Source organism: Lagierella sp. (assembly GCF_029983815.1).
Taxonomy (GTDB): Bacteria; Bacillota; Clostridia; order Tissierellales; family Peptoniphilaceae; genus Mediannikoviicoccus.
This window is the reverse complement of sequence record NZ_JASBYU010000001.1, coordinates 57,672-258,249: the sequence shown is the minus strand read 5'-3', so window position 1 is coordinate 258,249 and position 200,578 is coordinate 57,672. Positions and strand designations below refer to the sequence as shown.

186 protein-coding genes, 2 tRNA genes, 1 other RNA gene and 1 riboswitch (1 of these 190 running past the window's edge) are annotated in these 200,578 nt (G+C 33.0%); of the genes, 161 read left to right on the top strand and 28 right to left on the bottom strand.

Translation table 11 applies throughout. The features are described from left to right. The first annotated feature begins 298 nt into the window (after positions 1–298). The 6 genes from nrdD to Q1K37_RS01200 all read left to right on the top strand — a co-directional run bounded on the left by nrdD (position 299) and on the right by Q1K37_RS01200 (position 6,904). Positions 299–2,419 carry an anaerobic ribonucleoside-triphosphate reductase gene (nrdD, locus tag Q1K37_RS01225; protein WP_300408560.1) on the top strand — a complete coding sequence of 707 codons (2,121 nt, stop codon included), beginning with the start codon at positions 299–301 and terminating at the stop codon, positions 2,417–2,419. Further along, on the top strand, positions 2,419–2,913 hold the full coding sequence (gene nrdG, locus Q1K37_RS01220; protein WP_300408559.1) for an anaerobic ribonucleoside-triphosphate reductase activating protein: 495 nt from the start codon (positions 2,419–2,421) through the stop codon (positions 2,911–2,913). The genes nrdD and nrdG overlap by 1 nt, the downstream gene beginning before the upstream one ends. A 183-nt stretch (positions 2,914–3,096) precedes the next feature. Then, positions 3,097–3,651: a hypothetical protein gene (locus Q1K37_RS01215; RefSeq protein WP_300408558.1), complete on the top strand. Its 555-nt coding sequence runs from the start codon at positions 3,097–3,099 to the stop codon at positions 3,649–3,651. Next, complete coding sequence (locus Q1K37_RS01210) at positions 3,644–5,041, top strand: efflux RND transporter periplasmic adaptor subunit (protein WP_300408557.1); 1,398 nt, start codon at positions 3,644–3,646, stop codon at positions 5,039–5,041. Before Q1K37_RS01215 ends, Q1K37_RS01210 begins: the two co-directional genes overlap by 8 nt. Further along, positions 5,019–5,696, top strand: coding sequence for an ABC transporter ATP-binding protein (locus Q1K37_RS01205; RefSeq protein WP_300408556.1), 678 nt, complete (start codon positions 5,019–5,021; stop codon positions 5,694–5,696). Before Q1K37_RS01210 ends, Q1K37_RS01205 begins: the two co-directional genes overlap by 23 nt. Continuing rightward, positions 5,696–6,904: an ABC transporter permease gene (locus Q1K37_RS01200; protein WP_300408554.1), complete on the top strand. Its 1,209-nt coding sequence runs from the start codon at positions 5,696–5,698 to the stop codon at positions 6,902–6,904. The genes Q1K37_RS01205 and Q1K37_RS01200 overlap by 1 nt, the downstream gene beginning before the upstream one ends. A gap of 54 nt (positions 6,905–6,958) precedes the next feature. On the opposite strand, the gene Q1K37_RS01195 is transcribed toward Q1K37_RS01200, so the two are convergent. The 3 genes from Q1K37_RS01195 to Q1K37_RS01185 are packed head-to-tail and all read right to left on the bottom strand — an operon-like array spanning position 6,959 to position 9,221. Beyond that, positions 6,959–7,510, bottom strand: a complete 552-nt coding sequence (locus Q1K37_RS01195) for an ATP-binding cassette domain-containing protein (RefSeq protein WP_300408552.1) — start codon at positions 7,508–7,510, stop codon at positions 6,959–6,961. Beyond that, positions 7,503–8,237 (bottom strand): ABC transporter permease subunit, encoded by a 735-nt coding sequence (locus Q1K37_RS01190; protein ID WP_300408550.1) that lies wholly within the window; start codon positions 8,235–8,237, stop codon positions 7,503–7,505. The genes Q1K37_RS01195 and Q1K37_RS01190 overlap by 8 nt, the downstream gene beginning before the upstream one ends. Before the next feature lie 3 nt (positions 8,238–8,240). Next, entirely contained in the window at positions 8,241–9,221 is a 981-nt protein-coding gene (locus Q1K37_RS01185) for an ABC transporter substrate-binding protein (RefSeq protein ID WP_300408548.1), read from the bottom strand. 218 nt (positions 9,222–9,439) lie between these two features. Between Q1K37_RS01185 and Q1K37_RS01180 the strand changes: the two genes are divergently transcribed. Genes Q1K37_RS01180 through Q1K37_RS01170 form a run of 3 tightly spaced genes read left to right on the top strand, consistent with a single transcriptional unit; the run spans position 9,440 to position 13,246 of the window. Beyond that, on the top strand, positions 9,440–9,934 hold the full coding sequence (locus tag Q1K37_RS01180) for an NAD(P)H-dependent oxidoreductase subunit E (RefSeq protein ID WP_300408546.1): 495 nt from the start codon (positions 9,440–9,442) through the stop codon (positions 9,932–9,934). Then, the gene (locus Q1K37_RS01175) at positions 9,927–11,504 is read left to right on the top strand and encodes an NADH-ubiquinone oxidoreductase-F iron-sulfur binding region domain-containing protein (protein ID WP_300408544.1); all 1,578 of its coding nucleotides are present in this window, start codon (positions 9,927–9,929) and stop codon (positions 11,502–11,504) included. Before Q1K37_RS01180 ends, Q1K37_RS01175 begins: the two co-directional genes overlap by 8 nt. A gap of 8 nt (positions 11,505–11,512) precedes the next feature. Beyond that, entirely contained in the window at positions 11,513–13,246 is a 1,734-nt protein-coding gene (locus tag Q1K37_RS01170; RefSeq protein WP_300408543.1) for an NADH-dependent [FeFe] hydrogenase, group A6, read from the top strand. Between the two features lie 139 nt (positions 13,247–13,385). On the opposite strand, the gene Q1K37_RS01165 is transcribed toward Q1K37_RS01170, so the two are convergent. Both Q1K37_RS01165 and Q1K37_RS01160 read right to left on the bottom strand, forming a co-directional pair. After that, complete coding sequence (locus Q1K37_RS01165; protein WP_300408541.1) at positions 13,386–14,018, bottom strand: NAD(P)H-dependent oxidoreductase; 633 nt, start codon at positions 14,016–14,018, stop codon at positions 13,386–13,388. Continuing rightward, the gene (locus tag Q1K37_RS01160) at positions 14,015–14,437 is read right to left on the bottom strand and encodes a MerR family transcriptional regulator (RefSeq protein WP_300408539.1); all 423 of its coding nucleotides are present in this window, start codon (positions 14,435–14,437) and stop codon (positions 14,015–14,017) included. The genes Q1K37_RS01165 and Q1K37_RS01160 overlap by 4 nt, the downstream gene beginning before the upstream one ends. Before the next feature lie 268 nt (positions 14,438–14,705). On the opposite strand from Q1K37_RS01160, the gene Q1K37_RS01155 reads away from it, so the two are divergent. From Q1K37_RS01155 to Q1K37_RS01005, 31 genes are all read left to right on the top strand, one after another. Next, a complete protein-coding gene (locus tag Q1K37_RS01155; protein WP_300408537.1) occupies positions 14,706–15,479 on the top strand; it encodes a J domain-containing protein in 774 nt (257 codons plus the stop codon). A gap of 345 nt (positions 15,480–15,824) precedes the next feature. Then, entirely contained in the window at positions 15,825–16,157 is a 333-nt protein-coding gene (locus tag Q1K37_RS01150; RefSeq protein WP_300408536.1) for a hypothetical protein, read from the top strand. Next, the gene (locus Q1K37_RS01145; RefSeq protein WP_300408535.1) at positions 16,144–17,166 is read left to right on the top strand and encodes a V-type ATPase subunit; all 1,023 of its coding nucleotides are present in this window, start codon (positions 16,144–16,146) and stop codon (positions 17,164–17,166) included. The genes Q1K37_RS01150 and Q1K37_RS01145 overlap by 14 nt, the downstream gene beginning before the upstream one ends. Next, positions 17,163–19,088 (top strand): V-type ATPase 116kDa subunit family protein, encoded by a 1,926-nt coding sequence (locus Q1K37_RS01140; RefSeq protein ID WP_300408534.1) that lies wholly within the window; start codon positions 17,163–17,165, stop codon positions 19,086–19,088. Before Q1K37_RS01145 ends, Q1K37_RS01140 begins: the two co-directional genes overlap by 4 nt. A 9-nt stretch (positions 19,089–19,097) precedes the next feature. Then, a complete protein-coding gene (locus Q1K37_RS01135; RefSeq protein WP_300408533.1) occupies positions 19,098–19,520 on the top strand; it encodes an ATP synthase subunit C in 423 nt (140 codons plus the stop codon). Further along, positions 19,520–19,831, top strand: a complete 312-nt coding sequence (locus Q1K37_RS01130; protein ID WP_300408532.1) for a V-type ATP synthase subunit F — start codon at positions 19,520–19,522, stop codon at positions 19,829–19,831. Before Q1K37_RS01135 ends, Q1K37_RS01130 begins: the two co-directional genes overlap by 1 nt. Before the next feature lie 8 nt (positions 19,832–19,839). After that, positions 19,840–20,436, top strand: coding sequence for a hypothetical protein (locus tag Q1K37_RS01125; RefSeq protein ID WP_300408531.1), 597 nt, complete (start codon positions 19,840–19,842; stop codon positions 20,434–20,436). Further along, positions 20,426–22,210 (top strand): V-type ATP synthase subunit A, encoded by a 1,785-nt coding sequence (locus tag Q1K37_RS01120; RefSeq protein ID WP_300408530.1) that lies wholly within the window; start codon positions 20,426–20,428, stop codon positions 22,208–22,210. The genes Q1K37_RS01125 and Q1K37_RS01120 overlap by 11 nt, the downstream gene beginning before the upstream one ends. Beyond that, on the top strand, positions 22,203–23,579 hold the full coding sequence (locus Q1K37_RS01115) for a V-type ATP synthase subunit B (RefSeq protein WP_300408529.1): 1,377 nt from the start codon (positions 22,203–22,205) through the stop codon (positions 23,577–23,579). The genes Q1K37_RS01120 and Q1K37_RS01115 overlap by 8 nt, the downstream gene beginning before the upstream one ends. Before the next feature lie 5 nt (positions 23,580–23,584). Then, the gene (locus Q1K37_RS01110) at positions 23,585–24,202 is read left to right on the top strand and encodes a V-type ATP synthase subunit D (protein WP_300408528.1); all 618 of its coding nucleotides are present in this window, start codon (positions 23,585–23,587) and stop codon (positions 24,200–24,202) included. An 86-nt stretch (positions 24,203–24,288) separates the two neighbouring features. Beyond that, the gene (locus tag Q1K37_RS01105) at positions 24,289–24,915 is read left to right on the top strand and encodes a DedA family protein (RefSeq protein WP_300408527.1); all 627 of its coding nucleotides are present in this window, start codon (positions 24,289–24,291) and stop codon (positions 24,913–24,915) included. A 472-nt stretch (positions 24,916–25,387) separates the two neighbouring features. Beyond that, positions 25,388–27,076 carry a peptide ABC transporter substrate-binding protein gene (locus Q1K37_RS01100; protein WP_300408526.1) on the top strand — a complete coding sequence of 563 codons (1,689 nt, stop codon included), beginning with the start codon at positions 25,388–25,390 and terminating at the stop codon, positions 27,074–27,076. 59 nt (positions 27,077–27,135) lie between these two features. Beyond that, on the top strand, positions 27,136–28,068 hold the full coding sequence (locus Q1K37_RS01095; RefSeq protein WP_300408524.1) for an ABC transporter permease: 933 nt from the start codon (positions 27,136–27,138) through the stop codon (positions 28,066–28,068). Between the two features lie 9 nt (positions 28,069–28,077). Beyond that, positions 28,078–28,995 carry an ABC transporter permease gene (locus Q1K37_RS01090; protein WP_300408522.1) on the top strand — a complete coding sequence of 306 codons (918 nt, stop codon included), beginning with the start codon at positions 28,078–28,080 and terminating at the stop codon, positions 28,993–28,995. Positions 28,996–29,001: 6 nt separating this feature from the next. After that, entirely contained in the window at positions 29,002–30,156 is a 1,155-nt protein-coding gene (locus Q1K37_RS01085; protein WP_300408521.1) for an ABC transporter ATP-binding protein, read from the top strand. 9 nt (positions 30,157–30,165) lie between these two features. After that, positions 30,166–31,188, top strand: a complete 1,023-nt coding sequence (locus tag Q1K37_RS01080) for an oligopeptide/dipeptide ABC transporter ATP-binding protein (RefSeq protein ID WP_300408519.1) — start codon at positions 30,166–30,168, stop codon at positions 31,186–31,188. A gap of 313 nt (positions 31,189–31,501) precedes the next feature. Continuing rightward, a complete protein-coding gene (locus Q1K37_RS01075) occupies positions 31,502–33,214 on the top strand; it encodes a peptide ABC transporter substrate-binding protein (protein ID WP_300408517.1) in 1,713 nt (570 codons plus the stop codon). 443 nt (positions 33,215–33,657) lie between these two features. Continuing rightward, complete coding sequence (locus Q1K37_RS01070; protein ID WP_300408515.1) at positions 33,658–34,263, top strand: hypothetical protein; 606 nt, start codon at positions 33,658–33,660, stop codon at positions 34,261–34,263. 382 nt (positions 34,264–34,645) lie between these two features. Beyond that, the gene (locus Q1K37_RS01065; RefSeq protein WP_300408513.1) at positions 34,646–36,361 is read left to right on the top strand and encodes a peptide ABC transporter substrate-binding protein; all 1,716 of its coding nucleotides are present in this window, start codon (positions 34,646–34,648) and stop codon (positions 36,359–36,361) included. Between the two features lie 158 nt (positions 36,362–36,519). Then, on the top strand, positions 36,520–39,084 hold the full coding sequence (gene mprF / locus Q1K37_RS01060; protein WP_300408511.1) for a bifunctional lysylphosphatidylglycerol flippase/synthetase MprF: 2,565 nt from the start codon (positions 36,520–36,522) through the stop codon (positions 39,082–39,084). A gap of 6 nt (positions 39,085–39,090) precedes the next feature. After that, entirely contained in the window at positions 39,091–39,807 is a 717-nt protein-coding gene (locus tag Q1K37_RS01055) for a hypothetical protein (RefSeq protein WP_300408509.1), read from the top strand. Between the two features lie 19 nt (positions 39,808–39,826). Then, positions 39,827–40,678 carry an aldo/keto reductase gene (locus tag Q1K37_RS01050; RefSeq protein ID WP_300408508.1) on the top strand — a complete coding sequence of 284 codons (852 nt, stop codon included), beginning with the start codon at positions 39,827–39,829 and terminating at the stop codon, positions 40,676–40,678. Between the two features lie 8 nt (positions 40,679–40,686). Then, entirely contained in the window at positions 40,687–42,159 is a 1,473-nt protein-coding gene (locus Q1K37_RS01045; RefSeq protein ID WP_300408507.1) for a galactose-1-phosphate uridylyltransferase, read from the top strand. Positions 42,160–42,441: 282 nt separating this feature from the next. Further along, entirely contained in the window at positions 42,442–42,984 is a 543-nt protein-coding gene (locus tag Q1K37_RS01040) for a LemA family protein (RefSeq protein ID WP_300408505.1), read from the top strand. A gap of 10 nt (positions 42,985–42,994) precedes the next feature. Further along, complete coding sequence (locus tag Q1K37_RS01035; RefSeq protein ID WP_300408503.1) at positions 42,995–44,743, top strand: DUF2207 domain-containing protein; 1,749 nt, start codon at positions 42,995–42,997, stop codon at positions 44,741–44,743. A gap of 328 nt (positions 44,744–45,071) precedes the next feature. Beyond that, positions 45,072–46,298: an arginine deiminase gene (gene arcA, locus Q1K37_RS01030; protein ID WP_300408501.1), complete on the top strand. Its 1,227-nt coding sequence runs from the start codon at positions 45,072–45,074 to the stop codon at positions 46,296–46,298. A gap of 258 nt (positions 46,299–46,556) precedes the next feature. Further along, complete coding sequence (locus Q1K37_RS01025) at positions 46,557–46,745, top strand: hypothetical protein (protein ID WP_300408499.1); 189 nt, start codon at positions 46,557–46,559, stop codon at positions 46,743–46,745. An 84-nt stretch (positions 46,746–46,829) separates the two neighbouring features. Further along, positions 46,830–47,390 carry a DUF924 family protein gene (locus tag Q1K37_RS01020; RefSeq protein ID WP_300408498.1) on the top strand — a complete coding sequence of 187 codons (561 nt, stop codon included), beginning with the start codon at positions 46,830–46,832 and terminating at the stop codon, positions 47,388–47,390. A gap of 184 nt (positions 47,391–47,574) precedes the next feature. Continuing rightward, positions 47,575–49,065 carry an MBOAT family O-acyltransferase gene (locus Q1K37_RS01015; protein ID WP_300408497.1) on the top strand — a complete coding sequence of 497 codons (1,491 nt, stop codon included), beginning with the start codon at positions 47,575–47,577 and terminating at the stop codon, positions 49,063–49,065. Between the two features lie 13 nt (positions 49,066–49,078). Beyond that, positions 49,079–50,443, top strand: a complete 1,365-nt coding sequence (locus Q1K37_RS01010) for a hypothetical protein (protein WP_300408495.1) — start codon at positions 49,079–49,081, stop codon at positions 50,441–50,443. A 111-nt stretch (positions 50,444–50,554) separates the two neighbouring features. Beyond that, the gene (locus Q1K37_RS01005) at positions 50,555–52,132 is read left to right on the top strand and encodes a potassium/proton antiporter (protein ID WP_300408493.1); all 1,578 of its coding nucleotides are present in this window, start codon (positions 50,555–50,557) and stop codon (positions 52,130–52,132) included. A 73-nt stretch (positions 52,133–52,205) separates the two neighbouring features. On the opposite strand, the gene Q1K37_RS01000 is transcribed toward Q1K37_RS01005, so the two are convergent. Genes Q1K37_RS01000 through Q1K37_RS00980 form a run of 5 tightly spaced genes read right to left on the bottom strand, consistent with a single transcriptional unit; the run spans position 52,206 to position 56,107 of the window. After that, positions 52,206–53,321 (bottom strand): 2Fe-2S iron-sulfur cluster binding domain-containing protein, encoded by a 1,116-nt coding sequence (locus Q1K37_RS01000; protein ID WP_300408491.1) that lies wholly within the window; start codon positions 53,319–53,321, stop codon positions 52,206–52,208. 8 nt (positions 53,322–53,329) lie between these two features. Further along, on the bottom strand, positions 53,330–53,914 hold the full coding sequence (locus Q1K37_RS00995) for an Rnf-Nqr domain containing protein (RefSeq protein ID WP_300408489.1): 585 nt from the start codon (positions 53,912–53,914) through the stop codon (positions 53,330–53,332). Then, positions 53,911–54,522 carry an electron transport complex subunit RsxE gene (rsxE, locus tag Q1K37_RS00990; RefSeq protein WP_300408487.1) on the bottom strand — a complete coding sequence of 204 codons (612 nt, stop codon included), beginning with the start codon at positions 54,520–54,522 and terminating at the stop codon, positions 53,911–53,913. Before rsxE ends, Q1K37_RS00995 begins: the two co-directional genes overlap by 4 nt. Beyond that, positions 54,522–55,130, bottom strand: coding sequence for an FMN-binding protein (locus Q1K37_RS00985; protein ID WP_300408485.1), 609 nt, complete (start codon positions 55,128–55,130; stop codon positions 54,522–54,524). The genes rsxE and Q1K37_RS00985 overlap by 1 nt, the downstream gene beginning before the upstream one ends. Beyond that, complete coding sequence (locus Q1K37_RS00980; RefSeq protein ID WP_300408483.1) at positions 55,130–56,107, bottom strand: RnfABCDGE type electron transport complex subunit D; 978 nt, start codon at positions 56,105–56,107, stop codon at positions 55,130–55,132. The genes Q1K37_RS00985 and Q1K37_RS00980 overlap by 1 nt, the downstream gene beginning before the upstream one ends. Positions 56,108–56,286: 179 nt before the next feature. Here Q1K37_RS00980 and Q1K37_RS00975 point away from each other — a divergent pair, with 179 nt between their 5' ends. Genes Q1K37_RS00975 through pcp form a run of 5 tightly spaced genes read left to right on the top strand, consistent with a single transcriptional unit; the run spans position 56,287 to position 62,216 of the window. Further along, complete coding sequence (locus tag Q1K37_RS00975) at positions 56,287–56,616, top strand: hypothetical protein (protein WP_300408481.1); 330 nt, start codon at positions 56,287–56,289, stop codon at positions 56,614–56,616. After that, positions 56,606–59,893, top strand: coding sequence for a M14 family metallopeptidase (locus Q1K37_RS00970; RefSeq protein WP_300408479.1), 3,288 nt, complete (start codon positions 56,606–56,608; stop codon positions 59,891–59,893). Before Q1K37_RS00975 ends, Q1K37_RS00970 begins: the two co-directional genes overlap by 11 nt. Next, entirely contained in the window at positions 59,881–60,573 is a 693-nt protein-coding gene (locus Q1K37_RS00965; protein ID WP_300408477.1) for a DUF969 domain-containing protein, read from the top strand. Before Q1K37_RS00970 ends, Q1K37_RS00965 begins: the two co-directional genes overlap by 13 nt. Further along, a complete protein-coding gene (locus tag Q1K37_RS00960) occupies positions 60,573–61,523 on the top strand; it encodes a DUF979 domain-containing protein (RefSeq protein ID WP_300408475.1) in 951 nt (316 codons plus the stop codon). The genes Q1K37_RS00965 and Q1K37_RS00960 overlap by 1 nt, the downstream gene beginning before the upstream one ends. Before the next feature lie 45 nt (positions 61,524–61,568). Beyond that, positions 61,569–62,216: a pyroglutamyl-peptidase I gene (gene pcp / locus Q1K37_RS00955; RefSeq protein ID WP_300408473.1), complete on the top strand. Its 648-nt coding sequence runs from the start codon at positions 61,569–61,571 to the stop codon at positions 62,214–62,216. Positions 62,217–62,326: 110 nt separating this feature from the next. On the opposite strand, the gene Q1K37_RS00950 is transcribed toward pcp, so the two are convergent. Genes Q1K37_RS00950 through Q1K37_RS00940 form a run of 3 tightly spaced genes read right to left on the bottom strand, consistent with a single transcriptional unit; the run spans position 62,327 to position 65,869 of the window. Beyond that, a complete protein-coding gene (locus tag Q1K37_RS00950; protein ID WP_300408471.1) occupies positions 62,327–63,637 on the bottom strand; it encodes an ABC transporter permease in 1,311 nt (436 codons plus the stop codon). After that, a complete protein-coding gene (locus Q1K37_RS00945) occupies positions 63,634–65,175 on the bottom strand; it encodes a hypothetical protein (protein WP_300408469.1) in 1,542 nt (513 codons plus the stop codon). The genes Q1K37_RS00950 and Q1K37_RS00945 overlap by 4 nt, the downstream gene beginning before the upstream one ends. A 10-nt stretch (positions 65,176–65,185) precedes the next feature. Then, positions 65,186–65,869: an ABC transporter ATP-binding protein gene (locus tag Q1K37_RS00940; RefSeq protein ID WP_366524072.1), complete on the bottom strand. Its 684-nt coding sequence runs from the start codon at positions 65,867–65,869 to the stop codon at positions 65,186–65,188. A gap of 159 nt (positions 65,870–66,028) precedes the next feature. On the opposite strand from Q1K37_RS00940, the gene Q1K37_RS00935 reads away from it, so the two are divergent. Genes Q1K37_RS00935 through Q1K37_RS00920 form a run of 4 tightly spaced genes read left to right on the top strand, consistent with a single transcriptional unit; the run spans position 66,029 to position 70,457 of the window. Further along, the gene (locus tag Q1K37_RS00935) at positions 66,029–66,610 is read left to right on the top strand and encodes a DUF3841 domain-containing protein (RefSeq protein WP_300408464.1); all 582 of its coding nucleotides are present in this window, start codon (positions 66,029–66,031) and stop codon (positions 66,608–66,610) included. 12 nt (positions 66,611–66,622) lie between these two features. Beyond that, complete coding sequence (locus Q1K37_RS00930; RefSeq protein WP_300408462.1) at positions 66,623–68,359, top strand: ABC transporter ATP-binding protein; 1,737 nt, start codon at positions 66,623–66,625, stop codon at positions 68,357–68,359. Further along, on the top strand, positions 68,349–70,091 hold the full coding sequence (locus Q1K37_RS00925) for an ABC transporter ATP-binding protein (RefSeq protein ID WP_366524071.1): 1,743 nt from the start codon (positions 68,349–68,351) through the stop codon (positions 70,089–70,091). Before Q1K37_RS00930 ends, Q1K37_RS00925 begins: the two co-directional genes overlap by 11 nt. Positions 70,092–70,115: 24 nt before the next feature. Further along, positions 70,116–70,457 (top strand): DUF2200 domain-containing protein, encoded by a 342-nt coding sequence (locus Q1K37_RS00920; protein ID WP_300408459.1) that lies wholly within the window; start codon positions 70,116–70,118, stop codon positions 70,455–70,457. Positions 70,458–70,531: 74 nt separating this feature from the next. Here the strand turns inward: Q1K37_RS00920 and fetB are convergent, their stop codons facing one another. Together fetB and Q1K37_RS00910 are read right to left on the bottom strand one after the other, a co-directional pair. Continuing rightward, a complete protein-coding gene (gene fetB / locus Q1K37_RS00915) occupies positions 70,532–71,317 on the bottom strand; it encodes an iron export ABC transporter permease subunit FetB (RefSeq protein WP_300408458.1) in 786 nt (261 codons plus the stop codon). Then, on the bottom strand, positions 71,307–71,948 hold the full coding sequence (locus tag Q1K37_RS00910) for an ATP-binding cassette domain-containing protein (protein ID WP_300408456.1): 642 nt from the start codon (positions 71,946–71,948) through the stop codon (positions 71,307–71,309). Before Q1K37_RS00910 ends, fetB begins: the two co-directional genes overlap by 11 nt. 183 nt (positions 71,949–72,131) lie before the next feature. Between Q1K37_RS00910 and Q1K37_RS00905 the strand changes: the two genes are divergently transcribed. Further along, positions 72,132–72,491: a YccF domain-containing protein gene (locus Q1K37_RS00905; RefSeq protein ID WP_300408454.1), complete on the top strand. Its 360-nt coding sequence runs from the start codon at positions 72,132–72,134 to the stop codon at positions 72,489–72,491. Positions 72,492–72,562: 71 nt separating this feature from the next. Here Q1K37_RS00905 and Q1K37_RS00900 read toward each other — a convergent pair whose 3' ends face one another. Both Q1K37_RS00900 and Q1K37_RS00895 read right to left on the bottom strand, forming a co-directional pair. Next, positions 72,563–73,858, bottom strand: coding sequence for an aldehyde dehydrogenase family protein (locus tag Q1K37_RS00900; RefSeq protein ID WP_300408453.1), 1,296 nt, complete (start codon positions 73,856–73,858; stop codon positions 72,563–72,565). Positions 73,859–73,890: 32 nt separating this feature from the next. Further along, positions 73,891–74,487, bottom strand: a complete 597-nt coding sequence (locus tag Q1K37_RS00895) for a stage II sporulation protein M (protein ID WP_300408451.1) — start codon at positions 74,485–74,487, stop codon at positions 73,891–73,893. A gap of 124 nt (positions 74,488–74,611) precedes the next feature. Here Q1K37_RS00895 and Q1K37_RS00890 point away from each other — a divergent pair, with 124 nt between their 5' ends. Continuing rightward, on the top strand, positions 74,612–75,175 hold the full coding sequence (locus Q1K37_RS00890) for a hypothetical protein (protein WP_300408449.1): 564 nt from the start codon (positions 74,612–74,614) through the stop codon (positions 75,173–75,175). A gap of 80 nt (positions 75,176–75,255) precedes the next feature. On the opposite strand, the gene Q1K37_RS00885 is transcribed toward Q1K37_RS00890, so the two are convergent. Beyond that, a complete protein-coding gene (locus Q1K37_RS00885) occupies positions 75,256–75,747 on the bottom strand; it encodes a hypothetical protein (RefSeq protein WP_300408447.1) in 492 nt (163 codons plus the stop codon). Positions 75,748–75,850: 103 nt separating this feature from the next. Then, complete coding sequence (locus Q1K37_RS00880; protein WP_300408444.1) at positions 75,851–76,645, bottom strand: M55 family metallopeptidase; 795 nt, start codon at positions 76,643–76,645, stop codon at positions 75,851–75,853. Positions 76,646–76,930: 285 nt separating this feature from the next. Here Q1K37_RS00880 and Q1K37_RS00875 point away from each other — a divergent pair, with 285 nt between their 5' ends. Together Q1K37_RS00875 and Q1K37_RS00870 are read left to right on the top strand one after the other, a co-directional pair. Continuing rightward, complete coding sequence (locus Q1K37_RS00875) at positions 76,931–77,587, top strand: redox-sensing transcriptional repressor Rex (protein WP_300408440.1); 657 nt, start codon at positions 76,931–76,933, stop codon at positions 77,585–77,587. Positions 77,588–77,697: 110 nt separating this feature from the next. Continuing rightward, complete coding sequence (locus tag Q1K37_RS00870) at positions 77,698–79,605, top strand: ABC-F family ATP-binding cassette domain-containing protein (RefSeq protein WP_300408437.1); 1,908 nt, start codon at positions 77,698–77,700, stop codon at positions 79,603–79,605. Positions 79,606–79,647: 42 nt separating this feature from the next. Here Q1K37_RS00870 and Q1K37_RS00865 read toward each other — a convergent pair whose 3' ends face one another. Then, entirely contained in the window at positions 79,648–80,157 is a 510-nt protein-coding gene (locus Q1K37_RS00865; RefSeq protein ID WP_300408434.1) for an inorganic diphosphatase, read from the bottom strand. Between the two features lie 85 nt (positions 80,158–80,242). Here Q1K37_RS00865 and Q1K37_RS00860 point away from each other — a divergent pair, with 85 nt between their 5' ends. From Q1K37_RS00860 to Q1K37_RS00780, 17 genes are all read left to right on the top strand, one after another. After that, positions 80,243–80,665, top strand: a complete 423-nt coding sequence (locus tag Q1K37_RS00860) for a DUF1893 domain-containing protein (protein ID WP_300408431.1) — start codon at positions 80,243–80,245, stop codon at positions 80,663–80,665. A gap of 14 nt (positions 80,666–80,679) precedes the next feature. Next, on the top strand, positions 80,680–82,038 hold the full coding sequence (locus Q1K37_RS00855) for a GTP pyrophosphokinase (RefSeq protein ID WP_300408428.1): 1,359 nt from the start codon (positions 80,680–80,682) through the stop codon (positions 82,036–82,038). Then, positions 82,039–83,259, top strand: a complete 1,221-nt coding sequence (locus Q1K37_RS00850) for an NAD(P)H-hydrate dehydratase (protein WP_300408426.1) — start codon at positions 82,039–82,041, stop codon at positions 83,257–83,259. It abuts the gene before it with no gap. Positions 83,260–83,261: 2 nt separating this feature from the next. After that, positions 83,262–84,449 carry an alanine racemase gene (gene alr, locus Q1K37_RS00845; protein ID WP_300408424.1) on the top strand — a complete coding sequence of 396 codons (1,188 nt, stop codon included), beginning with the start codon at positions 83,262–83,264 and terminating at the stop codon, positions 84,447–84,449. A 56-nt stretch (positions 84,450–84,505) separates the two neighbouring features. After that, the gene (locus tag Q1K37_RS00840; protein WP_300408421.1) at positions 84,506–84,850 is read left to right on the top strand and encodes a type II toxin-antitoxin system PemK/MazF family toxin; all 345 of its coding nucleotides are present in this window, start codon (positions 84,506–84,508) and stop codon (positions 84,848–84,850) included. 261 nt (positions 84,851–85,111) lie between these two features. Then, positions 85,112–85,969, top strand: a complete 858-nt coding sequence (locus tag Q1K37_RS00835; RefSeq protein WP_300408419.1) for a YitT family protein — start codon at positions 85,112–85,114, stop codon at positions 85,967–85,969. An 8-nt stretch (positions 85,970–85,977) separates the two neighbouring features. Continuing rightward, positions 85,978–86,643 carry an L-serine ammonia-lyase, iron-sulfur-dependent subunit beta gene (gene sdaAB / locus Q1K37_RS00830; RefSeq protein WP_300408415.1) on the top strand — a complete coding sequence of 222 codons (666 nt, stop codon included), beginning with the start codon at positions 85,978–85,980 and terminating at the stop codon, positions 86,641–86,643. Between the two features lie 3 nt (positions 86,644–86,646). Beyond that, complete coding sequence (gene sdaAA, locus Q1K37_RS00825; protein WP_300408412.1) at positions 86,647–87,531, top strand: L-serine ammonia-lyase, iron-sulfur-dependent, subunit alpha; 885 nt, start codon at positions 86,647–86,649, stop codon at positions 87,529–87,531. A 187-nt stretch (positions 87,532–87,718) separates the two neighbouring features. Continuing rightward, positions 87,719–88,555, top strand: coding sequence for a S1-like domain-containing RNA-binding protein (locus Q1K37_RS00820; protein ID WP_300408409.1), 837 nt, complete (start codon positions 87,719–87,721; stop codon positions 88,553–88,555). Between the two features lies 1 nt (position 88,556). Then, positions 88,557–89,303, top strand: coding sequence for a peptidyl-prolyl cis-trans isomerase (locus tag Q1K37_RS00815; protein ID WP_300408406.1), 747 nt, complete (start codon positions 88,557–88,559; stop codon positions 89,301–89,303). A 9-nt stretch (positions 89,304–89,312) separates the two neighbouring features. Continuing rightward, positions 89,313–90,725: a beta-Ala-His dipeptidase gene (gene pepD, locus Q1K37_RS00810; RefSeq protein WP_300408403.1), complete on the top strand. Its 1,413-nt coding sequence runs from the start codon at positions 89,313–89,315 to the stop codon at positions 90,723–90,725. An 8-nt stretch (positions 90,726–90,733) separates the two neighbouring features. Then, positions 90,734–91,138: a DUF1292 domain-containing protein gene (locus tag Q1K37_RS00805; protein WP_300408401.1), complete on the top strand. Its 405-nt coding sequence runs from the start codon at positions 90,734–90,736 to the stop codon at positions 91,136–91,138. A 55-nt stretch (positions 91,139–91,193) separates the two neighbouring features. After that, on the top strand, positions 91,194–92,117 hold the full coding sequence (locus Q1K37_RS00800) for a Cof-type HAD-IIB family hydrolase (RefSeq protein WP_300408399.1): 924 nt from the start codon (positions 91,194–91,196) through the stop codon (positions 92,115–92,117). After that, a complete protein-coding gene (locus tag Q1K37_RS00795; RefSeq protein WP_300408396.1) occupies positions 92,114–92,551 on the top strand; it encodes a peroxiredoxin in 438 nt (145 codons plus the stop codon). The genes Q1K37_RS00800 and Q1K37_RS00795 overlap by 4 nt, the downstream gene beginning before the upstream one ends. Then, positions 92,544–93,485 (top strand): TIGR01212 family radical SAM protein, encoded by a 942-nt coding sequence (locus Q1K37_RS00790; protein WP_300408393.1) that lies wholly within the window; start codon positions 92,544–92,546, stop codon positions 93,483–93,485. Before Q1K37_RS00795 ends, Q1K37_RS00790 begins: the two co-directional genes overlap by 8 nt. A gap of 42 nt (positions 93,486–93,527) precedes the next feature. Then, positions 93,528–93,950 carry a hypothetical protein gene (locus Q1K37_RS00785; protein ID WP_300408390.1) on the top strand — a complete coding sequence of 141 codons (423 nt, stop codon included), beginning with the start codon at positions 93,528–93,530 and terminating at the stop codon, positions 93,948–93,950. A gap of 78 nt (positions 93,951–94,028) precedes the next feature. Further along, positions 94,029–94,556 carry a DUF6648 family protein gene (locus Q1K37_RS00780; protein ID WP_300408387.1) on the top strand — a complete coding sequence of 176 codons (528 nt, stop codon included), beginning with the start codon at positions 94,029–94,031 and terminating at the stop codon, positions 94,554–94,556. Positions 94,557–94,603: 47 nt separating this feature from the next. On the opposite strand, the gene Q1K37_RS00775 is transcribed toward Q1K37_RS00780, so the two are convergent. Continuing rightward, positions 94,604–95,047, bottom strand: a complete 444-nt coding sequence (locus tag Q1K37_RS00775) for a hypothetical protein (RefSeq protein WP_300408385.1) — start codon at positions 95,045–95,047, stop codon at positions 94,604–94,606. Between the two features lie 71 nt (positions 95,048–95,118). Between Q1K37_RS00775 and Q1K37_RS00770 the strand changes: the two genes are divergently transcribed. Genes Q1K37_RS00770 through Q1K37_RS00735 form a run of 8 tightly spaced genes read left to right on the top strand, consistent with a single transcriptional unit; the run spans position 95,119 to position 107,840 of the window. Continuing rightward, positions 95,119–96,099 (top strand): RluA family pseudouridine synthase, encoded by a 981-nt coding sequence (locus Q1K37_RS00770; RefSeq protein ID WP_300408384.1) that lies wholly within the window; start codon positions 95,119–95,121, stop codon positions 96,097–96,099. Continuing rightward, a complete protein-coding gene (locus tag Q1K37_RS00765) occupies positions 96,080–97,708 on the top strand; it encodes a nucleoside kinase (RefSeq protein ID WP_300408382.1) in 1,629 nt (542 codons plus the stop codon). The genes Q1K37_RS00770 and Q1K37_RS00765 overlap by 20 nt, the downstream gene beginning before the upstream one ends. A 1-nt stretch (position 97,709) precedes the next feature. Beyond that, positions 97,710–98,609, top strand: a complete 900-nt coding sequence (locus Q1K37_RS00760; protein ID WP_300408380.1) for an ROK family protein — start codon at positions 97,710–97,712, stop codon at positions 98,607–98,609. After that, the gene (locus Q1K37_RS00755) at positions 98,602–101,295 is read left to right on the top strand and encodes a PD-(D/E)XK nuclease family protein (protein WP_300408378.1); all 2,694 of its coding nucleotides are present in this window, start codon (positions 98,602–98,604) and stop codon (positions 101,293–101,295) included. The genes Q1K37_RS00760 and Q1K37_RS00755 overlap by 8 nt, the downstream gene beginning before the upstream one ends. Before the next feature lie 5 nt (positions 101,296–101,300). Next, on the top strand, positions 101,301–104,327 hold the full coding sequence (locus tag Q1K37_RS00750; protein ID WP_300408374.1) for a UvrD-helicase domain-containing protein: 3,027 nt from the start codon (positions 101,301–101,303) through the stop codon (positions 104,325–104,327). Further along, positions 104,302–104,985: a response regulator transcription factor gene (locus Q1K37_RS00745; RefSeq protein ID WP_300408371.1), complete on the top strand. Its 684-nt coding sequence runs from the start codon at positions 104,302–104,304 to the stop codon at positions 104,983–104,985. Before Q1K37_RS00750 ends, Q1K37_RS00745 begins: the two co-directional genes overlap by 26 nt. A 3-nt stretch (positions 104,986–104,988) precedes the next feature. Next, a complete protein-coding gene (locus Q1K37_RS00740; RefSeq protein WP_300408369.1) occupies positions 104,989–106,389 on the top strand; it encodes a HAMP domain-containing sensor histidine kinase in 1,401 nt (466 codons plus the stop codon). After that, positions 106,386–107,840: a hypothetical protein gene (locus Q1K37_RS00735; protein ID WP_300408366.1), complete on the top strand. Its 1,455-nt coding sequence runs from the start codon at positions 106,386–106,388 to the stop codon at positions 107,838–107,840. Before Q1K37_RS00740 ends, Q1K37_RS00735 begins: the two co-directional genes overlap by 4 nt. A gap of 78 nt (positions 107,841–107,918) precedes the next feature. Here Q1K37_RS00735 and lgt read toward each other — a convergent pair whose 3' ends face one another. The 4 genes from lgt to Q1K37_RS00715 are packed head-to-tail and all read right to left on the bottom strand — an operon-like array spanning position 107,919 to position 110,791. After that, the gene (gene lgt, locus Q1K37_RS00730) at positions 107,919–108,674 is read right to left on the bottom strand and encodes a prolipoprotein diacylglyceryl transferase (protein ID WP_300408363.1); all 756 of its coding nucleotides are present in this window, start codon (positions 108,672–108,674) and stop codon (positions 107,919–107,921) included. A gap of 1 nt (position 108,675) precedes the next feature. Beyond that, on the bottom strand, positions 108,676–109,416 hold the full coding sequence (locus Q1K37_RS00725; protein WP_300408361.1) for a YebC/PmpR family DNA-binding transcriptional regulator: 741 nt from the start codon (positions 109,414–109,416) through the stop codon (positions 108,676–108,678). After that, the gene (gene nadE / locus Q1K37_RS00720; RefSeq protein WP_300408359.1) at positions 109,416–110,144 is read right to left on the bottom strand and encodes an NAD(+) synthase; all 729 of its coding nucleotides are present in this window, start codon (positions 110,142–110,144) and stop codon (positions 109,416–109,418) included. The genes Q1K37_RS00725 and nadE overlap by 1 nt, the downstream gene beginning before the upstream one ends. An 8-nt stretch (positions 110,145–110,152) precedes the next feature. Beyond that, the gene (locus Q1K37_RS00715) at positions 110,153–110,791 is read right to left on the bottom strand and encodes a YigZ family protein (RefSeq protein WP_300408356.1); all 639 of its coding nucleotides are present in this window, start codon (positions 110,789–110,791) and stop codon (positions 110,153–110,155) included. Positions 110,792–110,926: 135 nt separating this feature from the next. On the opposite strand from Q1K37_RS00715, the gene Q1K37_RS00710 reads away from it, so the two are divergent. From Q1K37_RS00710 to Q1K37_RS00695, 4 genes are all read left to right on the top strand, one after another. Continuing rightward, the gene (locus Q1K37_RS00710) at positions 110,927–113,767 is read left to right on the top strand and encodes a transglycosylase domain-containing protein (protein WP_300408353.1); all 2,841 of its coding nucleotides are present in this window, start codon (positions 110,927–110,929) and stop codon (positions 113,765–113,767) included. Positions 113,768–114,101: 334 nt separating this feature from the next. Then, positions 114,102–114,178, top strand: a tRNA-His gene (locus tag Q1K37_RS00705). Between the two features lie 5 nt (positions 114,179–114,183). Further along, positions 114,184–114,267: transfer RNA gene (locus Q1K37_RS00700), tRNA-Leu, on the top strand. Positions 114,268–114,608: 341 nt separating this feature from the next. After that, positions 114,609–115,589, top strand: a complete 981-nt coding sequence (locus Q1K37_RS00695; RefSeq protein ID WP_300408350.1) for a helix-turn-helix transcriptional regulator — start codon at positions 114,609–114,611, stop codon at positions 115,587–115,589. Positions 115,590–115,736: 147 nt separating this feature from the next. On the opposite strand, the gene Q1K37_RS00690 is transcribed toward Q1K37_RS00695, so the two are convergent. Further along, a complete protein-coding gene (locus Q1K37_RS00690; RefSeq protein ID WP_300408347.1) occupies positions 115,737–116,498 on the bottom strand; it encodes an SDR family oxidoreductase in 762 nt (253 codons plus the stop codon). A gap of 331 nt (positions 116,499–116,829) precedes the next feature. Between Q1K37_RS00690 and mraZ the strand changes: the two genes are divergently transcribed. From mraZ to Q1K37_RS00540, 30 genes are all read left to right on the top strand, one after another. After that, entirely contained in the window at positions 116,830–117,267 is a 438-nt protein-coding gene (mraZ, locus tag Q1K37_RS00685; protein WP_300408344.1) for a division/cell wall cluster transcriptional repressor MraZ, read from the top strand. 9 nt (positions 117,268–117,276) lie between these two features. Beyond that, entirely contained in the window at positions 117,277–118,212 is a 936-nt protein-coding gene (gene rsmH / locus Q1K37_RS00680) for a 16S rRNA (cytosine(1402)-N(4))-methyltransferase RsmH (protein WP_300408341.1), read from the top strand. A gap of 2 nt (positions 118,213–118,214) precedes the next feature. After that, positions 118,215–118,697: a cell division protein FtsL gene (locus Q1K37_RS00675; protein WP_300408338.1), complete on the top strand. Its 483-nt coding sequence runs from the start codon at positions 118,215–118,217 to the stop codon at positions 118,695–118,697. After that, positions 118,675–120,954 carry a penicillin-binding transpeptidase domain-containing protein gene (locus Q1K37_RS00670; RefSeq protein WP_300408335.1) on the top strand — a complete coding sequence of 760 codons (2,280 nt, stop codon included), beginning with the start codon at positions 118,675–118,677 and terminating at the stop codon, positions 120,952–120,954. Before Q1K37_RS00675 ends, Q1K37_RS00670 begins: the two co-directional genes overlap by 23 nt. A 188-nt stretch (positions 120,955–121,142) precedes the next feature. Beyond that, entirely contained in the window at positions 121,143–123,386 is a 2,244-nt protein-coding gene (gene pflB / locus Q1K37_RS00665) for a formate C-acetyltransferase (RefSeq protein ID WP_300408332.1), read from the top strand. A 4-nt stretch (positions 123,387–123,390) separates the two neighbouring features. Beyond that, a complete protein-coding gene (pflA, locus tag Q1K37_RS00660; RefSeq protein ID WP_300408330.1) occupies positions 123,391–124,137 on the top strand; it encodes a pyruvate formate-lyase-activating protein in 747 nt (248 codons plus the stop codon). Between the two features lie 155 nt (positions 124,138–124,292). Beyond that, positions 124,293–124,973, top strand: a complete 681-nt coding sequence (locus tag Q1K37_RS00655; protein ID WP_300408327.1) for a Crp/Fnr family transcriptional regulator — start codon at positions 124,293–124,295, stop codon at positions 124,971–124,973. A gap of 55 nt (positions 124,974–125,028) precedes the next feature. Further along, complete coding sequence (gene mraY, locus Q1K37_RS00650) at positions 125,029–126,000, top strand: phospho-N-acetylmuramoyl-pentapeptide-transferase (RefSeq protein WP_300408324.1); 972 nt, start codon at positions 125,029–125,031, stop codon at positions 125,998–126,000. 1 nt (position 126,001) lies between these two features. After that, positions 126,002–127,333, top strand: a complete 1,332-nt coding sequence (gene murD, locus Q1K37_RS00645; protein ID WP_300408322.1) for a UDP-N-acetylmuramoyl-L-alanine--D-glutamate ligase — start codon at positions 126,002–126,004, stop codon at positions 127,331–127,333. 84 nt (positions 127,334–127,417) lie between these two features. Continuing rightward, a complete protein-coding gene (gene ftsW / locus Q1K37_RS00640) occupies positions 127,418–128,536 on the top strand; it encodes a putative lipid II flippase FtsW (RefSeq protein WP_300408318.1) in 1,119 nt (372 codons plus the stop codon). A gap of 1 nt (position 128,537) precedes the next feature. Continuing rightward, positions 128,538–129,632, top strand: a complete 1,095-nt coding sequence (gene murG, locus Q1K37_RS00635; protein ID WP_300408315.1) for an undecaprenyldiphospho-muramoylpentapeptide beta-N-acetylglucosaminyltransferase — start codon at positions 128,538–128,540, stop codon at positions 129,630–129,632. Further along, complete coding sequence (locus Q1K37_RS00630; protein WP_300408313.1) at positions 129,633–130,355, top strand: FtsQ-type POTRA domain-containing protein; 723 nt, start codon at positions 129,633–129,635, stop codon at positions 130,353–130,355. Positions 130,356–130,689: 334 nt separating this feature from the next. Further along, positions 130,690–131,757 carry a cell division protein FtsZ gene (gene ftsZ / locus Q1K37_RS00625; RefSeq protein ID WP_300408310.1) on the top strand — a complete coding sequence of 356 codons (1,068 nt, stop codon included), beginning with the start codon at positions 130,690–130,692 and terminating at the stop codon, positions 131,755–131,757. A 3-nt stretch (positions 131,758–131,760) separates the two neighbouring features. Next, complete coding sequence (gene nrdR, locus Q1K37_RS00620; RefSeq protein ID WP_300408307.1) at positions 131,761–132,210, top strand: transcriptional regulator NrdR; 450 nt, start codon at positions 131,761–131,763, stop codon at positions 132,208–132,210. 128 nt (positions 132,211–132,338) lie between these two features. Beyond that, entirely contained in the window at positions 132,339–133,652 is a 1,314-nt protein-coding gene (locus Q1K37_RS00615) for a replication-associated recombination protein A (RefSeq protein ID WP_300408304.1), read from the top strand. A gap of 1 nt (position 133,653) precedes the next feature. Continuing rightward, positions 133,654–135,039 carry an asparagine--tRNA ligase gene (gene asnS, locus Q1K37_RS00610; RefSeq protein WP_300408301.1) on the top strand — a complete coding sequence of 462 codons (1,386 nt, stop codon included), beginning with the start codon at positions 133,654–133,656 and terminating at the stop codon, positions 135,037–135,039. A 305-nt stretch (positions 135,040–135,344) separates the two neighbouring features. Next, positions 135,345–135,893, top strand: a complete 549-nt coding sequence (gene infC, locus Q1K37_RS00605) for a translation initiation factor IF-3 (protein ID WP_300408298.1) — start codon at positions 135,345–135,347, stop codon at positions 135,891–135,893. 11 nt (positions 135,894–135,904) lie between these two features. After that, positions 135,905–136,096 (top strand): 50S ribosomal protein L35, encoded by a 192-nt coding sequence (gene rpmI / locus Q1K37_RS00600; protein ID WP_300408296.1) that lies wholly within the window; start codon positions 135,905–135,907, stop codon positions 136,094–136,096. A gap of 17 nt (positions 136,097–136,113) precedes the next feature. After that, positions 136,114–136,464 carry a 50S ribosomal protein L20 gene (gene rplT / locus Q1K37_RS00595; RefSeq protein WP_300408293.1) on the top strand — a complete coding sequence of 117 codons (351 nt, stop codon included), beginning with the start codon at positions 136,114–136,116 and terminating at the stop codon, positions 136,462–136,464. A gap of 44 nt (positions 136,465–136,508) precedes the next feature. Continuing rightward, entirely contained in the window at positions 136,509–137,873 is a 1,365-nt protein-coding gene (locus Q1K37_RS00590) for a potassium transporter TrkG (protein ID WP_300408290.1), read from the top strand. A 7-nt stretch (positions 137,874–137,880) separates the two neighbouring features. Beyond that, positions 137,881–138,537 (top strand): TrkA family potassium uptake protein, encoded by a 657-nt coding sequence (locus Q1K37_RS00585; RefSeq protein ID WP_300408288.1) that lies wholly within the window; start codon positions 137,881–137,883, stop codon positions 138,535–138,537. Continuing rightward, positions 138,530–139,297 (top strand): RNA methyltransferase, encoded by a 768-nt coding sequence (locus tag Q1K37_RS00580; RefSeq protein ID WP_300408285.1) that lies wholly within the window; start codon positions 138,530–138,532, stop codon positions 139,295–139,297. The genes Q1K37_RS00585 and Q1K37_RS00580 overlap by 8 nt, the downstream gene beginning before the upstream one ends. A gap of 220 nt (positions 139,298–139,517) precedes the next feature. Next, a complete protein-coding gene (gene pheS, locus Q1K37_RS00575) occupies positions 139,518–140,540 on the top strand; it encodes a phenylalanine--tRNA ligase subunit alpha (protein ID WP_300408282.1) in 1,023 nt (340 codons plus the stop codon). 9 nt (positions 140,541–140,549) lie between these two features. After that, complete coding sequence (pheT, locus tag Q1K37_RS00570; protein WP_300408279.1) at positions 140,550–142,925, top strand: phenylalanine--tRNA ligase subunit beta; 2,376 nt, start codon at positions 140,550–140,552, stop codon at positions 142,923–142,925. A 1-nt stretch (position 142,926) separates the two neighbouring features. After that, complete coding sequence (locus Q1K37_RS00565; RefSeq protein ID WP_300408276.1) at positions 142,927–143,481, top strand: cell division protein ZapA; 555 nt, start codon at positions 142,927–142,929, stop codon at positions 143,479–143,481. Continuing rightward, positions 143,481–145,784: a U32 family peptidase gene (locus Q1K37_RS00560; RefSeq protein WP_300408273.1), complete on the top strand. Its 2,304-nt coding sequence runs from the start codon at positions 143,481–143,483 to the stop codon at positions 145,782–145,784. The genes Q1K37_RS00565 and Q1K37_RS00560 overlap by 1 nt, the downstream gene beginning before the upstream one ends. Next, entirely contained in the window at positions 145,785–148,157 is a 2,373-nt protein-coding gene (locus Q1K37_RS00555; RefSeq protein WP_300408270.1) for an endonuclease MutS2, read from the top strand. Between the two features lie 8 nt (positions 148,158–148,165). Further along, on the top strand, positions 148,166–149,860 hold the full coding sequence (locus Q1K37_RS00550; RefSeq protein ID WP_300408267.1) for a B12-binding domain-containing radical SAM protein: 1,695 nt from the start codon (positions 148,166–148,168) through the stop codon (positions 149,858–149,860). Between the two features lie 2 nt (positions 149,861–149,862). After that, positions 149,863–150,582 (top strand): hypothetical protein, encoded by a 720-nt coding sequence (locus Q1K37_RS00545; RefSeq protein ID WP_300408264.1) that lies wholly within the window; start codon positions 149,863–149,865, stop codon positions 150,580–150,582. After that, on the top strand, positions 150,575–151,672 hold the full coding sequence (locus Q1K37_RS00540) for a tetratricopeptide repeat protein (RefSeq protein ID WP_300408260.1): 1,098 nt from the start codon (positions 150,575–150,577) through the stop codon (positions 151,670–151,672). Before Q1K37_RS00545 ends, Q1K37_RS00540 begins: the two co-directional genes overlap by 8 nt. Before the next feature lie 69 nt (positions 151,673–151,741). Here Q1K37_RS00540 and Q1K37_RS00535 read toward each other — a convergent pair whose 3' ends face one another. Then, positions 151,742–153,088, bottom strand: a complete 1,347-nt coding sequence (locus tag Q1K37_RS00535) for a helix-turn-helix domain-containing protein (protein ID WP_300408257.1) — start codon at positions 153,086–153,088, stop codon at positions 151,742–151,744. A gap of 135 nt (positions 153,089–153,223) precedes the next feature. Between Q1K37_RS00535 and murJ the strand changes: the two genes are divergently transcribed. From murJ to rnpB, 39 genes are all read left to right on the top strand, one after another. After that, positions 153,224–154,747, top strand: coding sequence for a murein biosynthesis integral membrane protein MurJ (murJ, locus tag Q1K37_RS00530; RefSeq protein ID WP_300408255.1), 1,524 nt, complete (start codon positions 153,224–153,226; stop codon positions 154,745–154,747). Positions 154,748–155,043: 296 nt separating this feature from the next. Further along, positions 155,044–156,825 carry an aspartate--tRNA ligase gene (gene aspS / locus Q1K37_RS00525; protein ID WP_300408252.1) on the top strand — a complete coding sequence of 594 codons (1,782 nt, stop codon included), beginning with the start codon at positions 155,044–155,046 and terminating at the stop codon, positions 156,823–156,825. After that, entirely contained in the window at positions 156,815–157,531 is a 717-nt protein-coding gene (locus Q1K37_RS00520) for a tRNA threonylcarbamoyladenosine dehydratase (RefSeq protein ID WP_300408249.1), read from the top strand. Before aspS ends, Q1K37_RS00520 begins: the two co-directional genes overlap by 11 nt. After that, the gene (locus Q1K37_RS00515; protein ID WP_300408246.1) at positions 157,532–157,957 is read left to right on the top strand and encodes a SoxR reducing system RseC family protein; all 426 of its coding nucleotides are present in this window, start codon (positions 157,532–157,534) and stop codon (positions 157,955–157,957) included. An 11-nt stretch (positions 157,958–157,968) separates the two neighbouring features. Continuing rightward, positions 157,969–159,207 (top strand): serine hydroxymethyltransferase, encoded by a 1,239-nt coding sequence (gene glyA, locus Q1K37_RS00510; RefSeq protein WP_300408243.1) that lies wholly within the window; start codon positions 157,969–157,971, stop codon positions 159,205–159,207. A 129-nt stretch (positions 159,208–159,336) separates the two neighbouring features. Then, the gene (gene der / locus Q1K37_RS00505) at positions 159,337–160,650 is read left to right on the top strand and encodes a ribosome biogenesis GTPase Der (RefSeq protein ID WP_300408240.1); all 1,314 of its coding nucleotides are present in this window, start codon (positions 159,337–159,339) and stop codon (positions 160,648–160,650) included. A 2-nt stretch (positions 160,651–160,652) separates the two neighbouring features. Beyond that, positions 160,653–161,240, top strand: coding sequence for a glycerol-3-phosphate 1-O-acyltransferase PlsY (gene plsY / locus Q1K37_RS00500; RefSeq protein WP_300408237.1), 588 nt, complete (start codon positions 160,653–160,655; stop codon positions 161,238–161,240). 93 nt (positions 161,241–161,333) lie between these two features. Then, complete coding sequence (locus Q1K37_RS00495; RefSeq protein WP_300408235.1) at positions 161,334–162,521, top strand: acetate kinase; 1,188 nt, start codon at positions 161,334–161,336, stop codon at positions 162,519–162,521. A gap of 142 nt (positions 162,522–162,663) precedes the next feature. Continuing rightward, on the top strand, positions 162,664–162,849 hold the full coding sequence (rpmF, locus tag Q1K37_RS00490; protein WP_300408232.1) for a 50S ribosomal protein L32: 186 nt from the start codon (positions 162,664–162,666) through the stop codon (positions 162,847–162,849). Positions 162,850–162,960: 111 nt separating this feature from the next. After that, a complete protein-coding gene (gene plsX, locus Q1K37_RS00485) occupies positions 162,961–163,941 on the top strand; it encodes a phosphate acyltransferase PlsX (protein ID WP_300408229.1) in 981 nt (326 codons plus the stop codon). 10 nt (positions 163,942–163,951) lie between these two features. Beyond that, complete coding sequence (locus tag Q1K37_RS00480) at positions 163,952–164,179, top strand: acyl carrier protein (RefSeq protein ID WP_300408226.1); 228 nt, start codon at positions 163,952–163,954, stop codon at positions 164,177–164,179. Between the two features lie 2 nt (positions 164,180–164,181). Continuing rightward, positions 164,182–164,898, top strand: coding sequence for a ribonuclease III (rnc, locus tag Q1K37_RS00475; protein WP_300408224.1), 717 nt, complete (start codon positions 164,182–164,184; stop codon positions 164,896–164,898). After that, positions 164,891–165,955, top strand: a complete 1,065-nt coding sequence (locus Q1K37_RS00470) for a radical SAM protein (RefSeq protein WP_300408222.1) — start codon at positions 164,891–164,893, stop codon at positions 165,953–165,955. The genes rnc and Q1K37_RS00470 overlap by 8 nt, the downstream gene beginning before the upstream one ends. A gap of 3 nt (positions 165,956–165,958) precedes the next feature. Beyond that, entirely contained in the window at positions 165,959–169,474 is a 3,516-nt protein-coding gene (gene smc, locus Q1K37_RS00465) for a chromosome segregation protein SMC (protein ID WP_300408220.1), read from the top strand. 8 nt (positions 169,475–169,482) lie between these two features. Further along, entirely contained in the window at positions 169,483–170,610 is a 1,128-nt protein-coding gene (gene ftsY, locus Q1K37_RS00460; RefSeq protein ID WP_300408217.1) for a signal recognition particle-docking protein FtsY, read from the top strand. 59 nt (positions 170,611–170,669) lie between these two features. Next, entirely contained in the window at positions 170,670–171,008 is a 339-nt protein-coding gene (locus Q1K37_RS00455; protein ID WP_300408214.1) for an Asp23/Gls24 family envelope stress response protein, read from the top strand. 138 nt (positions 171,009–171,146) lie between these two features. Then, the gene (gene nusB / locus Q1K37_RS00450; RefSeq protein WP_300408212.1) at positions 171,147–171,557 is read left to right on the top strand and encodes a transcription antitermination factor NusB; all 411 of its coding nucleotides are present in this window, start codon (positions 171,147–171,149) and stop codon (positions 171,555–171,557) included. After that, positions 171,547–172,884, top strand: a complete 1,338-nt coding sequence (gene xseA / locus Q1K37_RS00445; RefSeq protein WP_300408209.1) for an exodeoxyribonuclease VII large subunit — start codon at positions 171,547–171,549, stop codon at positions 172,882–172,884. The genes nusB and xseA overlap by 11 nt, the downstream gene beginning before the upstream one ends. Next, a complete protein-coding gene (gene xseB / locus Q1K37_RS00440; protein WP_300408206.1) occupies positions 172,874–173,107 on the top strand; it encodes an exodeoxyribonuclease VII small subunit in 234 nt (77 codons plus the stop codon). The genes xseA and xseB overlap by 11 nt, the downstream gene beginning before the upstream one ends. Further along, positions 173,100–173,942 (top strand): polyprenyl synthetase family protein, encoded by an 843-nt coding sequence (locus Q1K37_RS00435; protein WP_300408203.1) that lies wholly within the window; start codon positions 173,100–173,102, stop codon positions 173,940–173,942. The genes xseB and Q1K37_RS00435 overlap by 8 nt, the downstream gene beginning before the upstream one ends. A 180-nt stretch (positions 173,943–174,122) precedes the next feature. Continuing rightward, complete coding sequence (gene argR / locus Q1K37_RS00430; RefSeq protein ID WP_300408200.1) at positions 174,123–174,575, top strand: arginine repressor; 453 nt, start codon at positions 174,123–174,125, stop codon at positions 174,573–174,575. A gap of 18 nt (positions 174,576–174,593) precedes the next feature. Then, the gene (recN, locus tag Q1K37_RS00425; RefSeq protein WP_300408197.1) at positions 174,594–176,303 is read left to right on the top strand and encodes a DNA repair protein RecN; all 1,710 of its coding nucleotides are present in this window, start codon (positions 174,594–174,596) and stop codon (positions 176,301–176,303) included. Then, on the top strand, positions 176,293–176,832 hold the full coding sequence (locus tag Q1K37_RS00420; protein ID WP_300408195.1) for an NUDIX hydrolase: 540 nt from the start codon (positions 176,293–176,295) through the stop codon (positions 176,830–176,832). The genes recN and Q1K37_RS00420 overlap by 11 nt, the downstream gene beginning before the upstream one ends. Beyond that, positions 176,825–177,445, top strand: a complete 621-nt coding sequence (locus Q1K37_RS00415; RefSeq protein ID WP_300408193.1) for a site-2 protease family protein — start codon at positions 176,825–176,827, stop codon at positions 177,443–177,445. The genes Q1K37_RS00420 and Q1K37_RS00415 overlap by 8 nt, the downstream gene beginning before the upstream one ends. Position 177,446: 1 nt before the next feature. Continuing rightward, the gene (locus Q1K37_RS00410; protein ID WP_300408190.1) at positions 177,447–178,181 is read left to right on the top strand and encodes a segregation/condensation protein A; all 735 of its coding nucleotides are present in this window, start codon (positions 177,447–177,449) and stop codon (positions 178,179–178,181) included. Next, positions 178,171–178,713, top strand: a complete 543-nt coding sequence (gene scpB, locus Q1K37_RS00405; RefSeq protein WP_300408187.1) for an SMC-Scp complex subunit ScpB — start codon at positions 178,171–178,173, stop codon at positions 178,711–178,713. Before Q1K37_RS00410 ends, scpB begins: the two co-directional genes overlap by 11 nt. Then, complete coding sequence (locus Q1K37_RS00400; RefSeq protein ID WP_300408184.1) at positions 178,700–179,389, top strand: pseudouridine synthase; 690 nt, start codon at positions 178,700–178,702, stop codon at positions 179,387–179,389. The genes scpB and Q1K37_RS00400 overlap by 14 nt, the downstream gene beginning before the upstream one ends. Next, positions 179,389–179,754: a hypothetical protein gene (locus Q1K37_RS00395; protein ID WP_300408181.1), complete on the top strand. Its 366-nt coding sequence runs from the start codon at positions 179,389–179,391 to the stop codon at positions 179,752–179,754. Before Q1K37_RS00400 ends, Q1K37_RS00395 begins: the two co-directional genes overlap by 1 nt. Further along, complete coding sequence (locus tag Q1K37_RS00390; RefSeq protein WP_300408178.1) at positions 179,747–180,304, top strand: class I SAM-dependent methyltransferase; 558 nt, start codon at positions 179,747–179,749, stop codon at positions 180,302–180,304. Before Q1K37_RS00395 ends, Q1K37_RS00390 begins: the two co-directional genes overlap by 8 nt. Beyond that, positions 180,301–181,536 carry an NAD(P)/FAD-dependent oxidoreductase gene (locus tag Q1K37_RS00385; protein ID WP_300408175.1) on the top strand — a complete coding sequence of 412 codons (1,236 nt, stop codon included), beginning with the start codon at positions 180,301–180,303 and terminating at the stop codon, positions 181,534–181,536. The genes Q1K37_RS00390 and Q1K37_RS00385 overlap by 4 nt, the downstream gene beginning before the upstream one ends. Then, positions 181,523–182,407 carry a (d)CMP kinase gene (gene cmk / locus Q1K37_RS00380; protein WP_300408172.1) on the top strand — a complete coding sequence of 295 codons (885 nt, stop codon included), beginning with the start codon at positions 181,523–181,525 and terminating at the stop codon, positions 182,405–182,407. Before Q1K37_RS00385 ends, cmk begins: the two co-directional genes overlap by 14 nt. Next, the gene (locus Q1K37_RS00375; protein ID WP_300408169.1) at positions 182,400–182,969 is read left to right on the top strand and encodes a lysophospholipid acyltransferase family protein; all 570 of its coding nucleotides are present in this window, start codon (positions 182,400–182,402) and stop codon (positions 182,967–182,969) included. Before cmk ends, Q1K37_RS00375 begins: the two co-directional genes overlap by 8 nt. A gap of 2 nt (positions 182,970–182,971) precedes the next feature. Continuing rightward, on the top strand, positions 182,972–185,011 hold the full coding sequence (locus Q1K37_RS00370; protein ID WP_300408167.1) for a bifunctional 4-hydroxy-3-methylbut-2-enyl diphosphate reductase/30S ribosomal protein S1: 2,040 nt from the start codon (positions 182,972–182,974) through the stop codon (positions 185,009–185,011). Between the two features lie 146 nt (positions 185,012–185,157). Next, positions 185,158–186,180 carry a deoxyguanosinetriphosphate triphosphohydrolase gene (locus Q1K37_RS00365; protein ID WP_300408164.1) on the top strand — a complete coding sequence of 341 codons (1,023 nt, stop codon included), beginning with the start codon at positions 185,158–185,160 and terminating at the stop codon, positions 186,178–186,180. Positions 186,181–186,196: 16 nt separating this feature from the next. Beyond that, positions 186,197–187,972 (top strand): DNA primase, encoded by a 1,776-nt coding sequence (gene dnaG, locus Q1K37_RS00360; protein ID WP_300408161.1) that lies wholly within the window; start codon positions 186,197–186,199, stop codon positions 187,970–187,972. A 114-nt stretch (positions 187,973–188,086) separates the two neighbouring features. Continuing rightward, entirely contained in the window at positions 188,087–189,163 is a 1,077-nt protein-coding gene (gene rpoD, locus Q1K37_RS00355; RefSeq protein ID WP_300408566.1) for an RNA polymerase sigma factor RpoD, read from the top strand. Between the two features lie 2 nt (positions 189,164–189,165). Further along, positions 189,166–189,873: a class I SAM-dependent methyltransferase gene (locus Q1K37_RS00350; protein ID WP_300408159.1), complete on the top strand. Its 708-nt coding sequence runs from the start codon at positions 189,166–189,168 to the stop codon at positions 189,871–189,873. Beyond that, complete coding sequence (locus tag Q1K37_RS00345) at positions 189,848–190,624, top strand: Nif3-like dinuclear metal center hexameric protein (RefSeq protein WP_300408156.1); 777 nt, start codon at positions 189,848–189,850, stop codon at positions 190,622–190,624. Before Q1K37_RS00350 ends, Q1K37_RS00345 begins: the two co-directional genes overlap by 26 nt. A 104-nt stretch (positions 190,625–190,728) precedes the next feature. After that, positions 190,729–191,055: RNase P RNA component class A (rnpB, locus tag Q1K37_RS00340), an RNA gene on the top strand. A 95-nt stretch (positions 191,056–191,150) separates the two neighbouring features. On the opposite strand, the gene Q1K37_RS00335 is transcribed toward rnpB, so the two are convergent. Further along, positions 191,151–192,434, bottom strand: coding sequence for a M18 family aminopeptidase (locus Q1K37_RS00335; RefSeq protein ID WP_300408153.1), 1,284 nt, complete (start codon positions 192,432–192,434; stop codon positions 191,151–191,153). A 67-nt stretch (positions 192,435–192,501) separates the two neighbouring features. Then, positions 192,502–192,618, top strand: a riboswitch (FMN riboswitch). An 84-nt stretch (positions 192,619–192,702) separates the two neighbouring features. Here Q1K37_RS00335 and Q1K37_RS00330 point away from each other — a divergent pair. The 10 genes from Q1K37_RS00330 to Q1K37_RS00285 all read left to right on the top strand — a co-directional run. Then, positions 192,703–193,278 carry an ECF transporter S component gene (locus Q1K37_RS00330; RefSeq protein WP_300408150.1) on the top strand — a complete coding sequence of 192 codons (576 nt, stop codon included), beginning with the start codon at positions 192,703–192,705 and terminating at the stop codon, positions 193,276–193,278. Between the two features lie 226 nt (positions 193,279–193,504). Next, positions 193,505–193,957 (top strand): tRNA (adenosine(37)-N6)-threonylcarbamoyltransferase complex ATPase subunit type 1 TsaE, encoded by a 453-nt coding sequence (tsaE, locus tag Q1K37_RS00325; RefSeq protein WP_300408147.1) that lies wholly within the window; start codon positions 193,505–193,507, stop codon positions 193,955–193,957. After that, a complete protein-coding gene (gene tsaB / locus Q1K37_RS00320; protein ID WP_300408145.1) occupies positions 193,954–194,625 on the top strand; it encodes a tRNA (adenosine(37)-N6)-threonylcarbamoyltransferase complex dimerization subunit type 1 TsaB in 672 nt (223 codons plus the stop codon). Before tsaE ends, tsaB begins: the two co-directional genes overlap by 4 nt. Before the next feature lie 5 nt (positions 194,626–194,630). Then, a complete protein-coding gene (gene rimI, locus Q1K37_RS00315) occupies positions 194,631–195,077 on the top strand; it encodes a ribosomal protein S18-alanine N-acetyltransferase (RefSeq protein ID WP_300408143.1) in 447 nt (148 codons plus the stop codon). Further along, positions 195,067–196,086, top strand: coding sequence for a tRNA (adenosine(37)-N6)-threonylcarbamoyltransferase complex transferase subunit TsaD (gene tsaD / locus Q1K37_RS00310; RefSeq protein ID WP_300408140.1), 1,020 nt, complete (start codon positions 195,067–195,069; stop codon positions 196,084–196,086). The genes rimI and tsaD overlap by 11 nt, the downstream gene beginning before the upstream one ends. Positions 196,087–196,204: 118 nt before the next feature. Next, the gene (locus Q1K37_RS00305) at positions 196,205–196,441 is read left to right on the top strand and encodes a ferrous iron transport protein A (RefSeq protein WP_300408137.1); all 237 of its coding nucleotides are present in this window, start codon (positions 196,205–196,207) and stop codon (positions 196,439–196,441) included. After that, entirely contained in the window at positions 196,434–198,563 is a 2,130-nt protein-coding gene (gene feoB / locus Q1K37_RS00300; RefSeq protein ID WP_300408564.1) for a ferrous iron transport protein B, read from the top strand. Before Q1K37_RS00305 ends, feoB begins: the two co-directional genes overlap by 8 nt. Before the next feature lie 3 nt (positions 198,564–198,566). Continuing rightward, positions 198,567–198,728, top strand: a complete 162-nt coding sequence (locus Q1K37_RS00295; protein ID WP_300408134.1) for a FeoB-associated Cys-rich membrane protein — start codon at positions 198,567–198,569, stop codon at positions 198,726–198,728. A 123-nt stretch (positions 198,729–198,851) separates the two neighbouring features. Then, positions 198,852–199,844 carry a tryptophan--tRNA ligase gene (trpS, locus tag Q1K37_RS00290; RefSeq protein WP_300408131.1) on the top strand — a complete coding sequence of 331 codons (993 nt, stop codon included), beginning with the start codon at positions 198,852–198,854 and terminating at the stop codon, positions 199,842–199,844. 111 nt (positions 199,845–199,955) lie between these two features. Further along, positions 199,956–200,578, top strand: the 5' portion of a protein-coding gene (locus Q1K37_RS00285; protein ID WP_300408128.1) for an HlyD family efflux transporter periplasmic adaptor subunit. It continues 592 nt past the right edge of the window; the window shows 623 of its 1,215 coding nt (coding positions 1–623); it begins with the start codon at positions 199,956–199,958; its stop codon lies off the right edge, out of view.

The window sequence follows — 200,578 nt, the reverse complement described above, 5'->3', positions numbered from 1 at the left end:
TATTACGCATAGAGAATGGCTAGATAGTCTTGTTTTAAATGCACTTTAGTATTAAGTTTAATAATAAAATTTTACACCGACTGTGTAAGAATTTAATAAAAAAACAATTTTCCACAAGAGAAAAGTAATAAAAAAATTTTAGATGAATATTTACTCATCCAAATCCTAGTGGATTCAGAGAAGTAATTAATAATATGCACAGATGCTGAATAAGAAGAACCACTACATATAGTGGAGCCTACATATAGTGGTTGCTATATGTAGCGATATCCTTTAGAATTATATGTAGGTGATGAGTATGAAAGTAAAGAAGAGAGACGGCAATTTAGTCGAATTTGATAAAAACAAAATTATTATAGCCATAGAAAAAGCCATGAATTCCAGTACTGGAGTCTATGAAGAGGGTTTAGCAGGTAAGATTGCTACTGAAATTGAAGACTTTGCCAAGACCACTGGTAGAACCATGTCAATTTTTGATATAGAGGACCAGGTCTACTATAAGTTAATTCAAAATGGCAATCCTGCTACTGCAAGGTCCTATGAAAACTATAAGGCGGTGCAAACCTACAAGAGGGAAAAGAACACCACTGATGATAGCATCATCGGCTTACTTGCAACGGAGAACGATGAGCTGATGACTGAAAACTCCAACAAGAATGCATATATAGCTTCTACACAAAGGGATTTAATTGCAGGGGAAGTTTCCAAGGACATAGCAAGAAGAAAGATAATCCCAGTAGAGCTTATTCAGGCCCATGATGAAGGTGCTATACATATTCACGATATGGACTATATTATCCAACCTATGTTCAACTGTTGTTTAGTCAATATGAAGGATATGTTAGATAATGGTACTGTGGTCAATGGAAAGATGATAGAGACTCCAAAGTCCTTCCAAGTTGCTTGTAATGTCATGACTCAAATCATTGCTCAAATAGCAAGCAATCAGTATGGTGGACAGAGTATAGATATAAAATGTCTTGGAAAATATCTAAGAAGATCCTATGAAAAGAATTTAAACCTTGCCCTTTCTGTAATGAAGGATATAGGTTTAGCTGAGAAGATGGCAGAGGAACTGACTCAAAAGGATTTGGAGTCAGGAATTCAAACTATCCAATATCAAATAAACACTTTAATGACCAGCAATGGACAAGCTCCTTTTGTAACCCTGTTTATGCATATTGAAGAAGGGGACGAATATGAGGAAGAGGTTGCTAGAATCATTGAAGAGATATTAAAACAGAGAATTGAAGGAATTAAAAATGAAGTGGGAGTTTATGTAACTCCAGCCTTTCCTAAATTAATTTACGTTCTTGATGAAAATAATATCCACAAGGGAAGTAAATACAATTATTTAACTGCCCTTTCCATAAGATGTACAGCTAAGAGAATGTATCCGGACTATATTTCTGCAAAGAAGATGAGAGAAAACTATGAAGGAAATGTATTTTCTCCAATGGGTTGTAGGGCATTCCTTTCTCCATGGAAAGATGAATCTGGCAAATACCAATTCGACGGAAGATTTAATATGGGAGTTGTAACTATAAACCTTCCTCAAATAGGGATACTAGCAAAGGGAGACGAAGATAAATTCTTCCATATCCTGGATAAGAGACTTGAATTATGTAAAAAAGTTTGTATGTTAAGATATGAACTTTTACAAAATGCAAATTCCGACTCCAGTCCAATCCACTGGCAACATGGTGCCATTGCAAGACTGGGCAAACATGAACCGATAAATGACCTATTGATCAATGGATATGCCACAGTGACTTTAGGATATATTGGAATATATGAAGCAACTCTTCTAACCAAGGGAGTTAGCCATACTGATGAAAAAGGTAAGGAATTTGCCCTTAGGATTATGGAGAGATTGAATGATAAGGTAAACCAATGGAAAGCTGAAACTGGTCTAGGATTTGCCCTTTATGGAACTCCTGCCGAGTCACTGACTCATAGATTTAATTCTATTGACAGAAGAAGATTTGGCGTTATAAAGGATGTTACGGATAAGGGATACTATATAAACTCATTCCATGTGGATGTAAGGGAAAATATTGACGTATTTTCAAAATTTAACTTTGAATCACAGTTTCAAGACCTATCCCATGGTGGTTGTATATCCTATGTTGAAATACCAAATATGTCCCACAATTTAGAGGCCCTTGAGACCATGGTAAAATATATTTATGACCATATTCAATATGCTGAATTCAATACCAAGTCAGACTATTGTCAAGTTTGCGGTTTTGATGGAGAGATAACCTTAGATGATGACAATAAATGGACCTGCCCTCAATGTAAGAACCAGGACACCTCAAAGATGAATGTAACAAGGAGAACTTGTGGTTACTTGGGAGAAAACTTCTGGAATGAGGGAAGGACAAAAGAGATTAAAGAAAGAGTCCTTCACATATAATGCATTTTGCTCAAATAAGAAATTATGATGTGGCAAATGGCCCGGGAATTAGGACGACAATTTTTGTGACCGGATGTACCATAGGGTGTAAAAATTGTTTTAATCCTGAATATCAAAACTTTCAGTTTGGAGATATATGGGATGAAAAAGTCACAGAGCAACTCCTTGGTTATCTAGAAAACCCGGAAGTTGAAGGACTTACCATTCTAGGGGGAGAACCCTTTGATAGTAGTAAGGACCTATCTAAAATTCTACCCATAATAAGAAAAGGTACTACAAAAAGCATTTGGATATATTCAGGACATGTCTATGAAGAACTGATAAAAGATCATTATGCTACAATTATCTTAAACAATTGTGATGTCCTTGTGGATGGTCCCTATGTGGAAGAGCTAAAGGATTTAAAATTAAAGTTTAAAGGTTCTTCAAATCAAAGGATAATAGACTTAAATAGAACTAGAGCAGAAAATAGAATAATTGAACTAGATATATAAGTTTTCAGTCCCTTATTTATAAGATAAATAGGGGGCTTTTTTTGATTTAATAGCTACAAATTAAAAATCATACAAGGGACTTGTGAACATTGATATAAATAGTTCAATTTTATCTTTACAAATTTTATTTTAGATGGTAGACTTTAGATGTATCATAATTCTAGTACACTAAGGAGGTATATAATGAAAAGAGACGAAATTTATAAGAAAATGGGATTTTGGAACGGATTTTATCTTGTAATTGGAGTAATAGGATTATTGTTTAGCATTTACAATATCGTGGATACCTTTTTTACTAAATCCTATATTAAGAATTTAGAGAAAATAGGATTGGATCCAGCTGACTTTGAACCTTCAACTTTTGAAAAAGTAATTTTGGTTCTTGTGACAGTGATAAGTATTTACTGTGTAGTTATAGCTTTTAAAAATAGAAGGAGAATTATTGAAAAATTAAAGGTCAATATTCTACCTTATGCTTTAACATTGTTGATAGCTGCCTTTAACTTTGTAAGTTCTTTACTTCAAAGATTTACAGGAGAAGAGACACAACAAGTAAATGATCAAGTTGCACAGTCCATGGAAGGAGTTGGAGAAAATGCTTTAATTGCAGGCCTAGTTGTATTTATAGTGGGTATAGTAATTGTGTTACTTGTAAAGCTTCTTCCTGCAATTAGAATGTTGATGTTAAATTCAAAGCTTCAAAAACTTCCTGAAGAAGAGGAAAGTATGTATGAGTAAAAAGAACAAGATAATAATTTCTGTGGTGGCTGTAATTTTAATTGCAGCCACTATTATTGGACTTTTAATCCCAAAGGGGAAGGATAAAAAGGAATATTCCCTTTATAGAGTAAAGGGAAAGGATGCACTAAGTTTTTCTGGAACCTCAAAACCGGTGGATGTACAAAATATCTTCTATGATCCTACTAAAGGGGAGATAGTTAAATACCATGTTAAGGACAAAGATGTAGTTCAAGCGGGAACTGATCTATTTGTATATGAGAATCCAGCTGTAAAGGAACAGATTGACGAACTTAATAGACAGTATTCAACTGTAAAAAAGTCTTTGAATTTTGCAAACTCTGATGTTGGAAAAGCAAATAGTGACTATTCTAATGCAAAGGCCAATGTTGGAAGTTTGGAATCTAAAGTTAAAAAGGCGAAGGACAATTTAAACTCAGAAAACCCTGAGGAATACGCTCAACAGCAAGCAGAAATTCAACAACTGCAGATGGAATATGAAGGAGCTAAACAGGAGATGAAGGCATATGAAGCTCAAATCTCCCCTGCAAAGAGAGCTGCCTCAGAGACCAAATCACAATTAGATGGAATTTCAGAACAGATAGCATCTTTAAAGAATAAGCAGTATACTACTGAAAAGGCAGAGATTTCAGGTCAGATTTACTTAGATAAGAATGGAGAAAATGCATCTCAAGGTGCAACGAATCCACTTATAAAAATTGTGTCGAAAGATGCTAAGATTGTTTCCAGTATTTCTGAATTTGACTACGATAAGATAAAGGTAGACGATAGGGTGGACCTAAAAGTAATATCCACAGGAGAAAGTCAAAAGGGAACAGTGAAGTCGGTTTCAAACATCCCTAAGGAGGATGTGCAAATTCCAGGCAATGGTGGTGGAGGAAGCAATCTTTCAGAATTTGAATTTACTGTAATTCCAGATGGTTTCATCCAATATGGTTTCTCTGTAAATGTTATGGTAAAACAAGATGGCCTGTATATTCCAGAGTCGGCAGTAGAAGAGGAAAACGAAAAGACCTATGTATATAAGTATGAAGATGGGAAGGCTAAAAAGGTAGAAGTTCAGCTGATAAAGGAAGATAAGGTCTACAGAGTGACTGAGGGTTTGAAATTGGATGATGAAATCATTGAAGAGGCAAAGGGTTTAAAGGATGGACAGGAGATAAAAGTAAAGGACTTGGAATCCAATAAGAAAAAGGATACAAAGGAAGATAATAAAAAGTCCAATAGTACCAATGCCAATGATCATAATTCTACAGATGTTGACAATAACAATGTTGAGCCAAATGTGGAAACTAATGTAGAAAACAATGAAAACCCATCTGAACAAAAGGATATGGATATAAAAGATGATTCAAGTCAAAAAGGTTAATAAAGTATATCGTGCAGGAGAGGAAAAACTCCATGTACTTAAGGATGTCTCCTTCACAGTAGAACGTGGAGAATTCGTTGGAATCATGGGAGAATCTGGCTCGGGTAAATCAACCCTTATGAATATCATTGGTTTTATAGACAGAAAGTTTACAGGCGACTACTTTTTCAATGGTAAGTCCATCAGAAAATTGGACGATGATGAAATGTCTCATTTGAGAAATAAGTCTGTAGGTTTTGTCTTTCAAAACTTTAATCTAATTGACAATTATACCGTTAGAGAAAATGTGGAATTACCACTTCTATATGCAGGACATAGTCCTAAGGGTATCAGAAGTAAGGTGGAGGCTGCGTTAGATGCAGTTGGAATATTGAATAAAATTGAAAAGTATCCCACCCAGTTATCTGGGGGACAAAAGCAGAGGGTTGCCATTGCAAGGGCTATAGTTCATAAGCCGGACTTTTTACTTGCAGATGAGCCTACAGGAGCCTTAGACTCTGTTACTTCAATTGAAATTATGGATATTTTCAAAAGACTAAATAGTGAAAATAATACTACGGTTATTATGGTTACCCACGACAGGTCCCTAAAGACATACTGCTCCAAGGTCCTCTTTATGCTGGACGGAGATCTTGAAGAAAGGATGGACATATAATGAAGTTTTCAGTACTTTTTGCCGATGCTTTAAATGCAATAAAAAGAAATAAGAAAAGGTCCATACTTACCATGTTGGGGATAATCATAGGAATTGGAGCGGTAATAACTATTATTTCCATAGGTAATGGCTTTCAAAAATTTGTTATGGAAAACTTGACCGAAGAAGGGGACGAAAACTTGTCCATAGCCATACAATTCATTCCCAAAAACCAGAACCTTTATGAAAATCCAAATATTGAATTTTTTAGCCAACAGGATCTAGCTGACATATCTGCCATTGACGAAGTAGAAAAGGTAGAACTAGCTCAACCTTCGGACGAATTTAACACCTACAATCTGGAAGTGGAGACCGTCTATGGTCAGAAGACTGCCTTTGTAGGCGTTGTGGAAAATACTGACGATACCATTATTGAGGGTAGAAACCTAACGGATGTGGATAATGAACTCGAAGAAAGGGTTGCAATAATAGGAGATAAGAAGGCAAAGGAACTATTTAAAAACTATAGTGAAACAATAGGTTCTCCACTTGTTATAAATGGTCTTGAATACACCATAGTAGGTGTGTATGAGCAAAAGGCGGGAGGACTGACAATAGGAATGCCTAATTCAGAAATTTCTATACCAAAGAAGACTTATGAAAAATTTAAACAGGAAAATCCAAATTCATCGGCCCTGGAAGTGTTTATTAAATCTGGAGCAAATGTAAAGGAAACTGCAGAAAAGATTACGGATAGATTGAAGGAAACAGGTTCTATGAAGGACGTGGGTACCTATGAATTCTTCGATATCTCTGAGATGATGGAGGGTATTTCAAATGTACTTAAACAGATAACCCTATTTATAGCCTTGATTGGAAGTATTTCTCTTTTCATTGCGGGAATTGGAATGATGAATATGATGTTTATATCGGTATCAGAACGTACCAAGGAAATAGGTATTAGAAGAGCTATCGGTGCGACAAAGGGAAATATTACCCTACAATTCCTATTAGAGGGAGTTACTGTAACGGTTATAGGTGGAATATTTGGATATCTCTTTGGCCTGGCCATGGCAATGCTAATATCGGCCTTCTTGCCATTTAAAGCTTCAGTAGAGCTTGGGCCAATACTTACAGCCTTGGGAATATCCCTTGGAATAGGAATTATTTTCTCCTATGCACCAGCAAAGTCAGCAGCCAATAAGAACGTTATTGAAATCCTATCTTAAATAGAAATTTTAAATGAAAATAAAAAATCAAGCACTCAACCATGTGCTTGATTTTTATAATTCATAAATTTGTTCTTTATTAAACCCCAACTCATCTCCAGTATAGATTAGTGTGCGATTATTCAAATTTTCTTTTATAAAGTCTATAGCCTTTTCTTTATTATAGAGGTCTAAACCTAGGAAGGGTTCATCTAAATACACTATTTCGCTTCTTGTAAGTAACGCCCTTATTAGTGACAATCTAGTTTTTTGTCCAGTTGAAAGATTTTTGGCCAAATTATCCTTACATTTATACAAGTCAAAATATTTTAACGAACTTTTAATTATTGGATCTTCTGCTTTGCTCAGAACTTTAACTTCATCAAAGGCTGATAATCGTCCTAAAAATACCTTTTGAGAAAAACTAATACTCTGTTTTCTGAAGGTGTTTTTAATCGTTCCCTTAAAGTCCCTATCAAGGCCTGACATTATTCTCAACAAAGTGGTTTTCCCAACGCCGGATTCTCCCTTAATAACAAGGATATCCATAGGATTAATTCTAAGAGAAATATCTTTTAAAATGACCTTTTCATCGTATTTTTTTTCAATTAAATTTAGATTAATCATCTATCTTCTTCCATTTCTTCAGTAAAATTCTAAATGCTTCTTCAAGAACATAAGATACTACTACAATTATAACTGTAATAGATAGTAAGTCGACCATTTCAAAGGAAATCTTTGACAGATATAGTAGATTTCCAATTCCTGTAGAACTTCCTCCTATTACTTCTGAAGTGATGGCTGCCTTAATGGCAATTCCAATGGCGATTACCATTGAAAAGAGTATTTTTTCAACGATTATAGGAAGATGTAGATATCTAAATTTCCTATATGAATTTAAATTATAAACTTTAGCTAATTCTATCCTGCTTACATGTATATTATCTAAACCATTTAAAATATTCTCATAGACTATCGGAGTGATAATCAGGAAGATAATAATAGTGGAAAGATAGGACTTGTTGCTAAAAAATAGAATTATCAGCACCAGTGAGACTACAGGCGTTGACTTCACCAGGGAAAATAGTGGATAAAAGACATCCCTGATGTCATATATATAGGATAAGTAGGAAAGTACACCACCGACTGTTATAGAAAGAAGTATCGCTACTACAATTCTCATTAGGGAGACTAGAAGGGGAGAAAGGATCTCCCCTGAATAAATTAGTTCAAAAATCCTTTTAACGATATCCCAAATTGATGGTAATATAATAGGATTATTTAATAGATAATAAGCTATTATCCAAGCTACAATTAGACATAGATGTCCAAAAAGTTTTTTGTAATTTATCATTTACTACTCCATTACTGGTATTTTTCCACCTATTAGTTCAGGGTTTAAATCTAATATAACTTCTAAAAACTGTGACAAATCATCTGTAAATTCATCTTTTTCATACTTTAAGAAGTCGATATTTGTAATGCTCTTTTCTGCTATAGGAGCTTTTACAATTCCCATCTCCTCTATAATATTAGCAAAATTATTAGGATCTTTAAGTATATTGTCAATGCCTTTATTATAAACTTGAAGGAATTCATATATCGCTTCAGTTTTTTCACTATATGTTAAATCCTTTACCACAATTACTGAAGTAATAACTGGTGGTAAACTCATTTCCTCCCAAAGTTTTTTTATATCCAAAGACCTTTGAAGTTTATCATTTTTTGTTAAAACCGCCGTTACAAAGGGTTCTGGAAGAAGTGCAAAGGAATTTTCGTCCTTCAATAGTTGAGGGACTGCTTGCGTTGGATCTTGAATAAAGTTTATATTGATATCATCTTCGGTCATTTCAGATCTTTCTAAAATCTTTCTAAGTATGGCCTCGGGAATTGCTCCTTTTCCAGTAAGAGATATGGTAGAACCTTTCATATCCTTTACTGAATCTATCTTTTTTGATCCGATCAATGTAAGGGGCATACCGATATTTGGAGAGATGACCTTTAAATCGCCCTTATTATTTTGTAACTTGGCAAATAGGTTTGATGGAACTAAAAATATATCCGAATCAGACTTTTGTATAGAAGACATCTGTTCTTCGATACTATCTTGTATTTTTATTTCATATTTGTCTAAATTTTTTAAATAAGCCAAGGACATTCCAGTAGGTCCCTTCATTGAGGAAATGGTTAGCTTTTGGGAACCCTTTTCATCACCTGTACTATTTTCTGTATTAATACTGTTTTCAGTAACACTTGAACTGTTGTTGTTTTTTCCATTGCCACAACCAGTCAGAGTTATTGACAATAGTAATAAAACTGATAATATTCTAATCTTCATTGCTATCTCCTTTTTAACTTTATATTATTATCATACATCAAAAAATCAAACCATGCATTATTTTAATATACAAAAATAAAAAACATCATAATTTAAAAAGTCGGAAAAACTTTTCCTAAAACAATGAATTAAAATCGTTTATGTGATAAAATATTAATGGCAGTAAAGCTTTAAAGTTCTAGAGTTGGATTGCTGTGAATAATATAAGGAGGACATTTATGACTTTTTGTTATGAAAAGGACAAGGACAAATTTGATGAATTTGTAAAATTTGTAGAAGATCATAAAGATCAACCTGGGGCAATAATGCCGGTTTTACAGGAAGCACAAAAGGTTTTTGGATACATTCCTGAACCGATTGTAGACTTGATGGCATTAAAATTGGGAAAGCCTTCCAGTGAAATATATGGAGTGGCAACTTTTTATTCTCAGTTTACATTTAAGCCTAGGGGTAAACATGAAATATGTGTTTGTTTAGGAACTGCTTGTTATGTAAAGGGAGCAGATAAGCTATTAAATGACTTCTGTGAAGCTTTGGAAGTTAAACCAGGAGAAACTACTGATGATGGAGAGTTTTCTGTTATAGAGACTAGATGCGTAGGGGAATGCGGTATAGCTCCAGTAGTAACTTTAGATGGTGAAAACATAGGAAATGTAAAGCCGGACATGGTGCACAAGATTATTTATGATGCTCAAGGAGGAGAAGATGAATAGACAGGAACTACTAAATATTAAGGAAAAAACTTCTCCCATTATGATGAATAGACTTGAGGAAGATGGATTTATCATAAATGGTGAAAACATTTGCCCTAAAGGCAAGTTTTTTGAAAGTCAAACTAGAGTAGTACTTAGAAATTGTGATGTGATCGACCCGGATTCCATTGAAGAATATATAGCTAGAGATGGCTATTTTGCATTGGAAAAGGTCCTACATACTCTAAACCCTAAAGAAGTAATTGACATAGTTAAAGATTCAGGTTTAAGGGGAAGAGGGGGAGCAGGTTTTCCTACTGGAATAAAATGGGAGTCTGCCTTTGTACAGGAAAATGAACAAAAATACGTTATATGCAATGCCGACGAGGGGGACCCAGGAGCTTTTATGGACAGGTCCGTCTTGGAAAAGGACCCTCACAGCGTGTTAGAGGGGATGGCCATTTGCGGTAAAGCCGTAGGTGCTTCCAAGGGTTTCATATATGTAAGAGCTGAATATCCTAAGGCTGTTCAAAGACTTCTTCACGCAATTGAAGAAGCTGAAAAACACAATCTCCTAGGTGAAAATATAATGGGAACAGACTTTTCCTTTAAAATTGAACTGCGACTTGGTGCTGGAGCCTTTGTATGTGGTGAAGGAACTGCACTGATGGAGTCCATTGAAGGAAAGAGAGGTATGCCTAGAAATAAGGAATTTAGAACGACAACTAAGGGACTTTGGGGCAAACCTACTGTAATAAACAATGTTGAAACTTTTGCAAATATTCCGCAAATAATAAATAAGGGTTCAAAATGGTTTAAATCCATAGGAACTGAAAAATCTGCAGGGACAAAGGTATTTGCCCTTGTTGGTAAGGTAAATAATTCTGGTTTAGTTGAAGTTCCTATGGGAACCACAATCAGAGAGATAGTATATGACATAGGAAATGGAATTCAAGATGGTAAAAAGGCTAAAGCGGTTCAAACGGGAGGGCCATCTGGAGGATGTATTCCTACAGATTTATTTGATACTGGGTGTGACTTTGAGTCTTTAAAGGCAATTGGGTCCATTATGGGTTCTGGTGGAATGGTTGTAATGGATGAAGACGACTGTATGGTGGATGTTTCTAGATTCTTCTTAGAATTTTCAGTAGATGAGTCCTGTGGTAAATGTACACCTTGTAGAATTGGAAATAAGAGACTTTTAGAGATGTTAGATGAGATTACCCAAGGTAGGGGAACAGAGGAGACTGTAAAAAAATTGGAGGAACTATCCAATATAGTTGCATCTACTAGTCTTTGTGGTCTGGGACAATCCAGTCCAAATCCAATATTGTCAACCATAAAATACTTCCCTGATGAATACTATGCCCATGTGGGAGAAGAAAAGACCTGTCCTGCTAAAAAATGTAAGGGCGTACTTAAGTACTTTATTACAGAAAAATGTATTGGTTGTACAAAATGTGCTAGAATTTGTCCGGTGGAATGTATTTCTGGTGAACCTAGAAAGAGACATGAAATCGACCAAGAGAAATGTATAAAATGTGGTCAATGTAAAGACGCATGTCCTGTAGGAACAATAGTCTTAGATTAGGAGGAAAAATGGTAAATATTAAGATTAACGGTGTGGATATGTCCGTTGAAAAAAACACCACGATATTAGAAGCTGCTAATATGATAGGAATAAAAATACCTACTCTTTGCCATTTGAATCTTCATGATATAAAATTTGTAAACAAACTGGCTAGTTGTAGAGTATGTATGGTGGAGGATTTGAATAAGGGCAAATTACTTCCTGCCTGTGCAACTCCTGTAAAGGAAGGAATGAATATAAATACGGATAGTGTTAAGGCGGTAAAGGCAAGAAGAGCCATTGTGGAACTGTTATTGTCCGATCATCCAAATAGTTGTTTAACCTGTGCTAAAAACTTGGATTGCCAACTTCAAGCCTTAGCAAGAGACTTAAATGTTAGGGACATTCCTTATAAAGGGGAGAAAAGAGAATTGCCAATTGATGCTAATTCCCTATCCCTAGTTAGAGACCCCAACAAATGTATACTTTGTAGAAGATGTGAAACCATGTGTAATGAGGTTCAAACCGTTGGAGCCTTAGCAGAGGTTGGAAGAGGATTCAATACCTATGTTGGAAGTACCTTTGAAAGGTCCATGTATGAAACCACATGTACATTTTGTGGACAATGTCTATCTGTATGTCCAACGGGGGCTTTGACTGAAGTTTCTAATGTGGACAAGGTTTGGGACTTGCTTCATTCAGGAAAGACTGTAGTGGTTCAGACAGCACCTGCAGTAAGGGTTGCCTTAGGAGAATCCTTTGGACTAGAACCAGGCAATGTTGTAACGGGAAAAATGGTTAATGCTCTTAGAAGGCTGGGATTTGACAAAGTATTCGATACAAACTTTGCAGCGGACTTAACTATAATGGAAGAATCCCATGAATTCATGGAAAGACTTAAAGGAAATGGGAAATTGCCAATTCTTACATCCTGTTGTCCAGGATGGGTAAACTTTATGGAACAACAATTTTCAGATATGATAGATATTCCAAGTTCTTGCAAGAGTCCTCATGAGATGTTTGGTGCAGTAGCAAAGTCCTATCTATGTAAGAAGATGGGAATAGAACCTGAGGATATGGTAGTGGTTTCAGTTATGCCATGTGTTGCTAAGAAGTTTGAAGCTGCAAGACCAGAGCTTGAAAGCGATGGTATCTCCGATGTGGATATCGTAATAACCACAAGGGAATTGGCACTTATGATTAAAGAAGCTGGAATAAACTTCTTAGAGCTTGAAGATGAAGAATTTGACGATCCATTAGGGGAATCTACAGGTGCTGGAGCTATTTTTGGAGCTACCGGTGGAGTAATTGAGGCTACCGTAAGAACCGCCTATGAAAAACTAACGGGAGAAGAGCTGGGAGAACTTGAATTTACTGCCCTTAGAGGATTAAATGGTATTAAAGCCACAGAAGTCGACATAGACGGTAGAAAAGTTAGAATTGCAGTGGCCAATGGCCTTGGAAATACCAGAAAGTTATTGGAAAAAGTAAATAGTGGAGAAGAAGACTTTGATGCGATTGAAGTAATGGCTTGTCCAGGAGGATGTATCGGTGGAGGAGGTCAACCATATCATCATGGAGATCTTTCCATACTAAGAAGAAGAGCAGAAGGGATATATTCCATCGATAAAAATAAAGAAAGGAGAAAATCCCATGAAAATAAAAAAGTTCAACAACTTTACGATGAGTTCTTAGGAGGAGTAGCAAGTCCACTTGCCCATGAACTGCTTCATACATCCTATGAGAAAAAACCAAAATTATAAAATTTGATAAGATAGTGTTACAGCAGGATTCAATTCTTTCTGTAACACTATTTTTTAGTTTAGAAAAAAATTCCAAACATAACATAAAACGGCTTTCCCTAAAAAATAGAGAAAGCCGCACTAAATTGGTATTTAGATACTACCCTTTAACTATGGTCCTTAAATTATCTTTTGGATTAAGTCTATTATCAACTACGGATTTAATGTGTTCCTTGTAAACCTTTTCTGAAAGTTCTGAAACTTTCTTTTCAAAGTCCTCTTCTTTAAAGCCACTACGGTTTAAATTGTCTATATGATAGCAATATACTTTATCAACCCCAGACATCTTAAGAGGGTACTTTACAGCCATAAGCCCTGACCTCATATATAGCATATGAAGCCATTCCCCTCCTCCTTGGGTATAGACTACTATAGATTTTTTGCCTCTAAAATATCCATTTCTAAAATAGGCCTTATCCTTGAAACTAAATGCCTCCTTAGGCCATAGACTACTGTCTATAAAACCCTTAAGCTTCATTGGAACATTAAACCATTGAAGGGGATATACAAATATCAAGAGATCGCTTTCCTTTAGAATCCTTGAATACTCTATTACTTTTTCATCCCTTTCAGATTTATAACCCTTTGGCAATTCGAAATTGGCAGTTGATTTGGTTAAATCAATAATTGACAGGTCTTCATCTTTTAATTTATTTAAAATTGATTCGTAGACTCTTCTACATTTTCCTTCAGGATTTCCACCATAAATTATAGATATTTTTTGCTTTTTCATAAGTCACTTCCTTTTTCTTTATTATCTCCTAGAATCTCTACAATTTTATCTTTATTCTTTTCGTAGGATATATGATCTGTGGATAGATCATAAACCTCCCTTAAGGTTTCCAATATCTTAAGTTTACTTTTTAGCTCACATTCCACTTCATAGATTAATTCTTCCCAATAACCTCTGGATTTTTTATTACAATCCTCTCCAGGAGGTAAAGAAAGTAGTTCCATTGCATACCTAATATCTTTCAAGGAAAACTCTAAATTCTTTAGGGAAATAATTATTTTCAACTTTTCTAAACTTACTTCATCAAAATTTCTGTATCCATTTTCATCTCTAGGTATTTCAATTAACCCTTGGTCTTCATAGTATCTGATTTTGGATGGCAATACGCCTAAAATCTCTGAAACTTCCTTGATATTCATGTTTTCCCCTCCTTGTAATTTCAGTATACCCTTAAAGTATGGTTGAAGGTCAACAGTATTTTAGCTTTTTTTAAAAATAAAGCGATATAAATTTTAAACTAGCTAATTTTAAATGTCTACGACTGATTTTCTAAGAATCCAATTAAAAATTACTTGACATATCACCCAAACTTTTATCTTAAAATTGCCATTAAGTTTAAAAATTGCCCTTAAAATGGTATAATTTGAATGTTACGTATCATATTACTATTTAGATTGGAGTTTTTTTATGAAGAAATTGTGGGGTAAGTTTATTCTTGCCTTGGCTGATGGATTGGACTTTTTAATAGGCGGGCTAATAAAGGTAATGGAAGCGGTTGTGGAAGTTATTTCCGGTTTAGGAAGGTCGATTTTAGCCATATTTGGGATACTTGCATGTTCTGGTTTTGTTTTTTTACTGCCGTTGTTACTTATATACTTGCCTATAATTTTAATACTTGTATTCTTCTTTATAGTAGTGCCATTGCTTGGTAAGAAATTTATTAATTACTTGGAGTACATACACTACTCTGCTGTTGAATATCTTAGAAATTATGGGGATTATTTAATAAACAATACTGGAAACTACAAAAGCTACTCTGACTTTAAAGAGGCTTATAATAGAAGAAAGGAAGCTGAAGAAAGAGCAAGGCAAGAAAAACAAAGAGCCCAAAACGAGTTTTGGGAGGAAATATTTAGAAACTTTGGCCAAGGATATTATAGATATGACAATACTACTGGAAATTATAGAACCAATACCGGTGGATACAATACTCAAGGCCGTACCTATCAAAATCCATTAGATGATTTTAACAAAAAGTATAGGGAAAGCTGTAAAATTCTAGGTGTGCCAGAAAATACTAATGTCTATGAAGTAAAAACCGCCTATAGAAAAATGGCAAAAAAATACCATCCAGATATAAATGATAGTCCAGAAGCAACTGAAATGTTTCAAAAGGTCAATTCTGCCTATGAATTTTTGTCTGAGGAAAATATAAATAGGTACAACAATTATAATAAGTAATGTGCTAGCCAAAGTGTTATAGAGATCCCGCGTTCATTAGGAGCGAGGGGTTTTTTAATTTTGTAAGATGAAGAAAAAAGGGTGTAACCGAAAAGTCTAAGTTGTTACGTTTTAGTCATAAACTCATAAAAATGAATAATTTAAAATTCTGAGAAATTGAAGAAACATTGATTTATTAATGTTTAGACAGGTGTATTAGATTGTTACAATGTATAAAAATCTGATTTATCACATAAAAAAGTATTAAGAAAAAGTAATATTCATAAAATTTGTGGTTAAAGAAAACGATTTGAATATGACATAATGTCTTTAAGGGTATATTATATTCAACGAGGAGGTTAATAGATGGATGGCTTTATAGAAAGAATTGTGGAGTTAGATGAGTTAACATCGTCTCTAGATCAAGAGTATAAAGTCAAGGAGGCTGAACTTCAAAGAAGTTATAAGAAGAAAAGGGCCGACTTTGACCTTGAACTGGAGAATAGATTAAAAAGTCAAATAGATGACTTTGAATCTCAAGCTAATTTAGAATACAAGTCCAAGAAGAAGGAGATTAAGGATGTTTTAAATAAAAAACTTAATCTTATCATGGATAGATACCGACTTGAAAAACCAGGAATTATCTATTATATTACTAAGTCGGTTTTAGAAAGGGATAATAGGGATGGCAGGAGCTAAAGATTTCGCTGCTGTTAATACTAAAATATCTGGTTTAAGTAAAAATTTATTAACTAATAAGGATTACCAACAAATTTTATCCATGTCTCAACCTGAGATATTGGATTTTTTAAAGAAAAAAGAGTTTATAGAATCGACAGATTTTCAAGAATTGGATTACTTATCCGTTCATCTAAAGAGAGTTTTAATTCAAAAAATGAGAGCCATGGGCTATTTCTTAGGAAATAGATACAAGACCCTGATGGATTTGATTATCGACAGATATGAAATAGATGATGTTAAGAAGGCAATTAGAAATATTTACAATAAGAACATGGATATTTCTAAGGATAGTTTTGTTATAAGACCAGATTTTTTTAAGAAGGTCGTTGAAAAAGGTAATGTCATTGATTTCATTGATTCCCTTAGTGAGGAAAGTTACTACAGTTATCTTAGAAATTATAAAGAGATAGAAGATGAAAAGTTATTATTTTATCTGGAAATGTCTCTAGATAGATTTCATTATTCTGATATCTTTAAATTCTGTGAAAAATTAGATAAAGGAAGTCGTAAGAAGGCCAAGGAGCTTTTTGGTACTATTATCGACTTAAAAAACCTAGTTTGGATTTATAGAGCTAAGAAGTTTTATAATGTTCAAGACACTCTAATCTATAATTACAGCATTTTTAGAGGACTAAAGTTTGGTCCAGAAGAACTTTTGAAATTGTCTAGAATGGATCTAGATTCTTTTGTGGACTCTATTTTTAAAACGGATTATGGATTTTTGTTTAGTGGAAATAAAAACACAGATCTATATATGAGTCTTGAGATGGATAGGTTTTTATATGATAGATTCTATGACTATTTAAGGGGTAATGGATTTAATATTGGTAAAGTTTTAGGATATATATTGATTTACGAATTTCAAATAAAGGATATTATGGTAATAATGCAGGGAAAGGAATTTAAGATGGAAGAAGAGACCTTGGAAGGTTATTTAATTGGAAATGGTGAAAGGAGGTTAAAATGAAATCTCAAAGAATGTATATGATGAATCTAATTGGCCAAGTGGGGGATTTGGAAAATATACTTAAAGATATTGTGGATTCTGGTACAACTGAGATTGTAGATGCAAATGAATTAATCGACAATAGTCAGTTTATGTTTCCGATTAGCAGTGAGAATATAAGTATGGCTATAGATTTTAATTATATAAAAAAATATCAATCTTTATTTAGTGTATCTGAAGAGAAAAAGAGATTGGATGATATTTCGGATTCTTTAAAAATTGATTTTAATAAAAAGAAAGTCCTAAACCTGTCAGGAGAATCTATTTCTGACGAGGAGTTTAAAAAAATGGAACAATCTGTCCAAAATCTTAGAACCCTCGAGTTTAAATTACAAGAGAATAAAGAAGAGACTGACATTTTTCATATGTTTGAAAATATCAATATTCCAATGTCTAAACTTATGCAATTGGACAACTTCAACTTTAAATTTGGAATCTTGTCCAAGGAAGATAGGTTAAAGATTAAGAAAAATTATGAAAATATCTTTGCTGCAATCTTTCATATGGGAACTTTGAAAGAAGGGGAAGTATATTTTATTATCTATCCAAGTAGCATGGAAGTGGACATAAGTAGGGTTTTACGTTCTCTTAATTTTAATGAAATGCAAATCCCGGAAGGCTTTAAAAGGAAACCTTCGGAAATACTTGAGAGATTGAACAAAGAATATTCTGATTTGAAATCTAAGAAGGATCAGGAATTATCCTATATTGAAACTTTTAAGAAAACTAATATAAGCGGTTTAGTTCAAGCCTTAAAGGATAGATATAATAATTTAAATCTTGAAGAAACTAAGGGGCAACTAGCGGTTTCCGATAGGTTCTTCTACTTGGCAGGTTGGATATCTAAAGGGGATAGCAAGTGGCTATACGATGAATTAAAGAGTAAGTACAATGTAGACATAACTTTTCATGAAGCAGGTGACTACAATATAAAACCGCCAACAAAGTTAAAGAACAATAAAATCTTTAAACCCTTTGAGCTCTTGGTAAAGATGTATGGGACGCCTAATTATGAAGAGGTTGACCCAACGCCGTTTTTTGCAATAACATATATGATCTTATTTGGATCTATGTTTGGAGATGTGGGTCAAGGTCTAGTCTTTGCCGTTGCAGGGATGTTGGTAAGTAAATTTGTCAATAGAGATTTTGGTGGCCTTATCACAAGGCTTGGAATAAGTTCTACGATCTTTGGATTTTTATATGGTTCAGTGTTTGGAATAGAGGATATAATAAGTCCGATTTTATTTAGTCCCTATGAAAATATCAATACTATTTTAATTATGGCAATAATTTTAGGGATAATTCTTTTAATCATGAGTTATACCCTAGGGGCTATTAACTATATTAAAAGCGATAATTATGAAGAACTTTACTTTGGAGAGAAGGGAATAGCTGGTTTTTTATTATATCTATCAATTCTTGGAATTGTAGCCTATAATGTTTTAGATTTTAAGTTAATACCTTCCTTCTTATATATAGGAATTGCAGTTCTATCTATTGGGGTAATGATATTTAAAAAAGTTCTTTTCCAAAAGTTCGTTTTAAAGGAAAGGGTAGGACTTCCTAATGGATACTTTATAGAATCAAGCTTTTCTATCATTGAAACGATAATTTCAATTTTTTCAGGAACTATTTCCTTTATAAGGGTTGGGGCCTTCGCCATTAACCACGTTGGTTTATTCTTGGCTTTTTCAACCATAGGAAAGATGATTGGAACTCAAACCGGTTCTATTGTGATGACGGTTATTGGAAATATAGTTATTTTGGGATTGGAAGGACTAATAGTATTCATTCAATCATTAAGACTAGAGTACTATGAAATGTTCAGTAAGTATTATGTTGGGGATGGAAGAGAGTTCATCCCGGATGAAAATTTATTTTAGGAGGAAAGTATGGATTTAATTTTAACTTTATCGATCGTGGTGGTTTTGACAACAATTGGTTCAGGGGTTTATCTACTAAAGAATAATAGGGACAAATCAAAGAATAAGATTAGAAAGGCATTAGGAGTAAATCTTTTAAGTTTTATTCCACTTTTAATTATGGCGATGGTTATCATATCACCTAACTCAAGTTTTGCAGCAACAGATGCAAATGCATCTGCTAATGGACTGGGAATGCTTGCGGCGGCCCTTTCTACAGGTTTTGCAACTATAGGTACTGGATATGCCGTTGGGGTTGTAGGTTCAGCTGCACTAGGTGCTGTTTCTGAAGATGATACCCTTCTTGGTAAGACTTTGATATACGTTGGACTTGCAGAGGGTATTGCCATCTACGGTCTTGTAATTTCAATCATGATCTTGGGAAGATTATAATGTATTCATTTTTAATATCCAATGATGAAAGCATAGTTCAAGGTCTTAAACTTGCTGGAATTAGGGGAACCTATAGTAAGGACAAGGAAGAATTAAGAAATATATTCAAAAAATATTTAAAAGATGAAAAGATTGGAACTCTCATCTTGACAGAGGAGGTTTCAGAAGTGGTTTCGGATTTACTTGTAGAGCATAGAAAGAAAAGAAAGTCCAAACCCTTGATAGTTGTCATACCGGGACAAGGCGGTCTAAAGGACCCAGACTTTATTTTAAAGTCAGTAAAAGAGTCCCTTGGTGTTAAGATTGATTAGGTGATAGTATGATTTTACTTGAAAATAAATATGAATTGTTTAAAAGAGTGACCTATGATAAAAAGAAAGCTGAACTAGAAGAGCATTATAATAAGTTACAAAATAAACTTGAGGAAGAATTTCAAAATTATAAAAGTCAAAGGGAGAAGGAATTTGACTTACAAATTCTAAAAGAAAAGCGCAATGTTTCCACTGAGATAAATGAAAAACTTCAAGTGGAAGAGAATAGGAGTAAAGAAGAGATATTAAAGTTTAGAGAGAGAATGATAGAAGATATTCACAAAGATGTTCTAAACCAATATAAGTCCTATATTGAGCAAGAGGACTATGTTTCTTCTTTAAAAGACCAGTTGAAGGATTATTATGACAAAGAAGATTATATTATCGGAATGACCAAGAGAGATGCTAATAGGCTTGGCTTTGATGAAGATAAAGTAAATCTTCTTCCGGAGGATATTATCGGTGGATATACTTTGGAGAATGTAAAGGACAGTAGTATTATAGACAATACCATTAGAGAATTTGTTAAAAACAATAGAAAGACCATAGGTCTTGTAATACAAAATTTTATTAATAAGGTGGGAGGTAAGGTAGATGGAGAATAAAGGAAAAGTAACATCTATAAATGGTCCTGTAATAACCGCCTCCAATATGACCAACTTCAAGTCCAAGGAAATGGTGTTGGTAGGGCCTAAAAAGTTGATAGGAGAAGTCATATCCCTAGAAGGTGACGAGGGAACTATACAGGTTTACGAGGACACTGAAGGTTTAAGAGGGGAAGATGATATCATTCACACTAACATGCCGTTGTCCGTAAAGCTTGGTCCTGGCCTTCTTGGTAATATGTTTGATGGAATTGAACGACCATTGAAGGTTATAGAAAAGGAATATGGTGAATTTATACCTGAGGGAATAGGACTGAAGTCTTTAGATGAAGAGAAGTTATGGGATGTTGAAATAATAGTAAAAGCTGGTGACTCTGTCCATGAAGGAAGCATCGTAGCTACTGTTAAAGAGACGGAGTCAATAGTTCATAAAATTTTAGTTCCCAATGGAATAAGGGGAAAAGTTATGGAAGTAAAGCCTTCTGGTCAATATAATATTGAAGAGGAGATTGTTAAAGTAAGGGATGAACATGGAGAAGAGTACGCTGTTAAATTGTACCAACAGTGGCCAATTAAACTACCTAGACCAGTTGGTAAAAGGTTGAAGGTGTCTAAATTATTAAAGACTGGGCAAAGAATCCTAGATGTGTTTTTTCCTGTGGCAAAGGGTGGTACAGTTGCTATTCCTGGAGGTTTTGGAACGGGAAAGACCATGACCCAACATCAGTTTGCTAGATACTGTGATGCGGATATTATTGTCTATATCGGTTGTGGTGAAAGGGGAAATGAAATGACGGAAGTATTAGAGGATTTCCCTAAGCTTATCGACCCAAACACTGGAAAACCACTTATGGAAAGAACTATTTTAATAGCCAATACTTCAAATATGCCAGTTGCTGCAAGGGAAGCCTCTATCTATACTGGGATTACCATTGCTGAGTACTTTAGAGACATGGGCTATGATGTGGCCATAATGGCGGACTCTACTTCAAGGTGGGCCGAAGCCCTAAGGGAGATCTCCGGTAGACTGGAAGAGATGCCAGCAGAGGAAGGCTTTCCTCCTTACTTGCCATCTAGAATTGCAGGCTTTTATGAAAGGGCTGGATATGTTGAAACCCTGGGTAAAACAAAGGGTTCTGTAACAATAATCGGAGCGGTTTCACCTCAAGGAGGAGACTTTTCTGAGCCGGTTACTGAAAACACCAAAAGATATGTAAATGTGTTTTTGGGACTGGATAAGGAACTTGCCTATGCAAGGCATTACCCTGCAATTAACTGGTTAAATTCATATTCTAAGTACAGTGAAGAATTGAAAGATGACTATTTGGAATTAATTGGAAAAGACGTTGTAACCTTAAGAAATAAAATGATGAGAATTCTATTTGAAGAGGATAAATTACAGGAAATTGTAATGTTGGTAGGGGAAGATGTTCTTCCTGACGACCAAAGGTTGACTCTATTTGTTGCAAAGATGATAAAAGTAGGATTTTTACAACAAAATGCCTTCAATAGGATAGACTCATATGTACCGCTTTTGAAACAGTATAAGATGCTTGAAGTTATGGACTTATTTTATAGAGATGGCATGGAAGCTGTGAAAGAAGGTATACCAATTTCTGAAATAGCATCTACTGAATTATATTCAAAAATCGTTGGAATGAAATATAATATTGAAAATGATAGGATTGACGATATAGAAAAGTTAAAGGAAGAAATTGATGAATTTTTTGAAAATCTTTTAACTAGGTATGATGAAGGAGGCTTAAATGATTAAAAAATACATTAAAGCTTCAAAAATTGAAAGTTCTCTAATTGAAATAGACAATGTCAAAGACATGTTCTTTGGAGAATTGGTCAAGGTTGAATTTCAAGATAAAACTTTTTTTGGGCAAGTTTTAACTATTAGAGGGGAAACGGCTCAGATACAGGTTTTTGGAGACTTGACTGGAATGTCCTCTGAAAATGCGGAAATTTCATTTACAGCTAGACCCTTTGAACTTCCTCTATCTAAGGATATCCTTGGAAGGAAATTTAATGGGATAGGAGAACCCATCGACGGATTAGGGGATATTTATTCTGAAAAACTATACAATATAAATGGAAGGCCTATGAATCCTGTGGCAAGGGTGTATCCTAGAAACTTTATCCAGACGGGAATTTCTACAATAGACTGTTTAACCACATTGATAAGGGGTCAAAAACTGCCTATTTTTTCTGAAAATGGTTTGGATCACAATAAACTTGCTTCCCAAATAATCAGGCAAGCCAAGGTCGTTTCAGAAGAAGGCATCGGCGAGGATTTCTCAATAGTCTTTGCAGCGATAGGTGTTAAACATGATGAAGGACTTTACTTCGAACATGAGTTTAGAAACTCAGGAGTTCTAGGAAATGTAGTTATGTTCTTAAACTATGCAGATGATCCAATAATGGAAAGGCTAATCGTACCAAAATGTGCCCTTACAGCAGCGGAGTACCTAGCCTTTGAAGAGGATAAACATGTACTCGTGTTGATGACTGATATTACTTCCTATGGAGAGGCATTAAGAGAGGTTTCATCCCTTAGGGAAGAAGTTCCAAGTAGAAAGGGATATCCAGGATATATGTACTCTGACTTGGCAAGTCTTTATGAAAGGGCAGGTATGTTAAAGGGTCATAAGGGATCTTTGACATTGATACCGATACTTACCATGCCAAATGGAGACATTACCCATCCTATACCGGATTTGACAGGGTATATTACAGAAGGTCAAGTAACCTTAGACCCTCAGTTGACATTTAAAGATATATATCCACCAATAAATGTACTTCCTTCCCTTTCTAGACTTATGAAGGATGGAATTGGAGAAGGTTATACAAGGGAGGATCATCAAGATGTGGCAAATCAACTTTTTGCTTCCTATTCAAGAGTACAGGAGGTAAGGGATCTTGCACAGATTCTAGGGGAGGACGACCTACAGGAATCAGACAAGAAGATCCTTGAGTTTGGAGTGGCCTTTGAAGAGAAATTTGTAAAGCAAGACCCCTATGAAAACAGATCTATAATAGAAACTTTGGACCTTGCTTGGGAACTTATGAAGATATTACCAGATGATCAGCTGGATAGAATCGACCCTAAGCTTAAAGAAAAATATCTTAAAAGGTGATTTAAATGGCAAAGAAAAATATGGCATATACCAAGGGTAATTTAATAAAATTAAAAAAATCCTTAAATTTTGCCAAAAAGGGCTTCAATCTCCTAGATAGAAAAAGAGTAGTTTTAATTCGGGAGATGATGTCCTTAGTAGACAAGGCCAAAGAGCTGGAAGGAAGAATAGGACAGGAGTTTTCCAAGGCCTATGCACTTTTAAATCAGATGAATTTAATATTAGGTAAGGAAAATTTAGACAATATTACAGATGCGATACCCAAAGAAAAGAGCTATGAAATACTCTATAGGTCGGTTATGGGAGCTACCGTACCCAATATAATAGTACAAAAAGATGACTCAACTCCCTTGACCTTTGGTATTCATGACACAAATGCAGGCTTTGATAACTTGCTATTGGAATTTAAAAAAATTCGAAACCTTATATATGAATTGACGGAAATAGAAAATGCAGTTTTCAATTTGGCTTCAGAAATTAATAAAACTCAAAAAAGAGCAAATGCACTGGAGAAAATACAAATTCCAAAGCTTGAAAAAGATATTAAAAAGATAGAGGAGATACTTGAAGGTAAGGAAATAGAAGAATTTTTCAGACTAAAGAAGGTAAAATCAAAGAAATAAAAATATCAGAGCACTCGACTTTGAGTGCTCTAGGTATTTATTGGGTAAAATCAATGGATTTGATATAATTGGGGAAGAGGTGACCTATGGATAATTTATTTCTTCATTTTATAGAAAATTATGGAAATATTGGAATATTTCTCTTGATATTTATCGAAAATTTATTTCCGCCGATACCATCTGAAGCGATTCTTGGTATTGGAGGTTTTTTTATTTCTCAAACCCAGTTAAGCTTTGTATCGGTATTATTATCGGCTACTTTAGGATCTATTCTTGGCGCTATCGCTCTATACTATATAGGAAGGTATATAAATAGTCCAAGAATACGTAATATCTTCCTAGGAGAAGGAAAACTTCTAAGACTTGGAAATGATAAACTAAGCAAAATTAAAAAAATATATGTAAAGCATCAAAAGGTTTCGGTTTTTTTATTGAGAATGGTACCAATTTTTAGATCCATCATCTCCATACCAGCAGGAATGTTTAGGATGAATTTTCTTGAATTTATACTGCTCACTAGTCTTGGATCTTTGATTTGGAATGGAATAATCATCTATGCTGGAATGTACTTAGGTGAAAACTGGGCCTTTATAGAAAAGATTATGAAAAACTATACCTATCTAATTGTGATAGTCGTTGCTCTTATTTTAATGGTTTATCTTTATAAGAGAAGAAAAGAGAATAAAAATTCTGATAAAAAAATACAGGATTAAATAAAAACCATAGAAATAATCTGGGAAATTTTTTAAGAATAGGGAAAAAATTAAAATTTTGTTTTAAAATTTTTTTATCTTAATTTCGAACAAAGATAAAGAATTAACGATATTTAAAATTTGGGCTTTATTTTATCAAAGTCGCCTATCCTTGCAATTATGGGAATCATCAAAGTTTAGCACTTTAAATGTATATAGTTTTTTACTAGACTTAAAATTAAATCTTTTTATGATGTTGTGCTTTAAATTAGCATATGTAATTGCCTATTTATTAATTAATGCATTACACAGTTGAAATGCTTTAATATTATGTTATAATTATCATAAGTTCTACAGAACATGGGAAGACAAGGTTTTGAGAGAATGTTTTATATTTACCCTAAATTTAAATCGTTTTCTTTCGGAACCTGGTTTTTTAGTGTGCTGTAAAATTTAACAATTCTTATTTATATTCTTAAGGAGGAATAACGTAATGAAGGGAAAGAAAAAAGCTCTTTCACTTGTACTTGCAGGAATGATGTTATTTGTTACTGCTTGTGGCGGTGGAGCTAACACAGATGGTACAGGCAAAGATGGAAAGCCTGCAGCAGGAAATGGTGGAGAACAGATATATAACTCTCTACTAGACAATGAACCAACTACACTTGATGCTCAAAAGGGTTCTGATATGTATGGTAATAAAATTATCAACAATATAACTGAACCACTACTAAGAATGGCAGAAAAAGAAGATGGTTCCAACGAAGTAGTTCCAGCAGCAGCTGAAAGCTACGAAGTTTCCGAAGATGGCCTTACTTATACTTTCAAACTTAGAGATGGTATGAAGTGGGAAGACGGACAACCTTTAACAGCTAAGGACTATGAATATGGTATAAAGAGAGCTGCAGACCCTGCAACAGGTGCTGAAGCTGCGTTCTTACTTGCGCCAATCAAAAACTTTAATGCTATTAACTCTGGTAAGTCCGACATACCACTAGATGAACTTGGAGTTAAAGCGGTTGATGAAAAGACTTTAGAAGTTACATTGGAATCACCTGCAGTTTATTTTATAACTTTAGTTCCATTTAGAGTAATGTTACCAGCAAGACAAGATTTAGTTGATAAGTATGGTGAACAATATGGTTCTGAGGCTGACACTGTATTATCCTGTGGACCTTTCAAGTTAACTGACTGGACACATAACTCAAGGCTAACTCTTGAGAAAAATGAAGACTATTGGGATGCGGAAAACGTAGCGCTACAAACTGTTAACCTTCCAATAATGACAGATACTAACACCATAATGAACTCCTTCCAAGTTGGGGAAGTTGACGCTGTTAGAACAAATATTCCTGAATGGGTTGAAAAGTTCTCAGGAATTGAAAATGTTAAGAGTAAACCTGTAAGTTTACCAGCTGTTGATTATCTAGCGGTAAACCATAAGGACAAGTTATTGTCCAATGACAAGATTAGAGCTGCAATCAATTTAGCTATAGACAGAGAAGGAATAGCTGCTTTGATATCTAAGGACTTCAATCCACCAGCACAAGGTTGGGTACCACAAAGTATTCAATTAGATGGTAAGGAATTTAGAAAAGAAGCTGGAGATTCTTATAAGGATCTAAAAGAAGCAAATAAAGACGTTAAAGCATTATTTATAGAAGGTATGAAAGAACTTGGTCTTGGAGAAGACCCTTCAACAGTAGATTTGACAATAATCTATACAAACTCACCAATTGTAAAAAGTACCAATGAGTTCATTCAACAAAATCTTAACACTAAATTAGGTGTTAATGTTAAGTTGGAAACTATGGAATGGCCAATTCTTAATGGTAGAGTACAAAAGGGTGACTACCAATTGGCATACCTAGCTTGGACTGCAGACTACAACGATCCTTCAGCGATGTTATCACTATTTACATCTAATGCTGGAGCGGTAAACACTGGATGGGCTAGTGAAGAGTATGATAAGCTAATAGCTGATGCAGCTGGCGAAAAGGATTCTGCTAAGGCATTTGATCTTTATAAACAAGCAGATAAGATGTTGGTTGATCAATCAGTAATCGTACCTTTAATCGGAGCTAGTACAAACTCTTACTACTACGACTATGTAAAAGGTGTAACATTTAGTGATTTTACAACAACAGGATTTAAAACAATTGACACTTCAGCTAGACCTTAGTTGAAGAAAAAAATAAATAACTCAGGTGGTGTAAAAGCCACCTGATTTAGGAGGTAAAAATGTTAAAGTATATTGGAAAAAGAGCTCTGTACATGGTTATAACACTTTTTATTATAACTACAGTGACTTTCTTTTTGATGCATAACATTCAGGGAGACCCTATTTCTGCCATGGGTAAAACATTACCACCCCAAACTATAGAAAACTATAGAAGAAAATATGGTCTTGATAAACCTGTTCATGAACAATATGCAATCTTTTTGAAAAATGTATTTACTAAAGGTGATTTAGGATCATCTATCAAGTATCCTGGTAGAGAGGTTTCAAAAGTTATAAAGGAAACTGCACCAGTATCAGGAAGAATCGGTGGACAAGCCATGATTGTCGGATTGGTAATCGGTTTAACACTAGGTATTATAGCTGCACTTAATAGGGGTAAATGGCCTGACTACATAGTTAGCGTTATTGCGATTCTAGGTGTAACTATCCCTGTATTTATCATGGGTTCACTGTTACAGCTATTCTTTGCGGTTAAACTTAAATGGTTCCCGACATCTGGATTTAGACCTGGAATGTTTAAATTTACTGTCCTACCATCCATTGCAATGTGCTTTGGTTCCATTGCAACATACGCAAGATATATGAGAAGTAATGTATTGGAAGTTTTAAATGAAGACTATATTCTTACTGCTCAAGCTAAAGGGGTTTCAAGATTTAATATTATTAGAAAGCACGTTTTAAGAAATGCAATTCTACCTATTATTACAATAATTGGACCACAAATAGTAGGAATATTTACAGGATCTTTCATCATTGAAAGCATGTTTGGTATTCCGGGACTTGGATTTTACTTTGTAAACGCTATCCAAACTCGTGACTACCCAATGATCATCGGTACTACAGTATTTTATGCTGCACTATTCTTAGTAGCACAACTATTAGTTGATATTCTATATACAGTTGCCGATCCAAGAATTAGAGTGGATAATTAGGAGAGTAATATGGAAACAATAGATAAAAGTAAATTTGCCAGGGTCCCAAAGGACAAAGGGGATGCAGAGTTTATTGCAAGACCAGTAGTTACTTATTGGTCAGATGCCTGGAGAAGATTTAGACAAAACAAAACTGCTATGATCGCATTTATCATCCTAGTAGCTTTGACTATAATGGTTATTATTGGACCTATGATTTCAAAGTATAACTTTAAAGATATTGTAGGAACGCCAAATACAAAACCAAACGGAGAGTTCTGGTTTGGTACAGATGAAATCGGAAGAGATGTCTTTACTAGACTTTGGAAAGGCGGAAGAATTTCCATCTTTATAGGTATCGCAGGAGCGGTAATTGGAACTGTTATCGGTTCTTTATACGGCGCCATATCTGCATATTTTGGTGGTAGAGTGGACAATATCATGATGAGAATCGTAGAAATTCTATATTCACTACCATATCTACTTGTGGTTATTATAGTAAGATTGGCTATGAAATCCACAGGGATCTCAACTTTGATCATTGCAATGACCATAACTGGATGGTGTGGTCTGGCAAGACTTGTTAGAGGACAGATACTCTCTTTAAAACAACAGGACTTTATCTTAGCCGCAGATGTTTTAGGGGTATCAAATAAAAATATAATTTTAAGACATTTAATACCAAATACATTGAATGTAATTTTAGTATCAATATCCTTTGATATACCGGGATATATATTTAGTGAAGCGTTCTTGAGTTATTTAGGACTTGGAGTTGCGCCACCAGAAACCTCTTGGGGAGCAATGGCGGCAGCAGCACAACAAAAATTCCAGTTCTATCCTTATCAACTATTCTTCCCGGCACTTACTATAGCATTGACAATGCTATCATTTACACTATTAGGTGATGGTCTAAGGGACGCATTAGATCCAAACCTTAGAAAGTAGGTAACTATGACTGAAAATAAAAGAAATATTGAAAATAGAGAAACTGAAGAAATTCTAGAAGAGAAGTCACCGGAATCTACAAATAAAAAGGCCGGTGCCGCTTATGAATCTGAAGAGGAATTACAAGAGGCAATAAGAAGAGAACAAGATGTAACCAATAGACAAAAGGTTATAGACGTTAAAGATTTACATGTTTCTTTCAACACCTATGCAGGAGAAGTTAAAGCTGTTAGGGGAATTAACTTCGATATCTATGAAGGGGAAACCCTTGCGATTGTAGGGGAGTCAGGATCTGGTAAAACAGTTGCTGCTAAGGCAATACTACAAATCCTTCCAAAGCAATCTGCTGAAATAAAAGAGGGTTCTTCCATTAAGTATTTAGATGAAGAAGTTTTAGAGATGACTAAGAAGAGAGTTAGGGAATATCAAGGTTCTGATGTAGCGATGATCTTCCAAGATCCAATGACATCCCTTAACCCAACTACTAAAATAGGTAAACAAATTGCTGAGTCCCTTGAACTTCATACAAAGATGTCCAAGGACGAAATTAAGAAGGAAACCATCAGACTTTTAGAGCTTGTAAATATACCAAATCCTGAAGATAGGGTTCACCAATACCCACATGAACTTTCTGGGGGTATGAGACAAAGGGTAATGATAGCTATTGCCCTAGCATGTAATCCAAGGGTTATCTTGGCGGATGAACCAACAACAGCCCTTGATGTAACTATTCAAGCTCAAATAATTGACCTTCTTAGAGAATTAAAAGAAAAGAAAAACACTGCAACAGTTCTAATAACCCACGACTTAGGGGTTGTTGCCGACTTTGCAGATAGAATACAAGTAATGTATGCAGGAGAAATAATGGAGACTGGAACTGTAAGGGAGATCTTTGGAAATGGACAACATCCATATACCTGGGCTCTTCTATTATCTGTTCCAAGACTTGACTCTAAAGATAAAGAAACTCTATATGCTTTAGGCGGAACTCCACCTGACTTACTATTGGATATTCCTGGATGCCCATTTGCACCAAGATGTGATTATGCTATGGAAATTTGTAAAGAACAAAAACCACCTGTTCACAAATTCTCCGACACCCATTGTAGTAAGTGCTGGTTACACCACGAATTGGCTCCTGAAGTAGAAAGACCATATTAGAGGTGAACTATGAATAGAGAACAAATTAAAGAAAATAATAAAGAAGTACTTGTAGAGCTAAAAGAGCTGGACAAATTCTTCCCAATAGGAAAGAAGAGGTCCGTTCGAGCTGTAGAGGATGTAACATTAAAGATATACAAGGGAGAAACCCTTGGACTAGTAGGGGAGTCTGGATGTGGTAAGACTACATGTGGACGTACCGTAATAAAAGTATATGAACCAACAGATGGTCAAGTACTTTATAAAGGTAAGGATATTACCAAATTTACAAGAGAAGAAGAAAAGTCCTTTAAAAAGAAAGCCCAAATGATATTCCAAGACCCTTATGCTTCCTTGGACCCTAAGATGACTGTAGGGGACATCATAGCTGAGGGAATTAGAGTTCACTTTAAAGGGATGAAAGAAAAGGACATTCAAGCTAAGGTTACAGAATTGTTGAAGACCGTAGGATTGAACTCTGAACACGGTGCAAGATTCCCTCACGAACTTTCTGGAGGACAAAGACAAAGAATCGGTATTGCTAGAGCTCTAGCGGTAGAACCAGAGTTTATAGTTTGTGATGAGCCTATTTCAGCTCTAGACGTTAGTATTCAAGCACAAGTAGTAAACTTGCTTATAGAATTACAAAACAAAGAGGATTTAACATATCTATTTATATCCCACGACTTATCAATGGTTAAACATATATCCGATAGAATAGGTGTTATGTATTTAGGTAGTATGGTTGAGATTTCACCAAAGGATGATTTATATTATGCACCACTTCATCCATATACCCAAGCTTTAATATCAGCTATTCCAATACCGGATCCATCAGTAAAATCCAAGGATAGAATCAAATTGGAAGGAGAAATACCTTCTCCAATCAATGCTCCAAAGGGATGTAAATTTAACACAAGATGTAAATATTGCATGGAAATTTGTAAAGAGAAAAGACCGGAACTTGTAGAATTGAGAGACAACCATTTTGTAGCTTGTCATCTATACAATGATGGGTTAGAAGAAGGATTAAAAAAGATTTCGGATAAATAGGAGTTTAAGGGTTTAATGGATTTTCCATTAAACCCAAACCTAAACTCTTATAATTTTAGATAGAAGATGTTTTAAAAGTTGAAATCGAGACATACTTATGTCGAAAACAGGAAAAGGTTATAACCATATTCGAGGATTTATAATTGTTATAAGCTATTAGGAATTGTATTTCTTCTTACAATATGGTATAATTATAGTGAAAAGTAGCTGAACATTGATTTTTTAATACATATGATTTTGTTGGCAATTATTTTGCATAATTTATAAACGATTTCATATACTGGTCAGCTATATTAAATTTAGGAGGGATTATATGAATGGCAAGAAAAAAATCCTTGCATTATCCATGGCTGCAATGATGCTATTTGTTACAGCATGTGGAAATGGAGGGAAAAACACTGACGCTTCCAATTCTGGAAACGTTAACAGCAGTGGAGAATCTGCACAAACTCAAGACGGTGGAAAGCAATATTTGAACTCATTATTAAATGCGGAACCAGCTACATTAGACGCACAAAAAGGTTCTGACCTATATGGTAATACTGTAATAAACAATATTACCGAACCTCTTTTAAGAATGGCAGAAAAGGACGATGGATCAAATGAACTTATTCCAGCCGCTGCTGAAAGTTATGAAGTATCAGAAGATGGTTTAACTTACACTTTTAAACTAAGAGAAGGAATGAAGTGGGAAGATGGACAACCACTTACTGCTAAGGACTTTGAATATGGTATAAGAAGGGTTGCAGATCCTGCTACAGGTTCTGAATCTGCATTCTTACTTGCGCCAATCAAAAACTTTAACAAAATAAACTCTTCAAAAGGGGAAGTCAACTTAGATGAACTTGGAGTTAAAGCTGTAGATGACAGTACTTTAGAAGTAACTTTAGAAGCTCCAACAGTATATTTCCCAACATTGGTACCATTTAGAGTAATGTTACCAGCAAGAGCTGATATCATTGAAAAATATGGTGAAAAGTACGGTTCTGAAGCAGACACAGTATTATCCTGTGGACCTTTCAAATTAGTTGAATGGACTCACAACTCAAGACTTACTCTTGAAAAAAACAATGAATATTGGGATGCTGAAAACGTTAAATTAGAAACTGTTAATCTACCTATCATGACTGACACAAACACAGTTATGAACTCATTCTCAGTAGGAGAGGTAGATGTGGTAAGAACCAATATTCCTGAATGGGTAACAAAATTTGAAGGCATGGATGAAGTTAAATTTAAGAAGGTTGACCTTCCATCAATCGACTACCTTTCTGTTAACCATAAAGATGATTTAATGAAAAATGAAAAGATTAGAACTGCTATTAACTTAGCCGTTGATAGAGAAGGTCTTGCTAAGACTTTATCAGAAGGATTTGTAGTACCTTCTCAAGGTTGGACTCCAAATGGTATTCAACTAGATGGTAAGGAATATAGAAAAGAAATTGGTGACTCTTTCAAAGACCTTAAAGAAGCTAATAAGGACTTAAAGGCACTATTTATAGAAGGTATGAAGGAACTAGGACTTGGTGAAGATCCAGCTTCCCTTGACATTACCATCATATATACAAACAGTCCAAGAGTTAAGATGATTAACGAATTTGTTCAACAGTCAATCAATACAAAACTTGGAACAAATGTAAAACTAGAAACTATGGAATGGCCAATACTTTCTGGTAGAGTACAAAAAGGTGACTACCAATTGGCATACCTTGCATGGACAGCTGACTACAACGATCCATCTGCAATGTTATCACTATTTACATCAGCAGCAGCTGCAGTTAACACTGGATGGGAAAGTGCTGACTATGACAAGATAATCACTGAAGCTTCTCAAGAAAAAGATAGTCAAAAAGCTATGGAACTATATAAAGAAGCGGATAAGATGATAGTTGATGAATCAGTAGTTATTCCTCTAATAGGGGCAAGTACAAATCAATATCATTATGATTTTGTTAAAGGAATTAAGTATAGCGAATTTACAACAACAGGCTATAAAACTATTGACACTTCTGAAAGACAAAAATAAAACTTCATAAGAATAAATAAGAACTAAAGAAGAAGGTGGCTTTGGCTATCTTCTTTTTTAGTGTCTTAAGGTGTACTGGTGAGTTTAAAAATTAAAAAGAAGAAAATGGTTGATTATTGTAATTTGCACATTAAAAAAAGATGTGCTATATTCTAATCGGATTAGAAATAAAAAATAAATAAACTTTAAGACTTCATATAGAGGGGAATTGAAACTACAAATATATTAAAAGAGGAGTAATTTAACACTCCAGCTAGGAATTAGAAAATTCTTAAGGGAGAACTTTTTATTATTACTACTGTAAATTGGGACTAATTATAAGATCTTTGTGAATAAATAGAGAAGATAATATAAACTTGGCTAACCTTTTATTTGGTATCAGTTTTAGGTTAAATACCTTAATAATTTGAACAGTATAATGTCTTTTATCTAAGGAGGGTTAAATGAAGAACAAAAGGGAATATGTAATACTAATTTTAATTGCTACTTTAGCACTGTCAACATTCTTTATCTATAATTATAGAAATAAGGATGAAATTGAAGTTTTCCTAACTGTGAAGAATGAAACTGAAGAAAAGATTGATTCGGCGGGGGTTTTGATGGATAATAAAATTCTTTTAAATAGGACAAGTGGAGAGGTCTTTTATTTTCCTAAAGAGATATTTAAAAAACTTGAGGATACTTCGTTAATTGTAATTCTTAAAAATGGTGAAGTTTCTAGGTCCGGGAAATTTTCAACGGTGGATAATAAAGAGGTGACAGTCCAAGGTATAGAAGAAGGTAAAGTAAATTTGGATATTGAGACAGTCAGTGATGATAGGGAGTTTAACCTTCCAAATATCGATAAGTGGAATGTAAAGGTTGAAGGTAGAAATATTACTGGGGAATTTAAGTCTAATACGGATTTGAATTATACTTTATATCTATTAGGAAAAGGTGGACATTTAGGAATGTCCGATAAGAACTCAAAGGGTGCTTTAGCTATAGCTAGTTGGGAGAAACCTAGAAAGAAATTGGATAGCTGGGTTTTATTTGAGGAGTCTAAGTAAGGTTATTAATATACTTAAGAATATAAACTGGTAGATTACTATAAGATTTTAATTATGTTCCTTTTTGAAGCTTAGTCTTAAATTGTTAAAGAAAGATAGAGTTTTCCAATGGTTTATACCAGTTTTATTCTATATTTTGCAATGTTTTATAAGTTCTTTGCCTATGATGGGCGGGGAACTTTTTTCTTAAAGTTAATTTTAGATGAAAACCTTTTAAAAGTTTAGGAAAATACTTTCATTTTATTTGAAATGTGATATAATTTACTTAAGTGATTGGTGTATATCAGTATTACATATGATTTTGTAGCTGAATTTTATCATAGAAAAATAATAAACGATTTCATATGGCAATCACTATATTATGTTCATAGGAGGATATATAATGACAAGCAAGAAAAAAATTCTTTCTTTACTACTTGTGTTTGTGATGGTTTTAATCACTGCATGTGGTGGCGGAGGAGAGAAAAATGGTACAGATGGTGGTAACGTTAACAATCCTGATTCTACAGAAAGTGCTAATGGAAATGCAAATGCAGAGGGACAGTATTACAATACTCTTTTAAATGCAGAACCAAACACCTTTGACGCTCAAAAGGGTTCTGATTTATATGGTAATACCATTATCAACAATATAAATGAACCTCTTCTTAGAATGGGTGAAAAGGAAGATGGTACTAATGAAATTTTACCTGCTGCTGCTGAAAAATATGAAGTTTCTGAGGATGGTTTAGTTTATACTTTCCATTTGAGGGAAGGGTTGAAGTGGGAAGATGGACAACCTCTAACAGCTAAGGACTATGAATATGGTATTAAGAGATCTGTAGATCCTGCAACTGGTTCTGAGTCTGCCTTTTTATTGGACCCTATTAAGAACTTTGCTAAGTTAAATGGTGCAGAAGGCGAAGTAAATATGGATGAACTAGGTGTGAAAGCTATAGATGAAAAGACCCTTGAAGTTACATTGGAAAATCCAGCTGCTTATTTTCCAACTTTAGTTCCGTTTAGAGTTATGCTACCTTGTAGACAGGACTTAGTTGAAAAATATGCCGAAAAATATGGTGCTGAAGCTGACACAGTACTATCCTGTGGACCTTTTAAGGTTTCTGAATGGACTCACAATTCAAGAATTACACTTGTTAAAAATGAAGAGTACTGGGATAAGGATTCTGTTAAACTTGAAACTGTAAATTTACCTATTATGACAGATACCAATACCGTTATGAACTCTTTCCAAGTTGGAGAGGTTGATGCGGTTAGAACTAACCTTGCAGAATGGGTTTCAAAGTTTAAGGAGATGGAAGGGGTAGAAAATAAGGAGATTCAAATTCCATCTGTTAACTATTTGGCTGTTAATCACAGTGATGAATACCTAAAGAACGATAAAATAAGATTAGCTATTTCTCTTGCAATCGACAAACAAGGTTTGGCGGATTTAATTGCTAAGGGAATTCAAAAACCTGCAACTGGTTGGGTTCCTGGTGGTATGGAATTAGATGGAACCGACTTTAGAAAAGATGCTGGGGACACCTATGCAAAGCTTAGAGAAGAAAACAAGGACTTAAAAGCTTTGTTTATTGAGGGATTAAAAGAAATAGGAAAGGGAGAAGATCCTGCCCAAGCGGATATTACTTTGATATATACAAATACACCAATTGTTAAGCAAAACTGTGAATTTATTCAACAATCCCTTAACTCAACTTTAGGAACAAATATTAAGTTGGAGACAATGGAATGGCCTATACTTTCTGGTAGAATTCAAAAAGCGGATTATCAATTGGGATATTTGGCATGGACTGCAGACTACAATGACCCTTCAGCTATGTTGACATTGTTTATGTCTACTGCCAATGCTGTAAACACAAAGTGGAAAGACGAAAAATATGATGAACTTATCAGAGATGCTATTAAGGCAGAGGATCCTAAGGATTCTTTAGAAAAATATAAGGAAGCTGAACAGATGATTTCAGATCAAACTGTTGTTATACCACTAACCCATACTGGTTCTTTACAGTTCTACTATGATTATATCAAGGGAATAGCTTTTAATGACTTTACAACAACAGGATTTAAGACTATAGACACTTCTGGTAGGAAATAGCTAGAAGTTCTAAATAGAATATAAATAAGAAGTTTAAGAGGGGATGTTTATTCATCTCCTCTTAAATTTTATGAATTCTTACAATTTTCTTACAATTATAAAAAGCCCATAAACCCACCTTTAACTGTGATATTATATTAGTATAGTAAGGAGGATTTATGGGAAAGATAAAAGATTTTTACAAAAAGTATAAGAATTACATAAGAACAATTTTGATTGTTTTTATTTTGGTTATAACCGCATATATTATTAGAAAAGAGATAAAGGGTATTCAAATTAGTGAAATAAAAGCCCTAATTAGAAATACAGATATTAAGGCGAAGGTGTTCTTCATATTCTTTGGATTGTTCTGTTTTTCTTTTGCAACAATCTATGATTTCTTGTTGGCAAGATACTACAAGATGGAAATTCCCTTTAAAGAGGTTTTCAAAATAGGTTGGATTTCCCAGTCCTTTAATAATTTTATAGGATTTGGTGGGGTGGCAGGCCTTACCATCAGGGAGCTGATGTATGATAAGTATAAAGTGGATAAAAAAGTTGTCAATAGAATTTTATTTATAGTTTTATTTTCAGATATGATAGGACTTTTTTCCCTTGGACTGCCTTCTGGTATAGGCTTAATACAAAAGAAGAACTATACCTTGGTTCCAATCCTGTTTTTAATGTTTCTACTGGTTATAGGATTTATATTTATAGATAAATTTCCCTTTAAAAGGTTATTTGAGGATGAAGGTTCTATATTTGTTAGAGCCCAGAGAAAACTACGGGTATACATAACCCTACAGTCCACTTTTGAGTGGTTCTTGGCTGCTGTATTCTTTGCTTTTACAATAAAATATTATGAAAATAGCATATCCTTATTAACAGCCTGTACAGTTTATGTAATAGCGACTATAGTAGGAATTTTATCTTTGATTCCTGGTGGTTTAGGCTCCTTTGAAGCCTGTTGTATCTTGGTATTTAATATGTTGGGATATAATACTCCAAATATTGTCCTTTCACTTCTTATCTGTAGAATTTGTTATACGATCATACCTTGGATAGTGGGCCTACTACTGCTCGTTATTTCTACTAAGGGGGAAGCCGATAAAAGTGATATAAAAAAGCAAAATTCCATAAGTACAGTCTTATCGTATTCCGTACTAGCAACTGGAGGAATAATCGTTTGTTCCATGCTCGTTCCAAGACTATTTATTCGCTTTAGATTAATCTCCAAACTGTTTCCAAATTACATGCTTTTATTAAATAAAAGATTTACACTAATCTGTGGACTATCCTTGATGGCACTATCGACGGGTATTAAAAACAGGGTTAGAATTGCCCATAGGATGGTAATCCTTCTTCTTATTATCATTTCAATTTTGTACATGGTAGTCGGGAAGGGATATTTGGAAACTTTAATATGTATAGTCTTAATACTTGGACTTTATATCAATAGGGATTATTTCGATGGTTTAGCAGAGAGCCTCTCAATTAAGAAATTTTTTAAAGGAGCCTTAGTAATAGTAATATTATTCTCAATTGGAATAATGATTTACAATTTTAGACATAAGGTAAACTTCTTTTATGGGATGGAGAAATTTAGCTTCAATTTTATAAAGAACAATTTAAGCCATGTTCTTTTTGCTCCAATAATAACTTTGTGTATCTACTCAATTATCCTTAGCGTAGAAAGAAAATATATGGAATTTGAGCCGGTTGATATGGAGGATGTTGAGAAATTTGAAGCATTTTTTGAAAAGTACCCCTATGTAGCCAATACGCATTCCTTTTATATGAAGGACAAGAACATATTCTTCAATGAGAAGAATACGGTAATGTTTCTTTATAGGCCCTATAAGGATAAGTTATTTGTTTTAGGTGACCCTGCGGGAAAATCCGAGGATTTCGAAGATGCTATGGATGAGTTTATCAATATGGCATCGAAAAATAGGATGGATGTAGTATTCTTCCAAGTGACTGGAAAGTATCTTGAAGCCTTTATAAATCAAGGTTTTTCTCTGTTGAAATTAGGAGAAGATGCACTTGTGGACTTAGAGTCCTTTTCACTTGCAGGAAAGAAATTTAAGATTTTAAGGCGTACTTTAAACTCTATGGACACCCTAAATTTAAAGTTTAGGATTGTAGAGCCACCTTTTTCCAAGGAATTTATAATGAAATTGAAGGAGATCTCCGACCAGTGGTTAGGCAAGCGTAGGGAAATGCAATTTTCATTAGGAGCTTTCAAGGAGGACTATCTACAAAAAGCACCTATTTTTATAATTGAAGACGAGGAAAGAATTTATGCATTTGCAAATATGTTTCCACTAAAAGGTACTAAGACCATATCCATTGACTTAATGAGACATGTTCAAGATGGTCCTCCAGGGATTATGGACATGATGTTTTTAAGTATTATAAATTGGGCAAAAGATGAGGGCTATGAAAAGTTTGATCTTGGTGTAGCACCTTTGTCCAATGTAGGAAATAAATTATATTCTTCAGGAAAGGAAAAAACTGTAAAACTCGCCTATAAATATGGCAATAAAATCTATGGTTTTCAAGGTCTTAGGAGATTTAAGAACAAGTATACTCCAGATTGGAATTCGGTTTTTTTAGCCTATAAGGATGATTTTCAACTGCCAGACACTTTAATAAAACTGGTAAATGTTGCCTATGGATATGGAAATGAAAAGGAAACTAGTTATTTTGAAGAGTTTAAGAAAGATATAGAAAGGAAATAGTACATTATGATTTTAAAGATACCTGTAGTTTTAAAATCCAATATCCCAGAAGAAAATATCAAAAGGGTATTGGAAGAGATAGAAAATACAGAAGATGTAGATCTTATACTATACGAAGAAGGATTTTTACAAGGCTATGATTCTATGTCCTTTGACTATAAAGAAGATGTAAAATCTACTTTGTTTGAGAATTCTAAGGAAATAGTGACCATTAAAAAGGCGCTTTCAAATAAAAATTTTGCTCTAGGATTTGGTTATTATGAGAATTATAAGGGAGGAATATACTCTTCTTATATGCTTATGGGAACTGGTGGAGAGGAAGGCTTCAATTATAGAAGCCTATCTCCTAAATGGAAAGCAGAAAGAGCATGTGCCGACTATAGGGAAGGGGAAAAATTATACAGCTATGGTGTAAAGGATAAGGAGATTGGTATAGTTTTGGGAGAAGATTTTCTGGATGAAGAAATTTTACCTCAGATTGTTGATATGGATGCTAAGGTGGATTTATTCTATTGGTCTCATTCTAAGGAGTTTGCAGATAGCCAAAAGGCTGAGAGCGAGTATTTAAAGGTTTCAGAAATTCTTGATAAACCAGTTCTTCTATTTACCAGAATAATGGAGGATGGTACATCCCTTAAGGGCAGAATTCAATTGATGTTACATGGAAAAGTAATCAAAGATGATATGGTAGACCTTGGTGAAAGTTACATTATGGGATTATAATATATGGTAGATCAATAAAATGAAAAATTTGATATTAAAAACTGGAATTAAAATCCCAAAGTTAGGAATAACTACCTATAAAATAGGAGAAGATCCTTCACTCTTATTCAAAGAGGTTGATGCTTTAAGATATGCTTTAGAAGGTGGAATAAAGCTGATCGATACTGCTGAGATGTATACCAAAGGCAAAGCTGAATTAATCGTCGGTAAAGCTATTGAAAACTTTAATCGAAAAGAGCTATTCTTGGTGTCTAAGATTTGTCCATTTAACTGTAAAAAGGAAAAAATCTATTATTCCATAGAAAACACCTTAAAGCGGTTGAAGACGGATTATTTAGATTTATATCTTATTGGATGGGCTGGACCAATTTCTTTTCAAGAGGCGGTAAACTGCCTGGAAGAACTTAGAAATAAAAGGTTGATAAAGCACTGGGGAGTGTCCAATTTTGATCTTTTTAATATGAAAAAATTGCACCATACATTGGATGGGGACCACTGTGTTGTAAATCAAGTTTTGTACCACTTGGGTTCTCGAGGAACGGAGTTTGAGTTGCAGGGATTTTTAAAGGAAAAGGGCATAAGGATGATGGCTTATTGTCCTATGGCAATGGGTGGCATGCTAAATACTGATTTAATCAATAATATTAGACTCAATCAGATTGCATGTAAGTATAATATCTCCATCCAGGGGTTACTTTTAGCCTTTGTACTTAGTAGGGACAATATCATTCCAATACCAAAATCTACGGATAAGAAGCATATAGACGAAATAATAAGGATTGGTAGGATGATATTGGATAGGAAAGATTTAAGGATTTTAGATAATATTTTTCCACCACCATCAAGTAGACAATTTTTAGATATAGTATAGGAGGAGCTGTGTTAAGCCAAGATATTTTGGATTTAGTTGAATATGGTATTCAAAAAAAATTAGTTGATGAAGAGGACAGACAATATATTACAAATAGAATTCTATGGTTATTTAATGAAGATGTCATGGGAAATGAGGTAGAATTAACTTCTAGATCTCTTGAAGAGATTTTAGAATCCCTTGTTCAAGAGGCCTCCTCTAGGGGAATAATCGATGGCGGGTCAAGGGTACAAAAGGATAATTTTGATACTGAAATAATGAATGTATTTTCCTTAAAACCTTCACAGATTACAAAAAAGTTCTATGAATTGCTTGAGACCTCTCCAAAGAAAGCTACGGATTTTTTTTATGAATATTGTAAAGACATTAACTATATCAGAAGGGATAGAATTTTAAAGGATTACTTCTGGGAATATAAATCTGATTACGGAAATTTAAAGCTGATAATCAACTTGTCAAAACCTGAGAAGTCACAAATCGACATTATAAACGAAAATAAAAAGAAACTTAGGGTTTATCCCAAGTGTATGCTTTGTAAAGAAAATGAAGGCTATGCTGGAGGTCTTAATTATAATTCTAAGGCAACCCTTAGGAGCATTCCTTTGGATTTAAAAGGGAATTGGTTTATTCAGTATTCTCCCTATGTTTACTACCAGGAACATTGCATAGTATTTTCTGAAGAACATAAGAAAATGGTAATAGATAATAGTACTTTTTCCTATTTGATGGACTTTGTGGAAGTTTTACCCCATTACTTTATAGGTTCTAATGCTGGACTACCTATTGTTGGTGGATCTATATTAAATCATCTACACTATCAAGGTGGTAATTGTGACTTACCAATTTTTAATGCCAAGGACAGTATAAAATTTGAAGTTTTAGGTTATGAAAATATAGAACTGTCCATTTTGGATTGGCCTATGACTACGATTAAAATTGTTGGAAAAGATAGAGAAAGTGTACAAAGGATATGTGAAAAAGTATTAAAGATATGGGAAAATTTTGATTTTCCAGAGGAAAACATAATTTCTAGGGATGAAGAAGGTCAACACAATACGATTACTCCTATTTTGAAAAAGATAGATGGATACTACAATTTTTTCTTGATTCTGAGAAATAATTTGACGACTTTAGAAAAGCCCTTTGGAGTTTTTCATCCAACTACTCAATATCATAATATAAAGAAGGAAAATATTGGATTATTAGAAGCGGCAGGTTATGCAGTTCTTCCTGGAAGATTAAAAAAAGAAAAGAAAATTATTGAAGAGTATATGGTAAATGAAAGAAACCTAGACCCGGAAATCATCATAAAACATAAGAGTCTGATAGATTTACTTAAGAGCTGTAAAGAAAAGGACTTTAGTAGATGTATTGACGAGGGAATTGGAGAGATTTTTAAAAGGATTTTAGAAGACTGTTCCATATTTAAAGGATATGATACTAAAGGATTAAAACTTTTTTTAGAAAAGCTCAAAAATTAAATAGTAGAGTCTATGGCAATAAATTTTAAATTTACCCTCCTTGCTTTAGTTAGTAGGAGGGTTTTTCTTTAAAAATTTCATCACTAAATTGTTGTGATATTCTATGTATGAATGTTAAAACAAAGTTAAATCTTAATGTAAATGAGAAATGTTCCAAGGCTTAGGGTAACAATAATTAAAAAGTAATACTACTTACATGAGTATTACTTATTTTTAAAAAATTAATAGCAGATTGATCCAGTACTTGGAAATTCTACAAATATATTTAAATAGGAGGAAATTATGATAATTGCAGTAATTGTAATATTAGTGCTTTTAGTCCTATATGCCATAGGGGTCTATAACTCTTTAGTTAGACTACGTGAAAATGTAAGGAATTCTAAAAGTCAAATAGCTGCTCAAATCGAGTCTAGATGGGATGCAATAAAGACATTGATTGATGGTACTTCAAAGTATAGCGATTATGAAGAAAAAGTTTTAAAGGACATTGTGGATTCAAGGTCATCTATAGGGAAGAATTCTTCTGTTAAGGAGATTGAAAAAGATGACCAACAGTTTTCCAATGTATTTAGTAGACTTTTAGCAATAGTTGAAAACTATCCACAGCTCAAGGCTTCTAATCTATATGAAAACACTATGGAATCTATAAATAAATACGAAGATAATGTGAGACATTCAAGGATGATTTTTAATGATACTGTTACCATGTACAATAGGGCATTAATGGTTTTTCCTAAATCCCTTATTGCATCGGCAATGGGTTTTCAACAGGAAGAGTATTTTGAAAATACTTCAACAAAGACTGATATGCCCTCATGGAAATAGGGTGTAAACCATGAGATTTGACTTTATAAAAAAAAGGTTCATAGTATCTTTATTGGCCCTTTTTTTATTAATTTTTCCAATAAAGATAAATGCAGAATCCAATAAAATTACCAATATGGAAATGGAAACCAGAATTCATAAAGATGGTTTTGCAACGATTACTTCAACAATTGATTTGCACCAGTATAGTGGTACAGAATTCTATATTCCCATGGGTGATATGAGAGATTCTAAAATAGTTGACTTCCAGGTTTTTGAAAATGGTGTAAAGTTTGAAGACATGGGTAGAAATTGGAATGTTAATGATTCAATTGAAGATAAAAAAAATAAAAGCGGGATATATAATAACAATGGTCAAGATGAATTGGTAATGGGGATAGGAAGTTATGGGCAACATCAATTTACCCTGGTCTATAAAATCTCCAATTTTGTTAGAAAGACTTCCGATGGGGAACTTTTGACATTTTGGAAATATGTAAATGATAGCTTTAATATGCCAATAGAGAACTTTAATTTAAAAATTGTAAGTGATGTTCCCTTTAATAAGGAGGATTTAAGGATCTGGGGATTTGGGTACGTTGGAGAAACTCAAATTCATGAAGATTTTGTCAGTGCAACCTCCCACGAAACCATAGGGGAAACAAATTACGTTACAGTTTTATATAAGCTGCCAAAGGGTTCCATTGATACTTCTTCAACTATAGATAAAACCTATACAGATATAGTAAAAGGGGCTAAAGAAGGATCTTCTTTTATTCAGGAAAATGACGTACCCTTAGGAAGTTGGAAGAAGTTTATTTCAGTTTTAATAATGACTTTAGGAATTCCATTTGTTGCAATATTAACCGCTTTATTCACTGGAAGATTTATAGCTAATAAAGCTAAAAGATCAAAAAAAGCCAATAAAATGAAAAGAAAATTAAAGGGTCAATATTATAGGGACATTCCAACAGAACATACTGGATCTGAACTATATGATCTATTGTATAGATTGGACTATGGAAACTTCACTAACTTTTTAACCGGATATTTTCTAAAGTGGATACATGAGGGGGCTATTGAAACTGTAAAAACTCAACAAGGGGCTATCTTTAAAAGACAAAAAAATGCTTTTAAGATTAATACAATCTCCTTTAATAAAAGACAAAAGGAGGATTCTTTAGAGGATCCGAAGGAAGTGACCCTGTTTTATAAACTGTTAGAAGCGTCTGAGGATGGACTTTTGGAAAGTAATGAGTTCTCCCTTTGGGCAAGGAAAAATGAAAGAGAACTTAGACTTTTTCAAGATGGCCTATTCAATTTTTCAGAAAATAGATTACTAGCTCTAGGGTATTATCAAAAAAATCCCAATAGGACTCTATTTAGAAATAATGAATTTATAGAGACGCCTGAAGGTGAGGAGCTGATGTCCAGGGTAATAAGGTTTAGAAATTATTTAAAAAATTTCTCTCTACTCAATGAGCGTGAGTCCTATAATGTACACCTTTGGGATAAGTATATGATATGGGCAGGATTTCTGGGGATAACTGAGGAAGTAAGAAAGGAATTTAGTAAATTATATCCTGAGATTGAATACGAAGAACTCTACAATCCTGATACGATAACTGTGGCTCATGATATGGCAAGGACTGCTTATTATGCTGCGTTTGAATATTCCTCTTCAAGTAGTAGAAGTGGTAGCTCTGGATATGGTGGAAGTTCCAGTATCGGCGGAGGTGGCGGTTCCTTTGGTGGAGGCTCTGGAGGAGGAGCAAGGTAGGTTTTTGAAATTATGTAATAATCAAGGGTTCAATCTATCAAATTCTTAAAAAAGTAGTGGTGTTTGATGATGAGCCCTTGATTTTACTTTAAAGCTATAAGTATTTAGTGTATAATTATTTATTGAGAACAAGTCGAGCATTTAGATTTTTGTGTTTGACCAATATTTTATTAGAATGGTAGATTAGAGATAAATCGATTAGAAGAAATCAAGATAAAAATCTCATATTTATTACAGAATTAGTTGGGTGATCAAATTTTTTGATTGCTTAATTGAAAATGTTTTCTGCTATTTCTAGAACTTATTCAATTAATAGTGAGGTGTAAAATTGACTAGTATTAATGTAACAAATGAGATTGGAAAATTAAAAAAGGTTTTACTCCATAGACCTGGGGAAGAGCTTTTGAACATGACTCCGGGAAAACTGCAGGAGTTATTATTTGACGACATTCCATATTTGGAAAGAGCTGCGGAGGAACACGATGCTTTTGCCAATCTATTAAGAGAAAAGGGAGTAGAAGTCTTTTATTTAGAAGAGCTAATGGCTGATCTTTTGAAGGAAAAACCAGAGCTGAAAGAAGATTTCATAAACCAATTATTAGAGGATTCAGGCATAAAAAGCGATTATTATATCGATGCATTACGGGAATACTTTAATGGTTTTACGGATATGAAAAAATTGGTGGATAAATCTATTGCCGGTGTAAATTACAAGGAAATAGATTTAAAAAAATCAGAATTTTTAGAATCCTATTCCCAGGATAGTTCTGATATGCTGATGTTACCTATGCCAAATCTATATTTTCAAAGAGACCCTTTTTCATCTGTAGGAAATGGCGTAGTTATCAACAAGATGTATACCTTTATCCGTCAAAGAGAGACTATTTTTGCCCATATGATATTTAGTCATAGTGAAAAGTTTAAGGACGTTGTTAAGTTTTATGATAGAGATTATGAATTTTCCATTGAAGGTGGAGATGTATTAAATATCAATAAAAAGACTTTGGCAGTGGGAATTTCACAAAGAACACAACCAGAGGCAATTGAAAAGCTGGCAAAGAATATTTTCTATAATTCGGACAGTGAAATAGAAACTGTTGTTGCCATAGATATTCCAAAGATTAGGGCATTTATGCATCTAGATACCGTATTCACTCAAATAGATTATGATAAATTTACGGTGCATCCAGGAATTCTTGAAACCTTGAGAGTCTTTGAATTAAAAAAAGGAAGTTCAAGTGAGGAGATAAAAACCAATGAGATACACGACACTTTGGGAAATATCTTGTCCAGGTACTTAGATAGAGAAGTGGAACTTATCTACTGTGGTGGCGGAGATAAGATGATTTCTGAAAGGGAACAATGGAATGACGGCTCCAATACACTTTGTATATCTCCAGGAAATGTTGTGGTATATGAGAGAAATATCATTACCAATGAACTACTTAGGGAGAGAGGAGTAAATGTCCTTGAGATAAGAGATAGTGAACTTTCAAGGGGTAGAGGAGGCCCTCGTTGTATGAGTATGCCTCTAATTAGAGAAGAAATATTATAATAACACTGCCAGTATAATAAGGTACAAGTAAACTATATCTTATAATTAAACACTCTATTTTGCAAATGAGTATAGTTAATTATAATTTATCATTATATAATTATGTAAACGACAGCTTACTTGTCTATCTCATAGATAAACACTATAATAGTAATGAAATCTAATTTATACGCCGGTATAGTATAGATTAGGTTAAGGCAATTAAGAAAATTATTGAAGTGGGGAGGGTGAGAAAAAGCCTTTACAGGCGTTGTTATTATGGTAGAAGAAAATGGTTATCTAGCAAAACGAGAAGCGCGCTTAAGAAACAAAACTTTAAATTTGAGGGTTTCCCAGAAAGATCTCGATAAGATAGAGTTTTGTTCTAAGGAGTTAGGATATAACAAGTCTGAGATTCTTAGATTAGGCGTTGAAAAACTTTATGAAGAAATAAGTAGTAAAAAATAGAAAGAGTCCTCGAATGAGGACTTTTTTGAATTTTAATACCAACACAAGTTTTTAATAATGGGTATAAAACAATAGGGTGATAAAATGAAAGATTATAATGATGTATTAGATTTTTGGTTTGCACCAGAAAATATTGATAAGCAGTTTGACGAAGATGAAGACTTTGACAAATTGATTGAAGATAAGTTTTTAGACACATGGGAGAAAGCTAAAGAAGGTCTTTTAGTAGGGTGGCGTGATAATCCAAAAGGTAGACTTGCCGAGATAATCGTGTTGGACCAGTTTTCAAGAAATATGTTTAGACATGATATTAGAACCTATACACAGGATAAGATGGCCATTGCCCTTGCTCAGGAATTGGTTTTAAGTGATGACTATGAAGAACTTTCAGAAGATGAGAAAAAGTTTGCATTATTACCTTTTATGCATTCAGAATCATTAGAGCTTCATAAGTGGGCAAGACCATATTTTGAAGAACTTGGTGAAGATACCTTACACTTTGAGGATGCACATTTAGAGGTATTAAAAAGATTTGGACGCTATCCATATCAAAACTACGATTTAAATAGAGAATCAACTCCAGAAGAGATAGAAGCACTTAAAATTAATAAAGATGGATTCTATAGAAAAAAGGAAAATAAATAATTATAGGATTTTAATCCTATTGTAAGGAAAGGTGCCCATCTTTCACTCATATAGGGTGTGGGATGGGTGCTTGATTTATCTAAATATGATATAATATTTTATCAGCAGTAAATAAATTTCTTTTTATGCTGAAAAATTTGTATTTTCTAGTAGATTATACAAGGTCATATTAAAGGAGTTTTTTATGTCTTTTACAACGCAGACTTTTCTTTTTATATTTTTTCCATTGAGTATGATTTTGTACCATGGAATAAGATTTTTAGGTTTAAATAAAACTTTTTCACATTTTTTAGAAAAATATAGGATTGAAGACCTGACTATTATTGGAATAAGCTTTGTCTTTTATAGTTGGGCTTTTTTTAGTGATAGTTTTCGATTTTTAATCTATATATTTACCGTTTTCTTTTTAGGGAAGGCAATTGAAAAGTACAAGAATTTCAGTGTGGCTATGACAGTTAATGGCGAAGGTGAAAATAACCAAAAAATAACTGCAGCCCTACCAATATTATTTTTATCTATAGTTATTGTTTTATTTGTATTGATTCATTTTAAATACACTGGACTTATAGCTCAAGCTTGGAACTTTTTATTTAGAGATGGTATAAAGGCGAAGTCTTACTTAGCACCTTTAGGAATATCCTTTATAACTTTTAGCGCCATATCCTACTTGGTCGACATCTATAGAGGAGACGCTAGTGCAGGAAGCTTAATTGACTGTGCACTTTATCTGTTATTTTTCCCAAAGGTGATTTCAGGTCCAATAGTATTATGGAAGGACTTTTCAAGGGAAATATATGTAAGAAAAATCGATGTTGATTCTTTTTCAAGTGGAATAAATAGGATAATGATAGGTTTTTCCAAGAAGTTGATTCTTGCCGACACCTTTGGAGAATGTATAGCTTTAGCATCGGATGCAATCGATGTACCAACTTCTTGGGGAGTTGCATTGTTGTATATGTTACAGATATACTTCGATTTTTCTGGGTATTCAGATATCGCTTTAGGATTATCAAATTTGATGGGTTTTGATTTTCAAGAAAATTTCAATTTTCCATATTTGTCCCAGTCAATTACAGAATTTTGGAGAAGATGGCATATTTCATTGGGAAAATGGTTTAGAGAATATGTATATTTTCCATTGGGAGGAAGCAGAAGGTCGGAAAGACGTACAATTTTAAATGTTGCTATAGTTTTTACCCTTACAGGTATTTGGCATGGAGCAGGTTGGACCTATATGCTATGGGGAATGGTAAATGGGCTTTGTAATATAATAGAAAAGCTTGTATCACAAAAAAATTGGTATAAGAAAACTCCTAAAATAATAAAGTGGTTATACGCTATGACCATCACTTTTTTCAGCTGGGAATTATTTAGATTTAGTAGTTTTTCCGAATTTACCAGATGGTTTAAAATTATGTTTGGAAGAGTTTCCTTTGAAAATATTCCATATACTTGGAGATATTACTTTGATAATAGAATGATCTTTTTGGTAATTATGGGAGTTATTGGAGCAACGGTCTTTGGTTTGCCAAGTATACAAGAAAAATATAAGAATTTTGTGAAGAAACCAATGGGATATGCAATAAAAGAGATAGTCTTTATCGGACTTTTTATTATATCCATTTTATTCATGGTAAATTCCACCTACAGTCCATTTATTTATTTCCAATACTAAGAAAGGGTTAATTATGAAAAAGTTTAAATTAATTTTTATAATTTTGTTTATCTTAATTATATTGGCGCCTCTAATGGCTTTTAATATAAAACCAAATTCCATATCCCAGATAGATAATAGGGCCTTAACGGAAAATCCATTTACCCTAGAAGGAGATTTAACACAAAATATTGAATCCTATGTAAACGATAGATTAGGATTTAGAGATGAGATGATAACATCCTATACGGTTTTAAATGATAGACTATTTAATAAGATGGTACATCCGTCATATACCTATGGAAAAGATGGTTATGTATTTGGTGGGGGAGTAAGTACTAGTAATGATTTTGGTGATTTTCATATGATTTTTGCTGATATGATAGAAAAAGTTCAGCATTATTGTCAAGAAAGGAATATCCCCTTTCTATTTGTGTTCAATCCTGCAAAGCCTGCTATTTATCAAGACAAGATAGCAGAAGGGGTCAACTATAATAGACAGTGGGTGGATCTATTTTTTAAGGAATTAGAAAGACGAAATATAGACTACTTGGACAATACTGGGACCATGGTGGAGCTAAGGGATAAGGGCATTCAAGGGTTTAATATTAAATATGATGCAAATCATTGGAATGATATAGGTGCATTTTATGGCAGTAATGCCATTTTAGAGAAATTAAAAGAAAAAAATGAAAATATCCATATAAATAAGTTGGATGAATTTATTCAAACAAAAACTTTGGAAAAATCTCTTTTAGTCTCAAAGTTTCCAATTGACGAGACTGTTCTGAAATTGAAATTAAAGCAAAAACCAAAGAGTTTATATGAGGATTATTTTTCCGAGCTTAAAATTAATCCTTCCTATCCTGGATTTGGATATTTTATAAATGAGTCCAAAAATGTGGAGAACACCCCTAAAGCCTTGGTTTTTCAAGGAAGTTATATGAATAAATTGGGATATAAATACTTTATAAATGCATTTAATGAATATATCCACGTTCATGACTACCAAAATATTATCGAATTTCCCTATTATTTTAATATTTTCCAGCCTGAATGTGTAATCTTTGAAGTTGCAGAGTATACGGTTATAGAAAATTACTTTGATTTAGAGAGAATGAAAGCCATAGACTTTAATCCTTCTTTGGATAACTTATCTGAAGAAGATTATGATGAACTGGACTTAGAGGATGAGGACATTAAAGTAGATAAGGGCAAAACCTTAACAAAGATAAATTTGAACACAGACGAGACCTATTCCTATATTTGGCTTTCAAAAGGTGGCATCTTCGATATGTATAAAGTAGAGGGAGGATATGAAACCACAATGGAAACGAAAAAATTTGAAAGTATAAAGGATAGTATTAAAATATATGTCAAAAGTGCCAAAAGTAATTAATGGAAAATTCTTTTTCTATGCAAAGGGAAAGAGAAATATCCTTCGGGGACTGTAGTCTACAAGTCTTAAAGTATTTATATGCTATAATAACTGGGGAGAAAGGATTGTGTTATGAACTTACTAATTATTACTTTGGTGCTTCTATTGGCCCTCCTTGGCCATAGATTTTCTGATAGAGTGGGATTGCCATCCCTTTTGTTATTTATACTTCTTGGAATGTCCTTCAACTTTTTAGGATATAATTTTTCTGACTTTGAGTTATCCGATAAGATTGCGAAAGTTTCTTTAATGATAATTATGTTCTATGGTGGATTTGGGACCAATTGGACCATGGCAAAACCTGTTTCTAAACCTGCCATCGTCTTATCTAGTTTAGGGGTTGTAGTAACTGCGCTACTCACAGGAGCATTTTGCTACTTTTTCTTAAATTTCGATCTTTATGAAGCGATGTTACTTGGTTCTGTCGTAGGATCTACAGACTATGCCTCCGTATCTTCAATTTTAGTCTCAAAGAATTTGAATTTGAAATACAATACAGCACCCTTTTTGGAGCTAGAAAGTGGTTCCAACGACCCGGCTGCCTATACTATGACAATGGTTTTTCTAACGATAATTGCAGGACAAGAAATCTCTGTGCCCCTTCTTATTTTTAAACAGGTTATTTTTGGAATAGGTTTAGGCTTTTTAATTGGTTTTTTTCTTTTAAAAATTGTCAATATGAATCATTTAAGAGACGATGGCCTATTGGTTGTTTTATTTGCTGCTATAATGTTTGGAACCTTTAGTCTTACTGAGTTAATGGGAGGAAATGGATACTTAGCTCTTTACATACTTGGGATATATATTGGAAATAAGCAATTTCATGGAAAAAGGGATATAGTTTTCTTCTATGATGGACTGTCATCCCTAGTTCAAATTGGATTATTCTTTTTATTAGGATTTTTATCTAATATAGACATACTATTAAAAGTATTGCCAATTTCCCTAATCATAATGATTGCCATGGCGCTAGTAATCAGACCATTGACAGTTTTTGGCTTGATGATTCCCTTTAAACTGGATAAGAAACAACTAGGAATAATCTCTCTAGCGGGACTTAGGGGAGCTGCTGCAATTGCCTTCGCCATAATGGTGGTCAATAGTAAAGTTGATATTTCCATTGACATATTTCATATAGTCTTTGGAATTTGTTTGTTTTCTTCCTTCATTCAAGGGTCATTGATGCCAATTGGAACTAGGGTTTTATCCATGTTAGAACCTAATGATACCGTTTTAAAGACTTTTAACTATTATCAAGATAAGTCGGATCTAGGCTTTATTCAAACGGAGATAAAACCAGGAAATAGGTGGATAGGACGACGTATTAAGGATTTAACTCATACTTTTAATATTATTGTGGCAAAAATAGAAAGAGACAATAAGACTTTAGTTGCAAAGGGAAATACTGTTATAAAAGAAGGGGACATTGTGGTTTTAGGGGGAGAGACTCATTTCGATAAAACTGGACATGACTTAACGGAGATAACTTTAGCAAAAAACCATCCTTGGTCAAACAAAAAGGTGTCGGAGATAAAAATGAAGGATACTGAACTCATTATAATGTTACAGAGAAAAGAGGGTGGAGTCATCGTACCAACAGGTGATACAATTTTACATCCAGAGGACAAAATTGTTATTATTAGAGAATGATTTATAAAACTGTATATTCTACATTAAAAAAAGTCCGGTTATTCCGGACTTTTTTAGTACCCAAAATAGATTACTAGAATTCATCATAGAAGATTCTATCCGCTGGAACTTTCTTTTCACCAAGTGACTTTACAATACCTTCTATCATCCTAGGGCTACCACATAGGTAAGCTGTGTAGGTTGTGTCTTCATCTACATATTTATCAATAGAATTATTTACACGACCTGTGTCTCCATCCCAATTATGTTCAGGGGTGGTTCTAGAAAGTGTAGGCATAAATTTAAAGTCATAGAGATCTTTTTCAAATTGTTTCATCTCATCGACTAAGAATAGATCTGATGGTGTTCTAGCGCCAAAGTAGAATCTGGTTTTCTTTTTAATATCATTGTCTCGCATGTGATTTAGAATAGACCTAATAGGTGCAAAACCTGTACCTGCTGCTATTAGTAAAATCTCTTCACTATCGTCATCGTGATAGTAAAAATCGCCATAAGGACCGTTTATTAAGACCTTATCGCCTACTTTTAGCACCTTGTGTACATAGGTTGAACAAATTCCCATGGTGTATCCAATTAAGAACTCCACATGTTTTGTATCCTTGATGGAGGATGCCACTGAATAGGCTCTAAAGACTTCCTCGTCACAACCTTCATATCCTTCACCAGAAGGGTATGGTATGGTTTTAATCTGCATAAATTGACCAGGTTTGAAGTTTATAGTCTCTCCTTCAGGAAGTTCGAATCTAAGACGTACTATCTTATCCGTCATAGGTTCTTTTTCCACAAGAGTCATTTCATATTCTTTTACATTGAACAACTCTTCTGGTATTTGAATATGCATATCGGATTTAACTTTAACCTGACAAGAAAGTCTGACATTGTCCTGTAATTCCTCTGGGCTAAGCCAAGGTTTTTCAGTCGCAAGAACTGGACCTGCTCCATCTAGTACCTTTACTTTACAGTATCCACAGGAACCTTTACCTCCACAAGCGGAAGGAATAAAGATTTTTTGTGCTACCAATGAGGAAAGTAGAGACTGTCCTCCTTCTACGTCATATTCTTTTTCGTCGTTGATTATTATTTTTACTTCGCCATAATCTGCTATATATTTATCTGCCAGGGTCAGTAATAGGGCAATTAGAACTGATATGCTCGTTACTATCCCTGTGGAAATTAAAATCATATTCATAATATCACCTACGATATGGAAACTATTCCTGAGAAACCTATAAAGGCAAGGGCCATTATACCTGTGATAATCAAGGTTATAGGTGCGCCTCTTAGTCCTTCAGGAAGGGAGTTTTCATTTATTCTAGATCTAATACCTGACATTGAGATTATTGCCAATGCCCAACCTAAACCTGAACCCAGTCCAAAGAATAGGGATTGCATAAAATTATACTCTCTGATTACCATAAAAAGTGAAACACCAAGAATGGCACAGTTTACGGTTATTAGTGGTAGGAAAATTCCTAGGGCATAGTATAGGTTTTCTACGTATTTTTCCAATATCATTTCAAGTAATTGAACAAAGGCTGCAATTACAATGATGAATACGATAAATCTCAAGTATTCTAATCCAAAATATTCTAGTAGTTGATAAACAAAGTAATTTAAAACTGTGGTAACAGTTAAAACAAAGGTTACTGCTACTCCTAGGCCTGTTGCAGTCTCAACTTCTTTACTAACGGCAATAAAGGAACACATTCCCAAAAAGTTTGAAAATATCATATTGGAAGTAAAGATTGAGGCAAAGAAAATAACTAATGGATGAATTGTCATTGTTTTTTCACCTCTTCCTTTTTATTTACAAGGTTATAAACTATCCACATTATTATAGGAAGTATAAAGAATGCTCCTGGTGGCATTACCATTAAAGTCCATGGCACAAAGCCTTCTGGCATTATTCTAAAGCCAAATATTGAACCAAATCCCAATATTTCTCTTATAATGGATACTGCTAGTAAAACCAAAGTATATCCAATTCCCGCTGCAAAACCATCCACTAATGAATTTAATGGAGGGTTAGAAATTGCATAGGCTTCCGCTCTTCCCATGATTATACAGTTGGTAATTATCAACCCAACATAGGGTCCAAGGGTCTTGCTCATGGAAGGCATATAGGCCTTTAAAAATATATCCACTATTATTACGAAGAAGGATATTATAAATACTTGCACTACCATCCTAATATGTTTAGGTGTAATATCCTTTAGTAATGAAATAAAGAAGGATGAGAGGGCAGTGGTAAAGGTTAGGGCTAAACCCATTATTAAAGAGTTTAAAGCCAGGTTGGTCACCGCCAAAGCAGAGCAAATTCCGATTACTTGTATAAGTACTGGGTTATCGGTGATGATTCCAGACTTAATAATCTTTTTGTATTTGTTCATTAATTAGACCCTCCTTCTTTTTGTATAAATTCCTTTAAGTTTTTATTTACCATATCGGTTACAAAAGTAGAAGTTTGAGTTGCACCTGCAATGGCATCGACATTACCACCTTGGGCAGGCTTATTTATAACATATTTATCTCCTTGAGGATTTGAGATGTCGATTCCTCTATATTGTTCCTTATATGGAGATTCGGAAATTCTACCTCCAAGTCCTGGCGTTTCACTTTGACTTACAAATTCTATACCAGTTGTTTCGGTAAAATCTTTATTAACTCCCAGATATCCTGTAATTGTTCCCCAAAGGCCAGGGCCAACAAAGGGTACAGCATATCCTTGAACTTCTCCATCTTTGTTATATACAAAGTATTTTGTATCTTCATAGTCTTTTTCCTCAATATTTTCAGAAAATACCTTGTCAATCTCTTCTGGATTTGTAGAATCTACAGGAATGTTAAATACATATAGTATTTTATCCTTCAATTCTATTTCCGAATTGAACTCTACAATAGGTGTTGTAATCTTATTTATAAAGGCTAAGATAAACACAAGGACAGCTGATAAAATTAGCATAAAGACAATAGGATACATAACAGATTTCTTATTCATTAATTTGTCTCCTTTGCTACTTTATTCTTCTTTGCTTGTTTCCTTTGTCTAACGACATAATCCATAATAGGTCCAAAGATATTACCTATAAGAATTGCAAACATCATTCCTTCTGAGAAAAGTGCAAATCCTCTAATTATTACAGATACGATTCCTATGATAATTCCATAAATAAATTTTGCAGGTCTTGTCTTTGGAGCAGAGATGGGATCTGTTGCCATAAAGACAGTACCTAGTAAAAATCCTCCTGATAACATGGAGAATATTGGATTAGGAACGGATTCAACTTTCATAAAGTTGAAAATTAAAGTCATTGCTGTTAAGCCCGCCACGCATGATACCATTATCTCCCAAGAAGCAACTTTCTTGTAAATGATATATATGGCGCCAATAAGTATAAGAAGTTTTGATGTTTCACCAATTGCTCCAGGAATATTTCCTAGAAACAAATCCATGTAATTAGTAATTTGTCCGCCATTTCTAAAGGCGAGCATCGGTGTTGCAGTAGTAACTTGGTCAATCATAGGATTCATCCACTTGTTTAAAGAGCCTATTCCACCAAGAACTGCTTCGTTCCAATTGATAGTCAATGGTTGAGGGAAGTTGACATAAACAAAAACCCTTCCTACTAAAGCAGGGTTGAATACGTTTTTACCAAACCCACCAAAGACCGCTTTTCCAAAGAATATTGCAAATGCAATACCAAGTGCAGACATCCAAAAAGGTATGGATACCGGCAATGTCATAGTATAGAGAACTGCAGAAATAAGTGCTGCTTCAGAGATTTTCTTTCTATTGTAAATCTTGTGTTCTGTTATAAATTCTACAAGACAAGCTACAATGATGTTGAAAATCGTCAGACCTAAAACTCTCCAACCAAAAGCATAGATTGAGAAGAGTAATATAGGTAAGAGAGCAATCAAAACCGTTCTCATCATTTTTTGTTTCATAAAATATTTTTCATATAATGAAACCATTAACTCACCCCCGTTACTATGATTATAACACTTTTAGAATTTAAAATTCATATTAATTTGGTTTTGTTACAAAAAACCCTTAAAAAGGGCAAAAAATTTTAGGGTATAATGAAAACATGGGTTATCAAAACTCTGAAAATATTCGATGTTTTTAAAATGATAAATTTGTGGGAGGTATTATGAATCATATAAAAGTAGAAATTTTTGTCCCTTTTAATGCTTCTGAAAATTTGATGAAAGAGATCAATAATTTAGGGGTATTAAAAGAAAACAATTATGACTATTGTTTTTCTGAAACAGTGGTTAAAGGTCACTTTAGACCATTGAAGGGATCCAATCCGACCATCGGAAATATAGATAAGATAGAAGTAGTAGATGAGAGAAAGTTGGAATTTAGAATTTTTGAAAGGGATTTAAAAAAGGTTCATTCATGTATTTTAAAGAATCATCCCTATGAAGTTCCTGTAGTAAATTATATAAGACTGTTAGAGGTAGACGATGAAGATTAAAATTAAAGATAGTTACGAATTTGAGGAGATTAAAAATTTATTAATCGGATCCTATTGCCTAGGGGTTCTACAAGAAGATGAAAATTTTCCTATAACATCCAAAAATGGAAAATTAGAACTATTTAACGGATTGGATAATTTGGAAAAGCATTTTAAAAAGGACGATTATTCTAACAAAAGGCCTTTAGAAAATATGAAGTTTGAATATTCTAGGCCGTTTTCTAGAAAACCTGAAACCTTGGAATGCCTATTTTCTCCAGACTTTTTAATGAGGGATACTAATGGAGATGGCCTTTGTGACGATGCTGACTTCTCTGTAGTAGTTGAAGATACAAGTCCATTCATAGTTGAAGCCCTTTCTAACTTAATGTATCGATTTGGACTAGAGGCCACGGGAGGCAAGTTACCTAAAATAATAGCGGAAGAAAATGATGAAAATTTTGTGAAATTCGTAAAAGATGATAGAATTTATATTGAATTTTCAAAAAATTCACCTAAGCAAATTTTAATTCATGGAGATGGTGAAGATCTTGTAAAATTTGTAGTGGATTTATGTCGAAATTTCCCCTTCATGGATAATAAAACAGACTTATTTGACTATATAAAGCAACTGGAAGAGATGTTTTCTTTAAAAACCGTGGAAGGTCAATATGTTTTTTTAAATTCTACTAAAATTGACAAAGATGGTTCTGATTTTCTAAATTCCATAGGGGTTTCATGTGATAATTTTTATAAAGACGACTTTTGTTATTTTGAACCGAACTTTTTACAAAAGTTTCCTCAAGTAAAAGAAGAATTTCCAAATATGAATATAAAATCCTATAAGGATCCTAAGGAGATTTGGTCAAAGGACTTTGAAGTCTCATGGGAAGTGGATGAGTTTCTAAATATTCTAGAAAAAAATCTATCTTCAATTGAACTTTCTGACGAAGTCGAAGTATTTGGAATTTTAAGTGAGGATGACGAAACTTTAAATTCCTTGGAACTGAAGATAAAGAAAAGACTTAACTTCTTACAAATCCCTGCTAAGATTAACTTGGTAAGTGGGTACAAACAAGGGATTTCATATTTTATAAGACAGATATATCCACAGATAAAAGATAAGAAAATTGAAAATATCGTGATTAATTTCAATCCGTTTTTACAAGAGGGGCAGGAATTTGAAGACTTAGAATCTGGATCTGTTCCAAGTTATTCTATTGAGGAAGGAAGCACTCAAAAGTTTTTAGATATGCCCATAAGACTTTTGCAAGAGCTTTATCCAATCGATGATATAATCGAAAAACTTCTCGGAATAAGTAGGGAGAAAGTAACTTTTCAAATGAATGAAGTTGTCAAAGAGGCTGACTATGAATTTATCATCCATGGATTCAATGGGAAAGAAGAAGTTTTTAAATATTCTCCTAAATTATCTGAAAAGCCATATTTAAAGGAATACCCAAATCTTGGTTTGGTTCATCCAAATACAGGTTATTTTAGAATTGATGTAAATGGCCAAGTTTTAAATGAACAGAATATTAAAACCGATGTTGAAAAAATTTGGGATATATATCAAGAAAATGTATTGCCGAAAGTCCTAGAGATAGTTCAAGAAAATTCTGGTGTATCGGAATCTGATCAACCGTTTTTTAACTGCCTAAAGCTTGAGGTTGAGGCTTCTGAGCCAGATATGGATTTGGAAATTAGGCAGGATAGGATTTCTTCTTTAGAGGGACTACATCAAGATATGTATTTTTGTGGTCTGGACTATTTTTCTCAGTATGGTTTAAAGAATGAAAAAGGGAATTTAGATAGCCCTGGATTGATCCTGCCAAAGATAAAAAAAAGAAATGGTAAGCCGAAATTTAAGGCAAGTCTTTATAAAAACATGGGAAAGTCTCCAGGAATCTTTGAGAAAGATTGTCCTAGGGTATTGACTTCTGACGGCAAAAAGCCAGTCTTTAAGGTTGAAGAAATCGGTTATAATTGCGGAGAACTGAAGATATATTTAGACACGAATCTACATTACGCAGTTTTAGAATCTCTAAGTGACTTAGTTAAGAGCAATAAGATTAAGATCTATCCCTTTTTAAAAAATTTTAAAAAGAAAGACTTTCAAATTGTATTTAGAAATGATAATGGTGAATATCCTATGGTTTCAGAGGTTGAGAAGTCTAAAGATACTGTAAAGGTAGAGGATATCAATTTTTATGAAGATGAAATCATAGATTATGATAGATATTTAAAGATTATCAATGAACTTAAAAAGATAGATAGGGTCAATGTGGTTGAAAGGGGAAGGTCTTACTTAGGTAGATCTATTTATTCCATTGAATTTACAAAGACATTTGTATCTAGAAGAAATCAAGTTATGTCTAAACCTACTCTTTTTATTAATAATAGACATCATGCCAATGAAGTATCTTCCACAAATGCAGCCTTTATGCTGATAAAGAAAATATTGACCGATGATAGGTATAAGGACTTAGAAGAGGACTTGAACTTGATAATAGTTCCTATGGAAAATGTTGATGGAACTCAAATACATTATGAATTGCAGAAGGAGAATCCTAATTGGAAACTTCATGTGGCAAGATTTAATTCCTTAGGTAAGGAATTCTTTAGAGACTGCTTCAATGAAGATACTATTCATAGTGAGGCCCACGCCTTTACGAGAATCTATCACAGATATTTACCAGATATGGTAATTGACAATCATGGAGTTCCTAGCCACGAATGGGATCAACAATTCTCTGGTTATTCTTCCCCATCCTATAGGGGATTTTGGCTACCGAGAAGCTTAATGTATGGATATTTTTGGTATGTTAAAGGCGATGACTTTAGTGATAATTTCCATATGAATAAAGTCATAGAAGAGGAAATTGCTAAGGGCTTTGAAAGAAATATAGAATTTACAAAATCCAATTTGGAATGGAAAGATAGGTTCGAAAAGTATGCCCATAGCTATATGCCAAATATGTTTCCTGCGAAATACTACAAAAATATGATTCACTATTGGGTTGGTTTTGACTACGATATAAATCATCGTTACGTTTCAATTAAATATCCTCATATCACCTCTGTAGCCTACACTTCAGAAGTTGCTGATGAGACGGCTCAAGGAGAATATTTAAATAAATGTGCAAGGGCACATCTTCTACACGACGAGATAATTATTGACCTAATTAGAAAGCAGGACGTAAAGGTTTTTAAAAATTTCGAAAATAATGGCAATGCCGTTATTATATATAATAAAAGGCTTAGGCCTTTAGTTAAGGAGGAAAAATGGAATATTTAAAATTATTAGGTATTTTAGTTGTTATTCTTGGTTTTGCATTAAAATTTAATTCAATTTTAATCATCATAGTCGCAATGATTACAACTGGATTACTAGGTGGACTCAGTCCGCTAGAGCTTTTAAGTGTTATTGGTGAAACTTTTGTTGCCAATAGAGCAATGGCAATTTTCATTTTAATAATGCTTGTTACAGGAACATTGGAGAGAAATGGATTAAAGACTGCAGCTTCCAATTTAATTGGAAAGTTTAAGTCAGCGACTCCAGGTAAAATTATAGGCATCTATGGAGTTATGAGAGGGATTTTTGGTGCCTTTAACGTCGGATTTGGCGGTGTAGCAGGTTTTGTAAGGCCTATTATCATGCCAATGGCTCAAGGTGCAATTGAAACCACCGAAGGGCATGTAGATGAACTATATCTGGATAAGGTTAAAGGTATGGCATCGGGAATGGAAAATATAATCTGGTTCTTTACTCAAGTACTATTTGTAGGTGGGTCTGGTGCCCTCTTAGTTCAAGGAACTTTGAAATCTCTAGGCTATGAAGTGGAATTGATAGAACTTGCCAAGGTTGAAATTCCTGTTGCATTATTTGCTGTTATCTTTACTGTTGGATACTATATCTTAAGGGATAATAGACTTAGAAAGAAATTTTACGGTGTAAAGAATAGGGAGGTGGCATAATGGGTTTAGATTTTTTCACATCGGCTGATGTCACTTTAGGACAAAAGATATTGGAAATCATCTATGTAATCATAGGTTTGATATCCATGTATACGGGTATTAAAAATTTGAAGGATGATGAAAATCCTGAAAAATTTGGAACATTTCTATTTTGGTTTATTCAAGGTATTGTAATTGCCTTTGGAAGATTTATTCCAAATGTAGTAAATGGTATTTTGATAATCCTAATGGTAATTCCCGCAATTATTGGTAAAGTCAAATCTGGAAAGGACAGTTCTCCAACCCACGATGAAGTTACCAAGGCCTTCGACAAGATTGGTATGAAGATTTTTATACCAGCTTTGGCAATAGGAGTATTTGCAGTTGGATTTGCACTATTTACCGACTTAGGAGCTCTAGTTGGTGTAGGAGCGGGAATTCTAGCAAGTATGATAATTCTTATGTTCTATTCAAAGGACAATAAGTTTAAAGTCTTTTTAAATGATTCAGAAAGACTATTGTCACAGGTGGGACCACTTTCTACACTGCCAATGCTACTTGCTTCTCTTGGAGGAGTGTTTACTGCAGCTGGAGTAGGTGAAATCATAGCCAATATAGTTGGTAAGATAATCCCTGAAGGCAATATAAATGTTGGAATTATCGTCTATGCACTGGGAATGATGTTATTTACTATGATAATGGGTAATGCCTACGCTGCCATCACCGTTATGACTGTAGGCATCGGAGGTCCGTTTGTTTTAGCCCATGGAGCAAATCCTGCATTAGTGGGTATGCTAGCCTTAACTTGTGGATACTGTGGAACTCTATTGACTCCTATGGCTGCAAATTTCAATATTGTGCCCGTTGCTCTTTTGGAGATGAAGGACAATTCTGGTGTTATTAAAGCTCAGATTATACCTGCTTTGGTGATGATAGTTTTCCAAATTGCATATATGATAATGTTCAAATAGAAAGATTTGTAAAAAAAGAAAAACTTTTATGGAAAGGTGAGATATATGAAAATTTTAGTTACGGGATTTGATCCCTTTGGTGGAGAAAGTATAAATCCTGCATATGAAGCGGTGAAGGATTTACCTGATCAAATTCAAGGAGCTACAATAATAAAAAAAGAAATACCAACAGAATTTAAAAGAAGTGGAGAGGTTTTAAAGGAACTTGCTCTAGAATACAAGCCGGATGTGATCCTTTGTGTAGGTCAAGCTGGAGGAAGATCTGGAATAACCGTTGAAAGAGTTGCCATAAACTTAGCAGAGGCTAGAATCGCTGACAATGTTGGTTTTCAACCTTCAGATTTAGAGATAATTGAAGGAGGCAAGCCAGCGTATTTTGCAACTTTACCAGTCAAGAATATGGTAGAAAAAATACGTGAAAGAGGATTACAGGGAAATATTTCCTATACTGCTGGAACTTTTGTATGTAACTCTATTATGTACAATGCACTGGCAATTGCAGAAAAGGAGCTACCAGGAGCGATAGCTGGGTTCATTCACGTTCCTTTCTTGCCAGAACAAGTTACTTCAAAGGCAGAAGGAACCCCTTCAATGAGCAAGGCCTCTATAACTGCGGGATTACAAGCTGCAATTGAAGCAATAATAGAATACGATGGAAAAGAAGCGGAAATAAAAGTTGGAGAGACACATTAATCCGATAAATCAGATAGATAGGGGGCTCGTCTTTGAGTCCTCTATTTTTTAGATTTAAAAAAAGAGGAACCTAATATTTAGGTCCCTCAAAAAAAGGAATATCTTGTAAGCTATTCAGTTCGGATTGCGTCAATTGCAGATATTTTTGTCGCTCTAATAGCAGGCAATAAACCTGACAACAATCCGATTAATGCAGAGAATAGGGCAGAAACTCCCATCAGCCATATTGGGATATAGGAGCTCATTCCCATTCCACCTTCAGAAGGGTCTAAACCTGTTTTGAACAGATATTTATTCAATAGAAATGAAACTAAACAGGAAAAGGCAATTCCTAAGATTCCACCAATAAACCCTACTAATGTAGACTCTATTAAGAAGATGTCTCTTATGTTTTTTATGGAAGCTCCAACTACCTTCATAATCCCAATTTCCCTAGTTCTTTCATATATGGACATAATCATGGTGTTGGCTATACCTATAGCTGCAACTAATAAAGCTACAGCTCCAATTGCACCAAAAACCTTTTGTACAATCTTTACTTGTTCTTGCATACTTTCGTTAAATTCTAAATTGGATTGTGTAAAATATCCCATTTCATTAAATTCGTCCTGGAGGGGTTTAACATCTTCCAACTCCTTTGCTTTAACCATTACATAGGAATAGGGAATATCTTTTTCAGAAATCTTCTTTGGCTTTTCTTCACCATATAAATTTAGTTTCATAGATTCCATATAAAGTTTTTTTGCTGTTTTGTAATTTACAAAAATTTCTGGCATATACATATCCCCACCAGTCATCTTACCAATGGGTTTTAAATTAAAATCCATATAGGTCTTTTCTCCAGTTTCTATCTCCGCCGACATATCTTGATAACCAATTCTTAAAGTTGGCTTTTCCTTCATGAGATCTATATTTTCTATAGGGACACCCGTTCTCTCGTCAAAGAATTCCACATTAGCGTAGACAAATTCCAAATCAGAGTTTTGTGTAATGTTTTTGCCTTCTTGGATTTGATATCCAAACTCTTCCATTTTATTTATATCAACACCCTTTATAGGGGCATAGGTGGAGTGGTTTTTTACCATTAAATTGCCATCCATTACCTCAATTACAGGAAATACAGCTCTGACTTTATCCATGGCCTCAAAAGTCTTTAACTTAGCCTCATTTAACTCTTTTGCTTTATTGTTTTGAGAATTCCCACCATAATAATAATTTTGGTCGGATCTTACGGTAATATTTGTTAAACCACCCATGCTTTCGATTAACTCCTCGTTGGAACGTTGCATCCCAAGACCAAAGCTAAGCATTAGAATTATAAAAGAAGTACCGATTAGGATGGATAAGACCGTTAAGATAGTTCGAAGTTTCCTTCTACCTAAATTTCTCAAGCTGAAAATTAACAGATCATTTAATCTCATATTTGTAAATCTGAACCTTTCTTCTTAGCATCTTTCTTCTTTTTATAAATTATTCCTATAATGATTCCAAGTATAATCAATCCACCTAGGATAATAGGTAACTTGCCTAAACTATTTGTAGAATTTCCTTCTTCCATTTCTGGAGGAACTTCAGTGCTTTCATCCATGGTAGAGGCTTCCATGTTGAAGGGTTTTTCTTCAGTGTGACTTTGACCAGTCGAATCTTCATAAGTCACAAGGACTTTACCATTTATAGTTCCAGATTCAGTTGGGATTATGGTAGTTGAAAAGTGGTCTGATGCACCAGGAGCAAAGTTTCCAACAAAGTAGTTGCTACTACCATCTAAGGAAAAACCATCCCCTTGAACTTGTACCATAAAATTTGAAAGGGTGTCCTTGCCGGTGTTGAAAAAGTCCATATCCACAGTGGCAGGTTCTCCAGCCATGCCAGGATTTGTGGTAACTTCACCAAAGGAGACCTTTGCCTGTTGAACAACGGGTATACCGATAATTTCGCTTGCTGTAAACTCATTACCTTCTTTATCCTCGTACTCAAAATTTGCCGTTATAACGTAATTTTGAGCCTGGGCATTGGGAACGACAGACATCTTCATGGATTTTGAAACAGATCTTCCAGGAGCGATTCGATTTATATAAAAGGTATTTGAACTTCCTACTGGAATAAAGACAGAACCTCCAACAGTTTCTCCATTTGTCCCAGATCCACTGGTTTCGTTATTTAAAGATATTTTTATATTTCTCACAGAGTAGCTGGAGTTTGTATTGAAGAAACTCATGTTTAAAGTAAACTCTTTTCCCGCTTCCACCATTTTTGGGTTTAGGGAGTAATTGTCAATAATGAGTTTAGGTTTGTTTTTAACAGAAGGATTTGAGTTGTCATTTCCTTGGTCTGCTCCTTGGATGGATGTGTTTTGGTCTTTTCCAGTATTATCTTTGGAACTTATCATATTATAATCGCCACCTTTGTCATTGGAATTTGTATTATTTGAAGCATTGGGATTTTTGTTTGAGTCGGTAACACTATTGTTTGAATTGTCATTGTTCGTGGGTTTTTCGTCGTTGCTTGAAATATTTTTAAAATCCACATCTTTAAAAGCTAAGTCGGTTTTTAAACTAAGATTGTCTTTAATCTTTGTGCCTAAAATCTCCACATTGTAATTATCTTTGTCTAATTTTTCTAAGGCCTTTAATTTAAATACTATAACTGCTTTTTCATCTTCCTTTGCCTTTTCAACTTTGGAGCTTAAAACTTTGAAGTTCTGGTTTGGAACCATCGTGAAACAATATGTACTCAAGATGTCATAGTTCATGTTTTCAGGATAGATAAAAATTGTAAATTCCGTATCTTTTTCGATGAATTTTGGGCAAGTTTTACCATCTTTAATCACTTGTTCGATTTTATAATCCTTTAATTGGATTTCGCTTTTTTCCATATCTCCATTTTCTTTGGCAAAAGAAAAGTTTGTTATTGCCAAAAGGGAGATGATCAATAAAATAGATAATAATTGTCTTTTCATATATACCTTCCTATAAATTACTATTAATAATCTTACCGTCTTCCATAGCTATAATTTTATTAGCATAGGAGGTAAGTTCTTCATTATGAGTTACTATAATCATGGTTTGATTATTTTTGTGAATCATTTCTGTTATCAAGTCCATAATCTTTTCCGACGTATTGGAATCCAAATTTCCCGTAGGTTCATCGGCGAAGATTATTTTAGGGTTATTTGCAAAGGCTCTGGCTATTGAAACCCTTTGCTGCTGCCCTCCGGATAGCTCTTTGGGTTTGTGGTGAACTCTATCTTCAAGACCTACTTGTTTTAAGATATCAAAGGCTATTTTATTCCTTTCAGACTTTGGTATGCCCTTAAAGGCAAGTCCTAAGCTTACATTTTCCAAGGCGGTCAATATGGGTAAAAGATTATAGGATTGAAATACAAAACCTAAGTTGAGTTGCCTAAAAGTGGTTAGGTCTCTTTCGTTTAAACGATTTATATGATGCCCGCCTATTATTATTTCACCCTTATCTATTTTTTCTAATCCTGCTATACAGTTAAGCAAAGTAGACTTTCCTGAACCAGATTTTCCAAGAATGCAAAGGATATCTCCTTCGTCAAGACTAAGGGATAATCCGTTTATAGCCTTTACTACGGTGTCACCCATTTTATAAAATTTATAGATGTCTTTAATTGTTATAAGATTACTCAAAATTTCACATCCTTTATCTTTTAAATCCATTTTATCATAAAGTCCAGTGCTAAATTATTACAAAAATATTACAAAATTAATACTATTTTAAGAAAAAGGAGAACTGAGCTGAATCTCAAGTCTTATTAATGGGTATTAATACTTAAAGGAGTGGGTATAATGGAAAGGGTAGTACTTTACACAAGACAACACGAAAATTCATTTTATGAATTAAAAAATAAAGGAGTAATTACCAATAAGGAAATATATGTAAGATTACATATGGGAGATATTGCTCCTTATTTTATGGAAAAATATCGTACCTTTGTTAAAATGGCCGAAGAAATAGTCCCTAGGCCCCAGGGCATAGAGTATCCTATTTGGTGTTCCATCAGTAAAAGAAATTGTTTAAAGCCTGTGGAAAAGGAATTGGTCTATGAAATTGAAGTTCCCAAGGATGAGATTATATATTTTGATTCAGGGAAATGGGATTTGGTATTAAATAATTTGTACATTCCTAAAGATGAAGATGATGCAATTGATTACAGAAAAGAAATAAAGTCATTAGGAGTAAAGGATGAATTTAATTTTATTGACGGCAAGTATAGGGGTAAATTTCCTGAAATTGAAAAGAAGATAAAGGATTCTTGGATAAGAATTTTTGATATAGATAGATGGTCTGACTTCACTGTTCAAGCCAATATTTGGCAGATCAAAAAAGAATGGGTTCGAAGGATAATAAGGCCGGGAGAAAGTATTTAAGAAGGTGATTAGTTGTTTAAAGAGTTTAGATGGTTTATTAATTCCTATAAAAGGAATTTGCTATTTGGGATTACTTTTCTTTTATTAAGTGATATAGCTGGTATCTTTCCTCCTTATTTAATAGGGGAGTTAACGGATAGGATTTTTGAAAACACTATAAATTTGGATTCCTTTATAAAATTTGTAGCACTTTTAGCAGGTATTGTGATTTTAAAATACTTTTTAGCCATGGGATGGTCATTTTTTATCCATAGAGGGGGCAATGAAATAGAGCTTCGCCTACGGGATATGTTGATGAGTAAATTTTTAGACCAGTCAATGGAGTTTTTTGAGGAAAATTCTACTGGTTCGTTAATGGGTAAGTCCACAAATGATATTACCGCAGTAAGTGATATGATAGGCTTCGGTACCTTGGCGATGTTTGATGCTACTGTGTATCCTCTTTTTATCGTCATTGTAATGATTATTTCTGTAAGTTGGAAGTTAACTTTAGCTACTATTATCCCAATCCCTCTCTTAGCTATTTTAGTAAAGATCCTTGGTGATAAGATCTATAATAAGTTTGAAAAGGCTCAGCAGGCCTTTGATAAATTAAATAGTTTTGTCTTAGAGGATGTTGTGGGCATAAGGATAATCAATGTCTTTAACCTTCAAAGGGTTAGAAGACAGATGTTTGGAGAAAAGGGACAGGAGTTAAAGGATAAGAACTTAGAAGTTGCTAAATATAGGGCATTTTTTAGACCGATAGATTTGACTATAACTGCAATTTCATTTTCCATTGCAATTTTTTATGGTGCAGTATTAATAAATAGGGGAGAGATTTCCATTGGAAAGTTGGTGTCCTTCACTTTTTATCTAAATATGTTAATTTGGCCAATGTTTGCACTGGGTAATTTTATCAATATCAAGAACCAAGCTACTGCATCTATGCATAGAATTCAAGAGGTCTTAGATTATGAAGAAGAGATTGTGGATAAAGTTGACGCAATTGATAAGATTGAAAATCCATCCATCTCCTTTAGGAATTTTTCTTTTAAATATCCAGATTCAGACTATATTTTAAAGGATATCAATTTAGAAATACCCTATGGAACATCTTTGGGGGTGTTAGGAAAGACTGGTTCAGGAAAGAGTACTCTACTGAAACAGTTACTGAAATATTACGATGGAGATTTTTCTTCAATAATTATAAATGGTAGGCCTTTAGATGATTATACCACTAGGGCAATTAGAGAAACGACTGGCAATGTGCCCCAAAAACATATGATATTCTCTAAGACCATAAAGGAAAATATTATGTTATCCAATCCGAATGCAACTGAAGAGGAGCTGAATAAAGCAATAGAAATGGCGGATTTCAAAAAGGATATTAAAGATTTTCCACTAGGTCTAGATACCCTTTGCGGAGAAAGGGGAGTTTCTCTTTCCGGTGGTCAAAAGCAAAGAATAGGTATAGCAAGGGCCTTTTTGAAGGATCCTGAAATTTTGATTTTAGATGATGCCATGTCTGCAGTTGATGGTAAAACCGAAAGAAATATTATAAACAATATAAACGGTAGGAAAAATAAGGGCACATTAATTTTAGCATGCCATAGAATAAGTCAAGTTATGAACTTGGATCATATAATCGTTTTAGAGGATGGAAAAATAATTGAAGAGGGATCCCATGCGAAATTGATGGAACTGGACGGATGGTATGCCACTCAGTTTGTTAGACAGATGGCAGGGGGTAGATATAGTGAAGAATAAAAACTCTGCAAGTAAAAGGTTATTTGGTTATGCTAAAAGGGAGTCGAAAAATTTGACTCTCGGAATAATCTGTACTTTTATCAGAACGGGGCTTGAAATAGTTGGGCCTTTAATTATAGGTCATCTTCTAAACAATTTTATAAAAAAGGGAATGACAAAGGATGATTTTTTATCCATTGGACTTTACCTAGTACTTTATTTGTTGGTCTATATGATAAGTGGATATTTTGCAAGAAAAACCGTTATATTCTTTGAGTCAGCCTCCAATGGTATAACTTTACATGTGCAAAAGGACATTTTTAAACATGTTCAAAGTTTACCTATTTCCTATTTTGACTCCCTTCCTGCAGGGTCCATAGTCTCTAGGATAACCAATGATACTAATAAGTTAAAAATCATGTTTCAAAATGCCTTAGGAGACATGACCACTTCTGGAATAATGGCAATTACAATGTTTTTAATGCTCTTGATCAGACATACGAGAGTTGCGGTTTATCTATTGGTTTTGGTTCCCATAATTTTATGGATTTTTTATGACTTACGAACTAAATATAGAAAATACACTACGGAAATACGAAAACTAACCTCTAAGATAAATGCAGATATTAATGAAAATATCCAAAATATGGAGATTATCCAGGCCTTTAACAAAGAAGATTTAATTAAAGAGGAATTTGACAGTACCAACCAGGCGATCTGGGACAATGCCTTTGAAATGACAAAGGTAAGGTCCTATGGAGGGTATAGGGCAATGGATATAGTTTCTTATTTCGCTAGTATAATCGTCCTAGTCTATTTTGGTATAGGTAGAATTACTGGAAATTACCAAGTTGATGTCGGATCTTTGTATATCGTTATAAACTATGTCAATAAAATGATGGGTTCCTTGACGACGATTGTTACCTGGTTTGGAGAGTTGGAACAGTCCTATGCATCTGCTAAGCATGTCTTTGACCTCTTTGAATTAAAACCAGACCCTGTTTTACCTGAAAAATTGGGAAATATTGAAGGTGTAGTGGAATTTAAAGATGTCTATTTTGCATATGATAAGGATTATGTGTTAAAGGATATCAATTTTAAGGTAGACCACAAAAGTTCTGTTGCCTTCGTAGGGTCAACGGGAAGTGGGAAGTCTACTATTTTAAACTTGATATTGAATTTTTATTCTCCTCAAAAGGGAAGTATTTTAATAGATGGCCAAGACATTAAAAATGTGGACAAGATATCCCTTAGAGAGGAAATGGCAGTGGTTTTACAGGACTCATTTTTATTTGAAGCTACCATTAGGGATAATATAAAGCTAGACGATGATTTTACAGATGAAGAAATAAATAACGCCTTAGAGGCAGTTGGTGGTCATAGGCTTGTAAAAAGGGGCTTGGATACGCCATTAAAAGAGGGTGGTCGTAACCTAAGTCAGGGAGAACAACAGCTTATCTCCTTTGCAAGAGCTTATATTAGAGAACCTAAACTATTGATATTAGATGAAGCTACTTCCAATATAGACACAGAAACCGAATCCATAATCCAAAAAGGAATAGAAAAACTAAAAGAAGACAGGACAACTTTAATAGTTGCCCATAGGCTTTCTACCATTAAAGACGTGGACATGATCTATGTGCTTTCCAAGGGTAGAATCATTGAAAAAGGAAATCATAAAGAACTGATGGACTTAAGTGGTTTCTATAGGTCCATGTATGAGGAGCAAATAGAAGAAAAGGAAACTGCTTAAGATTAAAGATGGTGGGAGGAAGGTATGAGTAAAATCTTTTCAATGGAATATAGTAAAATTTACGATGCTCTATTAAATAAGGTTGAAAGAAAAGGAAGATCAAAAACGGAACTAGACGAAATAATAATCTGGTTAACAGGGTATTCTGAGGTGGATTTGGATAAAATCTATAAAAGTGACATATCCTATGCTGAATTTTTTCAAAATGCACCGTCACTAAACCCAAATAGGCATGAGATAAAGGGTAGTATTTGTGGTGTTAAAATTCAGGAGATAGAAGATCCTCTAATGAAGGAAATAAGATATTTGGATAAACTGGTTGATGAATTAGCAAGGGGAAAGCAAATTAGTAAAATTAAAAGATAAAATGATTAAGCACTCAAATTTTTGAGTGCTTAGTTTATATAAGAGATTTAGTTTTACATTTGATTTTATAAGGGCTAGTCAACTATTAGTTGTGAATCCTCATTAAAATAGGTCCTATAGGCGTAGCGGGTAAAAAAGAAAACAGAAAGGGAAACCGCCCCTAGAATTCCTAACATTATAGCGATTTGATATTCTATGGCTATAAGTGGTGAAACCCCTGATAAAATCTGTCCTGTCATCATTCCTGGTAAGGAAACTACTCCTATACTCATCATAGAGTTAATTGTTGGCAAAATTGCAGCATCAAAGGAGTTTTGTACCATTTCTAAAGTGGCAGATTTTGGAGTAGCACCTAACATTAAAGCCCCTTCTATTTTTTCAAATCCGGATTTTATATCGTCGTGAAGCCTATTAACTCCAATGGAGATACCTGTCATGGAATTGCCTAGAAGCATACCTGTTATTGGAATTACGTATTGAGGATTAAAGATTGGTTTAACTCGTACAACGACAAATAAAAAGAATGCTATACATATTATTGTGCCAAGGACTAGGGAAATAGATATTATCTTTAGCATTTCCTTAGAGATCTTAAACTTTGCCAATTTTACTATATTCCTTATGGCAAAGATTTCCATAATTGATATTATGGCAATGGTAAAAAATGGCGAATCCGATTTGAAAATGTATATGAGTAGATAACCTACTATAGTAAGTTGTAATGTCATTCGAAAACAGGATAATAGAATCTGTTTTTCTCGGCTTATTCCTTGATATTTTGTCAATAGAATAACTACTAAAACAAAAATATAAGCCGATGCCATCTGAATCAAATTTAAGTTAATAATATCACTTTTCATTTCTTCTCTCCTTTAAATCCTTATTAACTATTTCTAGGATCGTGTCAGCATATTCATATGCCATATCCAGGGAATGGGTTACAAATACCAATGTCTTATCACAAGATCTAATATGATTTACAAGGCTGTCTATAATTATCTTTTCCGTATCCTCATCTAGAGAGGAGGAGGGTTCGTCAAATAAAAAAACCTCAGGATTTGAAAGAACGATTCTTCCAATACAGAGCCTTTGTTTTTCTCCTCCTGAAAGATTTTTAGAATTTTCATCTAAACTTTTGTTCAAATGAACCTTATTTAAAACTTTGCTCAACTCTTCATCAGATTTTGGATTTTCATCCATGAATTTAAGTCCGATATTTAAATTGTCCCTAATATTACCCTTAAATATAATTGGAAACTGGGACAACATTTGAACTTTTCGTCTTAATTCTATGGAGTCTAAATTTTTAATATCTTCTTCCTTAAAGTAGATAGATCCAGAATCTGGTGAAGTCATTTTATTTAATAATCTTAAAATTGTTGTCTTACCAGATCCACTTTTTCCGATTATTGCAGTCACTTCATTTTTTTTGATATTGGTGTCCTTAATATCCAATATATCTTTGAATTTTACATCCTTTAGTCTAAACATTTTTCCTCCGAATGATTATAAAAATATAAATTGAAAGTCCTCAAATAAAGATATACCCAAAATGGCAAGTAACTATGATATGATTATAATGAAAAAAGGCTTTTCAGCAAAATATTAACCAAGTGCTTTTATTTGTGATTAACCAGACGAATAAATAGATTGAAGGGTTAAGGGGGTGAAAGAATGAGTTGTTTAGGTAATCTCATTTGGTTTATAGTATCGGGACTATGGACATGGATAGGCTGGACATTTGTTGGAGTTATTTGGTGTTTAACAATTGTTGGCATTCCCGTTGGAGTACAATGTTTTAAGATAGCGAGGCTAAGCTGTTTACCCTTCGGGAAGAGGGTTGAATATAGAGGGAATAATACGTCTTTATTACTTAATATATTATGGATTGTATTCGGAGGACTTGAACTTGCAATTGGCCATCTCACTTTAGGAGTATTTTTAGCCTTAACCATTGTAGGAATTCCCTTTGCTAAGCAAAATTTTAAATTGGCACAACTTGCACTAATGCCCTTTGGAACTGAAATTTATTAATTTTTGATTATGTATTAAAGTTTAAGCACTTATCAATCACTCATATAACAGTGGTGGATAAGTGCTTAATTTTATTTTAATATAGTTTTTATTGCCTTTCCATAGGGTGGATAGCGTAGTTTTATATCAGGTGAAAATTTATTCTCTAGGATAGAAGTCTGTTGAGAAAAGGCTTTAAATCCTTCCAGTCCATGATATCTACCAAATCCAGAATTTTTCACGCCACCAAAGGGAAGTCTAGAATTTCCCAAGTGAGTTAACACATCATTAATAGCCATTCCGCCAAAATTGAAGTTATTGACAACATATTGAACATCCTCCTTGGATTTAGTGAAAATATAAAATGCAAGGGGGTTTGGGTTTTTGTTAATTATGGAATTGACATCAACCCAAGTGTCACATTCTATTATTGGTAAAAACGGTCCAAAAATTTCCTCTTTCATAAAAGGAGAGTCTGATGTGGTAATAAAAGAATTAGGATTAATCTTCTTAGATTCATAGTCAAAGTCATTTTCATCATAGATTCCCTCTTCGATGGAAAGCTCTTTCAGACGATCCATTGCTTCAACTGAAATCATTTTTGAATAGGTTTCATTTTTAATTGGACTGCTACCATAAAATTCTGCCAAGACCTTGTCTATTTCACTTTTCAAATCCTTACCAAATCCAGTGTCCACTAAAACATAGTCAGGGGCCACACAGGTTTGACCTGAATTCATAGTCTTTCCCCAAAGTATCCTCTTTGCAGCAATCTTTAAGTCAGCTGATTTCTTAACTATACAAGGGCTTTTTCCCCCTAGTTCAAGGATGTAGGGGATCATCTTCTCTGCAGCTCTAATACCCATTTGCTTTCCGACCTTACTGGATCCTGTGAAGAAAAGCATATCCAAATCCTCTTCAATAAATCTCTTCTTGTCACCTTCGTCAAGACCATAATATACTACATCTTCCCTAAGGGATTCATTTATTATGGAGAAGATAATCTCTGAAGTGTTAATCGATTTTTTTGAAACCTTTAAAACTACTTTATTTCCAGCGGCAATGGCAGAAATAAGTGGAATCATAGACAATTGAAATGGATAGTTCCAAGGTGATGCAATTCCAACGGTTCCATAGGGTCTATATACATAGTAAGATTTAGCAGGAAAGAGATTTAGTGGGGTTTTAACAGAAAATTTTTTTGTCCATTGTGGAAGAAATGTTATTGCCATATTCAATTCTTCCATGACTTGATTGTATTCAGACATTAGAACTTCCGTTTCAGATTTACCCAAATCTCTTTTTAATGCCAAGAAAATTGCCTCTCTATGTTCTTCTATGGATTTTTTTAACCTTTTTAACTTGTCTATTCTACTCTTTGTATTCATTACTACACCTAAACCTTATTCGTTTCTATACATTACATAAATGCTTGCATTACCATTGGTGTAACATAGGCTTCTACTACACCTGCAACTAATAAAAGCGGTATACATACAAAAACAAAAGTTTTTATTAGGTTAGAAAAATAAACACCGTTAGGAGTAGTAGGCTTCTTTCTAATTTTATCCATTAAAAAGATACATAGTGAAACTCCAAGGGCAAAGGATAGCACTATTGCTGGTATTTCGAAAATTCCATGGGGAAGAATACTTGCTAAAAATGTTAGTATTCCCTTATTTCCCATATTGCTTATTATCATCGCAAAAGCCGCACCTATAATTCCTCCATTAATTATCAAGGAAAGATATGGAAGAAAAAGATATGGTATTATTCCCAATAAAACCATAACCACACAGGCTGTTACATTGTTTATAATCAATCCAATAGCCGATATTTTTCCATCTACAAGTATTTGGTCACCAACAGACTTCATAAATTCATCTAAAATTGTCTGTGTAAGTTTTTGGTTAAAGATAAAGAAAACTGCCGAAATTAAAAAAGTTATAAGCATAACTAAAAAACCAATCTTAAAATGTTTTTTTAAATGTGTGTTATAAAATTCTTTTAAAGTCATAAAATCCTCCTTTTGATTAATATATACCATATTTCATGAAAAGATAACAAATCTGTAACAAATATTACGGAAATTTGTACAACAACTGTATAAAATTAAAATATAAAAAGTAAGGAGGTATAGGGTGAATAAAGTTTTAGCGCCGATTCACTATAAGATGAATAATAAAATTTTATACTTGGAAGATTTGGCTTTAATGTTAAAAGAACAGTTAGGTATTAAGAAAATTAAAGATATGGAAACGGTAAATCGGGGAAGTCTGGAAAATATAATAGATTTTAAAGACATTCATGGTTGGTTAAGCAGGAGAGTTGACAAAGTCGAGGATACATTTGCAAAGATTCTATCTCAAAGTTTAAAAGAAAATAAAGTAGATAGTCTATTAAAACTTATGTACCAGAAGGGATTTGAAGAAAATTTCCTAGGAAATGGTAGAGAAGCCTATCTATATATTGAGGATACCTTTTTAAATGGTATGCCCTGTGATAATTCGGTTAAGGCATGGGAGAGCAATGGAGAAATATATTACAAAGAGGTTAAAGATATTCACAGTTGCTACTATATTTATGATGTAGATTCACAAATTTATTATGACGCAAAGAACTCTTGGGTTAAAGGTCTATTAAAAAAGTCTAATTTAAAACTGCTACATGATGGTAAAGTCAATAGGATTGTAAAACATGAGTAAGTTAATTGTAATAAAGTGTTTTGTTGTCTTTTCAATATAAAATAAGGCACCCAAGATAATTGGGTGCCTTATTTTTACAATTATTCTAAATCTTCTTTTAAGATTTTACCTTTTTCATTTTGAGTGAATTTAGTAACTTTTTGTACGAAAGGAATTCCGTCTTCTTTGTTACATTCGATCATGTGATAAGCTTGATCAATATTTCCGTTTGCCTTGAAGTTCTTCTTTAAGATCTTCATGATAGAGTAAGGTGTTTCAGGTTCTTTTACAGTTACTATTCCCTTACCAGTAGCTACAGCCTTTTGCATTAATTCTTCAAAATCGATATTTGGAATACTAGCAATTAAGAAATATTCGCAATCTTTTTCTAAATCAGCTTCGCTCTTAACTTGAACTGAAGGGAATTGGCTCTTAGCAATTGCCATCAATGTTGCCATAAATGGTCTAACACCTGCTGAACGGTGTCCAGAAACCATAACAGTTTCCTTATTATCAATTGCATTTAAAATGTACTCTGCTTCTTTTTCTGTACAGAAATTTTGATCAACAAATTTTTGCATCATTTTATTCATGTGTATACACTCCTTATATGTTCTATGCTAGTCGACGATATGCCGCATATATATATAATACTACAAATCAAAAAATAATCAAACTTGGGATTGCAATATTGAATTAAAGGAATAAAAATGCCTTTTCTAATTCCAAAATATTATTAGCACTTAGGGATAGGGTAACGCTATCCAACATTCTTGAACCCGGATAATTTGAAGCCTTTAGACAATCTGTATGTTTTTTGTATTGGATCTGTAGGGTATAAGGCTTTTTAGTAGGAGATATCTTTTTAATGTTTTTAGCTGCTTGAATTGTGGCTTGATATATTTCATCATAAACAGATTCTGGAGTCTTTGTTATTATGGACTCTCCGACACCCTCATAGGTATACACTGTATGGATACTGGAATCCTTCTTCCTTACCTCTTCACAAATTCCCATATCTCCAGTTAATAAAATAGTTGGTACACCATAGTGCAGTGCTATGGAATAGTTAAATAAAAATTCTGAGCATATCTCCTCGTTTAGCCTCATCCTTTGAAACTTAGAACCGTTAAAGGAGTGAGAAAGCGGAGTAGAGGACATGGTTGCAGCGTTATGGTAGCCAATAAATAAAATTGCATCAAAGGTTTCATTTAGTTCTTGAACCATTGAATGGGGTTTATGGCTCCAGCCTCTAATAATTTTACAGTTTTTTGGGAAAATTCTAATATCCAAATTGTTTCCATAATGGTGAGCATCTTTTATAAGGATTTCACAATCTGGATGGACTTTAGTTAGTGCTTTTACACAAGATAGGACTTCTTGGGTCATTATTTCCTTTTGAATTTCGTATTCCCGGCTCTTACCCATGGTATAATCCCAGTTTAAACAGCCGGTAGTTCCTTCTATATCTGCTGAAATAAAAAATTTCATAGTACACCTCCATTTCAATTTTAAGGAGTAATTGGATTTATTGTCAAATTTTATGTCCTGTACAGGATTAACTTTAATTTTTGATGAGTAGAAAAAATAAAGGAAAGAAATCTTTTACGGAAATTTAACTTAAAAATCAAATAAGGAAAAATATCTTAACAGAGATTTAATGTAAAAGTCATAACTTGTAAATTACATTGTTAAAAAAATCATATTGAATCTTGTTGGGCAAAATGTTATAATACAATTTGTACACAAGATTTGAATAATAGGTGGAGGTAATATATGGATAATAGACCCCGTGTATCCTTAGCGGTGGTTAAAAGGTTACCTAAGTATTATAGATATTTAGGTTTGATTTCTGATAGGGGAATTATTAGGGTATCTTCTCAGGAATTAAGTAAAATTACAGGTCTTACAGCTTCACAAATAAGACAGGATCTAAACCACTTTGGAGGTTTTGGCCAACAAGGTTACGGATACAATGTTGAAGAATTGAAATTGGAAATTGAAAAGATAATAGGTATAGACAAGTCCTATAAGGCCATTGTCCTTGGCATGGGTAATATAGGACAAGCTATATATAAATATAGAGGTTTTAACGAGGATTCTGGGTTTAAAATAGTTGGACTTTTTGATAGGGATAAAAACTTAATAGGCAAGACTATTTTAGGAAAGAAAATCCAAGATGTTAAAAATTTGGAAGGCTTTTTAAAGGAACAAGAAGTTGACATTGCCGTGCTTGCGACTACTGCAGATTCAGCACAAGAACTTTGTGATATCTTAGTTGATGGAAAAGTTAAGGGAATTTGGAATTTCGCTTCTTTAGATTTGAAATTGCCAAAAAATGTGGTTTTGGAAAATGTTCATTTAGATGAAAGTTTATTCACTTTAACATATTATCTAAACAATTTAAAAGATTACCCAGGAACTAAGAATTAATAGGGAGCACTCATTTTTGAGTGCTTCATTTAATAAAGATGTTATGGACTCCAGGCGATTATGGAATTAATTGATTCCTAGTAGCGTGGGGTTATTTTATGAGGTAAGTTATGATTTTATTAGGTGCAAATGAATTGACTAAGGCCTATGTAACTAAGGATGTTCTAAAGGGGGTCACTTTCAATATTAAAGAAGGTGACAAGATAGGTTTAGTTGGAAATAACGGTTGTGGTAAGACGACTTTATTGAAGATAATAATTGGAGAACTATCTAAAGATGATGGGGAGATTTATCAGAAGAAAGATTTAAGAATTGGATATTTGCAACAGATGACCTCCCTGGATTTAGATTGTTCAATATATGATGAATGCCTTAAAGTCTTTAAAGATACTATAAATTTGGAAAAGGAAATACGTAGTCTTGAATTAAAAATGAGTAGTATATCAGATTCTAGAGAAATGGAAAAAACTTTAGAAAGGTATCAAAATCTACAAGATGAATTCAATGCTCAGGACGGCTATGAGTACAATTCTAGAATTAAGGGGATGTTAAAGGGCTTTGGATTTGAAGAAAATGAATTTTCTAAGAGTGTAAATCACTTGTCTGGAGGGCAAAAATCCAGGATTCAAATTGCTAAACTACTCTTATCCAAACCGGATTTATTGCTCTTGGATGAGCCTACCAACCACTTGGATTTAAAGGCAATCGACTTTTTGCAAAACTTTCTCAAGGACTTTCCCGGTGCTATCTTAGTCGTTTCCCATGATAGATACTTTTTAGATAAGATCTGTAATAGAATTTTTCTAATGGAAGATGGAAAAATCTTAGATTATAATGGAAATTATTCAGAATTTTCTATTAAGCGAAAAAGGGATTTTGAAATTCAGATGGCAACTTATGAGAACCAGCAAAAGGAGATTAAGAGGCAAGAGGAGATTATTGAAAGGTTTGCAAACTATGGATCCAAAAGATATATTAAGCAATCCCAATCTAGAAGAAAACTTTTAGATAAGATGAAAGTTGTGGAGAGACCGAAGGATTTTTCAGGAAGCTTTTCTTTAAAATTGACTCCAAGTATCACAAGTGGTCGTGATGTCTTAAAGGTGGAAGAACTATCTAAAGCCTTTAAGGATAAAAAGCTATTTAGGGATGTATCCTTTGACGTATTTAAAGGGGAAAAAGTTGGAATTATAGGTCCAAATGGTGTTGGAAAGACGACCCTTTTTAAAATGATAATGGGATATGAGTCTATAGATAGTGGAAGCATCTTACTTGGAAGTCAAGTAAAGATGGGATATTTCGATCAAGAACAGAAGAATTTAAATGATGAAAATACGATTTTAGATGAAATATGGAATGAATATCCTAAATTAAGTCACTATGAAATTAGGTCTTACTTGGCAAAATTTCTCTTTATTGGAGACGATATTTTTGATTTAATAGAAAATTTAAGCGGTGGAGAAAGGTCAAGGTTGGAGCTTTTAAAACTGATGTTGTCCTCAAGTAATTTTTTACTTATGGATGAGCCTACCAATCATTTGGATATAGATTCTAAAGAAATTCTTGAAGGGGCAATGTTGGATTATGAGGGAACGGCTTTAATTATCTCCCATGACAGGTATTTTCTTAATAAAGTGGTGGATAAGATAATAGTCTTAAAGAAAGATGGAACCACTACTTACCTTGGGAATTACGATTATTATATTGAAAAACTTGAAGAAGAAAATACTCCAATTGACGAAGATGGTCTAACTAAAACTCAAATTATCAAAGATAGAAAAAAACTAAGGGAGATTGAAAATGAGTTTAGAAAAGCAAAGAAGAAATTAAAGGAATTGGAAGAAAAAATATCCCTGATTGAAAGGGAAATTGCTGAACTAAATTCTATGCTTCTGAAGGAAGAGATATATAATGACTATATAAAGTCACAGGAAATTATGGATTCAATAAAGAAAAAAGAAGAAATTAAAGATGAATTATTTTTAGAATGGTCTGAACTTGTAGAAATTCTAGATTAAAAGCTCTTCTCCAAAAAAAAGGAAAAGAGCTTTTGCTTTATATTACTTATTTTTGTTTTTTTCTTCGAAGGCTTTTCTGGCTTTTTCCAAAGCTTCTACAGCTGCATCAACGTTATACCAACCGCCGATTTTTACTTCTTTATTCTCTAATCTCTTATATTCTTTAAAGAAGTGTTCAAATTCTCTTTCCGTATGGCTACTCAAATGGCCTAGGGAATAAACTTCATCATATCTAGGGTCATTTACAGGAACGGCGATTAGTTTTTCATCCATACCTTTATCATCTGCCATTTTAAACATTCCAACAATTCTAGACTCAATCATACATCCTGGAAAAGTTGGGTTTTTCATAAGTACTAAGATATCGATAGGGTCTCCATCTTCTGCTAGGGTATTAGGTACAAAACCATAGTCTGCTGGGTAGAACATTGGAGAAAATAGACATCTATCTAGGATAAAACATCCTCTTTCCTCGTCATATTCGTATTTGTTACTACTTCCCTTTGGAATTTCAATAATAGCTTCTACAACATTTTTTTCTAAATTTTTCATTATGTCCTCCTATGAATTCTTCTATTCATACAAATCATTATATTATAGATTCCTATTTTATGCTATCATAGATGATGAGGGAAATATGAATACATTAAAAAATGGAAGAAATTACTTAATAAAAAATAATATGAATTTAGTTGTGATTCAAGATGATTTGGTAGTCTTTGAGTCAAATAAAATGGGAATTATCCCAATGTTTGATTTTTATAACTCCGAGATTGAAGGAGATGTCTATATTATAGATAAATTTATAGGTTCCGGAGCAGCAAGGCTTTTATTGAAGTCCAAAGCAAATATAAAAGGGATATTTACCTTTGTAATATCCAAAGACGCACTTAAATTAATTGAGTCTAAGGAAATAAATGTCGAATATGAAAGAATCGTGACTAAGATTTTAAATAAAAGGAAGGATGATTTATGCCCAATAGAAAAGATATCCTTGGGAAATGATGAGTTTTCAGACTTTTATTCTAATTTAGAAAAATTTATTGCAAAGATGAAATAAAAAGAGGGTGTGTTATGAAACTGGATATGTTTAGATTCATTGACTCTGCTGTTGAATATGTCAATTTAAAAAAGGATTTTATTGACCAAGTAGCAGAGGAATGTGATAGGTTTTTTACAGATGTTTTATGTGATAACGATTTTTTCTTAAACTTGAATTATAGGGTTAAGTCCGACAATAGTATTAAGGAAAAACTATTGAGAATTTCCGATTTCAATAATATGAGCCATCCTCGTGATGTTTTTAATATTTTAAGCGATATATTGGGGCTTCGTATAGAATGTAGATTCAATTCAGAGGAGGAGCTTATATTCTTAAAGTTAAAGGAAATTTTTAACGAAAAAGTAGATGAGGAATTTTTTAGGTCTCCTCAGAATGAATATATATATTTGAATTTGTCTGAACCTCAACCCCAGTATCAAAAGAATGGGTTTGAAATATATAAGATAGATGGTAAATATGTGGATGGTGAAGAGGAACTGTTTTTTGAACTTCAAATCAAGTCCATGGTAAATGTATTTTGGGGCGAAATTGACCACAGAATCCTATATAAGAATTTCAATTACATGATAACTGAAGACTTTATTAGAAATCTTATGTATTCTATAAAGAGTAACTTGGAAATGGTGGACAGTCAGCTTAATACCATTTATCAAAGGCTGAAAAACCTTGAAGAATTTAATGAGGAAAATACTTTAAGTCAATTGAAGTCCTTTTTATCAAAGGCTCTTCACGATACCTATGTTTTGAAAATGCAAAAGGAAACTGGCGTTTTAATAGACTTGAGAAGTATTTCCAATATAATAATAGACTTTATGCTTTACGACAACACGGAAGAAAATGTCGTGACAATCAATAGTAAAATCATTGATATCCTTCATAGAATAAATCAACTTAATAGAAAAAAAATGGTCTTTGGTGAGAATTTGGAGTTTGAGTCTGTGGAGTACAGAAATAGATTAAATGAAAAACTGGGACTTGCCCTTAGAAAACAGGTGAATGTAGATTTTAGATGGAATATGCTCATGATGATCGTATTTGACATCAATGGAAAGAGAAGCCCTGAGGTCTATAATGATTTTATAAATTATTTGGTTCACTGTGTAAGTGGGGTCGTAGATGAGGTTTTTGATGAGGTAAATTTAAATAAGAGGAAGAAGCAAGAACTTAAATTTATGATTTTAAAAGAAGTTCTAGATTTCTATTGTGAAAATTTGGATATTAACTTTTTCACTAAGGAAGGGGAAAGGAAGCTGGAGATTGTGCTGGAAGAATATCTCGAGATACTCCCTTTAGAAATAGACTTGGAAAACTTTGAACCTAAAGGTTTAGGTGGGCTTTTGGAAATATCTCAAATGCGAGGGGTAATGTAGTTGAATTTTGGAATAGATATTTGTAAGATCGATAGATTAAAAAAACATTTAAAAGATGATAGATTTTTAAAAAGGATATTGACAGAATTGGAAATTGAAGAATATCTTTCTAAAGGAGAACTTAAAAAATTAGAATATCTTGCTGGAAGATTTTCTTCTAAGGAGTCATTCTCAAAGGCCCTAGGAACTGGAATAGGAGAAATTTCCTTTAAAGAAATTCAGATATTAAACGAGATTTCGGGACAACCTACTATGACTCTTAGAGGAAAGGCTTTAAAGTTGTGGAAGGACAGGTTTTTAAACGGTCCAAAAGTATCTATTACCCATGACGGAAACTTTGTAGTAAGTCTTGTAATGGGGGAGGAAAAAAAAGACAAATTATTAAATTTTTCTATTCCACACCCTCCCTTTCCCCTAGAGAAGAGAAATGTGGAGGGGCATAAGGGTACTTTTGGCAAGGTAGGGATCATCGGAGGTTCAAATGGGATGCTTGGTTCTGTCTACTTAAGCTCTATGGCAGCTTTAAGAACTGGCTCAGGACTTGTGTATTCCGGTGTGCCTGGAGAAATCTATGACATCATGCAGATTAAGTCTACAGAAAACATTGTTAAAGAGATTGAATATGACAAGGATGATAGCCTTAATAGTTTTTATAAAGATCTTGATGCCCTCGGAATAGGCCCGGGAATAGGTGAAACTATGAGTTTAGAAACCTTGAAAAAAATTTTTAAATCCTATGCCAATCCCATAGTTTTAGATGCAGATGGTTTAAATTTGGTATCTAAAAGCATAACCTTAATAAAAGAACATAAAAAATTTGTTATGACTCCACATCCTGGAGAGTTTTCCAGGTTAATTGGCAAGTCAATTGAAAGTATAGAGAATAATCGTATCAAATATTCTATGGATTTTGCTAGGGAATACTCCGTTGTCCTAGTATTGAAAGGTCACAATACTCTGGTTACTGATGGTAAAAGACTATATCAAAATAAGACTGGAACTAATGGCCTTGGTACAGCTGGTTCGGGAGATGTGCTAACCGGAATTATAACAAGCTTACTTGGTCAAGGATATAATCTATATGAGGGAACTTGTCTTGGAGTATATATACATGGACTATGTGGAAATTTTCTTGAAGAAAGTATGGGATCTGATGGTATAATAGCTAGTGATATCTTTAATGAGATACCATATGTCATTAAAGCTTTAAGGGAGAGATAGAATTGGATAAGTATCAGAATTATTTAAAAATCGACTTGGATAGATTGGTCCACAATTTTAAAGAGCTTCAAAGAATTGCAAAGCCTTCAAAGGTTGCCGGTGTTGTCAAGGCAAATTCCTATGGTTTAGGCTCAATTACAATTTCTAGAGAAATTGAAAAGGAAGGGGCGGACTATCTCTGTGTAGCTAATATGGGAGAGGCCATGGAGCTAAGAAAGACGGGAATCTATCTTCCGATTTTAGTTCTTGGGTATATTAAAGATGATGTATTTAGAGATGTAATTCAAAATAAGATAGAGATAACTGCCTATGACTACAATCAATGCTTTAAATTAAATGAAGTTGCGAAATCCTTAAATGCAGTAGCGGATATTCATATTAAAATCGATACGGGTATGGGCAGACTTGGATTTTTGATAGATGAGGTAAATCTAGAAAATTCCATCAAGGAGATTAAAAGGATTGATTCTCTTTCCAATGTTAGGATTAAAGGTATTTATTCTCATCTTTCCGATGCTGATGGGAAGGACTTCTCCTACACTAATGATCAATATGCTAAGTTTATGGAATTTATAATGTTTTTGGACAAGGAAGGTATTAGCATTCCATTAAAGCATATCTCCAATGATGCTGGAGCTATTTTACATGGATACTATTTAGATATGATTAGATGTGGGATTGGCCTATATGGTTATTATGGTTCTGAGGTAGTTAGAGAATGTGAAACTGTAGATTTAAAGCCCATAGTTTCTTTTTTTACATCCGTTGCTTCTGTAAAAACATTTCAACCAGGAGAATGCATAGGGTATAACAGAACTTATAAGACCGATAGGGTCACCAAGGTTGCTGCTGTAACTTTAGGATATGCGGATGGTTATCCAACTGCTTTAAACAATAAGGGGTATATGATAGTTAATGGGCAAAGGGCCAAGGTAATCGGTAAGGTATGTATGGACCAAACCATGTTGGATGTAACGGATATTGAGGATGTTAAAATTGGTGATGAGGTACTTGTATTTGGAGAAAAGGACAATTCTAATATCCCTTTGGAAGAGATTGCTTCTTTGGCCGACACAATAGTATATGATATCTTATGTAGGATATCATTGAGAATTCCCAGGGTATATTATAGAAATGGAGAAGTGGTAAAAATAGTTGACTATTTGGAGAAGATGAAAATTGACTTATAGAATTATTTTTGTATATAATTAAATAAGGACTATACAAGGAAGAATGAGGTTAATAGATGAAAATTAAAAGAGGAGATATATTTTTTGCTGACCTCAGTCCTGTAGTCGGTTCGGAGCAAGGCGGTGTTAGGCCGGTAGTGGTGGTACAAAATGATATAGGTAACAAGTATAGCCCTACCATAATAATTGCTGCCATTACTTCCCAATTACATAAAGCAAAATTACCGACACATATAGGAATAGCAGCAGATAGATATGGTTTACCAAAAAACTCGGTGGTATTACTAGAACAGGTAAGGACCATCGATAAAAAGAGATTGAGAGAAAAGATTGGTGCTTTTGACAATCATTTTATGAATAAATTAGATGAAGCATTAAAGATTTCAGTTGGATTAAAATAAGAAAGTGTTTGTTTCCACAGGTTTAACTTGAGGATAACAAATACTTTCTTATTTTTTTAACTGTAAAATCTATTTCAAGCTATTGTATTGTCGCTGATATATGTGAAAATTTTCCTATAGAGATATTTGTTTTTTAATTTATAATGGGGTAAATACTTGGAAAGTCTCATTTTCTTTTAGCCCTTTAATGGGATTTGTTAAAAATATGTGAAAATTTTCCTATATCCATGATATAATTGGTACATGAAAAAGAAATCGTTAATGTATAAGAAATTGAGGAAATTTTTTATTGTAACCTTAGGCTCGGCTTTGGTATCTTTAGGGGTCTATTATTTTATTATGGACTACGATATACCAATGGGAGGTGTAAGCGGTTTTGCAATTGCTCTACAAAATTTAAATCCAAAGCTACAAGTAGGTTATGTAATGACTGTGTTAAATATTATTTTATTTATCTTGTCCTATATATTCTTAGGAAAGGAATATGTCGGGTATACGGTTTATTCAGCTTTGCTAGTTTCTAACTTGATTACGGTGTTAGAAAACTTTGCTCCTTTAAAACAACCTCTAACAGACAATATATTACTTAGTATTATAATGGGAATTGTCATATCTGGAGCTGGAATAGCAATTGTATTGTCCCAGAATGCTACCACTGGAGGCACGGAAATCTTAGCAAGTATCATCAATAAATTGACACATATGGAAATAAGCAAGGCTTTACTTATTTGCGATGGACTGGTAGTATTATTTGGGTCCATAGTTATTGGAATAGAGGCAGGACTCTATGCTTTTTTGGCTATAGGTATAAACTCCATGGTGATAAATTACTTTATTTCGGGATTTAGTACCCGTATTAGTATGTTTATTATTTCTTCAAAGGCAGAAGAAATCAATAAGTATATAATTGAAAATGTAACCAGAGGTACAACTATATACTTTGCAAAGGGTGGATTTTCTAAAACGCCGAAAGAAATAGTAAATACTGTAGTGACAAGAAAGCAATATTTTAATATTAAAAATCATGTGGCAAAGATCGACCCTCAAGCTTTTGTCACAATGAGTTATGTAAATGAAGTTGTCGGTGAAGGGTTTACTTATGAAAGCCCAATTGATTAGGAGGTAGAATGAGCGCATACAATCTTTTTGATATTTTAGGTCCTATTATGATAGGTCCTTCAAGTTCCCACACTGCAGGAGCTGCTCGAATTTCAAAAACTGCTAGAATTGTTGCAGGTGGTGGATTTAATAGGATTAATTTCATCTTGCATGGTTCCTTTGCTGAGACCTACAGGGGCCATGGAACGGATAAGGCATTGTTGGCGGGAGCTTTGATGATGGATCCAGATGATGAAAGGTTAAGGGATTCCTTTGAAATTGCAAAGGAACAAGGTTTGGAATTTCATTTTGAAAAGGCGGATTTAGGAGATGTTCATCCCAATACTGTAAAAATCGAAATGTTTTATCCCGACGGTAAAGAAACATCTATAGTTGGTTCATCCATAGGGGGAGGAAATATTAGAATCATTCAGATGAATGGTATTCCTTTGGATTTTACAAGTAAATATCCCCTTTTAATAGTAAGGTATATAGATAAAAAGGGAATAATAGCTTTTATTTCTTCTACCTTAGCGGAAAATGATTATAATATAGAGAGCTTACAGACCACTAAGGAAGGCGGAGAAGTAACCTTAGTTGTTGAGTTGGATATTGACTTAGATGAGAAAACAGTTGAACAAATTTCAAAAAATGAGAACATTATATTTGTTAAACACTTAATGAAAGGGTTCTAAAAAATGATATATTACGCTGATGAGCTGTTAAGGTATTGTGAGGAGAACAATACCTATCTTTGGGAATTGGTTCTTGAAGATGAATTGGAAGTTACAAATGATACAAAAGAAGATATATATAGAAAATTAGCAGAGATGATTGAAGTTATGGAAAATTCTGCTAAGGAATACATCGATAAGGACAGCGCTACTAGTTTTGGGTTGATCGATGGATTTGCAAGAGCTACAAATGATTATGCATCAAAGAAGGATACGTTATTGGGAGAAAAAAATGTTAGGACTATGGCGATGGCATTTTCTACATTGGAACGAAGTTCTTCCATGGGAAAGATAGTGGCATCTCCAACTGCGGGATCTTCAGGAATCATTCCTGCGGTAATTTCGCGATATAAGATGGATAATCCAGATGTAAGTACTGACAAGTTGATAGAAGCGCTACTAACTTCTGTAGGAGTAGGAAAAATTATAGGAAGATTTGCCAATTTTTCAGGGGCTGAAGGAGGATGTCAAGCTGAATGTGGTTCAGCATCAGCGATGGCAGCTGCAGCTCTAGTTTACTTAAAGGGTGGAACCTTGGAGCAATCTTTAAATGCGGCTTCAATTTGTATAGTTAATGTACTGGGACTAGTTTGTGATCCAATAGCTGGATTGGTGGAATATCCTTGCACTTTTAGAAATGCTTCTGGAGCAATTAACTCCATACTTTCTTCGGATTTGGCACTGGCCGGAATTAAATCCTTAGTTCCCTTTGAGGAAGTATGCCAAGCTCTAAATGACGTTGGAGAGTCAATGTCCTTTAGATTAAAAGAAACTGCTTTGGGAGGTTTAGCTGGAACTAGGACTGGTCAGAGAATTAAAGACGAATATTACGGACAAAGTGAATACTAGAAAAAGGGGGGGAGTGGATTCTCCCTTTTTTATTGTCATAAAATAAAAAGGTAAATTTAAATGTAGATGAATCTTAAATACTTTAGTAGGGTTGAAAACAACTTTAATAATATGAATTATTTTATTCCTAAGGCCTTGATTTATGATTATTTCTTGTCCTATGTTATAATTGAAAAAGAGGTGTTTTATGATAGAACTAGGCGAGATACAAGAATTAAAAATTGAAAGAATTCGTAAGATTGGCGCTTTATTAACGGATGAAGAAAAAACTCAAGAGGTACTTCTTCCTAATGAAGAATTAAGTGAAGAAGATGAAAAGGGAAAAAGGCTAAAGGTATTTATTTATAATGATAACCAAGGTAAGCTTCTTGCTACTAAGGTTATGCCTAAGATTACTCTAGGGGAAATTTCTCATCTAGAGGTAAAAGATATTACTTCAATAGGCGCTTTTTTAGATTGGGGTTTGGAAAAAGATCTTTTCTTACCCTTTAAAGAACAATTATGTAAATTGGATAAGGGAAGAAAATACTTGGTGGCCCTATATATAGATAAAACTGGAAGGCTTTGTTCAACCATGAAGATTAGAGACTACTTGAGAACCGACTCTAACTATAAGGAAAATGATAGAGTTGAAGGAGTTGTCTACAATATAGTTGATGATATTGGCGCTTTTATTGCTGTGGACAATATCTATGAATCCCTATTGCCAAAGGACCAATACAGAGGAATAGTGGCTATAGGAGAACCTATTTCAACCAGGGTAGCCTCAGTTAAGGGAGATGGACGACTTAATCTATCTCAAAGGGAACGTGGACACTTAGAGTTGGATAATGATGCAGACCTTATTATGGATCTTTTAGATGATTATGATGGATTTTTGCCTTATAATGATAAATCATCTCCAGATGATATTTATGATATGTTTACAATCTCCAAGTCAGCATTTAAAAAGGCTGTTGGAAGATTATTAAAAGAAAATAAAATAGAATTCTATAAAGACGGAATTAGAATTAAGGAGGACTAGAATGGAAGATAGTAAGATTTTAGCCAATGTAAATGGCAGAGATATAACTAGAAGAGAGGTTGAAAGCTTTATTAGAAGTATGGGACCTCAAGGTAATCAATTCAATACTGAAGAGGGGATAAAAAAAGTTTGTGATGAATTGATTAATCAAGAACTTTTTTATCTAGATGCAATAAATAATAAATATGAACAAGAGGAAGCCTTTAAAAAAGAACTTGAAGTGCTTATTGAATCTGCTTTAAAAAATTATGCAATCAACAAAGTGTTGAGTAGTGCTAAAATTTCCGATGAAGAAGTTAGAGAATATTACGATTCCCATAAGGAATACTTCAAGACTCCTGAACAGATATCAGCCTCTCATATTCTTGTGGATTCTGAAGAAAAGGCAAATGCTTTGAAAAAGGAAATATTAGATGGTAAAGAATTTGAAATGGTAGCAAAGGAAAACTCCAGTTGTCCTTCTGGGGCAAATGGTGGTTCATTGGGAAGATTTGGTAAGGGTCAGATGGTCCCTGAGTTTGAACAAGCTGCCTTTAATAGTGAAGTAGGAGAAATAACAGATCCTGTGAAAACCCAATTTGGATATCATTTAATCCGAGTGGATGAAAAATTTGAACCTTCTACTAAGTCCTTCGATGAAGTAAAGGAACAAGTTAAGTCTCAATTATTGGCTTTAAAGCAACAAGAAATTTATTTGAATAAAGCTACGGATTTGAAAAAAGAATACAAAGTTGAAAAATTTTACTAGGAGGAAAAGATGTCTGCAGATAAAGTATTTGAATTTTTTGAAGAAATATCTAGAATTCCTAGATGTTCCTATAACGAAGAAAAGATCGCCTCATACCTTCTAGCCTTTGCAAGGGAAAAAGGCCTAAAGGCAATTAAGGACGAATATAACAATGTGACAATCATTAGAGAAGCTTCTGAAGGCTATGAAGATAAGCCTGGAATAATTTTACAAGGTCATATTGATATGGTCTGTGAAAAAGTTAAGGGGTCCAAACATGACTTTTCAAAGGATCCAATAGAATTAATCTATGATGGAAACTATCTTAGAGCCAATGGAACGACTTTAGGAGCAGACAATGGTATTGCCATAGCAATGGGACTTTCTATTCTTTCTAAAGAAGATTTAAAGGCTCCAAGAATTGAATTTGTTGCCACAGCCACTGAAGAAACTGGACTAGTAGGTGCAACTAATTATCCTACAGACCTATTGAAGGGAAAGTATTTTATCAATATTGACTCTGAAGAAGAGGGGATTTTAATAGCTGGTTGTGCTGGTGGTATGGATATAGATCTGAAATATGAAATCGACAGAAAGCCAGTTGAAGGTAATGTTTACAGCCTTTTAGTTCACAATTTAAAGGGCGGACATTCTGGAATGAGCATTCATGAAAAACTTCTAAATGCCATTAAAAGCGGAGGACAAATCCTAGATACTATTAGGAAAGAAAATGAAATAAAAATCATCAAAATTTCAGGTGGAACAAAGCATAATGCCATACCTAGAGAGTTTGAAGTGGACTTTGTGTCTAAAGAAGAACTGGGTCCAGAAATATACATGGAAGACTATAGACAGTTAAAAGAAATCGAAGATAATATAGAGATTGATTTAACACAGGTAGGGTATAAAAAAGTAGAAGCATTTACTGAGGATTTAACTAATAGATTGATTGATGCAATAACAAAAATTCCTCATGGTGTAAAGTCCTATATGGAAGGTGAATATTCAGATATTGTAGAATCCTCTCTAAATCTTGCAATAGTAGATACTAAGGAAAATACTGTAGACTTTAAAATATCTGCAAGAAGCTCTAAAAATGATAAAAAAGAAAAGATTTCTGATGAAATTCATACCATTGCAAATGAGACAAAGGGAGAATTTATACAGTCTAGTTCCTATAAGGCTTGGGAGTTTAAGGAAGAATCACCTTTACGTGATATAGCCGTTAAATCCTACAAGGAATATACCGGGGAAAATTTAGAGGTTTCAGTTATACATGCAGGTTTGGAATGTGCTATATTTGCAGAAAAGTATCCAAATATTGACACCATATCCATAGGTCCAAATATTTTGAAGGTACACACTCCAGAGGAAAAATTGGATATCGAATCTACAAAAAGAACTTATGATTTTGTAGAATTTTTAATAAATAAATTATCATAGGAGGAAATATGGATAAGGAATTTAACCCAGAAGAAAAAAATGAACATTCTTGTGAAAATGGGAATTGTTGTGGACACGTTCATGGAGAAGAAGGTCATGATTGCACCTGCCATGACCATCATGAAGAAGAGGTAGCAATTGTAGAACTTACCTTGGATGACGGTTCTTTACTAGAGTGTGAAGTTATCGGCGACTTCTATGTAGAAGGTCAGGATAGAGATTATATAGCTTTGGTGACTTCCGAAGAAAGAGAATTATTGATCTACCGACTTATACCAGATGAAGAGACAGGCGGATTTGGTGGAAATGCAAAATTGGATATGATTGAAACCGATGAGGAATATGAAGAAGTTGTAAAAGTATTTTCTGAAATTTTCTTCGATGGCGAAATAGAAGAGATGGATGAAGAATAGATAATAAAATTTAAGAATACGAACTAAATCAAGCACTCAATTTTGAGTGCTTGATTTGAATATTTTTAAAATTAACATTCATATTGAAAAGTTTATTATACAAGGCAAGGTTGAGGCTGTGATTATTGATAGTTCTATATTAAAAAAGTACAATATCATATGTTTTGATTTAGATGGTACTATTCTAGATGACAGAAAAGAGATTAGTGATTTCACAATCAATATTTTAAAAGAATTATATGAAGCTGGTTGTGAAATTATTATAGCTACGGGCAGGTCCATTGAAAAAGCACGAGATCTTTTGAGAAAAGTCGATTTTCCATATATGATTGCTGCAAATAATGGAGCTTTGGTAAAGAGTTCAGATTCCCAAGAGGCAAAACTTTTTATTCCCTTGGAAAGAGATATAGCAATGAAAATTGTGGAAATAGGAGATAGAATTAATCTATATCCCTATTTACATGTTTACGACAGAAATGGTAATTGTAGTCTTATCGTCAACAGCATTAAAGATAAAAAGGAATATCTTGGATCTGTTAACGATATATCAGAGATACTATATTATGAAGAGGCAAATAGCTATCTATTTGACGCCATTCTCTCGGTGGTTTTTTTAGACTCATTTGAAAATGTTGATAAAATCTGTAGCGAAGTAAATTCTTTAAAATTAAATGTAACAAATCATACTATCTTGGCTTCAAAAGAGGGATTGATGATGTCTGAGTTCTTAAATGTAGAGGTCAATAAGGGAAATGGAATTAATAAAATTTTAGAAATTACGGGAAATTCCTGGGACAAAGTAGTATCCTTTGGAGACGATAACAATGATGAATCAATGATACGACAAGCTAAATTGGGTATAAGTATGTGTAATGGAAGTAGTTTTTTAAAGAGACATGCCGACTTAATTACAGAAAGGGACAACAACTGTGATGGAGTGGCATATGAATTGATTAAGTTATTTGGAGGTAGATTATGAACCTTAAAGATTTGATGGGAGAAGAGTTTTACAAAGAGCATAAGGGAAAGAACTTAGTGATATATTTTTATCCTAAGGACAATACACCAGGATGTTCTCAAGAGGCAGTTGATTTTTCTGAAAAAAAAGATGATTTTGAAAAGTTAAATACTAAAATTTATGGTGTTTCCAAGGACTCTGAAAAATCCCATGAAAATTTCAAAGAAAAGAAGAATTTGACTATAGATTTAATAAGCGATGAAGAACTTTCTCTAATAAAGTCTTTTGATGTTTGGAAGAAAAAGAAGATGTTCGGGAAGGAATACATGGGAGTTGAAAGGTCAACTTTTATTTTTGATAGTAAAGGTGAACTGGTAAAAGAGTTTAGAAAAGTGAAAGTAAAGGGTCATGTAGATGAAGTCTATAAATTCATAGAGGAAAATCTAAATGAATAGTACTCCATACTATGTCTATAGTGACTATTTAAAGGAAAAATATGGAGAAAAAGTTTATAAATTACCAATAAAACTAAATCTAACCTGTCCCAATAGAGACGGTAGAGTAGCCAGAGGAGGCTGTATTTTTTGTAGTGAGAGTGGTGGCTCCTTTGAGAATCTGTCTTCTAGCTTAACCGTTGAAAATCAACTTAAATCCAATATGGAATATATCGGAAAGAGGTACAATGCAAAGTTATTTATAGCCTATTTCCAAAATTTTTCAAACACATATATGAGCCTTGAGGATTTTAAATCTATTATAGAAAGTTGTAAGATGGATAATATAGTTGGAATTTCAATTTCTACAAGACCTGACTGTGTATATCAATCTCACTTAGAATTTTTAAAAGAATTTGCAAAAGATAGCGGACTGGAGATAATATTTGAACTTGGTTTACAAACTGCAAATTATCATACCTTAAATATATTAAATAGGGGACATGGAATTGCAGAATTTGTCGATAGTTGTATTAGGATAAAGGAAAGCGGCTTTAGAATATGCTCCCATGTGATAATTGGATTGCCATGGGATGAGGATTTGGACATTGTAGAGACGGGGAAAATGCTAAATGTCTTGAAAGTTGATGAAGTCAAAATTCATTCTCTATACATCCCAAAGGGTACAAAACTTAGTAAGATGTATAAAAATGACGAATTTGAATTGATCAGTAGAGAAGATTACGAAAGAAAGGTAATTTTATTTTTAAGGCATTTGAATCCAAGGATTGTGATTCAAAGGTTAATTGGTAGGATGCCAAAAGAGGAAACTGTTTTCTGCAATTGGCAAACCTCCTGGTGGAAGATAAAAGAATCCATCGAAGACCAGATGTTGACAAATGGATATAAACAGGGGGACTTATATAGAGCCCTTGAAGAAAACCCATTTAAATAGTACAATAAATACAAGACAATACTTAAGAAAGGTTGTGGTAAAATGGTTAAATTTGTAATTGGTCCTTCAGGAAGTGGAAAGACTAAATGGCTTATCGATGAGGCGAATACTGAGAAAGCTAATGGAAACGGTAACATAGTTTTTATTGACACCGACGATTCTCATATTTATTCCTTAGATCACAAAGTTAGATTAATCAATGCAAATAAATATCATATCAATTCTGTAAATGGCTTTTATGGATTTTTAGCCGGAATTATTTCAAGGGACTATGATATTGAAAAGGTATATGTTGATGGTATTTATGACATCGTAGATATCAGTGTAGAGGAATTAGCTACTCTTTCAGAAGAGTTAAGTGCTTTATCAGAAGAATTTCATGTAGAATTTTACATTGGGCTTAATAAAGAAAAAAGTGAATTACCAGAGCATATGGCAGAAAGTAGTATAGAACTTACATTGTAAGATTTAAAAAGGCATATCTAATATGCCTTTTTAATAAGTTTAGCTCTAAAGTACTTGGAGCTTAGAAAAAGGAAAGAAATGGATAGCGAAAAAGAAATAATACAAAATTTTATTTACCATAGGGATAGGCTGATTAAAAGTCTAGAAGAGGGAGAGATGGACAAGGAGTTATTTTTATTTAGAAATGCTCTTTTGGTGGAAAAACTTTCTATGAGGCCCTTTAATCCAGTTGATTCCATAGAAAAAGGTCTTTATAATTACCATTACTATAATGTTCTTGCAAAGCAATATAATAATCTAGGTAATAGTACCAACGGAAGGAAGCAAAAGTTTAATTTTAATAAGAGGGACAATTACTATTGTGAAAAGGACAAGTCCTTAGAGGCTATGTTGGAGTTGAGAAACTATAAAAATGTTAAGGCCTATTTTATTCACCTTCATTCCACACGACTAAAAAACTACATTTTTGAAGTTGTGTTCACGGATAAAGAATATGCAATTTTTCATTCTAAGAATATAAAAATATTGAATAAATTGAAGAAGAATCGAGTTTTTTCAGAAAGCCCACAAAAATCTTTAATAGATACATATGTAAATAAACCTTAAGTAAAAAAGCCGAGTTATCACATTAGATGATACTCGACTTTTTTTGATTAATTTTCTTTTACTTCTGCTAAAGCATTATTGGTGATTTGGTTGATTACTTCCTCCAAAGTAGAACCCTTTTTTATTTGATAGGTTTGATACTCTATCTTATTTCCCAAATCGTAGGTGTTTATTACATTTAAGAATTGCTCAACATCATCGATTACTTTACTTTCATAAAGGATTCTTCCAACATCTTCTGGAGAGGACCCTTCAGGTAGTATTACTGAAATGTCGATGTCCGGTATATTTTCACTACTATATAGAGCTTCCCTTTCAACATTTTCCACAGCTTTAACTTCATTTCCTCCAATTTTACTATAATCCTTTGAAAACATATAGCGTATTCTATTTTGCAGTATAAAGGCTACTGCAGCAATGATAACCAAAGTAAATATTATGTGATTCAAATCGTAAATTGTATCTTTTATAAAATTAATAAATCTTTTCATAGGTCTCCTTTAATTAACTCTTAGTTCAAGGTATAATTTAGATAGTACTATTATAACATAAAGGACAGGATATGAGAGAAATTAAAGTAGGAGTTAACGATTCAAAACAGAGAATGGACAGATTTTTAAATAAATATTTGCCCAAGGCTCCCAAATCGTTAATACAAAAATATATTAGACAAAAGAGAATAAAGCTTAATAAAAAGAGAACAAAGCCAGATGAGCTAATCTATGAAGGGGACCTTATTCAATTTTATATTTATGATGAAGTTCTTGAAGAATACGAAGAAGATAAAGAGGCGTTGATTTACGATAACAATTTGGATATTGTATATGAAGATGAAAACGTGATCTTGATGAATAAACCCTATGGAAAGTTAAGTCATGCTGCTTCTAGTGAGGACTATGGAAATAATTTAGTTGATGAATTGGTAAGCTATCTTATTTTAAAGGGTGACTATGTTCCAAGAATTGAGAAATCCTTCACTCCTGCAATATCAAATAGATTGGACAGAAACACTTCTGGACTTATAATCGGGTGTAAAAATAAAGAAAGTCTTAATGCAATGAATAGTGCTATTGCAAATGGGAGTATTGAAAAATATTATCTTAGCATCGTAAAGGGTAATTTAAAAGATATTACATTAAAAACAAATGTAAAGCGGGAGGGAACAAAAACAAAGGTTATAAAGTCTGATATAGGTAAGGAGTCTATATCTGAATTTTATAATTTGCTATCTAATGATAATTATTCCCTTGTAAAGGTAAATTTAATAACCGGTAGAACTCATCAGATAAGATCCCATCTACAATCTATTAACCATCCAATTTTAGGAGATGGGAAGTATGGTGATAAGTCCTTAAATGAAAAATTTAGGAAGGAATTTGGTTTAAATAGGCAATTACTTCATGCCTATAAAATTGTTTTTAATGAATTAGAGGGAAATTTAAAATATTTAAACGGTAAGAGTTTTAGAGCAAAACTACCAGAGGATTTTAAAACAATAGCAAAAGAAATATTTGGTGATGAATATGAAAATAAATGTAAATAACAAGGAACAGATTGTTGATGAAGGTATAAATTGTTTAGAACTTAGTAAGAAGATATACCCAGAGGAAAATATAGTTGCAGCTATTGTCAACGACTGTTACTATAACTTATTTAAAGAAATTAAGGAAAATGATAAAGTGAAGTTATTCCATTGCCAAGCACCGGAAAGTGTAGACATTATGGAAAGAACTTTAACCCTTGTCTTTATTCTAGCCTGTAAGAAATTATATCCCAATAAGAAGATTAGGGTGGAACATTCCATAGGTGACCATCTATACTGTGAATGGGAAGATAGAGATCCTTTTTTTCATACGGATATTGAAATCATTTCTGATAAGATGAAGGAAATTATTAAGTCGGATTATCCTATAGAGAGAAAAAAGGGAAGCAAAGAAGAGGTATTAAAACTCTTTGAAGAGGCTGGTTATACTGAGAAAGTTAATTTGTTTAAAGAACTTGAAGTTGAGGATATAGATTATTATTTAGTGGATGGTAGAATTTTTAAATTTTTTGGCTATCTTGCTCCTTCTACTGGTTCTCTACTAAACTTCGATATAAAGCCATATTATCCTGGTGTTGTAATAACTACTTCTACAGCAGGAACCAAGGGTCAAATTCGTGAATTTAAGGAACAAAAATTATTGTCGAAGGTTTTTTTGGCATCAAATAGGTGGACTAAGCTTTTAAATATTAGAGATGTAGGAGAACTAAATCAATATATTATTAACGGCAAAAGCAAATTTATCATAGACATTGCTGAAGCGTATTTTGAAAATCAGATTTCCCAAGTTGCAGACAATATATTGAAAGATCAAGATGTTAATCTAGTTCAAATTGCAGGACCTTCTTCCTCTGGAAAAACTACATTAGCCTATAGACTATCTGTCCAATTAGGTGTTAGAGGAAAGAAACCGATTTTAATATCTACAGATAATTATTTCGTAGACAGGGATAAAACTCCGTTGGATTCTGAAGGACAACCGGATTATGAAGCTTTACACGCAATAGATTTGGATTTGTTCAATAGGGATTTAATGTCATTAATTGAAGGTAAACCTGTGAGACTACCAATTTTTGATTTTATTTCTGGCAAAAGAGGTTTTGATTCAAAAGAGACGATTCTAGACGAGAATAGCATAATAATAATTGAAGGTTTACATTGTTTAAATCCTGAATTGACTAGAATGGTACCTGAAAAGAACAAGTATAAGGTCTACATTTCTGCTTTAACTCCTTTAAACTTGGACAACCACAATAGGATATCTTCATCTATGGTTAGACTATTGAGAAGAATGATAAGAGATTATAGATTTAGAGGAAATTCTATGGAAAAAACTTTATCTTCTTGGGAAAAAGTTAGGGCAGGAGAGGAGATTTATATATTCCCTTACCAGGACTTGGCGGATATTACTTTGGACTCCTCACTAATTTATGAATTGGCTGTGATTAAAAAATACGCCTATGAATTATTCGATAAATATGAGGTAAGTCCTGAACATAAAAAGACAGTTAAAGAATTGAAGGCCTTTTTGAAATATTTTAAAGATATTGATGAAGAAAAATATGTTCCAATCAATTCAATTCTAAGAGAAATGATAGGATGGGAGTAATATGAAAAAAGTAATAGGAATAGATATAGGTGGAACTAAGATTTCCTTTGGAATCATGGATGAAAGGGGAAATCTGTTGAAAAATATAGTAAAACCTACTCAGTCCAATAGAGAAGATATTATTGAGAGCATCTTAACAAATATTAGGGAGCTTAATGATGGTGATATTGCCGCTATTGGAATTTCAACGGCGGGATTTATCGATACAATTCAAGGGAAAATTCTATTTGCTGGAAATATTAATGGCTGGACAGGATTTCATCTAAAGAAAAGTTTGGAAAATTTAATCAATATTCCAGTTTTTGTTGCTAATGATGCCAATATGGCTGCATTGGCGGAGAAGTGGATTGGCAATGCAAAGGAATTTGACAATTTCATAATGCTTACCATGGGTACAGGTCTTGGTGGAGCAATTTATGATAAGAGAATAGGTTTTTGGGAAGGTGCCACCTATCAAGGTGGAGAACTAGGACATATTATTATGTATCCCGAAGGTAGACTTTGTACCTGTAATCAAAGAGGTTGTGCAGAAAAATATATTGCTGGGTCTGCACTTTCATTAAACTATGAGGAATTGACAGGTAAAAATCTTACTGGTTATGAAATAATCGAAAGATTGGGCGTTGATGAAAATGCAAAAAAAGCATTGGAAAAACTATCCAGAGATCTAGCTTTATATATATCCACCATTAAAAACATATTTGACCCAGAGGGGGTTGTCATAGGGGGAGGATTTAGTGAAACTTCCAAGTACTGGCTAAATTCTACCATAGAAAATTATTTGAAAATTTGTAATAGACCAGGGGATATGAAGATAGTTATAGGAAAGTTTTTAAATGATGCAGGGGTTATTGGCGCATGTAGATATGCCTTTTTAAAGTTGGAAGAAAATAATGGATAGAATTTTAGAATTTTACAATAAGAATAGATTATATTCAAATCTATTAGAAAAAATAGAAGACCTACTTAAAGAAAAGGACCAGGACTTTATTGTAGTTTTACCTAATCAAAGTCTAATAAATAGAATTACAGAGGATATTACCTTGAACTTTAGGGTGATATTTGACTTGAAGTTATACACCTTTGACGATTTGGTTAGTATGGATTTAATTAGAAAGCAAGAAAAATATGATGACTTATACTCTAGGCTAATTTTACGCAAGGCACTTCAGGAATGTGTTTTTGAAAATTTAATTGAAGACACAGTTTTCTTTAATTCTGAAGGCTTTCTTGCAACGGCTAATAGATTTAATAACTTATTAAATGAATCAAACTTAAAGACAGAAGTTATAAAGTCTGCCTTTCCAGAGGATGAGGCGTTTAAAGCCATATATCATCTATTGGAGAGGTATAATAATTATCAAGATTTATATCATTTTAATGAAAGGTTCAAAATCTACCAAAGATTTTTGACTGATTTTACTAAGAAATTAGGCATAAATAGAGTTTTAGTAGCTGGCTTTACCGATTTTACTCCATTGGAGTTAAAAGTTTTAGAAAGGCTTCAAGAAGAGGAAGTTTCTATAGATTTGTACTATTTAAATTCGTCGATGGTTAAAGACACACCGATTAGAGATTCTTTTAGAAGCTTAATTTCAAGGGGATTTAATTTAACTAAGATGGAAGAAAAATCTTCTAATTTTGAATTCCAAGGAAAAGTTGTTAAATGTGAAGATGAAATACTAGAGATAAATAGATTGGCTATAGAATTAAAAAGAGATTTAACACAGAACCCAGAATTAAAAACTTGTATTGTAGTAAGAGACACTGATACTTTACCACAGATACAAAGGATATTTGATTCTAGTAATATGACATTAGGGATAAGAGAGGACTATAAAATTATCGACTCTCCTTTAGGAAAAGAACTATGGAATCTTTTTTCCTTGGATTTTGAATTAAATAAGTATTTGTTGATCAATTATAAAAATCCACTTCTTTTTAAGACAAAGGATGAAATATTGGATTTTGAGAAAATATTATGCGAAAACAAATTCGAACTAGTGGAGGAACTATTTTCCCTAGAGGAGTTTAAGTCTTTAGCCGGTTATCCTGAACTATTCGATAGAATTAATTATATAAATAAAAATATCCTAAATAATAGGGGAAATATAGATGGTTTAAAATTTGTTCTAGGTCTATGTGAAAATTATATTAAAGAAGAGGCATTAGAGGAAGAAAGTTTAGAATTTGAATTTAATGATTTTTTGAAATCCCTTTTAACTGGCTATAAAAATCTAATAAAGGATTTAAAGGAAGATTCTTGGATTAGTTTTTTCAAAGATATTTTAAACAATTTTAAAATAAGATCCACTTTAAATGAAGACTATGACATAGAGTTAACTTCCTTTGAAATGTTCAATTTACTAAATTATGACAGTATCTATTTTATTGGATTTGATGATAGTAACTATCCTTTGATCAAGACTTCCAATTATTTCTTTAACAATACAAGAATCCAAAAGTACAAGGCTTTAGGATTTAATATCCTCAGTAATAGGGAGATTTATTACAAAGAGCTGTTGAACTTTTGCAATATATTCGATGGTGACTTAAAAAAAGTATATTTCAGCTATGTGGGAAAGGATGAAAAAGTCCTTTCTCCATTTATAGACCATTTAAATATGCGATTTCCTGAAGAAAAATATGGTTTAAAAAATTTTATTAGACCTAATTCAAATGAAGTCATTTCAGAGGTGGATAAAAATAAATATCTAAGTTCCTATTACAGACAAGATGTTAAAATGACCAGGGATTTTTCCCTAAATGAGAATATTTTTAGAAGTGATAAAGACATAAATTATTATTCTTCATCCCAATTGGAAACTTATATTTCATGCCCTATTAAATATTTTTACAAATATATCTTACAAATTGAGGATTACTTTAAACCCTCTGTCGATGTCCTTAAGATAGGTTCTGCTGTTCATGAGACTCTAAGAATATTATTTGAAAGTTACAAAATATATCTAAATCCAAAGATTAAGACCAGGGAGCTTATCGGGAAAATTTTAAAAAAGCAATTACGACTACAGGATTATACAATCAACCAAAATACTGAAGATGATTTTAATAGATATGTTTATCTAATAGATAAAACAATAGAAAGGGATTTGATCTTTATCCATGAAAGAGAATTGACTCCTATTTCCTTTGAGGAGAATTTTAATGGTTCCATAGATATTGATAATAAAAGAATTTATTTATCTGGTATCATTGACAGAGTCGATAAAGACAGATATGGAAATTTGCATTTAGTTGATTATAAGCTGGGGAAATCAGGAATTATGAAATACGATGATTTTTATAAAAAGGGAATTAGCTTGCAATTTCCTATCTACGGTTCTATTAAAACAGCCTGTAGCTGTAGATATATCTGTATTGACGACATAAGTATTAACGAATTTTATTCCTATTATATAGAGGGGGAATTTAAACAAGAGTATCTTAATTCGATGAAAGTTAGGATGAATGAAATCATAGATGAGACCATAAAACATATTTCCCAGGAGGATTTTTTTTATGGGGCAATTAGTAAAAATACATGCCGATTCTGTGAATACAAAGATTTTTGCAAATATAGGTGAAAGATATGAAGCTTAGAGATGAGCAAGTTAAAGCTATTGAAACTATAGATAAAAATGTAATTATAAATGCTGGTGCAGGGACGGGAAAAACAGAAGTACTTACTAGAAGATATGTGCATCTTTTAAAAAATGGTGTATTTACTAAAGACCAAGAAGTAAGTTCTATTGTTGCTATAACATTTACCAAAAAAGCTGCCCAAGAGATGAAACAAAGGGTTAAAAATTTAGTCAATGAATCAAATGATCCATATCTAAAGAGTTTACTTGGAGATCTAAATAACCCAAATATTTCTACGATAGACAGTTTTTGTGGGAAATTGGTTAGAGAAAACTCCTATCACTTAAATATTGATCCAAATTTTTCTATAATGGACGAAAAGGAAAGCGATGAATTATTTAATAGAACTTTAAACCAATTATTAGATGATGAAAAATATAGTGGAATCATTTTTAAAATTTTAAATGTTACGGGAAAAAGACAAGCTGATCAAATTAGATCTGATATATCTTCAGTGTATAAACAAGTTTGTGAAAGTGTAGAAGATACAAATTTTTACAAGGACCTAATTTATAATAAAACCTCTGAATTTAATAGATTTAGTAAAAGACAGGAAATATATGAAGAGTTAATTAAGTTAAATGAAGAGAGGAAACTTTCAAAAAAATTGGAAGAGTTTTTATTCCAGGATAGAAACATAGACTATCTATTGAAGGAAGATTACAATGCCTTTATGGGTTTAGTTTCTATTATGAACTCACTTAAAGCTGAAAAATACGATTACGTAAAGTCCCTAATAGATTTAGAATATCAGTTTTTAGAATGTAAACACCTAGATTTGAATATTTTATTACTTGATTTATTTAATGAATTGGATGGTAGAATCTTTACAGAAAAGAAGAGTCTAGGAAGGTTTGATTTTACTGATGTCTTAAAAATGGCATTAAAACTATTGGAGATTCCTACAGTAAAAAATAAAATTCAAGAACAGATTAAATATTTAATGGTCGATGAATATCAAGACTCCAACGATATGCAAAAGGAACTATTTTATAAAATATGCTCGCAGGATGACATTTTGGACAGAGACAATCTCTTTGTAGTAGGAGATCCAAAACAATCTATCTATGGTTTTAGAGGGGCAAATATTAATGTATTTAATGAAACTTTAGAGGACATTTTGGAAAGTGGCGGAGAGTTAATCGATTTTAGAATGAATTTTAGATCTGACAAAGATATAATTGAACCGATTAATAATATCTATTCCCAGGTAATGGGGGATAGATACACTCCTTTGAATTATAGTAAAGACTCGGGAAAATCTAAATTCCTAATTATCGATGGTGATAAAAATGATGGTAAGGAACAAGAAGTAGATTTAACCTCCAGATTTATTTTAAATTCATTGAAGTCTAAAGAATGTAATTTAAAGGACTTCACTTTATTATTTCGCATGAGATCTGGAATGAAGGAATTTGAAGAAAGTTTTAAAAACTATAAATTACCTTACTATACCTTTGACTCACCAGGTTTTTTCATCACTGAAGAAATAAATTTAATACGTGCAATTCTTAAGCTCTATAAAAATCCTTCAAATACTTCATCCTACTATATAATATTGAACTCTAGAATTTATGGCCATACTGATGTGCAGATTTTAGAAGCAATTAAATCTTCATCTAAGGCATTGGAGAATTCACAAAATGACATATATTCAAAAATAATTGAATTAAGGCAAAGAAGGTTTTATTCGAACTTTGAATTGTTGAATGAAATTTATAGAAAATTCAAAATCCTTGAAGCCTGGAATTATGAGAAAAAGGATTATCAAGGTCAGGGAAACTTGTATATGATGTTGAAAATTGCTCAAGAGTCTGATAAAAATAATGAAAACTTTGATGAGTTTTTTTACACTCTAGAGGACAAATACTCTACTTTAAATCAACAGCAAGTAGAAGATGAGCAGTCCAAAGTGATTAAGTTGATGACCATACATGGCGCTAAAGGCCTTGGATTTAATAGGGTTATCCTTCCCCAAATGTCAAAGATGACACCTTCTGATAAGAGTCTTATTAACTTTACTAAAGTTTATGGTGTTGGAATAAACCTATTTGGAAATGGATTTATCTTTAATAAAAATAAAGATATCAAAAGAAAACATGATGAAGTGGAAGATGATAATATTTATTATGTTGCCATGACAAGAGCTAAAGAGGATCTTGTATTGGGGGTAGCGGGAAGGAATTCTGGTTATAAAAAAGTAATTTATCCAATTATAAAAGAGAATTACTTGAACAATTTTATCAAAGAAGAGGACTATTTGAATATTTCATACTTGGAAAGTGAGGAGTATAAAGGGGATTACTCTATGGATTTTGACTATATTAAAGATTTGAAAAGTTCGAAAACTTCTATAAGGAATTTAAATATTTCACTGATCATGGAAAATTATAATAGAGAAAATAGTATTCCAAGAATTTACGATAGTAATTTAAAGGACAACCAGTCGAATATATCGGAAGTGGAACTAGGAAGTATCATTCACAGATTTGCCCAGATTTATAATGGTGAATTTGAACTAACTCTTAGTAGGGTTATGGAAGAATTTCTAATTGATGATGATAATTTTGAGTTCATAACAAGTCTGTTACAATCGATATTGGAAAAACTACCTAAGGAATATTTTTTAGCAAGACGGGAAATGAATTTTATATACCGGGTTAAAAATTGTATATTCAGAGGAATAATTGACAATATTCAAGAATTTGATGATACAATTATAATAACGGATTACAAATATTCAGCTTTAAATAATAGAAGTTTAATTGAGAACTATTGGATTCAATTGGTCTTTTATGGAATGGTAGTTCAAGGGGCTTATAAGGACAAAAAGATTGAATTACAATTGATAAATTTACGCAATAGCTTCAAAACTAAGATAGATTTTAATGAAGAAAAAAAAAGATTTTTAAAAGAAATCATTATTGACTATGTTGACGGAGGTAAAATTGGACGAAAAGATACTATTGGTTGAAGATGAAGAAAATATAAGAAAATTTACTAAGATTAACCTTGAAAGAGAGGGGTTTAAAGTTCTTGAGGCCGAAACAGGAGAACTTGGTGTGGAAATAGCAGAAAGAGAAAATCCCATTGTTGTAATTTTGGATATCATGTTACCGGGAATTGATGGCTATGAGGTCTGTAGTATTCTTAGAAAGAGTATTCCTAATACGGGAATCATTATGCTTACAGCAAAAACCCAGGAGGATGATAAGATATTTGGTTTGGAAAAAGGTGCTGATGACTACCTTTCAAAGCCATTCAATCCTAAAGAACTAATTCTTAGAATAAAGTCTTTAATAAGAAGACTAAAGGACACAGAAAGTGAAAACTTTTTGAGAAGAGGACCTTTCGAATTGGATTTAAATGCTAAGTCCTTAAAGAAGGATGGTAAACTTATAGATCTAACACCAACGGAGTTGGCCATAGTAACTTTATTTATGAAAAATCCTGGCAGGGCTTTTTCTAGAACTGAACTTCTTGACATCCATTGGGGAATGGAATATTTAGGTGAGACTAAGATAGTGGATGTAAATATAAGAAGATTGCGATCAAAAATTGAAGATAATCCAGGTAAGCCAAAATATTTGGAGACTGTATGGGGAACGGGTTATCGATGGAAGAAGGAATAAGTATTGAAGGCTACGATTAAGAGGAGAATAGTTTCTTCTTTTGTATTAATAATTCTAATCACCGTTATAGTATTTGAGATATTCTCCATGTACTTTGTACGATATTACTATTATTCGGTGGTTAATGACAATTTAAAAAATGAAATAATGTATACCTTGGATAAGTACAAATCCAATTTAGTAGATGGTAATATTGAAAATTTAATTCTCGATGATGCAGATAGATATTTTAGAAGTTTGAAGCCTCAAGTACAAATATTAAATAATTCTAAAATGGCCATCTACGATAGTCTTGGAACTAATGTAGTTGGAACTTCCCTTAAAAACTATGTGGATATCGAAAAGGCAGTAGAAGGGGAAACTGGACAATTTATAGGACATATGCCTTACTCTGAGGACATGGTTATGGGAGTGTCTGTACCCATAAAGACAAAGGAGGGACAAATAGGTGTTATTAGATTTATAACATCTTTGGAAGCTGTCAATGCAAAGATTAGCAATAGGCTTTTTGTATTTTTAGCTTTTGGACTATTTGTTCTATTTTTTACCGTGGGGATATCCATTCTGGTATCAAATAATTTGACAAGACCGATTAGTAAGTTGACAAAATCTGCTGAAAAGCTGGCAGAAGGTCAGTTTAATACCAGGGTAGAAGGTTCTAAGTTTAAGGAGTTAGATGCCCTGGCAAGCACCTTAAACTATATGACGGATAATATAAAAGAGAAGGAAAAGCTAAAAAATGATTTTATTTCATCTGTATCCCATGAACTGCGAACTCCATTGACTTCGATTAGTGGATGGGCCCTTACACTATTGGTGGATCCTAAGGATACGGAACTTGTAGAACAGGGTCTAGAAATAATTGAAAGTGAATGTAATAGACTTAGTCTTATGGTTGAAGAACTATTGGATTTTTCTAGATTTACTTCTAATAGGATAAAACTGGAGAAGGAAAAAGTCGATTTTACAGAACTATGTATTGAAATAAAGAGGCAACTTACCCCTAGAGCTAAGTCCCTTGGTATCGATCTGTTGATTAACTTTGAACCAGAACATATCTTTGCATCATTGGATCCAAATAGAATTAGACAGGTTTTAATCAATTTATTGGATAATGCACTGAAATTTACAGAGGCTGGTGGTGTTGTTATACTTAATCTTTCAGAAGATGAAAAAAACATTCACTTTGAAGTTATCGATACTGGTGTTGGAATTGACCATGAAGAAATTTCTCTAATAACCGGTAAATTTTATAAGGGCAAGAACAGTAATTCCCATACTGGCCTAGGTCTATCTATATGTGAAGAAATTGTTAAACTTCATGATGGAGAAATGATGATTTCAAGTAAATTAGGTGAGGGAACGACCATTAAGATAACTTTACCAAAGGGGGTAGAAGAATGAAAAGATTAAAATTTCTTTTAACTTTTACTATTCTTCTTATCACTTTAACAGGGTGTTTAGATTTAGAAGAATACGATGCAAATTCAGCAATAGTAGCGCCTGAAGTCAAAGACTTAATGCTTGAGGGAACTTGGAAAGTCAAGGAGAGCAATTTTACTTCAAATGCGGATATGGCATATTTAGATGTTAAAAATCTATATATATCCAATGATGTGTTTGAGTTTGGAAATAGATTTTCAGTTAATCCCCAATACGAGTCAAAGCTTGTAAGTAGGGATTCCTATTTTAAAAATCAGACAAAAATTGACCCAAAGGATATCACTACTGAAGAGTTTGTTCAAATAGTTGTAGTTTCAGATTCGGAAGGTTTTTATCAAGAGTTGGTAAAGATAGACGATAATACAATTTTTTTAGAATCAAACCAGACTAATTATTTTTTGGTTAAAACTGCAACAACCGTTTCAAAGGATATATTAACTAAATATGCCGACGGAGATATTTCTACAAAGGAAGCCTATAATGGAATAATAGGAGGAGCGATAACTCTTAAATTTCAAAAAGAGGAAGATGGACATACTGTAACTGAATATAAAACCTACTATCTATACTACGATAATTCTGGAGGAAATGTTAAGACGAAATCCGCCTATGAAATGGATAATATCTTTTTGGTAAGGAAAAACACCTTTAATACCGTTGCCTATACTGAAGATTGGACTAATGAAAAGTATTCTGGACGATTGGATGTAACGGAAATTGGCGATGGGGAAGAAGGAGTATACCTTTATGAAATATATAAGTCTGCGGTTCCCTTTGAATTAACCTATATGTCAAGTAATTACTACAGCATTATGCTAACGGACCCTTCAAATAAGAATAAAATCGATTATAGAATTAGATCGATAAATTCCTCTAATGAAGATCCACCCCTTGACATTGAGGATATTGCAGGGTCTGAAGGTGTCAAGTTCATAAAGGAGCTATTAAGTAAAGAAAAGGAAAAGGCTAAGATAAAGAGTTCGATAAAAGTGATTACGGATTACTTTAATCTAGGATTAGTGAGAAAAAATGGAGTTTGGCAGTTTAAAACAAGTTTAATAACCGGCGATGATGAAGATATTACCTATAGGGATATAGATTTGAATCTACCTATTCAAAATAGTTTAATCACAGAGTCTGCTTTGGATAAGAAATGGGAGGATTTAAAAAAAGAAAATCCAGATCTTATCGATATAATCTACTCTCCAGAGAAGAATTTTTATGTTATATTGACGGAGAGTAACTTAATTTTCTACAATATAACCTCAGAAGAACCGATTATGAAAGTAGAATTGCCAAAGGAATATAATAAGAGACTTATTAAAGCGGATTGGCCTGTTGGCAATAATGCTGATTTATGGAAGGGCTACTTTATAAAAGCCACAGGAACCAAGTTAAGTAAATTTCAATAGAAAATATGTAAAAGAGCACTCTATAAATTAAGGAGTGCTCTCTTTTCATACTCCCATAACAGCTAGGAGATAAATATTTTATTTTTGTAGTATTTTAGATTTCTTTCTATTGGTAAAATAAATTACAGATCCAATAACCACTAATATTAGACTTAAAATCTGTGAGACTCTTAGCCCCAAGAAGTAAAGACTATCTGTTCTCATACCTTCAACGAAAAATCTCAATATTCCATAGAGAATAAAATAAAGTGCGATTACCGTACCTTTTTGATGTCTGTTTTTTCTACATATATTAAATAACAGCAAAAATATTAAAAAGTCTCCAAGGGATTCATATAGAAAGGTTGGATGTACCTTTGTACCATCAATTATTATTCCCCAAGGCAAATCCGTAGGTGTTCCATAGGCCTCTTGGTTAATAAAATTTCCCCATCTGCCTATAGCTTGTCCCAGTGCGATTCCTGGAGCGAAAATGTCTAAAATGGTAAGGTAGGGAATATTTCTCTTTTTTGAGAAAATATATGCTACTAAAAAGGCAACTAATAGTCCACCATAAATTGCAAGTCCACCATTTCTTATATTAATTATCTCTGAAGGATTTTTACTATAATAATCCCAACTAAAGACTACATAGTATATTCTAGCTCCAATAATAGCTGGAATAATCGCCCACAATAGTAGATCAGAGGGCATTTCCGGATCTAGATTTTTTATTTTAGCCAATTTACCAGTTAAAAATATTCCAAGGAGAATTCCCGATGTGATCAGTACTGCATACCACATAATATCTATTCCGAAGATAGTAAAGGCTACAGGGTCGATATTAAATTCCATACTACACCTCTAAATCGTCAGGTATATCCCAATTATGATATACATTTTGTACATCGTCATTATCTTCAAGTATATCGATTAATTTTACAAGATTATCTACATCTTCCTTATCATCTACTTTTATTTCATTGTTTGGAATATAGGTCAATTCAGAAAAAATAAAATTATATCCTTCGGCAGATAGGGCATCTCTTACCTTTGCAAAAGATTCTACTTCGGTTATTATTTCAAAGACATCCTCATCTTCTTTAAAATCACTTGCACCAGAATCCAAGGCAAGCATCATCAGTTCTTCCTCGTCGATGCCTTCCTTTTTTATTTGAATTAGCCCAACTCTATTAAAGGTGAACATTACAGAACCGGTAGTTCCTAAGTTTCCACCGAATTTATCAAAGGCGTGTCTTACTTCCGGTGCAGTTCTATTTCTATTGTCCGTTAGACAACTTACAATTACCGCAACTCCACTTGGTCCATAACCTTCGTATACAACTTCTTCATAATTGTCTTGTTCTGATGACCCACTTGCCTTTTTTATTGCTCTTTCAATATTGTCATTTGGCATATTTTCTGCCTTTGCCTTGTCAATTGCAGATTTTAAAGAACTATTGTAATCAGGGTCGCTGCCGCCTTCTTTAACTGCTATGATAATCTCCCTTGTAAGTTTTGTGAAAATCTTACCTCTACGTTTATCTTCATTACCTTTTTTGTTTTTTATCTTACTCCATTTATTATGTCCAGCCATTAATAATCACCTCTATTGAATTTATAGACAATTGGCATTTCTTTTTTATGTCTATTCTTGTTTTTTAATCTATTAATCTTCTCAACTAGTTCTGGTGTACCTGTACCTTCAAGAATATATCTATCCAGTTGTGCATAGGTAAATCCTAGTTCATCTTCATCATTTTGTCCTTCCCACAATCCTGCTGAAGGTTTTTTATTTATAATGCTATCAGGAATTCCAAGATATTTAGCAAATTCAAAAATTTCAGATTTTGTAATATCAGCTATAGGGGAAAAGTCTACTCCGTAGTCACCATATTTAGTGCTATAGCCAATTGTATACTCTGATAGATTTGTGGTACCAATTACTAAATAATTATTTATTTGTGCATGATAATATAAAGTTGTCATCCTAAGTCTAGGCTTTATGTTACTATAAGCCAAGTTATTTGTACTTGGAATATAAAGGGACTTTAAAGAGTTATAAGGCTTGCTTAAGTCAATTTCCAAGGTATTTAAATCAAATAGATCCCTAAGTGTATAGGCATCTTGATAGTCTTTGCCCTTACTTTCAATAGGCATTATTATTCCTAGGGAATTTTCTTTAAATATCCTATTGGATAGCACTCCAACGACAGAGGAGTCAAGACCTCCACTTAACCCATAAACCACTCCCTTGGAACCGGCAGAAGAAACATATTCTTCTATCCAATTTGAAAGATCACTTTCTAATTTTTTGAAATTCATAGCTCCTCCTAAATAAACAATTCATCACCTAAAGTATTAATCAAAAGCTCATCTTTTACTTCCATAACTGCCTTTCCTGAAGTTAAATTCATCAAGACGTCGCTAAAGCTTTTATAATGGGATTTAGGAACGTAGATTCCGATGTAAACCAAATCTAAGAAGTCCTTTTTATGGATATAGAGTTTTTCATCTTCACAGTAATTTAAAAATTTTCCTAGACTATTATAGTCAATTCTTAGACTTATATCCAGAAATTCTTTTTTAAAGACCATTTTTGCCTTAGATGTAACATCGTTACAAGCTTGGGAATAGGCTCTAACAAGTCCAGAAGCCCCTAATAGAATTCCTCCAAAGTATCTTGTCACCACAACACAAATGTCTGTAAGTTCCTTCTTTTTAAGTATATCTAAAATTGGTAACCCTGCAGTTCCTTGAGGTTCACCGTTATCGGAGTACTTTTGGATAAGTCTGTCCTCTCCAATAATATATGCAAAACAGTGATGTCTTGCTTCCTTATTGGAGTCCTTGATTCTGGCGATGAAGTCTTCTGCCTCCACCTCACTACCTACAGGAGATATATTGGCCTTAAAAATAGATTTTTTAATTTCGTTTGATATCTCTTCTTCTTTTAAAATAGTTTTATACACATAACCATCTCCAGTTGATACTAATACCCTATTTTTTCATTATATCAGTTTTAGAAGAAATTGAGAAACTGCAGGAAAATTCAAAAAAATTGTCCTCTATGTTATAATATAAAGGATAAAAAGATGGAGGTTACTATGAAAGATACTTTTATAAACGGCATTGTAAAAACTTTTAAGTTAATAGTAATTTTACTTTTAATTGCTTTTACCTTAATCTGTGGTGCCGTAGGAGTTTCAATTGTAGGTGTATTGGAAAATACTCCTCAAGTTGAACCCAGTCAAATAGATGAACTTCTTTCCCAAACTTCTGAGATTTTAGATTCATCGGGAAACAAAATAGAAACTATTCAAACTAATGAATTTAGAGAGTTGATTACATATGATCAAATCCCTAAAAATTTAATCAATGCGTTTATTGCAATTGAAGATGAAAGATTTTATGAACATAATGGGGTTGACCCAAAGGGAATATTGAGTTCAATTTGGGACAATTTCACATCTTCAGGGCTAAGGGGAGCCTCGACATTAGCTCAACAGCTTTCAAGAAATATTTACTTGAACTCTGAACAGAGGATCCAAAGAAAGATTATGGAGGCCTATCTAGCTGTTCAACTTACAGAGTCCTTGGGAAGGGAAGGTATTTTGGAAAAATATATGAATACCGTTTTCTTAGGACAAAACGCCTATGGAGTACAAGCGGCGAGTAAAACCTATTTTTCCAAGGATGTTAAGGATTTGACTTTGGCAGAATGTGCAGCTATCGCTTCAATTGTGAAAAGCCCTAGTAATTTTGCTTTGTATAGAACTATACTTCCTGAAAAAGTGCAGGGAAATGATATAGTCAAAGGAGATATTGAACTTAATGGAACAATATATAAAACTGTATATAATGACAATTCCAATGCAAGACAAAAGCATGCATTAAAAAACATGCTAGATCAAGGCTATATCTCCGAGGAAGAATACAATCGAGCAGTATCAGAAGATATATCCCAAGCCTTAAACCCAGGACAGAATTCAACTAAACAAGTTATATCTTCCTATTATTCTGATCTAATTGCAAAACAGGTTATAGAAAAGCTTCAAAGTGAATTAAATTATACTAAGGATGAAGCTACAGCAAAATACTATACCGGAGGAATAAGGGTATATTCAGCCATCGATATAGAAATGCAAAATCAGATTGAAGATATTTTTGGTAATTTTTCTTCTGTAGTTTTAAGAAATTCGGGAAGTAAAAGAAGACCTGCATTTTTAAATTGGTCCTCAGACTATGATGGAAATATAACAAATCTCAATGGAAAAGTTGTCTATTATAGAGAAGAGAACTTACTATCTGAGAACGGTTATATAATTCTTACTCCTCAGGAGTATAAAATAAATTCAGATGGTGGATTATTAATTACTAGTCCAAAGTTTGGAGTTTATGGAAACTTTATTGATCCAAAGGATTATTATACAGTAAACGATGAGAACAATTTAGTAACTCATATGATAACCAATTCCGGTAAAGCGGTGGTTGAAAAAGATCAAGTTCAGTTGACAAACGAGGGAATACTGATTGCTAAGGCAGTAATGGACAACAACTCCGATCTATATTCCATTGATGCAAATGGCAATTTGATCTTCAATCCTAATTATTTCAACATCGATAGGGAAGGAATACCACAGCCTCAAGGTTCTATAGTGGTGATTGACCATAAGAGTGGTCTTATTAAAGCTATAGTTGGTGGTAGAAATCAAAAGGGAAGAATGATTCTAAATAGAGCAGCAGATGTTCCTAGACAACCGGGTTCTTCTATTAAACCTGTGTCTGTATATGTGCCTGCTTTAGACAACGGTTATACTGCGGCTACGCCAATTGATGATACCCCGATGTATTACAAGGGTAAGTTGTGGCCAAAAAACGTATATGGATACTATAAGGGACTGGTTTCTTTGAGGGAATCCTTAAGAGACTCCATAAACGTCAATGCAGTAAAGACATTAGAAGATGTAGGTGTGGATAAATCCAAGACATACTGGGAAAAATTTGGTTTGATAAATAAAAATGATCCAACTAAGGATTCCTATGTATCTGCAAGTGAAAATATAAAGATAAATGATGAAAACTCTTCAGCTATGGCTTTAGGTGCCATGACCTATGGTGTTACAAATCTTGATTTGACAGGCGCTTATGCAGCTATAGCAAATAAAGGACAATATATTGAACCTCTATCCTTTACAAAAATCGAAGATTCCAAAGGAAATATTATTATGGAAGATGTAGGGGAGAGAAGACAGGTTATAAGTCCGCAATTGGCATATGTTATTACGGATATTATGAAGGATGTTTTGACTGTGCCTTATGGAAATGTTGCATATGATTCAAATAATGACCTTGCTGGGAAAACTGGTACGACACAGGAAAATCAAGATGTTTGGTTTGTAGGTTTTTCTACACATTATACAATCGGATCCTGGATAGGTTTTGACAATCAACAATTAAAATTGTCTCAAAATGGAGGACAGGCAGTTAGATTATGGTCTGCTGTAAATTCTAAGATTTTGGAGAATAAAGAACCTTCCAAATTCGAAGAACCCGATGGAATAGTCCATATGACAGTTTGTACTATTGGGGATGCTAAACCTACTAGGGCTTGCTATGCGGACCATAGAGGAGTAGTTAAAGAGGAAATCTTCGTTGCTGGAACCGAGCCAACGGACTATTGTAAAGTCCATCAATTCACAAGTACTGGTTTAAGACTTGTAAGGCCGATTCCATATGATCCAGGTAATAGTGGAATCTATCCTAGGGACTGGAATATCTTTAGACGTATAGAACCTAAGAAACCTAGAAATGACGACGATGATAACAATACAAATGATGACAATAATAATGACAATAATGGAAATAACGGGGACAATAGGCCGGCTGAACCACAGCAACCAGAACAACCGGATCAACCAGCAGAACCCGGCGATGACGAAAATTAATATTATTGTTTAGATGAAATCAAGCGTTTAAATTTGGACGCTTGATTTCTTTGTTAAATTAGTTTCTACGTCTTATTAAACAGTTGTTTAAATAACACAATTATTTATAAAATTTGGATAAGTACTGGAAATAAATTTAAATTTAATGTATACTGGATGGGTGAGAAAAATCTATTAAGAGTTTTGTAAAAAACAAATAAAAAATTTGCATTGAATGAAAAATTCGTGTATAATATTTTTTGTGATGTTGATGGATTTTGGTGCACGATTAAAATAATGCTAAAAATGTTGACAAAAGATTTAACACATGGTATTATTATTAGGTACTCATCCGGTGGGTGTGGCCTAGCTGGTTAGGGCGTCAGATTGTGGCTCTGAAGGTCGTGGGTTCGAATCCCATCACCCACCCCATACATGCGGGAATGGCGGAATTGGCAGACGCGCTAGACTTAGGATCTAGTGTCTTTGACGTGGGGGTTCAAGTCCTCTTTCCCGCACCATTTAAACCTCAGATGGCTGTTTTCGGCTGTTTGAGGCATTTTTTTGCCCTTTTATTTATATGCTAGATTTATTTTCATCATTAGCTTTTTCTAATATCATTATAAGTTGATTTTTTTAAAATGTCATAGAGGTTTCTTTAATTCTTAGATTAACTTAAAATATAGTTAAGTCTTAGGTTACTTTAATATTCTAATAGGGTACATATGGTAAACCTCAAACTTCAACATTGCAACTGTATTTTATTTAAATGTAACCTGGTGGTTTACAAATTTCCAATGTTAGTTTCTAGATTGCAACTGAAAAATCTTATAAAATTAGAATAGAAAAGGAGGAGAAATAAATGATTTTAGCTGACAAGATAATTCTTTTACGAAAGAGAAATGGATGGTCTCAAGAGGAGTTTGCGGATATGTTAAATGTTTCTAGGCAATCTGTTTCGAGATGGGAGAGTGCCCAGTCAACTCCAGAGTTAAATAGAATTATAGAAATGAGTAAGATATTTTCAGTTTCCACAGATTATCTTATTAAGGATGAAATGGAAGAAATTGAATTTTCAGATGGTTATGTCAATGACAACGATCTTAGGAAAGTATCCCTGGAAGAGGCCAATGAATTTATCGATTTAAGTAGGCAGGCTTCATCTAGAGTTAGCTTAGGAGTTTCTCTTTTGATACTTTCACCTACAATTTTATTGGGATTGGTAGGAGCGGTAGAGGGAAAAAGAATTTCAATTACAGAAAATGTGGCAAACACTATAGGTACAATTTTTTTAATTTCATTTATCGCCATTGCAATAGCTTTACTTATTTTGACCTATCAGAGTTTAAAAGAATACGAGTTTTTGGAGAAAGATGACTTTGATACGGAATATGGAGTAAAGGGAATGGCTGAGGAAAGGCGGGAAATTTTCAAACCTTCTTTTTTACGAGGGATAATTATAGGTGTTCCACTTTGCATTCTCAGTGTAATTCCTGTATTATTGACAGGATTTATGGAAAATCCTGATCCTTTTATGGAAGTGATGGCAGTTGTATTTCTTTTATTTATTGTAGCTATTGGAGTCAACTTGATAGTGAGGGTTTCAATAATAAAGGAGAGTTATGAACAATTGTTGCAAATAGGGGAATACCATCCTGATACTAAAAAAGAGAATAAAATTGCGGGCCCTTTAATAAGTATTTTATGGCTAGTTATCGTTGCAATTTATTTTGGATATAGCTTTATTACCAAAAACTGGCATATTTCTTGGGTAATATTTCCTATAGGAGGATTTTTGACGGGGATAATCTCCATTATATTCCAGATGGTTAAGAAAAGATAATCAAGAGAATATATTTAGGTCTTAATTATGGCTTATCTCAGTCTATGAATAATTTAATATTTTTAAACTCTAGAACGAAAAAATCGAGCGCTAAGCTCGATTTTTTACTTGTAGAAATTCTTACAAAATTTTGAAAGGTTCATTTAATTATTGAGCAGTATATCCTCTATCAATTGGAATTGACGCTCCAGTAATAAAGCTGGATTCATCAGAGGCTAAAAATAGTACTAAATTTGCTACCTCTTCAGGTTTTCCTACTCTTCCTATTGGATGTTTTGCTCTTTGTTTTTCCTTATATTCAGGGTCTTCATCAATAAGTTTTTGTACCAGAGGGGTCAATATGGTTCCAGGATGTACAGAGTTAACTCTAATATTATCTGGACCATAAGTTATAGCATCCTTTTTTGTCAGCAGGGTCACAGCTCCCTTTGCTGCATGATAAACAGTTAGTTCATGGGATCCTACTAAACCATAGATAGAAGAAAAGTTTATAATATAACCTTTTCCTGACTTTTTAAGATGGGGAACTGCATGTTTTGTCATAAAAAACACACCCTTGACGTCAATGTCAAAAACAAAATTCCATTCCTCCAATGATATTTCGTGGGTCGGTTTATCCACTCCAGTTACCCCTGCGTTATTTACCAAGATATCTAACTTTCCCCATTTTTCTATTACCTTTTCTACTACATTTTTACAGTCTTCCTCTTTAGAGACATCTAATTTAATATAGATGGCTTCTCCGCCATTATCATTGATTTCCTGTGCAACCTTTTTTCCATTTTCTTCTGTTCTACTGGTGATGGCTACCTTTGCTCCTTCTTTTGCAAATAATTCAGCAGTAGCCTTTCCCATACCTTCACTGGAGCCAGTGATAATAGCAACTTTTCCTTCAAGTCGTTTCATCATCGTCCCTCCTATTACTGAAATTATTTTTTTGAATAGCTAAATCTATTCACTATATTTATACCCTAACTCTAAAAATATAAGTTTGTATTCTAGTGAAGCACAGGCATTCATCTATAATTTGGTAAAAACAAGAAAATCGATACACAATTACCCACAAATTATCAGAATAAAAGAAAAACCTCACCAAATAGCCATAAGTTTGTATCTAATAGTAAAATCGTTAGCATGGATTTAACATGAAAACGTTGAAAATACTAAGTTAATAGTGTATTATAGTATTAAGTGGTAGAAAGTGGGTAAAAGTGTTTAATTTTTAGTGGGAGGTGGTTATGTGTTCATAGGCGAATATCAACATAATTTGGATTCTAAGGGACGTATAACCATGCCTTCAAAATTCAGAGATGAATTAGGAAAAAGCTTTTACATCACAAAGGGAATGGACGGTTGTCTATTCGTTTTTCCAGAGGAACAGTGGATAGAGATGGATAAAAAAATTAATAATTTGAGATTGTCTCGAAAAGAGGCAAGGGGAATAGCTAGATTATTCTATGCAGGAGCGATTGATGTTTCTTTGGATAAGATGGGACGTGTACTTTTGCCTGGTAACTTAAGGGAGTATGCAATGTTGAAAAAAGAAGCGATAGTTATCGGTGTTTCTACCAGGGTTGAAATTTGGGATAAGGACAGATGGGAGTCTTACAATGATGATGAAGACTTCAACTATGACATTTTAACTGAGAGGATGTCGGATTTAGACATAGATTTTTAGGGGTTTAATATGGAATTTAAGCATATACCAGTTCTTTTAGAAGAAACTATAGAAGGATTGAAAATACAAGAAAATAAAATTTATGTGGATTGCACTTTAGGTGGAGGTAGTCATTCTTTAGAGATAGCAAAGAGGCTTAAGGATGGAAGGTTGATTTGCATTGACCAGGACTTAGATGCTCTAAATGCAGCAAAGGCTAAACTAAAGGACTATTCGGATAAAATCACATTTATTAAATCCAATTTTAAGTATTTCGAAGAGATACTCGATCAATTGGGAATTGAAAAAGTCGATGGAGTTTTGATGGACATTGGGGTTTCATCATTCCAAATAGATGAGGTATCAAGAGGGTTTTCCTATATGGAGGATGCACCTTTAGATATGAGAATGGATAAACAACAGGAATTGACGGCTGCTTTTATAGTCAATAATTATTCGGTTGAGGAGTTATCGGATATCTTTTTTAAATATGGTGAAGAGAAATGGTCCTATAGGATAGCTCAATTTATTGTTGAAAAGAGAAGAGAAAAAGAGATAGAAACTACATTTGATCTTGTAGAGATAATAGATTCAGCAGTCCCATTAGAGGTCAGGAAGAAATCTAAAGGACATTATTCAAAAAGAGTTTTTCAAGCTTTGAGGATTGAAGTTAACGATGAGCTTGGAGCTTTAGAATATGTACTACCAAGGATTGTAAAGAGGTTGAATAAAGGTGGGAGATTATGTGTAATAACATTTCACTCTTTAGAGGATCGAATTGTAAAGAATATCTTCAAAGATTTAAATACTGATTGCATATGTCCACCGGATTTGCCAATTTGTGTATGTAATAAAAAGAAAGAAGTAGAGATAATTACTAGAAAACCAATTACTCCTACAGAACTAGAGATGGAAGAGAATTCCAGATCCAAGAGTTCTAAGTTAAGAATTGTAGAAAGAGTGTAGATATGGAAGCTAGAAACTATGATTTTTCATATGCTGTAGAAAACACAGCATATCAAAATGCCGACCTAAGGGTATTGAAAAATGAAGACAGATATATTAAAGTCAAAGGGAGGACAAGAAAGAAAACTAAAGTTGCTACTAGAAAAAAAGCTCTAGTTACTTTAGGACTGATTAATGTTCTATTATCTATTTGTCTACTATATTCCTATGTGACTTCAACGGTTCTAACGGGTAAAATATCCAGTGTAAAAACTGAAATTGAGGACCTTGAAGCTACCAGAGATTACTATAGCATGGAAATAGATAAATATGCATCTGTTGAAAGGATTGAAGAAATAGCCAGGTATAAATTGGGTATGGTTTATCCTAATGAAAATCAATACTTCTATATTTCAAAGAGCGAAGACAAAAAAATGGATAATTCAGGTAAGTTAGAAAATAATACGCTGGTTAGCAAAAACAATGAAAAAGAGAAGAAGAACTAATTTTAATAGAAAATTTAAAAATAGAACTATTGGTATATTTTTAATAAGTTTAATAATGTTATTTGTTTTTGCAGCAAGGATGATCTATTTATATAATTCAATATATAAAACAAAGGCTGCAGAACAGAGGACAAGGATATTAAAAATTCCCGCTAAGAGAGGACAAATACTCGACAGTAGTGGAAATGTCTTGGCAAAGAATGTAAAAGTAAATTGTCTATATTACTTTCCCCAAGATTTAAAAGAAGATTCTAGAAATAAAATTATAAATGGATTTTCAACTATTCTAGATATGTCAGGGGAAGAGATCGACAAAGTATTAGCGAGTAAGAAGACCGTAAGAGTTAAGGAGAACCTCACCTCTAAGCAGGTAAAGGAAATAAGAGATTTAGGTGAGAATTCTTTAAGTCTTACGGTTGAAAATAGAAGATACTATCCCGAAGGAACTTCACTTTCCTATGTTTTAGGTTTTACAAATAGCGATGGTGAAGGGCTTTATGGTGTTGAAAATTTTTATGATAATTTTTTAAAGGGAAAATATGGTCTAAATATTTTTGCTGGTTCTAGAAATGGAAGTTTGATCTCTTTTGAAGATAATAGAGAGGTCAAATCTCACGAAGGGAAAAATATTACTTTAAATATAGAACAATCTATCTCAGGTATAATAGGAAATATTCTTAGAGATGCCCAGGAGAAATACAGTCCAAAGTCCATTTCCGTAATAGTGACTAATCCTATGACAAATAAAGTTATTGCCATGGAAAATTCGCCTAGATTTGATTCTAATAATCCTCGGAAAGGTAGAACTGAAGAGGAACAAAAGGAATTGGATGGATTAAAGGACAAGGAAAAATTAAATAAACTATATGACATTTGGAGAAATAGATGCATTAGTGACATTTACGAACCAGGATCAGTATATAAACTGATTACTGCTGCCGTTGGTTTGGAGGAAGGCGTCTTTACTGAAAGGGACACCTATGAATGCAAGGGATACTATAATATAACCAAGGGTGTTACTATAAAATGTTATAGGTGGTATGACCCCCATGGTATTCAGACTATGGAAGAAGCTTTGGCCAATTCTTGCAACCCTTCCTTTGCACAAATGGCTGAACAAATAGGTTATGCAAAGATGCACCAATATTTGAAAGCCTTTGGATTTGGGGATTTGACTGGAATTGATTTAATAGGGGAACAAAAGGGGCTTATTCCATCTTCTGCATCTAGTATGAACATTGCACAATTGGTTACAATGTCCTATGGACATGGTATTGCTGCAACTCCCATTCAAGTGATTACAGCCTGTAATGCCTTAATAAACGGTGGATATCTAATTACTCCGACTATCGCCAATAAGATAGATGGCAAGGAGCTTCATCCTAAGGAAGAACTTGTAAAAAGGCAGGTTATTTCTCAAAAGACAAGTGAGAGAATGAAAGCTTTAATGGTTAATAATGTTGAAAATGGAGGAGCTAATGCTGTAAAGTCACCTTATTATTCAGTTGGAGGAAAATCAGGAACTACAATCAAATTAGAAAATGGAGTCTATACTTCTGAAAAGACAGTAGCTTCATTTTATTCTGCTTTTCCTATGGAAAAACCTGAATTTTCAGTTTTGGTAGTAGTGGACGAACCCAAGGGCATGAATTCAGGGAATGCTGTGGCTGGAGATATAGCAAAAAGGGTGAATGATGAAATTGCCAAGCTTAAAAATATTAATAAAGGAAGTAGTACAGAGTCTGAGCTTACGGATATAGATGTGCCTAATTTTGTTGGAGAAACCTTAAGAAATGCTGTAAATATTGCAAATTCTAAGGGTATAAAAATTGAGATTATAAACACTTCTGATTCAGATGGAATAATAATCAAAGGACAGTCCGTCGATGCAGGTGCAAAAATAAACAAAAATAAGGTTATAAGTCTAATTGCTGATGATTCTGGTGAGGCAGCGGTTAAAATCCCAGAATTGGTTGGGAAATATAAGAATGAAGCCCTATCCATATTAAAGGACACCAATTTAAAGATTACCCACACAGGGGATTCTGAAAAATCTAGAATAATAAAGACTAATCCTCCTGTAAATGACTTTATACGCCAAGGTGACACTCTTGAATTAATCTATGAACCTATTAAAAAGAAAAAGGATGAAAAGAAAAAAGAGAACACAGAAGATAATAGTCAAGAGCAAGAAGATGTGGAAAATGAAGAATCGAAAAAACAGGAAGAAGAAAATATAAACGACTCAGAGGAGTAAAATGAGTTATAGGAAAAAAGAAGGTTTCTAAATTATAGGAGCCTTCTTTTTTATGTCTTATAAGATAAAAAGTCTTGATAAAAATTTGAAATTTTCTCTATAGTGATTTAGATTACTGTTATTTTTATGCCAAGATACTAGAATGATAGTAACGGAGTTAAAATAAATAATTCAAGGAGGAAAATAATATGTGTTGGGACAATTTTAAAGGTGAAAAATGGAAAAATGAGATTGATGTAAGAGATTTTATTCAAGATAACTATACTCCTTATGAAGGTGATGAGGAATTTCTAGAAGGTCCAACAGATAGAACTGCCGCATTGTGGGGTAAGGCAGAAAACTTAATTCAAGAAGAAATAAAAACAGGAGTTATTCCTGTAAATACTAAGAAATTTTCTTCTATATCAGGATTTGAACCAGCTTATTTAGATAAGGAAAATGAAATTATCTATGGCTATCAAGGAGAAAAACCTCTAGAGAGAATAGTTAATCCATATGGTGGATATAGAATGGTACTAAACTCTTTAAAGGCCTATGGACTAGAAATGGACCCAGATAGTGAAAGACATTTTAGAGAGTATAGAAAAACTCATAATGATGGAGTTTTTGATGCTTATACTACAGATATGAGATTGGCAAGAACTGCTGGTTTAATCACAGGTTTGCCAGATGCATACGGTAGGGGAAGGATCATTGGTGACTATAGAAGAATTGCTCTTTACGGAATTGATAGATTGAAGGCTGAAAAGATAAAGGATAAGGCAAATATTACTGGTGTTGCTGACGAAGAGACCATTAGAACTAGAGAAGAGTTGTCTGAACAGATTAGAGCCTTAGATGAAATGATAGTTCTGGGAGATTCCTATGGTATAGACTTAAGAAAGCCTGCTAAAAATGCTTTAGAGGCTGCCCAATTTCTATATATGGGTTATCTAGCTGCTATTAAAGAAAATAATGGAGCAGCTATGAGTATCGGAAGAAACACTACTTTCTTAGATATATATATTGAAAGAGATTTAAAAAATGGTTTAATAGATGAAAAACAAGCTCAGGAGATAGTTGATCAACTTGTAATAAAGTTAAGAATGTCAAGACATTTAAGAACTCCAGAATACAACGAACTATTTGCTGGGGATCCTACTTGGGTAACTGAATCCATTGGTGGAATGGGTGAAGATGGAAGAACTTTAGTTACTAAGACAGCCTTTAGATACTTAAATACTTTGAAAAATTTAGATTCTGCTCCAGAGCCTAATATGACTGTTTTATGGTCTGAGAACTTACCTGAGAAATTCAAGTTATACTGTGCAAAGATGAGTATGGACACAGGTTCTGTTCAATATGAAAATGATGATGTCATGAGAGAAGTATATGGGGACGACTACGCTATTGCATGCTGTGTTTCAGCAATGAGAATAGGTAAGGATATGCAATATTTTGGAGCAAGGGCAAATTTGGCAAAAGCTCTACTATATTCCTTAAATGGCGGAATTGATGAAATGAAGAGAAACAAGAAGGATGGTTCTCCTCTAATGCCATTGGGAGCAATTCCTAGAATTGAAGATGATGTTTTAGATTATGATCATGTGCTAAAGAGTTATAAATACACTTTATCAAAATTGGCACCACTATATGTAAATGCACTGAACACTATACATTTTATGCATGATAAATACGCTTATGAAAAGGGTCAAATGGCTTTACACGATTCTAATATAAATAGAACAATGGCCTTTGGAGTTGCTGGTCTTTCAATTGTAGCTGACTCCTTATCTGCAATTAAATATGCTAAGGTTACTCCTATTAGAAACGAAGAAGGTGTAGCAATAGACTTTGAAATTGAAGGGGACTATCCAAAATACGGTAATGACGACGATAGGGTAGATGAAATTGCAGTAAAAGTTCTCGAGTTCTTTATGGACGAATTGCGTAAAACTCCTACAATTAGAAATGCTAAACACACTCTTTCAGTTCTAACCATTACTTCCAACGTGGTTTATGGAAAGAAAACAGGTACTACTCCTGATGGAAGAAGAGCAGGTGAACCATTTGCTCCAGGAGCAAACCCAATGCATGGAAGAGATGACAAAGGAGCCCTAGCCAGTCTTAATTCAGTAGCAAAATTACCTTATAAGGGAGTTTGTGAAGATGGTATTTCAAATACATTTTCAATTGTTCCTGATGCTTTAGGAAAAGAGGTTGAAACTGAGAAACAAAACCTTGTATCTATAATGGACGGATACTTTTCTCAAAGAGCTTTCCACTTAAATGTAAATGTACTGAACAGACAAAAGCTAATTGATGCAATGGACAATCCTGAAAAATATCCTAATTTAACTATAAGGATAAGTGGATATGCGGTACATTTCAACAAATTGACTGAGGAACAAAAGAAAGAGGTAATTTCAAGAACATTCCACGAAAGGATATAATATTATGAAAGGTAGAATTCATTCAATAGAAACTATGGGGCTTTTAGATGGGCCTGGAATAAGGACAGTAGTCTTTTTACAAGGTTGTCCTTTAAGATGTCAATATTGTCATAATCCTGATAGCCAAAGGGTAAACGGTGGACATGAGATGGATTCTGAGGAAATCTTGAATATTGTAAAAAGGTTTAAACCATATTTTAAAAGGTCTAAGGGCGGAGTTACAGTTTCTGGTGGTGAACCCCTCATACAGGGAGATTTTTTAATCGAACTACTTCAAAAAATTCAAAGGGAAGGGATTTGTACTGTAGTGGACACTTCAGGCTTTGGTGATAAATCCAAATATGATGAAATCTTAAAATATACGGATTTAGTACTTTTAGATTTGAAACATTTTGATCCAAAGGAGCATATGAAATTGGTTAAAAGACCCATTAATATGCAAGAGGATTTTATTAAAGCTCTCCTTAGAAATGAAACTAGACTTTGGATACGACATGTGATGGTGCCGGGTTGGACCGACAATGAAGAATCTATGAAGCAATTGGCCAAGAGAATTTTACCTTTATATGATAGAGTTGAAAAGATAGAAATTCTTCCCTATATGACCTTTGGCGAAGGGAAATATGATGAACTTGGCATGGAATATGAACTAAAGGGCGTGGACCCTATGGATAAGTCTAGAGCTAAAGAATTGGAGAATTTTTTAATAGAATACTTGGAAAATCAAAGAAATATAAAAAGAGTTGTTTAAGGTAGGGTTTTTCCCTACCTGTTTTATTCGGTTACTATTCTACAAATCTATATAGGATCTATGAGTATTTCTTTTATTTATGACTAAAAATTCGATAGTTTAATATGGCTGTTTGATTAAAAATTCCCATACTATATAATTATAGTGGAGGGAATATGAAAGAGATAATTAAAGAAACTAAGCTATTTAATTTTCTGTCAGATGAAGATAAAGAACAGCTATCAAAATCTGTTGAGCTTATAACTGTAAAAAGAGGAGACTATGTATTTCGCCCTTTTGATAAGGCGCTATACATGTATATTATAAAGACTGGATCAATGAAGATCTCTATGGATTTATCCGATGGTAGAGAACAAATTCTCTATGTGTATAAAGATGAGGATTTTGTTGGAGGGTTGAATCTAATTACTTCGGATAGTTACCTTTATAACGGAATAGCACTGACTAAATGTCAAATATTAAAGATATCGAAAGATGATTTTCTCAATATTTTAATGCATGATGAATATTTTCTTAAGCATATGCTAATTCAAAGCTATCTTAGAATAAGAAAAAGCGAAGAGTTAATCGATAGGTTATCCGTGATAAATGGAGATATGAAGGTTGCTAAAAGTTTAATAGACTTAGCTAATAGATCTGGTTACAAAAAGGAAGATGGAAGAATTGTGGTTAAGCACAATATGAATAGGATGGAGTTGGGGAGTTTTTCTGGGGTGGCTAGGGAGACTTTAATTCGAAAACTCAGTCATTTTGAAGACCTTGGTCTCATCAAGTTGTTGCCAAAGGGAGAGATTGAAATTTTAAATTTGGAAAGTCTAAAGGATCTAACCATTTAAATTAACATTTAAGCCTCTTTAGGATATAATAATAAAATGAGCAAAGGAGAACAAAATGAATTTAGACATATCAAAATTATCAATTATGCTTTTGACTAGCATAATTTTATCCCTAGTTATGGGTAAATTTCTTATTAAATTATTAATACGTGCAAAGATTGGTCAAAGTATTAGAGATGATGGCCCTAAGGCCCATCTTACTAAACAGGGAACCCCAACAATGGGAGGAATCATATTTATTATTTCTACACTTATTACTCTTTTGATATTTAAGGGGTATAGTCATGAAAATATACTTATAGTTTTAAGTATGCTTGGATTTGGATTGGTTGGATTTGTAGACGACTTTTTCAAACTGGTTATGAAAAGGTCATTAGGTTTAACTGAATTACAAAAGATAGTTTTTCAAATCGTTATGAGCTTTGGACTTATCTATCTTGCATCTAGAGTTTCAGAAAAATCTATTTCATTGATATCTATACCATTTACAAATGTGGAATTTGATTTAGGAATATTTGCATATCCTATACTAGCCTTTATCATGATAGGTACTGTAAATGCTACAAATATCACTGATGGAATTGACGGTTTAGTGACCTCTGTATCAATACCGGTATTTGCAGCCTTGACCATCATAGGACTTTCTAGGAATTCTTCAATTCCTATTTTTACGATTATATTTTTAGGGTCTCTAATTGGGTTCCTTGTATATAACTCCAATCCGGCATCTGTATTTATGGGAGATACGGGTTCAATGGCCATAGGTGGAGCTTTGGTTATGATTGCATTGATTATGAATGCCCCACTATACTTGGTAATATTAGGTGGTGTATATGTAATTGAAACAATGTCAGTAATCATTCAAGTTATCAGCTACAAGACCAGAAATAAAAAAAGGGTGTTTCTTATGTCGCCAATTCACCATCACTATGAACTAAAAGGATATAAAGAACCTAAAATTGTTGCGGCATTTACAACACTTTCAACAATTTTTTCTATATTGACCATAATAGGTCTTAGGAGTTAGTATGAAATATTTAGTATTAGGGCTTGGAATTACCGGCATTTCTACCGTAAAAACATTGTCCAAACTTGGATATGATGTATATGGATTTGATAGTAAAATTAAAAATGAGAAAGATTTACCTGAAGAATTAAAAGGGGTGGATTTTTCTCCTATATTTAATCTAGAGGATTTAGAAGATAGGGACTTTATATGTATAAAAAGCCCAGGAATTCCAGTAAATAGTGAAATTATTAAAACTATTTTAGATAAAAAGATTGAAGTAGTATCCGACTTGGAAATGGCATATAGACTTTTTGGAGATAAAAACCTTATCGCCATAACGGGAACTAATGGAAAGACTACTACAACCATGTTGGTGAATCACATTTTAAACGAAAGCGGTAAAAAATCCATTGCCATTGGCAACATTGGAATAGGAATGTTATGGGAGATCTATTCCAATCCGGACATAGAGTTTTTTGTAATTGAATCCTCAAGCTTTCAACTGGAATCTACAAAAGACTTTAGAACTAAAGTTGCAGCCATTACAAATATATCTCCAGATCATATTGACTGGCATGGTAACTTTGAAAACTATTTTAATGCAAAGAAGAAGGTCTTTTTAAATCAAAATAGCGAAGACAAGCTTATTCTTAACATGGATGATGAGTATTTAAAGGGGTTAGGTAAGGAAATAAAATCCAAAGTTATAACCGTATCCCTAACTGATAAAAATAGAGATTTTTATTATGATAAACCTTTTATAAACCATGGGAATAAGACGGTTTTAGATACTAATAAACTTAACATTCCAGGGTTGCACAATATTCAAAATACATTAATTGCAGCTGCTATAACATCGACATTAGGAGTATTGGATGAGGATATTGAGAAGGCATGCTATAGCTTTAATTCTGTGGAACACCGAATAGAGTTTGTACGTGACTTTAATTCGGTGAAATTTTATAACGATTCTAAAGGAACCAATGTCGACTCTACAATGAAAGCCTTATATTCTTTTGAAAATCCAATCATTCTAATAGCTGGAGGTTATGATAAAAAGGTTTCTTTTAAAGAGATGTTTTTAGATGGTAGGGAAAGGATAAAACATTTGATTTTAATGGGAAGTACTGCAGCTCAGATGAAGAAAGAAGCCCTTGAAGCAGGAATTGAAGGTATTTCAGTTGTAGAAAATATGTCAAAAGCTGTAGATTTAAGCACTAAAATCATGGATTCAGGGGATATAGTATTACTTTCTCCTGCCTGTGCAAGCTGGGGGATGTATAATTCCTACATTGAAAGAGGAAATGATTTTAAAAATTTGGTAAATAATTTAAATGCATTTGAAAATTGATCAAGTGAATTTCATTTGTAGAACCGATTCTTGGAAACAAATTATTTCAACTATTTGAATTCGTAAAATAAAATTGGTGATTAGATGAAGAATAAATCGAGAAGTAAGGGAAAACTGGATTATAAAATACTTATTACGACAATAATATTGGTTGTTTTTGGAAATATTATGGTATTTAGTTCAAGTTGGCCCTATGCAGTTAGGTTAGGACTTAATCCATACAATTTCATCATAAAACAGGCTCTATTTTCTATCATAGGCATAGTTGGGATGTATATTACATCCTTTATAGATTACCGTGTTTATAGGAAATACGGATACGTTATTTATATCCTTACGATTATACTATCTATAATTGTACTTTTTACCGGCGATCTAAGTAGATTTGCTGCCAGAAGATGGATAGATTTGGGTCCAATTACCATAATGCCTTCAGACTTTTTAAAACTTGGGACCATTATGGCAGTTTGTAAGTATATCGCCTTAAATAAAAATAGAATTTATACCATAGCCTACGGTTTAATACCTATGATATTCTTTCTTGGTATATCCTGTTTTCTAGTATATTTACAGCCAGATCTCTCAACTACCATGGTTATGGGAGCTATAGTTCTAAGTATATTCATTGTTGGTGGAGTAAGTTTAAAACAATCAGCTATTGCCATTTTTGGACTTGGGGGCATAGGTGTATTTGGAATTGTAAATGCAAGGAGTTCCTATAGCCGATCTTCTAGAATTGAAGCCTGGTTAGACCCCTTAAAGGACTTTTCAAATAAAGGATGGCAGTTGGCCCAGTCCTTATTTGCTGTTTCCTATGGAGGAATATTTGGAGTTGGATTAGGAAAATCGAGGCATAAGTTCAGTTATTTATCCGAAGCCCACAATGACTTTATCTTTGCAATAATTGCAGAAGAATTGGGTTTTATTGGAGGCATGACAGTTGTTTTTCTGTATTTATACTTAGTATATTCAGGAATGAAATTAGCATTTAAAATTCAAGATAGCTTTGGAAAGCTGATGATTATTGGAATAATGCTTTTAATTGGAATTCAAGCATTTATAAATATTTCTGTAGCCCTAGGAATAGTACCGCCTACAGGATTGACATTGCCTTTTATAAGCTATGGCGGTAGCTCCCTATTGGTTTTTTTATTTATGATTGGAATTGTATTAAATATATCTAGATACAAAGATAGGAGATAATATGAAAATAGTAGTTACAGGTGGAGGAACAGGGGGACATATCTACCCGGCTATTGCAATAATAGAAGAGTTTCAGAAACAATATCCCGATACAAAGGTACTTTATATAGGAAGAAAGGGTAGTTTAGAATCTATTCTAGTGCCAAATAGCGGATATGAATTTTATGGAATCACAGCAGCCCCACTATCAAGAAAAATAGGTATTAAAACTTTAAAAACCCTTAAAGATACATTAAAAGGGGTTAGAGAATCAAAAAAAATTATTAGAGAGTTCAACCCAAACTTCGTTATAGGGACAGGAGGATTTGTAACAGGACCTGTTCTTTTGGCAGCCCATCTCGCTGGTAAAAAAGTATTCTTTCATGAGCAAAACTCCTATCCAGGAGTAACAAATAAGATTTTATCAAGATTTGCAAAAAAATATTTCGTTACTTTTAAGGAAAGTATTAAATATTTTAAAAATCAAGAACGAGCAATTGTTACGGGAAATCCTATAAGGAACAAATTTGTCGATATTGATTCTATAAAATCTAAGGCGAAATTTCATATGGGATTCAATAATGACAATAAAAATGTTTTAGCTTTTGGCGGATCCAATGGCTCAGGAAAGCTTAATAATGCTTTTAAAGAGATAATCAATGGCAATTTAATAGCAAATGAATTTAATCTTTTTTTTGTTACAGGTAAAAATAATTATGATGACTTTGTAAAGGATATGAAGGTTTTACCAAATGTTAAGGTATATCCTTACTTAGACAATATTCAAGAGGCCTATTCTATTTCGGACTTGGTAATAACAAGTTCAGGTGCAATTACTTTGGCTGAACTTTCCTATCTGGGGATGCCCTCTATTTTGATACCTAAAGCTTATACTACAGAAAATCATCAAGTATATAATGCCTTAGAATTCAAAAATTCAGGAGCATCCATCATGATTGAAGAGAAGGATTTACGTGCAAGTGAATTAAAAGATATAATAGTTAACTTGTTAAAGGATGAAGATAGATTAAAGGATATGGGTATTAAAGCAAAAACTTTTGCAACCCCAAATGCCAGTAAAGATATCATAAAGAACATTGTAGAAGAAGGATTATAGATGAAAGATAATAGAAAAAGAAATTCAGGGCATTTTACTATACTTTGGACAATTATTATAATCCTTTTAATGGGAATTGTAATAGGTTACTTTATGCTTAATCATCCCTATTTTAGCCTGACCAATGTGGAAATTAAAGGCAATAAAACCTATAGTATTGAGGATTTTAAAAGGGATAGTAAGATAATAGGTAAAAATTATTTTTTAATCAATTTGGATAAAGCAAAGGATAATATATCTAGAGATCCAAGAATTGTAAAGGTGGAGTTGGAAAAAAAATATCCAAATACTGTAATTGCTAATATTATAGAAAAAGTCAACATTGCCTATATAGTAAATGACAAGAAGGATAAGGTGTTTATCGACACATTGGGAAATATCAGTCAAGATAAAGGTGAAGGTAATAATGAAAATTTGCCAGAAATCGTAGGGGTAAATACGGATCTTATTAAAAACACCAGCATATTTAATGACCCAGATATTAAACAGATTTACGACAATATCCTTAAGTATAAGATTGAGTATTCTGAACTAAATTTGGTAGATAAAAACAATTTATTTATTGTGGTAGATGAAATAAAAGTGGATTTAGGCAATAAAAAAGAAATGGATAAGAAATTTGAAGTACTTTCTAAGATTCTTTCAGACATTAAGGCTAAGGATATAAAGATAAAAAATATAAAACTAAGCAATGTATCTAAACCGCTAATTATAGAGGAATAAACATTGGACTTGATTAAAATATTGATGTACTCATATAACAACGATAGAAAAATTTGCAAAAATTAAACATAGGTTTAAAACAGTGCCTATGTTTTTTATTTTCAAAAAATGATCGAGAAAATCAAATCCGATAATATTTTATGATTTGGATATAGGTAAGAGTGCCTAAAATTCAACGATTTCTCCTACATAATTCCTTATATGTATCAATAATACTAAAGAACTGCAAAAACTTGACAAAGATTGAAATTTAGCCATTTCGCTTTGACAATTCTGCTGGATAGGATATAATAGTAATCAAGACGTTGGTTAATATTTTTTGGGAGGATGACAAATGAGTTTCGAAATGGAAATAGCAAATGACAATGATATGGCAAAAATAAAAGTAGTTGGTGTTGGTGGAGGCGGTAACAACGCCTTAATGAGAATGTTGGAAACAGGTTTAACAGGTGTTGAACTTATTGCAATGAACACTGACAAACAAATTTTAATTGCCAGCAATATTGAAAACAAACTTCAAATAGGTGAAAAATTAACAAAGGGTCTAGGGGCTGGAGCAAATCCATCCATTGGACAAAAAGCTGCTGAAGAGAGTAGAAATGAAATAGTAGAGATGTTACAAGGTGCAGACATGGTATTTATCACTGCTGGAATGGGTGGAGGTACTGGTACTGGTGCAGCACCGGTGGTAGCAGAAATTGCAAAGGAAATGGGAATTCTTACAGTTGGAGTTGTAACTAAACCCTTTGCATTTGAAGGAAGAAAGAGACAATTACAAGCAGAACAAGGTATTGAAGCACTAAAGGATAAGGTTGATACCCTAGTTACTATTCCTAATGATAGACTTTTACAAATAGCAGAAAAAAGAACTACTATGAAAGAAGCTTTTGCTATGGCTGATGAAGTTTTATTAAATGGTATTAAGGGTATTTCAGATCTGATAGCTGTTCCAAATTTAATTAACTTGGACTTTGCCGACGTTAAGGCAATTATGTCAGATCAAGGTATTGCTCATATGGGTATTGGTATTGCAACAGGAGAGAATAGAGCTGTAGAAGCTGCAAGACTTGCTGTTAAAAGTCCTTTATTAGAAACATCTATCGATGGTGCTAAGGCGGTTCTAATTAACGTTACTGGTTCTGATTTGGGAATTTTTGAAGTGAATGAGGCATCAGAACTGATTAGAGAAGCTGTGGACGCTGATGCAAATATTATCTTTGGTGCTGGAATTGATGAGAGCTTAAAGGACGATATTAAGATAACGGTTATAGCTACTGGTTTTAATAACAGGGACTTTAAAAATGATGTTTCTGGGGAAGAAGACGAAAAGAAAGATTCCTTAGGATCAAGTGACTTAGATGATATAGAAATTCCTTCTTTCTTAAAGAAAAGAGGATTTTAGGATATGAGATGTCCCTTTTGCAACTCGGTAAATACCAGAGTTGTAGATTCGAGACAAGTGGAAAATGAAACATCGATTAGAAGAAGAAGAGAATGTAATGATTGTAAAAAGAGATTTACTACTTATGAAAAATACGAAATCAATTCTCTAATCGTAATTAAGAAGAATCAGGAAAGAGAATCCTTTGATAGAAATAAAATATTGAATGGAATGATTAAATCTTGTTATAAGAGAAAGGTTCCTATAGAAACCTTGGAGGAGGCTACTAAGGAGATTGAATTGGAGTTAAATCATTTAAATATGAAAGAAATTCCATCTTCTAAAATAGGTGAATTAATCATGGAAAAGTTGAAAAAAATTGATAAAGTTGCCTATATAAGATTTGCTTCAGTATATAAAGAATTTCAAGATGTGGAATCATTTTATGATGAATTGGAAGTAGTTAAAGATTAAAACCTCATTTATTTGAGGTTTTTTTATTATTTAAAGGGTATATGGTGTCGGATAAGTTAAAGAAATAGCGAGTATTATTTTATTTTAGTGAATTTTGTGGTACTATAAATTAAACTTGGAGGGGTTTTATGGACTTATTTGAGTATAGTTTAGAAAAGAAAAAGAAAGACAATTCTCCTTTAGCTCAAAGGGTTAGACCAGAGACTATTGATGAATTTTTTAGCCAAGAGCATATTATATATCCAAATAGTCCTTTAATGAGACTTATAAAATCCGATAGGATTGGCTCTTTGATATTATATGGACCTCCTGGTACGGGTAAAACCACTTTAGCAAGGATAATTTCTAATTCTACAAATAGGGTTTTTGAAAAGTTGTCGGCAGTTACTTCTGGTATTAAGGACATTAAAGAAGTAGTTAAGAATGCAAAGGACAATTTGAATTTTTACAACAAGGGTACAATTCTCTTTATTGATGAGATTCACAGATTTAACAAATCCCAACAAGACGCGCTTTTACCCCATGTTGAATCAGGACTTATCACTTTAATAGGGGCAACAACTGAGAATCCGTTTTTTGAAGTTAATAGAGCCTTGTTGTCGAGAACGAAAATTGTGGAACTAAAGCATCTTTCAGATGAAGATATAAAAAAAGCCTTATTACGAGCGATAGATCATAGAAATGGATTGAAAGATTACAATGTGAAAATCGGTGAAAAAGAGCTTGATCTATTGGCAAGACTTTCCTCTGGAGATCTTCGAAATGCTTTAACCAGTTTAGAAGTTGCGGTTTTATCTACGAGGGAAACCGATGGGGAAATTATTTTAGATGAAAATACCATTAGAGATAGTTTTTTCTTAGACAATATAGGATATGATAAAGGTGGGGATATTCACTATGATACCATCTCTGCATTTATTAAATCCTTAAGGGGTTCTGATCCTGATGCTGCATTGATATACTTAGCTAAGATGCTTGAAGCAGGGGAGGATCCAAAGTTTATTGCAAGAAGGTTGATAATTTTTGCTTCTGAGGACATAGGCAATGCGGATCCTAGGGCATTGACTGTAGCAAATGACGTGTTTAGAGCTGTAGAGGTTGTCGGTTTGCCAGAGTGTAAACTCAATCTAGCACAGGGTGTCACATACCTATCAACTGCTCCAAAAAGCAATAGTTCTTATAAGGCGATAATGGAAGCTATATCAGATGTCAAAGCAAATTCAGAGCTTGAAATCCCACCTTATTTAAGGGATTCCCATTATAGTGGAGCGAAGGACTTGGGACATGGTATAGGATATAAATACCCCCATGACTATAAAGGGGGATATGTTAAACAAAGGTATATGCCTTTAAATTATGATATAAAAAAATATTATAGACCTGAAAATCGGGGATATGAAAGGAATATCTTAAAATTCTTAGAGGATAAAGAGGAGGAATAATTTGATTTTACTTAGGGATATTGAAAAAGATTTTAAAAAATATGAAGGGAAAGAAGTGGAAGTTGCGGGCTGGATTAAAAATTCAAGATTTCAAAAACAACTTGGCTTTATTGAATTGAATGATGGAACTCAATTTAAACCAGTACAAATTGTTGTAAGTAGGGATGTTGAAAATTTTGACAAGGTTGACAAACTTGGATTAAGCTCTGCTATTATAGTAAAGGGAACACTTGTTGCAAGTCCACAAGCTAAACAGGCTTATGAAATTCAAGCTTCAAATATATATATCGAAGGAGAGTCTGAAGATGATTATCCTCTTCAAAAAAAGAGACATACTTTTGAATTTCTTAGAACTCTATTACATTTAAGACCAAGGACAAATACTTTTAATGCAGTATTTAAAGTTAGATCTGAACTAAGCTTTGCAATTCATAAATTCTTTAATGAAAGAGGATTTGTCTATGTTCATACACCTCTAATCACTGGCTCTGATGCGGAAGGTGCAGGAGAGATGTTTGAGGTTACAACTTTGGATTTAGATAATGTCCCAAAGGATGAAAACGGAGAAGTTGACTATAGTGAGGACTTTTTTGGCAAGAGTACTAAATTGACGGTAAGTGGTCAGTTACAAGTAGAATCATTTATTATGTCCCATAGAAATGTGTACACTTTTGGACCAACTTTTAGAGCTGAGAATTCAAATACCCCACGCCATGCTGCAGAGTTTTGGATGATTGAGCCAGAAATTGCTTTTGCAGAGTTGAAAGATGTCTGCAATTTAGCAGAAGACGTTGTTAAATATATCATAAAATATATTTTAGAAAACTGTCCACAAGAGATGGAATTCTTCGACAAATTTATTGAGAAGGGCATAATTAACCGTCTAGAAGCAGTTGCAAACAGTGATTTTAAATCATTAACCTACACTGAAGCTATAGATATATTAAAGAAAGCTGATACTAAATTTGAATATCCTGTTGAATGGGGTATGGATTTACAGACGGAACATGAAAGATATCTATCTGAAAAAATTGTAAAGGGACCAGTTTTTATTACCGATTATCCAAAGGATATCAAGGCCTTTTATATGAAGTTAAACGACGATGAAAAGACTGTAGCAGCAACGGATTTACTAGTGCCGGGTATTGGAGAGTTAATAGGTGGAAGCGAGAGGGAATATCGTTATGACGTTTTAAAACAAAGGATAGAAGAATGTGGCCTTTCGCCTCAGGACTACAAATGGTACTTAGATCTTAGAAAATACGGTACTGTGCACCATGGTGGTTTTGGTATAGGTTTTGAGAGGATGGTTATGTACTTAACTGGTATGTCAAATATCAGAGACGTTTTACCTTTCCCAAGAACTGTAGGCCATTGTGAACTATAAATTTGTAATCTCTATTAAGTTGATGTTTATAGATATAGATACTAATTAGGCGGATATTGGACTTTTTAAGAAAAAAACTTGACAGCTTTAAAAATAAAGTTTATAATGTTTTTTGTTGAAGAAGTAGAGTTATCCGCTCTCACCTTATCACAAAGGCGTGCATAAGGTAATAATTTAGTGAATTTTTAGGCGGATATTTCTATCTGCCTTTTTTTATTATCCAATTAGGCACTCAACTTTGAGTGCCTAATTAATTTTAAAAAATTTTTTGATTTTATATCAAAGTTTAACTTTGTTGTTGGATAATGGATTTTATTGAAATTTACGGAGGTGTAATCATTAAAGAATTACAAATTAACGAGGGTATAAGGGCAAAGGAAGTAAGGTTGATTGACGCTCAGGGAGAACAAGTTGGGATTGTTCCAATTCAAAAGGCTCTTGAGGTTGCTAGAAACAGTAATTTGGATTTAGTCAACATAGCACCTAATGCCAAACCACCAGTTTGTAAGGTTATCGATTATGGCAAATATAGGTATGAAGCCATAAAAAGAGAAAAAGAAGCAAAAAAGAAACAAAAAGTAATTAATGTTAAGGAAGTTAGACTTTCACCTAATATTGACACACATGATTTGGAAGTTAAGGCTAATAAAGCCAATAACTTTTTAAAAAAGGGTGACAGGGTAAAAGTAGCGGTAAGATTTAGAGGTAGAGAATTAGGACATACATCCATTGGTAAAGACGTACTTAAGCAATTTGCTGAATTGACTTCAGAAAATGGAGAAATTGACAAAAAGCCTGAAATGGAAGGTCGTAGCATGGTGATGTTCTTAGCACCTATTACAGAAAAAAATTAGGAGGTAAAGTTATGCCAAAGATGAAAACTCATAGAGGTTCTGCAAAGAGATTTAAAAGAACTGGTACTGGTAAAATTAAAAGATTTAAGGCTTACAATAGCCATTTAACTGGTAAAAAATCACAAAAGAGAATTAGAAACTTAAGAAAATCTGCTATAATCAGCAAAGGTGATCAAAGAAGAATTGATCATATGATTCCGTAAATTAAGGAGGTATATTAATGGCTAGAATTAAAAGGGGAACTACTTCCCATGCAAAACATAAAAAAGTATTAAAAGCTGCAAAAGGATATTATGGTTCAAAGCATACGCTTTTCAAGACAGCTAACCAAGCTATAATGAAGTCAATGGCTTATTCTTTCATCGGTAGGAAGAGAAAGAAAAGAGACTTCAGAAAATCATGGATTGCTAGAATCAATGCTGCAACTAGACAAAATGGTCTTAGTTACAGTAAATTTATGTATGGTTTAAAACAAGCTAATATAGATATGAATAGAAAGATGCTTTCAGATCTTGCAATTAAAGATCCAGCAGCTTTTGCTAAGCTAGTTGATATAGCAAAAAACGCATAAATCCCAAATAATGGGGTTTTTTTGCGTTAAAGGGACTTTTAGAGATGTTTATTATAAAAAAACTCAGTAAAATAAGCGAATTAAATAAAAAATTATTACACAATCCACCATTGTATTTGGTTTTGGGATTTTTGGTTGTAATTTTCACAGGAGCCATACTGTTGGCACTGCCTCTAGCGGCGGCTAATGGAAAGGCAACTCCATTGTTGGATAGCCTTTTTGTATCTACTTCCGCAGTGTGTGTTACAGGGCTGACCACAGTGGTAACAGCTACCCATTGGAATTTATTTGGACAATTTATACTTATTTCACTTATTCAGATTGGTGGATTAGGTGTAATGACGATTTCAACATTGGCTGCATTAGTTTTAGGAAAAAGAATTACACTTTCTTCAAGACTAGTAATAAGGGAGCAGGTTGGGACCCATGGATATAGCGGTATGGTAAAACTAATTAGATATGTTTTGATTTCCACGGCCATAATAGAGTCTATTGGAGCATTTTTACTTTCTTTTACATTTATTCCTCAATATGGTTTTTTAAAGGGGATTTGGTTTTCTATTTTCCACTCCATATCTGCCTTTTGTAATGCGGGATTCGATTTAATTGGTGAAGAGAGTCTTATGACTTTAAGGAATATGCCCCAAGTTATGATACCCATTGCGCTTTTAATCATTATTGGGGGTATAGGTTTTAATGTTTATATGGACATTACTAAGAATAAACTGAACTTTAATCAATATTCACTCCATGCCAAAGTGGTATTGACCACTACATTGATACTTCTATTATCCTTTACTACGATATTTTTGGTGTTGGAATTCAATAATGATTTGACAATTGGAATGTTAAGCCTTAGGGATAAGGTCATAAATTCGTTCTTCCAATCCGTTACCCTTAGAACTGCAGGATTTTCTGCAATTAGCCAGACGGGAATGTATAATAGCTCTGCTATTAGCTCCATGGTTGCAATGATTGTAGGAGCAGCACCTGCTAGTACTGGAGGAGGGGTGAAGGTCACTACAATTGCATTGATTTTTATGGTTTTAATTTCGGAAATCAGGGGAGACGATGATATAATTATATTTAACAGGGCAATTAGATTTTCCCAAGTTAAAAAGGCTATTTCGGCTTTTATTATCTACATGCTCTGGATATTAATAGTGGGCAATATAATAACATATATAGAACCTTTCAAGACGGTGGATGTTTTTTATGAAGTGGTTTCCGCTGCTGGTACCGTAGGTATCTCTAGGGGTATAACGGCAATACTATCTCCTATATCCAAAATTCTAATAATCATTACAATGTATTTTGGAAGGGTAGGAATATTGACAATTATATTTGCTACACGTGAAAGAAAACAAAAAAAATATAAAGAAGCATATGGAAATATTATTTTAGGTTAGGTGAGTTATGAAGCAATTTGCAGTAGTTGGTTGCGGTAGGTTTGGAAAAGCCCTTGCAATCAAATTATCTGAACTGGATCAAGAGGTTTTAGCTATAGATAAAGATGAAGAGGTCATTAATGAATTAAGTTCCTATGTAACCCATGCTGTTACTGCCAATATTACGGTAGAGGGAGTACTTGAAGAGCTTGGAATACAAAACTTTGATGTTGTGATAGTGGGGATGAGTGCAAATTTTGAGGCATCTGTACTTGTTACTACAATCTCTAAAGAACTTGGAGTTCCAACGGTGGTTGTTAAAGTTAAAGATAGTTTCCAAGGTAAAATCATGACAAAGGTCGGAGCTGACAAAGTCATTATTCCTGAAAAGGAATCTGGATATCGACTTGCCCATAGCCTTGTAAAAGGTGGAATTTTAGACTTTATAGAGGTTTCTGATGAATATAGTATGATGGAAGTTAAGGCGCCTGCTACTTGGATCGATAGGAAGATTATAGACCTTGGAATTCGTCAGGATGATGATTTGACCATAATAGCTATAAGGCGAGACAACGAAGATATAGTCAATCCAAGTCCTCAAGAGATAATCGAAGAAAAGGACATATTACTTGTGTTAGGCCCTACAAGTCATGTTGAAGCATTGGTAAAGATAACAAATGACTAATGTTATTACAAGTACTAACAATGCCATTGTAAAGAAGATAAATTCTCTAAAGCTTTCTAAAAATAGAAGAAAGAGTCAAGAATTTGTAGTTGAAGGCATTAAAATGGCACAAGAGGCTATTGAATCTGACATTGAAATTGTAGATATAATTTTAAATGAAGAGATTGAATTTCCAATAAGAGATGATTTAAATGGTAAAGTGACCCGACTTAGAACGAGGCTTTTCAAGCAGGTATCCGAGTTAAAGAACCCTGAAGGTATTATGTTGATTTGTAAGGAAAGAAATAGAAAGATCGACTTAGAGGATGACATTCTAATTTTAGATAGTCTTAGGGATCCTGGGAACATGGGCACAATAATAAGAACTGCAGAAGCCTTTGGATATAAGAATATTTTATTATTAGGAGACTGTGTAGATATATATAATAGCAAAGTTTTAAGGTCCACCATGGGGAGCATTTTTAGGGTATCTATAAAAAAGGCGGATTTTGATATCCTTCCTGAACTTAAAAAAACCCATAGGATATTGGTGACTACTTTAGATGAGGATTCGGTGGACATTACAACTATGACAAATGTATCTAAGCATGTTATAATAATTGGTAATGAGTCCAATGGGGTAAGAAAGGAAATCGTAGATTTAGCTGACGAGAAGATTATTATCCCTATAAGTGACAAAATAGATTCCTTAAATGCCGCAATAGCAACGGGAATTTCTATGTTTTATCTCAAGTTAATAGTAACTAAGAAGGAGAGGTAAGTATAATCATTTTTAAAGAGAGCTGTGAATTTGGTGGGACATGGCATTTGATTTTACTTTTTTCGCTCCAGAGTTCTTGGGTAATGCCAAGCGTTTCTAGCGTTAATAGAGTTTACTTTGGGTGGTATAGCGAATCTTTCGTCCCGTTTGGGATGGAAGATTTTTTTAAATCATGCATTAATATCTTTAAGAATTTAATTATTATAAGTATGGAGGAGTTATGAAAGAAAAAATTAATTTGATTAAAGAAAAAGCCTTTTCTAATATCAAAGAGCTCAATGAGTTGGATGAGTTAGATAGGATTAGGGTAAAATTTTTAGGTAAAAAAGGAGAACTTACTCTAATTCTTAGGGAAATGGGAAAATTATCAAAAGAGGAAAGACCTATAGTTGGACAATATGCCAATGAAGTTAGAACTGAAATAGAGAATTTGTTAAGTAATAAGAGGGAAGAACTTCAAAAAATTAAGAATGAAAGAAAAGTAAAAGCCGAAAAGATTGATATCACTAGATCCATAAGTAGATTTGAAATTGGACATAGACATCCACTAAATAAAACTATGGAAGAATTGGAAGACCTATTTCAAAGAATGGGATTTTCAATTATCGAGGGTCCAGAAATTGAAACTGTAGAGAATAATTTTGATAAATTGAATTCTCCAAAGAATCATCCATCAAGATCTACTTCTGACACCTTTTATATAGATGAAAAAACTTTACTTAGGACACATACATCACCAGTACAGATAAGAACAATGCTAAAACAAAAACCACCTATAAGAATGGTATCGGCAGGAAGAACTTTTAGATATGATGAAGTTGACGATACTCATTCACCTATGTTTCACCAAATAGAGGGTTTGGTAGTAGATAAAGGGGTAACTATGGCTAATTTAATAGATACTTTAAATGTGTTTATTAAAGAGTTCTTTGGCGAAGATATGGAAACTAGATTTAGACCACATCATTTTCCCTTTACAGAACCTTCAGCAGAAGTCGATGTCTCTTGCTTCAATTGTCATGGAGATGGATGCCCTCAATGTAACTACACTGGATGGAGTATGGAATTACTAGGATGTGGTATGGTTCATCCAAATGTACTGAGAAATTGTGGAATTGATCCAGAAATATATTCAGGATTTGCCTTTGGAATGGGTATCGACAGAATTACGATGATTAAACATGGAATTAATAATATAAGATTGTTATACGATAACGATAAGAGATTTTTACAACAGTTTTAGGAGGATATAATGCTTTTACCTTTAATATGGATGAAGGACTATTTAAATATAGATAAGGATAGTAAAGAAATTGCTGATAAAGTTACACTATCTGGATCCCATGTAGAGTCTGTAATGGATTTGAGTGAAGGATTGGACAAGATAGTAACTGCTAAAATATTGAAAATTACTAAACACCCAAATGCGGATAAACTTTCCATTGTTACATTGGACTATGGGTCTAAAACGATAGAAATAATAACTGGTGCTAGGAATATGAATGAAGAAGATTCTGTTGTCTTTGCACAAGTAGGGGCAAAACTTCCAAACGGTCTTGAAATTAAACCAATAGACTTAATGGGTATTGAATCGCCTGGTATGTTATGTTCATATGAAGAATTGGGATTTTCTAAAAATGTAGTTCCAAAAAATTCTCAAGACGGAATAATAATCCTTGAAGATACAAAACCAGGAACTCCTATAGTAGATGTTCTTCAATTGGAAGAACCTGTCATAGAATTTGAGATAACACCTAATAGGCCAGACTGCCTTTCTATATTGGGAATGTCTAGAGAGGTAGCTGCTACTTTTAGAAAAAGGGTAAACCCTCCTAAAAGTGTTATAAAAAATGAAGAGGGGGATATTGGCGACTATTTTGATGGTGTAAATATCAACTCTAATGACTGCTATAGATATATAGGCAGGGTAGTTAAGGATGTAAAAATCAAAAATTCACCTCAGTGGATTGTAAATAGACTTATGCAAGCTGGCATTAGACCTATTAACAATATAGTAGATATTACAAACTTCGTGCTTTTAGAACTTGGACAACCAATTCATGCCTTTGACTTAGAAACTTTGAAGTCAAAAGTAATCAATGTTGGAAAACCTGATAATAATTTTAATTTTACTACTTTGGATAAGGAAAAAAGGGAATTGACGAAGGATGATTTGATCATCTATGATGGAGATAATCCAGTAGCCATAGCTGGCGTAATGGGTGGTTTGGACTCGGATGTAAAAGATTCTACAACAAGGATTTTTATTGAGTCTGCAAGTTTTTCTCCAGACTGTGTTAGAAATACTTCGAAAAGGTTGAACCTTAGAACTGAAGCCTCCATGAGATTTGAAAAAGAAGTTCCTACAATGCTAGCTAGTCTTGCTATGGATAGAGTTTGCAATTTAATTGAACAGACTAATTCTGGAGTGGTGGTTAAAGGAGAATATGATGTAGTAAATAAAGAAGTTCAAGAGGAAAGTTTTGAATTTGACTACCATAGGATAAATGAGATTTTAGGAACGAATTTGACAATAGATGAAATTGTGGATTATTTAGAAGATTTAGAGTTTGTGACAGAAGTTAAAGGAGACTTTATTAAGATTACAGTTCCATATTTTAGAACTGATATTCATATAGTTGAAGATGTGGCTGAGGAAATAGGAAGGCTTTACGGATTTCATAATATAGAGCCCAAACCTTTGGTAGGAGGCCTTCTAAGCGGAAATAAAAGTTACCAAAGACAAGTTGAGGATAGGGTTAAAACTATTCTTTATGGATGTGGTATATATGAAGTAATGACCTATTCTTTTATTAGTAAAAAATCCTATGATAAAGCTTTTGTATCCTATAATGCCGAAGAATCCATTGAATTACTAAATCCACTAGGGGAAGATTTCTCTGTGATGAGAACGACGACCTTAACAAATTTATTGGATATAATGGAAAAGAATTCTAAAAATAAAGTAGAAAATCTTAAAATTTATGAATTGGGGAATACATTCTATAAAGACCAAGATGGAAAATTAAAAGAAAAGAAAAAGATCGGTCTTGGGATGTATGGGAACGTAGATTTCTATAACTTGAAGGAAGTTGTAGAAACTTTACTAAAGGAACTTGGGCTATCTGAAATAGAATTTGAATCGGTTTCTAAAGATAAAACTCTTCATCCAGGAAGGGCTGCAAAAGTGATTGTAGCTGGAAAAGAAATAGGTCAAATCGGAGAAATCTCCTTTGATGTAGCTAAAAACTATGACTTTATTTATAGGGTCTATATTGGAGAGTTGGATTTTGAATCTATTTTGCCTCATGTTATCAAAAATCCTAAATTTATAGAGATTAGTAAATTTCCAACAATAGAACGTGACATTGCAATCGTACTTTCAAAGGATGTTGAAACTAGTGTTGTAGAAAAGATCATGCTCGAAAAGGGTGGAAAGCTTTTGAGAAACGTAGAGCTATTTGATGTGTATATGGGCGAACATATTGAAGAAGGTAAGAAAAGTTCTGCTTACAATCTAAAATTCCAAGGTGAAGATAGAACTTTAAGAGAAGAAGAGGTAAATGAATTAATGGATGAAATAGTATCTAGCTTAGAAGAGGAATTGGATGCTCATTTAAGGAGTTAATATGCAAAATAAAGAAAAACATTCCATTACAATTTTAGGTAAAAATTATAAATTACTTTCAGACAAATCAGAAGAAGAAATAAAAAGTTTGGAAGAGTTAATCAACAGTCAGATTCAAAATATAAAAAAGGACAATAATTCATTATCCAATGATATGATTTTTACTTTAACACTATTATATTTTGCTGAAGACGTTAATAGGACGAGGGCCTATATGAAACAGCAAGAATCTGAAATAATAGGTTTAAAATTTGAGAAAGAAAATTATAAAGCTGCGTCATCTGCAAACAATGAGAGATTAAATGAAGTAAAAACAAAATATGATGAAATATTAAAACTTAGCAATCAAGGAAAGTTAGAACTAAATGAAACAAAAGCTAAATATGATAGTACACTTCTTGATTTGAAAAGGGTTAAAGACGAGAATAACCGACTATCTAAAGAAAATGAGGAAATGAAAAGAAAAAATTTAGATCTAATTAATAAGAATAAAGGTAATAATAGTAAACTGCAAAAAATTATCGATGAATTGATAAGGATTAAGGAAGGTAATTAATGAAAGATTTTCCTGAAATACTTGCTCCTGTAGGAGATATGAAAATGTTAGAAGCTGCTATAAAGGCAGGGGCAAGTGGAGTTTATCTTGGAGGAAATCTATATTCTGCAAGGGCATATGCCACAAACTTTGATTTAGAAGAGCTAAAACAAGCTGTCATATTGAGCCATCGGCGAGGAGTGAGGGTTTATATTACCGTTAACACTCTATTTCATGACGAGGAGTTGGAAAAAGCTTTAAACTTTGCCATCGATTTATATAATATGGACGTTGATGGAGTAATAATTCAGGATTTGGGACTATTTAAACTTCTGAAGAAACACATTCCAGATTTGGACTTACACGCTTCAACTCAAATGAATATCAACAATTATTATGGAGCGAAAGCATTACAGGAACTGGGATTTAAAAGAGTTGTTTTAGCGAGGGAGACTCCTATAGAAGAGATTGAAAAGATCTGTAAAGAACTTGATATTGAAGTAGAGGTTTTTGTTCACGGGTCCCTTTGTGTTTCTTGTTCTGGACAATGTCTTATGAGTTCTTATTTGGGAAATAGAAGTGGAAATAGGGGTAGATGTGCTCAACCTTGTAGAATGGATTACAAGTTATTAAATGAAAATAAAAAAGAGATCGACAAAAATTATGGTTATAATTCTGTTATCAGTCCAAAGGACCTTTCTACTATAGATAATATTGAAAAACTTCAAAAAATCGGTGTAAAATCCTTTAAAATAGAAGGGCGTATGAAAAAACCTGAATACGTCTATAATGTTGTGAAAACCTACTATGACAGGGTTCATGGATTGGATTTTGACGAAAACAGACTAAGACAAGTTGCCTTAAGAGGTTATACTAGGGGCACAATTTTTGGAGATTTTGGCAAAAACTATATAGAGCTAAATCGTCAGGAAGGAAAGAAGGGTTTAGAGGTTGGACAGATAATCAATATAAAGGGTAATAAGGGAATAGAATTTAATTTAGATGTAGACGAAATGGATATATTATTATTAGAAACGGAAAAAGGCAAATCCATACCCTATACATTAAAAAAAGATTATAGAGTTGGAGATAGGGTCTTTGAAAAATATTTTTTTGATTTACGATTAGATTCCAATGTAATAAGGTCAAGCTCAGCGAGATTGTTAGATGAAATCAAAGATAAGGAAATAGAAATAAAACAGGAGATATTTCTAAAATTCATTGGTAGGCTGGGAGAAAAACCTGAACTATACTTAGAATACAAGGACATTGAAATACGAGAAATTTCCGACTATAAAATCATGAAGGCCATCAATAGCCCTATTAGTGAAAAAGATGTCTCTTCATCATTGAAGAAGCTTGGTAATACTGATTATTTCACAAAAAATATAGAAATTGACATGGATGACAATATCTTTATTCCCGTAAAGATCCTTAATTCCCTTAGAAGGGGAGCCATTTCCCAATTGGACTTTAAACTTACAAATTACCATGACAGAAAGCCATTGGAGCATGTAAAGTTGGAAGTTTTGCCATTGACCAATATTAATAATGGAATAATTTCTGTTAATTTAGAAGAAAATAATTTAACAGAAGAAAAGGAAAATCCATATGGAGAAATCTATACTGAAAATTTAGGAAGTTATTTAAATGGAAATTATTTTAAAATGCCAAGAATTATATTTTCATGGGATTTAAATAAGCTGGCAAAAGAATTACAGGATTATCAATTTAAAGGATTCTTAATTAATAACATTGGAGATATTCAATTCATTAAGGAGAATTTCCCACATAAGCAAATAGTTTCTGATTATGGGTTGAATGTGCTGAACATATATAGTTTTAAATTTTTAGAAAGTTTAGGATTAGAGAGGATTACCCTATCCACAGAATTAAACTTAAAAGAATTAAATTATATTTTAAACTACGTAAGTAATAGATATGAGATTATTGTCCACGGTCCTTTAATTTCAATGATTATGAAGCATTGTCCATTTTCTATTCTTAAAAATTGTGTAAATGATGAAAATTGTGAGTACTGCAATTTTAACGTTGGATATTTGGAAAATGAAAGGAAGGACAGATTTAAAATAATCAGAAAAAGTGGATATAGCGAGTTGTACCATACAAAACAATTGCTTGCGTATTATTTGCTACACAGGATTAATTTCGTTTCCAATGGTAGTGTCAGAGTAATTGACAATGGAACTACTAAGGATCTATCTAGAATATATTTTAAGAAGATCAACGGAAAAAAAGATGACGAAAATGTTTTTGATATTGAAAAATATACTACAGGACATTTTGAGAAGGGGATTGAATAGATGAATAAAAAGGCTTTGAAGATTTTAGAGTTTAATAGAATTAAAGATAGATTGGTTGGCCATACATCTTCAAACCTAGGAAGAAGACTGGCAATGGAACTTGAGCCAATTAACGACATTAAAACGATCACTCATAAGTTGAAGGAAAGTGAAGAGGCATTGTCTTTAATTTATGCTCTTGGAAGACCTCCAATTTATGAGATACAAGATTTTAGGCTATTGCTTAGGCATGTTGAAAAAGGTGGAAGTTTGGATAATAGGGAGCTTTTGGATGCTGCGACTTTACTACGATCGGTGCAAGATACAAAAAAGTACTTTAATGATAATGAAGAAAACATCGAAAAATTTCCGATTGTAGGTAATCTTATAAGTTTATTAAAACCCTATCCTAATATTGAAAGACAGATAAGTAATGCTATTATCTCTGAGACGGAGATAAGTGATAACGCAAGTTCTGAGTTAAAGAGGATTAGAAGAGAAATTATTTCGAAAACGGATTCGATTAGAGTAAAGTTAAATCAAATTTTAAAGTCCCAAAGTTCACAAAAATTGCTTCAGGATTCCTATGTCACAGTAAGGGATGGAAGATATGTTATTCCAGTTAAATCTGAGAACAAGTCCTCTGTAAAGGGGATAGTACATGACCAATCCAGTTCAGGACAAACCGTGTTTATCGAACCTATAGCTGTAGTAGAAATTAACAACGATATAAGAACTTTACAACTTGAAGAAGCCGACGAGATTAAAAAGATTTTAAAGGAGCTATCTAATCTTCTATTAAATGTTCATGAAGATATCATCCATAATCAAAATAATATGGCTCAGTTGGACTTTATTTTTGCAAAGGGATCTCTAGGGATAGATTTAAACGGTATTAGGCCAGAAGTGAATACCTTAGGAATAGTTGATATGAAAAGCGCAAGACACCCTCTCCTAGATCCTGAAAAAGTAGTTCCCATTGATCTGAATTTAGGTGATGATTATAATACTTTGGTTATTACTGGACCTAATACAGGGGGTAAAACCGTAACTTTAAAAACCCTAGGACTTTTAACTATTATGACTCAGTCTGGGCTTTTAATTCCTTGTAAACAGGATACAAAAATAGCCGTATTCGATGAAGTATATAGTGATATAGGGGATGAACAAAGTATCGAACAATCCCTCAGTACATTTTCTTCTCATATGACAAATATTGTTGATATTCTAAAAAATGTAAAACAAAACTCCCTAGTATTATTTGATGAACTTGGAGCTGGCACTGATCCTACTGAAGGTGCGGCACTTGCAATATCCATTTTGAGTAGGCTCTTAAAGAGAAATATTAGAACTGTTGCTACAACCCATTATTCTCAATTGAAATTATTTGCATTAAATACGCCTGGGGTAAAAAATGGTTCTGTGGAGTTTGACGTAAAGACACTTAGTCCAACTTTTAAGCTTACAATCGGTATTCCAGGTAAGTCAAATGCCTTTGAGATTTCAAGAAGGTTAGGACTTTCTGAAAGTATAATTTCTGATGCAAAAAAGATTATTCCAAAGGAAGAGCAGTCCTTCGAAGATATATTAAACCAAATTGATACCGATAGAAAAGAAATCGAGGAGAGTAAACAAAGACAGATTTTATTGGAGCAAGAGGTTTCTAATTTAAAAAGACGTCTGGACTCAGAAATTGAAAAATCTAAGAATGAAAGGGCAAATATTATAGAACAGGCTCAAAGTGAAGCCTATGAAATCATTAGAAGTGCTAAAGAGGAATCTTCCCAACTATTAAAAGAGCTAAAATTCTTAAGCAATTCTAATAAGGACAATATTGCTTCTCAAGCTGTTGACATTGAAAATAGATTTAATAAGCATTTAGATAAAAAATCTGAAAACAAATCTATTTTAAAAGTTAATAAAAAATCTGGAAAAGAAGATATTAAATTGGGAGATAATGTTGAAATACTTGGAATGGGAGAAGTTGGTGAAGTAGTTACCAATCCTGATAGAAAAGGTGAAGTTCAAGTACAAGTTGGCATAATGAAGGTAAATGCCAATATTAAGAATCTCAAATTAGTAGAATCTGAAGAGGAGAAAAAAGCAAATTATAGTATAAAGAGTATAATTCAATCTAAGTCTGGTTCAAATGTCAAAAGAGAACTGGATTTAAGGGGGAAAAATATTGAAGAGTCAATCTATGAAATTGATAAATTCCTTGACGATGCATATATAGTGGGAATAAAAGAACTTTCTATCATTCATGGAAAGGGTACTGGAGTTTTAAGAAAGGGAGTACAAGAATATCTTAGGACCCATAGATTGATTAAAAAGTTTAGAGACGGAGAGTTTAATGAGGGAGGCCTTGGAGTCACCGTTGTAGAATTGAAATAGGGGAAATCATGAAAATTTTACTTACATCTATGAATACAAAGTATATCCATAGTAATATTGCTATTCGATATTTAAAGGACTCTGTGTATCCAAAATACAATTGTGACTGTATTGATTTTACGATAAATCAAAACAGTGATGATATCATATATCAGATCATAAGAGGAAGATACGATATTGTAGGTTTTTCCACATATATTTGGAATGTTGAGAAGACTTTAGAAATCGTAGAGAAATTGAAGTTAATAGATGAAGACCTGATAATTTTACTTGGTGGTCCGGAAGTATCCTTTAATTCTAAGGATTTGATAAAGAAACATCCACATATTGACTTTATTATGTCAGGAGAGGGAGAGGAGTCTTTTTTAAAGCTTTTAGACTATATCAGTAACGAATCAGAAAAACTTCCTTCAGGAGTGGTGACTTTAAATGGTGAAGAGGTTGTAGGAAATGATATTTATCAACAGGTAAACTTGGAAAATTCACTAATAGAATATACTCCTGAATACATTAAGGACAAGAAAATCGTCTATTATGAAACCTCCAGAGGATGTCCATATAATTGTGAATTTTGTCTATCCTCTTCCACGGGAAGGGTGAGATTTTATCCCTTGGACAAATGTTTAGAGGACATAAAATTGTTCTTGGACGAGAATGTTCCCTTGGTTAAATTTATAGATAGGACTTTTAATTTTAATAAGGAAAGAAGTTTGAAAATACTTAGTTTTATCTTAGAAAACGATAATGGATTAACCACTTTCCACTTAGAAATACATCCTCAACTTATCGATATGGATTATTTAAATCTCTTTAAAAAGGCTAGGAAGGACTTATTTCAGTTTGAGGTAGGAGTACAGTCTACAAATCTTTCTACTTGCAAAGCTATTAAAAGAGTAGGAGATTTTGATATGATAAAAAAGGTTTGTAAAGAGATTATGTCCTTTGGCAATATTCACCTTCATCTAGATCTAATAGCAGGCCTTCCCTATGAAGATTTAAAGAGTTTGAGAAAATCTTTTAACGATATAATCTCTATTAAACCGGATAAATTACAATTGGGCTTTTTAAAAGTTTTAAAGGGTTCTCCGATTTATGAAAAGACCAAGGAATTTGAAATCAAATTCGATCCCAAGGCGCCCTTTGAAGTAATTTCTACGAAATGGATTTCGTATATGGAACTTCAGGAAGTAAAAAAGATTGAAGTAATCCTGGATAAATACTACAATGAGGGTTATTTTTCTAATACATTGAACTACCTCTTTGAAAATAAATATCCTGACTATTACTCTTTCTTCTTGGACTTGGCGAATTACTGGGATAATAGTGGACATTTTTTAGTGAATCATTCCAGGGACAGTTTGTACTCTATTTTAAAAGACTTTTTTATTAAGAGAGATTTTTCGGATTTGGATTTACTATGTGAATTACTCATTCATGATTATGTCATTACAAATGGAAGGATACCATTTTTTCTAAAGCCTCAAAGAGTAGAAAATTCAATTCAACACGATATGTTGAAAGATGAAGAAGTATTAAAACTAATCGAAATAGAGGATGTTCCCGCAAAAAAGTTAGTTAAGGAATACATTTTTATAAAATACAATTATAATATCTGCTCTAAAAGTATCGTTAAGGAAGATTTGGTACTGTTGTATAGAATTAGGGATGGGGTATATTATAACTTAACGGGATATTGGAGGTAATAATGGATATTTTTAAAGATTTTTTTCATATTCAACAGAAGGCATTAAAGAGAACTTTTAAGAATCCACGATATATAATTATAGTATCGGCAATAATTATTGCTGGCATAATATCCACTAATATTTTATCTAATATACTTTTTGGAATAGTTAAAGGTGGTGGATATTTTTCGGGTTTACTTATCTACATTTTACGAGTTTTTATAATTGGATTTCTTATGTCAATTTTATATAGAGCTGTTAAGGATAGTAAAAGTAAAACCCTGTATCAAAATTATGACTTTAGTCAGTTTGCCATAAAAATACTACAAATAGGATTTATTTTGTACTTGGTTAATTTCCTATTGAGAACGGTAAATGGTAATTTGTATAGAATCATATATTTGATTTCACTGCTGGTCTTTAATGCATTGCCAGAGACTATTTATTTAGAAGAATATGACGGATTCAACTCAATTGTTTATAGTGTAGATTTTTTTAAAAACAATTTAGTTAATTGGGGACTTTCAAATATAATTATATCTTTAATTTTTTACTATGTGATGAGAGGTCAAAATCTATTGGCAATTTTAAATTTGAAGGATATAAAGGGAATTTTAGTAAGTGTTTTAATAGTATTACTTGCGGGAATTTACATGATATATAGAGGGGTTTTATTTGATGAACTAAATGGGTCCTCTAGAAGGAAAAGAGAGTTTATGAGGAATTTTAATAATGAATAATATAAGGGATTTTTTTAATGACAAAACAAAAAATATTTACTTTTTGGAGTTAAAGGATAAGGGAATATACAATTTCCCTCTTCCCATAATAAAATCTGATTTTATGGAAGAATTAAAAAATGATACTTTCACAGAAGAGATAGATATGGACTACTTCATTAGAGGAATGTTATATATATGTGGAGTGGATGAGGATTTTCTATACAAAAAAGAGTATTTAAATTTTCTTAAGGAAAGTATAGATAACCCAGAAGGATATTTGATGACTTTAGCGATGGAAGAAGTGGAATTCAACCATGAAAATGCACTTATCTTCTTTAAATTTATCCATGAAAATTTTTCATCTGAAGCCTCAGATTTTGCATATGCTTCAGCCTTAAAGGACTATTTTGACAATAGTTTAGATGCTTTATTTTTAGAAGAGTCAAAAAAGGTTTTGAATGAAAATATAAGAAAATATCCAGGGTATCCATATAATTATATACTCTTTGGAACAATAGAAATGATTGAACAAAATCCGATGAAAGCTGAATACTATTTAAGAAAGGCACTGGAACTTTCCAGTGGAAATTCATATGAAGCTGAACTTAGAGATAAAATTGCACCTCTTTTGCATGAGGTTGTAACTGATTCAGGAATTCAAAAGGCTTTTAATCTCCTACAAAGGGGAGAATATAAAGAAGTTGTAAATATTTTAGAAAATATTGATACAATTAATTACAAGAAAAATCAATATCTGGCAATGGCCCATTATAATCTAGGAAATACTCAAAGAGCACTTAACATTTTTGAAGACACCCATAAGGAACATCAAGATTTAAAGGATCCAAGTTTCTTTATAGACTATAGTTTTGTACTAGCTCAAGTTGGGTTGGTTATGGAGTCCTTAGGAATTATTAATATTGCACTAGATTCCATAGGTGAAAATGCACCACTATTATTTAATAGGGCAGTAATCTACCTGAATCTTGGTTTAGTGGATAAAGCTAAGGAAGATTTAGAAAATGTAGTTAGCTATTATGATATTTCTGAAGAGCTTTTTAATAATGCAATGATATTATTGGAAAAGATTAAGACTTTGGATAAATAGAGAAAAGGCACCCATAGTGAAATGATTTTATCATTTTCAAGATGGGTGCCTTCTTATTTAAGAATTGTTTTATAAGGTGATTAGCTTTGGATATAGTTCCTTTAGGATTTCTAAACCAATCAATAGATTATATCTTACTTTTAAATCCTCAAAGTCTATATCTACAAGTTCTGAAATCCTATTTATCCTATATACCACGGAATTTCGGTGGATGTCCATTATCTCAGCTACTTTTATTAAAGATCGTTCTTCTAATAAATACAGGTACAAAGTTTGTAGAAATTCTGAATTCTTTTCTAAATCATGCTCTAGTAAAGGTCCTAATTCATCAGGAATCAATATATTTAAAAAATCCAAGTTTCCAATTCTTGAATAAAATAACTTATGAAGATTGTTTTGTCCGTTGGACTGTAATCCAACTTCGTTTTCAAAGATATATTTTGCCAATGAATAGGCTTTATTTAAATCGAGCAAATTATTTTTCAAATTGTGACTATAGTAATCTAGTTTGTATTTTCTTATAAAATCTAAAATTTCTTCATGGATTTTCTCTTTATTTAGCTTTGTCTTATTTATTATAATAATCAAGTGATTTTTGTTTAAAACTGAGAATAGATATTGTGGATTGTCTAAGATAAACCTATTTCCATGGACAAACATCTCTCTATATTTAAACAGACCACCTTCTAGTTTTATAAAATATGCTTCGTAGTAATCGTTTATATCCCAGTTTAAGTTTTTAAGTAATTCGAAATCTTCGTCAGAAAAATCCTTATTTAATAGACCTTTCAGGCTGTCATAAAAACTATCATAGGAAGTTTGTAATTTTTTCATTTCTCTATATACATAATTTGAAATAATTGAATTCAAATAATCTATTATGTTTTTTTCTTCATCATGATTATTTTCAAAGGCTAGGTAAGCAAATAGTCTCGAAGAGGTTGCTGAAATATATTTTAATGGGAAAAGCTGACTTACTTTATTGAAATCATAGGGGTTGTATAATAATTTTTTGTTGCTATCAAGAAGGCACACCTTGTCCTTAAACTGATCTCCTATAGTGGTCAATAGCTTTTCCAGACCTAAATCCTGTGATATTACTGTATAAATTTTTTCTGTAAATTTAAAATTATTTGTTAAAATGTTCTGTAGGGTTTTCAAAGCTTCTACTTGACTTTCAATGGAAGAGAATAAAACATTTATTTTTTCAAGGCTATTGAATTTGCCCGTGGAATTTAGAACAAAAAAATTACCCTCTTTTGGATTGAGTTTAATTATTTCTTCTTCCTCAATTATTGAAAGTACATTATTATTTACCAAATTGCTGGTTGAAGTTAAATATATATCTTCATTCTTAAGTATATTACTGTCTATGATTTTTAGTTCGTCAATGTGAGTCAGTTGATTTAATAGCATTTTTTCACCTTATTCCCTATATTTACTACATTTTAGTATATCAAATACCAGGAATTTCTTAAAGTGTAATAAGAATATTGATTGAAATCCAGGTTTGTGATAAAGTTATATAGCTATTGAAGAGAGAGGAGAAATATGAAGGGTATATCTATTATTTTAATGATACTTACAGTGCTTTCTAAAATTTTAGGGGCTGTACGTATTGCTACACTTTCAAGACTTTTTGGTACGGGAGCAGAAGCGGCAGCTTTTAACTTAGCAATGTCCATTCCCGTGGTTGTATTCAGTTTTATAGCCGTAGGGATCACAACTGGATTTATTCCAACATATAAAAGACTTGAAGAAAATCGTGGATTAGAAGTAGCCGATAGATTCACAAGTAATCTTTGTAATATAACGACTGTCATAACAATTGTGTTGATGGTTTTATGTCAAATTTTTGCAAAACAATTGACCTATGTATTTGCATTTAAATTAAATGATACGGCAAGGGAGCTTACAACTAACTTTTTAAGGATATCATTAGTTTCTCTTGTTCCCATCTCTATTGCAACCGTGTATAGAGGTTATTTAAATTGTCATGGAGAGTTTATTGTGACAGCTCTTCAAGGGTTCATTTTAAATGTCTTTATCATTTTAGGTCTTTATTTAGGAAAGTTTATCAATGTGTACTTTTTAGCTGTTGGGATAGCTGTGGCTTCTACAGTTCAATTTTTGCCATATATACCTGCAGTTATTAAAAAGGGTTTTAAATGGACTAAAGTATTCGATACAAAAGAACCTGAAATAAGAGGTATGCTCATTATGGCTATCCCTGTAATAATCGGTGTATCTGTCAATCAATTAAATGTTATTGTTGACAAAAACTTAGCTACCTTGATTATGGGTGAAAGAGGTATAAATGTAATGGAATATGCCTCTCGATTAAGCGAGCTTGTAAATGGGATTGTAATTATTTCGGTAAGTACGGTAATGTATCCAATATTAAGTAAGTTTGCAGGCCAAAAGAGAATAGGGGATTTCAAGGATTCTATTATAGATACATTTACATCCATGTTTATTTTAGTAATTCCTGCAATGGTAGGTCTTATAGTATTAGCTGAGCCAATTGTAAGGTTTATATATGAAGGGGGAAATTTTACAAGGGAAGACACCTTGTTGACAGCTCCGGTCTTGATGATCTATTCTGCAGGACTGGTTGCCATAGCTTTAAGAGATATCCTCTTTAAGTCCTATTATAGTTTGAAGGATACAAAAACTCCTACAAAAAATACTATGTTTATGATTGCGATGAATATAGTAGTTTCTGTGGTGAGCTCTAGATTTTTAGGACTGACAGGTTTAGCTTTAGGGACTACAGTTGCTGCTTATTTTGGTGCTATATTGCTATATTTTAATCTTAAGAAGAAGATAGGCGAGTTTAGCAAAGTTAATATTTTGATGGTAGAAACCTTCAAAATTACCATTGCTTCCATAGTAATGGGAGGAGTTGCCTATTTTGTAAATAATAAATTTTATAGCTCTTTAGGAGCGAATAAGAGCATGTTTTTAGCGATTATTTTAGCTGCGATGGTATATGTGGTTTTAATATTTTTGTTAAGGGTTAAAGAAGCTTATAATTTGGTAAATCAGATAAAGAGAAAGTTTAAAAAACGTTAATTTGACCTTTATTGACAAACAAATTATAATGTATGTAAGTAAATATTAGCGATGACTAGGAAGGATAAAGTTAAAGATATTCAGAGAGATGGGGCTTGGTGAAACCTATTTATCTTTACTTTTGATGACACCTAGGAGCTTTGGTAATTGCGTTATAGATTTAAAGTGAGGTTTGCCTAATTAGGGTGGTACCGCGAGTTGACTCGTCCCTTTGAGACGGGTTTTTTTATTGTTTAAACACTTTGTTCAGTGTTTAACTATGTATAGTTCAGTAAATAAATTTGTTAGGAGTAGAAATGGATAATATTAAAAATTTTAAAAGGACCACAATGTGTGGGGAAATTACAAAGGATTTTATAGGTAAAGAAGTTATAGTCATGGGTTGGGTTGCCAAGGAAAGAAACTTAGGTCATATTATCTTTATGGATATTAGAGATAGAGCAGGAATTGTCCAAGTAGTAGTAAATGACGAAGACTGTAAGGACTACTTTGACAAGGCAAAAACTGTAAGAACGGAATTTGTAGTTGCTGCTAAAGGAATTGTAAGAGAAAGGGAATCTAAAAACCCTAATATTCCAACTGGAGACATAGAGATTTTATGTAGGGAGTTTAGAATATTAGACTCTGCTCAAACTCCTCCTATTTACATTAAGAGCGATGATAATGTTTCTGAGGAGATGAGATTAAAGTATAGATTTTTGGATTTAAGAAAGGATTCAATTCAAAAAAATCTGATAAAGAGGGCTAAAGTAGTTTCCCTAATGCGAGAATACTTAAATGATGAAGGCTTTATAGAAGTGGAAACTCCTTATCTTGGAAAGCCAACTCCTGAAGGTGCAAGGGATTATTTAATTCCTTCTAGAGTTAATCCTAATAAATTCTACGCTTTACCGCAAAGTCCCCAATTGATGAAACAACTTTTAATGGTTGCTGGAATGGATAGATATTATCAACTTGCAAGGTGTTTTAGAGATGAGGATTTAAGAGCCAACAGACAACCGGAATTTACTCAAATGGATATTGAGATGTCCTTTGTTGACGAAGATGATGTTATGACTATAAATGAAAATATGGTTAAAAAACTATTCAAGGAACTAAAGGGAGTGGATATTGAACTTCCTTTAAAAAGACTTACCTACGATGAAGCTATGGAAAGATTTGGTTCTGATAAACCGGATTTAAGGTTTGGTTTTGAGCTTAAAAACATTTCAGATATCGTAAAGGATAGTGAATTTAAAGTCTTTTCAAACAATGTTTCTGAAGGTCATTCTGTAAGGGGTATCAATATAGGAAAATACCAAGCAGAGTACTCTAGAAAAAAAATAGATGCTTTAGGTGAATTTGTTAAAAATTACAAGGCAAAGGGACTTGCATGGATAAAGGTTAGTGAGGGAGAAGTAAACTCTCCAATTGCTAAATTCCTATCAGAAAATGAATTGGATAAGATACTGAAGAAGTTTGAAGTAACTGATAATGGACTAATACTTATTGTAGCTGATAAGGATGAGGTGGTATACGATTCTTTAGGAGCTTTAAGGAGACATATCGCTTCAGAACTTGGACTTTTAAATCCAAAAGAGTTTAAGATGCTATGGGTAGTTGATTTTCCTATGTTTGAATATTCAGAGGAAGAAGGAAGAATGGTATCTAAGCACCATCCTTTTACAATGCCTAAGGAAGAGGACTTGGACCTTTTAGAAACAGAACCTGAAAAAATGAAATCCAAGGCATATGACTTAGTAATAAATGGTGAAGAGGCAGCTGGAGGTTCAATCAGGATAAACAATTCTTCGATTCAAGAGAGAATATTTAAAGCTTTGAAACTTACAGAAGAAGAGATAGAGGCTAAATTTGGTTTCTTTGTGGATGCATTAAAATATGGAACTCCGCCACATGGTGGAATTGCTTATGGAATTGATAGATTGGTGATGCAAATATGTGAAACCGATAATATTAAAGATGTCATCGCATTTCCAAAGACTCAATCTGCTACGGATTTATTAACCGGCGCTCCAGCGAATGTGGATAAAGAACAACTTGAAGAAATTCATATAGATTTACTAAAACATGAAGAATAATTTTACTCAAAGAACTGCCCTGTTAATTGGTGAAGAAGCTATAGAAAAATTATCCAAGTCCAAAATAATAGTTTTTGGGCTTGGAGGTGTTGGTGGAATATGTGCTGAAGCATTGGTCAGGGCAGGTATTTTTAATATTACAATTGTAGATTATGACAATGTTGATGTAACCAATATCAATAGACAGATAATTGCAACGACCAGTACTGTGGGAAGACCGAAGGTCGAAGTTATGAGAGAGAGACTTTTAGATATAAATCCTGAATGTAAAGTCAAGGTTTATAAAGAAAAGTTAACCGAAGAAAATGTTGAGTTTTTTGACTTAGTGGAATATGATTATATTGTAGACTGTATCGATTTTTTAAAAGGGAAAATAGCACTAGCTAAGTTTTCCTATGATAATAATCTAAGACTTATCTCTGCCATGGGAGCAGGTAATAAATTGGATCCAACGGGATTTATGATCTCCGATATATATAAGACAGAAATGTGTCCTGTAGCAAGGGTTATGAGAAGGGAACTTAAGAACTTAGGTGTTAAAAGTCTAAAGGTCGTATGGTCTAAGGAAAAACCTTCGGGAGATAGATATGTAGATGAAGAGACGAAAAAAATTTCTCCATCTAGTATTAGCTTTGTTCCACCGGCTGCTGGATTGGCCATAGCCGGGGAGGTTATAAGGGATTTAATTAAAGTTAGGAAGGATTAAATGAAGAAGAGCGGTCTTGTAATAAATAAAGATGGTAATAAATTGGATATCCTCGTTATAAGAGAGAGTGCTTGTGGAGGAAAATGCGAAAGTTGTGCAGGTTGCTCTGGAGAAGACAAGCCCTTGATTTTAAATGTAAAGGATGATGGTACTTTAAATAAGGGAGATAGAGTAGAATTAACCATGAAAAATTCCACTGTTTTAAAGTATTCTGCAATTGTTTACATCATCCCTATCATTGGGTTTATTCTAGGGGTTGTTTGTGCTACAATGGTACTTGAGAAATATAATATGAATAACTATGAGTTTATAAGTTTATTAACTGGTTTAGTATTTTTAGGATTATCCTTGTTTATTTTAAAAGGAATCGATAAAAAAGTTAGTAAGAATACTAATAATATTCTGACAATAAAAAAACTGAATTAGGAGGAATTAAGATGAGCTTAAGAGAACTACCAAATTTAAAGGATTTTGATAATGAGATCCATCAAGTCGTTGTCGATGAGACAAATAGACAAAGGGAACATTTGGAATTAATAGCTTCTGAAAACTTTATTTCTGAAGCGGTAATGGAAACCCTTGGCACGACTTTAAACAACAAATATGCAGAAGGCTATCCAGGTAAACGATACTACGGTGGATGTGAATTTGTAGATGTGGGAGAAAACCTTGCTAGAGATAGGCTTTGTGAACTTTTCCAAGCGGATCATGCAAATGTTCAACCACATTCAGGGGCAAACGCAAACCTAGCTGTATACCTATCATGCTTAAAACCTGGGGATACTGTTCTTGGTATGAACCTTTCTGAAGGAGGACATTTAACTCATGGTTCACCTGTAAATATATCTGGACTATATTTCAACTTTGTGGACTATGGTGTAAATTCCGAAACAGAGGTAATAGACTATGACGAAGTTAGAGAAAAGGCTTTAGAGCATAAACCAAAACTTATAGTAGCAGGAGCAAGTGCATATCCTAGAATAATTGACTTTAAAAAGTTTAGAGAGATTGCCGATGAGGTAGGAGCTTATTTAATGGTTGATATGGCCCATATTGCTGGTTTAGTTGCAGCTGGAGTTCACCCAAGCCCAATACCTTATGCAGACTTTGTTACTACTACTACTCATAAGACACTTAGAGGTCCTCGTGGTGGCGCAATTTTGTGTAAAGAGCAATATGCTAAGCAAATTGATAAGGCTGTGTTCCCTGGCTTACAAGGTGGTCCTTTAGAGCATGTAATAGCTGCTAAGGCAGTTTGTTTCAAGGAAGCTTTACAAGATGATTTCAAAGATTATATCAATCAAGTATTAAAAAATGCTCAAGCATTGGGAGAAACTTTAAAAGAAGGTGGAATTAGATTGGTATCTGGAGGTACTGACAACCACTTACTTTTACTTGATGTTAGAGGATTGAACTTAACTGGTAAGGAAGCTGAAAAGCTTTTAGAAGAAGTTAATATCACTACAAATAAAAACACTATACCTAATGATCCAGAATCTCCATTTGTAACTTCTGGAATAAGAGTTGGTACTCCTGCTTGTACAACAAGAGGAATGAAGGAAGATGCTTTCAAGAGAATTGGTAATTTAATGATTGAAGCTTTGAAAAAAGAAAGATCACCAGAAGAAATAAAACAAGATGTTCTAGCATTGGCAAAGGAATATCCATTATATTAATATTTTAAACCCCTAAGGCGCAAGTCTTAGGGGTTTTACTTAGGAATGAAAAACTATTGGAAGGCCTTGATATTTCATATTAAATAGAAAGATGTTAAAATAGTATTGAATGAAAAAAGAGGTGAGACAATGAAAAAGCCAATAGTTGCAGTGGTTGGAAAACCAAATGTTGGAAAATCCACTTTATTTAATAGAATAGTAAGAAAGAGAGTTGCTATTACTCAAGACGATCCTGGTGTTACCAGAGATAGATTATATCAAGATGCAGAATGGCAAAATAGACATTTTACTCTTGTGGATACCGGTGGTATGGAAATTGGAAAGGACAATATCTTTTCAAAGGAGATTATAAACCAGGTAAATCTTGCCATCGAAACTGCGGAGGTAATTTTATTTGTTGTAGATGGAAGAATGGGAATAACCAATGAAGATAGGGATATTGCAAATATCTTAAGAAAATCGAAGAAAGAGGTTATTCTAGTAGTTAATAAAATTGATAGTAAAAAGAACTTTGATTTAGTCTATGAGTTCTATGAACTTGGAATTCCTACTGTTTTACCTATTAGCGCAGAGGGATCCATGGGTATTGGCGACCTACTAGATGAAGTTGTTAAGAATTTTACGCCTATTACTGATGATGATCTTGACGATGATATTACAAGGGTTGCAATTATAGGTAAACCAAATGTAGGAAAGTCTTCACTGGTAAATAGATTACTTGGTGAAGATAGGATGATTGTGACAAATATTGCAGGTACTACGAGGGACTCCATTGATTCAAACTTTAGACATAATGGAAAGGACTATGTCCTAGTGGATACTGCTGGTCTTAGACGAAAGAGGTCCATTGAGGAAGATGTTGAAAGATACAGTGTTATAAGAACTCTAAGCGCAATAGACAATTCGGATATCTGTGTCCTTATGATAGACGGAGAACATGGCGTTACAGAGCAGGACTCTAAGATTATAGGATATGCCCATGACAATGGGAAGGCTATGATAATAGTTGTAAATAAATGGGATTTGGTCAAAAAGGATACGGGCAGTCAGAGACAGTTTGAGATAAGTATTAGAAATAAGTTAGGTTTTATTACCTATGTGCCTATTATCTTCATGTCTGTAAAAAACAATCTACGAGTTCATCGACTATTTCAAGTTATTGAAGCTGTAAATGAGAGCTATTCCATGAGAATAAGTACTGGAACCCTTAATGAAATTATAAATGAAGCTGTTTTGCACAGTGCTCCGCCTACAGATAAGGGAGAGAGATTGAAGATTTTTTATGTAAGTCAAGTTTCAACAAGACCTCCAAAAATAGTATTCCATATCAATAAAAAGGAATTGATGCACTTTTCATATTTGCGTTATTTGGAAAACCAGATAAGGGAATATTATAGATTTGAAGGAGTGCCAATCCAGTTCGAGTTGAAACCAAGGGGCTAATTATGAAGATAATATTATTTTTAATTTCCTATCTTGTAGGAAGTATCTCTTGGGCTGTTGTAATCAGTAGAGTTTTTTATAAAAAGGACATAAGGGATTTTGGATCGGGAAATGCTGGGACCACAAATATTTATAGGACATTTGGAAAGAAAGTAGCCTTTATCACCTTTTTATTGGACTTTTTAAAGGGATTTTTACCTACTTTCATAGGATATAGATTATTCGGAAATGAGGGGGTACTCCTAGCAGGTTTAGGGGCAGTGCTTGGTCACAATTGGCCTATATTTTTTGGATTTAAAGGAGGAAAGGGCATTGCCACATCCTTTGGGGTTTTTATGGCATTTAATCCAATATACGCTTTTATATTAGTATGTGTATTCTTCATACTTGTACTACTTACAAAGTTTGTTTCCCTGGGCTCTATCGGAGGGGCTGTTGTGGGAGTGATACTTGGAATAATCAATATTCTAAAGGAAAATCAATATATTGGAATACTCTTATTGTCCCTGGCCACAATAGCGATTTATAGACATCGACAAAATATTTCCAGACTATTGAAGGGAGAAGAGGCAAAGTTAGGCAAAAAATAGCTATATATGTTATAATTGTTTAGGAAATCGGCAATCATGCACTTTTTATTAAGTGCTAGATTGCTTCGAATAAAAGAAAATTCAGGAGGGCATATGAAAATATTAGTAGTAAATTGCGGTAGTTCATCATTAAAGTATCAACTATTTGATATGGAAGATGAATCTGTTATTGCAAAGGGTTTAGTAGAAAGAATAGGTATTGAAGGATCAAAGATCTCTCAAGAAGTTGAGGATAAAAAATTATCTAAGGAAGCTGCAATGCCTACTCACAAAGAGGCTTTAACTTTTGTATTCGAATTTTTAACTGATCCTGAGAAGGGTGCTATTAAGAGCGTTGACGAAATCAATGCTATTGGTCACAGAGTACTACATGGCGGTGAAGGTTGTGTAGATTCAACTATAATAGATAGTCATGTAAAAGAAGTTATAAAAGAATATATTAAGTTCGGACCTTTACATAATCCGGCAAACTTAATGGGAATTGAAGCTTGCGAAGAAATTCTTCCTGGAAAGCCAAATGTTGCCGTATTTGATACAGCTTTCCACATGACTATGCCAGCTTACAATTATATGTATGGAATACCTTATGAATACTATGAAAAATATAGATTAAGAAAATTTGGTTTCCACGGTACAAGTCACAAATATATTACAAGAAGAGCAGCTGAATTACTTGGAAAGGACCAAGATGACATCAATATTGTTACTTTACACCTAGGTAATGGTTCATCTTTAGCAGCTGTGAAGAATGGTAAGTGTTTAAATACAACTATGGGACTTACGCCTTTAGAAGGTCTTATTATGGGAACTAGATCTGGAGACTTAGATCCTACTGTTCTAAACTTTATCCAAAACGAAGAAGGTCTTTCACCAGATGAAATGAATCAATTTTTAAATAAAAAATCTGGAGTTTATGGAATTTCTGGCCTTAGTTCAGACTTTAGAGACTTAGAACAAGCAAGTAATGAAGGAAATGAAAGAGCTACTTTAGCCCTTGACATGTTCCACAACAGGGTTAGAAAGTTCTTGGGAGCATATCTGCTTGAGCTTGGCGATGTAGATGCACTATGTTTCGCTGGAGGAATTGGTGAAAATGGCATTACCACTAGAGCTGCGATTTTAAAGGATTTAGAAAACTTTGGAATCATTCTTGATGAAGAAAAGAATAAGGTTAGAAAAGAAGCTTGTATTTCTACAGATGATTCAAAAATAAAAATCTTTATTGTTCCTACAAATGAAGAATTGATGATAGCAAGAGATACATTAGAATTAACTAAGTAGTATTGACAAGGACTATATTAATCTGTATAATACCAATGTTAGATAATTAGAAATCATAACGAAATTTTAGTTTATGGGACTATAACCCTCCCATAACTTAAGTAAAAATTTATAAGATTTAAGTATTAAGGGAGGTGGAATAATGGCAGTACCAAAGAGAAAAACTTCCAAGACTAGGAGAGATAAAAGAAGAGCATCATCTTATAGATTACCAAGAGTAACTATAACTGAATGCCCAAATTGCCATGAGCCTAAATTACCACATAGAGTTTGTAGAAGTTGTGGATATTATGACGGCGAAGAAATTTTATCAGTAGAAGCAGAATAATATTTAGACGGGACCTGAATGGGTCCCTCTTTTAATATCCTAATCTTAGGGAACTTTATCACAAAAATATTAATTGATCTATATCTATGGTAAAATGAAGTGAGGTGTTATATGAAAATTTTATTGGACACTCTTGGTGCTGACAAAGGATATGAGGTAGTTGTAGAGGGTGGTTTAAAGGCTTTAGAAAATCATCCAAAACTCGAAATAACCTTTATAGGTGTAGAAGAGGATATTAATAAGGTAAAAACAGAATTTAAAGATTCTAAAAGGATATCTATAATTGATACAGCAGAATTCATTTCAAATGATGAAGAACCTGCACTGGCCATTCGTAGAAGAAAGAATTCTTCTATGCATCTTGGTTTTAAAAAATTAAACGAAGAAGAATATGACGGTTTTATGTCCTGTGGAAGTACTGGAGCTTTATTGGCTGGGGCAACTTTAATCACTAAAAGACTAGATAAGATTTCCCGTGGTGCTTTAACGGTTGTAATGCCTTCTAAAACTGGATATGTCCTATTGGTTGATGCAGGTGCAAATATGGATTGTAGTAAAGAATTGTTATGCCAATTTGCCATAATGGGTAATGTATATTCAAAAGAAGTACTAGGAAATAAAAATCCTAGAATAGGATTACTATCTGTGGGGGCAGAGGACAATAAAGGAGATTCTCTACGTAAAGAGACCTTTGGGCTTTTAAAGGAAATGGACCTTAATTTTATTGGTAATATTGAAGGAAGAGATGCATTGACAGGGGATGTCGATGTAATAGTTTCCGATGGTTTTTCTGGAAATGTGCTATTAAAATCCATTGAGGGAACTGCCATACTACTTACAGATATATTAAAAGATAGCATAAATTCTTCCTTTAGGAATAAATTAGGTGCCTTATTGATGAAACCAGCCCTATATAGCTTAAAAAATTCTTTGGACTATAATGAGGTTGGAGCAGCTCCGTTACTAGGTGTTAAAAAGGCTGTCTTTAAGGCCCATGGAAGTTCAAATGCCAGAGCAATAGAAAAGGGAATTGACAAATTAATTCAATTTGTTGAAAAAGATGTTATAAAGAAAATAGAGAAAAATTTATAAGGAGATAGGTATGATTTTTGATAAAGTTGCAGAAATAATAAAAGAACAATATGGAGTAGAAAATGTTACAATGTCGACAGTTATACGAGAAGATTTGGGAGCGGATTCTATTGGATTGATAGAGCTTGTTATGGCTTTAGAAGATGAATTTGATATAGAAATAGATGACTCCCAATTGGACAGAATAATTACTGTATGGGATATTGTAAGTAACATAGAAGAAATAAAAAGAGGTTAATATTGAAATTAAAGCAAGAGCGGATCAAAGAACTAAATGAACTAGAAGGGCGAATAGGATATACATTCAAAAATATTGAATTATTGGATTTCGCCTTTCACCATATCTCAAAGGTTAACGAGTCTAAAAGCGACGATTACAAGTCTAATGAAAGATTAGAATTTTTAGGTGACGCAATTTTAGGCGCTGTCTTTGCAGAATACTTTTTTAAAAAACATAGGGATAAGGATGAAGGAAAATTGACTAAACTTAAAAGCATGGTCACCTGTGAAGATAGTTTTAACTATGTGGCTGATCATTTTAAATTAGGTCAATTGCTTATACTTGGAAAAGGAGAGGCAAAATCCGGTGGTAGAAATAGGGCCTCCACTCTTTCCGATACTTTTGAGGCACTTATGGCATCGATATATTTAGATTCTTCATATGAGGTTGTGTATAGACTAATTACTGAGAAACATATAGGACTTTTTATGAAATATCTAGAAACTTCTAGCCAAAATTATAAATCTATTTTACAAAATTACATTCAAAGGGAGAAAAAGGAAAAGCTTACTTATAAGCTGGATTCTTCTACAGGCCCAGATCATGACAAGACTTTTTATGTAACTGCATATTCTGGCAATAGAGCTTTAGAACAAGGTGTTGGGAAAAACAAAAAACAGGCAGAACAGGATGCTGCAAAAAATACAATTATAAAGTTGGGAATAGATTTTGAGTAAGATAAATATAGTACCAGTTTTTGTACCTCATTATGGTTGTCCCAACGATTGTATATTTTGTAATCAAAGAAAGATTACAAATCAGGATTATATTAAAGATTTTGATGAGACTAGAAAGTCGATAGAAGAATATTTAAGCTATTTCTCCAATAGGGAAAAGACAACCCAAATTGCTTTTTATGGTGGAAGTTTTACAGGTCTTCCTAAGGATGTAATGGAAGAATTTTTAAAGATAGGAAAATCATATATCGACGAAGGAAAGGTAGATTCTTTAAGGCTATCAACTCGTCCCGACTATATTGATAACGAAATATTAAGTACTTTAGAAAAGTATGGCGTCAAGACCATAGAACTGGGAGTACAGTCCATGGTTGATGAAGTTTTAATTGCAAATAGACGAAACCATCTTTCTGAAATTGTAAAGACTTCTGCAAGCTTAATAAAGACAAGAGGATTTGATTTAGGATTACAGCAGATGCTGGGACTTTACAAATCCAATAAGGAAAGGGATATATATACAACTGATGAATTTTTAAAATTAGAACCTGACTTTGTAAGAATTTATCCAACTTTGGTAATCAGAGACAGCTTTTTAGAAGATCTTTACAATAGTGGAAATTATGAACCCTATTCATTGGAGGAGACCATAAAGGTTACAAAAATTCTGTTTTGCATGTATTATTCTTCTGAGATAGAAATTATTAGAATTGGTTTACAGCCTACGGACAACATAACTTTAGGTAAGGATGTAATAGCAGGACCTTTTCATCCTTCAATTAGACAATTGGTATTACAAAGCCTTTATAGGGATTTCATGTTACAGGAGTTGCAGGATTTTTATAAAAAAGCTGTTACTATTTATGTTAATGATAGTCAAATAAATTATCTTGTGGGAAATAAAGGAGCAAATAGAGAAAATTTAATTAAAAAGTTCAAAATCCCAAGTTTAAAATTTAAATCAAGTGAAAATAAAAAAATATACGTTGAGTCAGATAATTTAAATAAAGAACTGGATTTTGATGTTTTTTTAAGGAATTATATAGAGCGGTTGAGGTAAGATTTGAAGTTAGAATCAGTAGAATTAAGAGGTTTTAAATCTTTTAAAGATAGAGTAAATTTACAATTTAATACACCTATTTGTGCTATTGTTGGTCCTAATGGCAGTGGAAAATCCAATATTTCCGATGGTATTCGCTGGGTTTTAGGAGAACAAAGCGCAAAATCTCTTCGAGGGAATAAAATGGAGGATGTTATTTTTTCTGGGACAGAGAAAATTGCCCCTCTAAATTATGCTTCAGTTTCACTCTATTTTGACAATAGTGAACATTGGATACCCATTGACTATGAGAAAGTTGTGGTATCGAGAAGAGTTTTTAGATCGGGAGAATCCGAATATTATATAAATAAAAAGCCATGTAGACTGAAGGATGTCAGGGAACTTTTTATGGATACCGGAATTGGAAAAGAAGGTTATTCAATAATAGGACAAGGTAGAATTGATGAAATCCTTTCAAATAAAAGTGAGGACAGACGCTATATTTTTGAAGAGGCTTCAGGCATATCAAAATATAAATATAAAAAGGATGAAGCTGTTAAGAAACTTGAAAAGACTGTAAATAACCTTGGAAGAATTGAAGATGTTCTGATCCAAAAACAGGAAAATAGGGATTATTTAGCTAAACAGGCTAAGAAAGCGACAATAGGCTTAGAACTTAGTCGAGATATAAAATTATTAGATTTACATTATTATCTAATTGATGTAGATAATATCAATTTGAAGAATGAGGAAATCCTGCAGGCAACAAAGGATTTAAAAAATGAAATCGATGAACATAGAACTGTAATAACAAAACAAGAACCTCATTTTATAAAAGAAGAAGAGGAATTAAAAGAATTACAAAATAAAATAAAAAATCTGAAATCTGAATCAGATAAATCCGATAAAGAATTACAAAATTCCAATTTAAAATTAACTTTGACTAGGGAAAGAGTAAAAAATGATATAAAAGAAGTGGAACGGCTAGCTTCAGAACAGGATTATTTTAAAGACAGGATAAGGGAAATAAAAGAAAAATCCAATCAATACAACCAAGAAGATGTTAACTTAAAAGAAAATTTAAAGAAGAGTTTGCAGGAATTGACAGATACGGAATCAGAGATTGATAAAATGTCTACTGACATAATCAAAGTGGAAGAAGAATTGACAATAAAAAGTAAGAAGATAGAAGAACTAAGAGACCATCTAAATAGAATTAATGTTGAGAGATTGACTAGAGAAAAATTGGAGGAAAATAGGCAAGAGGATATTTCTTCAATGAAAAGCCAAAAACTTAGTTTACAAGATCAGCTAGGGGAACTTAAAAAGGATCAAGATAATTTTAGTGAAATTTTAAAGGGAATACAACTAAATCTCAATTTACAAGAGGAAAACCTACTTAAAATTAATGATTCAATTGAGGGAAATAAAGAAAAATTAGATATCCTAAGAGAAAATTTCCAAAAGATTGAAGTTGATCTCAATACAAAAAACAAAGAGCTAAAATTCTTTACAAATGTTAGAGACAATTATGAAGGATATAATAGACAGGTCTCTAATTTTTTAAATAGGATTAAAAACACAGGGCTTAAGTCTAAGGTTATAGGAACTCTGGCAGATTTAATTGAAGTTGACGATAAGTATCTGGTGGCAATCAATAACTCCTTGGGAGGTTCGTTACAAAATATAGTGGTTGAAGACGAGCTGGATGCTAAGGATTTGATAGAGTTTTTAAAAAAGGAAAAAATTGGTAGATTAACATTTCTTCCACTAAATAAAATCTATAAAAGGGATAATTTAGTCAAATTTGACGATAAAAGAATTTTATCAATAGCTTCAGAAGTTATAAAGGTCGATAATAGATATAAAGGTCTTATAAATCACTTTTTAAATAAAACATTAATTGTAGAAACTTTAAATGATGCTATTGAAGTATCTAAGAATTACAAGGGTTTTAGAGTTGTAACTCTTGATGGGGAGATATTTAATACTTGGGGCTCCATAGTAGGAGGTTATTCAGGAAAGTCATTTACTGCGGAAATCCTCAACAGGAACAATAAAATAATAGAATTAGAATCAGAAATTTCATCTTTATACAAAGATAGAGAGACTTTAAAGGTTCAAATTGATAAAATAACTTTAGATTTAAAAAAGTCTAAGGGAAAACTGTCTGAACTCATTCAAAATAAGGAAATGAATTTGAATGAGAAAAAGATCATTGATGAGAGATTGCAGTTAAATGAAAACGACTTAAAGGTCAAGGAGTCCTTAATCTTAGAATTAGAGAAGAAGTTAGAGGCGATTAATGGTAAATTTATCGATAATGAAAATTCCTTTGATCTTGAAGATTTAAATCTAAAACTTAATAGTTTAATCCAACAAGAAAAGAGTTTAAATTCCTCTTTGGAAGAAGCGAGGTTAGAGGTTAATAAATTCGAGATTAAAAAGGCCTCCATTACTTCAAAAGTAGAGGGAATGCAGCGGGATCAAAATATATTAGCTAATAATATTAAGGATCTTTTAGACCAAGAGAAGGATTTATCTTTTAGATTAAATTCTAATGCTGAAAGAAAGATGAAATTAGAAGTTGATATTGAAACTAGCACTAAAGAAATATCTAGTTTGGAAGATAACTTAGAGCAGCTTAAAGTGAATTTAAATGAATTTCATGAAGAAATTGAATGTTTGGAACTGGACTATGAAAATAGATTCGAGATCTTCATCAAGAAAAAAGATGAAATAAGTGATTTAAAGAATATAGTAAATAAGTTGGAATACTCTTTGGAGTTAAATTATGAAAAACTACAAAATTTAAAAGTAGATTTAGACAGGATCTGTCGTGTAGTTAAAGATGAATACTCGATATGTATAGATAGATTTACATTGACTAAAGAGGTAAAGAATCCTTCTAGAAAAGAGTTAAAGGATTTAAAGAGGCAGTTAAAGAATTTAGGATATTTTAGCGTAGATACAATTGAAGAGTTTAAAATTGTTGATGAGGATCTGAATTTTCTTCTAAATCAGAAGAAAGATTTACTAAAATCCAAGGAGGATATTGAAGAGATTATTTCGAACTTGGATAAGGAGATGAAGGAAATTTTCCTAAGCTCATTTAAAGATATTAATCAGAGATTTAAAAAGATCTTTAATATTCTTTTTGATGGTGGAAATGCACAACTTAGACTCGAAGGTTCAGATCCTTTAGTTTCAGGAGTTGAAATAGTAGCGGAACCACCAGGAAAGAAGCTTCAAAGTCTATCATTACTATCTGGCGGAGAGAAGGCTCTTACTGCCGTTGCCTTGCTATTTGCTATTTTTGAAACTAGACCGTCTCCATTTTGTATTTTGGATGAAATAGATGCAGCCCTTGATGAGGCAAATATAACTCGATATACAAATTATCTAAGATCCTTAACAAAATCAACTCAATTTATAATGATATCCCATAGGAAAACCACAATGGAGATTGCTGATGTATTATATGGGGTAAGTATGGAGGAAGAGGGAGTGAGTAAGGTGATCTCCCTAAAATTAAAGTAGGAGGTTTTATGCTAGAAAATTTTTTTAATAAATTCAAAAAAAATAAGACAAAGGATTCGAATGAGAAAGATAAAATCGATCAATCTTTAGAAAATGAAAATGCAAAAATTGATGAAGATGAACTTTCTGATAAGAAAATGGAGTCTGAAGCTTCAATTTCCAATAATAGTGAAATACAAGAGAATACTCAGGGCTTTAAAGAGGATGAGAAGGAAAGTGAAGAAGGTTTTTTCAACAAACTCTTTAAAGGTCTTCAAAAGACTAGAGACAATATTTCTAATAAAATAGATGAAGTCTTAGCTAATTATCAAAAAGTGGATGAAGATCTATTAGAAGAACTGGAAGAGATTTTAATATCTGCAGATATAGGCGTAGAATCTACTATGGATATAATGGATGAGTTGACCGATCAAGTTAAGCTTAAAAGGGTTAAAGATGCTAAAGTAGTTAAGGAAATGCTTATAGATATTATGACCAAAAAACTGAAAGACACTAATTTAGATAATAGGGTGGACATTGATGATACTCCTCTGGTAATCCTTGTAATAGGAGTTAACGGCGTAGGTAAGACCACATCCATTGGAAAATTGGCTTCAAAGTATAAAAAGCAAGGTAAGACCGTAACTTTGGTAGCTGCAGATACCTTTAGAGCTGCTGCCATTGAACAGTTGACTGAGTGGTCTACTAGAGCGGGGGTAGACATTATCTCTCATAAGGAGGGTGCTGATCCTGCTTCTGTTGTGTATGATGGAATTGCTTCTGCAAAGTCTAAAAACACTGATATACTTATTTGTGATACTGCTGGGAGACTTCACAATAAGAAAAATTTAATGAATGAATTAGAAAAGATTCATAGAATTATTGACAGGGAATATCCTGAAGCTAGAAAAGAGGTTCTTCTAGTTGTAGATGGAACTACTGGCCAAAATGCGATACTTCAAACAAAACAATTTAAAGAAGTTGCCAATATTACAGGTGTTGTAATAACTAAGTTAGATGGTACTGCTAAGGGAGGTATGGTTTTTCCTCTTCAAGTGGAATTGAATATTCCAATAAAATATATTGGGGTAGGAGAACAAATCGATCAGCTAATGGAATTTGAACCAACTGAATTTATTCAAGCAATTTTTAATTAATAGTTTACTTTATTGCATTGAATTATAACATTTGTTAAAATGAATTATGGGGGTTAATTATGTTGAATAAAAATAGATTTGAAAATGGTACAGTGAAGATGTCTAATGAAATAATAAATAAAATTGCAAGCACAACTGCTTTGGAAATAGAGGGAGTTGTGGCACTAGCAGGCAATTTAGGAGAATATATATATGACAGTTTACGTGGTGCTTCACGAGCTGTGGAAGTGGAAGTAGGAAGAGACTTTGTAAAAATTACTGTTAATGTAATTTTGAGGATGGGTGTAAGATTACCTGAGGTATCTAAAAACATACAGTCAAAAATAAAGGAAAATGTAGAAAATATCACAGGTTTAAATGTTGCACAAGTTAACACAAGTATTGTTGGTATATATTAAATTTACCCCTTGTAATATAAGGGTTACTAGTCAATTGAGCACTCATACTTGTTTGAGTGCTTGATTATTGTTAATGATTTTACCCTTACGCCGTTACTAATTTCAATTTAACGGTACTAGGGTTATTATGGAGGAAATTTGAGTAGAAAAGAAGCAAGGGAATGGATAGTAAAATTAATATTCCAAATGACCTTAAACAATGAATATAAATTGGAAAATATTGAATCTTTTTTGATACATTTTGAAATTGATGAAAAACATAGAGACTTTATTATCTCTTCGGTAAAATCTATCCTTGAAAATTTAGAAACAATAGATAAGAAGATAGAAGACAACCTTATTGGATGGGACTTTAATAGGCTTTACAATATTGACATATCTATTTTAAGAGTGGCAACCAATGAACTGCTATTCGATGATAATATACCTAGTAGAGTTTCTATTAATGAAGCTGTTGAAATTGCAAAAAAATATTCATCTGAAGATTCTTTTAAATTTATTAATGGCGTATTGGGATCCATAGCAAAAGGTGATGAAAATGAAGGCTAAAGCCTTTACTGTTACTGAGATAACTAAATATATTGGAGCGTTACTAATTAGAGATCCATTACTTAACGAGGTTATAGTTTTAGGAGAAATCTCTAATTTTAAGAAATCCGGTGGAAATATATACTTTAGCTTAAAAGATGAAACCGCCACAATTAAATGTGTAGTGTTTAGAAACATGGAACTATCAAAGAATTTAACTTTGTCTGATGGAGATAAAGTATCCATTAGAGGTAGTGTAATAACCTTTGATAAAGGTGGCTATTATCAGCTTTTGGCAAAGGAAGTAGTCAATACTGGTTTAGGAGATATCTTTAAGCAATATGAGAAGTTGAAGGAAAAACTGAGGGTTGGTGGTTATTTTGACCAAATTCATAAAAAAAAGATTCCATCAATGCCTGAAAACATTGGGGTTGTCACATCTCCGACAGGTGCTGCTGTCAGGGATATTATAACCACTATTCACAGGAGATTTCCCATAGCTAATATCTATGTTTATCCAGCTATAGTGCAAGGTGTAAATGCGCCAAAAAGTCTAATTAATGGTCTAAATTTATTGGATTCTACAGACTACATAGATTTAATTATCATTGGTCGAGGAGGTGGATCCTTTGAAGACTTAAACGGATTTAATGATGAAGAACTGCTTATGAGAATTTTTGAGTCTAAAAAGGCGATTGTATCAGCTGTAGGACATGAAGTGGACAATATGTTATCGGATTTTGTAAGCGATTTAAGGGCTCCTACTCCAACTGCTGCTGGAGAGTTGGTTACTCCTAGTCTATTGGATTTAATTGACCATATAAATAATAGGATGGTCTCAATCGAACGAAATTATCATAATTTTTTCCTGGAAGAGAGAAAAAAGTTGGACTATTATGGAAATGTGATAAAATTCCACAGTCCTATGGAAAAAATAGGAAAGATGAAAATAGAAACAAATAGACTAAAAGACAGAATTATTCATCAAACACTAATAAATTTGTCCAGGAAAAAGGACAGGATAGAGAAATTTGAAATAAAATTGTTAAAGCATAACCCTTCTGACAGAATTAAGATTATCAGAGATGAGTTAAATAATTTAAATAGAATAATAAGTATTAAAATATTAGGAAATATAGAAAGGGAAAGGCTTAAACTTAAGAATTTTTATATAAAAATTCAATGTCATGATGATGATAGAATAAAAAAGTTAGGTTATATTCGAGTTTCATCTCAGGATAAATATATTAGATCCCTGAAAGGATTATCCTTAGGCGATCTTGTAAAGTTGCATTTTGAAGATGGAACTGCTACCAGTGAAATAAGGAGTATTGAAAATGGAAAATAGATTTTCGAACTACGAAGAGAGTTTAAAAAGATTGGAAGAAATTTTGGAGAAATTAGAGGAAGATAATATAACATTAGAAGAAAATGTGGTTTTATATGAAGAAGCTTTAGGACTCCATAAGAAGCTAATGGAAATACTTGATCGGGAAGAAGGCAAGATTAGAATGATGACAGAAGAGGGTATCTCTGATTTTAATCCAGATACTTTAGGTGCCGATGAATAATTTTAGAGAAGAATTTGAATCAAGAAGAAGTTTGATAAATGATAAGTTATCTGTAATTTTTTCAAAAGACAATATTCTACAAGAAGGATCAAGATATGCTCTAATGAATAGAGGAAAAAGGCTTAGACCCATTTTATTTTTAGAATTTTATAAGCTTTTTAAAGAATTAGATGAAATGGCTTTTGATTTTGCTTGTGGAATAGAATTAATCCACAACTATTCTCTTGTTCATGATGATCTACCAGCAATGGATGATGATGAATTTAGGAGGGGAAAGGTTACAACCCATATTAAGTATGGCGAGGATATGGGAATTCTCATAGGAGATGGCCTTTTAAATAAGAGTATAGAACTTGTGCTAATGGCCATTGAGAAGGCGGATAAAAAAACTGATTTCATTTCAAGTGCAAAGTACCTATATTCCCAGTCTGGATATAATGGAATGATCTTAGGACAGGTTTTGGATATTAAAAACCAATTGAATACTAAGGACGATTTTATCGATATGTACGATAAGAAAACCTGTGGGCTTATAAAATCATCTTGTAAATGTGGAGCGATATGTTCCGGGGCAGATGAAAAAGAAATAGAATTTGCAAAAAAATTTGGATACCATTTAGGTTTAGCTTTTCAATTGAAGGATGACTTATTGGATTTTGAGGAAGATTTAAGTTCTAATAAATTAACTTATGCTACCATAGTCAATAATAGGGAAAAAATAAAAGATTTAATTAGAGAACATTCTAATAAAGCATTGGAAAATTTGAGTAATTTGAAAAAGGATACTGAATTTTTAGTACTATTAACCAATGAGTTGGTAAACAGAGAGGTTTAGTTTTTAGACAAGCACTCAAGTACTTGGGTGCTTGATCTAGAAGAATATAAAGTTTGTCTTATTTTGACAAGGTTTCGTTTTTCCTATTAGCACTATGTGGGGTTATTAAAATATTTTAAGATTACATAAAAGGTTGAAGGACCTTAGCTTTTTATTGTTAGTGTTATAAGGAGAAATTATATGAAAAAGTATGCAAGACAAAGACTTATTTTAGACCTAGTTCAAAAAAATGAAATAAAGACACAGGAAGAATTATCCGAATTATTGGAAGAAAATGGAGTTCGAGCAACTCAAGCAACCATATCTAGAGATATTAAAGAGCTTAGAATTTCGAAAGTCCAGTCAAGGGATGGAGAATATCAATATGCTGTAATTGATACAGTCCATGATTCTTTAAATGAAAGATTAAATAAAATTTTTAAATCAGCCGTTTTAAACATCGACCACAATGGCGACATGGTCATTGTAAAAACCATTTCACATACTGCAACGCTATGTGCAGTACCTATAACAAATGCAAAAATTAAAAATGTATGTGGAATTTTATCGGGAGATGATGTTATATTTATAGCTGTGGATGATAAGAGTAAGTTGGATAAGATAGTTGATGAAATTAAATCCATTATGAAATAAAATTTGGTAAGGTGAAGAATGTTACAAGAGCTTTATATTGAAAATTTTGTAATTATAGACAAAGTCAGTATTGAGTTTTCCCCATCCTTTAATGTTATAACTGGAGAGACGGGGTCGGGAAAAACCATCCTAGTGAATGCATTAAAATTGTTATTGGGAGATAGATTTCAGAAAAATTACATAGGTAATTCTTCTAAAAAATCCATTGTTGAGGGAAAATTTATTATAGAATCTAAAGAGAAATTAGACAAATTTAAGGATATGGGATATGAGCTTGAAGATGGTGTCCTTATTGTCACTAGGGAAGTTTCCAAATCAAATAATAGTTTTAATAGGATAAATGGTAGAAATGTAACATTAAATTTTTTAAAGGTCTTAATGGAGGATTTAATAGATATTCATAGTCAAAATGAAAATCAAACCCTATTAAAACGTTCTAATTATATTGATATTTTAGATTCCTTTAATTTACAGGAAACTAAACCGATTTTAGCCCAACTAGAAAGTGAATTGTCGAAGCTAAAGGATTTAAAAGAAAAAAAGGAATCCTTGGATTTAAGTTCTGAAGAGGTTGACAGAGAAAAAGATATATTAGGATTTCAAATCCAGGAACTGTCTTCATTGGATTTGGAAAATATAGATGAGGAAGAATTAGAAAATGAATTGAGACTCTTGACTAATATGGATAATATAAAAACATCCATAAATAGGGCCAGTCAACTTTTTAGAACTGAAGAATTTGGACACTTTGAAATTCTAAATGCCATGAGTGAAATAATGAGTTCTTTTAAGGAGCTTTCAGAGCTAGATTTGGAATTGAAGCCTATATTTGATAGAATAGAATCCTCTTATTTTGAATTGGAGGATCTTTATAATGAAATTCAAAACTATAGTGATAGACTGTATTTTGATGAAGTAAAATTGGAAGAACTTAATGAAAAACTAAGAACTATAACTGAATTAAAGAGAAAATATGGTCCAACTATAACTGATTTAATAGAATTTAGAGATAAGGCTTTAAAGCGTTTAGATACTTTGAATAGTATTGAAGAAAATATAAGTTCTTTGGACAAAGAGATACAAAAAGTATATTCTAGTTGTAGATTACTTAGTGATCAATTGACAAAATTGAGAAAAATTCAAGGAAAAGCCTTGGAGAAAGATATTCTTCAGAATATAAGAAATTTGAATATGCCAAATGCAAAGTTTGAAATAGTGTTTGAAGAAAATGAACAAATTTCTTCAAAGGGAAAGGATAATATAGATTTTTATATATCTACTAATGTTGGACAAAAATTGATGCCTCTATCAAAAATTGCTTCTGGAGGAGAACTTTCAAGGATAATGTTAGCTTTAAAAACCTCACTAGCTTCTATTGACAATGTTGAAACATTAATTTTTGATGAAGTTGATACTGGTATTAGTGGGAGAACGGCTATTTTAGTTGGGGAGAAATTACAAAAAATATCAAAAGTCAGACAGATAATTACCATATCTCATCTGGCTCAAATAGCATCCTTGGCAAATTTTCATATATTAATTGAAAAAAATGAAGATCTTCAAGGAACTATTTCTAACATTCGTTCCATAGATGAAGATGAAAGGATATCGGAAATATCCAGGTTAATAGGCGGAGTAGATATTACTGAAAACACTATACAGCAAGCAAAGGATATGTTAATTCAAGGAAAAAAACTTTTTAATCTAGAGGAGAATTATGATGAGTGAAGAAAAGACTATAAAATCTGAGATGATATACGAGGGAAGGATACTCAATTTAAGAGTTGATACTGTAGAACTTGAAAATAGAAAATATTCAAAAAGGGAGATTGTGGAGCATGCCAATGCTGTGGCTATAATTCCCTTTAAGGAAGATAAGATTGTATTTGTAAGACAGTTTAGAAAAGCTGTTAATAAGGACTTATTAGAGCTTCCCGCTGGACTAATCGAGTCTAATGAACTTCCAAAGGAAGCAGCTAGTAGGGAATTACAAGAAGAGATTGAATACGATGCTAAAAACTTCGAATATCTATTTGATAGCTATTCTTCCCCTGGTTTTACAGATGAAAAGATGTCCTATTTTTTGGCGACAGAACTTTTTCCATCAAAAAGAGAAAATGATGAAGATGAGTTTTTAAATATTGAAGAATATACTCTTGAAGAAGCTTTGAAAATGATTGAAGAAGGTAAAATAGAGGATTCTAAGACTATTATTGGACTTCTATATCTAAATATGAGGAATTGTAGTAATGCTTAGTGTTGATTACATTCTTAGCTATATAATAATTTTTTCTGCACTGATTATATCTCTTGTTTTACATGAAAATGCCCATGGTGTTGCAGCCTTATATATGGGTGATAGTACAGCTAAGGATAGAGGAAGACTATCTTTAAATCCTTTAAAGCATCTATCCTTATTAGGAACTTTGTCCTTATTGATATTCCATTTTGGATGGGCTAAACCGGTTCCTATTAATCCTTATAATTTTAAAAATAGAAAGCTAGGAGATTTTTTAGTATCAATTGCGGGGATTTTAACAAATTTTGTGTTGGCTTTTATTTTTTTGTTTTTATTGGAAATTCCATTAAAAAATGCTAATTTAAATCCCTATTTATATTTATTCATAAAGTCCATGGTACAATATAATGTGTTCTTGGGGGTATTCAACCTTATTCCATTACCTCCTTTAGATGGATCTAAGTTAGTTATGTCCTTTTTGCCAGTGGATATTTCAGAAAGGCTTTATAGTTTTGAAAGATATACCAATATGATCTTGATTGCACTTATAATTACAGGTGTTATCTCACGAGTTGTAGTTTTCATTGCAAATGGAGTCCTCAGTTTTATGTATGCAATATTAGGAAGATAAGATGTTAAAGATAGAAACCGATTATTTTAGTGGTCCCTTTGACCTTTTGTTAAATTTAATAGAAAAGAATAAAATAGATATCTACACCGTTAAGTTAAGTGATATTACAGAGGAGTTTCTTCAAGAGGTCGAAGAATTAAAGGAAGTCAATCCTGAAAACATAGCGGATTTTATTTTTTTGGCAAGTACTTTATTGGAGATAAAGTCAAAAAAACTCTTACCTAAAAATGAATTTTTAGATGAAGAGGAAGTTGTAACTGAAGAGATGATACTCACAAGATTACGGGAGTATAAGAAATTTAAGGAATTATCAATAAAACTTAAAAAGTTCAAAGATAAGGCGGACATGTCATACCCTAAATTACAGGAAGATTTGTCCGGTTTTTTTGAGGATAAACCCGTCAATAAAGTAATTGGAGATTCTGATATTCTATTGGGAGAATTGTTTAAAGTCTTAAATAGGATAGAGAAGGGTAAAAAGAATTTAGAAAAATTCGAAGTCCTTCAAAAAGAAGAGTTTTCAGTAGATGAATATATGGAAATTGTAAAAAGTAAACTAAAAAGAGGAAAAAAAACCAGTTTTACAAGTTTCATTAAAAAGTCTACGGGAGTTGGCGAGTTAGTAACTTTGTTTTTATCTATCTTAGAATTATTGAAGATTAACGCTGTAAGACTATTTCAAAGAGAAAATTTTGGTGAAATATTTATAGAATTAAGGTGTGAAGATGAATTATAAATCGATTATAGAATCTTTGTTATATATTTGGGGAGAACCATTATCATATAAGGACATTGCAAAAACATTGGATATATCTCCGGGAGAAACTAAAAAGATTTTAAATGATATGATTGCTGACTGCAAATTTGACAATAGAGGAATTGAGCTTAAACAATTTGGAGATGGTTATCAATATGTTACTAAGCAGTGTAATTATGACTTTGTTCAAAAATTAGTTAATAGGAATGAATCTAGAAGAATAACCAACTCATCTATGGAAGTTTTATCCATAATCGCATATAAGCAACCAATAACCAGAATAGAGATAGAGGAAATACGAGGTGTAAAATCATCTGGTCCTATCGACACTCTAGTCAGTAGGGATTTGATTAAAGAAGTTGGAAGGTTGGAGCAAATAGGTAGACCAATATTATATGGCACTACGGATGAATTTTTAAGGGTATTCGATTTAAAAAATCTAAAGGAGCTTCCACAGATTGAAGAGATTCAACAATTGTTTCTAGAGGTGGATAAAGATGAGAATCAATAAATTCTTAGCCCATAGCGGAATTTGTTCAAGGAGAAAAGCAGATAATCTCATAGAAGATGGAAGGGTTAAGGTAAATGGTAAAAGGGTAGTACAGGTAGGGTTAAATATTAAAAAGTCTGATATAGTTGAAGTAGATGGTAAAATAGTTGAGCCTATTGAAAAATTCAAATACTACCTACTCAATAAACCTTTGGGTTTTGTTTCAACTGTAAGTGATCCCTTTGCCAAGAAAACAGTAATTGACTTAATCGATTCTAAAGAAAGACTTTATCCAGTTGGTAGATTGGATAAAGATAGTAGGGGTTTGATAATAATTACTAATGATGGAGATTTAACATACAAATTGACCCATCCTAAAAAAGATATTTACAAGACCTACCATGTCATTTTAGATAAAAAGCCCAGTTCAAAAGGTCTTAAAGAATTAATCGATGGAATTTTTATGGATGGTTTTAAAACCAAGAAGGCAAAAATTAAAAATATTGGGGATTTTAAATATCAAATTTCTATATCTGAAGGCAGGAATCGACAAGTCAGAAGAATGTTTCAGCACATAGGATGTGAAGTGTTAGACTTGAAGAGGGTTGCAATAGGAAAGATTTCTGACAGTAGGTTGCCTGAAGGGAAATATCGAATTTTATCCCATAGAGAATTGGAATATTTAAGGAGTTTATAATGCTAGTAGTAAAGGATTCTAGTCCTAAGGATTTGGAGTATATCAAAGAAAAATTTAATTTAGAATTTAGTCATGACTATACAGTTCCAGAAATATTTTTTACAATTTTTGAAGAAAGTGACATAATAGGTTATTCTAGAATTATCATTAAGGATAATAAACCATACCTTGCAGACCTAATAGTTGAAGGTGATTACGGATTTTATGATATGGATTTTTTCTTAAAGGCAACGGCTTCTAAAGTCTTAGACTTAGGATTTGAATATCTGTATTTCAATTATATCGAAAAACTTGAAAAGATTCTTATAAATTCTCCAGCTTACATTCCAGATCTGTTGAAGGGGAATTGTTCAAAAAATGTTTAAAAATTGTATTGGTTTGCTAGATTCCCTTTTATTGGATTTTAAAGGTAGGAAGGTAGTTTTTTGCGATTTAACTTTAGGAAATGGCAATGATTTAAAAAGAGCCTTCGATATTTGTGATTCAAAAAGTACATTTTATGGTTTTGATATTCAACCATTGAGTTTAAAAAACACTAGGAAACTTTTTAATGATAAGGAATTAAAAAACATTCATTTAATCCTAGATAGTCATGAAAATATTAAAGAGCACGTACAAGAAAAAGTGGATTTAGCAATATATAATTTAGGGTACCTTCCAGGAGGCAATAAGAATATAGTTACAAATTATAATACTGTAATTGCTAGCCTGGAAAATTTATTAACCAGTTTAAATATTGGAGGAAAGATTTTTATAACCTTTTATCCTGGACATGACTCTGGTAGAGAGGAATCTAAGTATATTCAGGAATTTCTTAGAAGTTTAAATCAGAAACAATATGAAATTTTAAAATTTGATTTTATTAATCAAGTAAATAATCCACCATTTTTAATTACATTGGAGAAGATAAAATGAAAGACATCATAGTTTTAGGTGGTGGTCCATCGGGAATGATGGCAGCCATCGCTGCAAAAAATGAAAATAATAATGTCACCTTAATTGAGCAAAATGAAAAGTTGGGAAAGAAGCTCTATATTACTGGAAAAGGTAGATGTAATATAACCAATTATAGGGATATTTCTGAGTTTTTCACACAGATGAATAGAAATGGAAAATTCCTATATTCATCTTTTTATACTTTCACAAATATGGATATTTTAGACCTTTTATCTAAAAATGGATTGGAATATAAAGTAGAAAGGGGAGAAAGGGTATTTCCTAAAACTGATAAATCTTCAGATGTTATAAAAACTTTTAAAAAAATATTAGTAGATAAGGAGATCTCTTTAATTTTTAACCAGAAAATCAAGTATATTGAAAAAAGAAAATCAAAGTTTTACCTATATAGTAAAGACGAAAGGTATAGTTGTGATTATTTAGTTGTTGCCACTGGAGGCTTATCCTATCAATCCACAGGTTCTACAGGAGACGGTTATAAATTTGCAAAAAATTTCGGCTTGAATATAACACAAACCTATCCTGGATTGGTTGGTGTTAACTTAAAGGGAGATTTGTATAAAAAACTAACAGGGGTTAATTTAAAGAATGTTGAAATTACCCTTTTAAAGGATAATAAGAAATTTAAGACCGACTTTGGTGAGGCCTTATTTACTCATTATGGAATTTCAGGACCGATAATTTTAAGTTTATCTTCACTAATCTATCCAAATTCTAAATATTCTATTTCCATTGATTTGAAACCAGGTTTGAATATTAGTCAATTAGATGATAGAATAAATCGGGATTTCAATAAATACTTAAATAAAGATATTGAAAATGGTTTGAAAGACCTTTTAATTAAGAGTTTGATAGAACCAATTTTATTTAACGCGGAAATTCCAAAAGATAAAAAAATCAATCAGATTACTAAAGAAGAAAGAGCAAGACTGGTGAAGGCCATAAAGCAGTTTGAATTTGATATTGCCGGATTACGTGATTTTAATGAAGCTATTGTCACTAGGGGAGGAATAGATGTAGTTGAAATTGACTCCTCAACAATGGAATCTAAAAAAGTACAAGGTTTATACTTTACAGGAGAAGTACTTGATTTAGACGGCTTTACAGGCGGGTATAACCTTCAAATTGCATATTCTACTGGTTTTCTTGCTGGAAATTCTATAAAGGAAAAGTCTAATGATAATAAATAGTTCAAGAGTTAACAATAAAAATCCCAAAGAAGTTGCAGAAGTAATTTTAGAGAGCATAGAAAAACTTTCAAAGAATTTTGATTATTTTCTCATTTTTCTTCCTCAAAGTCATGTTGAGGTAGTTGAGTATTTAAATTCATCAGGATTCGAAGGCTTTATAAGTGTATCTATTTTGTCTAATAAGGATAATTTTAATATTTATATTGAAAGTCTTAGGAAAGAGAATTTTGTCATTGCAATAGATGGTCCTTCTGCATCGGGAAAGAGTACGGTGGCTAGGGAAATATCAAAAATATTAGGAATTGAGTATTTGGACACAGGAGCCATGTATCGAGGATTCACCTTGTATCTGTTGGAAAATAATATCGAATTTAATGAAAAAGAGATTGAAAAAATAATTGACGATATTCAAATAGATGTTTTTGAGGATAAGGTAATTTTAAATGGGAAAGACGTATCCAAAGATATACGTGGAAATTTAGTTACTAAAAATGTCTCTGAGGTATCAAAATTTCAAATTGTTCGTAATCACCTTGTAGACTTACAAAAAAAGATTGCAGAAGGAAAGTCCATAGTCTTAGATGGAAGAGATATTGGAACTGTGGTATTTCCAAATGCCAGGTATAAATTTTTCGTTACAGCTTCTGTAGAAGAGAGAGCAAAACGTAGACTAAATGACAGTAAGAGTGATTTAAACAAGGATTACAACTCTATTTTAGAAGATCTCAAAAGGAGAGATGAAATAGATATCAATAGAAAGATATCTCCTTTAAAAAGGGCAGAGGATGCTAAGCTAATAGATTCTACCGACATGTCATTACAAGAGGTCATAGAAGAAGTCATTACAAATATTAGAGGTGAAAATGTATAAATTTTTAAAAGGGGTAGTAGGTTTTTTTATTAAAATTTTATATAAGATAGAGGTTTATGGAAAAGAAAATGTCCCTAAAGAAGGACCGTTGATATTATGTGCTAATCATAAAAGTTTATTGGATCCAATTGTATTAGCGGTGGCAATGGATAGACAAGTTCATTTTATGGGAAAAGAGGAACTTTGGGACAATCCAATACTTAAGTTTCTATTGGACAGAGTTGGAGCTTTTCCGGTTAATAGATCTAAATCCGATTTAAAGAGTATTAGAACTTCTATGGCAATATTAAAAAGAGGAGATGTTCTTGGGATTTTTCCTGAGGGGACTAGGGTTAAGACAGTGTCCATAGAAAATATTAAGGAAGGAATAGGGATGCTTTCAAATAGGAGCAAATCCATTATCCAACCAGTCTTTATAGATACGGAATATAAAATGTTTAAACCGGTTAAAATTCATTTTAGAAAACAGGTCAATCCTTTGGATTTTAGCGAATGTGGAAGAGAAATCAATAGAGAGATTACTAAAGCTGTGTATTATAAAATTTATGATATTAAGGAGTGAACATGCAAATTTTTATTGCAGAAAATTCAGGGTTTTGCTTTGGAGTGAAAAATGCAATCCAAAATTCTGAAAAAGCATTAAAGTCTGGAATAAAAACAATTTCTACTGGAGATATAATTCACAATCCCCAGGAAGTAGATAGACTTATGAAAATGGGATTAGTTGTAAATAAAACTCCGGAAGAAGTTCAGGTTGATACAAATTTGATTATTAGGGCCCATGGAGAGTCCCTAGACAAGAAAGAAGAATATATAAAGTTAGGATATACTCTTGTAGATTGTACATGTCCAGTACTATTAGCAATTTATAAGCAAATGCAAAAAGCAGAAGAGGATGGTTATACTATAGTTATTATTGGAAATAAAGATCATCCAGAAATTAAAGCTATGGCTGGACATTTGAAAAATAAACCTATAATAGTTAATTCAAAAGAAGAAGCTAAAAAAATAAAAAACTTAGAGAATTTATTTGTTGTTTCACAAACTACAAATATTTACGAGAAATTTTTTGAATTATCTGATATAATAGAGGGTAGCAATACTAATGTATTGATAAAAAATACGATATGCAATGCAACAAAGAATAGACAACAGGCGACTATTGAACTTTCAAAAAAAGTAGATGCAATGGTCGTTATAGGAGGAAGAACAAGTTCGAATACTAACAAGCTCTTTGAATTGTCCAAAAAGCATTGTAAAAATACATTTATGATTGAGACCATAGATGATTTATCTTTACAAGAGGTATGTAAATATAATAGAATAGGAATTACGGCAGGTGCGTCCACACCTGCTTGGATAATTGAGGAGGTTGTTCAAGTAATGGATAATTACAGCAAAGATGAGTTTATGGAACAAGTAGAGGGTAGTATAACAAAGATATACCCTAAAGATGTGGTTAAAGGTAGTGTTATTTACGTTACCGATTCTGAAGTTATGGTAAATATTGGTTACACTTCAGATGGAATTATTAAACAAGATGAGCTTTCTAACGATCCAGATGTTAAGCCAAGAGATCTTTTTACAGAAGGTCAAGAAGTTGAAGTATATGTTATTAAGCTAGATGATGGTGAAGGAAATGTTGTTCTTTCAACCAGAAGAGTGGAAGGCTTAAAAAATTGGAGAAAGCTTGTAGAGATATCTGAAAATGATGGTACAGTTGAAGCTACAATTACTAAAGAGGTTAAGGGTGGTCTTCTAGCTACTGTTTTTGATATCAATGCATTTATTCCAGGATCTCAAGTTGCTACTACTTATGTTAAGGACTTATCTCCTTATGTTGGGCAAACTTTAGAATGTAAAATTATTAACGTAGATGAAAAGAAGAGAAGATTAGTTTTATCAAGAAGAGCTGTAGAAGAGGAAGAACTTCAAAAGCAAATCGATAAAGCTTGGGAAAACATCGAAGTTGGTAAGGTAATAGAAGGTAGAGTTGAAAGATTAACTGATTTTGGAGCTTTTGTCGACATAGGAGGAGTGGATGGATTAATCCATATTTCTGATATTTCTTGGAAGAGAATTCAACATCCATCTGATGTTCTTAAGGTTGGCGATGAGATTGAAGTTAAGATTTTACGAGCTAATAGAGAAAGAAACAGGATTTCTCTTGGTTTAAAACAATTAACTAAGAAACCTTTTGAAGAGTTTATGGAAAACAATAAAGAAGGGGATATAGTTAAGGGAGAAGTTGTAAATCTATTGGACTTCGGTGCCTTTGTTAGACTAAAAGAAGGTGTTGAAGGTTTAGTTCATGTTTCACAAATTAGTTATGAACATGTTGAAAAACCATCTGATGAACTTAATATTGGCGATGAAATAGAAGTTAAAATTCTTGAAATCAGTCCTGAAACTAAGAGAATCGCTTTAAGTATAAAAGAAACTAAGGAAAAACCTGAGTCTAAACCAAGACCAGAACCAAAGAAGAGAGTTCAAAAACCTAAAAAAGAAAAAGCTCCTGAGTATGAAAATCAAGAATTAGAGCATAATCTTGGTGAGATCATAGAAGCAAAGCTTGATGAAAACTCAGAAGATGTGGAAGAATAAATTAATTTTACACTCAAACTTGAGTGATTGATTGCTACAAAAAAAGGTAGAGTTTACTCTATCTTTTTTTATTAAGACCTTTGGGGATTAAGTGGCAAAAATGGGTATCAATCTTCATAAAGCCAAGCTATCGAAAAGAGGGAGTTATGATTACCAGAAAGATACAAGAGGAATTTGAAATAAAGTACCTATCTCAATTTGCATCAAAGAGTAAATTTGCTAAACGTGAAATCGAAGAAGAAAAGGACTACTTTAGAACTTCCTATCAAAGGGATAGGGATAGAATAATTCACTCCAAGTCATTTAGAAGATTAAAACATAAGACTCAAGTTTATATCTCACCAGAAAAAGATCACTATAGAACAAGATTGACTCACACCCTAGAGGTCGCTCAAATAGCAAGAACCATTTCTCGCGCATTGGGTTTAAATGAGGATTTAACAGAAGCCATTGCCTTAGGGCATGACTTAGGGCACACCCCCTTTGGGCATATGGGTGAGGATGCACTATCTGTTTTGAATCCAAAGGGCTTTAAACATTATGAACAGTCTGCTAGAATAGTTAAGTTCTTAGAGATTAGCAAGGGTAAGCCGGGATTAAATTTGACAATGGATGTCGTTGATGGGATAGAGAATCATACTGGAGAGAATCGTGCAAACACCTTGGAAGGGAAAGTAATTAAATTTGCTGATAGGATAGCTTATATAAATCATGATATTGATGACTCCATCAGGGCGGGAATACTTTCTGAAGAAAATCTGCCAAATGACATAAGGGAGACCTTTGGGAATTCCCCTTCGGAAAGAATTAATTCCATGGTTGTAAATGTAATCAATGCTAGCATGGATTCAAATGATATTCAGATGGGCAAAGAGGAATATAAGTTAATGCTAGAACTTAGAAAATTTATGTTTCAAGAGGTTTATTTCAATCCTATTGTCAAAGCCGATGAAGACAAGGCAAAAGAAATAATTGAAAGATTATACTTATACTACTTAAAAAACATTGATAAACTACCGACTGAACATTTAAAAATTTATAGAATGTCAGATAAACTTCAAGAATCGACAAAAGAAGATATTGTAACTGACTATATTGCAGGAATGACTGATACATTTGCCATTCATGAGTATAAGGAGATATTTATTCCTAAACAATGGCATATTTAGAAATGATGGAGGAAAGATGGCATATATACCTGAGGAAAAAATTCAAGAAATTAAAGATCAATTGGATATTGTCAATATTATATCTGACTATGTAGAATTGAAACCTTCAGGACAAAATTTTGTAGGATTATGTCCTTTCCATAATGAAAAGACACCTTCATTTACCGTGTCCAAAACCAAGGGAATTTTCCATTGTTTTGGTTGTGGTGAAGGGGGAGATGCGATTTCTTTTATTATGAAGAAGGAAAATTTAAATTACATTGAAGCAATTCAATTTTTAGCGGATAAATTAGGTATATTTATAGAGACGGGAAATGTTGATAAAGAGTTATATGATCATAGAAAAAAACTGTATAGAATCAACGAAGAAGCTAAGTACTATTTCTTTCAACAGCTTCTTACTTATGAGAAACCTAAGGAGTATTTGGCCCAAAGAGGTTTACAAAAGTCTGTCGTAAACAAATTTATGTTAGGATATGCTCCAGATGGATTCAATAATCTTTTAAACTATTTTAGAAATAAAAATGTCGATACAAATGACCTTTTAGAGTTGGGACTTATAAAGAAGTCAAAAAACAACAGACTTTATGATGCATATAGGAATAGATTGATTTTTCCTATATTGAATACTAGAAAAGAGGTCATTGGGTTTGGAGGAAGAACCCTAGTTGATGATAGGGCCAAGTACATCAATTCCCCGGAGAGCATAGTTTATCATAAGTCACGGAATTTGTATGGAGTTGGAAATTTTAATAATATTTCCAAAAAGAACAAAGTAGTCCTGGTTGAGGGATATATCGATGTGATTTCCATGTATAATTATGGGATAGATTATTGTGTTGCCTCTCTTGGAACGGCTTTAACTAAAGAACAGGGGAAACTTATAAAAAGATATACTGAAAATGTATATATATGTTATGATGGAGATTCCGCTGGTAAAGCTGCTACGGAACGAGCCATACAGATTTTTAAGGAAATAGGGATATATCCAAACATTATTCAATTACCAGATGAATTGGACCCTGATGATTTTATAAAAAAATATGGTAAAGAATCCTTTGAAAATTTACTTGAAAATTCATTAAACCCCGTTTTATTCGATTATAATAAATTATTAGAAGAATTTGACTTACAGAACATAGATGAAAAGACGGTATTCTTAGAAAAATTGGTGAAACTCTTAAGTGAACTCGACAATGAGTTGATTAGGGATGAATATTTAAATAGATTTTCCAGGGATTTAAAGTTAGATCCTGAAAGCTTAAAAAATGAAATAAATAAAAATAAATCTAATAGTAAAAGACCTATAAGAAATGCTCCAGTGATTAAAAAGATAAACAGATCCTATAAGTTTATTTTTCTAGAGAGCTTGAGATATTATATTTTCAACAATGACTTGGATTTGAGAAGGTCAATTCTAGAATCTATCAGTTTTATGGAAGATGAAACTGAGTATTTTATACCAACTGTTGTTTTTATAGAGGACAATGACATTGGAATTGACACAGGTTTGAAGGATTTATCTGAGATAGATGGCGAAAAAAATGTAAAAAAGATAGTCCAGTATACGCTAAACACTAAAAATCGTTCCTATTATGTAAATAAGGTCAATGTGGAAAGATTTTTAGAATCCCTAGAGAGACATGTTTTAACCATAAAGAGGGATGATCTTAAAGAAAAGTTAGCGTTGCTACAGGAAAATGATGAGTTAAATGAAGATTTTAAAAAGGCATATGCAGAAATAGCGAGGGATATATTTAAAATCGATACACGTTTAAAGAATATCCAGTAAGGGGAGGGTAAAGTGAAAGATACTAAACCAACAAATAGTTTCGATGATATCAACGATGATTTAATAAAAGATATTTTAGAAGAACTTATTTCTATAGCATCAAATAATGATGGAATGATAGAATATAAGAAGTTCACCGGAATTGATGGTTTTTCAGAGCTTACAGAGGAAGATATTGAAGAAATTGAAGATAGACTGGAAAAAGAAAATATTGAACTTTTAAAAGAGGATGATATCGAGAGGGAAAATGACTCTGAGGAAGAAGAAAAAGATGATCTAAAGGATGATGACGAGGAAGAAGATGACAATAAGAAGGATCCTCTTGATAAAGTTGAAAATTTAGCACAGGACATGAAGGGTATTAGTGTTGATGACCCAGTTAAGATGTATCTTAAAGAAATAGGTAAAATTCCCCTTCTAACTGCAGATGAAGAAGTAGATTTAGCAAAGAGGATGGAAGCTGGAGAAATATATGCTAAGAGAAGGCTTGCTGAGACCAATCTACGACTTGTTGTAAGTATTGCAAAGAGATATGTAGGTAGGGGTATGCAGTTCTTGGATTTAATTCAAGAGGGAAATCTTGGGTTGATGAAGGCAGTTGAAAAATTTGATTATACCCGTGGATTCAAATTTTCCACTTACGCAACCTGGTGGATTAGACAAGCTATCACAAGGGCGATAGCAGACCAGGCTAGAACTATAAGAATTCCTGTTCATATGGTAGAAACCATTAATAAATTGGTAAGGATTGAAAGACAATTGATTCAGGAGTTAGGAAGAGATCCAACAAACGAAGAGATTGCTAAGGAAATGGGAATTGATGTAGAAAAAGTAAGGGAAGTAAGAAAGATTGCTCAAGAACCTGTTTCTTTGGAAACTCCAATAGGTGAAGAAGAGGATAGTCATCTGGGAGACTTTATTGAGGATGAGACTGCAGTAGCACCAGATGAGGCAGCTAATTTTACTATGTTGAGGGAACAATTAGATGATATTTTATCCACTTTAAATGATAGAGAAAGAAAGGTTCTTGAATTAAGATTTGGATTGACCGATGGGACTCCTAGAACTTTGGAAGAAGTTGGTAAAGAATTTAACGTTACTAGGGAGAGAATAAGACAAATTGAAGCTAAAGCTTTAAGAAAGTTGAAACATCCTAGTAGAAGTCAAAAACTGAGAGATTTTTTGGAGTAATTATGTCTCAAGATAGATTACAAGAAATTGTGGATTTTGTAGATAACAATTCAATTGTTGCAGATATTGGAACTGATCATGGATTGGTTCCAATATATTTGTCTAAGAATAAAGTGTCGAAGAAGATTATTGGAGTTGATATTAGTGAAAAGTCACTTTATAAACTTCAATCTAAAATAGAAAACAATTATGTTTATGATAATATCGAGACACGGGTTTCCGATGGTTTAAAGGCTTTAAAACCCTTTGAGGTGGATACTATTATAATATCCGGAATGGGAGGCATATTGATATCAAAGATAATTTCTGAAAGTATATCAATCGCAAAGTCCGCAAACACATTAATTCTTCAGGGAAATAACAATATAGAGCATTTAAGAAAGTTTCTTCATGAAAATGGTTTTGTCATAGTTGATGAATCAGATGTCTATGAGAAAGATAAATATTATCAGATCTTAAAAGTTAAGTGTGGATTAGAAGTTTATGATAATGATTTAGAATATGAGTTTGGAAGGATTTTAATAAATAAGGGTTCTAAAAATCTCTTGACTTATTTAAAAAGAAATATTGAAAAAATAGACATAATAATTGACGAAATAAGGACTTTAAGTCATGAAGAATCTACTGATAAGCTAGAACTATTGAGTAGAAGAAAAGAAAGTCTCGTAAGTGTGGTGAAGGAAGTTGAAGATAATAGACCTAATAAATAAATTTGAAGAAGATTGTCCGTTAGATTTACAAGAAGATTGGGATAATTCAGGACTTCAAATAGATTTTTCAAATGAAAGTCTAAGGGGGATTGTAATAGGCTTAGATTTATCAAAGGAGCTGTTAGATTTTACAATAGAAAAAAATTGTAACTTTATTTTTTTACATCACCCTTTCTTTTTTGAAAGCATTAAGTCCTTAAATTTTTATGGTGTTAGGGGCAAAATCCTTGAAAAAATAATAAAGAACAAAATTACAGTCTATTCAGCCCATACCAATTTCGACAAGGTAAGCTTTGGAGTTTCTGATATTTTAGCAAATAGATTAGAGCTAAAGGATATACAAACACTTTTACCAGTTGATGAAATTGGAAATGGCCTTGGCAAGTTTGGTGTGATAGAAAAACAGACATTATTAAACTGGGCTGAAAAGGTAAAGGGTCTTCTTGGCCTTCCAAATCTTATAATTTATGGGAATTTAGACAGAGTTATAAGTAGAGTTGGTGTAGTAGGTGGAAGTGGTTCTTTCGCCATTGATAGAGCTGTTCAACTGGAACTTGATCTTTTGATAACTGGAGATATTAAGTATCATGATGGTCAAAAAGCGATGGAGAATAATTTGGCTATTTTAGATATAGGACATTATAATTCAGAGATAGAATCGACAAACTACTTACTGAAGTATTTTTCAAAAATAATAGAAGAACCTATATTCACCTATAGATTTGACGTTTCTAATAGGAAAATCATTTGATGATTTTTATTGAGGCCCATATTGTATATGTAATTTTCTTTGAATGAAGGGTTACTTCACAGTAAGTTTAAAATTTACTTAGAAAAAATATGTTATAATAGACTTGAGCAGAAGAGATAATCGCGTGAAATAACGAGGAAAGTCCGTGCACCATAGAGCAGAATGCTGGATAACGTCCAGTGGGGGCGACCCTAAGGATAGTGCAACAGAGAGATACCGCCAATTTTATTGGTAAGGGTGGAAAGGTGAGGTAAGAGCTTACCAGCGCTTAGGCGACTAAGTGGCTATGTAAACCCCATTCGGTGCAAGATCAAGAGGAATTGTTGTGGCTGCTCGTCACACCGTAGGTAGATCGCTTGAACTCAAAGGTAACTTTGAGACTAGACAGATGATTATCAAATACAGAACACGGCTTATTTTCTGGTCATAAAAATTAAAATATAATCTAAGATTATCGATTATAAAAAAAGAAGCATTCATCAATTACTCAATTTGAGTTTTAGATGGATGCTTCAATTTTATCTTCCTATTTTTCGAAAAATTTATTTAGTAAATCGTAGAGATATTCCTGATCTTTACAACCACCAAGTTCTCTAATGGAATGCATTCCCAAAATAGGACAGCCGATGTCGACTGATTTTATATTCAAATGAGAACTATTTATTGGTCCTATTGTTGAACCTCCTGGCATATCAGAACGATTAACGAAATATTGACAAGGTATATTATTGTCCTTACATATTTGTTTTATATATCCTGAGGATATACTATCAGATGTATAGCTCATTCTGGCAGAGGATTTAATAGCCGGTCCTTCATTAATTATCGGATAATTTGTAGGGTCGTTTTTTTCAACATAGTTTGGATGAAGTGCATGGGCTTGGTCTGCAGAAATCATAAAAGACTTATCTATTGCAATATCAAAGTCTTGGAAATCTCCTCCCATTGCAAATACAATTCTTGTCAAAGTGTCGCGAAGGAATGGGGAATCCGCTCCCTCTTTTGTCATAGATCCAATCTCTTCATGATTAGATATCAGTACCATATTTATTGCAGAACTTGTTTTTGACGTCATAAGTGCATCTAAAGAAGCATAGGCCATAGCTAAGTTATCTATTCGCCCAATGGAATAAAATTCCTCATTAAGGCCCAGGTAACATCCAGGTGTAGTATCATATAAGAATAGATCAAAATCCAATATATTATCCTTATCGATCTCTAATTCTTTAGATATAAGATTTAATAAAAAGTTCTCCTTTTCAAGCTCTTCTACTACCAATCCCATAATAGGTAAAGTGTCTTTTTGTGCGTTATATTCATAGCCTTTATTTATCTCGCGATTCATATGAATGGCAAGGTTTGGGATTGTTATTATTGGTCTTTTAAAGTCGATTAATTTACTTTTTATTTCTCCTTCTAAATTCATAGAAATTCTACCGGCTATGGAAAGTGGTCTATCAAACCAAGTACTTAAAATAGGTCCACCATATACTTCGGTGTTTAGTTTAATATATTTTTCCTTTTCTATAATTACTGGATTTGGCTTGATTTTAAAAGTAGGTGAATCACTATGAGACCCAACAATATTAAAATGAGTAAATTTAGATACTTTACCAGTAGTAAAGGCTATTATTGCCGAATCTCCTATGGAAGTAAAGTAACTACTATTATCTTTAATCTCCCATCTCTGTGATCTCTTCAGTTCTTTAAAACCTTTTTTAGTCAACATCTCTATAGAATTTTGGTTTACATGGTAAACGGAAGGACTTTTATCGATAAATTCCATAAGTCCATCAACATATTTGTTCATTTAATCACCTCGTTTATATTGTAACATCAATTCAAATTTACGTTTTGTATTTTTTATGATATAATAAAAATATCTTCAGGGCGAGGTGCAATTCCTCACCGGTGGTAAAGTCCACGAGCCCATCATGGGTTGATTTGGTGAAATTCCAAAACCGACAGTAAAGTCTGGATGAAAGAAGAATTAATTTTTATATTTTAGCCCCGAAGGAATATGGGGCTTTTTTATTTGTCAACTCGTTTGATAAAGCCCTAAATTTTAGGAGGAAAAGATGAATTTATCAAAGTTGATCAGAATAGCACTATTAGGTGCTATAGCAGGAATATTGATGGTGACATTACACTTCCCTCTACCTATGTTTCCGCCTTTTATGGACATAGATATTGCAGAAGCTCCAGCTGTAATTGCTGGGTTTACAATGGGACCATTGGCAGGGTTTTATGTTATAATAATTAAGTTGATAGTAAAGTTGATAGTACAATCAACTAGTACGGGAATGATAGGTGAGCTATCTAATTTAATAGTGTCCAGTGCGTTGGTATGCACATCCTCTTATCTATATAGAAAGAATAAGAGTGTTAAGAATGCAATTGTCTCTTTGGCAATTGGAGTAATTGCTATGTCAATACTTGCGGCGTTGAGCAATTATTTTGTGATATTTCCACTTTATGGTTTGAAAATTCCAGAATATGCTCAAACTTTTTCGAAAATCAACCCACTAGTTAAAAACACTGTTACTTTTTTATTGATTTCAATTATTCCTTTTAATATTATTAAGGGATTTCTCGCTTCAATTGTAGCTTTGGGACTGATCAAGCCAGTTGAAAAATATTTAAATAGAGCATAGGATGAAAAATTCTTATTAGAATTTTGCATATTAAATATAAAGCTCAAAAAATTTAGCTCACTGTAGAAATGGTCCACTTACTATATATGTGGACACAAAGACTACTATTCTATAGGCTAAGTTTTAATTGAGCTTTTTGTTTTGTCAATTTTATTTATATATGCCATCCTTTAAACAACGCTGGATTATCACACAGATTATGAATTATTTATTGATGGGGTTAGTAATGTTTAAATTTGAATCTAAAAGCTTAGAAGATACAAAAGATTTTGCAAAAAATCTGTCTAAATTTTTAATACCAGGAAATGTTATATCTCTAATTGGGGAGATGGGCTCTGGAAAGACTACTTTTACTCAATATTTGTTAAAAAATTTGGGTGTGGAAGATTATATCACCAGTCCGACTTTTTCTTTAGTCAATAGTTACGAGGGAAAGTATACGATAAATCATATGGACTTATATAGACTAGAAGATGAATCAGAAATGGAAACTTTAGATATAGATAATTTGTTTTATCCTGAAGGCATTACCATAATTGAATGGGCAGAGCGTGCAAAAAGCTATTTGCCTAGAAATTTAATTGAAATTTATATCGACAAGACTTCATTAGAAGGTCGTAGGTTTGAAATAAGAGGAAATAATAGAGAGGAAATAAGATTAATTAAGGAATTACAATGAATATTTTAGGGATAGACACATCTGGAATGATATCATCCTGTTGTGTGATGGAAAATGGAAAAATTATTGGGGAATTTAATGTAAATCAAAAGAGAACTCATAGTGAAACTCTAGTTCCCATGATAGAGGAATTGTTGAACAAATTGGGATTAAGCCCTGAAGAAGTAGATTATTATGCCGTTGGAAAAGGTCCTGGTTCATTTACTGGACTTAGAATAGGTATGACAGTTGCAAAGACTTTGGCTATGGTTTTTGATAAAAATATTATTGGAGTTTCCACTTTGGAAGCTATCGCCAAAGGTACTTTTACTGAAAAGAAAATTATACCTTTAATCGATGCCCGTGGTGGAAGAGTCTATTATGGAGTCTATCAATGGATAGATAAAGATTTAAGGCAGCTTGAAAAAGAAGATTTAATTTATTTTGAAGACCTTTTAATAGATTTAGACAAAAAAAATGAAGAATATATTTTTGTTGGCGATGTGGATAGTTTTAAAGAAGAGATATTTGAAAAAGGATATAGATATATTGAAAATATGAGCACAAATATAGCTTCTAATATCTGTAAAATTGCCTATGACAAAAGGGATATTGCAACAAAGGACTATTTGGATCTTAAACCGGAATATATTAGAAAGTCTCAAGCCCAGAGGGATTTAGAAAAGTAGGTATTATGTATAGAGTTAAGAAAATGGAATATGAAGATATCAAAGACGTTGCAGTGATGGAAAAGGAAATATTTAAATTTCCTTGGGCCTATGAATCATTTGTCAGTTTTTTGGACAATAAATTCAATCATTTTTACTTGGTTTTAAAAGATGATGAACTCGTAGGCTATTTTGGGATTATGATGATCTTTGATGATTGTGATATATATAGTGTGGGAGTAAGACCAAAATATCAGGGAGAAGGTATAGGCAATTTTATAATTAAAAAAATTATTCAAATATGTAATGAGAATAATGTAAATACAATAACTTTGGAAGTAAGGGAATTTAATTATAAAGCCATTGGACTTTATGAAAAATTTGGTTTTAAGCTACTTACAAGAATAAAGGGATATTATTCAAATCCATCTGAAGATGGATTGTTAATGAGGTTAGATTTAGATGAAGAATAAAATAAAAATCTTGGCTATAGAGACTTCCTGTGATGAAACCTCTGTAGCCGTAATAGAAAACGGGAGAAGAGTCTTATCAAATATTATCTCTTCTCAGATAAATACTCATAGAGTTTTTGGTGGTGTAGTGCCGGAAATAGCAAGTAGAATGCATCTTGAGAGTATAAACCATATCATTAAAGAAGCTTTAGAGGAAGCTAATATAGGCTTTAAGGATGTGGATGTAGTCGCATGCACTAAAGGTCCTGGTTTGATTGGAGCACTTTTAGTAGGTATATCGGCTGCAAAAGCTATCTCATATGGCTTAAATATACCCCTAATTGGAGTTAATCACATGGAGGGGCATATATGTGCTAACTATTTAGTTCATGGGGATTTAGAGCCGCCTTTTGGAGGATTGGTAGTTTCTGGAGGACATACTTACCTTGTCAATGTAAAAGATTATGAAAATATCGAGATATTGGGAAGAACTAAGGATGATGCCGCAGGGGAATCCTTTGATAAAATTGCGAGAGCCTTGGGATTGCCCTATCCTGGAGGACCTGAAATAGATAAAAGAGCAAAAAATGGAAACAAAGAAGCTATTAACTTTCCAAGACCTCTCATAGATGACAACACCTATGACTTTAGTTTTAGTGGTTTAAAAACTTCAGTATTAAATTATTTAAACCAAAAAAATCAAAAGAAAGAACAAATCAATATTGATGATGTAGCAGCAAGTTTCCAGGAAGCTGTATTGGACGTTTTAGTCAAAAAATCAGAGAGATTGATTAAGTCCTTCTCCATGGATAAATTTATTATTTCCGGGGGAGTGGCTGCAAATTCTTCGTTAATTGAGAAAATGCAAAGTGTTTGTGATGACAATGGAGTAAAATTGTACTACCCAACAAAGATATTTTGTACCGATAATGCAGCTATGATAGGTTCTGCTGCATATTACAACTATATATCTGGCAAAAGAGATGAATTGGATTTAAAGGTCTATCCTAACTTAGAGTTAAATGAGTAGGGTGGACCTTACTTTTATTAAATGTTGATACATGATATCAATGGTATTGATAATTAGTATCTAATACGTTATACTAATACCTAGATTGTTTTAGATTAAGACGACTAGGAGGGATTAAGTGATTACATTATCAGATGTTAAAGTCGGTAAGACTTACATAGTTAAAAAAATAAATGGAAAAGGACCTATCCGTAGAAGAATAATGGATATGGGCATAACAAAGGGAGTTAGAATATTTATAAAAAAAGTAGCTCCCCTTGGTGATCCTGTTCAAATGACTTTAAGGGGTTATGAACTGACCTTAAGAAGACAGGATGGCAGAATAATTGACGTGGAGGAAGAGATTGATGAGTAAAATGACCATAGCCTTAGCTGGAAATCCAAATAGTGGAAAGACTACACTTTTCAATCTACTTACCGGAAGCAATCAATATGTTGGAAACTGGCCAGGCGTTACAATTGAAAGAAAAGAAGGATACTATTTAAAGGATAAGGAAATAAAAATTGTAGATTTGCCAGGGATATATTCCCTTTCTCCATATTCACCAGAAGAGGTTGTCTCCAGGGATTTTCTTATAGATGAAAAGCCAGACTTGATAATTAATATTGTAGATGCAACGAATTTAGAGAGAAATCTATATTTGACAACTCAACTTATGGAGCTAAATATACCAGTAGTAATAGCGCTAAATATGATGGATATAGTTGAGAAGACTGGATTAAAACTAGATATCAAATCCTTAAAAAAATACATGAAATGTGAAGTTGCTACAGTTTCTGCCCTAAAGGGAACCGGTATTGATGAACTGATGCAAATTTGTATTGATAGGGTGAATAGAGGAAAGCAAGAGTATGTAATTTTTGACGAAAATGTTGAAAGTAAATTAAATGAAATAAGAGATAAAATAGTCATAGAAGAAACTGATAACGATTATCGATGGAACAGTATAAAATTACTTGAAAACGACAAAAAAATAATCGAAAAATTAGGACTTAATGAAAAGGATAGAGTCGAATTAGAAAGGGTCCAAAAAGAATTATTTGAGGAGTTTGAAGACGATGGTGAAGGAGTCATTACAAATGAGCGATATAACTTTGTCTCTTCTGTTGTAGAAAAATCCTTAACTAAAAGCAATAAAGGTGAAAGTGCCTCTGACAAAATCGATAAGATTCTTACAAATAGAATTTTAGCCTTTCCTATATTTATTCTAATAATGACAGGCATTTATTATGTGGCGATGAAAATTGTTGGAGGACCTGTTACAGACTGGGTTAATGAAGTGTTTTTTGCAGAAATAATTGGGGAAAATACAAGAAACTTTTTAATGTCCGTTGATACAGCTCCTTGGCTAGTCAGTTTAATTGTAGACGGGATAATAAATGGTGTGGGATCTGTACTTGGCTTTTTACCAGTAATTGCTGCATTGTATTTATTTATAGCCCTATTGGAAGATATTGGATACATGTCTAGAATTGCCTTTATTCTAGACAGGATTTTTAGACGACTTGGATTATCGGGAAAGTCTTTCATACCTATCATAATGGGGATGGGATGCTCTGTACCTGGTATTATGGCCACTAGGACCATAGAGTCTGAAAAGGATAGAAGGATGACTATTATAGTAGCTTCCTTTATGCCTTGTGGCGCAAAAACGGAAATAATTGCTTTATTGACTGCTTCTGTTTTTGCTGGAAAGTGGTGGTTTGCTCCATTATGTTATTTTGCAGGAATTTTAGCAGTTATAATAAGTGGATTGATACTGAAGAAGACTTCTATGTTTGTAGGGGACACAACTCCCTTTGTTATGGAACTTCCATCCTATCATGCACCAAAATTTAGTAATATTTTTAAAGTGACATGGACTAGAATAAAATCCTTCATAATTAAAGCGGGGACAATTATTCTAGTTGCAACGGTTGTACTATGGTTTTTGATGAACTTTAGTTTAACTGGCGAATTTCATGAATTTTCAGGAAGCTCCCATTCGATCTTAGAGGGTATAGGGAAAGTAATATCTCCAATATTTACTCCTCTTGGATTTGGTAATTGGCTAGCGGCTGTTTCCACAGTTGTTGGACTTGTGGCAAAGGAACTTGTAGTAAGTACCTACGGTTTAGTTGCGGGAATTGGCGCGGATTTAACTGCAGAGTCTGCTGATATGATAAACTATGCAAATCTTGCATTTACTTCTGTTTCCGCCCTTAGCTTTATGATTTTCAACCAACTTTCAATTCCATGTTTTGCTGCTATTGGGGCTATAAAAAATGAGATGAAAGATACAAAGTGGACATTATTTGCCCTAGGATATCAAATTGTTTTTGCTTACTGCATTTCGTTGATGATCTATCAATTTGGTAGAGTAATTGTTTTGGGAGATGGCTTTAATATTTGGACATATATCAGTATTGGAGTTGCTTTAATATTTATATATCTACTATTTAAGCCTGATCCTAATAAAAGTAAAAGTAAGGAGTAATAAATGGCTACATTTATAATTTCTATTATTCTTATTGCTATTATTGTATTAGCAGTGAGATATATGAAGAAGAAAAAAAGCACTTGTCCTGGATGTGGCAGTTGCAATGTAACTTCTTGTCCAGCGCATAGGGAATACAAGAATAATTTAAAGCAAAATAAATAAAAATTTTGTGATTTACTAAAAAGTATGGCACAGTTTTCTTAAATTTAGAGTTTTAAGGACAACTGTGCTTTTTCTTTTTATGAAAATGATATACAATGTAAGTAATATTTGTTAGGAGGATTTATGAATAAGAAAGTAGTATTAAGTGCGGTTCAACCGTCTGGAGGCTTGACAATAGGTAATTATTTAGGAGCTATTAAAAATTTTGCAAAACTTCAAGAAGATTATGATTGTATATATGCTATTGCGGATTTACATTCTATAACAGTTCCTCAAATTCCAAAGGATTTGAGAAGAAGAAGCTATGAGCTTCTAGCGGTATATATGGCATGTGATGTGGATCCTGAGAAGTCCACCGTTTTTCTTCAATCCCACGTGCATCAACATTTGGAATTAAGTTGGGTTTTAAGCTCTATTTCATATATGGGACAATTGGGAAGAATGACTCAATATAAGGATAAGGCTCAAAAATCAGAAGAAAATTTAAATGCAGCTCTATTTACTTACCCAGTATTGATGGCTGCAGATATCTTGTTATATCAAACGGATTTTGTTCCTGTAGGCGAAGATCAAAGACAACATTTGGAACTTGCTAGGGATTTAGCCATAAGGTTTAATAGCAAATATTCAGATACATTCAAAGTTCCAGAAAATTTGATTCAAAAGGCTACAGGTAAGATATATAGTTTAAAAGAACCCAATATAAAAATGTCAAAATCTTCTGAAGATGAAAATAGTTATATTTTAATGCTGGATGATCCTAAGACTATAGAGAGAAAGATTAAGAGAGCTGTAACGGATTCTGAGGCCAATTTCTGCTATTCAGATAAACAACCTGGTCTAAAAAACTTAATCAATATTTATTCAGCATTTTCTAAAGAACCAGTTGAAAAGATTCTACAAACTTATGAGGGAGATAGCTATGGGCAGTTTAAACTGCATTTAGCAGAAGTCATAATTGAGAGTTTAAGACCTATTCAAGAAAAATATAATAGGCTGATAGAAGATAAATCGTATTTGGAAGAGGTTATGGAAAAAGGAGCTTCTAAGGCTTCATATATGGCTAATAAAACGTTGAGGAAAGTATACAGAAAAGTAGGATTTGTCCAAATTTAAAATTTATAACAAGACAAGCTTAAAAGGGATAGACTTTTAATTTCTCAATTTCTGATACAACCTTAACTATGTTATAATAGCAATGAAGTTTAATAGAGGGATTAATATCTTATGAAGAAAAAGAGAAAAAAGGGCATAAAAATTTCCCCGCAGCTTATAATTGTTTTTTTAATAATCATACTCATATCTAGAAATTTTTATGTAAAAGCGTTTAAGGGGAAGACAATTGACATCGACAATATTCATAACTATGAAAATACAATATCCGTAACTGGACTTGTGATTAGGGAAGAGTTTTTAATCTCTTATAATGAATTTATTAATAAGGAGCAGGAAAATGATTCAAAAATTTCTGCCAATTCAAATATCGGCTCGATTAACTCTTTTCAAAATAATCTGGATTTAGATTTAGATGAAGCTAAAAAAAAGTTTGATGAGTTAAATAATGAAGAAAATGTATATATGAAGAAAAAAAAGAGCGAAGACAATAAAGCCGAGGAAGAAAAAGAAGAACCTGTTATATTGATGAACGAGGATGTTATTTATAAAAAAATAAGGAACTCTGAATTCAATGAAATTTATAAGTTAGATGAAACTTCTGGGCAGTACCTTTCTGACAATAGAGAAGAGTTGAATTACTTAAAAAATAAGTATAGAGTAATCTCTAATGTCTTGGAAAATAACGGTGAGAATATGAAGTCTCCTGTCCCTGGTATAATAAGTGAAAACTTAGA

What these genes read in the sequence shown, in the direction of transcription:
- nrdD (WP_300408560.1), top strand. Translation starts at nt 299, where the DNA reads ATGAAAGTAAAGAAGAGAGACGGCAATTTAGTCGAATTTGATAAAAAC.
- nrdG (WP_300408559.1), top strand. Translation starts at nt 2,419, where the DNA reads ATGCATTTTGCTCAAATAAGAAATTATGATGTGGCAAATGGCCCGGGA.
- Q1K37_RS01215 (WP_300408558.1), top strand. Translation starts at nt 3,097, where the DNA reads ATGAAAAGAGACGAAATTTATAAGAAAATGGGATTTTGGAACGGATTT.
- Q1K37_RS01210 (WP_300408557.1), top strand. Translation starts at nt 3,644, where the DNA reads ATGAGTAAAAAGAACAAGATAATAATTTCTGTGGTGGCTGTAATTTTA.
- Q1K37_RS01205 (WP_300408556.1), top strand. Translation starts at nt 5,019, where the DNA reads ATGATTCAAGTCAAAAAGGTTAATAAAGTATATCGTGCAGGAGAGGAA.
- Q1K37_RS01200 (WP_300408554.1), top strand. Translation starts at nt 5,696, where the DNA reads ATGAAGTTTTCAGTACTTTTTGCCGATGCTTTAAATGCAATAAAAAGA.
- Q1K37_RS01195 (WP_300408552.1), bottom strand. Translation starts at nt 7,510, where the DNA reads ATGATTAATCTAAATTTAATTGAAAAAAAATACGATGAAAAGGTCATT.
- Q1K37_RS01190 (WP_300408550.1), bottom strand. Translation starts at nt 8,237, where the DNA reads ATGATAAATTACAAAAAACTTTTTGGACATCTATGTCTAATTGTAGCT.
- Q1K37_RS01185 (WP_300408548.1), bottom strand. Translation starts at nt 9,221, where the DNA reads ATGAAGATTAGAATATTATCAGTTTTATTACTATTGTCAATAACTCTG.
- Q1K37_RS01180 (WP_300408546.1), top strand. Translation starts at nt 9,440, where the DNA reads ATGACTTTTTGTTATGAAAAGGACAAGGACAAATTTGATGAATTTGTA.
- Q1K37_RS01175 (WP_300408544.1), top strand. Translation starts at nt 9,927, where the DNA reads ATGAATAGACAGGAACTACTAAATATTAAGGAAAAAACTTCTCCCATT.
- Q1K37_RS01170 (WP_300408543.1), top strand. Translation starts at nt 11,513, where the DNA reads ATGGTAAATATTAAGATTAACGGTGTGGATATGTCCGTTGAAAAAAAC.
- Q1K37_RS01165 (WP_300408541.1), bottom strand. Translation starts at nt 14,018, where the DNA reads ATGAAAAAGCAAAAAATATCTATAATTTATGGTGGAAATCCTGAAGGA.
- Q1K37_RS01160 (WP_300408539.1), bottom strand. Translation starts at nt 14,437, where the DNA reads ATGAATATCAAGGAAGTTTCAGAGATTTTAGGCGTATTGCCATCCAAA.
- Q1K37_RS01155 (WP_300408537.1), top strand. Translation starts at nt 14,706, where the DNA reads ATGAAGAAATTGTGGGGTAAGTTTATTCTTGCCTTGGCTGATGGATTG.
- Q1K37_RS01150 (WP_300408536.1), top strand. Translation starts at nt 15,825, where the DNA reads ATGGATGGCTTTATAGAAAGAATTGTGGAGTTAGATGAGTTAACATCG.
- Q1K37_RS01145 (WP_300408535.1), top strand. Translation starts at nt 16,144, where the DNA reads ATGGCAGGAGCTAAAGATTTCGCTGCTGTTAATACTAAAATATCTGGT.
- Q1K37_RS01140 (WP_300408534.1), top strand. Translation starts at nt 17,163, where the DNA reads ATGAAATCTCAAAGAATGTATATGATGAATCTAATTGGCCAAGTGGGG.
- Q1K37_RS01135 (WP_300408533.1), top strand. Translation starts at nt 19,098, where the DNA reads ATGGATTTAATTTTAACTTTATCGATCGTGGTGGTTTTGACAACAATT.
- Q1K37_RS01130 (WP_300408532.1), top strand. Translation starts at nt 19,520, where the DNA reads ATGTATTCATTTTTAATATCCAATGATGAAAGCATAGTTCAAGGTCTT.
- Q1K37_RS01125 (WP_300408531.1), top strand. Translation starts at nt 19,840, where the DNA reads ATGATTTTACTTGAAAATAAATATGAATTGTTTAAAAGAGTGACCTAT.
- Q1K37_RS01120 (WP_300408530.1), top strand. Translation starts at nt 20,426, where the DNA reads ATGGAGAATAAAGGAAAAGTAACATCTATAAATGGTCCTGTAATAACC.
- Q1K37_RS01115 (WP_300408529.1), top strand. Translation starts at nt 22,203, where the DNA reads ATGATTAAAAAATACATTAAAGCTTCAAAAATTGAAAGTTCTCTAATT.
- Q1K37_RS01110 (WP_300408528.1), top strand. Translation starts at nt 23,585, where the DNA reads ATGGCAAAGAAAAATATGGCATATACCAAGGGTAATTTAATAAAATTA.
- Q1K37_RS01105 (WP_300408527.1), top strand. Translation starts at nt 24,289, where the DNA reads ATGGATAATTTATTTCTTCATTTTATAGAAAATTATGGAAATATTGGA.
- Q1K37_RS01100 (WP_300408526.1), top strand. Translation starts at nt 25,388, where the DNA reads ATGAAGGGAAAGAAAAAAGCTCTTTCACTTGTACTTGCAGGAATGATG.
- Q1K37_RS01095 (WP_300408524.1), top strand. Translation starts at nt 27,136, where the DNA reads ATGTTAAAGTATATTGGAAAAAGAGCTCTGTACATGGTTATAACACTT.
- Q1K37_RS01090 (WP_300408522.1), top strand. Translation starts at nt 28,078, where the DNA reads ATGGAAACAATAGATAAAAGTAAATTTGCCAGGGTCCCAAAGGACAAA.
- Q1K37_RS01085 (WP_300408521.1), top strand. Translation starts at nt 29,002, where the DNA reads ATGACTGAAAATAAAAGAAATATTGAAAATAGAGAAACTGAAGAAATT.
- Q1K37_RS01080 (WP_300408519.1), top strand. Translation starts at nt 30,166, where the DNA reads ATGAATAGAGAACAAATTAAAGAAAATAATAAAGAAGTACTTGTAGAG.
- Q1K37_RS01075 (WP_300408517.1), top strand. Translation starts at nt 31,502, where the DNA reads ATGAATGGCAAGAAAAAAATCCTTGCATTATCCATGGCTGCAATGATG.
- Q1K37_RS01070 (WP_300408515.1), top strand. Translation starts at nt 33,658, where the DNA reads ATGAAGAACAAAAGGGAATATGTAATACTAATTTTAATTGCTACTTTA.
- Q1K37_RS01065 (WP_300408513.1), top strand. Translation starts at nt 34,646, where the DNA reads ATGACAAGCAAGAAAAAAATTCTTTCTTTACTACTTGTGTTTGTGATG.
- mprF (WP_300408511.1), top strand. Translation starts at nt 36,520, where the DNA reads ATGGGAAAGATAAAAGATTTTTACAAAAAGTATAAGAATTACATAAGA.
- Q1K37_RS01055 (WP_300408509.1), top strand. Translation starts at nt 39,091, where the DNA reads ATGATTTTAAAGATACCTGTAGTTTTAAAATCCAATATCCCAGAAGAA.
- Q1K37_RS01050 (WP_300408508.1), top strand. Translation starts at nt 39,827, where the DNA reads ATGAAAAATTTGATATTAAAAACTGGAATTAAAATCCCAAAGTTAGGA.
- Q1K37_RS01040 (WP_300408505.1), top strand. Translation starts at nt 42,442, where the DNA reads ATGATAATTGCAGTAATTGTAATATTAGTGCTTTTAGTCCTATATGCC.
- Q1K37_RS01035 (WP_300408503.1), top strand. Translation starts at nt 42,995, where the DNA reads ATGAGATTTGACTTTATAAAAAAAAGGTTCATAGTATCTTTATTGGCC.
- Q1K37_RS01025 (WP_300408499.1), top strand. Translation starts at nt 46,557, where the DNA reads ATGGTAGAAGAAAATGGTTATCTAGCAAAACGAGAAGCGCGCTTAAGA.
- Q1K37_RS01020 (WP_300408498.1), top strand. Translation starts at nt 46,830, where the DNA reads ATGAAAGATTATAATGATGTATTAGATTTTTGGTTTGCACCAGAAAAT.
- Q1K37_RS01015 (WP_300408497.1), top strand. Translation starts at nt 47,575, where the DNA reads ATGTCTTTTACAACGCAGACTTTTCTTTTTATATTTTTTCCATTGAGT.
- Q1K37_RS01010 (WP_300408495.1), top strand. Translation starts at nt 49,079, where the DNA reads ATGAAAAAGTTTAAATTAATTTTTATAATTTTGTTTATCTTAATTATA.
- Q1K37_RS01005 (WP_300408493.1), top strand. Translation starts at nt 50,555, where the DNA reads ATGAACTTACTAATTATTACTTTGGTGCTTCTATTGGCCCTCCTTGGC.
- Q1K37_RS01000 (WP_300408491.1), bottom strand. Translation starts at nt 53,321, where the DNA reads ATGAATATGATTTTAATTTCCACAGGGATAGTAACGAGCATATCAGTT.
- Q1K37_RS00995 (WP_300408489.1), bottom strand. Translation starts at nt 53,914, where the DNA reads ATGACAATTCATCCATTAGTTATTTTCTTTGCCTCAATCTTTACTTCC.
- rsxE (WP_300408487.1), bottom strand. Translation starts at nt 54,522, where the DNA reads ATGAACAAATACAAAAAGATTATTAAGTCTGGAATCATCACCGATAAC.
- Q1K37_RS00985 (WP_300408485.1), bottom strand. Translation starts at nt 55,130, where the DNA reads ATGAATAAGAAATCTGTTATGTATCCTATTGTCTTTATGCTAATTTTA.
- Q1K37_RS00980 (WP_300408483.1), bottom strand. Translation starts at nt 56,107, where the DNA reads ATGGTTTCATTATATGAAAAATATTTTATGAAACAAAAAATGATGAGA.
- Q1K37_RS00975 (WP_300408481.1), top strand. Translation starts at nt 56,287, where the DNA reads ATGAATCATATAAAAGTAGAAATTTTTGTCCCTTTTAATGCTTCTGAA.
- Q1K37_RS00970 (WP_300408479.1), top strand. Translation starts at nt 56,606, where the DNA reads ATGAAGATTAAAATTAAAGATAGTTACGAATTTGAGGAGATTAAAAAT.
- Q1K37_RS00965 (WP_300408477.1), top strand. Translation starts at nt 59,881, where the DNA reads ATGGAATATTTAAAATTATTAGGTATTTTAGTTGTTATTCTTGGTTTT.
- Q1K37_RS00960 (WP_300408475.1), top strand. Translation starts at nt 60,573, where the DNA reads ATGGGTTTAGATTTTTTCACATCGGCTGATGTCACTTTAGGACAAAAG.
- pcp (WP_300408473.1), top strand. Translation starts at nt 61,569, where the DNA reads ATGAAAATTTTAGTTACGGGATTTGATCCCTTTGGTGGAGAAAGTATA.
- Q1K37_RS00950 (WP_300408471.1), bottom strand. Translation starts at nt 63,637, where the DNA reads ATGAGATTAAATGATCTGTTAATTTTCAGCTTGAGAAATTTAGGTAGA.
- Q1K37_RS00945 (WP_300408469.1), bottom strand. Translation starts at nt 65,175, where the DNA reads ATGAAAAGACAATTATTATCTATTTTATTGATCATCTCCCTTTTGGCA.
- Q1K37_RS00935 (WP_300408464.1), top strand. Translation starts at nt 66,029, where the DNA reads ATGGAAAGGGTAGTACTTTACACAAGACAACACGAAAATTCATTTTAT.
- Q1K37_RS00920 (WP_300408459.1), top strand. Translation starts at nt 70,116, where the DNA reads ATGAGTAAAATCTTTTCAATGGAATATAGTAAAATTTACGATGCTCTA.
- fetB (WP_300408458.1), bottom strand. Translation starts at nt 71,317, where the DNA reads ATGAAAAGTGATATTATTAACTTAAATTTGATTCAGATGGCATCGGCT.
- Q1K37_RS00910 (WP_300408456.1), bottom strand. Translation starts at nt 71,948, where the DNA reads ATGTTTAGACTAAAGGATGTAAAATTCAAAGATATATTGGATATTAAG.
- Q1K37_RS00905 (WP_300408454.1), top strand. Translation starts at nt 72,132, where the DNA reads ATGAGTTGTTTAGGTAATCTCATTTGGTTTATAGTATCGGGACTATGG.
- Q1K37_RS00900 (WP_300408453.1), bottom strand. Translation starts at nt 73,858, where the DNA reads ATGAATACAAAGAGTAGAATAGACAAGTTAAAAAGGTTAAAAAAATCC.
- Q1K37_RS00895 (WP_300408451.1), bottom strand. Translation starts at nt 74,487, where the DNA reads ATGACTTTAAAAGAATTTTATAACACACATTTAAAAAAACATTTTAAG.
- Q1K37_RS00885 (WP_300408447.1), bottom strand. Translation starts at nt 75,747, where the DNA reads ATGAATAAAATGATGCAAAAATTTGTTGATCAAAATTTCTGTACAGAA.
- Q1K37_RS00880 (WP_300408444.1), bottom strand. Translation starts at nt 76,645, where the DNA reads ATGAAATTTTTTATTTCAGCAGATATAGAAGGAACTACCGGCTGTTTA.
- Q1K37_RS00875 (WP_300408440.1), top strand. Translation starts at nt 76,931, where the DNA reads ATGGATAATAGACCCCGTGTATCCTTAGCGGTGGTTAAAAGGTTACCT.
- Q1K37_RS00870 (WP_300408437.1), top strand. Translation starts at nt 77,698, where the DNA reads ATGATTTTATTAGGTGCAAATGAATTGACTAAGGCCTATGTAACTAAG.
- Q1K37_RS00865 (WP_300408434.1), bottom strand. Translation starts at nt 80,157, where the DNA reads ATGAAAAATTTAGAAAAAAATGTTGTAGAAGCTATTATTGAAATTCCA.
- Q1K37_RS00860 (WP_300408431.1), top strand. Translation starts at nt 80,243, where the DNA reads ATGAATACATTAAAAAATGGAAGAAATTACTTAATAAAAAATAATATG.
- Q1K37_RS00855 (WP_300408428.1), top strand. Translation starts at nt 80,680, where the DNA reads ATGAAACTGGATATGTTTAGATTCATTGACTCTGCTGTTGAATATGTC.
- Q1K37_RS00840 (WP_300408421.1), top strand. Translation starts at nt 84,506, where the DNA reads ATGAAAATTAAAAGAGGAGATATATTTTTTGCTGACCTCAGTCCTGTA.
- Q1K37_RS00835 (WP_300408419.1), top strand. Translation starts at nt 85,112, where the DNA reads ATGTATAAGAAATTGAGGAAATTTTTTATTGTAACCTTAGGCTCGGCT.
- sdaAB (WP_300408415.1), top strand. Translation starts at nt 85,978, where the DNA reads ATGAGCGCATACAATCTTTTTGATATTTTAGGTCCTATTATGATAGGT.
- sdaAA (WP_300408412.1), top strand. Translation starts at nt 86,647, where the DNA reads ATGATATATTACGCTGATGAGCTGTTAAGGTATTGTGAGGAGAACAAT.
- Q1K37_RS00820 (WP_300408409.1), top strand. Translation starts at nt 87,719, where the DNA reads ATGATAGAACTAGGCGAGATACAAGAATTAAAAATTGAAAGAATTCGT.
- Q1K37_RS00815 (WP_300408406.1), top strand. Translation starts at nt 88,557, where the DNA reads ATGGAAGATAGTAAGATTTTAGCCAATGTAAATGGCAGAGATATAACT.
- pepD (WP_300408403.1), top strand. Translation starts at nt 89,313, where the DNA reads ATGTCTGCAGATAAAGTATTTGAATTTTTTGAAGAAATATCTAGAATT.
- Q1K37_RS00805 (WP_300408401.1), top strand. Translation starts at nt 90,734, where the DNA reads ATGGATAAGGAATTTAACCCAGAAGAAAAAAATGAACATTCTTGTGAA.
- Q1K37_RS00795 (WP_300408396.1), top strand. Translation starts at nt 92,114, where the DNA reads ATGAACCTTAAAGATTTGATGGGAGAAGAGTTTTACAAAGAGCATAAG.
- Q1K37_RS00790 (WP_300408393.1), top strand. Translation starts at nt 92,544, where the DNA reads ATGAATAGTACTCCATACTATGTCTATAGTGACTATTTAAAGGAAAAA.
- Q1K37_RS00785 (WP_300408390.1), top strand. Translation starts at nt 93,528, where the DNA reads ATGGTTAAATTTGTAATTGGTCCTTCAGGAAGTGGAAAGACTAAATGG.
- Q1K37_RS00780 (WP_300408387.1), top strand. Translation starts at nt 94,029, where the DNA reads ATGGATAGCGAAAAAGAAATAATACAAAATTTTATTTACCATAGGGAT.
- Q1K37_RS00775 (WP_300408385.1), bottom strand. Translation starts at nt 95,047, where the DNA reads ATGAAAAGATTTATTAATTTTATAAAAGATACAATTTACGATTTGAAT.
- Q1K37_RS00770 (WP_300408384.1), top strand. Translation starts at nt 95,119, where the DNA reads ATGAGAGAAATTAAAGTAGGAGTTAACGATTCAAAACAGAGAATGGAC.
- Q1K37_RS00765 (WP_300408382.1), top strand. Translation starts at nt 96,080, where the DNA reads ATGAAAATAAATGTAAATAACAAGGAACAGATTGTTGATGAAGGTATA.
- Q1K37_RS00760 (WP_300408380.1), top strand. Translation starts at nt 97,710, where the DNA reads ATGAAAAAAGTAATAGGAATAGATATAGGTGGAACTAAGATTTCCTTT.
- Q1K37_RS00755 (WP_300408378.1), top strand. Translation starts at nt 98,602, where the DNA reads ATGGATAGAATTTTAGAATTTTACAATAAGAATAGATTATATTCAAAT.
- Q1K37_RS00750 (WP_300408374.1), top strand. Translation starts at nt 101,301, where the DNA reads ATGAAGCTTAGAGATGAGCAAGTTAAAGCTATTGAAACTATAGATAAA.
- Q1K37_RS00735 (WP_300408366.1), top strand. Translation starts at nt 106,386, where the DNA reads ATGAAAAGATTAAAATTTCTTTTAACTTTTACTATTCTTCTTATCACT.
- lgt (WP_300408363.1), bottom strand. Translation starts at nt 108,674, where the DNA reads ATGGAATTTAATATCGACCCTGTAGCCTTTACTATCTTCGGAATAGAT.
- Q1K37_RS00725 (WP_300408361.1), bottom strand. Translation starts at nt 109,416, where the DNA reads ATGGCTGGACATAATAAATGGAGTAAGATAAAAAACAAAAAAGGTAAT.
- nadE (WP_300408359.1), bottom strand. Translation starts at nt 110,144, where the DNA reads ATGAATTTCAAAAAATTAGAAAGTGATCTTTCAAATTGGATAGAAGAA.
- Q1K37_RS00710 (WP_300408353.1), top strand. Translation starts at nt 110,927, where the DNA reads ATGAAAGATACTTTTATAAACGGCATTGTAAAAACTTTTAAGTTAATA.
- Q1K37_RS00695 (WP_300408350.1), top strand. Translation starts at nt 114,609, where the DNA reads ATGATTTTAGCTGACAAGATAATTCTTTTACGAAAGAGAAATGGATGG.
- Q1K37_RS00690 (WP_300408347.1), bottom strand. Translation starts at nt 116,498, where the DNA reads ATGATGAAACGACTTGAAGGAAAAGTTGCTATTATCACTGGCTCCAGT.
- rsmH (WP_300408341.1), top strand. Translation starts at nt 117,277, where the DNA reads ATGGAATTTAAGCATATACCAGTTCTTTTAGAAGAAACTATAGAAGGA.
- Q1K37_RS00675 (WP_300408338.1), top strand. Translation starts at nt 118,215, where the DNA reads ATGGAAGCTAGAAACTATGATTTTTCATATGCTGTAGAAAACACAGCA.
- Q1K37_RS00670 (WP_300408335.1), top strand. Translation starts at nt 118,675, where the DNA reads ATGAAAAAGAGAAGAAGAACTAATTTTAATAGAAAATTTAAAAATAGA.
- pflB (WP_300408332.1), top strand. Translation starts at nt 121,143, where the DNA reads ATGTGTTGGGACAATTTTAAAGGTGAAAAATGGAAAAATGAGATTGAT.
- pflA (WP_300408330.1), top strand. Translation starts at nt 123,391, where the DNA reads ATGAAAGGTAGAATTCATTCAATAGAAACTATGGGGCTTTTAGATGGG.
- Q1K37_RS00655 (WP_300408327.1), top strand. Translation starts at nt 124,293, where the DNA reads ATGAAAGAGATAATTAAAGAAACTAAGCTATTTAATTTTCTGTCAGAT.
- mraY (WP_300408324.1), top strand. Translation starts at nt 125,029, where the DNA reads ATGAATTTAGACATATCAAAATTATCAATTATGCTTTTGACTAGCATA.
- murD (WP_300408322.1), top strand. Translation starts at nt 126,002, where the DNA reads ATGAAATATTTAGTATTAGGGCTTGGAATTACCGGCATTTCTACCGTA.
- ftsW (WP_300408318.1), top strand. Translation starts at nt 127,418, where the DNA reads ATGAAGAATAAATCGAGAAGTAAGGGAAAACTGGATTATAAAATACTT.
- murG (WP_300408315.1), top strand. Translation starts at nt 128,538, where the DNA reads ATGAAAATAGTAGTTACAGGTGGAGGAACAGGGGGACATATCTACCCG.
- Q1K37_RS00630 (WP_300408313.1), top strand. Translation starts at nt 129,633, where the DNA reads ATGAAAGATAATAGAAAAAGAAATTCAGGGCATTTTACTATACTTTGG.
- ftsZ (WP_300408310.1), top strand. Translation starts at nt 130,690, where the DNA reads ATGAGTTTCGAAATGGAAATAGCAAATGACAATGATATGGCAAAAATA.
- nrdR (WP_300408307.1), top strand. Translation starts at nt 131,761, where the DNA reads ATGAGATGTCCCTTTTGCAACTCGGTAAATACCAGAGTTGTAGATTCG.
- Q1K37_RS00615 (WP_300408304.1), top strand. Translation starts at nt 132,339, where the DNA reads ATGGACTTATTTGAGTATAGTTTAGAAAAGAAAAAGAAAGACAATTCT.
- infC (WP_300408298.1), top strand. Translation starts at nt 135,345, where the DNA reads ATGGATTTTATTGAAATTTACGGAGGTGTAATCATTAAAGAATTACAA.
- rpmI (WP_300408296.1), top strand. Translation starts at nt 135,905, where the DNA reads ATGCCAAAGATGAAAACTCATAGAGGTTCTGCAAAGAGATTTAAAAGA.
- rplT (WP_300408293.1), top strand. Translation starts at nt 136,114, where the DNA reads ATGGCTAGAATTAAAAGGGGAACTACTTCCCATGCAAAACATAAAAAA.
- Q1K37_RS00590 (WP_300408290.1), top strand. Translation starts at nt 136,509, where the DNA reads ATGTTTATTATAAAAAAACTCAGTAAAATAAGCGAATTAAATAAAAAA.
- Q1K37_RS00585 (WP_300408288.1), top strand. Translation starts at nt 137,881, where the DNA reads ATGAAGCAATTTGCAGTAGTTGGTTGCGGTAGGTTTGGAAAAGCCCTT.
- Q1K37_RS00580 (WP_300408285.1), top strand. Translation starts at nt 138,530, where the DNA reads ATGACTAATGTTATTACAAGTACTAACAATGCCATTGTAAAGAAGATA.
- pheS (WP_300408282.1), top strand. Translation starts at nt 139,518, where the DNA reads ATGAAAGAAAAAATTAATTTGATTAAAGAAAAAGCCTTTTCTAATATC.
- pheT (WP_300408279.1), top strand. Translation starts at nt 140,550, where the DNA reads ATGCTTTTACCTTTAATATGGATGAAGGACTATTTAAATATAGATAAG.
- Q1K37_RS00565 (WP_300408276.1), top strand. Translation starts at nt 142,927, where the DNA reads ATGCAAAATAAAGAAAAACATTCCATTACAATTTTAGGTAAAAATTAT.
- Q1K37_RS00560 (WP_300408273.1), top strand. Translation starts at nt 143,481, where the DNA reads ATGAAAGATTTTCCTGAAATACTTGCTCCTGTAGGAGATATGAAAATG.
- Q1K37_RS00555 (WP_300408270.1), top strand. Translation starts at nt 145,785, where the DNA reads ATGAATAAAAAGGCTTTGAAGATTTTAGAGTTTAATAGAATTAAAGAT.
- Q1K37_RS00550 (WP_300408267.1), top strand. Translation starts at nt 148,166, where the DNA reads ATGAAAATTTTACTTACATCTATGAATACAAAGTATATCCATAGTAAT.
- Q1K37_RS00545 (WP_300408264.1), top strand. Translation starts at nt 149,863, where the DNA reads ATGGATATTTTTAAAGATTTTTTTCATATTCAACAGAAGGCATTAAAG.
- Q1K37_RS00540 (WP_300408260.1), top strand. Translation starts at nt 150,575, where the DNA reads ATGAATAATATAAGGGATTTTTTTAATGACAAAACAAAAAATATTTAC.
- Q1K37_RS00535 (WP_300408257.1), bottom strand. Translation starts at nt 153,088, where the DNA reads ATGCTATTAAATCAACTGACTCACATTGACGAACTAAAAATCATAGAC.
- murJ (WP_300408255.1), top strand. Translation starts at nt 153,224, where the DNA reads ATGAAGGGTATATCTATTATTTTAATGATACTTACAGTGCTTTCTAAA.
- aspS (WP_300408252.1), top strand. Translation starts at nt 155,044, where the DNA reads ATGGATAATATTAAAAATTTTAAAAGGACCACAATGTGTGGGGAAATT.
- Q1K37_RS00520 (WP_300408249.1), top strand. Translation starts at nt 156,815, where the DNA reads ATGAAGAATAATTTTACTCAAAGAACTGCCCTGTTAATTGGTGAAGAA.
- Q1K37_RS00515 (WP_300408246.1), top strand. Translation starts at nt 157,532, where the DNA reads ATGAAGAAGAGCGGTCTTGTAATAAATAAAGATGGTAATAAATTGGAT.
- glyA (WP_300408243.1), top strand. Translation starts at nt 157,969, where the DNA reads ATGAGCTTAAGAGAACTACCAAATTTAAAGGATTTTGATAATGAGATC.
- der (WP_300408240.1), top strand. Translation starts at nt 159,337, where the DNA reads ATGAAAAAGCCAATAGTTGCAGTGGTTGGAAAACCAAATGTTGGAAAA.
- plsY (WP_300408237.1), top strand. Translation starts at nt 160,653, where the DNA reads ATGAAGATAATATTATTTTTAATTTCCTATCTTGTAGGAAGTATCTCT.
- Q1K37_RS00495 (WP_300408235.1), top strand. Translation starts at nt 161,334, where the DNA reads ATGAAAATATTAGTAGTAAATTGCGGTAGTTCATCATTAAAGTATCAA.
- rpmF (WP_300408232.1), top strand. Translation starts at nt 162,664, where the DNA reads ATGGCAGTACCAAAGAGAAAAACTTCCAAGACTAGGAGAGATAAAAGA.
- plsX (WP_300408229.1), top strand. Translation starts at nt 162,961, where the DNA reads ATGAAAATTTTATTGGACACTCTTGGTGCTGACAAAGGATATGAGGTA.
- Q1K37_RS00480 (WP_300408226.1), top strand. Translation starts at nt 163,952, where the DNA reads ATGATTTTTGATAAAGTTGCAGAAATAATAAAAGAACAATATGGAGTA.
- ftsY (WP_300408217.1), top strand. Translation starts at nt 169,483, where the DNA reads ATGCTAGAAAATTTTTTTAATAAATTCAAAAAAAATAAGACAAAGGAT.
- Q1K37_RS00455 (WP_300408214.1), top strand. Translation starts at nt 170,670, where the DNA reads ATGTTGAATAAAAATAGATTTGAAAATGGTACAGTGAAGATGTCTAAT.
- xseA (WP_300408209.1), top strand. Translation starts at nt 171,547, where the DNA reads ATGAAGGCTAAAGCCTTTACTGTTACTGAGATAACTAAATATATTGGA.
- xseB (WP_300408206.1), top strand. Translation starts at nt 172,874, where the DNA reads ATGGAAAATAGATTTTCGAACTACGAAGAGAGTTTAAAAAGATTGGAA.
- Q1K37_RS00435 (WP_300408203.1), top strand. Translation starts at nt 173,100, where the DNA reads ATGAATAATTTTAGAGAAGAATTTGAATCAAGAAGAAGTTTGATAAAT.
- argR (WP_300408200.1), top strand. Translation starts at nt 174,123, where the DNA reads ATGAAAAAGTATGCAAGACAAAGACTTATTTTAGACCTAGTTCAAAAA.
- recN (WP_300408197.1), top strand. Translation starts at nt 174,594, where the DNA reads ATGTTACAAGAGCTTTATATTGAAAATTTTGTAATTATAGACAAAGTC.
- Q1K37_RS00420 (WP_300408195.1), top strand. Translation starts at nt 176,293, where the DNA reads ATGATGAGTGAAGAAAAGACTATAAAATCTGAGATGATATACGAGGGA.
- Q1K37_RS00415 (WP_300408193.1), top strand. Translation starts at nt 176,825, where the DNA reads ATGCTTAGTGTTGATTACATTCTTAGCTATATAATAATTTTTTCTGCA.
- Q1K37_RS00410 (WP_300408190.1), top strand. Translation starts at nt 177,447, where the DNA reads ATGTTAAAGATAGAAACCGATTATTTTAGTGGTCCCTTTGACCTTTTG.
- scpB (WP_300408187.1), top strand. Translation starts at nt 178,171, where the DNA reads ATGAATTATAAATCGATTATAGAATCTTTGTTATATATTTGGGGAGAA.
- Q1K37_RS00400 (WP_300408184.1), top strand. Translation starts at nt 178,700, where the DNA reads ATGAGAATCAATAAATTCTTAGCCCATAGCGGAATTTGTTCAAGGAGA.
- Q1K37_RS00395 (WP_300408181.1), top strand. Translation starts at nt 179,389, where the DNA reads ATGCTAGTAGTAAAGGATTCTAGTCCTAAGGATTTGGAGTATATCAAA.
- Q1K37_RS00390 (WP_300408178.1), top strand. Translation starts at nt 179,747, where the DNA reads ATGTTTAAAAATTGTATTGGTTTGCTAGATTCCCTTTTATTGGATTTT.
- Q1K37_RS00385 (WP_300408175.1), top strand. Translation starts at nt 180,301, where the DNA reads ATGAAAGACATCATAGTTTTAGGTGGTGGTCCATCGGGAATGATGGCA.
- cmk (WP_300408172.1), top strand. Translation starts at nt 181,523, where the DNA reads ATGATAATAAATAGTTCAAGAGTTAACAATAAAAATCCCAAAGAAGTT.
- Q1K37_RS00375 (WP_300408169.1), top strand. Translation starts at nt 182,400, where the DNA reads ATGTATAAATTTTTAAAAGGGGTAGTAGGTTTTTTTATTAAAATTTTA.
- Q1K37_RS00370 (WP_300408167.1), top strand. Translation starts at nt 182,972, where the DNA reads ATGCAAATTTTTATTGCAGAAAATTCAGGGTTTTGCTTTGGAGTGAAA.
- Q1K37_RS00365 (WP_300408164.1), top strand. Translation starts at nt 185,158, where the DNA reads ATGATTACCAGAAAGATACAAGAGGAATTTGAAATAAAGTACCTATCT.
- dnaG (WP_300408161.1), top strand. Translation starts at nt 186,197, where the DNA reads ATGGCATATATACCTGAGGAAAAAATTCAAGAAATTAAAGATCAATTG.
- rpoD (WP_300408566.1), top strand. Translation starts at nt 188,087, where the DNA reads ATGATAGAATATAAGAAGTTCACCGGAATTGATGGTTTTTCAGAGCTT.
- Q1K37_RS00350 (WP_300408159.1), top strand. Translation starts at nt 189,166, where the DNA reads ATGTCTCAAGATAGATTACAAGAAATTGTGGATTTTGTAGATAACAAT.
- Q1K37_RS00335 (WP_300408153.1), bottom strand. Translation starts at nt 192,434, where the DNA reads ATGAACAAATATGTTGATGGACTTATGGAATTTATCGATAAAAGTCCT.
- Q1K37_RS00330 (WP_300408150.1), top strand. Translation starts at nt 192,703, where the DNA reads ATGAATTTATCAAAGTTGATCAGAATAGCACTATTAGGTGCTATAGCA.
- tsaE (WP_300408147.1), top strand. Translation starts at nt 193,505, where the DNA reads ATGTTTAAATTTGAATCTAAAAGCTTAGAAGATACAAAAGATTTTGCA.
- tsaB (WP_300408145.1), top strand. Translation starts at nt 193,954, where the DNA reads ATGAATATTTTAGGGATAGACACATCTGGAATGATATCATCCTGTTGT.
- rimI (WP_300408143.1), top strand. Translation starts at nt 194,631, where the DNA reads ATGTATAGAGTTAAGAAAATGGAATATGAAGATATCAAAGACGTTGCA.
- tsaD (WP_300408140.1), top strand. Translation starts at nt 195,067, where the DNA reads ATGAAGAATAAAATAAAAATCTTGGCTATAGAGACTTCCTGTGATGAA.
- feoB (WP_300408564.1), top strand. Translation starts at nt 196,434, where the DNA reads ATGAGTAAAATGACCATAGCCTTAGCTGGAAATCCAAATAGTGGAAAG.
- Q1K37_RS00295 (WP_300408134.1), top strand. Translation starts at nt 198,567, where the DNA reads ATGGCTACATTTATAATTTCTATTATTCTTATTGCTATTATTGTATTA.
- trpS (WP_300408131.1), top strand. Translation starts at nt 198,852, where the DNA reads ATGAATAAGAAAGTAGTATTAAGTGCGGTTCAACCGTCTGGAGGCTTG.